At 43.9% G+C, this 230,286-nt stretch carries 223 protein-coding genes, 1 pseudogene and 4 riboswitches; of the genes and pseudogenes, 148 read left to right on the top strand and 76 right to left on the bottom strand.

What is annotated here, in order from left to right:
• Positions 1-162 precede the first annotated feature (162 nt).
• Positions 163-627: a glutathione peroxidase gene (locus JOD21_RS09405; RefSeq protein ID WP_204729359.1), complete on the bottom strand. Its 465-nt coding sequence runs from the start codon at positions 625-627 to the stop codon at positions 163-165.
• A gap of 447 nt (positions 628-1,074) precedes the next feature.
• On the opposite strand from JOD21_RS09405, the gene gltB reads away from it, so the two are divergent.
• From gltB to JOD21_RS09385, 4 genes are all read left to right on the top strand, one after another.
• Complete coding sequence (gltB, locus tag JOD21_RS09400; protein ID WP_204729358.1) at positions 1,075-5,652, top strand: glutamate synthase large subunit; 4,578 nt, start codon at positions 1,075-1,077, stop codon at positions 5,650-5,652.
• An 18-nt stretch (positions 5,653-5,670) separates the two neighbouring features.
• The gene (locus JOD21_RS09395; RefSeq protein ID WP_204729357.1) at positions 5,671-7,158 is read left to right on the top strand and encodes a glutamate synthase subunit beta; all 1,488 of its coding nucleotides are present in this window, start codon (positions 5,671-5,673) and stop codon (positions 7,156-7,158) included.
• A 583-nt stretch (positions 7,159-7,741) separates the two neighbouring features.
• A complete protein-coding gene (locus tag JOD21_RS09390) occupies positions 7,742-9,775 on the top strand; it encodes a catalase (protein ID WP_239581515.1) in 2,034 nt (677 codons plus the stop codon).
• A gap of 105 nt (positions 9,776-9,880) precedes the next feature.
• The gene (locus JOD21_RS09385) at positions 9,881-11,314 is read left to right on the top strand and encodes a DEAD/DEAH box helicase (RefSeq protein WP_204729356.1); all 1,434 of its coding nucleotides are present in this window, start codon (positions 9,881-9,883) and stop codon (positions 11,312-11,314) included.
• A 39-nt stretch (positions 11,315-11,353) separates the two neighbouring features.
• On the opposite strand, the gene JOD21_RS09380 is transcribed toward JOD21_RS09385, so the two are convergent.
• On the bottom strand, positions 11,354-11,962 hold the full coding sequence (locus JOD21_RS09380; RefSeq protein WP_204729355.1) for a YIP1 family protein: 609 nt from the start codon (positions 11,960-11,962) through the stop codon (positions 11,354-11,356).
• Between the two features lie 336 nt (positions 11,963-12,298).
• Between JOD21_RS09380 and JOD21_RS09375 the strand changes: the two genes are divergently transcribed.
• Positions 12,299-13,477: a ParM/StbA family protein gene (locus JOD21_RS09375; RefSeq protein WP_204729354.1), complete on the top strand. Its 1,179-nt coding sequence runs from the start codon at positions 12,299-12,301 to the stop codon at positions 13,475-13,477.
• 10 nt (positions 13,478-13,487) lie between these two features.
• The gene (locus tag JOD21_RS09370) at positions 13,488-14,024 is read left to right on the top strand and encodes a hypothetical protein (RefSeq protein WP_204729353.1); all 537 of its coding nucleotides are present in this window, start codon (positions 13,488-13,490) and stop codon (positions 14,022-14,024) included.
• Positions 14,025-14,244: 220 nt separating this feature from the next.
• Here the strand turns inward: JOD21_RS09370 and JOD21_RS09365 are convergent, their stop codons facing one another.
• The 3 genes from JOD21_RS09365 to JOD21_RS09355 all read right to left on the bottom strand — a co-directional run bounded on the left by JOD21_RS09365 (position 14,245) and on the right by JOD21_RS09355 (position 16,529).
• Positions 14,245-14,445, bottom strand: coding sequence for a hypothetical protein (locus JOD21_RS09365; protein WP_204729352.1), 201 nt, complete (start codon positions 14,443-14,445; stop codon positions 14,245-14,247).
• An 18-nt stretch (positions 14,446-14,463) separates the two neighbouring features.
• The gene (gene pepT, locus JOD21_RS09360) at positions 14,464-15,690 is read right to left on the bottom strand and encodes a peptidase T (RefSeq protein WP_204729351.1); all 1,227 of its coding nucleotides are present in this window, start codon (positions 15,688-15,690) and stop codon (positions 14,464-14,466) included.
• A gap of 257 nt (positions 15,691-15,947) precedes the next feature.
• Positions 15,948-16,529, bottom strand: coding sequence for an ECF transporter S component (locus JOD21_RS09355; RefSeq protein ID WP_204729350.1), 582 nt, complete (start codon positions 16,527-16,529; stop codon positions 15,948-15,950).
• Positions 16,530-16,661: 132 nt separating this feature from the next.
• Positions 16,662-16,796: riboswitch (FMN riboswitch) on the bottom strand.
• 455 nt (positions 16,797-17,251) lie between these two features.
• Here JOD21_RS09355 and JOD21_RS09350 point away from each other — a divergent pair.
• Positions 17,252-19,036 carry a S9 family peptidase gene (locus tag JOD21_RS09350; protein ID WP_204729349.1) on the top strand — a complete coding sequence of 595 codons (1,785 nt, stop codon included), beginning with the start codon at positions 17,252-17,254 and terminating at the stop codon, positions 19,034-19,036.
• A 592-nt stretch (positions 19,037-19,628) separates the two neighbouring features.
• On the opposite strand, the gene JOD21_RS09345 is transcribed toward JOD21_RS09350, so the two are convergent.
• Positions 19,629-20,753, bottom strand: a complete 1,125-nt coding sequence (locus JOD21_RS09345) for a glycosyltransferase family protein (protein ID WP_204729348.1) — start codon at positions 20,751-20,753, stop codon at positions 19,629-19,631.
• Between the two features lie 478 nt (positions 20,754-21,231).
• Between JOD21_RS09345 and JOD21_RS09340 the strand changes: the two genes are divergently transcribed.
• The 32 genes from JOD21_RS09340 (at position 21,232) to JOD21_RS09185 (ending at position 58,495) form a co-directional block, all read left to right on the top strand.
• Positions 21,232-22,362: an SDR family NAD(P)-dependent oxidoreductase gene (locus JOD21_RS09340; protein ID WP_204729347.1), complete on the top strand. Its 1,131-nt coding sequence runs from the start codon at positions 21,232-21,234 to the stop codon at positions 22,360-22,362.
• 29 nt (positions 22,363-22,391) lie between these two features.
• A complete protein-coding gene (locus JOD21_RS09335) occupies positions 22,392-23,396 on the top strand; it encodes a WaaS/CpsH family glycosyltransferase (RefSeq protein ID WP_204729346.1) in 1,005 nt (334 codons plus the stop codon).
• A 15-nt stretch (positions 23,397-23,411) separates the two neighbouring features.
• Positions 23,412-23,978 carry a dTDP-4-dehydrorhamnose 3,5-epimerase gene (rfbC, locus tag JOD21_RS09330; RefSeq protein ID WP_204729345.1) on the top strand — a complete coding sequence of 189 codons (567 nt, stop codon included), beginning with the start codon at positions 23,412-23,414 and terminating at the stop codon, positions 23,976-23,978.
• Positions 23,975-24,997, top strand: a complete 1,023-nt coding sequence (gene rfbB / locus JOD21_RS09325; RefSeq protein ID WP_204729344.1) for a dTDP-glucose 4,6-dehydratase — start codon at positions 23,975-23,977, stop codon at positions 24,995-24,997. Before rfbC ends, rfbB begins: the two co-directional genes overlap by 4 nt.
• Positions 24,985-25,845 (top strand): dTDP-4-dehydrorhamnose reductase, encoded by an 861-nt coding sequence (rfbD, locus tag JOD21_RS09320; protein WP_204729343.1) that lies wholly within the window; start codon positions 24,985-24,987, stop codon positions 25,843-25,845. Before rfbB ends, rfbD begins: the two co-directional genes overlap by 13 nt.
• 145 nt (positions 25,846-25,990) lie before the next feature.
• Positions 25,991-26,581, top strand: coding sequence for a sugar transferase (locus JOD21_RS09315; RefSeq protein WP_239581532.1), 591 nt, complete (start codon positions 25,991-25,993; stop codon positions 26,579-26,581).
• A gap of 1 nt (position 26,582) precedes the next feature.
• Positions 26,583-27,332 carry a Wzz/FepE/Etk N-terminal domain-containing protein gene (locus tag JOD21_RS09310; protein WP_204729342.1) on the top strand — a complete coding sequence of 250 codons (750 nt, stop codon included), beginning with the start codon at positions 26,583-26,585 and terminating at the stop codon, positions 27,330-27,332.
• Complete coding sequence (locus JOD21_RS09305) at positions 27,329-28,009, top strand: CpsD/CapB family tyrosine-protein kinase (RefSeq protein WP_204729341.1); 681 nt, start codon at positions 27,329-27,331, stop codon at positions 28,007-28,009. The genes JOD21_RS09310 and JOD21_RS09305 overlap by 4 nt, the downstream gene beginning before the upstream one ends.
• 44 nt (positions 28,010-28,053) lie before the next feature.
• The gene (locus tag JOD21_RS09300) at positions 28,054-28,833 is read left to right on the top strand and encodes a sugar phosphate nucleotidyltransferase (RefSeq protein WP_204729340.1); all 780 of its coding nucleotides are present in this window, start codon (positions 28,054-28,056) and stop codon (positions 28,831-28,833) included.
• 48 nt (positions 28,834-28,881) lie between these two features.
• Complete coding sequence (locus tag JOD21_RS09295; protein WP_204729339.1) at positions 28,882-29,808, top strand: glycosyltransferase; 927 nt, start codon at positions 28,882-28,884, stop codon at positions 29,806-29,808.
• Between the two features lie 19 nt (positions 29,809-29,827).
• On the top strand, positions 29,828-31,114 hold the full coding sequence (locus JOD21_RS09290) for a hypothetical protein (RefSeq protein ID WP_204729338.1): 1,287 nt from the start codon (positions 29,828-29,830) through the stop codon (positions 31,112-31,114).
• 27 nt (positions 31,115-31,141) lie between these two features.
• Positions 31,142-32,524 (top strand): oligosaccharide flippase family protein, encoded by a 1,383-nt coding sequence (locus JOD21_RS09285; RefSeq protein WP_204729337.1) that lies wholly within the window; start codon positions 31,142-31,144, stop codon positions 32,522-32,524.
• 37 nt (positions 32,525-32,561) lie between these two features.
• The gene (locus JOD21_RS09280) at positions 32,562-33,731 is read left to right on the top strand and encodes an NAD(P)-dependent oxidoreductase (RefSeq protein WP_204729336.1); all 1,170 of its coding nucleotides are present in this window, start codon (positions 32,562-32,564) and stop codon (positions 33,729-33,731) included.
• Positions 33,728-35,032, top strand: coding sequence for a glycosyl hydrolase family 28-related protein (locus JOD21_RS09275; protein ID WP_204729335.1), 1,305 nt, complete (start codon positions 33,728-33,730; stop codon positions 35,030-35,032). The genes JOD21_RS09280 and JOD21_RS09275 overlap by 4 nt, the downstream gene beginning before the upstream one ends.
• 17 nt (positions 35,033-35,049) lie before the next feature.
• Positions 35,050-35,946, top strand: a complete 897-nt coding sequence (gene galU, locus JOD21_RS09270) for a UTP--glucose-1-phosphate uridylyltransferase GalU (protein WP_204729334.1) — start codon at positions 35,050-35,052, stop codon at positions 35,944-35,946.
• Positions 35,947-35,993: 47 nt separating this feature from the next.
• On the top strand, positions 35,994-36,356 hold the full coding sequence (locus tag JOD21_RS09265; protein WP_204729333.1) for a helix-turn-helix domain-containing protein: 363 nt from the start codon (positions 35,994-35,996) through the stop codon (positions 36,354-36,356).
• 390 nt (positions 36,357-36,746) lie between these two features.
• A complete protein-coding gene (locus JOD21_RS09260; RefSeq protein WP_204729332.1) occupies positions 36,747-38,909 on the top strand; it encodes an NAD-dependent epimerase/dehydratase family protein in 2,163 nt (720 codons plus the stop codon).
• Positions 38,902-39,765 (top strand): hypothetical protein, encoded by an 864-nt coding sequence (locus tag JOD21_RS09255; RefSeq protein WP_204729331.1) that lies wholly within the window; start codon positions 38,902-38,904, stop codon positions 39,763-39,765. Before JOD21_RS09260 ends, JOD21_RS09255 begins: the two co-directional genes overlap by 8 nt.
• A gap of 14 nt (positions 39,766-39,779) precedes the next feature.
• Positions 39,780-41,615, top strand: coding sequence for a DUF2194 domain-containing protein (locus JOD21_RS09250; RefSeq protein ID WP_204729330.1), 1,836 nt, complete (start codon positions 39,780-39,782; stop codon positions 41,613-41,615).
• Positions 41,612-43,039, top strand: coding sequence for a GT4 family glycosyltransferase PelF (pelF, locus tag JOD21_RS09245; RefSeq protein ID WP_204729329.1), 1,428 nt, complete (start codon positions 41,612-41,614; stop codon positions 43,037-43,039). Before JOD21_RS09250 ends, pelF begins: the two co-directional genes overlap by 4 nt.
• Positions 43,027-44,481, top strand: coding sequence for an exopolysaccharide Pel transporter PelG (gene pelG / locus JOD21_RS09240; RefSeq protein ID WP_204729328.1), 1,455 nt, complete (start codon positions 43,027-43,029; stop codon positions 44,479-44,481). The genes pelF and pelG overlap by 13 nt, the downstream gene beginning before the upstream one ends.
• On the top strand, positions 44,465-46,195 hold the full coding sequence (locus tag JOD21_RS09235; protein WP_204729327.1) for a CotH kinase family protein: 1,731 nt from the start codon (positions 44,465-44,467) through the stop codon (positions 46,193-46,195). Before pelG ends, JOD21_RS09235 begins: the two co-directional genes overlap by 17 nt.
• A 12-nt stretch (positions 46,196-46,207) precedes the next feature.
• On the top strand, positions 46,208-47,755 hold the full coding sequence (locus JOD21_RS09230) for a CotH kinase family protein (protein WP_204729326.1): 1,548 nt from the start codon (positions 46,208-46,210) through the stop codon (positions 47,753-47,755).
• The gene (locus tag JOD21_RS09225) at positions 47,756-48,466 is read left to right on the top strand and encodes a polyphosphate polymerase domain-containing protein (protein WP_204729325.1); all 711 of its coding nucleotides are present in this window, start codon (positions 47,756-47,758) and stop codon (positions 48,464-48,466) included.
• Between the two features lie 27 nt (positions 48,467-48,493).
• Positions 48,494-49,174, top strand: coding sequence for a DUF4956 domain-containing protein (locus tag JOD21_RS09220; protein ID WP_041123724.1), 681 nt, complete (start codon positions 48,494-48,496; stop codon positions 49,172-49,174).
• 9 nt (positions 49,175-49,183) lie between these two features.
• Positions 49,184-50,572, top strand: coding sequence for a DUF4832 domain-containing protein (locus JOD21_RS09215; RefSeq protein WP_204729324.1), 1,389 nt, complete (start codon positions 49,184-49,186; stop codon positions 50,570-50,572).
• Between the two features lie 99 nt (positions 50,573-50,671).
• Entirely contained in the window at positions 50,672-51,001 is a 330-nt protein-coding gene (locus JOD21_RS09210) for a helix-turn-helix domain-containing protein (RefSeq protein WP_204729323.1), read from the top strand.
• 112 nt (positions 51,002-51,113) lie between these two features.
• Positions 51,114-53,276: a malate synthase G gene (locus JOD21_RS09205; RefSeq protein ID WP_204729322.1), complete on the top strand. Its 2,163-nt coding sequence runs from the start codon at positions 51,114-51,116 to the stop codon at positions 53,274-53,276.
• A 227-nt stretch (positions 53,277-53,503) separates the two neighbouring features.
• The gene (locus tag JOD21_RS09200; RefSeq protein WP_204729321.1) at positions 53,504-53,803 is read left to right on the top strand and encodes a hypothetical protein; all 300 of its coding nucleotides are present in this window, start codon (positions 53,504-53,506) and stop codon (positions 53,801-53,803) included.
• A gap of 74 nt (positions 53,804-53,877) precedes the next feature.
• Entirely contained in the window at positions 53,878-55,161 is a 1,284-nt protein-coding gene (gene aceA, locus JOD21_RS09195; RefSeq protein ID WP_204729320.1) for an isocitrate lyase, read from the top strand.
• A gap of 399 nt (positions 55,162-55,560) precedes the next feature.
• On the top strand, positions 55,561-57,198 hold the full coding sequence (locus JOD21_RS09190) for a sensor domain-containing protein (protein WP_204729319.1): 1,638 nt from the start codon (positions 55,561-55,563) through the stop codon (positions 57,196-57,198).
• An 85-nt stretch (positions 57,199-57,283) separates the two neighbouring features.
• Positions 57,284-58,495, top strand: a complete 1,212-nt coding sequence (locus tag JOD21_RS09185) for an NAD(P)/FAD-dependent oxidoreductase (RefSeq protein WP_204729318.1) — start codon at positions 57,284-57,286, stop codon at positions 58,493-58,495.
• 68 nt (positions 58,496-58,563) lie between these two features.
• Here the strand turns inward: JOD21_RS09185 and JOD21_RS09180 are convergent, their stop codons facing one another.
• Entirely contained in the window at positions 58,564-59,862 is a 1,299-nt protein-coding gene (locus JOD21_RS09180; RefSeq protein WP_204729317.1) for an MFS transporter, read from the bottom strand.
• Positions 59,863-59,981: 119 nt separating this feature from the next.
• Here JOD21_RS09180 and JOD21_RS09175 point away from each other — a divergent pair, with 119 nt between their 5' ends.
• The 3 genes from JOD21_RS09175 (at position 59,982) to JOD21_RS09165 (ending at position 63,092) form a co-directional block, all read left to right on the top strand.
• A complete protein-coding gene (locus tag JOD21_RS09175; protein WP_204729316.1) occupies positions 59,982-61,247 on the top strand; it encodes a helix-turn-helix domain-containing protein in 1,266 nt (421 codons plus the stop codon).
• Positions 61,248-61,647: 400 nt separating this feature from the next.
• Complete coding sequence (locus JOD21_RS09170; protein ID WP_204729315.1) at positions 61,648-61,878, top strand: excisionase family DNA-binding protein; 231 nt, start codon at positions 61,648-61,650, stop codon at positions 61,876-61,878.
• 20 nt (positions 61,879-61,898) lie between these two features.
• The gene (locus JOD21_RS09165) at positions 61,899-63,092 is read left to right on the top strand and encodes a hypothetical protein (RefSeq protein ID WP_204729314.1); all 1,194 of its coding nucleotides are present in this window, start codon (positions 61,899-61,901) and stop codon (positions 63,090-63,092) included.
• A gap of 37 nt (positions 63,093-63,129) precedes the next feature.
• On the opposite strand, the gene JOD21_RS09160 is transcribed toward JOD21_RS09165, so the two are convergent.
• Positions 63,130-63,921: an NAD-dependent epimerase/dehydratase family protein gene (locus JOD21_RS09160; RefSeq protein WP_204729313.1), complete on the bottom strand. Its 792-nt coding sequence runs from the start codon at positions 63,919-63,921 to the stop codon at positions 63,130-63,132.
• 467 nt (positions 63,922-64,388) lie between these two features.
• Here JOD21_RS09160 and JOD21_RS09155 point away from each other — a divergent pair, with 467 nt between their 5' ends.
• The gene (locus JOD21_RS09155; protein WP_204729312.1) at positions 64,389-65,759 is read left to right on the top strand and encodes an aspartate kinase; all 1,371 of its coding nucleotides are present in this window, start codon (positions 64,389-64,391) and stop codon (positions 65,757-65,759) included.
• A gap of 193 nt (positions 65,760-65,952) precedes the next feature.
• Here JOD21_RS09155 and JOD21_RS09150 read toward each other — a convergent pair whose 3' ends face one another.
• Positions 65,953-67,410, bottom strand: coding sequence for an alpha-amylase (locus tag JOD21_RS09150; protein WP_204729311.1), 1,458 nt, complete (start codon positions 67,408-67,410; stop codon positions 65,953-65,955).
• 337 nt (positions 67,411-67,747) lie between these two features.
• Between JOD21_RS09150 and JOD21_RS09145 the strand changes: the two genes are divergently transcribed.
• Positions 67,748-69,466, top strand: a complete 1,719-nt coding sequence (locus tag JOD21_RS09145; protein ID WP_204729310.1) for an ABC transporter ATP-binding protein — start codon at positions 67,748-67,750, stop codon at positions 69,464-69,466.
• Between the two features lie 261 nt (positions 69,467-69,727).
• Here JOD21_RS09145 and JOD21_RS09140 read toward each other — a convergent pair whose 3' ends face one another.
• Positions 69,728-70,669, bottom strand: coding sequence for an L-lactate dehydrogenase (locus tag JOD21_RS09140; RefSeq protein ID WP_204729309.1), 942 nt, complete (start codon positions 70,667-70,669; stop codon positions 69,728-69,730).
• A gap of 142 nt (positions 70,670-70,811) precedes the next feature.
• Complete coding sequence (pulA, locus tag JOD21_RS09135) at positions 70,812-73,688, bottom strand: type I pullulanase (RefSeq protein WP_204729370.1); 2,877 nt, start codon at positions 73,686-73,688, stop codon at positions 70,812-70,814.
• Positions 73,689-73,889: 201 nt separating this feature from the next.
• Between pulA and JOD21_RS09130 the strand changes: the two genes are divergently transcribed.
• Positions 73,890-74,093 carry a hypothetical protein gene (locus JOD21_RS09130; protein ID WP_204729308.1) on the top strand — a complete coding sequence of 68 codons (204 nt, stop codon included), beginning with the start codon at positions 73,890-73,892 and terminating at the stop codon, positions 74,091-74,093.
• Between the two features lie 274 nt (positions 74,094-74,367).
• On the opposite strand, the gene JOD21_RS09125 is transcribed toward JOD21_RS09130, so the two are convergent.
• Complete coding sequence (locus tag JOD21_RS09125) at positions 74,368-75,252, bottom strand: LysR family transcriptional regulator (RefSeq protein ID WP_204729307.1); 885 nt, start codon at positions 75,250-75,252, stop codon at positions 74,368-74,370.
• A 169-nt stretch (positions 75,253-75,421) separates the two neighbouring features.
• Between JOD21_RS09125 and JOD21_RS09120 the strand changes: the two genes are divergently transcribed.
• The 4 genes from JOD21_RS09120 to JOD21_RS09105 are packed head-to-tail and all read left to right on the top strand — an operon-like array spanning position 75,422 to position 78,929.
• Complete coding sequence (locus tag JOD21_RS09120; protein WP_204729369.1) at positions 75,422-76,108, top strand: CoA transferase subunit A; 687 nt, start codon at positions 75,422-75,424, stop codon at positions 76,106-76,108.
• Between the two features lie 12 nt (positions 76,109-76,120).
• Positions 76,121-76,795: a 3-oxoacid CoA-transferase subunit B gene (locus JOD21_RS09115; protein ID WP_204729306.1), complete on the top strand. Its 675-nt coding sequence runs from the start codon at positions 76,121-76,123 to the stop codon at positions 76,793-76,795.
• A gap of 19 nt (positions 76,796-76,814) precedes the next feature.
• Positions 76,815-78,134, top strand: a complete 1,320-nt coding sequence (locus tag JOD21_RS09110) for a GntP family permease (RefSeq protein ID WP_204729305.1) — start codon at positions 76,815-76,817, stop codon at positions 78,132-78,134.
• Between the two features lie 18 nt (positions 78,135-78,152).
• On the top strand, positions 78,153-78,929 hold the full coding sequence (locus JOD21_RS09105; RefSeq protein WP_204729304.1) for a 3-hydroxybutyrate dehydrogenase: 777 nt from the start codon (positions 78,153-78,155) through the stop codon (positions 78,927-78,929).
• 70 nt (positions 78,930-78,999) lie between these two features.
• On the opposite strand, the gene JOD21_RS09100 is transcribed toward JOD21_RS09105, so the two are convergent.
• Positions 79,000-79,191, bottom strand: coding sequence for a hypothetical protein (locus JOD21_RS09100; protein WP_204729303.1), 192 nt, complete (start codon positions 79,189-79,191; stop codon positions 79,000-79,002).
• A 142-nt stretch (positions 79,192-79,333) separates the two neighbouring features.
• Between JOD21_RS09100 and JOD21_RS09095 the strand changes: the two genes are divergently transcribed.
• The 5 genes from JOD21_RS09095 (at position 79,334) to JOD21_RS09075 (ending at position 83,955) form a co-directional block, all read left to right on the top strand.
• Positions 79,334-79,879, top strand: a complete 546-nt coding sequence (locus tag JOD21_RS09095; protein ID WP_204729302.1) for a VanZ family protein — start codon at positions 79,334-79,336, stop codon at positions 79,877-79,879.
• A gap of 357 nt (positions 79,880-80,236) precedes the next feature.
• A complete protein-coding gene (gene pxpB, locus JOD21_RS09090) occupies positions 80,237-80,929 on the top strand; it encodes a 5-oxoprolinase subunit PxpB (protein WP_204729301.1) in 693 nt (230 codons plus the stop codon).
• The gene (locus JOD21_RS09085) at positions 80,926-81,918 is read left to right on the top strand and encodes a 5-oxoprolinase subunit C family protein (protein ID WP_204729300.1); all 993 of its coding nucleotides are present in this window, start codon (positions 80,926-80,928) and stop codon (positions 81,916-81,918) included. The genes pxpB and JOD21_RS09085 overlap by 4 nt, the downstream gene beginning before the upstream one ends.
• On the top strand, positions 81,911-82,669 hold the full coding sequence (locus JOD21_RS09080) for a LamB/YcsF family protein (protein WP_204729299.1): 759 nt from the start codon (positions 81,911-81,913) through the stop codon (positions 82,667-82,669). Before JOD21_RS09085 ends, JOD21_RS09080 begins: the two co-directional genes overlap by 8 nt.
• Before the next feature lie 92 nt (positions 82,670-82,761).
• The gene (locus JOD21_RS09075; protein WP_204729298.1) at positions 82,762-83,955 is read left to right on the top strand and encodes an NRAMP family divalent metal transporter; all 1,194 of its coding nucleotides are present in this window, start codon (positions 82,762-82,764) and stop codon (positions 83,953-83,955) included.
• A gap of 39 nt (positions 83,956-83,994) precedes the next feature.
• On the opposite strand, the gene JOD21_RS09070 is transcribed toward JOD21_RS09075, so the two are convergent.
• The 4 genes from JOD21_RS09070 to JOD21_RS09055 all read right to left on the bottom strand — a co-directional run bounded on the left by JOD21_RS09070 (position 83,995) and on the right by JOD21_RS09055 (position 88,127).
• The gene (locus tag JOD21_RS09070; RefSeq protein WP_204729297.1) at positions 83,995-84,927 is read right to left on the bottom strand and encodes an ArsA family ATPase; all 933 of its coding nucleotides are present in this window, start codon (positions 84,925-84,927) and stop codon (positions 83,995-83,997) included.
• Between the two features lie 15 nt (positions 84,928-84,942).
• Complete coding sequence (locus tag JOD21_RS09065) at positions 84,943-85,200, bottom strand: cory-CC-star protein (RefSeq protein WP_204729296.1); 258 nt, start codon at positions 85,198-85,200, stop codon at positions 84,943-84,945.
• 126 nt (positions 85,201-85,326) lie between these two features.
• Entirely contained in the window at positions 85,327-87,066 is a 1,740-nt protein-coding gene (locus tag JOD21_RS09060; protein WP_204729295.1) for a carbon starvation CstA family protein, read from the bottom strand.
• A 290-nt stretch (positions 87,067-87,356) separates the two neighbouring features.
• Positions 87,357-88,127 (bottom strand): SDR family oxidoreductase, encoded by a 771-nt coding sequence (locus tag JOD21_RS09055; protein ID WP_204729294.1) that lies wholly within the window; start codon positions 88,125-88,127, stop codon positions 87,357-87,359.
• Between the two features lie 117 nt (positions 88,128-88,244).
• On the opposite strand from JOD21_RS09055, the gene JOD21_RS09050 reads away from it, so the two are divergent.
• The 6 genes from JOD21_RS09050 (at position 88,245) to JOD21_RS09025 (ending at position 92,578) form a co-directional block, all read left to right on the top strand.
• Entirely contained in the window at positions 88,245-88,748 is a 504-nt protein-coding gene (locus JOD21_RS09050) for a GNAT family N-acetyltransferase (RefSeq protein WP_239581514.1), read from the top strand.
• Positions 88,749-88,802: 54 nt separating this feature from the next.
• The gene (locus tag JOD21_RS09045) at positions 88,803-89,072 is read left to right on the top strand and encodes a hypothetical protein (RefSeq protein ID WP_204729292.1); all 270 of its coding nucleotides are present in this window, start codon (positions 88,803-88,805) and stop codon (positions 89,070-89,072) included.
• Positions 89,069-89,620, top strand: a complete 552-nt coding sequence (locus tag JOD21_RS09040; RefSeq protein WP_204729291.1) for a GNAT family N-acetyltransferase — start codon at positions 89,069-89,071, stop codon at positions 89,618-89,620. The genes JOD21_RS09045 and JOD21_RS09040 overlap by 4 nt, the downstream gene beginning before the upstream one ends.
• A gap of 127 nt (positions 89,621-89,747) precedes the next feature.
• Complete coding sequence (locus JOD21_RS09035) at positions 89,748-90,998, top strand: NAD-dependent epimerase/dehydratase family protein (protein ID WP_338032891.1); 1,251 nt, start codon at positions 89,748-89,750, stop codon at positions 90,996-90,998.
• Between the two features lie 15 nt (positions 90,999-91,013).
• The gene (locus JOD21_RS09030; RefSeq protein WP_204729290.1) at positions 91,014-92,141 is read left to right on the top strand and encodes a glycosyltransferase family 4 protein; all 1,128 of its coding nucleotides are present in this window, start codon (positions 91,014-91,016) and stop codon (positions 92,139-92,141) included.
• A gap of 20 nt (positions 92,142-92,161) precedes the next feature.
• Positions 92,162-92,578, top strand: coding sequence for a GtrA family protein (locus JOD21_RS09025; protein WP_204729289.1), 417 nt, complete (start codon positions 92,162-92,164; stop codon positions 92,576-92,578).
• A gap of 285 nt (positions 92,579-92,863) precedes the next feature.
• Here the strand turns inward: JOD21_RS09025 and JOD21_RS09020 are convergent, their stop codons facing one another.
• The 5 genes from JOD21_RS09020 to JOD21_RS09000 form a co-directional block, all read right to left on the bottom strand.
• Positions 92,864-94,006, bottom strand: a complete 1,143-nt coding sequence (locus tag JOD21_RS09020; RefSeq protein WP_204729288.1) for a CAP domain-containing protein — start codon at positions 94,004-94,006, stop codon at positions 92,864-92,866.
• A 339-nt stretch (positions 94,007-94,345) separates the two neighbouring features.
• On the bottom strand, positions 94,346-94,888 hold the full coding sequence (locus JOD21_RS09015; protein ID WP_204729287.1) for a 1,2-dihydroxy-3-keto-5-methylthiopentene dioxygenase: 543 nt from the start codon (positions 94,886-94,888) through the stop codon (positions 94,346-94,348).
• A gap of 2 nt (positions 94,889-94,890) precedes the next feature.
• On the bottom strand, positions 94,891-95,520 hold the full coding sequence (locus tag JOD21_RS09010; protein ID WP_204729286.1) for a methylthioribulose 1-phosphate dehydratase: 630 nt from the start codon (positions 95,518-95,520) through the stop codon (positions 94,891-94,893).
• Positions 95,517-96,182 (bottom strand): 2-hydroxy-3-keto-5-methylthiopentenyl-1-phosphate phosphatase, encoded by a 666-nt coding sequence (locus tag JOD21_RS09005; protein WP_204729285.1) that lies wholly within the window; start codon positions 96,180-96,182, stop codon positions 95,517-95,519. Before JOD21_RS09005 ends, JOD21_RS09010 begins: the two co-directional genes overlap by 4 nt.
• Before the next feature lie 5 nt (positions 96,183-96,187).
• Positions 96,188-97,405, bottom strand: coding sequence for a 2,3-diketo-5-methylthiopentyl-1-phosphate enolase (locus JOD21_RS09000; RefSeq protein WP_204729284.1), 1,218 nt, complete (start codon positions 97,403-97,405; stop codon positions 96,188-96,190).
• A 77-nt stretch (positions 97,406-97,482) separates the two neighbouring features.
• Positions 97,483-97,595, bottom strand: a riboswitch (SAM riboswitch).
• A gap of 471 nt (positions 97,596-98,066) precedes the next feature.
• A riboswitch (SAM riboswitch) is annotated at positions 98,067-98,187 on the top strand.
• A gap of 77 nt (positions 98,188-98,264) precedes the next feature.
• Between JOD21_RS09000 and JOD21_RS08995 the strand changes: the two genes are divergently transcribed.
• The 6 genes from JOD21_RS08995 to JOD21_RS08970 all read left to right on the top strand — a co-directional run bounded on the left by JOD21_RS08995 (position 98,265) and on the right by JOD21_RS08970 (position 105,026).
• On the top strand, positions 98,265-98,927 hold the full coding sequence (locus tag JOD21_RS08995; protein WP_204729283.1) for a sulfite oxidase-like oxidoreductase: 663 nt from the start codon (positions 98,265-98,267) through the stop codon (positions 98,925-98,927).
• A 15-nt stretch (positions 98,928-98,942) separates the two neighbouring features.
• Positions 98,943-100,157 carry an S-methyl-5-thioribose kinase gene (gene mtnK, locus JOD21_RS08990; protein ID WP_204729282.1) on the top strand — a complete coding sequence of 405 codons (1,215 nt, stop codon included), beginning with the start codon at positions 98,943-98,945 and terminating at the stop codon, positions 100,155-100,157.
• The gene (gene mtnA / locus JOD21_RS08985; RefSeq protein ID WP_204729281.1) at positions 100,154-101,206 is read left to right on the top strand and encodes an S-methyl-5-thioribose-1-phosphate isomerase; all 1,053 of its coding nucleotides are present in this window, start codon (positions 100,154-100,156) and stop codon (positions 101,204-101,206) included. The genes mtnK and mtnA overlap by 4 nt, the downstream gene beginning before the upstream one ends.
• Before the next feature lie 151 nt (positions 101,207-101,357).
• Positions 101,358-102,515: a sugar ABC transporter substrate-binding protein gene (locus JOD21_RS08980; protein WP_204729280.1), complete on the top strand. Its 1,158-nt coding sequence runs from the start codon at positions 101,358-101,360 to the stop codon at positions 102,513-102,515.
• Positions 102,512-104,050: a sugar ABC transporter ATP-binding protein gene (locus JOD21_RS08975; protein ID WP_204729279.1), complete on the top strand. Its 1,539-nt coding sequence runs from the start codon at positions 102,512-102,514 to the stop codon at positions 104,048-104,050. Before JOD21_RS08980 ends, JOD21_RS08975 begins: the two co-directional genes overlap by 4 nt.
• Positions 104,051-104,072: 22 nt before the next feature.
• A complete protein-coding gene (locus JOD21_RS08970; protein ID WP_239581525.1) occupies positions 104,073-105,026 on the top strand; it encodes an ABC transporter permease in 954 nt (317 codons plus the stop codon).
• A gap of 140 nt (positions 105,027-105,166) precedes the next feature.
• Here the strand turns inward: JOD21_RS08970 and JOD21_RS08965 are convergent, their stop codons facing one another.
• The 4 genes from JOD21_RS08965 to JOD21_RS08950 all read right to left on the bottom strand — a co-directional run bounded on the left by JOD21_RS08965 (position 105,167) and on the right by JOD21_RS08950 (position 111,107).
• A complete protein-coding gene (locus JOD21_RS08965; RefSeq protein ID WP_204729277.1) occupies positions 105,167-106,981 on the bottom strand; it encodes a mechanosensitive ion channel in 1,815 nt (604 codons plus the stop codon).
• Between the two features lie 112 nt (positions 106,982-107,093).
• The gene (locus JOD21_RS08960; RefSeq protein WP_239581513.1) at positions 107,094-107,759 is read right to left on the bottom strand and encodes a pseudouridine synthase; all 666 of its coding nucleotides are present in this window, start codon (positions 107,757-107,759) and stop codon (positions 107,094-107,096) included.
• A gap of 21 nt (positions 107,760-107,780) precedes the next feature.
• The gene (locus JOD21_RS08955; RefSeq protein ID WP_204729276.1) at positions 107,781-108,584 is read right to left on the bottom strand and encodes a Cof-type HAD-IIB family hydrolase; all 804 of its coding nucleotides are present in this window, start codon (positions 108,582-108,584) and stop codon (positions 107,781-107,783) included.
• Between the two features lie 411 nt (positions 108,585-108,995).
• Entirely contained in the window at positions 108,996-111,107 is a 2,112-nt protein-coding gene (locus tag JOD21_RS08950) for a beta-propeller domain-containing protein (protein ID WP_204729275.1), read from the bottom strand.
• Between the two features lie 235 nt (positions 111,108-111,342).
• Here JOD21_RS08950 and JOD21_RS08945 point away from each other — a divergent pair, with 235 nt between their 5' ends.
• The 7 genes from JOD21_RS08945 (at position 111,343) to JOD21_RS08915 (ending at position 117,929) form a co-directional block, all read left to right on the top strand.
• Entirely contained in the window at positions 111,343-112,092 is a 750-nt protein-coding gene (locus tag JOD21_RS08945) for a sugar phosphate isomerase/epimerase family protein (RefSeq protein ID WP_204729274.1), read from the top strand.
• Between the two features lie 314 nt (positions 112,093-112,406).
• Complete coding sequence (locus JOD21_RS08940; RefSeq protein ID WP_204729273.1) at positions 112,407-113,330, top strand: S66 peptidase family protein; 924 nt, start codon at positions 112,407-112,409, stop codon at positions 113,328-113,330.
• Positions 113,327-114,427 (top strand): dipeptide epimerase, encoded by a 1,101-nt coding sequence (locus JOD21_RS08935; RefSeq protein WP_204729272.1) that lies wholly within the window; start codon positions 113,327-113,329, stop codon positions 114,425-114,427. The genes JOD21_RS08940 and JOD21_RS08935 overlap by 4 nt, the downstream gene beginning before the upstream one ends.
• Positions 114,424-115,332, top strand: a complete 909-nt coding sequence (locus JOD21_RS19575; RefSeq protein WP_204729271.1) for an NlpC/P60 family protein — start codon at positions 114,424-114,426, stop codon at positions 115,330-115,332. The genes JOD21_RS08935 and JOD21_RS19575 overlap by 4 nt, the downstream gene beginning before the upstream one ends.
• Positions 115,333-115,977: 645 nt before the next feature.
• Positions 115,978-116,178 carry a cold-shock protein gene (locus JOD21_RS08925; RefSeq protein ID WP_041123677.1) on the top strand — a complete coding sequence of 67 codons (201 nt, stop codon included), beginning with the start codon at positions 115,978-115,980 and terminating at the stop codon, positions 116,176-116,178.
• Positions 116,179-116,319: 141 nt separating this feature from the next.
• A complete protein-coding gene (locus tag JOD21_RS08920; RefSeq protein WP_204729270.1) occupies positions 116,320-116,910 on the top strand; it encodes a DNA-3-methyladenine glycosylase in 591 nt (196 codons plus the stop codon).
• A gap of 20 nt (positions 116,911-116,930) precedes the next feature.
• Positions 116,931-117,929 (top strand): acrylyl-CoA reductase family protein, encoded by a 999-nt coding sequence (locus JOD21_RS08915; RefSeq protein WP_204729269.1) that lies wholly within the window; start codon positions 116,931-116,933, stop codon positions 117,927-117,929.
• Between the two features lie 60 nt (positions 117,930-117,989).
• On the opposite strand, the gene JOD21_RS08910 is transcribed toward JOD21_RS08915, so the two are convergent.
• Positions 117,990-119,156 carry a PstS family phosphate ABC transporter substrate-binding protein gene (locus tag JOD21_RS08910; RefSeq protein ID WP_239581512.1) on the bottom strand — a complete coding sequence of 389 codons (1,167 nt, stop codon included), beginning with the start codon at positions 119,154-119,156 and terminating at the stop codon, positions 117,990-117,992.
• Positions 119,134-119,601: a helix-turn-helix transcriptional regulator gene (locus tag JOD21_RS08905; protein ID WP_239581511.1), complete on the bottom strand. Its 468-nt coding sequence runs from the start codon at positions 119,599-119,601 to the stop codon at positions 119,134-119,136. Before JOD21_RS08905 ends, JOD21_RS08910 begins: the two co-directional genes overlap by 23 nt.
• Before the next feature lie 384 nt (positions 119,602-119,985).
• On the opposite strand from JOD21_RS08905, the gene JOD21_RS08900 reads away from it, so the two are divergent.
• The gene (locus JOD21_RS08900; RefSeq protein ID WP_204729364.1) at positions 119,986-120,747 is read left to right on the top strand and encodes a threonine/serine exporter family protein; all 762 of its coding nucleotides are present in this window, start codon (positions 119,986-119,988) and stop codon (positions 120,745-120,747) included.
• A gap of 15 nt (positions 120,748-120,762) precedes the next feature.
• Positions 120,763-121,206: a threonine/serine exporter family protein gene (locus tag JOD21_RS08895; protein ID WP_204729268.1), complete on the top strand. Its 444-nt coding sequence runs from the start codon at positions 120,763-120,765 to the stop codon at positions 121,204-121,206.
• A 41-nt stretch (positions 121,207-121,247) separates the two neighbouring features.
• On the opposite strand, the gene hepT is transcribed toward JOD21_RS08895, so the two are convergent.
• Entirely contained in the window at positions 121,248-121,655 is a 408-nt protein-coding gene (hepT, locus tag JOD21_RS08890) for a type VII toxin-antitoxin system HepT family RNase toxin (RefSeq protein WP_204729267.1), read from the bottom strand.
• Positions 121,645-122,043 carry a type VII toxin-antitoxin system MntA family adenylyltransferase antitoxin gene (gene mntA, locus JOD21_RS08885; RefSeq protein WP_204729266.1) on the bottom strand — a complete coding sequence of 133 codons (399 nt, stop codon included), beginning with the start codon at positions 122,041-122,043 and terminating at the stop codon, positions 121,645-121,647. The genes hepT and mntA overlap by 11 nt, the downstream gene beginning before the upstream one ends.
• 165 nt (positions 122,044-122,208) lie before the next feature.
• Between mntA and JOD21_RS08880 the strand changes: the two genes are divergently transcribed.
• A complete protein-coding gene (locus tag JOD21_RS08880; RefSeq protein ID WP_204729265.1) occupies positions 122,209-122,574 on the top strand; it encodes a DUF2512 family protein in 366 nt (121 codons plus the stop codon).
• Between the two features lie 62 nt (positions 122,575-122,636).
• Here JOD21_RS08880 and JOD21_RS08875 read toward each other — a convergent pair whose 3' ends face one another.
• From JOD21_RS08875 to nagA, 3 genes are all read right to left on the bottom strand, one after another.
• The gene (locus tag JOD21_RS08875; protein ID WP_204729264.1) at positions 122,637-123,791 is read right to left on the bottom strand and encodes a GGDEF domain-containing protein; all 1,155 of its coding nucleotides are present in this window, start codon (positions 123,789-123,791) and stop codon (positions 122,637-122,639) included.
• 103 nt (positions 123,792-123,894) lie between these two features.
• Positions 123,895-124,617 carry a glucosamine-6-phosphate deaminase gene (gene nagB, locus JOD21_RS08870; protein ID WP_204729263.1) on the bottom strand — a complete coding sequence of 241 codons (723 nt, stop codon included), beginning with the start codon at positions 124,615-124,617 and terminating at the stop codon, positions 123,895-123,897.
• Positions 124,605-125,762 carry an N-acetylglucosamine-6-phosphate deacetylase gene (gene nagA / locus JOD21_RS08865; protein ID WP_204729262.1) on the bottom strand — a complete coding sequence of 386 codons (1,158 nt, stop codon included), beginning with the start codon at positions 125,760-125,762 and terminating at the stop codon, positions 124,605-124,607. Before nagA ends, nagB begins: the two co-directional genes overlap by 13 nt.
• Before the next feature lie 150 nt (positions 125,763-125,912).
• Here nagA and JOD21_RS08860 point away from each other — a divergent pair, with 150 nt between their 5' ends.
• From JOD21_RS08860 to murQ, 10 genes are all read left to right on the top strand, one after another.
• Positions 125,913-126,773 carry a MurR/RpiR family transcriptional regulator gene (locus tag JOD21_RS08860; protein ID WP_204729261.1) on the top strand — a complete coding sequence of 287 codons (861 nt, stop codon included), beginning with the start codon at positions 125,913-125,915 and terminating at the stop codon, positions 126,771-126,773.
• A 31-nt stretch (positions 126,774-126,804) separates the two neighbouring features.
• A complete protein-coding gene (locus JOD21_RS08855) occupies positions 126,805-128,211 on the top strand; it encodes an FAD-binding oxidoreductase (RefSeq protein WP_204729260.1) in 1,407 nt (468 codons plus the stop codon).
• Entirely contained in the window at positions 128,208-129,497 is a 1,290-nt protein-coding gene (locus tag JOD21_RS08850; protein WP_204729259.1) for a (Fe-S)-binding protein, read from the top strand. Before JOD21_RS08855 ends, JOD21_RS08850 begins: the two co-directional genes overlap by 4 nt.
• Before the next feature lie 126 nt (positions 129,498-129,623).
• Entirely contained in the window at positions 129,624-130,469 is an 846-nt protein-coding gene (locus tag JOD21_RS08845) for a MurR/RpiR family transcriptional regulator (RefSeq protein ID WP_204729258.1), read from the top strand.
• A 157-nt stretch (positions 130,470-130,626) separates the two neighbouring features.
• On the top strand, positions 130,627-131,976 hold the full coding sequence (locus tag JOD21_RS08840; RefSeq protein ID WP_041123663.1) for an extracellular solute-binding protein: 1,350 nt from the start codon (positions 130,627-130,629) through the stop codon (positions 131,974-131,976).
• A 109-nt stretch (positions 131,977-132,085) separates the two neighbouring features.
• Positions 132,086-132,979 carry a carbohydrate ABC transporter permease gene (locus tag JOD21_RS08835; protein WP_041123662.1) on the top strand — a complete coding sequence of 298 codons (894 nt, stop codon included), beginning with the start codon at positions 132,086-132,088 and terminating at the stop codon, positions 132,977-132,979.
• An 18-nt stretch (positions 132,980-132,997) separates the two neighbouring features.
• On the top strand, positions 132,998-133,828 hold the full coding sequence (locus JOD21_RS08830) for a carbohydrate ABC transporter permease (RefSeq protein ID WP_041123661.1): 831 nt from the start codon (positions 132,998-133,000) through the stop codon (positions 133,826-133,828).
• Positions 133,829-133,844: 16 nt separating this feature from the next.
• The gene (locus JOD21_RS08825) at positions 133,845-134,918 is read left to right on the top strand and encodes a serine hydrolase domain-containing protein (RefSeq protein ID WP_204729257.1); all 1,074 of its coding nucleotides are present in this window, start codon (positions 133,845-133,847) and stop codon (positions 134,916-134,918) included.
• 12 nt (positions 134,919-134,930) lie between these two features.
• Complete coding sequence (locus tag JOD21_RS08820; RefSeq protein WP_204729256.1) at positions 134,931-135,935, top strand: BadF/BadG/BcrA/BcrD ATPase family protein; 1,005 nt, start codon at positions 134,931-134,933, stop codon at positions 135,933-135,935.
• A gap of 47 nt (positions 135,936-135,982) precedes the next feature.
• Positions 135,983-136,882 (top strand): N-acetylmuramic acid 6-phosphate etherase, encoded by a 900-nt coding sequence (murQ, locus tag JOD21_RS08815; RefSeq protein ID WP_204729255.1) that lies wholly within the window; start codon positions 135,983-135,985, stop codon positions 136,880-136,882.
• 104 nt (positions 136,883-136,986) lie between these two features.
• Here murQ and JOD21_RS08810 read toward each other — a convergent pair whose 3' ends face one another.
• A complete protein-coding gene (locus JOD21_RS08810) occupies positions 136,987-137,457 on the bottom strand; it encodes a hypothetical protein (protein ID WP_204729254.1) in 471 nt (156 codons plus the stop codon).
• 119 nt (positions 137,458-137,576) lie between these two features.
• Between JOD21_RS08810 and JOD21_RS08805 the strand changes: the two genes are divergently transcribed.
• The 5 genes from JOD21_RS08805 to JOD21_RS08785 all read left to right on the top strand — a co-directional run bounded on the left by JOD21_RS08805 (position 137,577) and on the right by JOD21_RS08785 (position 141,430).
• A complete protein-coding gene (locus JOD21_RS08805; RefSeq protein WP_204729253.1) occupies positions 137,577-137,900 on the top strand; it encodes a nucleoside triphosphate pyrophosphohydrolase in 324 nt (107 codons plus the stop codon).
• 20 nt (positions 137,901-137,920) lie between these two features.
• Positions 137,921-138,910, top strand: coding sequence for an HNH endonuclease domain-containing protein (locus JOD21_RS19570; RefSeq protein ID WP_204729252.1), 990 nt, complete (start codon positions 137,921-137,923; stop codon positions 138,908-138,910).
• A gap of 52 nt (positions 138,911-138,962) precedes the next feature.
• A complete protein-coding gene (locus JOD21_RS08795; RefSeq protein WP_204729251.1) occupies positions 138,963-139,475 on the top strand; it encodes a GNAT family N-acetyltransferase in 513 nt (170 codons plus the stop codon).
• A 143-nt stretch (positions 139,476-139,618) separates the two neighbouring features.
• A complete protein-coding gene (locus tag JOD21_RS08790; protein ID WP_204729250.1) occupies positions 139,619-140,512 on the top strand; it encodes a hypothetical protein in 894 nt (297 codons plus the stop codon).
• Positions 140,513-140,530: 18 nt separating this feature from the next.
• On the top strand, positions 140,531-141,430 hold the full coding sequence (locus JOD21_RS08785) for a hypothetical protein (protein WP_204729249.1): 900 nt from the start codon (positions 140,531-140,533) through the stop codon (positions 141,428-141,430).
• Positions 141,431-141,476: 46 nt separating this feature from the next.
• Here the strand turns inward: JOD21_RS08785 and JOD21_RS08780 are convergent, their stop codons facing one another.
• Positions 141,477-142,022 carry a hypothetical protein gene (locus JOD21_RS08780; protein WP_204729248.1) on the bottom strand — a complete coding sequence of 182 codons (546 nt, stop codon included), beginning with the start codon at positions 142,020-142,022 and terminating at the stop codon, positions 141,477-141,479.
• 1 nt (position 142,023) lies between these two features.
• Positions 142,024-142,314, bottom strand: a complete 291-nt coding sequence (locus tag JOD21_RS08775) for a hypothetical protein (RefSeq protein ID WP_204729247.1) — start codon at positions 142,312-142,314, stop codon at positions 142,024-142,026.
• Between the two features lie 111 nt (positions 142,315-142,425).
• Between JOD21_RS08775 and JOD21_RS19450 the strand changes: the two genes are divergently transcribed.
• Positions 142,426-142,554 carry a hypothetical protein gene (locus JOD21_RS19450; protein ID WP_275579581.1) on the top strand — a complete coding sequence of 43 codons (129 nt, stop codon included), beginning with the start codon at positions 142,426-142,428 and terminating at the stop codon, positions 142,552-142,554.
• Positions 142,555-142,785: 231 nt separating this feature from the next.
• Here JOD21_RS19450 and JOD21_RS08770 read toward each other — a convergent pair.
• Together JOD21_RS08770 and JOD21_RS08765 are read right to left on the bottom strand one after the other, a co-directional pair.
• Positions 142,786-144,110: pseudogene (locus tag JOD21_RS08770) on the bottom strand (TrkH family potassium uptake protein).
• 24 nt (positions 144,111-144,134) lie between these two features.
• Positions 144,135-144,794, bottom strand: a complete 660-nt coding sequence (locus JOD21_RS08765) for a potassium channel family protein (RefSeq protein WP_204729246.1) — start codon at positions 144,792-144,794, stop codon at positions 144,135-144,137.
• Positions 144,795-144,853: 59 nt separating this feature from the next.
• Positions 144,854-144,998: riboswitch (cyclic di-AMP (ydaO/yuaA leader) on the bottom strand.
• A 177-nt stretch (positions 144,999-145,175) separates the two neighbouring features.
• Here JOD21_RS08765 and JOD21_RS08760 point away from each other — a divergent pair.
• The 5 genes from JOD21_RS08760 to JOD21_RS08740 all read left to right on the top strand — a co-directional run bounded on the left by JOD21_RS08760 (position 145,176) and on the right by JOD21_RS08740 (position 151,515).
• Positions 145,176-146,681 (top strand): spore germination protein, encoded by a 1,506-nt coding sequence (locus JOD21_RS08760; RefSeq protein WP_204729245.1) that lies wholly within the window; start codon positions 145,176-145,178, stop codon positions 146,679-146,681.
• On the top strand, positions 146,665-147,750 hold the full coding sequence (locus JOD21_RS08755; RefSeq protein ID WP_204729244.1) for a GerAB/ArcD/ProY family transporter: 1,086 nt from the start codon (positions 146,665-146,667) through the stop codon (positions 147,748-147,750). Before JOD21_RS08760 ends, JOD21_RS08755 begins: the two co-directional genes overlap by 17 nt.
• Complete coding sequence (locus JOD21_RS08750) at positions 147,747-148,841, top strand: Ger(x)C family spore germination protein (RefSeq protein WP_204729243.1); 1,095 nt, start codon at positions 147,747-147,749, stop codon at positions 148,839-148,841. The genes JOD21_RS08755 and JOD21_RS08750 overlap by 4 nt, the downstream gene beginning before the upstream one ends.
• A 147-nt stretch (positions 148,842-148,988) precedes the next feature.
• Positions 148,989-151,313, top strand: coding sequence for a bifunctional diguanylate cyclase/phosphodiesterase (locus tag JOD21_RS08745; RefSeq protein WP_204729242.1), 2,325 nt, complete (start codon positions 148,989-148,991; stop codon positions 151,311-151,313).
• Positions 151,314-151,332: 19 nt separating this feature from the next.
• Positions 151,333-151,515 carry a CsbD family protein gene (locus tag JOD21_RS08740; protein WP_041123648.1) on the top strand — a complete coding sequence of 61 codons (183 nt, stop codon included), beginning with the start codon at positions 151,333-151,335 and terminating at the stop codon, positions 151,513-151,515.
• A 320-nt stretch (positions 151,516-151,835) separates the two neighbouring features.
• Here JOD21_RS08740 and JOD21_RS08735 read toward each other — a convergent pair whose 3' ends face one another.
• From JOD21_RS08735 to JOD21_RS08715, 5 genes are all read right to left on the bottom strand, one after another.
• A complete protein-coding gene (locus JOD21_RS08735) occupies positions 151,836-151,997 on the bottom strand; it encodes a hypothetical protein (RefSeq protein ID WP_204729241.1) in 162 nt (53 codons plus the stop codon).
• Positions 151,984-152,730 (bottom strand): metallophosphoesterase, encoded by a 747-nt coding sequence (locus JOD21_RS08730; protein ID WP_204729240.1) that lies wholly within the window; start codon positions 152,728-152,730, stop codon positions 151,984-151,986. Before JOD21_RS08730 ends, JOD21_RS08735 begins: the two co-directional genes overlap by 14 nt.
• A 229-nt stretch (positions 152,731-152,959) precedes the next feature.
• Positions 152,960-153,961, bottom strand: a complete 1,002-nt coding sequence (locus tag JOD21_RS08725) for a sodium:calcium antiporter (protein WP_204729239.1) — start codon at positions 153,959-153,961, stop codon at positions 152,960-152,962.
• A gap of 167 nt (positions 153,962-154,128) precedes the next feature.
• Positions 154,129-155,439, bottom strand: coding sequence for a hemolysin family protein (locus JOD21_RS08720; protein WP_204729238.1), 1,311 nt, complete (start codon positions 155,437-155,439; stop codon positions 154,129-154,131).
• 38 nt (positions 155,440-155,477) lie between these two features.
• Positions 155,478-156,041 (bottom strand): MerR family transcriptional regulator, encoded by a 564-nt coding sequence (locus JOD21_RS08715; RefSeq protein ID WP_204729237.1) that lies wholly within the window; start codon positions 156,039-156,041, stop codon positions 155,478-155,480.
• Positions 156,042-156,146: 105 nt separating this feature from the next.
• Between JOD21_RS08715 and JOD21_RS08710 the strand changes: the two genes are divergently transcribed.
• Both JOD21_RS08710 and JOD21_RS19345 read left to right on the top strand, forming a co-directional pair.
• Complete coding sequence (locus JOD21_RS08710) at positions 156,147-156,314, top strand: hypothetical protein (RefSeq protein WP_204729236.1); 168 nt, start codon at positions 156,147-156,149, stop codon at positions 156,312-156,314.
• Positions 156,311-156,604 (top strand): SEC-C metal-binding domain-containing protein, encoded by a 294-nt coding sequence (locus JOD21_RS19345; RefSeq protein ID WP_239581509.1) that lies wholly within the window; start codon positions 156,311-156,313, stop codon positions 156,602-156,604. Before JOD21_RS08710 ends, JOD21_RS19345 begins: the two co-directional genes overlap by 4 nt.
• A gap of 82 nt (positions 156,605-156,686) precedes the next feature.
• Here the strand turns inward: JOD21_RS19345 and JOD21_RS08700 are convergent, their stop codons facing one another.
• On the bottom strand, positions 156,687-157,472 hold the full coding sequence (locus JOD21_RS08700; RefSeq protein ID WP_204729235.1) for an MBL fold metallo-hydrolase: 786 nt from the start codon (positions 157,470-157,472) through the stop codon (positions 156,687-156,689).
• A gap of 292 nt (positions 157,473-157,764) precedes the next feature.
• On the opposite strand from JOD21_RS08700, the gene JOD21_RS08695 reads away from it, so the two are divergent.
• Positions 157,765-158,637, top strand: coding sequence for a hypothetical protein (locus JOD21_RS08695; RefSeq protein WP_204729234.1), 873 nt, complete (start codon positions 157,765-157,767; stop codon positions 158,635-158,637).
• On the opposite strand, the gene JOD21_RS08690 is transcribed toward JOD21_RS08695, so the two are convergent.
• Positions 158,626-158,883 carry a hypothetical protein gene (locus JOD21_RS08690; RefSeq protein ID WP_204729233.1) on the bottom strand — a complete coding sequence of 86 codons (258 nt, stop codon included), beginning with the start codon at positions 158,881-158,883 and terminating at the stop codon, positions 158,626-158,628. The two genes, JOD21_RS08695 and JOD21_RS08690, sit on opposite strands and share 12 nt — an antisense overlap.
• A 129-nt stretch (positions 158,884-159,012) precedes the next feature.
• On the opposite strand from JOD21_RS08690, the gene JOD21_RS08685 reads away from it, so the two are divergent.
• The 6 genes from JOD21_RS08685 to JOD21_RS08670 all read left to right on the top strand — a co-directional run bounded on the left by JOD21_RS08685 (position 159,013) and on the right by JOD21_RS08670 (position 163,699).
• Positions 159,013-159,837, top strand: coding sequence for an SDR family oxidoreductase (locus tag JOD21_RS08685; RefSeq protein WP_204729232.1), 825 nt, complete (start codon positions 159,013-159,015; stop codon positions 159,835-159,837).
• Between the two features lie 128 nt (positions 159,838-159,965).
• A complete protein-coding gene (locus tag JOD21_RS19340; protein WP_239581508.1) occupies positions 159,966-160,631 on the top strand; it encodes a cryptochrome/photolyase family protein in 666 nt (221 codons plus the stop codon).
• 42 nt (positions 160,632-160,673) lie between these two features.
• Entirely contained in the window at positions 160,674-161,216 is a 543-nt protein-coding gene (locus tag JOD21_RS19335; protein WP_239581507.1) for a cryptochrome/photolyase family protein, read from the top strand.
• Positions 161,188-161,475: a hypothetical protein gene (locus tag JOD21_RS19330; RefSeq protein ID WP_239581506.1), complete on the top strand. Its 288-nt coding sequence runs from the start codon at positions 161,188-161,190 to the stop codon at positions 161,473-161,475. Before JOD21_RS19335 ends, JOD21_RS19330 begins: the two co-directional genes overlap by 29 nt.
• Before the next feature lie 112 nt (positions 161,476-161,587).
• Positions 161,588-163,123 carry a methyl-accepting chemotaxis protein gene (locus JOD21_RS08675; protein WP_204729231.1) on the top strand — a complete coding sequence of 512 codons (1,536 nt, stop codon included), beginning with the start codon at positions 161,588-161,590 and terminating at the stop codon, positions 163,121-163,123.
• Positions 163,124-163,216: 93 nt separating this feature from the next.
• Positions 163,217-163,699: an STAS domain-containing protein gene (locus tag JOD21_RS08670; RefSeq protein ID WP_204729230.1), complete on the top strand. Its 483-nt coding sequence runs from the start codon at positions 163,217-163,219 to the stop codon at positions 163,697-163,699.
• Between the two features lie 37 nt (positions 163,700-163,736).
• On the opposite strand, the gene zupT is transcribed toward JOD21_RS08670, so the two are convergent.
• Positions 163,737-164,591: a zinc transporter ZupT gene (gene zupT, locus JOD21_RS08665; protein WP_204729229.1), complete on the bottom strand. Its 855-nt coding sequence runs from the start codon at positions 164,589-164,591 to the stop codon at positions 163,737-163,739.
• Positions 164,592-164,816: 225 nt separating this feature from the next.
• Positions 164,817-165,956 (bottom strand): zinc-dependent alcohol dehydrogenase, encoded by a 1,140-nt coding sequence (locus tag JOD21_RS08660; RefSeq protein ID WP_041123637.1) that lies wholly within the window; start codon positions 165,954-165,956, stop codon positions 164,817-164,819.
• Between the two features lie 158 nt (positions 165,957-166,114).
• Between JOD21_RS08660 and JOD21_RS08655 the strand changes: the two genes are divergently transcribed.
• From JOD21_RS08655 to JOD21_RS08645, 3 genes are all read left to right on the top strand, one after another.
• A complete protein-coding gene (locus tag JOD21_RS08655) occupies positions 166,115-166,468 on the top strand; it encodes a hypothetical protein (protein WP_204729228.1) in 354 nt (117 codons plus the stop codon).
• A gap of 57 nt (positions 166,469-166,525) precedes the next feature.
• Positions 166,526-167,086 carry an NADPH-dependent FMN reductase gene (locus tag JOD21_RS08650; RefSeq protein ID WP_204729227.1) on the top strand — a complete coding sequence of 187 codons (561 nt, stop codon included), beginning with the start codon at positions 166,526-166,528 and terminating at the stop codon, positions 167,084-167,086.
• A 256-nt stretch (positions 167,087-167,342) separates the two neighbouring features.
• The gene (locus JOD21_RS08645) at positions 167,343-168,665 is read left to right on the top strand and encodes a TrkH family potassium uptake protein (RefSeq protein WP_204729226.1); all 1,323 of its coding nucleotides are present in this window, start codon (positions 167,343-167,345) and stop codon (positions 168,663-168,665) included.
• A 17-nt stretch (positions 168,666-168,682) separates the two neighbouring features.
• Here the strand turns inward: JOD21_RS08645 and JOD21_RS08640 are convergent, their stop codons facing one another.
• Complete coding sequence (locus tag JOD21_RS08640; protein WP_204729225.1) at positions 168,683-170,449, bottom strand: sensor histidine kinase; 1,767 nt, start codon at positions 170,447-170,449, stop codon at positions 168,683-168,685.
• Between the two features lie 424 nt (positions 170,450-170,873).
• Positions 170,874-170,999 (bottom strand): 3-methyladenine DNA glycosylase, encoded by a 126-nt coding sequence (locus JOD21_RS08635; RefSeq protein WP_204729224.1) that lies wholly within the window; start codon positions 170,997-170,999, stop codon positions 170,874-170,876.
• Positions 171,000-171,127: 128 nt separating this feature from the next.
• On the opposite strand from JOD21_RS08635, the gene JOD21_RS08630 reads away from it, so the two are divergent.
• Positions 171,128-171,307: a hypothetical protein gene (locus tag JOD21_RS08630; protein WP_204729223.1), complete on the top strand. Its 180-nt coding sequence runs from the start codon at positions 171,128-171,130 to the stop codon at positions 171,305-171,307.
• A 26-nt stretch (positions 171,308-171,333) separates the two neighbouring features.
• Here JOD21_RS08630 and JOD21_RS08625 read toward each other — a convergent pair whose 3' ends face one another.
• Positions 171,334-172,158, bottom strand: coding sequence for an alpha/beta hydrolase (locus JOD21_RS08625; RefSeq protein ID WP_204729222.1), 825 nt, complete (start codon positions 172,156-172,158; stop codon positions 171,334-171,336).
• 136 nt (positions 172,159-172,294) lie between these two features.
• On the opposite strand from JOD21_RS08625, the gene JOD21_RS08620 reads away from it, so the two are divergent.
• From JOD21_RS08620 to JOD21_RS08610, 3 genes are all read left to right on the top strand, one after another.
• Positions 172,295-172,555 (top strand): DUF4190 domain-containing protein, encoded by a 261-nt coding sequence (locus tag JOD21_RS08620; RefSeq protein ID WP_204729221.1) that lies wholly within the window; start codon positions 172,295-172,297, stop codon positions 172,553-172,555.
• Between the two features lie 331 nt (positions 172,556-172,886).
• Positions 172,887-173,411, top strand: a complete 525-nt coding sequence (locus JOD21_RS08615) for a sigma-70 family RNA polymerase sigma factor (RefSeq protein WP_204729220.1) — start codon at positions 172,887-172,889, stop codon at positions 173,409-173,411.
• Positions 173,398-174,717 carry an LCP family glycopolymer transferase gene (locus JOD21_RS08610; RefSeq protein ID WP_204729219.1) on the top strand — a complete coding sequence of 440 codons (1,320 nt, stop codon included), beginning with the start codon at positions 173,398-173,400 and terminating at the stop codon, positions 174,715-174,717. Before JOD21_RS08615 ends, JOD21_RS08610 begins: the two co-directional genes overlap by 14 nt.
• Here JOD21_RS08610 and JOD21_RS08605 read toward each other — a convergent pair.
• A complete protein-coding gene (locus tag JOD21_RS08605) occupies positions 174,710-174,880 on the bottom strand; it encodes a hypothetical protein (protein WP_204729218.1) in 171 nt (56 codons plus the stop codon). The two genes, JOD21_RS08610 and JOD21_RS08605, sit on opposite strands and share 8 nt — an antisense overlap.
• An 85-nt stretch (positions 174,881-174,965) precedes the next feature.
• Here JOD21_RS08605 and JOD21_RS08600 point away from each other — a divergent pair, with 85 nt between their 5' ends.
• Together JOD21_RS08600 and JOD21_RS08595 are read left to right on the top strand one after the other, a co-directional pair.
• Positions 174,966-175,688 (top strand): CBS domain-containing protein, encoded by a 723-nt coding sequence (locus tag JOD21_RS08600; protein ID WP_204729217.1) that lies wholly within the window; start codon positions 174,966-174,968, stop codon positions 175,686-175,688.
• Positions 175,685-176,851, top strand: coding sequence for an alanyl-tRNA editing protein (locus JOD21_RS08595; RefSeq protein ID WP_204729216.1), 1,167 nt, complete (start codon positions 175,685-175,687; stop codon positions 176,849-176,851). Before JOD21_RS08600 ends, JOD21_RS08595 begins: the two co-directional genes overlap by 4 nt.
• A gap of 36 nt (positions 176,852-176,887) precedes the next feature.
• On the opposite strand, the gene JOD21_RS08590 is transcribed toward JOD21_RS08595, so the two are convergent.
• Complete coding sequence (locus tag JOD21_RS08590; RefSeq protein WP_204729215.1) at positions 176,888-177,121, bottom strand: hypothetical protein; 234 nt, start codon at positions 177,119-177,121, stop codon at positions 176,888-176,890.
• Positions 177,106-177,768 (bottom strand): GNAT family N-acetyltransferase, encoded by a 663-nt coding sequence (locus JOD21_RS08585; protein ID WP_204729214.1) that lies wholly within the window; start codon positions 177,766-177,768, stop codon positions 177,106-177,108. Before JOD21_RS08585 ends, JOD21_RS08590 begins: the two co-directional genes overlap by 16 nt.
• A gap of 247 nt (positions 177,769-178,015) precedes the next feature.
• Between JOD21_RS08585 and gvpJ the strand changes: the two genes are divergently transcribed.
• Genes gvpJ through gvpU form a run of 13 tightly spaced genes read left to right on the top strand, consistent with a single transcriptional unit; the run spans position 178,016 to position 184,228 of the window.
• On the top strand, positions 178,016-178,270 hold the full coding sequence (gene gvpJ / locus JOD21_RS08580) for a gas vesicle protein GvpJ (RefSeq protein WP_204729213.1): 255 nt from the start codon (positions 178,016-178,018) through the stop codon (positions 178,268-178,270).
• Positions 178,271-178,294: 24 nt separating this feature from the next.
• Positions 178,295-178,762 carry a gas vesicle protein GvpP gene (locus JOD21_RS08575; RefSeq protein WP_204729212.1) on the top strand — a complete coding sequence of 156 codons (468 nt, stop codon included), beginning with the start codon at positions 178,295-178,297 and terminating at the stop codon, positions 178,760-178,762.
• Between the two features lie 33 nt (positions 178,763-178,795).
• Entirely contained in the window at positions 178,796-179,191 is a 396-nt protein-coding gene (gene gvpQ, locus JOD21_RS08570) for a gas vesicle protein GvpQ (RefSeq protein WP_204729211.1), read from the top strand.
• Positions 179,192-179,206: 15 nt separating this feature from the next.
• Complete coding sequence (gvpA, locus tag JOD21_RS08565) at positions 179,207-179,473, top strand: gas vesicle structural protein GvpA (RefSeq protein WP_204729210.1); 267 nt, start codon at positions 179,207-179,209, stop codon at positions 179,471-179,473.
• 26 nt (positions 179,474-179,499) lie between these two features.
• The gene (gvpO, locus tag JOD21_RS08560) at positions 179,500-179,766 is read left to right on the top strand and encodes a gas vesicle protein GvpO (RefSeq protein WP_204729209.1); all 267 of its coding nucleotides are present in this window, start codon (positions 179,500-179,502) and stop codon (positions 179,764-179,766) included.
• A gap of 22 nt (positions 179,767-179,788) precedes the next feature.
• Positions 179,789-180,547, top strand: coding sequence for a GvpL/GvpF family gas vesicle protein (locus JOD21_RS08555; RefSeq protein WP_204729208.1), 759 nt, complete (start codon positions 179,789-179,791; stop codon positions 180,545-180,547).
• A gap of 5 nt (positions 180,548-180,552) precedes the next feature.
• On the top strand, positions 180,553-180,813 hold the full coding sequence (locus JOD21_RS08550; protein ID WP_039811970.1) for a gas vesicle protein GvpG: 261 nt from the start codon (positions 180,553-180,555) through the stop codon (positions 180,811-180,813).
• Positions 180,814-180,815: 2 nt separating this feature from the next.
• Positions 180,816-181,619 carry a GvpL/GvpF family gas vesicle protein gene (locus JOD21_RS08545; protein WP_204729207.1) on the top strand — a complete coding sequence of 268 codons (804 nt, stop codon included), beginning with the start codon at positions 180,816-180,818 and terminating at the stop codon, positions 181,617-181,619.
• 12 nt (positions 181,620-181,631) lie between these two features.
• Entirely contained in the window at positions 181,632-181,904 is a 273-nt protein-coding gene (locus tag JOD21_RS08540; protein WP_039811966.1) for a gas vesicle protein, read from the top strand.
• Positions 181,870-182,154 carry a gas vesicle protein K gene (locus JOD21_RS08535; protein WP_039811964.1) on the top strand — a complete coding sequence of 95 codons (285 nt, stop codon included), beginning with the start codon at positions 181,870-181,872 and terminating at the stop codon, positions 182,152-182,154. The genes JOD21_RS08540 and JOD21_RS08535 overlap by 35 nt, the downstream gene beginning before the upstream one ends.
• A gap of 15 nt (positions 182,155-182,169) precedes the next feature.
• Positions 182,170-182,475 (top strand): gas vesicle protein, encoded by a 306-nt coding sequence (locus tag JOD21_RS08530; protein WP_039811961.1) that lies wholly within the window; start codon positions 182,170-182,172, stop codon positions 182,473-182,475.
• Positions 182,476-182,502: 27 nt separating this feature from the next.
• A complete protein-coding gene (gene gvpT / locus JOD21_RS08525) occupies positions 182,503-183,831 on the top strand; it encodes a YtxH domain-containing protein (protein ID WP_204729206.1) in 1,329 nt (442 codons plus the stop codon).
• Between the two features lie 19 nt (positions 183,832-183,850).
• The gene (gene gvpU, locus JOD21_RS08520; RefSeq protein WP_204729205.1) at positions 183,851-184,228 is read left to right on the top strand and encodes a gas vesicle accessory protein GvpU; all 378 of its coding nucleotides are present in this window, start codon (positions 183,851-183,853) and stop codon (positions 184,226-184,228) included.
• A 35-nt stretch (positions 184,229-184,263) separates the two neighbouring features.
• On the opposite strand, the gene JOD21_RS19565 is transcribed toward gvpU, so the two are convergent.
• The 10 genes from JOD21_RS19565 to JOD21_RS08470 all read right to left on the bottom strand — a co-directional run bounded on the left by JOD21_RS19565 (position 184,264) and on the right by JOD21_RS08470 (position 196,203).
• Positions 184,264-185,094: an STAS domain-containing protein gene (locus JOD21_RS19565; protein WP_204729204.1), complete on the bottom strand. Its 831-nt coding sequence runs from the start codon at positions 185,092-185,094 to the stop codon at positions 184,264-184,266.
• 240 nt (positions 185,095-185,334) lie between these two features.
• Entirely contained in the window at positions 185,335-187,023 is a 1,689-nt protein-coding gene (locus tag JOD21_RS08510; RefSeq protein WP_204729203.1) for a methyl-accepting chemotaxis protein, read from the bottom strand.
• 401 nt (positions 187,024-187,424) lie between these two features.
• Positions 187,425-188,393 carry a sugar phosphate isomerase/epimerase family protein gene (locus JOD21_RS08505; RefSeq protein ID WP_041123625.1) on the bottom strand — a complete coding sequence of 323 codons (969 nt, stop codon included), beginning with the start codon at positions 188,391-188,393 and terminating at the stop codon, positions 187,425-187,427.
• Between the two features lie 209 nt (positions 188,394-188,602).
• The gene (locus JOD21_RS08500; protein ID WP_204729202.1) at positions 188,603-189,640 is read right to left on the bottom strand and encodes a Gfo/Idh/MocA family protein; all 1,038 of its coding nucleotides are present in this window, start codon (positions 189,638-189,640) and stop codon (positions 188,603-188,605) included.
• Positions 189,641-189,649: 9 nt separating this feature from the next.
• A complete protein-coding gene (locus JOD21_RS08495; protein WP_204729201.1) occupies positions 189,650-190,672 on the bottom strand; it encodes a Gfo/Idh/MocA family protein in 1,023 nt (340 codons plus the stop codon).
• Between the two features lie 3 nt (positions 190,673-190,675).
• Positions 190,676-191,404, bottom strand: a complete 729-nt coding sequence (locus JOD21_RS08490; protein ID WP_204729200.1) for a ThuA domain-containing protein — start codon at positions 191,402-191,404, stop codon at positions 190,676-190,678.
• 180 nt (positions 191,405-191,584) lie between these two features.
• Positions 191,585-192,406: a carbohydrate ABC transporter permease gene (locus tag JOD21_RS08485; RefSeq protein ID WP_204729199.1), complete on the bottom strand. Its 822-nt coding sequence runs from the start codon at positions 192,404-192,406 to the stop codon at positions 191,585-191,587.
• 15 nt (positions 192,407-192,421) lie between these two features.
• Complete coding sequence (locus tag JOD21_RS08480) at positions 192,422-193,699, bottom strand: carbohydrate ABC transporter permease (protein ID WP_204729362.1); 1,278 nt, start codon at positions 193,697-193,699, stop codon at positions 192,422-192,424.
• A 167-nt stretch (positions 193,700-193,866) separates the two neighbouring features.
• A complete protein-coding gene (locus JOD21_RS08475) occupies positions 193,867-195,195 on the bottom strand; it encodes an ABC transporter substrate-binding protein (protein ID WP_204729198.1) in 1,329 nt (442 codons plus the stop codon).
• A gap of 21 nt (positions 195,196-195,216) precedes the next feature.
• The gene (locus JOD21_RS08470) at positions 195,217-196,203 is read right to left on the bottom strand and encodes a substrate-binding domain-containing protein (RefSeq protein ID WP_204729197.1); all 987 of its coding nucleotides are present in this window, start codon (positions 196,201-196,203) and stop codon (positions 195,217-195,219) included.
• A gap of 420 nt (positions 196,204-196,623) precedes the next feature.
• On the opposite strand from JOD21_RS08470, the gene JOD21_RS08465 reads away from it, so the two are divergent.
• The 3 genes from JOD21_RS08465 (at position 196,624) to JOD21_RS08455 (ending at position 199,871) form a co-directional block, all read left to right on the top strand.
• A complete protein-coding gene (locus JOD21_RS08465) occupies positions 196,624-197,367 on the top strand; it encodes a Cof-type HAD-IIB family hydrolase (RefSeq protein ID WP_204729196.1) in 744 nt (247 codons plus the stop codon).
• A gap of 102 nt (positions 197,368-197,469) precedes the next feature.
• Complete coding sequence (locus JOD21_RS08460) at positions 197,470-198,297, top strand: aldo/keto reductase (RefSeq protein ID WP_204729195.1); 828 nt, start codon at positions 197,470-197,472, stop codon at positions 198,295-198,297.
• 368 nt (positions 198,298-198,665) lie between these two features.
• Complete coding sequence (locus JOD21_RS08455; protein WP_204729194.1) at positions 198,666-199,871, top strand: YflT domain-containing protein; 1,206 nt, start codon at positions 198,666-198,668, stop codon at positions 199,869-199,871.
• A gap of 253 nt (positions 199,872-200,124) precedes the next feature.
• Here JOD21_RS08455 and JOD21_RS08450 read toward each other — a convergent pair whose 3' ends face one another.
• The 8 genes from JOD21_RS08450 to argC form a co-directional block, all read right to left on the bottom strand.
• Positions 200,125-200,595 carry a hypothetical protein gene (locus JOD21_RS08450; protein ID WP_204729193.1) on the bottom strand — a complete coding sequence of 157 codons (471 nt, stop codon included), beginning with the start codon at positions 200,593-200,595 and terminating at the stop codon, positions 200,125-200,127.
• Positions 200,596-200,722: 127 nt separating this feature from the next.
• On the bottom strand, positions 200,723-201,664 hold the full coding sequence (gene argF / locus JOD21_RS08445) for an ornithine carbamoyltransferase (RefSeq protein ID WP_204729192.1): 942 nt from the start codon (positions 201,662-201,664) through the stop codon (positions 200,723-200,725).
• Entirely contained in the window at positions 201,661-204,729 is a 3,069-nt protein-coding gene (locus JOD21_RS08440; RefSeq protein ID WP_204729191.1) for a carbamoyl phosphate synthase large subunit, read from the bottom strand. Before JOD21_RS08440 ends, argF begins: the two co-directional genes overlap by 4 nt.
• Positions 204,722-205,783: a carbamoyl phosphate synthase small subunit gene (locus JOD21_RS08435; RefSeq protein WP_204729190.1), complete on the bottom strand. Its 1,062-nt coding sequence runs from the start codon at positions 205,781-205,783 to the stop codon at positions 204,722-204,724. The genes JOD21_RS08440 and JOD21_RS08435 overlap by 8 nt, the downstream gene beginning before the upstream one ends.
• Before the next feature lie 440 nt (positions 205,784-206,223).
• Entirely contained in the window at positions 206,224-207,378 is a 1,155-nt protein-coding gene (locus JOD21_RS08430; RefSeq protein ID WP_204729189.1) for an acetylornithine transaminase, read from the bottom strand.
• The gene (argB, locus tag JOD21_RS08425; protein WP_204729188.1) at positions 207,375-208,148 is read right to left on the bottom strand and encodes an acetylglutamate kinase; all 774 of its coding nucleotides are present in this window, start codon (positions 208,146-208,148) and stop codon (positions 207,375-207,377) included. The genes JOD21_RS08430 and argB overlap by 4 nt, the downstream gene beginning before the upstream one ends.
• Complete coding sequence (gene argJ / locus JOD21_RS08420) at positions 208,111-209,337, bottom strand: bifunctional ornithine acetyltransferase/N-acetylglutamate synthase (RefSeq protein WP_204729187.1); 1,227 nt, start codon at positions 209,335-209,337, stop codon at positions 208,111-208,113. The genes argB and argJ overlap by 38 nt, the downstream gene beginning before the upstream one ends.
• A gap of 323 nt (positions 209,338-209,660) precedes the next feature.
• Entirely contained in the window at positions 209,661-210,692 is a 1,032-nt protein-coding gene (argC, locus tag JOD21_RS08415; RefSeq protein WP_204729186.1) for an N-acetyl-gamma-glutamyl-phosphate reductase, read from the bottom strand.
• A 265-nt stretch (positions 210,693-210,957) separates the two neighbouring features.
• Here argC and JOD21_RS08410 point away from each other — a divergent pair, with 265 nt between their 5' ends.
• From JOD21_RS08410 to JOD21_RS08385, 6 genes are all read left to right on the top strand, one after another.
• A complete protein-coding gene (locus JOD21_RS08410; protein ID WP_204729185.1) occupies positions 210,958-211,221 on the top strand; it encodes a hypothetical protein in 264 nt (87 codons plus the stop codon).
• Positions 211,218-211,589, top strand: coding sequence for a VOC family protein (locus tag JOD21_RS08405; RefSeq protein WP_204729184.1), 372 nt, complete (start codon positions 211,218-211,220; stop codon positions 211,587-211,589). Before JOD21_RS08410 ends, JOD21_RS08405 begins: the two co-directional genes overlap by 4 nt.
• 198 nt (positions 211,590-211,787) lie before the next feature.
• Positions 211,788-212,156 carry a response regulator gene (locus tag JOD21_RS19445; RefSeq protein ID WP_204729183.1) on the top strand — a complete coding sequence of 123 codons (369 nt, stop codon included), beginning with the start codon at positions 211,788-211,790 and terminating at the stop codon, positions 212,154-212,156.
• A 161-nt stretch (positions 212,157-212,317) separates the two neighbouring features.
• Positions 212,318-213,103, top strand: a complete 786-nt coding sequence (locus JOD21_RS08395) for a hypothetical protein (protein WP_204729182.1) — start codon at positions 212,318-212,320, stop codon at positions 213,101-213,103.
• Positions 213,104-213,117: 14 nt separating this feature from the next.
• Positions 213,118-214,071: a peptide-methionine (R)-S-oxide reductase MsrB gene (gene msrB, locus JOD21_RS08390; RefSeq protein ID WP_204729181.1), complete on the top strand. Its 954-nt coding sequence runs from the start codon at positions 213,118-213,120 to the stop codon at positions 214,069-214,071.
• 14 nt (positions 214,072-214,085) lie between these two features.
• On the top strand, positions 214,086-214,394 hold the full coding sequence (locus JOD21_RS08385; protein WP_204729180.1) for a hypothetical protein: 309 nt from the start codon (positions 214,086-214,088) through the stop codon (positions 214,392-214,394).
• Between the two features lie 142 nt (positions 214,395-214,536).
• Here the strand turns inward: JOD21_RS08385 and JOD21_RS08380 are convergent, their stop codons facing one another.
• Positions 214,537-215,346: an SGNH/GDSL hydrolase family protein gene (locus tag JOD21_RS08380; protein ID WP_204729179.1), complete on the bottom strand. Its 810-nt coding sequence runs from the start codon at positions 215,344-215,346 to the stop codon at positions 214,537-214,539.
• 157 nt (positions 215,347-215,503) lie between these two features.
• Here JOD21_RS08380 and JOD21_RS08375 point away from each other — a divergent pair, with 157 nt between their 5' ends.
• From JOD21_RS08375 to JOD21_RS08365, 3 genes are read left to right on the top strand one after another with little or no spacing between them, the layout of a single operon-like run.
• Positions 215,504-215,974, top strand: a complete 471-nt coding sequence (locus JOD21_RS08375) for an SRPBCC family protein (protein WP_204729178.1) — start codon at positions 215,504-215,506, stop codon at positions 215,972-215,974.
• Positions 215,955-217,136, top strand: coding sequence for a class I SAM-dependent rRNA methyltransferase (locus tag JOD21_RS08370; RefSeq protein WP_204729177.1), 1,182 nt, complete (start codon positions 215,955-215,957; stop codon positions 217,134-217,136). Before JOD21_RS08375 ends, JOD21_RS08370 begins: the two co-directional genes overlap by 20 nt.
• Positions 217,137-217,164: 28 nt before the next feature.
• Positions 217,165-219,411: a helicase C-terminal domain-containing protein gene (locus JOD21_RS08365; RefSeq protein ID WP_239581503.1), complete on the top strand. Its 2,247-nt coding sequence runs from the start codon at positions 217,165-217,167 to the stop codon at positions 219,409-219,411.
• A gap of 252 nt (positions 219,412-219,663) precedes the next feature.
• Here the strand turns inward: JOD21_RS08365 and JOD21_RS08360 are convergent, their stop codons facing one another.
• The 3 genes from JOD21_RS08360 to JOD21_RS08350 all read right to left on the bottom strand — a co-directional run bounded on the left by JOD21_RS08360 (position 219,664) and on the right by JOD21_RS08350 (position 221,144).
• A complete protein-coding gene (locus tag JOD21_RS08360; protein WP_134382349.1) occupies positions 219,664-219,855 on the bottom strand; it encodes a YwbE family protein in 192 nt (63 codons plus the stop codon).
• A 117-nt stretch (positions 219,856-219,972) separates the two neighbouring features.
• On the bottom strand, positions 219,973-220,866 hold the full coding sequence (locus tag JOD21_RS08355) for a manganese catalase family protein (protein ID WP_204729176.1): 894 nt from the start codon (positions 220,864-220,866) through the stop codon (positions 219,973-219,975).
• 62 nt (positions 220,867-220,928) lie between these two features.
• A complete protein-coding gene (locus JOD21_RS08350) occupies positions 220,929-221,144 on the bottom strand; it encodes a YuzF family protein (RefSeq protein ID WP_204729175.1) in 216 nt (71 codons plus the stop codon).
• A 203-nt stretch (positions 221,145-221,347) separates the two neighbouring features.
• Between JOD21_RS08350 and JOD21_RS08345 the strand changes: the two genes are divergently transcribed.
• The 7 genes from JOD21_RS08345 to JOD21_RS08315 all read left to right on the top strand — a co-directional run bounded on the left by JOD21_RS08345 (position 221,348) and on the right by JOD21_RS08315 (position 226,728).
• Positions 221,348-221,596: a hypothetical protein gene (locus JOD21_RS08345; protein ID WP_204729174.1), complete on the top strand. Its 249-nt coding sequence runs from the start codon at positions 221,348-221,350 to the stop codon at positions 221,594-221,596.
• Between the two features lie 32 nt (positions 221,597-221,628).
• Entirely contained in the window at positions 221,629-221,931 is a 303-nt protein-coding gene (locus tag JOD21_RS08340) for a DUF4212 domain-containing protein (protein ID WP_204729173.1), read from the top strand.
• A gap of 58 nt (positions 221,932-221,989) precedes the next feature.
• Positions 221,990-223,666 (top strand): sodium:solute symporter family protein, encoded by a 1,677-nt coding sequence (locus JOD21_RS08335; RefSeq protein ID WP_204729172.1) that lies wholly within the window; start codon positions 221,990-221,992, stop codon positions 223,664-223,666.
• Complete coding sequence (locus tag JOD21_RS08330; protein ID WP_204729360.1) at positions 223,635-225,509, top strand: DUF294 nucleotidyltransferase-like domain-containing protein; 1,875 nt, start codon at positions 223,635-223,637, stop codon at positions 225,507-225,509. Before JOD21_RS08335 ends, JOD21_RS08330 begins: the two co-directional genes overlap by 32 nt.
• 13 nt (positions 225,510-225,522) lie before the next feature.
• The gene (locus JOD21_RS08325) at positions 225,523-226,173 is read left to right on the top strand and encodes a 3'-5' exonuclease (protein WP_204729171.1); all 651 of its coding nucleotides are present in this window, start codon (positions 225,523-225,525) and stop codon (positions 226,171-226,173) included.
• A 98-nt stretch (positions 226,174-226,271) separates the two neighbouring features.
• On the top strand, positions 226,272-226,484 hold the full coding sequence (locus tag JOD21_RS08320) for a hypothetical protein (protein ID WP_204729170.1): 213 nt from the start codon (positions 226,272-226,274) through the stop codon (positions 226,482-226,484).
• 46 nt (positions 226,485-226,530) lie between these two features.
• Complete coding sequence (locus JOD21_RS08315) at positions 226,531-226,728, top strand: hypothetical protein (RefSeq protein WP_204729169.1); 198 nt, start codon at positions 226,531-226,533, stop codon at positions 226,726-226,728.
• A 37-nt stretch (positions 226,729-226,765) separates the two neighbouring features.
• Here the strand turns inward: JOD21_RS08315 and JOD21_RS08310 are convergent, their stop codons facing one another.
• Positions 226,766-228,139 carry a dipeptidase gene (locus JOD21_RS08310; RefSeq protein ID WP_204729168.1) on the bottom strand — a complete coding sequence of 458 codons (1,374 nt, stop codon included), beginning with the start codon at positions 228,137-228,139 and terminating at the stop codon, positions 226,766-226,768.
• Between the two features lie 627 nt (positions 228,140-228,766).
• On the opposite strand from JOD21_RS08310, the gene JOD21_RS08305 reads away from it, so the two are divergent.
• Positions 228,767-230,032, top strand: coding sequence for a hemolysin family protein (locus JOD21_RS08305; RefSeq protein WP_204729167.1), 1,266 nt, complete (start codon positions 228,767-228,769; stop codon positions 230,030-230,032).
• Positions 230,033-230,286 lie beyond the last annotated feature (254 nt).

Here is a 230,286-nt window from a genome sequence, read left to right as displayed (position 1 = left end):
CTGAAAAAGCTTCGTTTCTTAAGGGCGGACTAAAAAAGATCCAAACCGGGTTGGGAGCAGCACTCTTGACAGTTTTGTTCATATCAGGAGGCTCACCGCACGCCCTGCGGAAAGCGTTCCCCCTGGAGCGGAAATCAACAGCCAAATTTCACAGAGCTAAAATTACAATACTTTCTCAATATCATCCTTCATATCAGCAGGCTCTACAGCAGGTTCATAGCGGCCGGTCACATGACCATTCTTATCAACGAGAAACTTTGTGAAATTCCACTTAATCTCTCCACCTTCTTCATCCTTTAAAAAAGTAAAAAGATTTTCTGCGCCTTCACCGTTTACTTTTACCTTCGCCATCAGCGGGAATGTGACGCCATAATTAACCTGACAGAACTCAGTCGTTTCTTCAATATCTTCAAATTCCTGATTTGCAAACTGATCGCAGGGGAATCCGAGGACAACCAGCCCTTTATCATGGTATGCCTCATGAAGTTCCTGCAGTCCCTTGAACTGAGGTGTATAGCCACACTTACTCGCTGTATTAACAATCAGCAGCGGCTGTCCTTTATAAGCATCAAGTGATATCAGATCTCCATTCGTTTTGCGGACCATATAATCATAAGCCTGATTCATATGTATACCCTCCTACTATTTTTTTCGCTTTCTTTAGCATAGCAAAACTGAAAATAGAACGCACTTTTGATCTTCTGAAAATGTGCAGCCCCATTCCAATGATATCCATAAACCTGACATCATCAGGAAAGTAAACAGGCAATTCTCATGTCACATAATGATTTTTTATAAAAAATCATAATATTTTCGAATTTTTCTTCATATTTAAAAGAAATCCAGTTATAGCAAGGGACGGAACGTAAAAATGTATATGCCAAACCTATCAATGATAGCGTTTTCATTCATTTTTATTCATAAAAATGCAATAAAATTTGTTATCAGAATTTTATGTGAATGCTATTTTCGTGATATACTTGTTCGAAAATGAAAGTACTTTGGGCAAATGCCTCTCTTCACATCGGATGAAGAACGACTTTCACACTTTTAAAAAAGAGAGGGGACGTTTAGATGAAAAAGACTGGTTATCCGGATCCGCAGGGCCTGTACAGCCCGGAACTCGAACATGAAGCTTGCGGTATTGGTATGATTGCCAATATCAATGGGGAAAAAACACATAATATCGTTCAGAATGCGATTAACATTTTATGTAACCTCGAACACCGTGGAGGTCAGTCAGCCGATACAAGTACCGGTGACGGAGCCGGAATCCTGACACAGATCCCACACCGCTTTTTTCAAAAACAATGTGAAAAAGAAAATATATTCCTTCCTGACTCAGGCAGATATGGCGTAGGAATGATCTTTCTTCCTCAGGAACATAACACCCGAATGAAAAGTAAAGAATTGATTGAACAGATTATCGAGGAAGAAGGTCAGGGATTCTTAGGCTGGAGACCTGTACCAATCAATGATTCCTTTGTTGGTAAAGTGGCAACAAAGTCAAAACCGGCGATCCGCCAGGTATTTGTTGAAGCTTCTGACGATCTGAAGGATCAGATGGATTTTGAACGCAAGCTTTTCGTGATCCGCAGAAGAATCGAACGTGAACTGCCGGTTATTGAAGGTTTTGAAGATGTTTATGTGAGCAGTCTTTCAACAAGAACCATCGTGTATAAAGGGATGCTGATCCCTGAACAGCTGGATTCTTTCTACATTGACTTGAATCACCCAGACTTCAAATCCGCGCTTGCGCTAGTCCACTCACGTTTCAGTACGAACACCTTCCCAAGCTGGAAACGTTCTCACCCGAACCGTTACACCATTCATAATGGAGAATTTAATACGCTCAGGGGAAATGTGAACTGGATGCGTGCACGGGAAAAAATGTGCGCTTCAGACTATTTTAAAGAAGATGAACTGCAAAAAATTCTTCCTGTCATTGATGATGACGGCAGTGATTCATCTATGTTTGATAATGCATTCGAATTCCTTCATCTGTCAGGACGCTCCTTAGCGCATACTGCCATGATGATGGTACCTGAACCATGGTCAAATGACAGTACGATCCGCGAAGAAAAACGTGACTTTTATCAGTATCACAGCACACTGATGGAGCCTTGGGACGGCCCGGCGGCACTGGTTACAACAGATGGCAATCAGATCTGTGCATTCCTTGACCGAAATGGCCTGCGTCCTGCGCGTTATTACGTGACAAAAAGCGGCATGATTGTGTTAGGTTCAGAGGTTGGTGCGCTTGATATTTTTGCTGATGATATTGAGTACAAAGAGCGTCTGACACCAGGGAAAATGCTGCTTGTTGACCTTGAAAAAGGCACGATTATTCCAGATGAGGAAGTGAAGCTTCAGATCGCCTCGGAGCAGCCATATAAAGAATGGCTAACGAATATGAAGGATCTAGAAGAGCTTGATGAGCCGGCAGAAGTGGCACCTGAAATTACAGGCGAACCGCTTGCAGAGCAGCAGGTCGCTTTCGGTTATACACGTGAAGAACTGAATAAAATCATTAAGCCGCTTGTTTCAGAAGGAAAAGATCCGGTCGGATCAATGGGCTATGACTCACCAATTGCTGTGCTCTCTAAAAAGCCACAGCTTTTATATAACTATTTCAAGCAGCTGTTTGCACAGGTAACGAATCCAGCGATTGATGCAATCCGTGAAAAGCTGATCACGATGGTTGAGACAACAATCGGACCTGAAGGAAACCTTGTACAGCCGGGACCTGAAAGCTGTAAACATATCCGTCTGAAGACACCGATTCTGAACAACAAACAGCTTGAATCGCTGCGCCAGCAGAATCTGGATGGTTTTGGAGCCGTAACAATCTCAACGCTGTTTGATGCGAAAGAAGGCAGTCTTGAGCCTGCTCTTGATGCGATTTTTGAAAAGGCTGATCAGGCAGTCGCAGATGGAAAAGTATTGCTGATTCTCTCTGACCGTGGTGTGTCTTCAAGTGAAGCTGCGATTCCTGCACTCCTTGCAGTTGCAGGTGTGCATCACCACCTGATCCGTCAGGGTACACGCACAAAAGTCAGTATTCTGATTGAGTCGGGAGAGCCGCGCGAAGTACATCATTTCGCCACACTTCTTGGTTATGGTGCGGAAGGAATCAATCCATACCTTGCGTTTGAGACAGTGCGCGACCTGATTAAAACAGGCGAAATTGAAGGCAAGACATATGATGAAGCAGTAGAAAACTATATCAATGCTGCAACGGATGGTGTTATTAAAGTGCTGTCTAAGATCGGGATCTCTACTATCCAGAGTTACAGAGGCGCTCAAATCTTTGAAGCATTTGGCATTCACCCTGAAGTAGTAGATAAATACTTTACAAGAACACCGTCAAGAATCGGCGGAATTAAGATGAATATGATTGAAAAAGAAGTGCTTATTCGTCATGAGCGCGCATATAAAGACAAGCGTGCAGGTACGCCAAGTCTTGAGTCAGGCGATGAGTATCAATATCGTGCCAACGGTGAGGATCATACGTACAATCCAAGCACGATCCATACACTGCAGCACGCCTGCAGAACAAATGATTATGCGACATTTAAAAAATACTCAAAGCTGCTTTCAGGAGAAGGTGCTAACCTTCAGTCACTGAGAGGGCTGATGAGATTCAAAAAAGGACAGTCAATCCCGCTTGAAGAAGTGGAATCTGTAGAGGCAATCTGCCGCAGATTCAAAACAGGTGCGATGAGTTATGGATCGATTTCCCAGGAAGCACATGAGGCACTTGCGATTGCGATGAACCGTATCGGCGGACGCAGTAACTCGGGTGAAGGCGGGGAATCACCGGAACGCTTTAAGCCGTCACCAAACGGAGATTCACGCAGAAGTGCAATCAAGCAGGTTGCATCGGGACGCTTTGGCGTAACGAGTCACTATCTTGTCAACGCTGATGAAATTCAGATTAAAGTAGCCCAGGGTGCAAAGCCGGGTGAAGGCGGACACCTGCCTGGTAAAAAAGTATATCCATGGATTGCAGAAGTACGTGGTTCCACAACAGGCGTTGAGCTGATTTCACCACCGCCGCATCACGATATTTACTCGATTGAAGACCTGGCTGAACTGATTCATAACCTGAAGAATGCCAATCCAAGTGCACGTATTAGTGTGAAGCTTGTCTCAGCTGTCGGCGTTGGAACAATCGCTGCCGGTGTGGCAAAAGGGCGCGCTGATCTTGTTTTGATCAGCGGATACGACGGCGGTACAGGTGCTGCTCCGAGAACAAGTCTGAAGCATACAGGTCTGCCATGGGAGATCGGTCTTGCCGAAACGCATCAGACCCTGCTGCTTAATGGCCTTCGTGACCGTATCGTGATTGAGACAGACGGGAAGATGATGACCGGCCGTGACGTCGTGATGGCTTCACTGCTTGGTGCAGAAGAATATGGCTTCTCAACAGCACCACTTGTTGTACTTGGCTGTATCATGATGCGTGTCTGCCACCTGGATACATGTCCGGTTGGTGTTGCTACGCAGAACCCTGAGCTCCGTAAAAAGTTCACAGGAGACGCTGAGCACGTAGCGAACTTTATGCGCTTTATCGCAATGGAAACGCGTGAAATCATGGCTGAGCTTGGATTCAGAACAGTGAACGAAATGATCGGTCGCACAGATTTCCTTGAGCGTAACCCTGATATCGAACACTGGAAAGCTGGAGATATTGATTTGTCTCCACTGCTTTACTCACCGGATCTTCCGGCAAAAGTTGGCCGTTATCATATGCAGAATCAGGATCACGGACTTGAGAAAACACTTGATTATCAGGAATTAATTCCTCAGGCAAGAAAAGCGATTGAAGAAGGTGAAAAAGTCTTCTTTACAACAGCAATCCGTAACATTAACCGTGTAACCGGATCAATGCTCGGCAGTGAAATCAGCCGCCGCTACGGAGCAGAGGGGCTTCCTGAAGATACAATTAACTTTACCTTTAAAGGTTCAGCGGGTCAGAGTTTTGGTGCATTTATTCCTAAAGGCATGACACTCCGCCTGGTTGGAGATGCCAATGACTTTGTCGGAAAAGGTTTATCCGGCGGAAAGATTATTGTTCATCCGGATCCTGTTGTCACATTCCCGCCTGAAAAGAACATCATCATCGGAAACGTTGCTTTTTATGGTGCATCTGATGGTGAAGCCTATATTCACGGTGTAGCAGGAGAACGTTTCTGCGTCCGCAACAGTGGAGCTGAAGTTGTCGTTGAAGGTGTGGGAGACCACGCTTGTGAATATATGACAGGTGGACGTGTCGTCGTACTTGGCGAGACCGGCCGAAACTTTGCAGCCGGAATGTCCGGTGGTGTCGCATATATCTTTGATGAAAGCGGCTCATTCAGAGAACGCTGCAATGAAGAGCTTGTTCTGGTTGAGAACCTGACAGACGAGCAGGAAAAGCAAGACGTCTATAACATGATTGAAAAGCATGTTGAATATACAGAAAGCGGCCACGGCAAGCGGATTCTGACATATTGGGAGAAATATTCAGAGCAGTTTATCCGCGTTGTACCGGAAGCTTATCTGAAGATTAATACGCGCATTCATGAATTAATCGAAGGCGGTGCTTCAAAAGATGATGCAGAAATGACTGCATTTGAAGAAAGTAAGCGTGAAGCCGTCACACAATAATCGTTAAGGAGGGATTTGATGGGGAAAGCAACTGGATTCATGGAATATAACCGTCATTCGCAGCGTGAACGCGATCCTAAAGAACGAATTAAGGATTGGAAAGATTACACTGACCGGATGCCTGAAGAAGAAGTGAAACTTGAGGGAGCGCGCTGTATGGATTGCGGCGTGCCTACCTGCCACACAGGAACAGAAATTAACGGGCAGACGACAGGATGTCCTGTTAATCATTTAATCCCTGAGTGGAACGATCTTGTCTATCAGGGCAAGTGGAAAGAAGCGCTTGAGCGTGAACATGAGAAAAATAATTTCCCTGAGTTCACCGGTCTTGCATGTCCGGCACCGTGTGAAGGCGCATGTGTACTGGGGATAAATGAAGACCCTGTAGCAATCCGTACAGTAGAGCGTTCAATTATCGAACGCGGCTTTGATGAAGGCTGGGTGGTACCTGAACCGCCTGAACAACGCACTGGTAAAAAGGTTGCTGTTGTCGGCTCAGGTCCTGCAGGTCTTGCTGCAGCAGCTCAGCTCAATAAAGCAGGTCACTGGGTGACTGTATTTGAAAAGAGTGACCGCGTAGGTGGTCTTCTGACATACGGCATTCCTGAAATGAAGCTGCCGTATTCCGTTGTTGAGCGACGAGTGAATATTTTGAAAGAAGAAGGTATTCAATTCGAAACAAACGCTGAAATCGGTGGAAATGTCCCGGTACAGAAGCTGCGTGACGAATTCGACTCCATTATTCTTTGCGGAGGCGCGCAGGTGCACAGGGATATTCCGGCTGAAGGCCGTGACCTGAAAGGTATTCATTATGCAATGGACTTCCTTCATGCCAATACGAAGAGCCTCCTTGATTCGAACCTTGAAGATGGCAATTATATTTCTGCTAAAGGGAAAGATGTCATTGTAATCGGGGGCGGTGATACAGGAACTGACTGTCTTGCAACTGCAATCCGTCACGAATGTAACAGCCTGACTCAGTTTGATATTTACGATAAAAAAGGGTCAATCCGCGATGCAATGGGTAACCCATGGCCGCAGTACCCGATCGTTCACCGTATTGAGTACGGTCAGAAAGAAGGAGCTGCAAAGTTCGGTTCTGACCCGCGTGCATTTGCGGTACAAACAACTAAGTTTGTTGGCGATGAAAATGGCAACGTTAAGGAAGTACACACGATTAACGTAAAGCTTCGCATTGATGAAAACGGCAACCGTATCCGTGAAACGATTCCAGGTACTGAGAAAGTCTGGAAAGCAGACCTTGTCCTGCTTGCGATCGGATTCAGCGGACCGGAACAGGGCTTGATCAAGCAGCTTGAGCTTGAAACAACAGAGCGTTCTACTGTTAAAGCTGAATACGGAGACTATCGTACCAACGTTGAAGGTGTCTTCTCAGCAGGTGACATGAGACGCGGACAAAGTCTGATTGTCTGGGCAATCAACGAAGGCCGTGAAGCAGCACGCGAATGTGACCGCTACCTGATGGGCGCGACAGTATTACCTTAAAACACTGTAATGTATATCTAAACCGGTTCATTTCCGCTTCAGGCGGGAGGCTTTCCGGACGGAGGTTGCTGAGCCTCCTCACCTTCGGTTGCGGGGTCTCAGCTTCCCTCTAATCGTCCCGGAGTCCCCCACCTTCCGCTACAATGAACCTGGGTATAGCGATCATATTAAGTGATAAAAAGAAGGTGAAGCTCAAGTAAATGAGTTTCACCTTCTTTTCTATTTGAAGCGAATTTATTTACGATTGTTAAAATGGGTATGAACCAAACAATCTCTTTTGTTAAGTTGAACTATATTTTTATTGAAATCTTAGTGCAGCGGAGCGGAAGGCGGCGACTCCAGCAGGATAAGTCGGACTGGTGAGACCCCGCAGGCGAAGCCGAGTAGGCGGGATGGCGCCACATACCGGCGCACCCATGCGGAAAGCGTCCGCCTGAAGCGTAGCGAAACGATTAAGAACCTGAGACATTTGTCCGGGTTCTTTTATTTTCGAAATTTTTCGGAAAAAACTGTTTGTCGAAACAACTAACAGGGAAACAGATAAAGGCAGTTTCATCACATATTTACATAAGGAGGAATAACATTGAGCAACGAAAACCCGAATAAGAAACAACAACAGCTCGAACAGTTTACAACAGACGACTCCGGTAAAAAGATGACAACCAATCAGGGGCTTAAAATATCAGAAGACGAATTTTCACTAAAGGCTGGGGTAAGAGGACCAACCCTTCTTGAAGACTTTCAATTCAGAGAAAAAATGACTCACTTTGACCATGAGCGTATTCCTGAGCGAATTGTGCATGCCAGAGGATCTGGTGCCCACGGTGAGTTTGAATTATATGAATCACTTGAAGATGTAACGAAAGCAGGATTTTTAACAGATACTTCGAGAAAAACACCTGTATTCGTCCGTTTCTCAACCGTTGCAGGATCTAAGGGTTCAGCAGACCTTGCACGTGACGCACGAGGGTTCTCTACGAAGTTTTACACAGAAGAAGGGAACTATGACCTTGTAGGAAATAACATCCCGGTATTCTTTATTCAGGATGCGATTAAATTTCCGGATCTTGTACATGCAGTGAAGCCTGAGCCGCACAATGAAATTCCGCAGGCAGCTTCAGCTCACGATACATTCTGGGATTTCGTAGCAAATAACCAGGAATCTGCCCACATGGTCATGTGGACAATGTCTGACCGTGCGATTCCGCGAAGTCTGCGGATGATGGAAGGCTTCGGTGTTCATACTTTCCGTTTTGTTAACGCAGAAGGAAAAGCACATTTTGTCAAATTCCACTGGAAGCCGGTACTCGGTACGCATTCAGTTGTATGGGATGAGGCACAGAAACTGAATGGTAAAAATCCTGACTTCCATAAAGCGGACCTTTTTGAATCTATTGAAAACGGAGACTATCCTGAATTTGAGCTGGGTGTTCAGCTGGTTTCTGAGGAAGATGAATTCAAGTTTGATTTTGACGTATTAGACCCTACAAAGCTTTGGCCGGAGGAGGATGTGCCGGTACGCATTGTTGGTAAAATGACACTGAACCGTAACCCGGATAACTTCTTTGCTGAGACGGAGCAGGTGGCATTCCATCCTGGTCATCTGGTGCCGGGGATTGATTTCACTAATGATCCACTACTTCAGGGACGTCTGTTCTCGTATACAGATACACAGTTGATCCGTTTGGGTGGACCTAACTTTCATGAAATCCCAATTAACCGCCCTGTATGTCCATTCCATAATAACCAGCGTGATGGCTACGGCAGACAGACGATTAATAAGGGTCAGGTAAGTTATCATAAAAACTCACTTGCAAATAACACGCCAGAACCAGCCACACCTGAAGAAGGCGGATTTGAACACTATCAGGAGAAGATGGAAGGGCGTAAAGTCCGTGCGCGGAGTGACAGCTTTAAGGATCACTTTTCTCAAGCTACACTTTTCTGGAACAGTATGAGTGCACCTGAAAAGGAACATATCAAAAATGCATTCAGTTTTGAGCTTGGGAAGTGTAAGAGCGAGTCAGTGCGCCGGCAGGTAGTGGATATGTTCGCGAATGTAAGCATGGAACTTGCAACTGAAGTGGCGAAAAACATTGGTGTTGAAGCTCCGACAGGCAGTGATACAGGCGTAACAAAATCCTCACCTGCACTAAGTCAGGAGAATACGGTTAAATCTGCAGCAACACGTAAGGTATTGCTGATCGCCGGAGATGGTTTTGAAGGTAATGTACCTTCAATCATTGAAAAGCTTGAAGCAGAAGGTGCTGAAGTAGAAGTGGTCAGTGAATCTATGGGCATGCTGAAGGGGTCAGATGGTTCTGAACTTAAAGTGGATCAGACCTTCCTGACAGCTGACTCTGTACTCTATGATGCACTTTACGCTGTAGGCGGTAAGGATCTGAGCAAAAAGTTTGTACAGACCACTTCTTACTTCCTGAATGAAGCGTTCATGCACTTCAAGCCGATTGGTGCCACCCATGAAGGTACAAAGTGGCTTGAAGCCAATGATATTGCAGACAGCCCGGGTGTTGTTCACGGCAATGATGCAGACAGCTTCACTCATTCATTTATTGAAGCAATCAAAGCACACCGTCACTGGAACAGAGAAGTATAATTTAATTGTTTTAACAAAAACTGCTCAGCGCTATTCCGGCGCCGGGCAGTTTTTTTCTTTTGGGTCCGTGGTATACTAACAGAATCACTTTTAAAGGAGTACCACATGACGAAAAACTGGCAACAATTTAACCTTAGTCCCTCTATTCAGGACTCACTTGAGAAACTTTCATATATATCACCCACAGAGGTGCAGGAGCAGGTAATCCCGGCTCTGACTAAAGGGCATGACCTGATGGCTAAAGCGCAGACAGGGAGCGGAAAGACAGCTGCTTATGCGATACCGCTATGTGATCAGATTGACTGGGAAGAAAATAAACCGCAGGCCCTGATTATTACGCCGACACGTGAACTTGCTGACCAGGTGCGCCTTGATGCACTTGCAATCGGCCGGTTCAAACGTATAAAAGCCACTGCTTTATACGGGAGACAGCCATTTGCTAAGCAGAAGCTTGAACTGAAACAAAAAACGCATATCATTTCCGGTACACCAGGCAGACTGCTCGATCATTTAGAAAAAGGGACATTTGATCCTTCAAAACTTAAATACGTCATCATTGATGAAGCAGATGAGCTGTTTAACAGAGGATTTGTCGAGCAGGTGGAATCGATTATGGCATTTATGCCAAAAGAGAGAGTCACAGCGCTCTTCTCAGCGACTTTTTCTGAAGAAGTAGAGTCATTGGCTGCTAAGTGGCTGAAATCGCCTGAGCGCTTCGAGATCGCTTCTGAGCACAAAGTGGAGGATTTGATTCAGCATCTTTATATGAAAACAGATGAAAAGCAGAAGTTTGAACTTTTAAAACAGGTCACGATGAGTGAAAACCCTGACACGTGTATGATTTTCTGCCGGACGCAGGATCGGACGGATGAGCTGACTGAACGGCTCGACCGCGCAGGCTATTCATGCGATAAAATACATGGGGGAATGGTACAGGAAGAGCGTTTTGATGTGATGAATGAATTCAAAAGAGGAGACTTCCGTTATCTGATTGCAACAGATATTGCTGCAAGGGGAATTGATGTAGCGAATGTCTCGCTGGTTGTAAACTATGATCTGCCATTGGAGCTGCCTGCTTATACACATAGAAGCGGCAGAACAGGCAGGGCAGGGAAGAGCGGAAAAGTTGTATCGTTTGTAGAGGCAGGACGTGAAGAAGAGCGTCTTGCGTCGATTATTGACTATTCCAATGCGAATCTTATTGAAATGGACGCAGTGCCGCCCGCTGATATTGCTGCATTTTGGGCTAAAATGGATGAACAGCTGGAAAGAAAAACTGCAGCGATTGAAAAGGTCAGTGAGGATATCCTGAAGATTTATGTGAACGGCGGTAAAAAGAAAAAGCTGAGAGCAGGCGACTTTGTAGGTACAATTACTGCGATAAGCGGCGTTGAGGCTGAAGATATAGGCATTATTACGATCGAACCGACCTGTTCTTTTATTGAAATTCATAATGGTAAGGGTCATAAAGTGATTGCTGCATTAAAAGAAACTACGATCAAAGGGAAAAAACTGAAAGTGTACCCTGCGAAGAAATAATAACCCGAAAAAATCCGAGACAGTGTTTGTCTCGGATTTTTACATATTCATCAGTACAAAAGCAGTAACAATAGGGATAATAATAGCAGTGATCAATATCCCGCCAATTAATGTTACACCCAGTCCTCTCCAGCTGGAGAATTCATGGATGATGCCTAACGCTTTACTAGTTACGATCAGCTGCCAGATACTGATGAGGAGAGTGAATGCGCCAAGGATTACAGCAGCAGTAGTAGGCAGTGATGATATCTCCTGAAACCCTGGTGTTTCGAAAAACTGTGGTCCATAAACGATTGCAAATACTGCTGTAATAGCCGTTAAATAAAGGTTTGGTATAACAGTGACACCTACAGCCTTTTTCATTCTTTTCGCATTAGCTGTACCTCCAAGCCATCTCCCGACGATTGTATTTAACCCAACATTGATATAAAACGATAGTATACCTGCTATCGGAGCCCCTGCCAGAAATATTAAAACTACATACAAAAATGGAATATCATTCATTGTTCCGCTTTCCTGAAGTGCATTCAGCACAATTCCTATCCCTGATATCGCAAATAAAATTAACGAATAGGTTGATTTATTATGATCGAGCATATACTGCGTAGTTTTCTTCGGTTCCCGCCAAACTGAAATGATCGGATTCATTTACAAGCTCCTTTCTTCTTAATTATTCATACGATTTACACTGGTATTTAGTTTCATGTTTTTCCGGATTTTAGATAACGAATTGTATGTATACAAATTCGTACACATGTAAACAATTTGTATACATTATGTTTACAATAACGTATACATGTACACAATTGTGTATACATGTTGATATATAAGTATGTATACGCTTTTGTAAACATGTATTCGTTTTTGTATACATCAAGTCAGATTTTTCAGTACTTATGTTTGATTGACGTCAAAGCCTCTCTTATATAAAGTAGGTAAGAGCGGGTAAACCCGTAGAAATTTAACGTTAACCAGGAGGATGTTATGAATAACACAAGAATTGCAGCAGTAGATGTTGGTAATGATTCAGTAAAAGCTTTATTTGGAAAATCTGATTATGAACTAAATATCCCTAACGTCATTGCAAGAGACCGTGAAGATCGTCCGGTTATTGGTATTGAGGACCTTCACCAGAAAGATCCGCTTGATGGCTTACATATCCGCGTTCACTCCCCTGCCCTGCAGGACAATAACGCGATTTACCGTGTAGGTAACCTTGCAACTAAGAGTGATAACGCAACTGAGCTGGACCCGGGAAGCAGCAAGTCTGAAGAAGACCAGTCACTTGTTATGCTGTTTGCAAGCATTGCCCTTGATGCAGCACGTGAAGAAAGTGGTTTTGAAGCAAAAAATAACGTAGTGGATGCAACATATACACTGGGTACGGGGCTTCCGTTAAGAGAAGTAAAAGAAGGAAAAGATGTAGGCTTCCGTTCTCAGCTGCTCGGCTCTGTACATCAGGTTGAATTCCTGGTGACACCTAAGTTTCAAGGTAAGAAAGTAAACATCAAGTTTGAAGAAGTAAAAGTATATCCGGAAGGTTTTGCTGCGTTTATTAACCTTGTCATGGATAACGAAGGCAAAATCATTAACCGTGACCTGATTGACAAGCAGATTCTGATCCAGGATATCGGTGGACTTTCCACTGACATTGCTGTAATCAGAAACCGTAACGTAGATGATGATAAGGCTCAGGGCTTCAACCTTGGCGTATCTGAGTCACTCGAAGCAATTCGTGAGGAAATCCGTTCACGTCATGGTGTCGAGCTTGATACGCGCCGTGATGTAGTAGACATCATTACGAAGAAAAATGATCGCAACCACATCATGGTAAAAGGTTCACGCACAAGCGTACACGACATCACAGACCGTATTCTTCTGGACCTTGCAAAGAAAGAATACCGTCACCTGCGCAATGTATGGGCAAAGAACTCACAGACAGAAATCTGCTACTTCGTTGGCGGTGGTTCAATGGTGTTAAAAGACTATCTTAAGACACTTAATAACAACCTGGACGGATACAATATCGACTTCTTTGAGGATGAAAAAGAAAGCATCTGGATGATGGCTAACGCCTACCACAAGCTAATCAGTGATTTTGTGCGCAAAAACAATAAGGAAGCTGCTCAGAAAAAGCCAGAAGCGAAAGCAGCTTCTAAATAAGGTGTATTAAATGAGTGGTTCGATCAAGAAGGGCCAGGCAATTACATTTCGCCTCCCTTCTGATACACCAGATCATTTATTGCGTGAACTGCAAAAGCTGAAAGAAAGCGAAAATCGGAACTTTTCAAGTAAAGTTGCTGAGTTTGCACTTGAAGGACTGGGTAAAAACAGTCAAAAAGAAAGAGAGACAATCACTGTCCCTCTTCCTAAGCAGCTATCTAAAGAACAGCGCTCGTGGCTCAGACATGCGCATTCAGAGGCACTGCTTGGCAATATCGTCTATCAGCTGCTTAACGACCCTGTCAGAGCAACAGCTATACTGGCATCAATGAACAGCACATCGTTATCTGTGGATGAAGCATTGTATCTTCAGGAGGATGAGCCGCCTGTTGAAACAACTCCTGATCCTAAACCTCAGCCGGAACCGGAATACGACGATTTGGACCAGATTGATTCAATACAAATTGAGCGTGAAGAGGTTCAGGAGGATAAAGAAGAAGATTTAGATGATTTATTAGGAAGTTTCTTGGATAAAATGAATAAATAAATGATTAAAAAGGGATCTATTGGAATAGATTCCTTTTTAATTTTAATTAATTTACATATAATTGAATATAATTAAAAAACATATGATGTTAAAGTCTGACGTTCTATTGCAAAGATGGTGATTATAGTGAAAAGCAATAGTACTCTTTACAGAGCGAAAAACAAAACGAGAATGGACATGTAATGTCTCACTCTCGTTTAAAGGTTATTTGAAATTACCGTTACTCTTCCAGACGGCCTTCTTCTTTCATTTTCCTGCGGCGGCTGTTCATAAATAAAATCACAGCTCCAACTGTAGAGAAGAAAAGGACCATATAATCAAATGGCACCGGATCATCATTTGTCGCGATCAGATAAAAAATCCGGATCGAGTTAATAAGTAATACAACGCTTAAAATTAGATCAAGTTTTCTTAAGTCCACAATGGTCTCCTTTCTCTATTACTTATCCACATGTGGAAAACGTTTTGCGATCTCCACGATCACTTGTGAAGCTTTTTCCATGTTATCCACAGAGATATACTCAAATTTCCCGTGGAAGTTTTCACCGCCTGTAAATACATTAGGTGTCGGCAGCCCCATATAAGATAGTTGAGAGCCGTCTGTTCCACCACGGATTGGTTCAATAATCGCTTCAATATTAAGTGATTTCATTGCTTCTTCAGCAATGTCGACAATAAAACTGACGGGCTCAATTTTTTCACGCATGTTATAGTACTGATCTTCTATCGTCAGTTCTACTGTTCCATTTCCATGCTTCGCATTCACTTCATCAGCAACACGCTGCAATGTTGATTTGCGCTTTTCAAACTTGTCACGGTCGTGATCGCGGATAATGTATTGAAGCTCCGTTTTCTCAACGTCTCCGTTCATTTGCATTAAATGAAAGAAGCCTTCATAGCCTGAAGTGAATTCAGGTGCTTCATCAAGAGGAAGCAATTGATTCAACTCCATTGCAATCTTCAGCGAGTTGACCATTTTATTTTTAGCGGTACCCGGGTGAACGTTTGTACCGTGGATTGTCAGCTTAGCGCCTGCAGCGTTAAAGCTTTCATACTGAAGTTCGCCAAGGGGGCCGCCATCAATCGTATAGGCATAGTCAGCACCAAACCTTTCTACATCAAACTTATGCGGTCCGCGTCCGATTTCTTCATCCGGAGTAAATGCAACACGGATTTTCCCATGTTTGATCTCAGGGTTTTGAATCAGATGTTCCATTGCAGTCACGATTTCAGCAATCCCTGCTTTATTATCTGCACCTAAAAGGGTTGTTCCGTCAGTTGTAATCAGGGTATGGCCTTTATATTTGCTCAGCTCAGGAAATTCAGCTGGTGACATGGTGACTTTATCATTTAAAGGAATGCCCCCGCCTTCGTATTGTACGACCTGAGGATTCACGTTTGTTCCGGTGAAGTCAGTCGCTGTATCTACGTGAGCCAGGAAGCCGATTGTCGGAATGTCGCCTTCAGTGTTGGCAGGCAATGTAGCCATCAGGTAGCCATGGTCATCCACTTCGACTTCTTCAAGACCGATTTCTTTTAACTCGGCTTCTAAGTGACGCAGCAGATCCCACTGCTTTTCAGTTGAAGGTGTTGAAGGGGAGTCGGGGTTCGACTGTGTATCTATTTTTGCATATGTAATCAAGCGGTCCATTAATTTCTGTTGCATGAGAATGCCTCCTGGATTTTTAATATGGTTCTGTAAAATTGGCTGCTGATTTTCGCTACAGGGGGATGCTTTCCGCGGGGCCGGCGGTGAGCCTCCTCGTGCTCCGCACTGCGGGGTCTCACCTGTCCGTCTGCTCCCGCTGGAGTCACCCCCTTACGCTCAAATCACAGCTGTATTGAAACATCAACTAACTTTAATATAATTTATATTATACATGAAAAAGCACCGGTCAGCCTAATGGGCTGCCGATGCTTTGATTATGATATTGGTCCGCTCTGCAGTGACTGCTGCCGGATCCATGGTTTTAATTTGACGAATAAAGGAATAAATAGTGCTGCGACACAGGCTGATTTGATCAGGTTAAACGGAATAATTGCGCCGGTTGTCAGACCCAGTTTTACTGCCGGATCAAGCATATAATCCATTCCGAAGAACCAGGCGTATGCAGGCAGGATTAAAAAGTAATTTAATACTGCAAGCAGCAGAACCATTAGAACAGTTCCTGCAATCAGCCCTTTTGCCAGTGCACCTTTTGTTTTGCGTTTATGATAGAAAAACGCGACAGGCAGGATAAATGCACAGCCTGCAATGAAGTTTGAGAGTTCCCCGATCGGGACGCCGCTCCCTTTAAATAGATAGTACAGAATGTTTTTCAGCGCTTCTACAACAACACCAGCCATTGGTGAGAAGAGAATCGCTGCAAGTAAAGCAGGCACGTCACTGAAGTCAATTTTCAAAAATTCCGGTAAAAACGGAAGTGGAAAATTGAGCATCATCAGCAAAAATGCCACAGCGCTAAGCATAGACAGCTTAACTAAAAGTTGTGTGTTTTTTAACATGAGTAGCTCCTGTCCTCGTTCCACACAGAAGTTTCGGCATCGTACACAAATAAACCCTGCAGATTCGGCGCAATCAGCAGGGAGAATTCAGCACGAAATAAAGGGTCGCTTTTACACAGATCCTTTACATGCCTCCATCTTCTCCCATCCAGACTATACTGTCGGCCTCCGGTTTTCACGGAGTCAGCAAATAGCTCCCTATTCGCTCGCGGGCTCATTCTTACATTTACCGCCGGTCGGGAATTTCACCCTGCCCTGAAGATGGAACGATATTTAGTTTAGGATTTTAGTATAGCGTAGAGTGAATAGTTATTCAATTTAAAAGTTTTGGGGTAGCTGCAGGTTGCAGTATTTTGCTCCGCAGCTGCAGTAAGACTGGAATCAGCTGTAGTAGCATCCGCACGGGCTGCACAGACGCACCTTCTTCATGCCTTTAAGAAACTGAAGGGACTTTTTCCGAAGTGCATGTAAAGGGTGTGTCAATTGCCGGAGGTCTTGTGAGTGCTAGCGATGCTCGTATTGCACTTAGCCAGGGTCCGATACACCCGGATTGAGAGTCGTATATACGCTGTTGAAGGTCGTGTATGCACACTCGAAGGTCGTATTCGCCCATTTTGGCGCAGCTACCCGCCAATCACAACTAATTTCCGACAAAAAAAGGACTTTTACACAACTAACTAGAATATTACGGAGGACGAAACAAATAAGGAGGATTTTATCATATGATTCAATTCAGACAGCCGGATGTGGAGAACTTTTTTCAGACATTCGGGATTCAGACATTTACAGTGAACAAAGAAGAGACACAGCTTGTATTCAGTACGAACCTGAATGGGAAATATAATCTTTGGGCGATGGATCTTCCGAATGCCTTTCCTTATCCGCTCAGCTTTCATAACCAGAGCTGTTCGCAGCTTGCTTATGATAAGCAGGGGCGCTATATTCTCGCAATCATGGACAATGACGGTGATGAAAATGGACAGATTTATGCTGTTCCGCCGCAGGGTGGGAGTCTTGAGCCGGTTCGTACGCATGAAGGTGCCCGTCATATGGGCCTTGATCTCAGTAAAGACGGGGAAAGACTGTATTATACGTCAACAAAAGAAGATCAGACGTACTTAAAATCCTATTGTTATGATATGAAGGAAAAAGATGAAAAGGTGATTCATGAAGGCGGGGACGCAGCAACCTATCTTTCTGCAAAAAGTCCTGATGAACAGTCATTCGTCTATGTAAAACATTATGCCAACACCTATGTGCTTGCTTTTGTGAAAAAAGATGGTCAGGAAGTGTATCTGACACCGGATCGTGAAGAACAACATACAGTCTCAGGTGTGGAATTCGTTTCGGACACACTGATCTATTTTACAACGAACTACGGTGAAGATTTCTCTTACCTGGCACGCTTTAACCTTGAAAATGAGTCATTTGAAAAAGTGGCTGCCATTGAGAAAGAGGATTTTGATTCAGTCCATTATGATCAGTCATCAAACAGCTTGTATATCCGCGCTGAAAAAGGTGTGAAAGATAAGCTGTATCAATTCGACCTGAAGGAAGAGTCGCTGAATGAGATCGATATTCCGACAACTGAAATTGCCGGATTGAAAGTGGCTGATTCAGGTAACCTGTATCTAGCTGGCAGAACAGCTGTCAGACCGGCTAACCTTTATATGAGAAAAGACGGTCAGTGGAAGCAGCTGACAAAGTATAATGTGCCGGGTGTGAAGGAGGAAGATATGGCAGAGCCTGAGCTGCATACATACAAGTCATTTGACGGGCTTGACATTGAAGCGCAGTTTTTCAAAGCAAAGCCTGAAAACAGCAATGGTCATGTGATTTTATGGCCGCACGGCGGACCGCAGGCAGCAGAACGTGCGACGTTCCGTTCACTGTTCCAGTTCCTTGTCTACCGGGGCTACAGCATTTTCACGCCTAACTTCAGAGGATCAACCGGATACGGACTGAAATTCTCTAAAATGGTTGAAGGTGACTGGGGTCACGGCCCACGCCTGGATAATATCGAGGGTCTTGAGTACCTGTTCAAAAAAGGACTTGCTGACCGTGATAAAGTATTGCTGATGGGCGGTAGCTATGGCGGATATATGGCACTGCTCCTGCACGGCCGTCATGCGGATTACTTTAAAGCAGTCGTTGATATCTTCGGGCCATGTAACCTGTTCAGCTTTATCGAATCAGTACCGGAGCACTGGAAGCCTGTCATGAAGCAGTGGGTGGGAGATCCGGTTGAGGATAAAGAAAAGCTGACTGAAGACTCACCGATTGAATACCTTGATTCAATGACAAAGCCGATGTTTGTGATCCAGGGCGCAAAAGATCCGCGCGTTGTGAAAGCTGAGTCGGATCAGATTGTTGAAGCGCTGAAAGGAAAGGGAAGAGACGTGAAATACCTCGTACTTGATGATGAAGGGCATGGCTTCTCGAAGAAAGCGAATGAAATGAAAGTATATGAGGAAGTACTGGCGTTTTTTGATCAGTATATAGATTAATATGAAGAGGGCTGAGACAAATATGTCCCGGCCCTTTTGTATGCGTCTAATGTTTGTCGGGCCTGCCCAAGGCGCTTCAGCATTTCGGGTTGTCCAGCTTCAGGCGCTAGCTCTTCGGGTCATAAGCCACAAACCGGTAAACGGGAAAGAGCGCCCGTTTTCCGCTCTGCATCTTATGCCTGTCAGAGCTGACCGAGCGCCCTCCGCATTTCAAGTTGTCCAGCTTCAGGCGCTAGCTCTTCGGGTCATAAGCCACAAACCGGTAAACGGGAAAGAGCGCCCGTTTTCCGCTCTGCGTCTTATGCCTGTCAGAGCTGAACGAGCGCCCTCCGCTTTTCGAGTTGTCCAGCTTCAGCGCCTAGGCCCTCGAGTCATAAGTCACCCTGAGAAAATGGGAAAAGTCGCCCATTTCTCTCAGTGCGTCTTATGCTTGTCGGACCTGCCCAAGGCGCTTCAGCATTTCGAGTTGTCTAGCTTCAGGCGCTAGCTCTTCGGGTCATAAGCCACAAACCGGTAAACGGGAAAGAGCGCCCGTTTTCCGCTCTGCGTCTTATGCCTGTCAGAGCTGAACGAGCGCCCTCCGCTTTTCTATTCACGATGTTGCTTTTGAGGGCTGTACGGATTCGGGTTGAGTATCAAATATATTCCACAACAACTGCTGTCCCTGTGAATACTCAGTCAGAACCTGATCCAGGCAGCTGTCACAGTTCCTGATAAAGTCATTCCAGTTCATCGAAGTGTAATAATGGTACAGCTTGTCAGCAAAATCAGGATCATGGGGGTTATACTCAATTCCAGTTCCGGTTGCTGAACCTTTTCTTCCCATGAAAGAACCTGCTGTGAAGATCTGAGGAATATAATGAATAATTCCATCATAAAACTTGTTTCCCATCGCCTGGGACAACAACTTATCCTCTTTATACACATTATGAAGAATGTCTGTTTCTTCTATAAACTGATAGCGCTCATCAGGCAGATAGGAGCCATGAAAAAATACATTGCTGATTTGTTGCTCTCCGCAAAAATTCTGAAGGTTTTTCCCTGTTTTTTGCATTCTTCCATTGTAATGAAGCTCGAATCTTGGATCATTAGCAAGTTTCTTAATCAGTGCTTTATTCATTTCCTCATCTCTGATCATGCCCCAATAGCGTATTCTGACAGGATGTTGAGTTCTCTGCTGCTGGTTTCTGATCTCCCTTTTAAGCAGTGCTTCAGAAATCAGGTTATGTGAAGTGTGAATGTGCCCGTATGAAGGCAGAAATTTTCTGAAACCGTCCGAGCTGACAAAAGTTATATGAGAATGCTTCGCGATTCTTCCTACCAGCCACTTGTACCAGAATAAGTTCTCGTGAGTAGGGTCTCTGTAGTCATAAATATATTTCTTCCGGTAACTTCTCCATAAGATATCCTGTACGAGAAAACCGGTTGCTGTATTAAGAATAATAATAAAGTCAAACTGCTCTTTTTTGATCAGTTCAAGTGCGCGCCTGCGATATTTAATGAACCCTTTCATCTTTCTGATCTTTGACACTTCATCTTCCTGCACATGAGAGAATTCATGAAGCGTGATATTTTCAGCAATTGCGACATCCTCTTTTTCATCACGGTTCCAATACAATAAGTGAATATCGTGTTGTTCGGTGTCCAGGTTACTCAGGTAAAAGTCGATGTAGGGCATAAATTTGATTTTTTGTACGCCAAGCAGCAGTATTTTCATCAAATCACTCCTTTTGTGTTGTTGTTTTGTTCATTATAAAGAATTTTGATAAAAAAAAGAAGATGTTTACAGAAAATATTCTACATAAAGAACGAATGGTGTAGTAATTTCTTTTCAAATGAATTAAACTAGAATCAAATTACATAGGATTCAATGCTGTCAGGAGGACACAGAATATGAGTGAAAAATCCGGTTTTTCAAAGGGGTGCGTACTTGGCGTGCTTTTTACAGCACCGTTTTGGGTACTGCTGATCGTACTGATAAAGAAAGTTTTATAGATAGAAAGCGACACGATTACGCTTAAGAAGGAAAAAAAAGAAAGATTAAAAAGAAAATTGCATAATCATGTTGCTTTTATAAAAAAATCGGTTTACAATATGAAAAACGTTCTTTTTAAAGAACATAAAATCCGACATAAACGGATTTATTTTTTACCCTTAACGTTCTTTATCGAGAATAAATGAGTGGAGGGACAGACATGCGAATATTAATTACGGGTGGAGCAGGATTCATTGGCAGTTCGTTATCTATGAAATTATTAGAGAAAGGATACAGTGTGAGGGTCATAGATAACTTGTCACCACAAATTCACGGAGACGACCCTCAGAAGTCTGAATTATTCCAGCGGATTAAAAACCGTGTGGAATTCATATTTGGAGATGTAAGGAACAAAGAGGATCTTCAATTGGCAGTAAAGGATGTAGATGCAGTGGTACACCTTGCCGCTGAAACAGGCACGGGACAATCAATGTATGAAGTGGAGAAATATATTGATGTGAATATTAACGGTACAGTGAATCTGTTGAATGTGATTGCTGAAAACCAGCATCAGATCAAGAAAATTGTCGTAGCTTCATCAAGAGCGATTTACGGTGAAGGAAAATATGAATGTGAAGAACACGGAGAAGTGTTCCCTGACAGCCGATCTGATGAAGATCTGTCGAAAGGAGATTTTTCAGCAAAGTGTCCCAAGTGTTCGCGCGATGTAGAAGTTCTTGCTACTTCAGAAGATTCACGGATTAATCCGCTTTCCATTTATGGTTTTACAAAGTTCGGCCAGGAAAACCTGGTCATGCTGACAGGGAAATCACTAAACATTCCGGCTGTTGCACTCAGGTATCAAAATGTATATGGTCCAGGTCAATCACTTAAAAATCCGTATACAGGAATTTTGTCTATCTTCTCAACCAGAATTAAAAATGGCAATGACCTCATGATCTTTGAAGATGGAGAAGAAAGCCGGGACTTTGTCTATATTGATGACGTGACAGATGCTACTGTCCAAGCGATTGAACTTGATGAGGCAAATCATCAGGTATTCAATGTAGGAACCGGGCAAGCCGTCAGTGTAACAGAGGTCGCACGTGCATTGCTTCACCATTACGGGTCAGATCTAACATATCAGGTAAGCGGTCATTACAGACTTGGTGATATCCGTCATAATTTTGCTGACTTAACTAAAGTGACAGGAGCTCTTTCATTCACCCCTTCGTATTCTTTTAATGAAGGAATTAAAAAGTTTACAGAGTGGGTCAACAGTCAGGAAGTTGAAGAGGATCGCTATGAACATGCAATGCTTGAAATGAAAGAAAAGGGATTATACAAATGAATGCGCTCTACAGGGGTAAAAAAATCCTGATGATTTCAGCCAGCTTTTTCGGTTATGAAAAGGAAATCCGCTGGAAACTTGAATCCTTTGGCTCTGAAGTGGATTACTTTGATGAACGTCCTGAAAATGATTTTCTGACAAAGTCATTGATCAGAGTGAACCGTAAGCTGCTCGCACCAAAGAACAATGCATATTACAACAATATAATAGAACAAACGAAACACCGGAATTATGATTTTATCTTTGTCATTAAAGGGGAAGTCATTTCAAACGTTCATATAGAGCGTTTGAGACAGGCACACAAACAGGCAAAATTTATCCTGTATTTATGGGATGCGTTAAGTTACTCACCAAATTCCAAAGTAATCAAAAACAGCTTTGATGCGGTTTATACATTTGATAAAAGTGATGCTGAACACTATACGGATATGCAGTTCCGGCCCTTGTTTTTCATTGATGAATACAGAAAGTCAGCTGAAGCAAAAGTGATCCAGGATATTGATGTTCTCTTTATCGGGACAGTTCATACAGACAGGTTCAGCGTGTTAAAGCGGATTGAACGTCAGCTTAAAGAGAAAAATCTGAATTTTTACTTTTATCATTATTATCCAAGCAAAAAACTGTATTATTTTAAGCGGCTGCGTGACAGGGATATCAGGAAATATGGGAAGGCTGAACTGAAATATGACAAGCTGTCAAAAGAAGAAATTACTCAGCTCTTTAACAGATCCAGAGTCATTGTTGATATTGAAAGGCCAAAACAAAATGGTCTGACCATGAGAACAATTGAAGTGTTCGGAGCGCATAAAAAACTGATCACAACAAATGAATCAATCAAAAACTATGATCTTTATAACCCTGAAAATATTAATATTATAGACCGTTATGCACCTGTCATTGACCCGTCATTTATTTATCAGGAGTACGAGAAACCTCCTGAAGAAGTATACGAAAAGTATTCACTGGACGATTGGCTGCATGAAATCTTTTTTGGCAAAAAACATTCAAACCACAGCATGATGCATGTGAAGTGAGGGGAGAATCATCCAATGAAAGTGATAAAGACAAAGTTTGAAGGTGCACTCCTGATTGAGCCTGATATGTTTCAGGACAGCAGAGGGTATTTCATGGAAAGTTATAAAAAAAAGCTGCTTGAAGAACATGGGGTGGTCATGGATGTTGTACAGGAAAATCACTCACTTTCGAGACATGCCGGAACGCTCCGGGGCATGCACTATCAGCTGAAAACAAAAGCGCAGGCAAAGTTATTAAGGGTCACAAATGGGGCGATCTTTGATGTGATTGTAGATATCAGAAAGAATTCCCCGACATTTGGTGAGTGGGAAGGATATATACTTACTGCGGAAAATAAGAGACAGCTTTTAGTGCCAAAGGGATTTGCACATGGATTTTGTACACTGGTACCTGATACTGAGGTTCAATATAAGGTCGATGAAGTATATTCAGGAGAACACGACAGAGGGTTTGTATGGAATGATCCGTTAATCGGCATCAGCTGGCCTGTATCGAATCCTGTTTTATCAGATAAAGACAGCAATCATCCATTATTCGATCAGGCAGAATACGATTTCACGTGGGAGGGGGTTAAGGCATGAGGTATCTTGTTACTGGCGGAGCAGGTTTTATTGGAAGTAACTTTGTCAAACATCTGCTGACTGAGGGGTCTGATCACTTTGTCGTCAATCTTGATGTCCTTACTTATGCAGGGAACCTCTACAATCTTGAAGAGGTGGAGGGACATGCAAACTATGTATTCATAAAAGGCAGCATCGCAAATAGAGAGCTGGTGGATCTGATCCTTGAGCAGTACAGCATTGATACCATTGTTAACTTTGCGGCTGAGTCTCATGTGGACAGGAGTATCACAGGACCGGATGTATTCGTCAAGACGAATGTCCTTGGTACGCAATGCCTGCTTGACGCAGCTAGGGCATACGGCATAAGCAAATTTGTTCAGGTTTCCACTGATGAGGTATATGGAAGTCTTGGAGAAACGGGGTACTTTACTGAAGACACACCTCTTGCACCAAGCAGTCCTTATTCAGCCAGTAAAACAGCAGCGGACTTACTGGTTAAAGCTTATCACGAAACATACGGCATGAATGTGAATATTACCAGATGTTCAAACAATTACGGACCTAATCATTTTCCTGAAAAACTGATTCCACTGTTAATCACAAATGCGCTGCAGGGGAAGGAACTGCCGATCTACGGTGATGGCAGTAATGTCAGAGACTGGCTCCATGTCAGAGATCACTGCCAGGCAATTGATCTCGTCGTTCATAAAGGCAGACCGGGTGAAGTATACAATATCGGCGGTCATAATGAAAAAACAAATAACGAGATTGTTCAGATGATTACTGATCAGCTGAATGTTTCAAAGGATCTGATCACTTACGTGGCGGATCGTCCAGGTCATGACAAGCGCTATGCAATAGATCCAACAAAGATTACAACGGAACTCGGATGGAAGCCTTCCTACTATTTCGAAGAAGGTCTGAAAGAAACGGTAGAATGGTATCTGGCAAACGAAGGATGGTGGAAAAATATAATGAATGGCTCATACGTAACCTATCATCCAAAGAAATCCGGTGATCAGTTATGCACCCATTAAAAGTAATGGTGACAGGCAGTAAGGGTCAGCTGGGACAGGAATTATGTCACGTGCTGATGAATGAAGGGCACGAAGTAACAGGGTTCAGCCGCCCTGAACTGGATGTCACGAATCCGGTTGAAGTTCGAAATAAAGTGAAGAACTGCAAACCGGATGTAGTGATTCATGCTGCAGCTTACACAGATGTAAACCGTGCTGAACAGGAGCCTGAAAAAGCGTTTCAGGTGAACGCGATTGGCACCAGAAATGTGGCACTTGCAGTGAAAGAAATCGGAGCGAAAATGGTCTATATCAGTACGGATTATGTATTTGATGGAACGTCACAATATCCGATCCGTGAAGAGGAAACCCCTAATCCGCTGAGTGTCTATGGAGAGTCCAAACTCCGGGGGGAAGAATACGTCAGAGACATTCTCAGTGACTACTTTATCGTCCGGACTTCATGGCTTTACGGCAGGTATGGCAATAATTTTGTGAAAAAAATACTTGAAGCAGGTGATCTGACGCAGACAGTCACTGTCGTCAATGATCAGGTCGGTTCCCCGACTTATACAGGTGATCTGGCAGCTGCGATTGCAAAGCTGATTGTCACGGATCAATTTGGCATTTATCATCTTTCAAACTCAGGAAGCTGTTCATGGTATGAGTTTGCCCGGGAGATCTTCTACCTTGCGGGTAAAGACGTCTCTGTTGAACCCTGTAAAACTGAAGACTTTAAAAGCCCGGCAAAACGTCCGGCGTATTCAATACTTGATCACGGCAGATGGAGAGAAAACGGTTTTGCGGAGGTCAGGCACTGGAGCGAAGCGCTGGAAGAGTTTCTGACACATTATTTAATCTCTTCATAAGAAAATATTGTCAGAGAGGGTGAAGATCATGAGAATGGATAGAGAAAGAGAAGTACCTGCACCAATTGCAGTCCCTTATAAAACACCAGTCAGAAAAAACGTTCACGTACTGAATAAGCATAAAACCTACCTGCTGATAAAAAGAATGATTGATGTGATGGGGGCGTTAGCTGGATTGATCATTTTATCTCCCCTGCTGTTATGCATTGCGGTCACTTATCTTTTTGGAGAAGGAAAAGGTCCTGTATTCTTCAAACAGCGCAGACTCGGAAAAAATGGAAAGGAATTTTACATTTATAAGTTCCGGTCAATGGTGATGAATGCGGAAGAATACTTAAAAAATAATGATATTCTTTATAAGAAATATCTTGAAAATAACTTCAAACTCGAACCTGAGGATGATCCGAGAATCACACGCATCGGCAGGTTTCTCAGAAAGACGAGCCTGGACGAGCTGCCTCAGCTGATTAACGTGCTGAAAGGAGAAATGAGTCTGGTTGGGCCTAGACCGGTGGTAGAAGAAGAATTGAAAAAATATGGAGACCGTTCCGGGGAGTTTCTATCGGTAGATCCGGGCGTAACAGGCTACTGGCAGATATGCGGACGGAGTGAAGTAGGATACCCTGAACGGGTGGATATTGAACTCTACTATATTCACCATCAATCCCTGACACTGGATGTGAAAATCCTAGTAAAAAGCATACTATATGTTTTGCAGAGAAAAGGGGCCTACTAAAGTGGAGCAGTCACTTAAAATCCGGGAATTCTGGTCAGTGATCAAAAGCAGAATCATTTTTATCGTGATGGCAGGATTCATCTTCGCTTTGCTGGGCGGAGCCATTTCTGCTTATATGGTAGACCCGTCATACGAAGCGTCGAGAAAAATCGTCGTCAATAATCAGGCAGAGCAGCTTGATTACAATACAGTGATGACGAACTTTCAATACGCCAATACGTATAGTGACTTTATCTACTCTGAAGTAGTGCTTGAAAAAGTGATCAGTGACCTGAGTCTTGATACTTCTGTCAAGGAACTTGAAAAGCAAATTGATGTCACAAGTAAAAATGAATCACAAGTTATTACAATTACGGTAAAGGACACTGATTATGAAAGAGCCGTTCAGATCGTGAATGCAACAGCTACTGTCTTCCAAAACCGTGTAAAAGAAATTATGAGACTTGATAACGTCATGCTCTTCCCGCCGGCTGAAATAAAAGCAAACGCAGAGTCCAGCAGTCCGGGAACGATGCTATTTATTGTAGTAGGAATGGTAGCAGGTGTCGGAATTGGACTTTCAATCGCATTCGTACAAAAACTTTTCAGTACAACAATAGATTCAGAGAAAGATGCGGTGATGCTGCTTGAGAGCCCTGTACTCGGTACAGTCTCTAAAGAACGTCATAAACAGCTGAAAGAGATGACGGCAGCAAAAGACGCTCAGCGCGTTTATTCCACCTATAAAAATCTGGGGAGGGAGGCTGAATGAGCTTACCGGTTAAAAAACACAAAGCTGAAAAAAGATTCATTATTACACAGCAGCAGCCAATGTCACCTTACAGTGAACAATACAGGGTGATCAGAACCAACCTGGAATTTCTTACGCAGCGTACTTCTATGAAGACAATTGCTGTCACTTCAGCTGATAAAGAACAGGGAACAACAACATCACTGGTCAATATTGGTGTCGTCATGGCGCAAAAAGGTAAAAAAGTGCTCCTGATTGATGGGAATATAAGAAACCCGGCACTACATTTGTTTTTCAGAAAAAAAAATCAGTACGGGCTTACAGATATTTTAGCTGATCCGCATATGAGAACGGCTGAATATATACTTCCAACTTCTGTTGAAGGGCTAAGTGTACTGACTTCCGGATCACAAAAAGGAATGGGAATTGACCTCATTTCAGAACAATTTACAGTATTACTTGAAAAGTTTAAGCGGATCTATGATGTTATTTTAATTGATTGTCCACCTGTTGTGGAAAATGCTAATGCACAAATTATCACAAGTTGCTCAGACGGATCTGTCATGGTCATCAGATTTGGTAAGACAAAAAAAGACAAAGCACTGAAAGCAAAAGAAAACCTGGAAAAAGGAAGTTCACATTTTGTCGGAACTGTTGTCCTTGATAAAAGAAAACTCAAGAAGGCACATTTTTTTTAACCAAATCGTTCTTTATTAAGAATTAAAATGGAGGAGTGAGCGGAATGAAAGGAATTATTTTAGCAGGTGGAACAGGTTCAAGGCTGAACCCATTAACAAAGGTGACCAATAAACACTTACTTCCAGTAGGAAAATACCCAATGATTTTTTACTCAATTGCAAAACTGAAGCAGGCTGGTATTACTGACATGATGATCGTCACCGGCAGACATCATGCCGGAGATATTATTAACCTTCTGGGCAGCGGATCTGAGATGGGATTAAAGCTTACTTACAGAGTCCAGGATCAGGCGGGTGGCATCGCTGAAGCACTTGACCTTGCTGAAGAATTTGTCGGCAATGATCTGATGGCTGTGATTCTTGGAGATAACATCTTCACGACTGATATTACATCTTATGTGACAGAATTCATGCAGCAGGGAAGAGGCGCTAAGATCCTGATGAAGGAAGTAAGTGATCCGGAGCGTTTTGGTGTGGCGGAAGTGAAGCAGGATCATATCGTGTCGATTGAAGAAAAACCGAAACATCCAAAATCAAATTATGCGGTAACTGGATTTTATATGTATGACGCAAGAGTATTCAACATCATCAAGACACTCCAGCCGTCAGGACGCGGTGAACTGGAAATTACAGATGTGAACAATGCGTATATTAAAATGAATGAACTGCAGTTTGGCATCGTAGACGGTGACTGGATAGATGCAGGCACACATGAATCACTGGCCCGTGCGAATAAAATCGTTGAAAATATTGTCATTGATCTGAAGGATACAGAACATGAGGTACCTGCTCCAGCAAAACAGCTGAAAATCGCTACGGTCTGATCGTTCTTAATAAAAAACAAATGATATCGAAATGAGGTGAACGATTCCGTGGACGAGAAGTCAGTCGCGATTATCCTGCTGAACTGGAATGCATACAACGATACAGTAGAGTGTCTGCATTCTCTTGAAAAGCTGGTCTATCAGAACTTTCATGTGTTTCTTGTAGATAATGACTCCAAGGATCAGTCTTATGAAAAGCTGAGAGCAGATCAGCTTTCAGGCGAATTCAGTCTTCCGCTTACCATTATTCAGTCTGGCAGCAATATGGGCTGTGCGGGTGGTAATAATGTCGGCATGAAAGCAGCTTATGAGCAGGGATACGAATACTTATGGATGCTCAATAACGATACGGTTGTTGATCAGCATTCGCTCACCAGACTTGTTGAAGAAATGGAAACGCATGATGAAATTGGAATTGTCGGTTCAAAGATTATCAATATGAATAATAATCTCGTATGGTTTGCCGGCGGTTCGATCAATCAATACCTTGGGACAAGCACACCCTACGGCATCGATCAGCAGGAGTCGGAAGAATTCAATACGAGAAAAGAAGTGGGTTTTGTCGTTGGATGCAGCATGCTGTTCCGCAGGGAATTAATTGAATTGATCGGCTGGCTGGATGAAGATTACTTTATCTATTATGAGGATACAGACTGGAATCTGAAAGCAAAAAAAGCGGGTATGAAAATTGTTTACGTGCCCGATTCCCTGATCTATCACAAGGAATCGAGCTCCACTAAGTCTGAGGAATTATCACCACATTACGCTTACTATCTGATGCGTAATGGTTACTTGTTCGTCAAAAGGAACAATCCGAAATACAAAATGATCGCACTTCTTTATATGGCATACAGAATCGTAAAATTCCACCTGCTGTATGTGTTGAATAAAGATAACAAGTTAAAGCGCAGCAGAATGATTTTCAAAGGCGCACTGCATGGCCTTAGAAATCAGATTGGTCAGTTTTCAGATTAGAGGTGAGGAGGGGGAAAGTGTGAATGAAGCGGTGATCTCCAATAAGGAAAAATTTTTTATCTTTTTAATCTTATTCAGTCTGATATTCTTACAGAGATTTGCCATTACAGTAGGTGACATTCAGCTTTCCCCGGTCTTTCTGTTATCACTGCTCTCGATCACAGTGCTATACGTACTGAACACAATTGAAATAGATCAGCGGAGACTGACATTGTTTCTTTTAGCGGTCAGCGGGCTGAGCCTGGTCAGTCTTTACGCACTGATGGAACTCAGATCAGTAGGTGTAGCATCCCTGCTCTCTGTCATTGTTTTTTACTTACCGCTGCTTTTTATTAACCGCAAGAGAGGCAGCCTGGATTATATTCTTTCTACTTACCAGACGATGATGATCATCATCGCCGTCATCGGAATTATGCAATATGCAGCCCAGTTCACAGGGGCAGGCTTTTATGACCCGCTTGAGTCACTTCCTGAACAGTTCATTCTGCAGGATTACAATACGCTCAACCCGATGTCCTGGGATTCACCGATTATTAAGGCAAATGGCATGTTCATGCTTGAACCGTCGTTTTTCTCGAAAATGCTGGCAATCGGACTGGTCATTGAATTTATCACAAGACGGCGTGTCACAGTGATGATGCTGTTCTTTGTCGGAATGCTGCTCGCCTTTTCAGGTACCGGGTTCATTATCCTGGCGATTGTGGCAGTTCCGCTACTGATTAAGATGAAGCCTGTCCAGTTTTTTCTGATTACACTGATCTGCGGCGTGTCAGTCTATATCATGTTCGCCCAGGGGTTTGGTGAAATTTTTGTCGAACGGCTGGAAGAGTTTAATACACCAAGAACTAGCGGACACGTCAGATTCATCGCACCATGGCAGGCATACGGGGAATTCTTTCGTACTGAAGATACCTCAACAGTCGTTTTTGGTTACGGGGCAGGAAGTGTGCAGGAATATTATTCAGCTAATTACACGTTTGATGAGTTGTCTCCTTCGCATATTACAGCTCACCCGATCGCCTATATCAAGCTGCTCGTTGAATACGGAATCATCGGCGGGATTCTTTTCACCATCTTTATTGTCTATACGTTCTTTTCTATTACTCATCACAAGGTACTAACACTTGCGCTATTCATCAATTATTCGTTTCTGACGGCTTCTCTCCTTCAGACAACAACCATTTATGTATGTTTTATACTCGGAACACTTGCGGTGAAGAACAGTCTGGAGAAAAAGGAGCAGTACACCGATCAGACTTATGAGCCCTGGCATCAATTAAAAGTCATTAAAGCAAAAGTTGATTAATGAATTGTAAAAAGGTGGTGAGCGGACGTGGTGGCAGAAACAGACGGCAGGACGATCAGATCAGGCGGTATATGGGCGTTTCTCGGAAAGTTTTCAACTTCAATTATGACACTGGTGATCAATGCAACGCTTGCAAGGATCCTGCTGACAGAAGAGCTTGGTTTATACTTCCTTATATTTAATATCGCGATCTTCGGCGCCTACGTATCGACCGCCGGCTTTGAACAGACAGTGGTAAAGTACGTAGCAGATAATCTTGCTCAGAACAAACCTGAAAATGTAATTTATATGATTAGAACAGCATTTCTCGGCACTCTTGCCGGATCAGCAGCTGTCGGGGTCTTATATTTTTTCAGTTCTGAGGTGATCGCATCAGTTATTTTCAATATTGAAGGATTAACAGCTCTTACACTGGTACTGATTTTCTGGATGATTGCTAATGGTTTTCAGGTACTCATAGGAGAGTCATTCAGAGGATTTCAGAATATTAAGCTCGCTACCATCTTTGGCGGACTTGCATCCACAGTCGTTTTTATTGTACTGCTCACATGTATCAGCCAGTTTGACTGGTACAGCTTATCCATTCACTCTGTCATCGTGCTGTGGGTCACTGCCATCTCCATATCCAATGTGCTTGGTCTGGCTGTTCTGATCAAAAAACTTTCAGTACTTAAAACAGCTCAGCACTTCAGCGGCAAACCGACCTTATCACTGAAAAAGATCATGCCGGTTACATTTCCATTCATGATTACAGCACTCAGCTACTTTTTTATCACCCAGGCTGATATCTGGATGATCAGTATAATCGGCAGCCAGCATGATATCGCGATCTACGGAGCAGCAGCAAAACTGGCGATTCTGATGTCTATGCCTTTTATTATATTGAACTCTGTCACACAGCCGATGATTGCAAGTAAATTTGCAGCCGGCAGAATAAAAGAATTTGAAAAAACGCTCAGGACTGTCACTGCGTTAGCTTTCATTCCGGCATTCCTGCTTTTTATAGTATTTGTACTTTTTGGAGACGTACTGTTAAAACTTATCTTCGGATCTGAAGTATACGGAAGTGGCGCACTGATTCTATTCCTGCTGGCTTTAAAGCATCTGCTGGTGATCTGGAGCGGCACAGCAGCGAATTTGCTGGCGATGACCGGTTATCAGAGAAAACTGATGATGATTACGATCATAACAGGATTCATCTCTATGGCTGCAGCTGGCTGGGCAGGTCAGCATTATGGAGGAGCGGGAGTGGCACTTGGATTTTTAATACCGGGAACGCTGGCGCAAATCTATATGATGATCAGCGTATACCGGGCGCTGAGCATTAAAGGCTATGCGGATTTCACGGGTATATACAGCCTGGTAAGAAAAGAAATTGTCAGAATCAGACCTGCAAGAAAACTGGTGTAGGCCGCGCAGGATCAATAACAATTGAGAGGTGTAGAACATGTACTTACAAACGAGAGTAGGAATTGCAGGAACTGGATTTATCGCTTCAGGATTAATCAGGGCACTTCACCTGCAAAAAGATATAACAGTCACAAGTGTGCTGACGAGAAGAAACCTGAATGACTTTCATTCATTTCCTTACCAGGACAAGCTGACAAACGAAATAGACAGACTAGTAGCCAGTTCAGATCTGATTGTAGAGTGCAGCGGTGATCCGATTTATGCAACAGAAGTTGTATTACGGGCTTTTGCGGCCGGACTTCCTGTGGTTACGATGAACGCTGAGCTCCACGTCACGTCAGGCTCGTACTTATCTGAAAGAGGATTTATAACTGAAGCTGAGGGAGATCAGCCTGGATGTATCGCAGCTCTGCGTGAAGATATAATGCAGATGGGCTTTAAGCCACTTGTATACGGTAATATCAAAGGCTTTATCAATCTGAATCCCGAACGCGAAGACATGATCTATTGGAGTAAACGCAACAATTTGAGCCTTTCGAAAGTGACTTCATTCACTGATGGAACAAAAGTTCAGATTGAACAGGCCTTTATTTCAAATGGGCTTGGTGCAGATATTTATCAGGATGGATTGCTCGGCCCGGCTGCTGAAGATATTAAAACAGGAGGAGAATATCTCGCTGAAAAAGCAAAGCAGCATGGTGCAGCGATCAGTGATTATGTCTTATGTCCCAAAGGTCCTGCCGGCGTATTTATTACAGCTGAGCATGAAGAAGATCAGCAGGGAGCACTTGAATACCTGAAGCTTGGTCCCGGTCCATTTTATACACTCGTCCAGAACTATCACCTGTGTCACCTTGAAATTGTTAAAACAATCAGACGTGTCATGAATGGCGGGGGCGTATTGCTCAATAATTCTTCACTCCCTTCAGTCAGTGTAGGATCAATCGCTAAAAGAGCAATCAGTAAAGGAGAAAAAATCCAATCGGCCAACGGCAGCTTTGATGTCAGAGGAGAAGCGGTAAGAATTAAAGATCATGAGGGGCACTTACCGGTCGGTCTGTTTGAAAATGCGGTCCTTCTCAATAATATAGAAGAAGGTCAGCTGATCACAATGAAAGATGTCGATATCGAAGAAACAACAGCACTTAACGCCTGGCTTGAGACGGAAAAGAAAGTGCTGAATCAATATAAGGCGGCGAGCAAATGAAAAAATTAATGATTACGCTTGTTTTGTTCGGCGGAGTGATTGCGCTGATCTCACTTTGGCCGGAAGATGAAAAAACGCATGGAACAATAGAACCCAGGCCGGAAAGTTCAGATACTGCTTATGTAAATGTGAAGGAATACGGGGCAGTCGGAGACGGTGAGCATGATGATACAGAAGCGATCAGAACAGCGATCGAAGAAAACGATCATATTTATTTTCCAACAGGTACTTACTTAATCACCGGTTCGATCGAAGTGGACTCAAAAAGAGTGGAAGGGTCAGGAATGGATACAGCTGTGATACACAGTACTGCAAATGAGCCGATTTTCAGGATAACAGGTTCAAAAAATGATGTCAGAAATCTTGGACTTAGTTATGAAGGCTGGGATCAACGTGAATATACAAAGCGAAACGCCATTCAGTTTGAAGAACAGGTTGCCAATTCGGTCTTTGAAAGTATTCATATGGTATCAGTCTACAGAGGTTTTTACATTGCACAGGACAAAGAAAATTATGCATTCTCAGTGAACATGAGAAATATTTATGTTTATCAGTACGCTAAAAATGCGATTCATCTGGTGCCGCCACAGGGCGGTAATACAGGGAGTGTAATAGAGAATATCTACACATCCAATGGCCTGAGAGATAACCGTTATGAAGCGGAAGTCGTGCCTTTTGTCTTTGAGCGTGCCAGTGAAATGACGCTGATTCAGCTGAATGCAGAATGGGCAAATATGGACACTGCATTTCAATTCGACTACTGCTTTAACGTTGTCGTCATCAGTCCGCATCTCGAAGGGAATAACCTGCGAAATGAAAACAGTACATTTTTTGATATTAACGACTCGAACATAAAAATTATTGGCGGACGTGCATATGACAACGAAATTGAAACAGATTCATCTATTTTTACGATGAAATGGAACTCAATGGTATCAGCAGATACATTTTATACAGAATCCAATACAGAAACAGGTGGAACACTTTCGCTCCTGCGTACCGAAGACAGTACAGAAGGACGCCTTGAATTAACAGGTTTTAAAACAGATCAAGATGAGTTGCTGCAAAACCAGTTCCTGCTGAATCAGGATGGCACGCCGGTACTGACCAGATTGAATGATCAAAGTTATTTTGACGGAATGGGTGTTTACCCAGCTGGAGCGCTTCCGGAACCATCAGCAGCCTGGAGAGGCAAGATGATCCTGGTTGACCATGGTGAAGGCGATAAAGTCTATATCTGCATTGGAACGCGGGACGGGTATGAATGGCAGGAAGTTTCTAAGAGTGGAGAAGGCACTTAGAAGAGGAGGAAATGAAGATGCAAAAAGTGAAAAAAGCGATTATCCCGGCTGCGGGTCTTGGAACGAGATTTTTACCGGCCACGAAGGCAATGCCAAAAGAAATGCTGCCGATTGTTGATAAGCCGACCATTCAATATATCGTGGAAGAAGCAGTGGCTGCAGGAATTGAGGATATTATTATTGTAACCGGCAAAGGAAAAAGAGCGATTGAAGATCACTTTGATTATGCATCAGAACTGGAGAGGAACCTGATAGAAAAAGAGAAGTTTGATTTACTGGCAAAGGTTAAATTTACATCTAATTTAGCAAATATTCATTACATCCGGCAAAAGGAACCCAAAGGACTTGGACATGCTGTCTGGTGTGCGCGTCAGTTCATCGGTAACGAGCCTTTTGCCGTATTGCTCGGGGATGACATTGTAAAGAGCAGCGTTCCCTGTATTAAGCAGCTGATGAATCAGTATGAACAAACCGGTACATCAATTATCGGCGTTCAGCAGGTAAGAGAAGAAGAAACGCACCGGTATGGCATCATTAATCCGGCAGGCAGAGATGAAAGGCTGATTCATGTTGAAGGATTCGTAGAAAAACCGCTGCCTGGCACTGCACCATCGAATTACGCAATCCTGGGCCGGTATATTCTGACACCGGAAATTTTCAGCCTGCTTGAAAACCAGGAGACCGGGGCCGGCGGAGAAGTCCAGTTAACTGACGCAATCGAAAAGCTCAATCACCTACAGGAAGTATACGCATATGAGTTCGAGGGCATCCGTTATGATGTTGGGGAAACGCTTGGTTTCCTGAAAACAACGATTGAATTTGCATTGAACGATACATCCATTAAACGTGAGTTTGAACAGTACCTGAAAGAAGTGATCCGCACGATTGAAGCGAAAAATACAGTGACGTATTAATCTTGTGTGCATATTAGGCGTCTAAATCAATTAAAGGGGAAGTGAAAATGATTGGGGACAAAATTAAATATTTGAGACTGAAAAAAGGATACTCCGTCTCTCACTTGGCATCAAGATCAAATGTCTCAAAATCCTATCTGTCAAATCTCGAAAACAATAAGAAAAATAACCCGTCATTATTCATCCTTTCAAAGATTGCCCATACACTTGATGTATCAGTAGAATACCTGGTAGATAAAGAAATGGACTTTGAAAAGAGGCATCTTGACCCGGAATGGCTGACACTGATAGAAGAAAGCATAAAAGAAGGCATGTCTAAAGAAGACTTTTCAGCGTTTCATCAGTATTTGAAGTTCAGAAAAAACATGTGTGACGTTCATAGAAAACCGGTTGGTAAATCAGAAATATAATATAAAAAATGAGAGGAAAAAGAAAAATAGCTGCATCATTTTCATTGATACATCATATAAATATAAAGTTGCAAATAACAGAAGAACGCTGACCATTCAGCGTTCTTCTGTTATTGAGCGGGAAAATAAATTTATCTGCCGGATCTGGTATTGGATGTAAGACAACTGTTTGAATGATTGAATAAAAAATTACAAACTCTTAAAGTGTTCTTTACAAAGAACGAATTATTCTTTATAATGTACATATTCTCTGGTTTTTCCTGATTCAAATGACAAAGATGTCCATAAATATGAAGCGGGTTTTTTCACAGTGACCGTCACTATATCGGGGACCAGAGGTAAAAGTCAAATGTATCCTAATCAAAAAGAACAGAACTGAGGGGTGAGAGGATGAGGGTTTTAGTTACTGGCGGTTATGGGTTTATTGGTTCCCACACAGCCGAATTTTTTTACAGAGAAGGTCATGACGTTACAATCATTGACAATCTGAGCACCGGATCTGAAAAGAACATTTCATTCAAACACACGTTTTATGAAATGGATGTGAAAGATCATGCCTGTGATAAAGTATTTGATTCAAAAAAGTTTGATGCAGTCGTTCATTTAGCTGCCCAGGTTGATGTTGGCATCTCTATGAAAGATCCGTATAAGGATTCTGAGTCAAATGTACTCGGGCTGGCAAATATTCTGCAGCTGTCCAAAAAGCATGGTGTTAAAAAAGTATTTTTCGCTTCTTCAGCAGCTGTGTATGGATTAAATGAGCATATTCCCCTGCAGGAGAACGAGGTATGTGACCCCATTTCAACTTATGGGATGAATAAGTTTGTCGGCGAGATGTACTGTGAGAAGTGGGGATCAATCTATAACCTTGATACAATTACCTTCCGCTTTTCAAACGTGTATGGACCGCGTCAGGGAATGAGCGGTGAAGGCGGAGTTGTATCAAAATTCATCACAAGGGCACTCCGGCATGAACCTCTGACTGTCTACGGAGATGGTGAACAAACGAGAGATTTCATCTATGTAGAAGATGTAGCTGAGGCTATTTTAAAAGCGATGGAATCAAATATTACCGGTATGTACAATCTTTCAGCCAATACACAGACCAGTGTAAATGACCTGATAGATGAATTAAACCGGTATGCAGACCTTGAAGATGTCGTGTATACAGATGAAGCACCCGGTGATATTAAGCATTCCAGACTTGATAATACAAGGGTAAAACGTGAGCTTGACTGGGTGCCGCTTCATACTTTCAGTGAAGGTTTTGAAAAAACTTTTGAATGGTTCAAGGAACATAACGAGTTTAAAAGAAAGAAGAAAGACTCAATTCCTTTTGCAGAAAAAATCAGCCGGATAGGGCCTGTGATTCCTTATGCAGAAAACTTTTTTCTGTTCGCTTTAGCGATCGCAGCAAGTGTACTGCTGGAGGATACTTTCTTTATGATAGATTTTATTCTTTTCTATATCGTTATTGCCGCTTCAATTTTTGGCCGGAGCCAATCCCTTCTCTCAATTGGTCTTGGGCTGTCATGGTTTTTATTCGTTAATATTTCAAATGGCCGTGAACCGATCTCCATGCTGGTCGATATGAATGCTTTAATTCTTATGGGGCTGTATGTTTTTGTGGGTCTTACACTTGGTTATGTGATTGACAGAAAAGAAAAAGCAATTGAATATACACAGGATGAATATCAAACATTGAGTGAAAAGTATGATTCGCTGCATGCTGTGTATAATGATACGCTGCACGTGAAAAACGAGCTGCAGGAACAGGTACTCTATACGAACCATAGCCACGGCACGATCTATGAAATTGTAAAAGCGCTCGATAGTCTTCATGAATCTGATCTGCTGTGGGCATCAGTCAGCATGACAGAAAAGCTGCTGAATAATGGTGAAGTTGCATTCTTTAAGGTAAGTACAGATGGGACTTTAGCTGTTGCTGCTAAATCTGATCTGATCCCTGCCATGCAAACGCTTGAATTGCCTGAAACAGTCGCAAGCAGTATTCGTGCGGGAAGAGTGTTCGTTAATAAGAACTTCGATTCCAATCTTCCTTCTATGATGGCCCCTGTAGTCGTAAGTGGACATGAATATGGCGTGCTCGGTGTCTATCATCTGCCATTTGAAAAGTGTTCATTATTTTATCAGAATCTGCTGCTAATTGCTTCAAAAATGACTGCATCTGCTCTTGGTAAAGCCATTCAATATCAGCGTGCTATAGATTCAGACCGTTATATCAAGGGCACTTCAGTATTAAAACCTGCTTACTTTACAGAATTGCTTGAAAACAGAGAATTTGTTGCTAATCCATTCCAGGCCCCTCAGACGTTAATAACAGTTGTGCATGAGCATATCAGCCTTGAAGAATTAGCCGGTGTATTTGAACCTGCTCTTGAAGAGAATGAATTCATGGGACTCGATCAGGACGGACATTTATGCTTTCTGATCTTCAATGATCAGGAAAATAAGGTGGAACAGTTCTTAAAATTGCTTGAGAACTCAGGCTTTGAGCTGAATGTCACGCAAGAGGAGAAGTATTATGGCTGAGCTCTTAGTTTTCTACTATATCGTGTCCTTGCTGGTATTAGCGATTTTGCTGAAGAAGACCAAAGAGAACAGGCTGCTTAAATCAGCGGCAGTCTGTTTTCTGCCTCTTGCGGGGTGGTTTGTTCTATATGCTTTACTGCGTTCAACTGATGAACTAACCGGGGTTAGTACTGAAGAAAGCAATGATTCAACAGAGGATTTGTCAGCAATTTTTATGAAAGTGGATATTGAGGAAGAAACCAATGTCATCCCGATTCAGGATGCATTGATATTGAACCATAATGATATAAAGCGGAAAATGCTGATCCATTCTCTGAAAGAAAATACGATGACAAATATGCATGTCTTACAAAAAGCACTTGAAAATGAAGATTCAGAGACTTCCCACTACGCAGCCTCAGCCATTGTGGAAATGAAAAGAAAAAGATTGAACTATATTAAAAAAGTGGAAGATTCTCTTAGCAAAGAAGAGACTGCAGACTTACTTTCAGCATACGTCCAGGCGATCAAACAATATATGGACAGCGGATTCCTGGATGACATAACGAAGCAGAAATATAGAGAAAAATTATCAACTGCACTGAATCAGTTGCTTGAATCAGGGGAAGCACTTCCCTGGCACTGCAAAATAAAAGTGGAGACTGAACTTGAATTAAAACGGTATCAGGAAGCGGAGGCAGCATCATTTTTTTTCCTGGACCAATACCCTTCTGAAGAACAGGCATATCTCACAGCACTGAAAGTATATTATGCGACAAACAACGAATTAGGTATCAGGCAAATGCTTAAACAGATCAGACGCAACCGTATATTTCTTACGACTGAAGGAGCTGACATTGTACGGTTCTGGAATTGAGGAGGTTACCTGACATGGGGTACAGATTTATTTTAAGTAAAAGTACCATTTTTATTATTCTTTTTCTGCTTGTGGCTGGACCCCTTGTTCAGCTGCCAAGAGCCAGTTATTTTCTTCAGACGCATGAAGATCCTGTGAAGGGGATGGCTGGGAATGTGGAAATGTCTTCAGCGCTCAGTGAAACTGAAGCATCAGCTTTTTCACATGAAAAGCACCTTATTATTTACAGTGATGCAGTCGAGCATTCGGAGTTAATTAAAAACCAGATGATGCAGACGCTCAGTTATATGAAGCGTAACGGTGAGCCGGTTAGTACGGCAGATGTTCCTGAAGATCTAAGTCAGTATAAATCCATTACGCTCGCAACGGAAAAAATAGAATCAATTGAGAACTTTGAAAAGATCATCTCTTATGTTGAAGAGGGTGGAAATCTTTTTTTCGCGATACGTCCTGATATTTCCCCGATTTTTGAAAAAATCTACAGAAAGCTTGGGATTTATGAACTTTCAGGTGAATATAAGCAGGTTGAAAGTATCGTCATGACGTCAGATTTATTAGTAAATGCTAAAGGTTTAAAAGTAGAAGATGAGTTCTTCAGCAACTCTGCACTGCTGCTGCAGATCAATAGTGATACAGAACTGCACGCACGATCAGAAGAAGGGATCCCGTTAATGTGGAGCAATCCGTTAGGAGAAGGCAGGGTCATGTTTTTTAATGGGACGATGCTCATTAGTAAAATGCACAGGGGTATCATAGCCGGTGGACTCAGTCACCTGGCAGGTCCATTCATGTATCCCATCATCAATTCAAAAGTGTTTTATATTGATGACTTTCCGGCTCCTTTTCCGACAGGCAGACATGAAGGAATCTATGCAGAATACAATAGGGATCTCCCGACATTCTTCAGAGACATCTGGTGGCCTGAAATGCAACAGATTGCCAGAGATAACGGGCTGAAATATACAGGTGCATTTATTGAAACCTATAATGACCGGGTGGAAGGGCCGTTTAAAGAAAGAGTCGGAGAAGAAAATCTCAGAATCTATGGCAGGGAACTGATCAACATGGGTGGTGAAATCGGACTTCACGGGTACAACCACCAGTCTCTGACGCCTGATCACGACGTATCAAAACATTATGAGTATAATAACTGGCCTTCAAAGGATGAAATGGTACAAGGGCTCGAAGAAGCTGATGCCTATTTCAAATCAATCTTCCCGAATTATGAGTTGAAAACCTATGTGCCGCCATCGAATGTATTAAGTGAGGAAGGAAAGGAAGCAATGAAACAAGTGATTCCATCAATGAATATTATTGCTTCTCTTTATCATAAAGATTTAAAAGGACTTGAGTATACACAGGAGTTTCAACAAAAAGACTCCTTTATAGAAATGCCGAGAATATCTTCAGGTTTTCATTATTCTGATGAAAACAAATGGATATTGTCTAATATGGCTACGCTTTTAGGTGTATTTTCTCATTTCCTGCATCCGGATGACCTGATTGATTATAAGCGCAGTAATAACGATTCATGGTCAGAGATGCGTAAGCAATTCACAACCATGATGGATGACCACCGTGGAAAATACCCGTGGATGAAAAATGAAACTGCTTCTGAAAGTGCTGGCAGTCTGGTCAACTATGAGAATACTGAAGTGTTTATGAAAACGGAAGATACACAAATAGAAGTGTGGCTCAATCATTTCACAGGCTCATATACTTTCTTGCTGAATTCCGATCAAAAACCTGCTCATATGTCCGGAGCTTATGCTGAAAAAATCAGTGACCGGCATTATCTGGTGACTGCAACGTCCGATACAATCAAAATTGAATTGGAGGAACCAAGATGAAGATCTGCCTGATTGCTGAAGGTTCATACCCATATGTAATGGGCGGTGTATCAAGCTGGATTCAAATGCTGATGAATGCCATGCCGGATCATGAATTTGTCATCTATGCCATTGGAGCAGAGAAGGCGATGAAAGGTCAGTTTAAGTATGACCTTCCGCCTAATCTGCTTGAGATACAGGAAGTGTTTCTCGATACATTTCATGATGAAGTGGCAGGTCTGCAGCGGAATTATAAGCTTTCTGCAAAAGAGAAAGAAGCAGTCAAGTCTTTATTAACCCATCGCGACACCGACTGGGATCAGTTATTTTCGTTATTTACTGATCAGAGAATAGATTCAGTAAGCGGATTTGTATCGAGCAGAGATCTGTTTGATATTGTACGGGAAGTTTGTGAAGAACATTATCAGCAGATTCCGTTTACCGAGTTTTTCTGGTCTGTCAGATCTATGCTGCTGCCTTTACTTGCTCTGTTAAAACATAAGGTTCCCGAGGCAGATCTCTATCATAGTGTAGCAACCGGATATGGGGGAGTCGTTGGTGCATACGGTCAGTATTTATATGAAAAACCTTATATCCTTACTGAACACGGTATTTATACGAGAGAGCGCGAAGAAGAAATTATCAAAGCAGACTGGATCAAAGGAAACTTTAAAGATCTATGGATCGCCTACTTCCACTCTTTATCCATGTGTGCCTATAAAGCTTCCGACCAGGTGATCAGCCTGTTCAACAGAAACCGTCTGATTCAGGAAGAGATCGGATGTGACAGCGGTAAAATTTCGATCATTCCAAACGGCGTTCATCCTGATGAATTCCTTCAGCTGAAAACAAAAGAGAATGATCAGGTCAACCAGCTGCTGGTTGGCGCCATTGTAAGAGTAGTGCCGATTAAAGATATTAAAACAATGATTCAAAGCTTTGACATTGTAAAACGGTATATCCCGCATGCCGTATTCTATATTTTTGGTCCTTATGATGAAGATCCTGAATATTACAGAGAGTGCAGGGACCTTGTCCGTTCCCTGGGAACAGAAGATATTATTTTTACAGGTCAGATTGCAGTGAGAGACTATCTGGGGAAAATGGATTTGCTTGTTTTATCGAGTATCAGTGAAGGTCAGCCTCTTGCAATCCTCGAAGGACTGGCTGCCGGAAAGCCCTTTGTCTCAACTGATGTTGGATCCTGCAGAGAACTGCTGTATGGGTCAGATGATGGAATCGGGCCTGCAGGCAGAGTAGTACCTGTCATGCACTATGGAAAAATGGCAGAAGCGATCATTGAGATCGGTCAGGATGAAAAACTAAGAGTGGCAATGGGTGAGAATGGCAGAAAACGGGTGATGAGACATTATACAAAAGATCAGTTTATCAGCAGCTATAGACAGATCTATGAAAGCAGAGGTGTATTGCAGTGGCAGGCATAGGGTTTGAACTAAAAAAACTGTTTTCTGAAAAGAGTTTATTCTACAGAGGAAGAGCATATGCAGCATCAACGATTGTCATTGCAGGACCACTGCTTTTATGTGTCCTGATTATCACTGCCTCACAGCTGTTCCTGAGGTATATCGAAGCGCCTTTTACAGAGAGAGAGCTGTTTCTTGGTGCCGTTCAATACAGTTTTATTTTCTCACAGCTTGCTGCAGGCGGATTTGTTTTATTACTTGCCAGGTATTTATCTGACCGGATCTACAGCCGTGAGGAGAACAGTATCTTATCATCTTTATACGGTGTAATGATTACTGTGCTAATCGCTGGCGGTACTGTGGCAATGATTTTTTATTCCTTTTCTCCGCTGCCGCTGCTCTTTAAGTTTTTTGCTTATATGCTTTTTATGCAGCTCATGATCATATGGATCCAGACGATTTATATCTCAGCACTGAAAGAGTATAAAAAAATCGTCTACGGATTTTTAACAGGTGTAATCGTTACAATTCTTGCAATCTTTACAGGTTACCAGTTTTTTGACATGACTTCTGCTGCCGGTCTGCTGGTTACGCTGAATGCAGGATTTTTTACTATACTCTTTATGTTCTTTATTGAGATCAAAAAAAGATTTCCTGTTAATAACGAAAAGTATTTTGAATTTCTTTCATACGCTATGCGCTATCCGGTTCTGATTCTGATCGGCTTTCTTTATACGCTTGGATTGTTTGGACACAACTTTATTGTCTGGATGAGCAGTGCGGGCATCACGGTGGCAGGGACTTACCGTATGGCTCCGCTCTATGATGTTCCTGTTTTTTATGCTTATCTGACAATTTTACCAGCGATGATTGTTTTCGTGGTTTCACTTGAAACTGCTTTCTATCCGCACTATCAGCGTTTTTACAAAGTGGTGCTCGGTTCTTCAACCTTGAAGGAGATCAGGCATGCGCAGGATAGAATGTTTGGCATATTGAGCAGGGAAATCACTTTTGTAATGGAATTTCAGCTGTTTTTCACAATCAGTGCACTTGTATTCGGCGGCAAAATATTACCGATAACCAGATCACAGGTTGATATTTTTAACATTGTAACAGTGGGCGGGTACTTTTTTATCACAATGTTTATCCTGATGCTGGTTCTTCTGTACTTTGATGATCGAAAAGGTGCGGCAGCAGCAATGGGAAGTTATACGGCAGGACTTTTGATCGTCACGCCATTTACAGTGGCATTTGATAACTTTGGACTCTCCTGTTTTATAGCAGGCGTCATTGGTCTGGCGGTTGCGCTGCTGAGACTACAGCATATTAGCAAAACATTTGGATACTATACGTTCTGTTCTCAACCGGTCATGATGAAAAAGCATAAAGAAAAGGTGGAAGGTATAGTCAGCAGACTAAATTCTCTAAATGGAGCTGGAAGTGATTATGAGACGAAAAAATAATATTTTTTGGTTGCTATGCCTCATACTGCTCATGCCGGGGTGCTCTTATCTGGCGCAGCCGGCAGCTGAAGACCAGGAATACAAGGAAGCAGTGGCGGGTTCCACTCAGGATATTGTCAACTCAATTCCTTACTCGGACAGACTGGTAGAAGACCGGAAAGTATATGAGCAGGATGATGACAGCAGTGTGGTTCATTTATATTTAACCGTGCTCGAACAGGAAGAAGAACACACATTTTATGATTTGAACCACTTTTACGATATGCAGCAGGATTTGACCCTCAATCCACAGCCGTTAAAGGCAATTATTCAGGAAGGGGACGAAAACGGTCCTTCGCCTGATATGTTTCAGGGGGATCAAGAACTTGCCAATAGTACGGTAGAGCTTCGGGGAAATACGACCCGGCTTGCCAGACAGAAATCATACCAGATCAAGCTTGAAGAACAGGCAGGACTGTGGAAAGGGCAGACGATTTTGAATTTGAATAAACATCCGTATGACTACACAAGGGTCAGAAATAAACTGAGCTTTGATTACTTTGAAGAAATTCCGGACTTCACAAGTATGAGAACACAATTTGTAAAGCTGTATGTAAAAGATTTGTCAGAGGGGAAGGATACCGGTTTTACTGACTACGGATTATACACACATATCGAACAGCCGAATAAGAGGTTTTTGTTCTCTCATGGACTGGACCCGAACGGTAATCTGTATAAAGCTAATTTCTTCGAGTTTTTCAGATATCCCGATCACATTAAGCTCGCCGATGACCCGGAGTATGATAAAGCAAAATTTGAAGAGGTTCTGCAAATCAGAACAGGTGAAGATCATACTAATCTGATTGAAATGCTTGAAGCAGTCAATGATTATTCAAAAAATATTAACGACGTAATCGAAGAGTATTTTGACAGAGATAATTATCTGACCTGGATGGCAGTCAATATCCTGATGGGGAATACAGATACAACGACACAGAACTTTTTTCTCTATAACCCAATCAATGCAAAAAAGTTTTACTTCCTGCCGTGGGACTATGATGATGCATGGAAGCTCGAAGCCAATAATGAAGGAACAGATGCAGGAGATGTTACAAAATGGAACCGTGGAATCAGTAATTACTGGGGCAGTGTGCTTCATCAGCGTTTTCTGAAAAATCCGGATAACCTCGAAGCAATAGAAGAAAAAATCTCAGAATTATTGGAGATTATCACACCTGAAAGAACACAGGAGTTAATCGACAGCTATTATCCAATCGTCAGCAGTGCTGTCAGACAAAATCCTGATTTAGCAGGATTGAGTGTCAGAGTTGAGACATTTGATGGGTTATACCAGGACCTGATCTATGCACCTGAAGAAAAGTCCAGCCTCTTCTATGAAAATATGGATAACCCGATGCCTGTATTCTTAGGTGATCCTGAACAAATGAAAGATCAGATGAAATTCACCTGGGGTACATCCTATGACCTTCAGGGAGACGAGCTGACATATACGCTGGAAATCAGTAAAACAATTGATTTTACAGAAATTTATTATTCAAAGAAGGATATTGAAAAAACTGAGTTTACAATTCCGCTTAAGGGCCTCCGCAAAGGAGAAAATTACTGGCGGATCATCATTACAGATGAAAAAGGAAACACGCAGGAAGCTTTTGACCGGATCTACCGGAATGACATTTTTTATAACGGATTAAAGGAATTCTTCGTGGACGGATAAGGAGGGTTGGCAGTGAAAAGATGGTCGTTTGCACTTTCGATTATTGGCGTCGCCTGTATGATGCTCGGGGCAGCCTGGGTTGCGTCACTATTGAATGGAAAAAGCAGTGGTGAAGTGTTGCAGAACAGTTTGAGCGGGCAAGAAAACACAGGTGAGATCAGCTTTTCACTGCCTTCAGGCCTATATGAAGGCGGCACTGACATCAGTCTGTCAGCGGATGCGGAAGATATCTTTTATACCCTGGATGGCAGTGAGCCGACAGAACAAAGCACCCGTTATACAGCACCGTTACAGATCAGTGATACAACTGTGATCAGAGCTGCAGCGAAGTTGGCGGATGGCACATTGACGCCCCCTTATATGCAGACCTATCTCACCGGGCCGAATGATCTGCCTGTCATCTCTGTCGCAGCTGAGCCGGAAGATCTCTGGTCAGAGGAAAAAGGGATATACGTTGAAGGACCTGGGGCATCAGATGAGTATCCATATGAAGGGGCTAATTACTGGATGGACTGGAAAATCACTGTTCAGATGGAGTATCTGAAGGATCAGGAGTCAGTTTACTCATCACTAGCTGATATGGAGATCTTTGGAGGAGAGACGAGAACGAAGCCTCAGCGGTCTTTCATGATCGATGCAGAAAGTGAATACGGGAACAGCGAGCTGCTTTACCCGTTCTTTGACAGTCTGCCTTACAGCTCATACGAATCCATCATCCTGCGTAACGGGGGACAGGATTTTGAAAAGACTCATATGCTTGATGCGCTTGTATCCACTCTTGCAGCTGAAATCGGACTGGATGCACAAGTCTACCAGCCGGTCGTATTATACCTGAATGGTGCGTACTGGGGCCTGTATGATCTGAGAGAAAGAATTGATCACCATTACTTTTCAAGGCACCATCAGGTAAACCAGGATGACCTTGTTCTCCTTGAAGCTGATGCAGAGGAAAAAGAAGGGTCAGATGAATCCTATATCGGGATGATCGCTTATATTCAATCAAATGAGCCGGCTGAACCGGAAGTCTATAAGGTGATTGAAGAAGAAATGGATATTGAAAACTTTATTGATTATATACTGACAGAATTATATATCGGTAACACAGACTGGCCGAGTCATAATATCAGGTTCTGGAAAAATACGAATCCGGAGACAAAATGGAAATGGATTGTCTACGACAGTGATGTGAGTTTTCAGGATGCAACGGAGAATACCGTTCAGCGGTTTTATGATTACAAAGGTAAAGGTGACGATAAGCTGTACAGCTCCTATCTGTTCCGCGAACTGCTGAAAAATGAGCAATTCAGGGAGCGTTTTAAAGAAAGATCAGAAGAACTATACAGCAGCACGCTTTCTTCGGATCATATCGAAGCTGTCATTGAAAGGCTGGCAGACGACATCAGACCTGAAATGGAGCGCCATCTTGAAAAGTGGGGTGGTAACCCTGAGAAGTGGGAAGCTGAAGTTCAGGCATTGAAAACATTTGCCCGTGAGAGAAATGACTATATGACACGGCATATTGATGAATTGTTGAATCAATATCAGCAGGGGGGATCCTGAATGTACTATCAGAATAAAAAAATGAGGCACGAGCTTAAATATTATATTACCTACTATGAATTTGAACTGCTCAGACAGCGTCTGCGTATGACGGTACAACGTGACAAACACTCCATTAATGACGATGGCTATCATATCAGAAGTCTGTATTTTGATAACGTCACAGATCTTGCGCTTCACGAAAAAAACTGGGGTGTGTTCAGACGGGATAAATACAGAATCCGTATCTATAACGAATGTGACCGCGTCATCAAGCTTGAAAGGAAAAGTAAATATAACGACTTTATCTCTAAGGATTCGGTCACGTTATCCAGGTGTGAATATGAAACGATGATGGACGGTGATTATGATTTTCTTCAGAAAAAAGATTCGCCGGTTGCAAGAGCATTCTACTTGAAAAGCACACTTGGAAAAATGGAGCCTAAGGTCATTGTTGATTATATCAGGGAAGCATATGCCTATCAGTATGGTGATGTCAGAATCACGTTCGATAAAAGATTGAAAGCAGGAGTTAATACATTCGATATCTTTGATCCGAATGTCGTAACCGTCAATGCGATCCGCCAGCCGCAGATGGTACTTGAGATTAAATATAACAGCTACCTTCCGACGCATATCAGAAACATCCTGCAGCTCTCTTCACACAGCAGATCAGCCATCTCAAAATATGTGATCTGCCGTGAAGAAAGCATCAGACATTTTTCATCATAATAACCAACAATTAAAGGAGTGATTCCCATGCTTGGACAAATTAACTTTACCGATATTTTCAGTCCGGATATGCTGAGCTTTAACATGTTTGACAGGATTTCATTTGAAAACATCTTTATCAGCATGTTCGTTGCATTTGTTGTCGGTCTTTTTATCTTTTTTGTCTATAAGAAAACGTTTCGCGGCGTTATTTATAGTCATAATTTCAATGTCACACTGATTTTGATGTGTATGATTACGACATTAATTATCATGACGATCAGTACAAATATTGTCCTTTCTCTCGGCATGGTCGGGGCACTCAGTATTGTCCGTTTCAGAACAGCGATTAAAGATCCGCTTGATGTCATCTTTATGTTCTGGTCAGTTGGAATCGGGATTACGACAGGAGCAGGCATTTATATTCTGTCTATTGTCGGATCCCTGTTCATCGGTCTGGTGATGTACATCATGACAAGAAACAGAAGCCGGGAACAGACTTTTCTTCTCGTTGTTCACTATGATGAAGATGCAACAGATCACGTGAAGGTCCAGCTTTCAAAAATTAAGCACAGCATCAAGTCCAAAATTGTGCGCAGCGATGAAATTGAACTGACAGTAGAACTGAAAATTAAAGGAGACAATACTGCCTTTATGAGACAGATTCAAATGGTAAATGGTGTGAAGGATGTTGCGCTGATCAACTACAACGGCGACTACGCAGCATAAGACGTGCACATGAAAATCAAAAGAAAAACAGTGATTGTGATCGGTCTGATCGTGATACTGACGGGGTCGATTTTGGCCCTGTACACTGAACAGATGGAAATCATCACTGATTACCCGCCTGAAAGTGGTGAAGTCACATTGAACCCATTTACCGGTTTCGCCCCAATGGCAGAAGGGGGGCCATATTCAAAAGATCATTCGCTTGTATACGCAAATATATCCTGGTCGGAACTTGAGAGCAGCAAGGGTGTATACGAGTTTGGCAAAATTGAAACAAAATATAAAATGGACTTCTGGAAAAAGAGAAATGTCAGATTCATTCTAAGAATTATTATGGATAAGCCTGATCTGGAAGCCACAATGGAAATACCAGAATGGCTGTATGAAGAAATTGAACAGGACGGGACCTGGTATGACGCTGATTATGGTAAGGGATTCAGCCCGAATTATAGCAATCGTGTCCTGATTGAACGTCATAAAGAGCTGCTGAAAGCGTTTGGTGAGCGCTATAATGATGACCCTTATATCGCCTTCATTCAGCTTGGCAGCATCGGTCACTGGGGAGAGTGGCATACAATTCAAAACGATGAACTCTATATTCCGTTTCCCGACAGAAGCGTAACAAATCAGTATGTTAATCATTATCTCGATTTCCTAGACCGGAAAATGCTCATGATGAGGAGGCCTCATCAGGTTGCTGCAGAAAATAATATCGGGTTATACAATGACATGTTCGGTGATGAGAAGAGCACAGGTGAGTTTCTTAAATGGGTAAATGAAGGTTATACACTCTGGCTGACGGGAGAAAATAAGCCTGCCATGCAGAATTACTGGAAAACCGCCCCTGCCGGAGGAGAATTTGACCCGACGAAAAGCTGGGAAGACATATTCGGGGAGGAGCAGTTCCAGGATATTATGAAACAGCTTGAACTCTCCCACCTGAGCTGGCTTGGTCCGCATAATCCGTTGTATGAAGATAATAAACAATACGACAGGCAGATCGACAAATTTCTTGGAAAAATGGGCTATCACTTAAAAATAAAGCAGGTTAAATACCGTCCGAATCTGCGCTTTACAAAAAAATTGAAATTAAATGTTGTCTGGCAAAACAGCGGCACTGCTCCATTTTATTTTGATTGGCCGCTTGAGCTTTTAATTATAAATCGTGATGGGCATATTGTTCACCGGGAAAGAGCCGACACAGATATCAGAAAATGGCTGCCGGGTGATACAACTGAAACGTATGTGATTCATCTGCCCGCTCATCTGAACAGAGGAGACTATTCAGTCCTGGTTGCTATTAACGACCCGTTAACCGGAGATCCTGGAGTTGAACTTGAAATGGATACAGATAGAGGAGATAAGCGTTATAAAATAGCAAGTTTCTCTATTAAATAAACAGCCTGCAAGTAAAAAGTATAAATGAGTTGAAGAGGTGAAAAGCATGACATACACTATCCGCTATGCATAAAGCAGGGCGGTAAAGGGGAAATGAGAATGATTGGTCAAAAAATCAAGGTGCTCAGGCAAAAGAAGGGTTACTCCATTTCACAGCTTGCAGCAAAAGCACGGGTATCCAAATCCTATTTATCCAACCTTGAAAATAATAAAAAGAATAACCCCTCAATCATTGTTTTATCAAGAATTGCTGCGACACTGGGCTCCACTGTAGACGAACTGGTTGCGGGAGAGCAGCTTGAAAAAACGATGATCGATGAAGAATGGATGGAACTGCTCGAAAAAGGTGTGAGCAAAGGTATGTCAAAAAAAGAATTTACTGAGTTCCAAATCTATCTGCAATACCGTCGGGACTATTATGATGAATAGAGCAGGCTCCAGTAAAAGCTGGAGTTTTTTTAATTCCTGCTTGAAATAATATTTTCATGTTATATAATAATATTAATTTAAATAAACTGTTATATAACAAAGGAGTGTTGAGATGATTAACAAAGCAGATCTTCAAGTTAACGCCGAGTTGTATTCATTTATTGAAAAGGAAGTGCTGACAGGATCAGGCTATGAAAGTGAAACATTCTGGCAGGGGTTCAGTGACATCATTCATTCATTTATGCCTGAAAATCAAAAACTGTTACATAAAAGGGAAGTCATTCAGCAAAAGATTGATGATTGGCACAAAAAGCATAAGTGGCAGGAAGAACGCAATGATTACGAAGCTTTTTTACGGGAGATCGGTTACCTCGAAGAACAGGTGGAGGATTTTAAGATTACAACGCAGCAGGTTGATCCTGAAATAGCTCGTCAGGCCGGGCCTCAGCTTGTCGTTCCGGTGAATAATGCCCGCTATGCGCTTAATGCTGCTAATGCGAGGTGGGGCAGCTTATATGACGGGCTATACGGAACAGATGTAATCAGCGGGGATAATGGTGCTGAAAAAGGCCCGTCTTATAATCCTGTGCGCGGGGAAAAAGTGATTGCGTATGCAAAGAACTTCCTTGATGAGACTGTACCTCTTGAAGGAGCGTCTCACTCAGACGTTATACGCTACTATATTGAAAATGACACACTGATCGCACAGGTTCCTAATGGAAAAACCAGCCTTCAACAGCAGGATGCCTTCAAAGGTCATCAGGGGTCAGCAGATCGTCCGTCAGCTGTACTACTACAGCATCATGGTCTTCATATTGATATCCGGATTGACGCTTCCCACCCGATTGGCAAAACCGACCGGGCGGGTGTAAAGGATGTGGTTGTGGAAGCTGCATTGACGACCATTATGGATTGCGAGGACTCAGTAACGGCTGTGGATGCTGAAGATAAAGTGCTGGTCTACCGCAACTGGCTCGGTCTGATGAAAGGCAATCTCACCGAAAAATTTGCTAAAGAAGGAGAAACCGTTCACCGCACACTTTGTCATGACCGTTATTACACCGGTAAAAATGGAGATGACCTGAAGCTTAAAGGCCGCTCGCTGATGCTGATCAGAAATGTCGGTCACCTGATGACAAACAGCATGCTGCTTGACCGTGATGGGAATGAAGTCCATGAAGGCATTGCAGACGCTGTTATCACCAGCCTGATTGCTGTGCACGATCTTAACGGAAAACGCTCAAACTCAACTGAAGGCTCTATCTATATTGTAAAGCCCAAAATGCACGGGTCAGAAGAAGTCGCTTTTTCAAACCGTCTGTTCAATGCGGTGGAAGATCTTCTTGGACTTGAGCGTCATACAATCAAAATCGGAGTGATGGATGAAGAGCGCAGAACAACGCTGAATCTGAAAAACTGTATTCATGCAGTGAAAGACAGAATTGTCTTTATCAATACAGGCTTTCTCGACCGGACAGGAGATGAAATCCATACCTCTATGCAGGCAGGTCCGGTGATTCGTAAAGGTGAAATGAAACAGTCTGTCTGGCTGAACGCATATGAAAAATCCAATGTAGATCATGGCCTTTTATGCGGTCTGCCGGGTAAAGCGCAGATCGGAAAAGGAATGTGGGCAATGCCTGACAGAATGAAAGATATGATGGAACAGAAAACAGGTCATCTGAAAGCAGGCGGAAACACAGCCTGGGTACCGTCGCCGACAGCTGCAACTCTTCATGCGCTGCACTATCACGAATACAAAGTGGAAAGCATCCAGACTTCGCTGCGTGAAGAGATCACGAACCGTGAACAGGAACTGTTAACGCTTCCGCTTTCAGACCGTCAGTGGTCGCCTGAAGAAATCGAACAGGAGCTTGAAAATAATGCACAGGGCCTCTTGGGATATGTTGTCCGCTGGGTCGAGCATGGAGTAGGGTGCTCTAAAGTGCCGGATATTCATAACGTTGGACTGATGGAAGACCGTGCTACACTGCGCATTTCCAGCCAGCATATGACAAACTGGCTGCAGCATGGCATCTGCTCTGAAGAACAGATCATGAATGTCCTGAAGAAAATGGCGAAAGTAGTAGATGAACAAAATGCACAGGATCCTGCCTACCAGCCGATGAGCAAAGACTTTGAAAAATCCGTTGCTTTCCAGGCAGCCTGCGAACTCATCTTTCAGGGTGAGAGTCAGCCAGGCGGTTATACAGAGCCGATTCTGCATAAGAGACGCTTAGAGTATAAGGAGAAAATGCTGGCTGTAAAGGAATAAACTGTTGGTGTGACGGGGGCAGTGATATGTCCCTCTATCACACCACAATCGGATAATGGGATACTGCAGCAAGATGCAAGGACACTACAACGCACCCGGCAAAACAGGCGGAAATACCATTTTTTAAAAAATTTAAATTTTATGTTATAAAACAGTTGCAAAATAAAATATACTGTTATATATTAATATCAATCAAAGGAAATCAAATCCATTTGGAGGGATGACAAATGCAAACACAGATGACAGGTACGACCAACCAGGAACTGATTGAAAAGTGGGTAACCCAGCAGCTGATGAATGGCAAAACAAACCGGGAGATGGATAGTACACTCTTCGTTTATGGTAATGAAGCGCACCGCCTTCACCATCATCCGACAGGCGAAATTGAAATTGTACCGGAACAGATCTCAGACGTTGTTGTATTCAGAAAGCCTGAGGAGCCGATTGAATTGAACCATTGCAGAGCATGCGGGATGGAATACGATACTTTCAAGGATGCAATTGAATGCTGTTCAGACGTTGACTAAATTTTTTTGAGAACTGTGTTATATAACAAATATAAAATAAATGAATTGTAATAATACAAAAGGGGATGGATATGATGACAAACGCAAATCAGCAGGTTGAGGAACTTCAGCAAAACTGGCAGGGAGAGCGCTGGGAAGGGGTTCAGCGCCCTTACTCTCCGGAGGATGTAATCAAGTTGAGAGGGTCAGTTGTCATAGAACAGACACTTGCAAGAATGGGTGCTGAAAGACTTTGGAAGCTGATGCATGAAGAGGATTACATTAACGCACTTGGTGCACTGACAGGAAACCAGGCAATGCAGCAGGTGAAAGCCGGACTGAAAGCCATATATCTGAGCGGCTGGCAGGTTGCAGCAGATGCAAACCTTTCAGGACATATGTATCCTGACCAGAGTTTATACCCGGCCAACAGCGTGCCGCAGGTCGTAAAAAGAATTAACCAGACGCTTCAGCGTGCAGATCAGATCCAGCAGGCTGAAGGAAAGGGCGATACATATTGGTTCGCCCCAATCGTAGCAGATATGGAAGCTGGTTTTGGGGGTAACCTGAACGTATTTGAACTGACAAAAGCAATGATTGAAGCTGGTGCAGGCGGAGTCCACTTAGAAGACCAGCTTTCTTCTGAAAAGAAATGCGGTCACCTTGGCGGAAAAGTACTGCTGCCTACGCAGACAGCAGTGAAAAACCTGATTTCTGCAAGGCTTGCAGCTGATGTGATGGGTGTCCCGACTGTGATCATCGCCCGCACAGATGCAAACGCAGCCAATCTGATTACAAGTGATGTTGATCCATATGATCATGCATTTATCACTGGAGAACGCACACCTGAAGGGTTCTTCCGAACAAACGATGGACTTGATCAGGCCATTGCAAGAGGGCTTGCATACGCACCTTACGCAGACCTGATCTGGTGTGAGACGTCTGAACCGAATCTTGATGAAGCACGCCGCTTTGCTGAAGCGATTCATGAGAAGTTCCCGGGCAAACTGCTTGCTTATAACTGCTCACCATCATTTAATTGGAAAAAGAAGCTGGATGATGAAACGATTGAAACGTTCCAGCAGGAGCTTGGCAAGATGGGGTATAAGTTCCAGTTCGTTACACTTGCAGGCTTCCATTCACTGAACTACGGTATGTTTGAACTGGCACGCGGCTATAAAGCACGCGGCATGGGTGCTTACTCCGAACTGCAGCAGGCAGAGTTTGATGCAGAAGAGAACGGCTATACCGCTACACGCCACCAGCGTGAAGTTGGTACAGGATACTTTGATGAGGTGTCTATGGTCATCTCAGGCGGTACTTCTTCTACAACTGCCCTGTCAGGGTCGACAGAGGCTGAGCAATTCCAAAAGGCATAGAGCATGCGAAAGAACTAGTAAAAGGCGCCCTGACTCCGGGGCGTCTTTTTATTGGATTGGCTGTGTTAAAGTTCAATGTTGTTTTAGCACAGCTGTTGATTGTAGCGGAAGGGGACGACTACCAGCAGGAGAAGCGTGACAGGTGAGACCCCGCAGACGCGAAGCGGCGAGGAGGCTTACCGCACGCCCTGCGGAAAGCGGTCCCCTGGAGCGGAAATCAACAGCCAAATTTAACAGAACTATTGGATTAAAAAGCATTGCGTAAGTGTTCATCATTTATAAAAAGTTAAAATACCAACTTTCCCTTTATATATGAGATTTGAGCATATCGGCATGCTTAACTTCCGTGAAAGGGTGGTATGATAAAAGTACTATGTCAGATGAGCGGAGGTTACTGGAATGAAACAAAAATATGAAGACAGCATACACCCCTTTATCACGATGATGGACAGGATATCTGACATTGTATTTATTCTTGAAGTACTGCCGGGACCTGAATTCATTTATGAGTTTATTAATGAACAGGGTAAACAGGTTCTTGGTCTGAATGAAACTATACTTGGTAAGGGCTTTGAAGATATCTATCCCCAGGGCAGGGCTGACTATATAAAAAACCAGTACATTAAAGTACTTACAACTAAAAATCATACTCATTTTGAGCTGACCGGTGAAGATGGCTGGATTGGAGAAACGACATTGAATCCTATTATTAATGCTGATGACGAGGTCACGCATATACTTTCAATTACAAGAGATATCACAGAGCGGAAAGCACTTGAATCGGATCTTGCAAAAACTTCAGCGGAGCTTGGGCTTGTATGGGATCATGCTTCTGATGCCATTTTTTTCATGAATGAAGACGGATCGATTTACCGTGTGAACCGTGCTTTTGAAGACATGCTTGGTTATCGTGAAGAAGAAGTGCAAGGTGTATTGATTCCACCATTTTTCACTGCACATAATCAGGAAAAACATGATGCCTTCTTATCAAAATTATTTGGCGGTTCTTCATTTGAAAATATGGAACGTCAGCGGATGTGTAAGGATAGCCGCATCATCGAAGTGCTGGCTTCATACAGACCTGTTCAGCTGAATGGCAGAGCTTACGCAATTGTCATGTATAAAGAAGTGACTCAGCTGAAAAAAGCTGAAAGACAGGCAAAAGAGCGCGAGGAACGATTTAAGTCTTTGTTTGACGCAAACCCCGATATCATCTGGGCAATTAATTCTCATGGTCAGGTGGAAGACGTGAATGCGGCTGCGTTAGATATACTTGGGTTTACAAGAGAGGAGATCCTGAACATGGAGGATCATCTTCTCTCAAATCATACAGATTCCCAAATAAATTACGAGGACGCTCTAAAAAAAACGCTGGGTGGTGAATCAGTCGAATACACTGCGAGCCTGACCCATAAAACAGGTAAAAAAGTTGAGCTGAAAATAAAAACACTGCCAATCAGCGTAAATGGTGAAACAATCGGCATCTATGAAGTTGGTCAGGATGTGACGCTTCGTAACCGTGCGCAGCGGGCGCTTAAGAAAATGGCGTTTAGCGACAGTTTGACAGGACTGCCAAACCGCCGCTATATTACAGAAAAAATTGATGACACAATTACTGCTGCAAAGAAAAATCAAACAAAGTTTGCTTTACTTTACATTGATATGGATCACTTCAAAGAAATTAACGATACGCTTGGTCATGATGCAGGGGATGACCTGCTGAAGCTTTTTGCAAACCGTATCCGCCATGAACTTTCAGACGAAGAAATGGTTGCGCGTCTAGGCGGGGATGAATTCCTTGTTCTGCTACCGGGTGCGTGTGAAGATGGTGCTGTTCAAAAAGCTGAACAAGTCCTTAATTCACTCAGAAAGCCATACAGGATCAGCGGTCAGGAACTTGATGTGACATCAAGTATCGGGATATCGATTTATCCGCTTCATGGAAAAAATAAACGTGAACTGATCAAGGAAGCTGATGAGGCGTTATACAGTGCCAAGGATAATGGAAAAAATATGTTCAAACTCCCGGGGGAATAAGCACAGTGCTGTGCTTATTTTTTTCATCCGGTTTTGCAGTGTGGAGTAACGGGGAATAAATACAGACAGAGAGGAAGTGCAGGACATGAGTGAATTACATAATGGACAACTATACTGGCCGGAAACTGCAGAAAGAGATGTAGAATTTCCGGAATTAAATAAAGACGTACACTGCGATGTTTTGATTGTAGGCGGAGGAATGGCCGGTGCGCTCTGTGCAGAGGAGTTATCACATACAAGGATGTCTGTGGCAGTCGTAGATAAAAGACGCGTGGGTGAAGGCAGTTCGTCAGCCAATACCGGACTGCTCCAGTATTCCAACGATAAAATGCTGCATGAGTTCATCGAACAGATCGGTGAGGAAAAAGCTGTAACATTTTATAAGCTGTGCCTTGAAGCAGTGGAGGAATTACAGAAAGTAGCAGGCACGCTGCCCGGGAAAGTGGACTTTGTCAGACGCCCGAGCCTTTATTATGCGTCAGATGAATCCGACATTGAGAAGCTGAAGAAAGAATATGAAGCATTGACGGAGCATGGGTTTGAAGTGGAGTATTTTGACGCTGATAAAATTGAAGAGCTGTATGGTTTCAGAAAGCCGGCAGCACTGATGACGCATGGTGATGCGGAAGTAAATCCATTTCGTCTGATCAGATCACTGTTTGAAAGTGCTGAAACGAGAGGGGTACAGATTTACGAAAATACCTCCTTTGATCATCCACAAAGAAATGAGGACGGTAAATTCACCGTTGAAACTGCAAATGGAAAAATAACCGCAGACCATATTATTTACTGCACGGGTTATGAAGCAAAATCTCTGGCAGACCGGTTTGGGGGCGAACTCAACCGCACTTATGCGATCGCAACGAATCAGGTTGAGGATCTGGAATCATGGATTTACCGCGCGTTGATCTGGGAAACGAAGCGTCCTTACTTTTATATGAGAACGACTGAAGAGGGAAGAATTATTGCCGGCGGGCTTGATGAAGATAAGATGGATGCAAATGTTAGCGATGAAAAGCTGCATGACCGCGGTGCCAGACTGGTTGAGCGCATCAAAGAACATTTTCCGGACCTTGATATTCACGCTGAATATACATGGTCTGCTGCTTTTGGTGAATCAGAGGATGGTTTGCCATTCATCGGAAAAGACCCTGAGCAGGAAGGCATCTATTACTGCCTTGGATTCGGCGGTAATGGTACCGTCTACAGCAAGCTTGGTGCCAAAATGCTTTGTGAAATGCTGCACGGTGAACACAACCCTGAAGAAGCGGCAATCGTGGATCCTGGGAGAGATTGATCTTATCTGGAGTGCAGTGAGCTGTTTATAGAAAAAAGGTCCGGACATTGTCCGGGCCTTTTTCATGGTCATTGAGCCTGTGTGGCAACAGCGTTTTCCTCTAATATTTCATCAGCCGCAACCTCATCATCCACTTTCGATGGTCTGAGACCAATCACTGTCACCGCAGCCAGCAATACGGCAGTAATCAAAATAATCAGGGAAGGTGAAGCAACATCGTACAAAAACCCAAACAGTACAAGGCCGATCGGTGAGATACCTGAAGCAACCATTTCAAGCAGGCCAAAAACTCTGCCCCGGTAATGCTCAGGCGTCGTTTTTTGCATCAATACCAAAATCGGTGTATTAATAATCATCATTGTCCCGCCGAACGCAAAGCCGAGTATCATATAAAAGATAATAAACCCGGGAGACCCCATTGGTATGATGAGCGGGAGTGCAAGCATCGCAAATAGTAATCCGATACTCAGCATACCAAATCGCATTGTGCGGATCGGTTTTTTGAAATCTTTCCGGGTGGAAATGTAGATAGAGAGCACCAGTGTACCAACCCCGAACATTGCTTCTATTAATCCGAACTGATCCGATGTGGCACCAAGTACTTCAATCGTAATATATGGTAAGCCAACCACAGAACCCATAAAGAAGAAATTTACCCAAAGTGCGACAAGCATAATTGGCAGCAGAACACGATGTTCTTTTACATAAGAGGCTCCTGCTTTGAGGCTGGCGATCAACGGTTCATCTTTTTGACCAGGATCATCAGTGGATTGCCTTTTATAAAGTGAAAAGTCAATGTTAATTTCGCAGATCAAGGCAGTGGCATAGGCAAGGGCATGAATTAGAAAGAAAGCCTCTATTGACAGAAATCCATACATCAGACCGCCAAGGACAGGACCTAAAATAGCGGCAAGTGAGGTCGAGGATTGCGTCAGTGATATGGCACGCTGAATCCGGGCTTCATCAACAAAGTTTGAAATCGATGCAGTCAGGCCGAGTCCTGCAAACGTGGAGAACGCTGCCAGTAAAGCGGCTGTGATATAAATAACCGGCAGATTGAGCCCAAAGAACATCGTATAGAAGAATACAGACAGCATCATCACAGTCATCAGCGCATGCGATACGATGACAACTTGTTTTCTTGGCAGCCGGTCCAACACGTGCCCGGCGATCGGAGCTAAAATGATTCTTGGCACCATTGAACATAAGATTGTCAAAGCGAAACTTGAAGCTGAACCAGTTAATGTCAAAACGAAAAAGCTGATACCAAATAGATAAATCTGTGCGCCGATGGTACCGATGAATTCGCCTCCGGTAAAGAAAAACATATTACGGGTTGCTTTTTGAAGACGCTGCTGATCAGTCATATAAACCCCTCTTTTCAAAAGTTTAATTTAATTAAACAAATCATAACATGCTTTTTTCTGGTAATCAACAGAAAAGTTTAATATAATTAAACAAAAGAACATGACAGAGGATGAATCATATGAGCAGCCTGGGTGAACGCATACGAAAATTAAGAAAAGAAAAGAAATTGACCCTTGTGGACGTTGCGGGAAATGCAATGTCTAAAGGTATGCTGAGTCTGATTGAAAATGGACGGTCCAATCCGTCGATGGAAAGCCTTCAGCATATTGCACAGCAGCTTGGTGTGAATGTACAGGTGTTGCTGACTGAAGAATCAAGCGAAGAGATGAAGAAGAAGCTTGTAGAAATCGAAGAGGAAATACGCAAGGCTTACAATGCCATTTCGTTAGAGGAATATGAGCATCTATTGAAAGAGATTCAAAAAGAGCTGGAAGACATCGTGAACAAAGAGCTTCCAAAAACTTACGAGACAGCAAGGGTACATGAGCTTGCGGGAAGAATCTATCAAAACAGAAGGCAGATCGAAAAGGGAATGGCATACCTGCAGATTGCCATGAATGATTACCAGGCACTCGGACTTAATCACAGTGTCTATAAAGTGCAGCTCAGAATTGTGATGGAGCATTTCAGAGAACGTAAATATGAATATGCACTTGAGCAGTTGAGAAAATATAAACACGAATATGAAAAAAAGGAACTGCTTGCTGATCCTCTTGTCCAAATTGAGTCAGATCACTTAGAAGCGGCACTTTTGTCTGCAGTCGGGAAATATACAGAAGCAGAAAACCTGCTTGAAGAGATCATTTCTTTTTCAAAAAGGAAGAATATTTATTACCTGATGGATGATATATACCGTCTGGCTGCTTTTCATGCATTACTAAACGGTGATGAAGAAAAAAGACAGTATACGCTTAAGAAATCTAGGCAGTTTGCTGAGTTTACAGAGCACCACGACGGTCTATACAGCAGTATATTTATCGAAATTCATTATAAAAACTTCTATTTAAAACAACATGAAGAAGCTCTGGAAATGACTGAGGAGCTTAGAAGGGCTGAGCAGTTCGGTGCAACAGAAGACGGTGGATATTTTCATTTGGAATGCGGAAGTGCGCTTTATGGACTTGGGAAATACGAAGAAGCGTATGAAGAACTAATACAGTTTAAAGATACAGGATTTGCCTCCCATCCATTCGATTTGTCTATGATGGCGACAGCAGATTCTTATCTGGCGCTCTGTCTGATTGAAAAAGGTGACCCGGAAGCAGCACTTGTATCTGCAGAAAAAGCAATGGCTGCTGTAGCTGATTTGCCGGAGACGCCATACCAGCATTTTATTCAGGAAACATGGGAAAAAACTATTGCATTATTGAGTGGTAAATCATAAGATGGTTATTCTTAAGAATAGCGGGAATACAGGCAGAGGGCGCTGTTTCAACATATACAGTGCATCTCTGCTTTTAAATTTGAAATGTTAAGTTCTGATTTGATTCTGCCGCAGCTGTTAATTGGAGCGCAAGGGGGTGACTCCAGCAGGAGAAGCCGGACAGGTGAGACCCCGCAGTGCGAAGCACGAGGAGGCTTACCGCCGGCCCTGCGGAAAGCATCCCCCTGGAGCGGAAATTAACAGCCAATCTCAACAGAGCCTTAATATTTGGGAAAATAGTGATTTTGTCATGTATTTGTCATACAGTTTCAAAATTTAAAAGATGATATTTTAGAGGATTGAGTGTATAATTACCTATGTAAATGATAGAAATATACGTGACATATGAAGGGTGTAAAATATGTTCCTCACAACAAAAGAATTAGCAGCCTATCTGGATATGTCTGAACAGCTGATTCTTCAGCTGATCTTTGAAAATAAAATCAGAGCTGTCTGGGATGGACAGCAATATATAGTGAATAAAGAGCAGTTTAATCAGCATTTAAAACAGATGGAAAAGGTCAAAGAGCTCATCGAAGAGTGGAAAAATGAACCGATTCCTGAAAGTTACGATGTGAAAGATGAGGACTGACAGAAATGGAGGTGCGCCCAGTGATTCCTTTTACAAGAAAACTGAAAGAAAAACTTGAAACAGCCGATCTGAATCAGTTCTGGCCGGGTTTCAGACTGACCGCATATGCGCTTTATAATCGTGAATCTGTGTATTTATTTAACCATCCTGTCTGCGGTGAAAAGGAAGAACCGTTGATTTTTGCCTGGGATAAGCGGTTTGTAGGAAATACACTGATCTTATTTGAAGATGTACCGACAGCGATTGTATATGTTGAAAACCCGGGCAGATTCGAGGAAACTTATCCTGTATTAGTGCACGAGCTTTTTCACGGCTATCAGACACTGATGGATGAAAAAAGATTTCCGGATGAGTTACTGGGAGTACAATATCCGCTATCAGAAGAAAATATCGGGTTTCGACTTGAGGAACGGTCAGTGCTGAGTGAAGCGCTCGAAGCACAAGGGGAAGAGCGCCGGCAGCATCTCAAGCATTTTGTTTCATTGAGAGAAAAAAGAAGAGAATTGCTTGGCGATACCCTTGAATATGAAAACCTGATTGAAACGATTGAAGGTCCTGCGTGGTACGTAGAAATGAAAGCCTATGCATCTCTTCACGATGATATTAAAAGAGAGAATTGTTACAAACAAAAGCTGCTGAATCATGAAGAAGCCGGTCTTCACTTGAGAAGAAGCTGCTATAGCTCAGGGCTTGCAATGTGCCTGCTGCTGGATGATTTGCTGCCTGACTGGAAACACCGGTATTTCACAGAAGAATGCACGCTATATGAATGTCTGAAAGAAATGTCGGGGCAGGATCAGCCTACACTTTACAATTGTGCCTCGGAAACGCAAAGTGAGGCGGCAAGAATTTACAGGCTGGTACAGGAATCAAGGCTGAAGAAGATTCAGTCATTCTCAGAGTTTGAAGGTTATCAGCTGACAATTGAAGGCTCCATGAGAGCTGTGTTTTTTGATCCGATGAATATGGTAAATGTTGATCATCAGCTGCTGCATCAGTATTTTGTCACGATGCAGATTCAGGAACAGGAATATCTGATCAATCAGCCCGCTCTGACTTATTACGGCCAATCAATCCTGCATGCAGATAAACTGCAGCTGAACCTGAGTGAAAAGCCGATCGTGGGTCAGGGTGCAGTGGATATTCCAGGCATCGGGCACTTTAAAGGAAATTACAGTGAACAGGGAAGGCAGCTGAGACTGCTGCTGTCATAAGAAAAAGCTGTCGGGATGATGTTCCCGACAGCTTTTCTTAATCTTCTGCAGCGTCTTTTTTTACAAACTCGTGACCCCCGACATACTTATAGTCATCAGGATGCCCGAATGAATCCGGCAGATCTTCAAGATATTCATTCGCATCGTCTACAGGCGCATAGCCGAGTGGATTATCAGGATCCACCGTAAAAAAGCTCTGCTTATTATTTGAGATGCCGTAGATCGTTACAACTTCTCTGATATCAGCTGTGATTGATTTGCGCACAAGCTGTGTCAAGTCAGCATAGCTGAGCCAGATCATCAGATGTTCTCTTGAATCCGGTTTTTCCACGCAGCCGCAGATCCGCAGGTTCACTACTTCCATGCCGAACTTATCGTGATAAAGCTTCCCGAGATCTTCATTATAGACTTTGCTCAGTCCATAAAACGTATCAGGTCTGGTTTCAGTCGTTGTATCATACGGCGCTCCATCTGCCGGCAGGAAACCGACGGCATGAATACTGCTTGCATAGACGATCCTCTTCACGCCGTGCTGTCTTGCTGCTTCATAAATATGATAAGTACCGCGGATATTTGCATCAAGAATGTCCTCGAACTCATTCTCCACAGGCAGTCCTCCGAAGTGAAGAACCGTCTCGATGTCGTGTTCTTTAAATATTTGTTCAATCGCTGTGTAATCATTTAAGTCCGCTTTAATAAACGGCAGATCCTCCGGAAGTTCATCTGAAGAAGAACGGTTTGTCAGTACAAGATCAAAATCGTCTTTCAGTGCGTGTGCCAGCACAGTGCCAAGCCCGCCTGAAGCACCTGTTAATAATACTTTACCCATAATGATTTCACTGCCTTCCTGTTATTGTCATGCTTGTACCTTTCCCTTTTTAAAGCATTACAACCCGCATTTTGAAAAAAATTAAATTGTAAGCGTTATCAATTGAAATAATCAGAAAATAAGGGTGACACATCTCAATGAACCTTGTATACTTGTCATTAAAATTCTTTCTGAAAAATACAAGTGTTTTTATAAGAAGAACAGTTGTCTTTTGTGAAGATACTGGTGGGAATGTGTTGCAGATGGGTTGCAGTGATTTGGCCGGCAAATGCAGTGAAAGGGCTGGCAGTTGTAGTGATTTGGACCGCAACTGTAGTGAGAAAGCACGCAGCTGCAGTAAAAGAACCAAGCAGGTGTAGTGAGCCGCGCCGCAGTTGCAGTGAGCACCGCTTCGGCTGCAGCAATCCCCTTCCGCAGAAGCGCACGTATATAATAAGTAGAACCAAAAACAAAGGAGTTTTGCCTTCATGAAAGTCGTAAAATTTGGCGGAAGTTCAGTCGCAAGCGCCACTCAGTATAAAAAAGTTGCATCTATTATTGCTGCTGATCCTGAGCGTAAAGCAGTTATCGTCTCAGCACCGGGTAAGCGTCACGCGGAAGATACGAAGACAACCGATCTATTAATCCGGCTGGCTGACAGTGTGGGCGAGCGGGACTTCAATGAAGAGGCATTTCAGGGAGTACTGGCAAGGTACCGTGACATCGTAGAAGAGCTTGAACTGGATTCATCATTGATGACTGAAGTCGAAGGCCACCTTCATGAAGTCATTTCAATGTACCGGCAATCAAAAGACCGTCTGCTTGATGGCCTGAAAGCGAGCGGGGAGGACCTGAACGCAAAAGTCATGACCGCTTATCTGCAATCACTCGGTAGAAAAGCAACGTATATTTCACCGAAAAAAGCCGGTATGATCGTCACAGATGAACCGGGAAATGCGCAGATTCTGCCGGAAGCTTATCCGGAGATTGCGAAGCTTCGTGATATTGAAGGAATTCTTGTTATACCGGGCTTTTTCGGGTATTCCTATGAAGGTAATATTGTCACATTTCCACGTGGCGGTTCTGATATAACAGGGTCAATTATCGCAGCAGGTCTTGACGCAACAGAATATGAAAACTTTACAGATGTCGATTCAATCTACTGTGTCAGTCCGAAAATGGTAGACAAGCCGCGTGAGTTGAAAGAGCTGACTTACCGGGAAATGCGAGAGCTTGCTTATTCGGGCTTTTCAGTATTTCACGATGAAGCACTCCAGCCGGTTGTTCACAAAAAGATTCCGGTCTGTGTAAAAAATACCAACCGTCCGGAAGCAAGAGGGACAAGAATTGTTGCAAGCCGTGAACTCGACGGCCGCCCTGTAATCGGAATTGCCAGTGATGAAGGCTTCTGCAGTATCAATATGACGAAATATCTGATGAACAGAGAGCTCGGCTTTGGCCGCAAGCTCCTTGCGATCTTAGAGGATGAAGGCGTTTCGTATGAGCATACGCCATCAGGAATTGATAATATGTCTGTCATTGTGAGATCCCATCAGCTTTATAATGGCCAGGAAGCACGCGTGTTGAACCGCATCCGTGAAGAACTGCAGGTCGATGAGCTGTACGTCGAGCGTGACCTTGCGATGATTATGGTCGTAGGGGAAGGCATGAACCAGACAATCGGTATCGCCTCAAAAGCAACACAGGCCCTCGCTCAGGCAGGCGCTAACATCAAAATGATTAACCAGGGATCAAGTGAAGTCAGTATGATGTTCGGGGTTAATGTAGAAGATGTAGAACGTGCAGTACAGAGCCTTTACCATATTTATTTTCCAGCTGAGGTTGGACAGGAAGCTTAATGTGCGCTTCGCGTCTTTTTACGTGTGGTTCGCCGTTTAGCGTGGATGGTTCGCCACTTCCACGTGTGTGTTCGGCGTAAAACCTGTGAACTTCGACGCAAAACAGCCCACCTTCGCTTTATGGCCTGATTCAGTACTAATTTCCAACAAAAAAGCTTCTGCCAGACAATCCCGGCAGAAGCTTTTTACATTTTTACTCAGCTGGCAAAGCCCACACAGACACACTGCCTGCCTGCACAGGGAACGTGCCATACCCTTCATCATCAATCACAACAGGTTCATCAATCGAATTCGTATAGTCTGTCCACTCTTCACCAGCGCGGTGTTCGCCAACGAACATACGCTTTTCACCCTCATCTCCAACCGTCACAACAACTGCGCAGCCGGAACCTTCGATCTCTTCAACACCGCGGCGTACCCAGCCAATCGTTGCCGGATGGTCGAAATAATCATCTTGCTCACCGTATGCACGGTGGAAACGCGCATAAATCAGCGGATCAATCGCTTCACGCTTATCCTCAATCGGATTTTCACCGTCAATACCAAAGTAATCTCCATAAAATACGCATGGATATCCATCTGCACGCAGCAGAACTAATGCATAGGCACTCTGTTTGAACCAATCCTGCACCCAGGATTCAAGAGACTCACCAGGCTGGGAATCATGGTTATCAACGAACGTCACCGCATTCATCGGAAATTCCCCGACAAGTGTACCTTCGAACAGCGTAGAAAGATCAGCGTCACGGCCATCTTCAGAAATGCGGTGCAGCTTATAGTGGAGCTGAACGTCAAACAGGTCGAGCTGAAAATCAGTTGCTTCAAGGAAGCTTCCACACGCTTCGATATCCTCATTCCAGTATTCGCCCACCATATAGAAGTTGCCGTCGCGGTGTTCTTTTACCTGACGAATAAAATCATCAATAAAATCATGGCTGATATGTTTAATCGCATCAAGACGATAGCCGTCAGCGTCAAGCGTATCTGACATCCATTTACCCCAGTTGATCATTTCATCGCGGACTTCCGGATGATTATAATCAAGGTTAGCAAACATCAGATAATCATAGTTTCCGAACTCGTCATCCACCTGATCGTTCCAGCTTTTTCCTTCGCCAACAATTTTGAAAAAGCCTGTACGTTCCTCGCGTGCATCGTAATCAGTCCCATTGAAGTGGTCAAAGTTCCACTGGAAATCAGAGTACTTACCATCACGGCCCGGGAAGGTGAATTTTGTCCATCCTTCAATCTCAAATGGTTCAGAAATCTCTTCAAGACGGTTTTCAGCATCTACTTCAATGACCTGGAATGTTTCTTTTTCATCTGCTCCGGCTTTATGGTTCATCACAACATCAACGTATACCTGAATACCGTTTTCGTGACAGGCCTGAATGGCTTCATGCAGCTCATCTTTTGTACCGTATTTTGTTCTGACATCACCTTTTTGGTCGAATTCGCCAAGGTCATACAGGTCATAGACACCGTAGCCGTTGTCATCAGGTGATTCACCTTTTGTAACCGGAGGAATCCAGACTGCGTCAATTCCGCTTGCTTTTAACTCAGGTGCTGCATCCTTTAGTCTTTTCCAGTGATCGCCGTCTGCAGCAACGTGCCACTCAAAGAATTGAAGCATAGTGTGATTTCTTTCCACGTGAATTCCTCCTCTAAAATTAGTCAGTATGTTAATAACGCGAAACCTTTCCGTACGGGACTGCACTTTCCTGCCCCGGGCGGTGAGCCTCCTCGAGCTTTGCTCTGGGGGTCTCACTTGTCCCTTCCTGGGGCGGGAGTCTCCGTCCCGCACTTCAAGGTTTCGCTGGTTTTGTTCTAATAACTTTAAAGCCACAACTTAATAGAGTGATTATAGAGCAAAATAATGTATCAGACAATTCTGAAGTCAATTTGTTTCGTCAGGCGAAAAAATGTGTGGCGCATTTTGTTGTTTGCTGTAAAATAAAAGTGACATATTTCACAAGGGAGTACTGATCATGCTAAAAAGATTCTTTTCTTATTACAAGCCGCATAAAAAGCTTTTTGCAGCGGATTTCAGCTGTGCAGTGATTGTCGGGATTCTGGAGCTCGGTTTTCCGCTTGCTGTATCATGGTTCATCGATACGCTGCTGCCGGAAGGGAACTGGCAGGCGATTACATGGGTCAGCTTTCTCCTCCTGTTTCTCTATCTCTCAAGTACCTCTCTTCAATACGTTGTAAACTATTGGGGTCACAAACTTGGAATTAATATTGAAACCGACATGCGTCAGGAGCTGTTTGAACATGTGCAGCGTCAGTCGTTTTCTTTCTTCGATAACACGAAGACAGGTCATATCATGAGCCGGATTACAAATGATCTTTTTGATATTGGTGAGATGGCTCACCACGGTCCGGAGGATTTGTTTATTGCGGTTATGACGTTTTTCGGGGCGTTTTGGATTATGCTGACGATCAATGTTGAGCTCGCACTTGTCGCGATTATTGTTGTACCGTTTCTGATCTGGCTCATCACATATGCCAATATTAAGATGAATACTGCCTGGAAAGCGATGTATGGCAATATTGCTGAAGTGAACGCACGGGTTGAGGATAGCGTATCTGGAGCGCGCGTTGTTCAGTCATTTACAAATGAAAAGCACGAGATTAAGCGTTTTACTGCGGACAACCGTCATTACCGTCAGTCAAAAGTTGGCGCCTACAAAGTGATGGCGTTCAGCTTGTCCGGTATGTATATCATGACGCGTCTGATTGTCCTGGTTGTGCTTGTGTTTGGTGCATACCTGAGCCTTAATAATGAATTGTCTTATGGAGAGCTTGTCGCATTTGTTTTATATATTAATGTACTTTTCAAGCCGATTGATAAAATCAGTGCACTGCTTGAAATGTATCCAAAAGGGATGGCCGGTTTCAAACGGTTTACAGATTTGCTCGATCAGGCACCGGTTATTACAAACCGTCCTGATGCAAAAGAGGTTGCTCATTTAGAAGGGGAAATTGAATTTGACAATGTATCCTTCAGCTATGATGAACAAAAGGAAGTATTGAACAACATTTCCCTGAAACTCCGAAAAGGGGAGACAGTGGCCTTTGTCGGGCCGTCCGGAGCGGGTAAAACAACGATCTGTTCGCTGATTCCAAGGTTTTATGATGTCACAGATGGCGCGATTAAAATCGATGGAATGGATATACGGGACATGACAAAAGAGTCTCTGAGAAGTCAGATTGGCATCGTGCAGCAGGACGTGTTCCTCTTTACCGGCACACTGCGTGAAAATATTGCATATGGCAAGCTGGATGCTACAGAAGAGGAAATTCAGGAAGCTGCGCGTAAAGCCAACCTGCAGTCAGTGGTGGATGGATTGCCGCTTGGCTATAACACTCAGATCGGGGAGCGTGGATTAAAGCTCTCAGGCGGTCAGAAGCAACGGATTGCGATTGCGAGAATGTTCCTGAAGGATCCTTCTATTTTAATTCTTGATGAAGCAACATCTGCACTGGATACAGAAACTGAAGCGATGATTCAGGAGGCAATTGAAGAGCTTGCCAAAGGCCGTACGACGCTCGTGATCGCGCACAGGCTGGCGACCATCCGGAAAGCAGACCGCGTTGTGGTTGTCACAGAAGAGGGAATAGCTGAGGATGGTACGCACGCTGAGCTGCTTGCGCATGATGGGATATTCGCGAATTTGCATCGCGTGCAGTATGAGCAAGTTTAGGGGGAATGGGATTTGTCTAAGCTGTGTGCGGTCTCGGGTTCGGCGGGAAATAATGAATGTTAGACGGGAAATGATACGGGTTCGGCGTAAAACAGTAACTGTTCGCCTTTCACCAGGTCATGTTCGACGCAAAACCAGACATGTTCGCCACTTCGTGTAATTAGACCTATGCCCGGAAAGCCGTTTTACCGCCGCCGTCCCAATCCCGCCCCGTCACACACCAAAAAACAGCTGATGCCCTGCACCAGCTGGTTTTTCCATTTAAAAATGAGGCTTCAAAATCTCTCTCAGCACATCTGCACTCCGGGCAAACTGCTCTTTTTCCTTTTCACTTAAATTCAACTCAATGACTTCGCGTACACCGTTACGGTTAATAATAGCAGGGACCCCGATATACACATCGTCCTCACCGTATTCACCTTCCATCAGCGTAGAAACCGTTAAAATACTGTTTTCATTATGCAAAATCGCTTTGGTAATCCGCACAAGACCCATCGCAATACCGTAATAGGTCGCACCTTTACTGTTAATGATCTGGTAAGCGGCATCACGAACATTGACGAAAATGTCATCAAGATCTTCCTGCGTGTATTCAGGATGCTTTTTGATCATATCAAGGACGGCCACACCGCCGACATCTACTGAACTGTAGACAGGCAGCTCACTGTCGCCGTGTTCGCCGATAATATAACCGTGGACGTTCTGTGGCGCAACTTGGAAGTATTCGCCGAGCAGGAAGCGGAAGCGTGCTGTATCTAAAATGGTACCTGAGCCTATCACGCGCTCTTTTGGAAATCCGCTATACTTCCAGACCGCATACGTTAAGACATCTACAGGGTTGGTAGCGACCAGGAATATGCCATCGAATCCACTGTCCACGACCTGTGTGACGATTGAATGGAAGATTTTCAGGTTTTTCTCTACAAGCTGAAGTCTGGTCTCGCCAGGCTTCTGATTAGCGCCCGCACAGATGACAACCAGGTCAACATCTTTGCAATCTTCATATGTGCCAAATGAAATATTGAGTGATTGCTGGGCAAATACTTTACCATGATTCAGATCCAGCACGTCACCTTTAGCTTTCTCTTCATTCAAGTCAATCATAATCAGCTCATCCGCTACACCCTGATTCAATAATCCGAATGCATAACTTGAGCCGACAAAGCCTGTTCCAATCAGTGCTACGCGATTACCTTTTACCATTTTGACAACACACCTTTTCAATTAGAATGATGTTCTGATTTTATTATAGACGATCAAATGGTATTTGTGAATATTTTCACAAAATGAATATAAATTATTAAAAAAACCCCTGATCCGGCAAGTGCGGAGCAGGGGTGAGGCGTTATTTCAGCTTTCCGTCTTTCAGTAGTACCATACTGCTTAATCCATCGACTTTAATTGTTTTCCCTTTTTCGATAGAAAGCACCTCTGTGCCTGCTTTGTCATCATTCACAAGCACTTTCCACGGTCCTTTACCAGGAAGTGCAACAGAGACTGCTTCTTTATTTGCGTTATGCACAACAAAAAGGTGTCGGTTCTTTTTCTCCTGAAGTGTGTAAGCAATTGTGTTGGCAGGAGAAGCAGCAAATGTCAGACGGTTTTTGATTTCTTCTGCATTTGTCAGTCTGAACGCCTCATATTTCTGGCGCAGGTCAATGAGTCCTTCCATATAAGAAACTTCTTCATTAAAGGCAGCACGGCGTTCCCAGTCTAGTTGATTTACACTGTCAGGTGACTGGTAGCTGTTGTGATCGCCGCCCTTTGTGCGCATGAATTCCTGTCCCGCGTGGATAAATGAGATCCCCTGAGAAGTGAGGACAATAGATGAGCCGAGTTTGTGCATAGCCTTCATCTCGTCTTCTGTTGCATCAGGATTAGTCTTCTCAAGCTTATCCCATAGCGTCAGGTTATCGTGCGCCTCAACGTATTGGACAACCTGATCCGGATCACGGTATGTGGCAAAGCTATCGCTGTAGTCAAGGCCGCCGGCTACACTTTGACGCATGATATCTTCCATGCCCTGTTTTCCGTTGATAAAGCCAGGGTCAGTATCTTCCCATACACTCCCTTTAGCTCCATCACGCAAGGTATCGTTAAAATGAGCAACGCGCTCCATATCCTCAGCGTTTTTCTGATTCGCTTTCAGTTCAGGGTCAAGCGGTGTATTCAGGTCCCAGCCTTCTCCAAGAACAATGATAGACGGATCGATTTCGTCAAGTGCTTCACGGACTTCATTCATTGTACCTGTATCATGAATGCCCATCAGGTCAAAACGGAAGCCGTCCATTTCATATTCTTCAGCCCAGTATGAGACAGAATCAACTATAAATTTCTGCATCATTTGACGTTCAGACGCGGTATCATTTCCAACACCTGTTCCGTTAGCAAGCGTCCCGTCTTCGTTGTAACGGAAATAATAGCCCGGCACAAGCTGATTGAAGTTCGATTCATTCACAGCATACATATGGTTATACACAACATCCATAATCACACCCAGATCTTCCTCGTGCAGTGTGTGGATCATTTCCTTCAGTTCTTTGACTCTGACAACCGGATCATACGGGTCAGTTGCGTAAGAGCCTTCAGGTGTATTATAGTTTTTCGGATCATAGCCCCAGTTAAACTGAGGTGTATCCAGATTTGTCTCATCAACTGTACGGTAATCATAAATTGGAAGGAACTGAACGTGCGAAACGCCAAGATTTAAAATATGGTCAAGACCTGTAGCATAACCTTCAGGGCCTGTTGTTCCTTTTTCAGTAACGCCAAGATACTTACCCTTGTTTTCAATTCCGCTTTCAGGCTGGATCGAAAGGTCTCGGACGTGCAGCTCATAGATAATGGCATCTTCAGGATTTTCTCCTTTAGAAAACTCTTCCCAGCCTTCAGGATTCGTGCGGTCAAGGTCAATCACGGCACCTTTATCCCCGTTAACTGAAGTGGAACGGACGTAAGGGTCAACCGCTTCACGCCACTCATCACCGATCTTTACTTTGTACGTATAAAGCTGGTTGTGAAGATCGCCTTCAACTGTTGATGTCCACGTTCCTTTTTCTGAAGCGTCCATCACAATTTCTTCACCCTCAGTTGCATCCCATGTGTCATACAGCACAAGCCGAGCTTCGCTTGCAGTAGGAGCCCAGAGGCGGAAATCAGTTTTTTCTTCAGTATACGTGTTTCCGAGATCATCGCCATCATAAAAATACATGTCATCAAATGACTCAGAACGGATCACTTTTCCGACTTGTACTGTTGCATCACCGAAAAATTCAGTTTCGATCGTATAGGTTTTTGTCAGATCAATGTCTTCAACTGTTTCGATCGTCACTTTGTTGGTGACCGGATCCGTTCCTTCAAACGGGCGGATATCTGCAATTGTCAGCCCATTTAACGTAATGCCAGGGCTTTCAGAAGCAGTATCAATAGGGAGATTCGTTGTTAATGTAATTTCATTGATTTCATCAATCGTTGCACTAACGATACGCGGTGTTGAGTCAATATATTTTGAATCATAATAGACGCCGCTGTCACTCTGAACAATCCAGACTTCGGCTGTGCCGTCTTCATTAATTTTCGTAATGAAACGGTCACCGTTTTCGCGGTCAGCCCACGCATTATCGCCTTCTGTCTTTTTCACAATAAAGCCGACTTTATCAAAAAGTTCATCGCTTGCGACAGTAAAGTTCGCAGTTAAACCAAAATCATTCTGTCCGGTGAACTGAAATTCCTGTCCATCACCATCTCCAAGCCATGCCCACAGGTTCCAGCCTTCATAGTTACCATCAAAACGGTAATAGTGCAGCGTGACATCGACTTCATTAAATTCAGGGAAATCACGGTATTCTCCATCCGGAGGGGAGGTGTAAACTGTGTCATCGCCGGACTTAATCCATACTTCAGCAACGCCTGCTTCAGTCTCTGCCCAGCGGTCACCGCCATCTTTTTCCCATGCATCAGTTCTTACAATAAACCCGATGTTTTCATGGGATCCCTCCAGGTCAACTGAGGCGATCTTTCCAAATTCATCTTCTCCAGTAAATTCATGAACCTGTCCTTCACCGCCTTCAGGCCACACCCACAGGTTCCAATCTTTTTGTATCTCAGGATCTTCCTGATAATGCACAATCAGTGTTGAATATGTATTACTTTCTGCCTGTGCAACGTTTGATGCAATCGGTTGCACGATTGGCAATAAAGAAATAATTAATAGTAATGCCATCCACCCTGCTAAAAACTTTCTGCGATTCACATACATTCCTCCTTATATTTGGTATGGTTAGCATTATAAGGTGAGAATAGTCTGATTGAAAGCGTTTGCACAAAAGTTGCACAAAACGCATCAATCGCACTAGTGAACATTCTGTGACTATATGTTCTGAATGATCTGAAAACAGTAAGATACTCACAGGAGGCGGTAGGCTTGAAAGTAGCAGGATATTTTCTCTCAGGAATAGCGATAGCGACCTTAATCTTTATGATTGCCGGTCCGATCGTCGGTGGAGTTATTGCATTTGCTTTATTATTTACCATTCAAATGAGTAAAGTTGCAGAGGAGCAGGCGCCAAAAGACAGGATGGCCGAAGCGTATCAGAGGTATCTGGATGAAAAAGAAACCGGGTCGTGATCCGGTTTCTAAAGAGGAATGGATGAGGCAGTTGACGGTTGCTAGAGCTCAAGTAGGGGTGATGGAAAAACGGTGCGGGGTGAAGGAATAATTCTCATAGGTGATGGAATTATTTTTCAGATTGATGGAAATACGAGAGCCTGATGGAATCATCTGCAAAATTGATGGAATAAATCCCAACCTGATGGAAATATGACTCACACTGATGGAATAAGCTCCTGTTGTCTGTCGTTTGCCCCGTCTCCGTATCTGTCCACACTCCTCCCATCCGCTCTTACCACCCTTCATGAAGCCCCCGAACCGTCTTAATAAACTCCTTTGTCGCATAAGGCATATACCGGTTTTTAGCTGATATAATGCCGAGCACCCATGGAAAAGGCTTTGATAAATTCACCATTCTGACGTCCGGATCAGCAACGCGGCGGCCGATCTGCTCTGGCATGAGTGTGACCCCGAGGTTCTTCGATACCATTCCCACGATAAAGTCCCACTGAGAACTTTCATACGCGATTTCCGGTGTGAATCCTTCTTCGATACAGACTTCAATGGTCCGGCTGTTCAAAGTGAATTCCTTACTCAGCAGCAGAAACGGATCATGCTTTAATTCAATCAGATCAATCATTTCCCTTTCAGCGAGCGGGTGGGATTTATGCACCAGCAGCTTGATTTCCTGATGCACAAATTCAATTGAATCGAATTTATTCTCATCAACCGGTAACAGCACAAATCCGAGATCCACTTCACCTTCAAGGACCTTCTCTTCTACACGCTGCGCACCGACTTCTGTCAGAGAGATCGTCACGTCGGGAAACTGTGACTGAAATTCAGCGATGATGCGGGGGAAGAACAGGGTGCTGATGACCGGAGGGAGTCCGATTGTAATCCGTCCTTTTTTTACATTCATCGTGTCATATAAAGAGATTGATAGATCTTCAATGCTATTAACAACTTTTTGGGCCTGTTCAAAAACAATGTCTCCGGCGTCAGTCAGGGCAATCCTTTTAGCGGATCGGTCGATTAACGTAACTTCTAATTCATCCTCAAGGTTTTTCACCATTTTACTCAATGTCGGCTGGGTCACATGGAGGACTTGTGCGGCTTTTGTGAAGCTTCTTTGTCGTGCTACTTCGATAAAATATTGCAGCTGTCTGATATCCATCTCGATTCTCCTATAACTTTTATCTATGGTTATTATAATTATTATTCATTTTACCTATCAAAATGATCAAGGTAAACTGAAAAAAGTAAATCAGTCAAAATTTTGCCACAATTCAAGTGGTTTTATTTTTAGGGTAAAAAGTAAGCGTTTACAAGAAGGGGTGGTTATGTTGAAGACGGTTTATCAGAGTTTTGATGAAGCAGTGAAAGAAGTGCAGGATGGCGCTGTGATCATGGTGGGTGGATTTGGATTAGTGGGGATTCCTGAAAATCTGATTCTCGCACTGGAGCAGTCAGGTGTAAAAGATCTGACGGTCATTTCCAATAACTGTGGGATTGATGATTGGGGCCTTGGCAGATTACTGAAAAATAAACAGATCAAAAAGATGATCGGCTCATATGTTGGTGAGAATAAAGAGTTTGAAAGGCAGGTGCTTGCAAAAGAGCTTGAAGTTGAGCTGACACCGCAGGGAACACTTGCTGAAAAAATCCGTGCAGGCGGAGCGGGAATCCCGGCGTTCTTTACTCCGGCCGGGGTTGGTACGCCGGTTGCTGAAGGAAAGGAAGTCCGGTCATTTAACGGAAAGGAATATGTGCTGGAAGAGGCCCTGATAGCTGACTTCAGCTTTATCAGAGCGCTGAAAGGTGACCGCGCAGGTAACCTGATTTATAACAAAACAGCGCGTAATTTTAATCCGATGATTGCAGCAGCAGGCCGGGTCACGGTAGCGGAAGTGGAAGAGCTTGTGGAGATTGGTGATATCAATCCGGATGCTGTTCATACGCCGGGCATTTACGTACAAAGTTTGATTCAGGGAACGCAGGAGAAACGGATTGAGCGTGTCACAACGAGATAAGGAGGGGTCAGCATGGCGGTTGAACTTGATAAGAAAGCAGTGCGTGAAAAAATCGCAAAGCGTGCAGAAAAAGAGATTCAGGATGGGTTTTATGTCAATCTCGGAATCGGGATGCCAACATTGATTGCGAACCACATTTCAGACGATAAGCAGGTGGTTCTGCAGTCTGAAAACGGGCTGCTTGGGATCGGGGCTTACCCGACTGAAGCAGAACTGGATCCGGATCTGATCAATGCCGGAAAAGAAACGGTGACAGCGATTAAAGGGGCATCGTACTTTGACAGTGCAGAATCATTTGCAATGATCCGCGGCGGTCATATAGATATTGCGATCCTTGGTGGAATGGAAGTTGCTGAAAACGGTGACCTGGCCAACTGGATGATTCCGGGCAAGATGATTAAAGGCATGGGCGGCGCAATGGATCTCGTTCATGGTGCTAAAAAGACAGTCGTCATCATGGAGCATGTCAACCGGGCAGGGGAGTCAAAAGTGCTGACGTCATGTACGCTGCCTTTGACAGGAAAAGGGGTTGTCAATCGGCTGATTACAGATCGTGTCGTGATTGATGTAACTGAAAAAGGTCTTGTACTGGTTGAGACAGCAAAAGGATGGAGTGCTGAAGAGGTAAAAGGGTGTACTGAAGCACCGCTTACACTTCACGAATCATTTAAAGAAGAGGCTTACTAGAATCCAGGGGGGATGGAATATGCTTAGTATGATTGGGTTGATCGGCGGGCTAACGCTGCTGATCGTATTTACAATGAGGGGAATGAACCTGCTGGTGGCAGCACCGTTATGCGCGTTGTTTGTCGCGTTAATGAGTGGTTTGCCGCTGTTTCCGCAGATGGTGGAAGCAGGAGAGGTTAACTTTTTAACAAGCTATATGGGCGGCTTTACAAGCTTCATCATGTCATGGTTCCCAATGTTTTTACTTGGAGCGATTTTCGGGAAAGTGATGGAGGACAGCGGAGCAGCTGACAGTGTTTCTAAATGGATCGTAGGTAAACTTGGTCTGAAGTATGCAGTGCTTGCGATTGTGCTGGCCTGCGCAATTCTTACATATGGAGGCGTCAGCCTGTTTGTCGTTGCGTTCTCTGTCTATCCGATGGCACTCAGCCTGTTCAAAGAAGCAGATCTGCCAAGACGTTTTATTCCAGCGGCACTGGCATTTGGGTCAGTAACTTTTACAATGACTTCTGCAGGATCACCTGAGATTCAAAACTGGATTCCAATGGATTACATGGATACTAACCAGTATGCAGGATGGGAAGTCAGCTTGCTTGTAGCAGCCTTTATGGCGATCTTCGGTTACTGGTGGCTGAAGCGTATGATTAATAAAGCAGTTAATAAGGGTGAACACTTTGAGGCACGTGAAAACGATCCGGTCTTAGAAAACCGTGCACTGCCTCATCCGGTGATGGGATTAATTCCACTTTTTGTCGTGTTAGCAATCAGTTTCTTTTTCCATCACGACCTTGGAACATCTGCACTGATCATTGCACTCTTGGGTGGAATTATTACAACATACTTATTAAACAGAAAATATTTTTCAAATGTCAGCAATGCGCTGTCTGAAGGTACAATTGGCGCGCTGATCGCCATTGGTAACACAGCTGCAGTTGTAGGGTTTGGCGGGGTGGCAAAAGCAGTTCCGGCATTTACAACAGCGGTTGATGCGATGGCAAGTATTCCTGGCAGCCCGCTGATTGGTGGGGCAGTCGCAGTCAGTGTGATTGCGGGTATGACAGGTTCAGCTTCAGGAGGACAGACAATTGCACTTCCACTGCTTGCGCCGGGATACATCGATGCAGGTGTGAATCAGGAAGCGCTTCACAGAACGGTTGCCATTTCATCAGGTGCGCTTGATTCACTGCCGCATAATGGATACGTTGTAACGACGATTCGCGGTATCTGCGGTGAAACGCATAAAGATGCGTACGGACCTGTTGCGATTGTCTCAGTCATCGTGCCATTGCTCGGACTGGCAATTGCCATTGCACTGTTTTCAATCGGATTAGGAATCTAACGGCTGGAGGTTAAGGTTATGGTCAAAGATAAAGTAGTCTACATTACCGGCGCAGCGAGTGGTATCGGATATGAAATTGCTACAGCTTTTGCTGAAGCCGGGGCAAAAATTGTACTGACAGATATTAAAGAAGATACTGTGTTACAAGCAGCAAAAGACCTGCAGGAAAAGGGCTATGACAGCCTTGGTCTTGTCTGTGACGTGACAAAAGAAGAGCAGCTGATCAGTACGATTAATCAGACTGTCGAACATTTTGGCAGGCTTGATGTATTGATCAACAATGCAGGCATGCAGCACGTGTCAGCTCTTGAAGATTTTCCGACTGAAAAGTTTGAGCTGCTGACGAAGATTATGCTGACGGCTCCATTTATTGCAACAAAGCATGTATTTCCAATTATGAAAAAGCAGGGTGGAGGCCGCATCATTAATATGTCTTCGATCAACGGCCTCGTAGGATTTGCAGGTAAAGCAGCGTATAACAGCGCAAAGCATGGCGTAATCGGTCTGACAAAGGTAGCTGCACTTGAAGGCGCAGAACACGGGATCACCGTGAACGCGATGTGCCCGGGCTATGTAGATACCCCACTTGTTCGCAACCAGCTTGAAGACCTTGCAAAAAACCGCGGCGTATCACTCGAAAAAGTCATCGAAGAAGTGATCTACCCGCTCGTACCGCAAAAACGTCTGCTTGACGTCCAGGAAATATCAGACTACACCATGTTCCTCGCAAGCGACCATGCAAAAGGCATCACAGGCCAGGCCGTCGCGCTCGATGGAGGATATACGGCTCAATAAACAAAAAACCCCTTGATCTCAGTCACAACCATGTGAAGGACATCAAGGGGTTTTCTTCATCATCAATAACTCACACATACGCATAAAACCTCACCAAATCAGCTATCCCCTGCTCTTCATCTGATACCGGCGATTGAAAAATGCCAATGACCAGGTCCATGAATTCCCCACGGAACAAAAATGCGAAAATCAGCACAGCACATATGAAAATAGCAGTGAAAAACAATATGTAAATCGACCATTTACCAGCAGATTGAACCATCATTCTCCCTCCTGAAATCCATTTATATGTATTAGACGTTAAAAAAAGGAAAAAAGTTTCGTATTTTCTGAAAAAAGTTTTGATTTATTTTTTCTGGTAAATCAAATAGGATAGGATTAGACGATTAAAGTGAGGGAAATCTATGACTTCGTTTGCATTGCCGGCAGCATTGATTGCTGTATTAGCCGGCTTCATCATCATCATAAAAGACGGGCGAAAGAAAAACCGCTCATCTGTCAATCGTACAATGGTGGTTCTGTTCTGGGTTTATGTGACAGCTGTTGTCCATGTCACACTGGGTACGCTTCAATTTCCACCGGATATCGGGTCACCTGTAAGAGTTCAGCTTGAGCCGTTTTATTTTCTCGATGAGTGGGCAACATATCGAAATCTGTACAGCGAATCGTTTTTTCAGAATGCCAGTCTGACATTTTACAATTTTATTATGTTTATGCCATATGGCTTTTTCCTTGCCTATTTTAAAAGAGGATTCTTCACAGCACTGCTTATTCTGTTCTTTTCAAGCCTGCTGATCGAAACAACACAGCTCGTACTATCCTACCTCGGCATCGCATGGATCAGAGGTTTCAACGTCGATGACCTCATCATGAACACAGCCGGGGGCATCATTGTTTATATCATTACCTGGCTCATGTTGAAAATCATTAACATGTTGAAGAGAGACTGAGATAAAGCATCAAAATTTAGTGTGACTACTTAAATATGACTACACCTTAAGGTGAACGAAGCGGAAGGTGGTGACTCCGGGACGATTAGCGGGATAGCTGAGACCCCACAGGCGAAGCCGAGGAGGCTCAGCGACCGCCGTTCGGAAAGCATCCGCCTGGAGCGTAGTGAACCGGTTTAGAGACTAAGACAATATCGTCGCGGTCTCTTTTTTTTTCGAGGCTTAAAACCATGCGCCAAAAGGTATCTAGTATAATAGAAGGTTTGCAGGAAAGCAGTCAGTGCGATAATCTAATGCCTAAGAGCTGAATTTTCACGCAAATCTAATAGATCGTATTTTGTCAAAAGGAGAGATTGGATGAATGTCACATATCATCCGCTTGGCGATCAGGCCGTACTGATCCATTTCAAGCAGGAAGTTAGCCGTGAAGTGCTTGCAGAAGTACAAAATCTGAAGCAGGCCATACAGGAGGACCAGCCTGAATGGCTGTACGAAGCAGTACCAGGGTATGCTTCAATTGCGATTCATTATGACCTGGTGAAACTTATACATGAGCAAGATCCCTATGAAACGGTTACAACTTATTTAAAAGAAAAGGCTGAGACAGTTAAAAGCAGTAAAGACTTTAAACAGCGCACAGTAAAAATTCCTGTCTGCTATGGCGGAAAACTTGGACCTGATCTGGAAGAAGTTGCGGAACACGCAGGTATTTCAGCAGAAGAAGTCATAAAACGTCATCAACATGGAGATTATACAGTCTATATGCTTGGCTTTGCACCGGGATTCCCGTATATCGGGGGGCTGGACCCTTCTATTGCAGCGCCACGTAAAAATAATCCCCGTACAGCGATTCCAGCAGGTTCAGTCGGGATCGCCGGTGAACAGACAGGGGTCTATTCCATCGAAACACCTGGTGGCTGGCAGATTATCGGACGGACACCTGAAAAACTGTTTGATCTGCAGAGAGATGAGTCATTTCTTTTACGCGCAGGTGACAGGATTGAGTTTTATTCGATTACACAAAAAGAATTTGAGGAGTGGCAGCAATGATACATGTAATAGAACCCGGACTGCTATCTTCAATTCAGGATAACGGACGGCGTGGACATCAGGAATCGGGCATGATTATATCAGGTGTCATGGATATCTTCTCCATGCGCATCGCTAATACACTTGTCGGCAACGATGAAAATGAAGCTGTGCTTGAAATTACTTTGACAGGTCCGACAATCGAATTTCAGGAAGATCAGCTGATTGCAATCTGCGGCGCTGATTTTTCAGCACTCATTGATGATCAGCCGGCTCCATTGTGGCGTCCGGTTGCAGTGAAAAAAGGCAGCACCTTACATATGAAATTTTCAAGAGTCGGCTGCAGAGGAGTAATTGCAGTCGGAGGCGGTTTTGATGTTCCTGAAGTACTTGGCAGTAAATCTACTTATCTGAGAGCAGAGATCGGCGGTTTTAAAGGTCGCGGTCTTGAAAAAGAAGACCTGATTTCAGTTGGTAAGCGAAGCAGTGAATCTGAAAGGATATTTCAAAGTGTTTTATCTGAACCTGTTCAGTGGTCTGTATCCCGTGCTTATACAACAGAGGTTTATGACCGTTCAGTGATGCGGGTCATTCCCGGGAAGCAGTATGAAGAATTTACAGAAGAAAGCAGAGCCTGCTTTTTTGATCAGGCATATAAAATCTCAAAGCATTCTGACCGGATGGGGTTCAGGCTTGATGGTGAAAATCTCGAATGCGGCCTGCAGGGCAATATGCTCTCTGAAGGTGTGGCATTCGGAACGGTGCAGGTTCCTGCAGATGGGCAGCCAATTGTCCTGCTTGCGGACAGGCAGACGCTTGGCGGTTACCCGAAGATCGGACAAGTCGCATCTGTTGATCTGCCGGCACTTATTCAGAAGAAACCCGGCGAATCAATCCATTTTGAAGAGATTTCAATACAGCAGGCTCAGGCTCTATTTAAAGAACGTGAGAAAGAATGGCAGGAATTGAAATGGATGATTACAGCGAGACTGGAGGGATTAGATGGTTAAAATCGATCTGAACTGTGATATGGGAGAGAGTTTTGGTGCTTATCAGATGGGAAATGATGCGGAGGTGCTGAAGTATGTTACTTCTGCAAACATTGCCTGCGGATATCATGCAGGAGATCCGTCTGTCATGAGAAAAACCGTGGAACTGGCGCTTGAAAATGGAACTGCCATTGGAGCGCATCCGGGCTTTCCTGACCTTGTCGGGTTTGGCAGACGCAATATGGCTGTTTCAGAGAAAGAGGCTTATGACCTGACGCTTTATCAGATTGGGGCCCTTTATGGATTTGTAAAAGCGCAGGGCGGCAGACTTCAGCATGTAAAACCGCATGGTGCGCTGTACAACGCGGCAGCGAAGGATGCAAAACTTGCAGGCGCGATTGCAAAAGCAGTTTACGACCTGGACACTGAGATGATATTATTTGGTCTGTCCGGCGGAGAACTGATCCGTGCGGGCAAAAATATCGGCATTCAGACAGCTTCTGAGGTGTTTGCTGACAGAACCTATCAGCCTGACGGTTCACTCACACCGCGCACGCAGTCTAACGCTTTGATTGAAGATGATGAAACGGCTGTATCACAGGTTGTCCGTATGGTAAAAGACGGATTAGTGCGTGATGTAAATGGAGAAGATGTCAGTATTGAAGCTGATACAGTCTGCATACACGGTGACGGCGCGCATGCCCTCGCCTTTGCCGAAAAAATTAACAGCAGGCTGAAAGAAGAAAGTATCTTAATCAAAAACTTTAAGTAACATGATAAAAGCCCATGATGCCTTTAGATAGCAGGAGATGCCATCTAAAGGCATCAGGAGCTTTAAGAACATCAGGAAAGGAATAGACAACGATGAAAAAACCGGAATCCAACCGCAGTATACTGCTCGGCGCTGCATTCTTGATGGCAACTTCAGCTGTCGGACCGGGCTTCTTAACACAGACGACCACATTTACCCAGACACTTGCAGCAAGCTTTGGTTTTGTCATTTTAATTTCTATAATTATTGATATTGGCGTGCAGATGAATATCTGGCGGATTATTACCGTATCGGGTAAACGTGCGCAGGAAATCGCGAACGAAGTGCTTCCGGGTCTTGGCATTGTGCTGGCGGGACTTGTTGTCCTTGGCGGTCTCGCATTTAATATTGGTAATATCGGGGGAGCGGGGCTTGGTACGAACGTACTTTTCGGTGTTTCGCCTGAAATGGGTGCCCTGTTCAGTGGACTGATTGCAATTGGGATCTTCCTTGTACGGGAAGCTGCCCGCATCATGGACCGCTTTATCCAGGTGCTCGGTTTTCTCATGATTGCGCTCACTGTATTTGTCATGTTCCAGTCCCAGCCGCCTATTGGAGAAGCGATTACGCGTTCTTTTATTCCTGAAACAGTAGATTTCCTGGCAATCGTCACGCTGGTCGGCGGTACGGTCGGCGGGTATATCACATTTGCAGGGGGACACAGGCTGCTTGATGCAGGACTAAGCGGTACGAAAAATATACCTGAAGTAAATAAAAGTGCAGTGTCTGCGATTGGACTTGCTTCAATCATAAGAATCTTTTTATTCCTCGCGACACTTGGTGTAGTAGCACAGGGTCTTGAAATTAATCCGGAAAATCCGCCGGCGTCCGTATTCCAGCTCGCAGCAGGTAATATCGGTTATAAAATTTTTGGTGTTGTGATGTGGTCTGCCGCGATCAGTTCAGTAATAGGTGCCGCTTATACATCCGTTTCTTTTATCAAAACGTTCAGTCCGGTGTTGGCAAAATACGAAAAGTTTCTGATTGTCGGTTTTATTACGGCATCAACAGCCATCTTTACTTCAATTGGGCAGCCTGTTACATTACTGATCCTTGCAGGGGCGTTAAACGGGCTGATTCTGCCAATTTCACTTGGTGTAATATTGCTTGCAGCACATAATAAGAAAATTGTTGGTGATTACAATCATCCGAAGTGGTTAACAGCCTTTGGAATCATTATTGTTGTCGGGATGGCTTACCTTGGCGGCTACACGATGATTAATCAGCTGCCTGAATTATTTTCATAATAGGACATAAAAAACAGGATGAGTGTTCATCCTGTTTTTTTATGTCTGATCAAGCTGGCCGCTGAACCACTCCAGCAAATCCTTATTTACAATATCCTGTGATGAAAATGGAACATAGAGCAGTTCCTGCTTTTTAAATGTGGCTTTAATTTTTTCTAAATGCGGCTTCTCATGCTTTTTACGTTCCTGCATAAACGTGCCGTCAACATCTTCAGGAAGCACTTTATTCACAATCAGTGTCTTCACATGCAGGTCGTACTGATCAAGGAGCTGCAGCGCTTTCTCTGTTTCAAGAATCGGCAGACGCTCAGGATTTAACACAAAGATAAAGCCTGTTTCCTTAGGGTCAAGCAGGATTTCCCTTGCGCGTGAGAAACGGTCCTGGCGGGTTCTGAGTACATCATAGATCGGATCCTCGACAGGCTCGCCATCATTTAAAAGGGCAGCATAATTCTCATTCGTTTTTCTTCGCTTTTCAAGCAGCCCTTCAATCCAGATCCCCATTAGTTCAGGCAGTGTCAGCAGTCTGATCGTATGACCTGTAGGTGCTGTATCAAAGACGATTTTATCAAATTTCTCACGTTCCTCTAAGACGATTGAAATCAGCTTATCAAACAGCGCAGCTTCATCTGCACCTGGTGAGGATTTGGCTGTATCAAGCTGTCTGTGTACTTCCTCCATCATCCCTGCATGAACGACACCTTTAATATTTGATTTCACACCTTTTATATAATTGGCTGTTTCAATTTCAGGGTCAATCTCCAATGCAAATAAGTTCGGTGCAATCTCAGTGTTCTTTCCACCGATTTTCCGGTTAAAAATGTCTCCGACGTTATGTGCAGGATCGGTTGAAACAAGCAGTGTGCGGTAGCCCTGCGCAGCCGCTTTCCAGGCGATCGCAGCAGCAGACGTGGATTTCCCGACGCCGCCTTTCCCGCCGACAAATAAAATATTATTCTTCAGGATTTTCATCTAAAGACTCCTTTATCAGCAACAGCGGATTCCTGAGAGGGGAGACTTCTCCATTCCCATCCGCAAATGCCAGTCGTGAAATTTTTCAATCATATGAGGATAGAGCTCGAGCGTGTAATAGTATACCGGATTTGGAATACCGATCATTTCTGAATACAGCATGAGTAAAAACAAGTCATCCTCGTTTCTAAGTTCGCGCGCAATTTCCTGACGGTGAGGCATACTGAGTACTTCTTCGTAATAGGCGATGAGCTTTTTGATGTGGTCGAGCATGTATGGCAGCCTCCTTAAGTTTAGTGCATGCGAATGTATGGGTTATAACAGCTTTTACGGGTCATCTTTTACCATAATATTAAAACAAAATACAGGAAAGAGCCAACGCTCTTTCCTGCATCATCATTAATCGTTCGGATCGATCTTCGGCAGATTTTTATTCAATAGTGCAGAAGCTGCAGTGACACAGATCCACAATGCAAAACCAAGGATCAGGGCACCGAATACAAACAGCAGTGTACTCGATTGATCATTCCACCATGCCCATTCAGTGAATACCTGACTGATCATTGCATAAAGCGTCATGAACATCAGGAAGATCATCGGGATCAGGGTGATTAAGTAATTTCTGCCGAGTCTCTTCAGCCAGATCGAGATAAGGAGAAGGTTAATACCGGCAAGAAGCTGGTTGGATGTACCAAACAGCGGCCATAGCAGGTAACCACCTGAGCCAAATCCGTTCGGACCTTCAGGAATCAGTACAAGTGCAGCACTTGATACAACGGCAATGGTTGTTGCAACATGCGTTTTTTCAAGTGCAGGAACCTTATACTCAGTACCAAGTTCAGAGATGATATAACGCATCAGACGGACTGATGTATCAAGCGTTGTAGCAGCAAAGCTGACGACAATGATAGATACAATTGTCGCTGCGACATCTTCCGGAATTCCAAGACCGCTTGCAAGCTGACTCGCACCAAGTACGAAGTTGCCAAGACCGCCACCGCTTGCAGCACCAAAGCTGTTATACGCTTCTTTGAATGCATCAGCAGAAGGGAAGAGTGTAATAACTGCGATAATTGAGATCAGTGCAAGTACACCTTCACCAACAGCACCTGCATATCCTACAAATCGTGCGTCCGTTTCTTTATTCAACTGCTTTGAAGACGTTCCTGATGATACCAGCCCGTGAAATCCGGAGATCGCACCGCAGGCAATCGTGATGAACAGCAGCGGGAACCATGACTGGTCAGTTGCATCAGGATTTGTAATTGGTGCCGTAATTTCAGGGTTCGTGAATAAAAGACCAAGATATAAAATCCCAAGACCAACTACAAGCTGGTGAGAGTTAATAAAGTCACGCGGCTGAAGCAGCTTCCATACAGGAAGTGTTGATGCGATATAGACATAAATCATTAAGATCGCAATCCAGATAAAGAAGGCACTTGAGACTGCGCCAAGTCCGAATATTCCTGCTCCGTCTTCACCGCCCATATAGCGGACAAGGTCAATCTGCAGGAATTGAAAATCTGCTGCAAGCACGGCGAAAATATACATAACCGCAAGCGCAACTAGCGAAGGTACAAGCATCTTTGCATTGCGTTTATACACCGCATGCCCAATCCAGACTGCAAGTGGAATCTGAATAAATACAGGAATAACGCTGGATGGGAATGTAATAAATAAATTAGCGATAACCCATGCAAATACTGCGTTGACCATTAGTACAAGAATTAAAATAATAAATAAGAACAAAATCTTTGCACGCTGGCCGACTAATTTATTTGCAAGTGTTCCCATAGACTGGCCCTTATTTCTGACAGACACAACGAGTGTACCAAAATCGTGTACTCCTGCAGCGAACACAGTTCCAAAAACTACCCACAGAACTGCAGGCAGCCAGCCCCAATACACAGCAATGGCTGGTCCAAGGATCGGTGCAGCACCGGCTACTGAGGTAAAATGGTGTCCCCATAGCACAAACTTGTTCGTCGGTACGAAATCGACGCCGTCTTTATAGCGGTGTGCAGGTGTAACATAATTCGGATCAAGTCTGTAGATCTTCTCAGCAACAAATTTTGAATAAAATCTGTAGCCCAGCACAAAGATAAACAGCCCGATCGCCGCTAAAGCAATTGCATTCATTCAGTTGTCCCCCTTAAATATGTAATTTGACATTTGGTAATAAAGTATATGTAAGCATTTTCAATGTCATGTACCATCATAGGATATAGATTGAATTGTGTAAATATTATAATAATAATTTTTTCGCTAAACTAAAGATTTAGTTTAATAGTCACAGGGGGACCATGAAATCTTCTACTCGAACGCAGTTGGAGAAGGGTATTGTCATATTAGATTGAAGGAAATCACTTTACTCTCTGAGTGAAAAGCATCAATCCGCCCTCCCCTCCACCAGGGTCCATTACCGAACCTTATCTGAAATTAATAAACCCGCCTTCAGAATGAATCGTCTGTCCTGTAATCCACTGCGCCTGTTCACTTGCAAGAAATGACACCAGATTTGCGGCATCAGCAGGCATCCCGAGCCGTCCCTGTGGTGAAAGAGAAAGCAGCTCTTTTTTTACTTCATCATTCATCCATCCGCTATCTGTCGGGCCTGGATTGATCGAGTTGATCGTGATTTTCCGCTCAGCAAGTACAGGTGAAATGGTATAAACGAGCGTATCAATAGCTGACTTGGTCAGTGCGTAGGAAAGCTCATTTGGCATTGGCCCCTGTGCCCATCCGGTTGTCAGGCAGATCACTCTGCCGGTCTCACTGTCAAAGTGCTGGAGAAATTTTTGAGTGAGCAGTGTCACAGCTCTCGTATTAATCGCATAATGCTGGTCGAGCTGATCAGCTGAAATCGTCTCAATAGAATCATTGATTGAAACAGCCGCACTCTGTATCAATGTATCCGGATACCTTCCAAAAGCCGTCTGGCAGAACGAAAACAGTTCATCAATCGAGTGTACTTCAGCCAGATTCAGCTCGATCATTTCCGCCTGGACCCCGTGGGCTCTGCAGGCAGCGAGCACGTCATCGGGATCTTCACTTTCCGTATGTGATGAAACGTCACGATCATAGGCATGCCAGAATGTAAATAAAATATCCATACCATCCGCGGCAAGTTTTTCAGCAATAGAAGCACCAATCCCTGCTTTTCTGCCAACACCGGTTATAATTGCAAGTCTTCTTGTCATGATATTTGTCCTCCACTTTCTTAAAATGTCTTTTCTTCACTTTCATTTAAAGATAACATAGACTCAATGAATGATCGGAAAAATCAGAAAGCTGGTGTTTGCATGACAGGTATTCAATTGGTTAAACCAGAAGCGATCAGTGAAAAATCGTACTGGTCGTATATTAACGACTGGAAAGAGGCGGGGGAGACAATTATTCCGGTGGCTTCTGCTCCCGGGACAGAAAGCTTTGAGGCACAGGTTCATAAGTGGAAAAATGAAGAACGTGGAGTAGATCTTCCGGCAGGTTGGGTGAGCAGTTCCCTCTACTTCTTAATCAATGAAGATCATAAAATACTCGGCGCTGTACATATCCGTCACGAACTAACTGAAGCGCTGATGAAACTCGGCGGTCACATTGGTTATGGCATCAGACCGGATGAAAGAAGAAAAGGCTACGCCACAGCAATTTTGCAGCAGGCACTCACGGAAACGGAGAAGTTCGGTATCAGTGAGGTGCTTGTTACATGCGATGACGATAATCCCGGTTCATTTAAAGCGATTGAATCAAACGGCGGAGTAAGAGACCCGCGCGATGAAGAAGAAAACGGCGTGCTGATCAGACGCTACTGGATCAGGTGAAGGGCTGCGCGATTTGTTATAGTAAAAAGAACAGATTTGAAAGGAACGATTTTAATGAGACATTCAACTGAACCATCACGTATGGACGTATTAAAATCCCGAGAAAAAATTTTCCTCGGACTGCTGATCGGCGGCGCATTGGGGCTGAACTTCCGTCTGATTAATGTGCTCATGATCGATGATATTACGATGGAGACTGTCAGTAATGTAGAACTGGGTATTTACATACTATTTTTCGTTGTTGCTGTATGCGGTATGCTCTGGATCAGAAAGCAAAAGCGCATTGAACTTGAGAAAAATCCTGAAGCTGGACTGAAAAAATGAATCCCTTTGATGAGTTCGAGACAGAAAGGTTAGCATTAGTTGCACTGACAAAAGAGCATACCCAATTTATTTTCGATCACTTTTCAGATCCGGTGGTCTGCAGGTTTTTACTGGATGAAGAAGTGTATACGGAAATGGAGGAAGCTGAAAACTTTATTTTATATAACGCCTATCATCCGAAAAAGAATCATAACCGCTGGGCGATCACGTTAAAGGATAGCGGCGATATGATTGGCACATGCGGCTTTCATCAGTGGGACCGCTACAATAATATTGCAGAGATCGGCTATGACCTTACCCCTGATCAATGGGGAAAAGGTTACGGACGGGAAGCTGTCACAGGTATGATTGAACACGGATTTCAATATATGAAGCTGAACCGGATTGAAGCTTATGCAGCAAAAGGAAACAGCGCTTCGATGAGATTACTTGAAAAGCTTGGTTTTAAGCAGGAAGGTCTTGTCCGCGATAAGCATCTGTTTCAGGGTAAGTATTATGACCATTACAGTTACTCAATTTTAAAAAGAGAATGGGAGAACGGTTCGTGATAAGCGGGCCGTTTTTGATGAACAATTATATTTGGAACAATCCACATAGTGAATGATTAGTTTTTGAAAGCTAAACAGGCTACAATAGATTTTACAAGAGACATAATCATGATGAGGAGTGATGGATGTGACGAATCGGATCAGCCAGATGCATGACGAATCAAAAAAAGTACTTGTACTCGGAGGGGATGGATTTTGTGGCTGGCCTACAAGCCTCCATCTGTCAAAAAAGGGCTATGAGGTCATTATTATTGATAACCTTTCACGAAGGAATATTGATAATGAGCTTGAAGTCGAATCTCTTACACCGATCAGACCAATGGGTGAGAGAATCAAAGCCTGGAAAGAGGTGACTGGAAAGACGATCCGCTACCTCAATATTGATCTGGCAACAGATTATGACAGGCTATATCAGATCATTTGCGAAGAAAAACCTCATGCAATGATACACTTTGCCGAACAGCGCTCAGCACCTTACTCCATGAAATCTCCACGGCATAAACGCTATACAGTAAATAACAACATGAATGCGACCCACAATATCCTGTGTGCAATTGCTGATTCCGGGCTTGATATTCATCTAGTCCACCTTGGCACAATGGGTGTATACGGATATGGCACAGCCGGAGTCAAAATTCCTGAAGGTTACCTCGATGTAGAAGTGAAAACGGAACAGGGCGAAGGAGTGGAACAGAAAATCCTGTATCCTACCAATCCAGGGTCTGTCTATCATATGACGAAATCTCAGGATCAGCTTCTTTTTCAATACTATAATAAAAACGACCAGCTCCGGATTACAGACCTTCATCAGGGAATTGTCTGGGGAACAAATACTGAAGAAACCAGTCTCGATGAACGACTGATCAACCGCTTTGACTATGACGGTGATTACGGCACTGTACTGAACCGTTTCCTGATGCAGGCAGCACTTGATTACCCGATTACCGTTCACGGTACAGGCGGACAGACACGCGCATTTATTCACATTCAGGATACAGTCCGCTGTATTCAGCTTGCAATTGAGAATCCGCCTGCTGAAGGGGATCTTGTCATGATTTTTAATCAGATGACTGAAACGCACCGCGTAGAAGATCTCGCTAAAATGGTGAAAGAACTGACCGGAGGCGAAATTGCTTACGTGCCGAATCCGAGAAAAGAAGCCGCAGAAAACGAGCTTCATGTGAAAAATGATCTTTTCTTATCAAAAGGGCTGAATCCGATTACGCTGAATAAGGGTCTTTTAGAAGAGGTGACAGATGTAGCTAGGCGTTATGCCAACAGGGCTGACCTGTCTAAAATCCCGGCCCGCAGTGTATGGACGAAGGACCAGCAGGCAGGTATACCTGTAAAAAAAGAAGCGGTGACCGATCAAACCTGACAGCAGGAGGAATCTATGAGAATTGCAATGATAACAGAAACGTTTCTGCCTTCAACAGATGGAGTCGTCACCAGACTGTGCGCCTCAATCAGGTGGCTGAGACGTCAGGGACATGAAGTGATGGTCATTGCGCCTGACCATGGCATCAAAGAATTCGAAGGAGCGATTGTAGCCGGCATTCCCGCCTACAATTTCTTTCTATATAAAGAAGACCGTAAATTTTCCTTTTACTCTAAAAAAGTTAAAAAGTATCTTAAAACCTTTAACCCGGATCTTGTGCATGTGGTGAACCCTTCATTTTTGGGTGTAACGGGTATTTATTATACGAAGAGACTGAAGCTGCCGCTGATGGCTTCATATCATACCCATGTGCCGAAATACGCAGATTACTATAATTTTTCCTATATGAAGCCGGCGATGTGGACATACTTCAAAACGCTGCATAACCGGGCGCTCTTAAACCTGTGCACGTCACAGACTGTCCTTGAAGAACTGCAGGAAAAGGGTTTTCATAATGTACACCTCTGGAAAAGGGGAGTAGACACGAAAAGGTTTCACCCTGACTTCTATCACGAAGACATGAGAAAACGTCTGTCGGGCGGGAAAACAGATAAAACGCTTCTGCTGTTTGTAGGCAGACTTGCAGCTGAAAAAGAAATTGAAAGAGTCAAACCGCTGCTTCAGCAGTCAGATAATTTCTGTCTGGCCATTGTCGGTGACGGACCAAATAGAGAGACCCTTGAAAAGGAATTTGCGGGTACCAATACAGTTTTCACCGGATTTTTGCATGGGGATGAGCTTGCTGAGGCATATGCCTCAGCAGATGTCTTTGCGTTTCCATCCACAACTGAAACGCTTGGGCTTGTACTGATGGAGGCAATGGCAGCAGGACTTCCTGTGCTTGCTGCAAAAAGCGGCCCAACAGGAGAACAGATTGAAGCGGGCAGGACCGGTGTACTTTTTGATCCTGCTGACCCGGAAGATCTATTCAGGGCAGCCGGTCAGCTGAAAGAATCAGAGAAGCGGACTAAAATGGGACAACTTGCGCATGAAGACATCCAGTCTGTAGGATGGGATGAATCTGCAGCGCAGCTCATGGATTATTATGAGGAAACGCTAAGGCTTCATAAAGATAGGCCTTAGACAAATGGGCAGGTGGAAAGATGAGCAGACGCGGATCAAAACAATTCGCTTCCTACAGTATAATAGGATTAAGCTGTGCACTGATTGATATCGGGGTGCTGAACGGACTGTTACTTGCTTTCCCGACCAGAGACAATACACTTTTGACAGTGTTCAATACAATCGCTTATACAGCGGCAATCCTGAATAGCTATTACTGGAATTCGAGATATACATTCAACGTGAATAAAACAAAAAAGCAGTTCGCAGGATTTATCACACAGGCAATCGTCAGCCTCTTTATCGCAAACGGAGTATTCATCGGCGGCCTCTGGCTGATCGAACAGGCAGAACTGCTTCCCGGATGGCTTGAAGCCAATACAGCAAAAGGGCTGTCGATGCTATTGTCATCCCTGTCGAGCTTTTTCTTTATGAAGTGGTTTGTGTTCAGAAGGTAAAATCACTTACTGATAACTCCCGCATCTAAAGGAGTAGGCTTTCTCATTCGGACGTTCTGTAATGGAAGAAAGTTTTGAGTCCCTAAACATATAACGTATTAATTGATATCTAAGTGTAGCGAAGCGTAAGGCGGTGACTCCGGGACGATTAGAGGGAAGCTGAGACCCCGCAGCCGAAGGCGAGGAGGCTTAGCAACCTCCGTCCGGAAAGCATCCGCCTGAAGCGCAGCGAAACGAGAAAGAGGATGGAACATGTAAAAAATGTCCCATCCTCTTTCTCGTTGTTTAGTTATTAAAAAACATCTCCGTAAAAAACGGCTGATTTTCTTCGTTAAAATCTACACCAACGCCAAGATATCCATAGTCAGGCTTCAGGATATTTTCCCGGTGACCAAGAGAATTCATCAGACCCTCATGTGCAAAAATCGCGCTGTATTGCCCGTAAGCAAGGTTTTCACCTGCAACACTATAACGGATGCCGTCTGTATCCATTCTGTCAAAAGGAGACTCACCGGCCTGGTTTGTATGTGAGAAGAATTGATTCTCTGCCATATCAACGCTGTGTTTACGAGCTGTTTCACTGACAGCCTCATTCCACTCAAGGGCATTCAAACCGTGCTCTGTACGGGCTGCATTGGTCACATCAAACAGCTGATGTTTGAATCCTTCTTCAAGTTCAGCTGAAGGTGCAGCATACAGTTCATCGCGGCCGTCTTCAAGATCTTCAGACACAATCTGCAGTGCCGTCACTGTATGATTTTCATGAAGATCATAGAAAATAGTAATATATGTGCCGTCGTAAGAAAACATATCGTATTCTCCGTCATCCTGCAGCTCATAGCGGACGAATCCTTTTTGAATATAAGAAAGCGGCTGTCCAAGCTCAGCTCTGACTTCTTCACGTGTACTGCCAATTTTAAGCGGAAGGGAGGAAGTGATCAGATCCTGATTCGTAAAAAGGCCGTTCACTTCATTATTGTTATTATAGGAAACCATAAAGAAATTCTGATATTGCTCATGATACGCATGCCAGTTTACACCGAATTCGTTCATAGAACTGCGGCTGGCCTGTCCGGCAGCAGCTTCCACATCAGCTTTAGCCTGTCCAAGTTCAATATTATGAACAGCAAAAAGCTTTTCAGAAGGAACATCCAGATCAGGGCGGGCGACGGCAGCTGTTTCATTTTCAGTGGAGATCTCCGGAGCGTCCTGAATCACTTCATCCACTTCTATAATGAAATCTGTGACTGAATCGAGAAATGATTCCCAGGTATCCTGCACAGAACCGCCTTCTATAGCAGCACCCGCACGGTCTGACAGTTGATCTATAAAGGATAAATTAACAGACTCAGGAAGGTAGTCCTCCCATAATGGTCTGGAGAAAAAGATGCCAAAGACGATGACAATCAGCAGAAGTAGTTTTCTCAAAGCACAATTCCTCCTATCTGTTATTTATTTTACATGATGGATGGGTTCTGGTGAAAGTGGGAAGGGAAGCAGGTGTGCGAAATGTGGCAGAGCAGTGAGTGATCGCGATTAAGAGTAGTTATCAGTACCCTTTTCGTGAGTGGGACAAACAATAGTGAGGGGGTGTACGGCGCAGTCGATGTTTTGTGGATTCGGCGCAAAACAGGTGGTGTTCGACGTAAAACCCGGGCAGTTCGCCACTTTTCATGCCATGTTCGATGTATAGTGAAATTTGACATATATAGCACGCTGTCCAACATCAAAAAAACCGCACCCTTTCAAAGGATGCGGTCTCACATATTATTTCGCTTCTTCAAACGCCGGATCATTGTACGGATGAGCAACCCAGCCTTCTTTTTCAATGAACAAACGGACGGCTACAACTTCGCGTTCATCTGTCAGCGTAAAGAAGTGTGGCGTGTTAACCGGGACAGAAATCACGTCGCCTGGTGCAAGGTTCACATCAAAGTAACCTTTGTCTTCGCTTTTAATAATAAAAATACCTGAGCCTGCTGTGATTGCACGCACCTCATCTTCAGTGTGCGTATGTACCTGCTCAAATTTTTTCAAAAGGTCTTCAAGGCCAGGTGTCTGTTCATTCAGGGAAATCACATCCCAGTTATGATAGCCGCGGCGCTCAGCCAGTGAACGGATCTCACCGTCAAAAACTGAAAGAACGGTTTCTTTATCTTCATCAGATAGACCTGTTACGCCCTGAAGCGCATCAGGCAGCTTTGCAGGATCCCACTTTTCATATAAAACGCCCTGATCTGAAAGAAATGCCTGAACCTGTTCTTCACCTTTAATTGTTTCCTGAGTGTCTCTGATTGTAATTGTTGCCATGTCTATCGTCCTCCCTGTGTATGAATTCGAAATGCCAAATGACTTTCAAATAGAAATTCAAATGCTTCAAGATGTTTTTTTGCTTCAAATGCATTGCGTCCCCAGACGGTAATGCCATGATTTCTAATCAGCACGCCGAACACATTGTCATCAATTTTTTCAGCTAACAGGTTAGCAAGGTCGGGTATATGTGCCGGATTTTCAATAATCGGTACGCGTAGCACTGCATCTTCTTCCCACAGGTTGAAAGCTTTAATGAGCTCCTGCCCCTGAAAGGTGACCTCACCTTTGTTCGCGTAGAGTTCAGAAATCACATTGTTACTGACTGTATGAACGTGAAGTGAGCAGCCGGCGTCAGTCAGTTCATATACTTTCTGATGCAGAAGTGTTTCCGCAGAAGGCTTCAATTGTGTGTCCTCAACAGGCTTGCTGTGCCGGTTAACAAGAACAAAGTCTTCGTCTGTGCGCTTATATTTATCCTTACCGCTTGCTGTGACCAGAAACTCAAGCGGATCATCGGATACTTTGATCGACAGGTTGCCGCTGGTACCGGGAAACCAGCCGCGGGCGCCGAGTACATCTTTTACATCTGCAAGCTCCTGCCATCGGGCTTTAAGGTCAATGGTTTTCATCTGCTGATGACCTCCTCTGTCTGTTTGAGATAGCTGATCACTTCATCAAAATGGGTAAACCGCTTGTAAGGCAAATTTAGTTCAAGGCATTTTTCTTCAAGATAAACCCCGCACACAAAGACCAGATCGGCCAGTTTTGCTGCTTCGAGGTCAGTCACTGAATCACCGATGACAATTTTTTCAGCATCCTGATCTGCGAGTTTTCTGATCAGGCTGGGTTTACAGCAGCCACAGTCGTTTGAACAGTACTCATCACATGCATGCGGCCAGGTAATACGGATGTACTGGCCCGAAAAATCACTGCCGTTGCAGTAAAGGTGATCTTCAAGGTGGAAAGGTGCCAGCATCGGCTTTACGAAAAAGTCGATGCCGCCGCTGACAATGTTCAGCGGAATGCCAGCTTGTTTTGTGTAATCAACGAATTCCCCGAAGCCTCCGCGGATTTCAGCAGTTTCGACAACATATTCTGTGATGTCTTTTTTCAGCTCGGAAGGCAGTGTTGCAAACATTTTCCCGACACCTTCACGTATCGATATTTCCCGGGAAAGAATCTGATCTTTAATCGGCTCCCAGCCCGGTGGATCAAAGTGTTTCATGATTGAAATAATATTGTCGGATTTTGTGATGGTGCCATCAAAATCACAGAAAATGATTCTCGACATTGGTCTCACCCCCAGAGTGCCAGTGCTTTTTCGAGCTCGGCTGATTTTGCGGCTGCATCTTCAAGCGTACCGCCCGCCTGCACCTCAGCAATCGCGTCACGGAAAGCCTTGGCACCGGCTGCCGCGCCGCCAGGATGGCCGTGAATACCGCCGCCTGCGTTAATAATTGAATCCTTTCCAAAGTCTTCGATCAGCTGAGGTACAAGACCAGGGTGGATGCCAGCTGATGGCACCGGGAACGCACGTCTCAATCTGCTGTCAGAGGTGAGCGCATCTCTGATCGCCAGTGTTTCCTGTTTTTCCATGGCCACACTGCCGTATGGAGAAGGGAATAGCACAAAGTCAGCGCCTGCAAGACGAAGCAGTTTGCCAAGCAGCACCTGGTTGGAAATTCCGTAAAGTGGTGAAGCTGTCAGGGCCCCGGATACTGCAGGGTGCGCCATAATCGGGACATCAATATATGGATCCTCAGCAAGACTTTGCAGTGTGTCCAGCCCGTATGCAAAAACATTAAATAATAGCGCATTCGCTCCAAGCGATACCGCCTTTCGTGCTTTATCCTTCAGGTCAAAGGTTCTTCCTGATAGATTCACTGCGTATAATGTCCGGTGGCCTGAACGTTCATATTCTTCGTTTAACACCTTCACACCGCGGCGGATCCGCTCTTCAAAAGGAGTGAGTGGATTATCAAACAGAATTTCATCATCTTTCACAAGATCAACACCGCCGGCTGCCTGAGCACGCAGCTGTTCTTCAAAAAGGTCTGTGCTCCGGCCAATCATCCCTTTGAATATACTCATGAGGAGCGGGCGGTCATGAACGCCTAGTTTATTTCTGATCGAATCAATACCGAATTGTGGACCGGGAAACTGTGCTTCAAGTGATTCATCGAGTTCAATATCAACCAGTTTTACTTCACCATCAAGTGAAAGCTTTCCGAAAATCGTTGTCAGGATTGCAGGAATATCTGCACTGAAGTTAGCTGATGGATAAGCGATCTTAATCAGACCCGCTTTACGCTCACCCAGATAACCGGCTGCCTGATGCGGGGAGGTTTCCTGAATAGAAACGACTTCACCTTTATGCTTCTTTAACTGCTCCTGATCAACTGCCGGCAGGTCCGTCCATGAACCGACAGTCAGCCCAAGGGCAATCGACTCTGCTTTCTTCTCCAAATTTCCTTTTGCATCATGTACAAGATAAGTCGCTGTAATCTTAGACATTGTCTACATCCTTTCAAAAACCAAAATAAAAAATCCGCTCCCAAAGAGGAAGCGGACATCAAAAATGCATGTTCTTCCTCTTATCCTTCAGCTTTCGCTGTGAGAATTAGCACCTTGAATCAGCTTTTTATTGCTGAAACAGGTTGCCGGGTTTCATCGGGCTCGTCCCTCCACCTGCTCTTTATAAGAGTTTCATACGTATTCGGTTGGATTTAAAATCATGTACCGAATTATGGCAGACATCTTCAAAAACGTCAAGCCGCTTTTTCAGAAAATTATATTTTTGTACTTTTAGTTTATGAGTGAAATTGTCATGTTACTTATAATTTAGCGGGTGTTTTCCGCTTCAGACTGTAACGTAGGTCAACAACGGCTCTAAGTAGCATAGAAAATATATATAGAATTTGTAAATACATTTTAAGCGGATCCTTGGAGTGAAGGACGGAGTCTCCTGCAGAAAACGATCGTGAAAGCCCCCGGAAGGCTGTGGTTTTCTGATTGGCCTGGGCGTTCTTCCGCGGAAAGCGAAGTCTTTCACGGAAAGGATCCGTAGTTATCCAAAAATTTTTTTTGAAAAACGCATTGACAAACAGTCACTCAATTCCGTAAACTTGCAATTATGAAATCGAAATAAACCAGAAACATCCAATCGCATATACCACTCTTATCGAGAGTTGGCTGAGGGAATTGGCCCTATGAAGCCCGGCAACCGGCCCCGCTGTATATATTCAGCAGGGACACGGTGCTACATCCAACAGACGTAATGGTCTGAGAGATAAGAGGTCGAATCAGTCTAATTCTGCCTCTTTCTTTTATAGAAAGGGGCTTTTTATATGTCTAAAAAAGGAGCGTGGAGCAGATGGGAAAAGCAGAACGGCTGAAAAAAGCAAGGCCGCCCGTTCAAAAAGATACATACGGTGGCAGACTCCCGCCAGGTCAGACGCTGACAGAGAAATTTCCGATCCTCCATGAAGGTGAAGTACCGGAATATGACCTTACCACATGGAACTTCAAGCTTTTTGGAGAAGGTGTTCAAAATAGGGAGTTTACATTTGATGAGCTTATGCAGCTTCCACAAACTACAATTGTGAAAGATATCCACTGCGTCACAAGGTGGTCGAAATTTGATAACGCATTTACCGGTGTGACAATCAGAGAGTTGTTAAAAGACTTTGAAATCCCTCAAGGCACAAAATACGTCATGATTTATGGTGATTACGATTACGAGACGAACCTGCCACTTGAGGATCTACTGAAAGAAGATATACTGCTGGCGCATTCCTATGAAGGGAAGCCGCTCACTGCAAAGCACGGCTATCCATTCAGGTTAATCGTGCCGCACCTTTATTTCTGGAAGAGTGTGAAGTGGATCAGAGGCATTGAGTTTCTGAAGGAAGACCGCCCAGGCTTCTGGGAACGCAACGGTTTTCACAATTATGGTGAAGTACACAATGAAGAACGATTCTCAGGAGAAGACCTAGAAATTCCTGAAGATGAATGGCATAAAAAAGAATTTGATTAAAGGGGAGAGACAATCATGACGAATGTACGTGAAAACATATATGAACCTTTCACAGAACAAAGTGTTCTTGTGTATCTGGAGCAAAAAGGACTGATTACAGACCGCCGGGAAGTCACTTGTCAAGAGGTTGGTGACGGTAACTTGAATTATGTCTTTATCGTAAAAGATCTTCAGACAGACAAGTCACTGGTTGTCAAACAGGCGCTCCCTTATGCAAAAGTTGTGGGCGAGAGCTGGCCGCTGTCACTTGACCGTGCGCGTATCGAGCGGCAGGCACTGCAGGAAGCAGCGAAGCGTGTGCCGGAACTTGTGCCGCAGGTATTTGATTACGATGACGACTATGCAGTAACAGTAATGGAGGATCTGTCAGATCATGTGATTCTCCGTAAAGGATTGCTGGATGGGAACATTTATCCGAATATAGCAGCAGACATCGGCACTTACCTGGCTGAAAACCTGTTTCATGCATCAGATGAAGCGCTTGGTCCGGTTGAAAAGAAAAAGTTAGCGAGACAGTTTGTGAACCCGGACTTATGCGATATCACTGAAAAACTGGTATTTACGGATCCTTATTACAATGCTGAATCCAACTCATACCCTGATAACCTTCAGGAGTCAGTGGAATCACTGTGGCATGATGATCGTCTAATCTTTGAAGTCGCAAAATTGAAAAAACAATTCTTGACTGAAGGGGAGACATTGCTTCACGGAGACCTTCATACAGGCAGCGTGTTTGTAACAGAGACCTCAACAAAAGTCATTGACCCGGAGTTTGCTTTTTACGGACCGGCCGGATTTGATATTGGTGCATTCATTGCGAACTTAACGCTTAATTATATTGCCCAGCAGGAAAGAGCGGATGACAGCAGACGTCATGAGATCAGCGCCTACCTGCTTGAGACGATTGAGCAGACGTGGGCAGTATTTGAAGAGCGTTACCGCACACTTCTTTTAGAGAAAGGCTTTGACGATAGGCAGCGCACAGAGCAGTATGCGGATTACGTCATTCATAAAATCTGGCAGGATACACTTGGGTTCGCAGGATGTAAAACGATCCGCCGCATCATAGGGCTTGCGCATGTTGAGGATATTGACGGGATTGAAAATGCAGCAGGCAGACTGCAGGCGCAGCAACGCGCGATTGAAACAGGCAGATCACTCATTTTTAACCGCTCAGTATGGCGCTCACCAAAGAGCTTAACGGCGTATTTGAAGGGGCTGGAGAAATGACAGCAGAATTTATTAAACCGGTGATCTGGGAAGGTGATGCGATCAGACTTTTGAATCAGCAGAAACTTCCCGGTGAAGTGGAATACATCTTTTTAAAAACAATTGAAGACGTCTGGGACAGCATCAGTGAACTGAAGGTGAGAGGCGCGCCTGCAATCGGCATTGCAGCAGCATATGGCTTAGCACTTTGGGCGAAAAAGAACGGATCTGATGACCTTCAGACTTTGAAAACGGATCTGACGGAAAAATCAGCCTACCTGAATTCTTCACGACCAACAGCGGTCAATCTGTCGTGGGCACTTCAAAGATTGCTGAAGGCATCTGGTGAAGAGGCTTCTGCTGAAAAAGTCATCACACGACTTGAAACAGAAGCGATTCTGATTCAGCAGGAGGATGAGGAAACATGCAGACGGATTGGTGAGTACGGCTTTTCACTCCTGCCGGAACAGGCAACGGTTCTCACACACTGTAATACAGGTGCGATTGCCACCTCAAAATACGGTACTGCCCTTGGCGCATTTTACATTGCAAAGGAACAGGGGGCAGATATCAGTGTCTTTGCAACTGAAACCAGACCGGTTCTTCAGGGAGCGAGGCTGACTGCATGGGAGCTTCAGCAGGCAGGGATTGACGTGACGCTTATCACAGACAATATGGCAGCTCACGTACTGAGAACAAAACAGATCGATGCCATTTTAGTCGGTGCCGACCGCATCACAGCCAACGGTGATACAGCGAACAAAATCGGTACATACGGGCTGGCGATTTTAGCGAAAGCACACGGGATCCCGTTCTATATCGCAGCACCGCTATCAACGATTGATTTGCATACAGCAACCGGTGACGATATTGTCATTGAAGAAAGGCACGCCGAAGAAATTACCCATATTGCAGGGAAACGGATTGCCCCTGAAGGAATTAATGTATTCAATCCAGCATTTGATGTCACACCGCACGAACTGATTACAGGTATCATCACAGAAAAAGGTATTGTATCAGGTGATTATGAAAGCGGCCTGGCCGAACTGTTTGAGCCGGCACGTATATAAAAATACTGGTTCACTCCGCTGCTAATTGCCCAATGTATCACATGCACGTATCAGCGCAGTGAACCGTTTATCAGCAACAACCTTTTCCCTACTAAATTGATCAGTATACCCATTGACTTTAATAAATTAACTTTTTAAAGGAGTGCAGAAAATGAAAAAAGGACTTACTTTACTATTACTCGTATTAACATTGATTCTTGCAGCATGCACAGACCAGCAGCCTTCATCACAGGAAGAAAGTGAGCCGGAGGAAGCAGTTGAGGGGACAGCAGAAGAAACAGCTGAAGCTGCAGAGGAAACATCAGCTGAACAGACATCGCAGGGAAGTGATGCAGAGATCCCGGCAGCTGTTGATCAGCCGCTGAAAATTGCTGCCATTATGGAATTTTCAACAGGTACTTTCGCTTCCCAGTACGTAAGCGGTCTTGAAGCACAGGTTGAAAAGTTTGGCGGGGAAGTTCAGATCTACAATGCGAACAACGATTTATCACAAATGGCCAATCACCTTCAGACAGCCATCAACCAGGGTGTAGATGGGATTTTAATTGACCACGGTCGCGCGGAAGCACTGAATCAGGGCGTTGAAGAAGCGCTTGAAAAAGGAATCCCGGTTGTCACATTTGATAATGATATTACAGCTGAAGGCGTGACAGCAATCAGCCAGGATGACTATAGCCTCGCGTGGGGAACATTGAAGCAGCTTGCACAGGATATTGATGGAGAAGGAAATATTGTTTATGTATGGGCCGGCGGATTTACACCGCTTGAGAGACGTAACGTCATTTATGAAGCATTCCTTGAGCACTATCCGAACATTGAAGAGGTGGCGCGCTTTGGAAGTGTGAGTAATAACACGGCACTTGATTCACAAAATCAGATGGAGGCTGTCTTGAAGAAATATCCTGAAGAGGGATCAATTGATGCAGTCTTTGCACCATATGACGAGTTTGCAAAAGGTGTCACGCGTGCGATCCAGCAGGCAGGACGCGATGAAATTAAAGTATACGGCATTGATTTAAGTGATGAGGATCTGCAGATTATGCAGGCAGAAAACAGTCCATGGGTGACAACAGCAGCAACTGATCCTGCTGAAGTGGCAGGTGTTCAGGTAAGATTCCTGTATCAGAAGATCGCAGGCGAAGAAACACCGTCTATTTACGCGCTTGATCCTTCTGTTGTAAATGTGAGTGATCTGCCGGATGAGCCTGTGACAATGGCTGATGTCGGTCAGCATATTGAAGGATGGGGCTCACCAAATGTTGCGCGTTCACCATGGATGGACGCACTGGAGGCGAAAAACGCACAATGAGTTTACTACAGGTTCAACAGCTTACAAAGTCATTTGGCCCGGTCGATGTCCTGAAGCAGGTGGACTTCTCCGTTGAACCTGGCGAAGTTCATGCGCTGTTAGGCGTAAACGGTGCGGGTAAAAGTACACTCGTGAAGATCCTTTCGGGAGATTACGAAAAAGATAGCGGCATCATTCAAATCAACGGGGAAGAAGTCCATTTTACTTCCCCGTCTGAAGCACAGGCAAAAGGAATTGCTATCGTTGTGCAGGAAGTGGATACGGGACTGATTCCGAATCTGCCTGTTGTTGAAAACCTGACTCTTGATTTAACGGTTGGAGGGAAAAACAGCCGTCCGATCAGCTGGAAAAAGCGACGTCGTATTGCAAAGGAGCGGCTTGCAAAAGTAAATACGCATATTCCGCTGAATCAGCTGACTGAAGACTGCACGCTCTCCCAAAAGCAGATGATCCTGCTTGCACGTGCAGTGGCATCTGAGGCGAAAATTATTATTTTTGATGAACCGACTGCTCCTTTAAGCGACCATGAAACCAAGCAATTGTTTCAGGTGATTGAAGAGTTAAAGACACAGGGGATCGGTATGATCTATATCTCACACCGCATGCAGGAGATCAGTCAAATTGCAGAACGGATGACTGTGATGAGAGATGGTAAAGCAGTGGCTGTCTATGAAACGGGGAAAGTTTCATCTGAAGAAGTGATTCAGACCATGCTTGGCAAGCAGCTTCATAAAGCAGATTATCATCACCGTAAAATCAGCGGAGAAACGATTTTTGAAATTGATCATCTGTCAGTACCTGAGACCGGAAAACAAGTCAGCCTGACAGTTGGAGCGGGTGAAATTGTTGGGGTTGCAGGTCTTGTCGGAGCAGGGAAATCTGAAACAGCCAATGCGATCTTTGGTGTAACGAATGCAAAAGGAAAATGGTTTGTAAACGGCCACAGCGTGTCTATTAAAAGTCCCAGTCATGCAGTCAATGCAGGTCTTTCATTTATTCCGGAAGAGCGCCGTAAAAGCGGTGTAATGATCGAATCATCTGTACAGGAAAACCTGTCTCTTCCGGCGTTGAAAAGCTTTTCGCCGGCCGGCTGGATTAATCGTAGAAAAGAACATCAGTCTGCACTTCAGCAGATTGAAGAGCTCGGTATCGTGACATCTTCCCCAAAAGCACTGCTGAAACATCTCAGTGGCGGTAATCAGCAGAAGGTCTCGATCGGTAAGTGGCTGAATCACGACAGTAACGTATTTATTTTTGATGAGCCGACAAAAGGAATTGATATCGGAGCAAAAAATGATGTGTTCCGTCTGATTACACATTTAGCTGACCAGGGCAAAGGTATCCTTTACTTCACAAGTGAGTTTGATGAATTACTTCAGATTGCTGACCGGATTCTGGTGATGGCAGATGGGGAAATAACAGATGAAATGCAGAATCAGGAAGCAACTGAAGCGCGCCTGATGACTGCAGCGACAGGAGGTAATGCAGTTGAAACAGCTGAATATAAGCGACTATCCGCAACAGGCAGACCTTAAGGAGCGGATCGTCAACTTCTTCATGAAATTTGGCACACTCCTGGCACTCGGACTGATTATTGTATTTTTCAGTCTCACAAATGAACAGTTTTTAACGTATGGCAACATTACTGATATTCTCCGCTCAATCTCGATTGTCACGCTTGTCGCGATTGGCGTAACGTTTTCGATGATCGTAGGCGGCTTTGACTTATCTGTAGGCTCAACTGTGAGTCTTGCGACAGTCGCAAGCGGCGCACTGCTTGTGTGGCACAGTCAGGAACTGTTAGTCGTACTGATTGTTCCGCTCGTATTGGGTGCCCTGATTGGTTTGATTAACGCATTTATAGTAGTAAAGATTAGGATTCCAGATCTGATCGGAACCCTTGCAGTCATGTATATCATCAACGGTGTCCATCTGACTTATACAAAAGGATATTCAATTTACGGTAATATGCCGATGCCGGACGGGAGTGGAACGGCGCCAGGTATATTTATTCCGGCATTCCAGTTTATTGGTCAGGGACGTCTCTTTAATATTCCTTTTCCGGTCATTCTGATGGTTGTGATCGTTGCACTTGTTCACTTATTCCTGAATTATACGCGTGCAGGACGCCTGTTCTATATGACTGGCGGGAATAAAGAAGCGGCGCGTCTGTCCGGCGTGCCGGTCAACCGATACCGCACATATGCTTATGTGATCAGTGGGGTCTTTGCAGCACTGGCAGGAATTGTCCTTGCCGCAAGGATTGGTACAGGTCAGGTATCAGCAGGAGATCCGCTGCTGATGGATGGTGTGGCGGCAGCACTTATCGGTTATTCCGTCTTCGGTGCTGGAAAACCGAATGTGATTGGAACGTTTGTCGGGGCGATCATTATCGGGATTCTGTTAAATGGACTGACAATGATGAACGTGCCATACTACGCTCAGGATATTATTAAAGGCGGCATTCTTGTTGGTGCACTTGCACTGACGTACTTCAGGAAAAAAGAGTAGTGATGAAAAAGCGGTTATTTAAAAAAGCTGAAGAAAATGATGTTATCAACCACCAACCGGATATAATCGTATTTCAGTATTTTACGATAACCGCAAAAGAGCTTTCATGCCGCGGCATGAAAGCTCTTTTCAAATCTGTTTTATTCACCGCGGCGATCGTTATCAAAATCATCAGGGGCAAATGGGTTATTCCCGCGCTGATCATTTTCAAAGTCATCTGAATCGTTTACGCTGTCCCATGCTGATGTGTCACGTGACAGATCATCGCTCCAGTCGTGATCGACAGGTCTCTGATCTGCGTCATCACGCACAGCTTCCTGAGGAGGTGTTGATTCAGTATGCTGACTGCCTTCGTTACGGTGTTCTTCTTTCATCTTCTCTTTTTCACGTTTTGCATTTTCTCTGTTGATTTCAGTGTTTTCAGCTTTTCGTTCCATTTTGTCAAGGTAGCGCGAAGCATTGTCGCGACCGCCAAGTCCAAAGGCAAGACCGAATGCCAGTGCAGCTGCACCAAGAATCAGAATGAACGCTGAGTTCACAATTGTATCTGCTACACCCAGCTGGTCAAGTGCCATGAAGAGTGCAAGGGCCATAATCGCATACTTCGCGACTGAGCTGAGCATTGAAAGCTCTGATCCTTCAAGCAGGCTTGCAAGAATGCGCTTGACCACATTTGCCAGGATAATACCAAGTCCAAGAATCACAATCGCAGTAATCACGCTTGGCAGGAATGCCAGGACTGCTGTGCCAAGATCGACAAGGAAGCTGAGTCCAACAATCTGGAAAGCTTCAACAACAAACAGAATCACAACAATAATCTGTACAAGATAACCAACAATATCAGATGGTGTCATACTGCTGCCTGATGCTTTCCATCCGCCAACGCGGAGATGGCTTGTTACGTTATTAAAGCTGAGTCTTGAAAGGAGATCCGCTGTGAAACGGCGTGCCCATTTACCAATGAACAGACCAACAAAGATCAGAAGAATCGCAATGACAATGTTCGGAATCATTGCCATGACGTCATCAAGCATGTTAATCGCAGGGCCTGTAATTCCTTCAATCTGCAGACGTTCAAGCGCTGAGATTGTGACTGGAATCATAATCAGAACGAACACGATTGTTCCAATAATTGATGAAATAGACGTGTCTTTCAGTACTTTATCAAGACCCAGTCTTGTGCCAAGCTTATCTGTTCCGACTGCATGAAGGAAGTTAGAGACAATGTCCCGTACAATCTTTGCAACAATCCAGCCAATCACGAAGATCAGTGCTGCAGCAACAAGTCTTGGGATAAAGCCAAGGAAACTTGCAAGCATGCCGCTGAACGGTTCAGACACTGCGTCAATACCAAGTGCACCGAGAATACCCGGCAGGAACATCAGTAAGACAAGATAGAACACGATTGTTCCGGCGCTGTCTACATAGCTTCCAAGATTAGAAGAATCTTTTACATACTTACTGTCACGTACTTTTCTGTTCTGAACAAGCTTATGTCCAACTTTGACAACGACAGTTTTTAATACGATTGCCAGAATATAAGCCAGCAGTAAAATCAGTGCTGCTGTTAAGACATTCGGGATAAACGCCAGAATCGTACTCATCATATCGACGAGCGGTGAAGCAATAATATTCAGATTAAGAATGTTAAAGAATAAGATAAAGACAAATACCATCAGAATCCAAAAGACAATTGTTCCGGCAATCTTCTCAGGTGTCCACTTCTTAGAAGATGTTTCTTCTCCTTCCGGCGGTACTGAGCGACGCCCTCTTCCGGGTGATCCATACTTGCGGATAACCCCGGTTTTCTTCAGTAATTTTTCGACACCGGCTGACACTGCTTTCGCAATAATGAAGCCGACAAACAGAACGATCAGGGCAAGTACAAGATTCCCGAGAGAATTCAGAAATCCACTCGTATTAAACCCATCGCCTGAAAACCAGGTATTGTTCATATAAACCCTCCTCCGTATTTTTATAGTCAACTATTAGATTCCCCTGTTATGACAAATAAAAACTATTTTTAATATAAATTTTCAGAAAAATAAAAAAGCCAGTGCCTTTGCACTAGCTTTTCAGACGGCTTACTTCATCTTCTGACAGATGCCGCCACTCACCGGGCTGCAGGGAACCGAGATGAATATGTGAAATTCTGATTCTCTTTAAGTCTGTGACATGGTTTCCGTATGCACTCACCATACGCCGGATCTGCCGGTTCAGTCCCTGTTTTAAAATGATCCGGAACGTAAATTCGCCGGTTTTTTCAGCAAATGCAGGCGAAGCTTCTTTTCCTTTTATGAGAAGGCCGCCTTCATGCATCTTCTCAATCATCTGATCTGATACCGGCCGGCTCGTACGAACGAGGTATTCTTTCTCCTTCGCAGCTTCTTCCTTCATTAATGGATTCACAATCGACCCGTCATTTGTTAAAAGCAGCAGTCCAGTTGACGCTTTATCGAGTCTGCCAATGGCAAAAATACGTGATTCCCACTTCAGATATTCAATCAGATTCCCTTCGATGGCAGTCTGCGCTGTACAGGTGATACCTTCAGGTTTATGAAAGGCAAGATATACTGGCTCGGCAGGAGGAGGCAAAGGAAGACCGTCTACTAAAATATGATCTGACTCCTCGACCTCTGACTTAAAAGTACAGACTTTGCCATTCGCAGTTACCCTGCCGGCTTCGATCAGCCTGCCTGTTTCACGTCTGGAATACACACCGCTTTTCGCCATAAAAGTCTGGATGTGTATCATTTATAATAAGAATTTTTTCACAACGTGCGCTACGCCGTGTTCCATATTGGATTTTGTGACAAAGTCAGCAGCTTCCTGTATATCAGCAGGTGCATTCCCCATTGCAACACCAAGTCCTGCATACTGAATCATCTCAAGGTCATTATAGCTGTCACCGACTGCAATGATCTCAGAGCGGTCAATGCCAAGCTTTTTCCCAAGCTGTTCAAGGCTCGTTCCTTTTGTCACGCCATGCTCTGTGAATTCAAGGAAGTAAGGCTTCGAACGGTACACGCTGAGCGTGCCTGCAAGCTCTGCTTTAAGCGTTTTTTCGACCTTTTCAAGTACGCTGCCTTCTTCAAGCATAAGTACTTTAACAACCGGTGAATCAACTGCTTTTTTAAAGTCATCCGTCAGTGCAACCGGCAGACCCGTCAGCGTTGATTCAATCTGTGTGTACTCATTATCCTGGGGCGTCAGGATCGCTTCATTCACATACGTCTGAATACCGACATTTTCCCTTTGGCTCAAGTCATAAAGGTGGTGCACCGTCTCAGGTGAAAGCGTGCTTTCAAACAACAGTTCCTTCGTTTTCGCGTTAAAAATATTCGCTCCATTATATGAAAGGATATAACTTCCGTAATCCGCCAGACGCAGCTCGTTCGCCGTATCCCACATGCCAAACGTCGGGCGTCCGGAAGCAAGCACGACCTTGATGCCTTTTTCCTGCGCCGCTAAAAGTGCTTCAGCCGTCTCTGCAGAAATCGTATGGTCATCCTGCAGCAGTGTGTCATCCATATCTAAAACGATCATTTTGTAAGTCATAATTAGTCTCCTTCTTGTCTATACATATCTCTATTTTACTGGAGAGGAGGGCGGGGTGGCAAGTTGAGTGGGGTATGGGGATGGGGTGGGGGGTTCAGGAGATTACCTGTGTGGTTCAGGAGATTATGACTGGTGTTCATGAGATTACGCGGAACGATCATGACATTACACGTATGGTTCATGAAATCATGCAATTAGACCTATGCGAAGTTGTCAGCACTCGCACACACCAAAAAATGCCCTCAGGAAACTGTGTTGAAAGTTTCCTGAGGACATTAAGAGAGATAGTGCCGAGAATGACGGCGGGGTTCTTGGCAGATGACCGTTGCAGCCGTTGATATGACCATAAACCCGGGTGTATCAGACCATTGCCGGGCAATCATACGACCATTACAACGCGAAGCCAGTTAATCAAGGCAGCGGATAATGCTCAATTCCGTTAAACTTCACCAGGTACAGCGTATCATCCACATAGATCATGCGCTGGACCATACTTTCATATTCCTCGTACAACTGATCCGGATCTTTTTCATCCAGATATTCAGCTGCAAGTTCAATGCCATCTGTGGTAATGGAATACATCAATGCTCCCTGGCCAACGAATTCCAGTCCCATTTCATTTTCACCGTCATAGAGCATAACCGGGAAGCCGTAAAGCCCACGTTCATTATGACGGAAAAGCGCTTTGTGATCATATTGAATCGGAGAATAGGTGCCGCGTCCGCCGATGACTTCCACGTCCTTTTCAACCGGATTGTTAAAATCAGTAATATCAAATAGTGAAATCTTCATGCCTTCCTGTCTGACGATCGGCGCCTCACCAGGCTTTGATTCTTCAAGAGAAGTCTCAGTGCCAAATCCGATCAGGTGATTTTCACCAAGCGGATGGAGGTAGGAGCTGAAGCCCGGGATTTTCAGTTCGCCAAGCACTTCAGGATTTGCCGGATCTGCTGTATCGATGACAAAGAGCGGATCGGTTTCCCTGAACGTCACAATGTACGCCTTATCACCCATAAATCTTGCCGAATAGATACGCTCACCCGGCGCAAGGTCTTCAACTGAACCTGTCAGCGCCATTTGAGAATCGAGAATATACAGGTTATTCGTTGACGGCTGATCCTCTGACCACATTGAGCCATCTGTTGTCGCGACGCGGAAATAACCGTTGTACTCATCCATCGAGAACTGATTAAGCACGCGTCCCGGCACTTTACCCTGAGCTGTAAACTGAACGTCAAGTTCGTCGATCGCAAATTTATAGATCTCTGTTTCATCATTCATCCCGCCAGCCGGCATAATTTCCATCGTTGTGAAGAATGAGTATTGAGCAGCTGCAATATAAAGATTCTCTGCAGACATATATAATTGACCGCTGCTGCCAAGGTAAGAATGAACAGTAGCTTCTGTTTCAGGCTCATTGACAGGGATCGCTGAAATAGTCGCATACTCAGCGCTGTCTGTCTCAGGCAGTTTCTGAATCTGATCAATCGGCTGTTCGAAAAATTCGTCAGATACAGCGCTGTCTTTAATGTAAGGCTGTAACCTGACTTCAGCTTCCGTTTCCTCCTGCATAATCCATACATTCGGATGGTGATTGGTCACCATGTAAAGGATATCTCCAACCATCCTTGAACTGGCAAGGTATCCTTCTGAAGAAAATTCACGTGTCATGGAAGGGGCGGCAGGGTCCGCTACATCATAAATTTTAGCAGTCGTTGTACTGACTTCTTCACCGGGTTCACTATGCCAGTAATCACCCACTACAACGAGTAAGTCTTCATGCAGATAAAGTTCTGTCCCGTAAAAATTCCCTTCAGAAAGCGGGATCGTCTGAAGCAATTCAGCTGAATTGTCTTCAGCAATCTGGTGTATTCTGATTTCCTCATTCCGATATAGTGTGTAAATGAATTCGCCGTCTGTCTGTACAAGATCGGCTTCCTCCACACCTTCTACCTGATTATTCGTAACAGAATGATCTCCTGTTGCGCCACCGCCGTCTGAAGCTGTGTCAGCTGATTCGCTTGCCGACTCCTCCATCGCGCCTTCTCCCTCGACATTTCTTGAACGCTCGTTTTCAGCAATCGCAGCAAAATGGTCTCTCAATTCCTGTTCATTTGCGAACTTGGGCAGATCTTCAACGATTTTAAACTCAATCATCTGACCATCACTCAGCTTCAGGCCGAGAGACGATCTGATCTCCTCTGACAAATGAAGCGTATAGACTGCATCCGCCGCGTAACCGCCTTCAGGAGGTGCAATTGAAAGTGTGCGCCCTTCATGAATCAGTTCAACACTCACTTCAGCTTCCTTGCCATCCTGATCACGCACCGCCACCGTCTCTTCATTAACTGTGTCATCACGCATCTGTTCAGTAAAATGCAGCCTCCACGTATGATCGCTGAACACTGACCGGACTTCAGCACCGCTCGCTGTATTCGTCACTTCAGGCTTTTGCAACAAATAGAACGCCAGGGCACCCCCTGCAACCAGTAAAATTGAAACAGCAATGTACCATTTTTTCATCAATATGAACCTCCCATCAGGAAATATTTCGTTGATTAGTTAGTTATTAGACGTTTATATTTCAATTAAGTTACAAAAATAATCTGAAAATAAAATGCCTTCCACTTGAGATGAAAGTGGTTTCATAATACCCTTATGTAAAGGCTTTGCTGAAGTTGGCTGGTGATTTCCGCTCCAGCTGTACCAGAACGATATTTAACTTTAAATCGGCTAAAATAAAAGAGGAGATGTTTGTATGGTGAAAGTAGCATTACAATTATGGTCAGTGAAAGAAGCGATGGAACAGAACCCTGAAGACACAATTCGTAAGCTGAGTGAAGCCGGATACGACGGTGTACAGCTTGCAGGGGATTACGGCAAGTCAGGAGCGGAATGGAAAAAGCTCCTTTCGGAAAATCACCTCGGTGCAGCCGGCATTCATATACCAGTCACAGCACTTGAAAATAAAGATGAACTGAATCACTGGATCAGCTTCAGTAATGAAATCGGCAATAAAAAACTGATTATTCCATTTGTAGACGAGGAATGGAGGACACTTGAGGGTTATAAAAAGCTCTCCAGACTGTTGAATGAAGCGTACCCGACAGTGAGTCAGGCAGGTCTGCAGCTTGGTTACCACCACCATGATTTTGAATTTGCAACAGTGGAAACGGGTATTACTGGCTGGGATGTGCTTGAAGAAATGACTGAGCCGGATCAGATCTGTTTTGAAGTTGACGTCTACTGGACAGAATATGCAGGCGTTCATACATATAATCTTCTTGACCGTCTGAAAGAGAGAGTATTTTCTATTCACTTAAAAGATATGGTTGAAGAAAACGGCCATAAAAGAACTGCGGCGATCGGTCACGGAACACTTGATTTGAAAAGCTTCGCAGACCGCGTTGATACAGAGTGGCTCGTTGTAGAGCAGGAGCACTTTGACGGAGACCCGCTTGAAGAAGTGAAGCCGAGTGCGAATGTCGTGAAGGGCTGGTACAAATAATAAATAGCTAAAATCCGGGGCTGGTCCCGGATTTTTCGCTTTATGCAGGCGTTGCTATATGTAAGATGAATGGTTCGGCGGGTGTGGGCGTAGGATGATAGGAGATTCCGGCCTTGGATATCAGTCGGTTCGTAGAATAGTATGCGATGTTCGGAGAAAAACCGTTTACGTTCGAAGAAAAATATGTGAGATTCGCAGGAAAATACAATAAGTTCTTAGAAAAACACAGCACGTTCGCAGAAAAGTGTAAATAGACCTACGTCTTGCCGGCACCAAAACCCATTTTCAAAACATCAAAAAGGAGTGCGACAAACATGATCTATCCAAAAAGACTGCAAATCGGAGACACAGTCGGGTTTATTGCCCCTGCAAGTCCGCCGAATATAGAAAGTATGGAAAAATCGATTGAATTCTTCACGTCACTCGGTCTGAAAGTAAAAGAAGCTAAACATGTCCGCAACGTCAACGGCTACCTCGCAGGGAGAGATGAGGAAAGGCTTGAGGATCTGCATGCAATGTTTGCTGCCCCGGAAATAAAAGCAGTGATTTGCGCCGGCGGAGGATACGGCACTGGCAGGATTGCTGACAAAATCGATTATGATCTGATTCGCAACAACCCAAAAATTTTCTGGGGCTACAGTGATATCACTTATTTACATACAGCGATCCGCCAGGCGACAGGGCTTGTGACATTCCATGGTCCAATGCCTGCTTCTGATATCGGGAAAGATGAATTTCATGAGCTTTCAGGGAAAATGTTTGCGCAGCTGTTTGAACCAAGAGAGCTTCATTATACGGAAGCTTTCGGTGAGCTGAATGTGATCGCTTCAGGCGGTGCAACCGGTGAATTCACTGGCGGTAACCTTTCACTCATTGTCAGCACACAGAATACGCCGCATGAAATAGATATGAAGGATAAAATTCTTTTAATAGAAGATATAGACGAAGAGCCTTACAAAATCGACGCGATGCTGAGCCAGCTGAAGTCAGCAGGTAAGCTGCAGGAATTGAACGGAATCGTAGTGGGGGACTTTAAAAATGCTGTGCCGACAAACGGCAAACCTTCACTGTCACTTGAGGAAGTGATGCATCATTATTTAGGAGACCTTGGAATCCCGGTTGTATCAGGATTTAAGATCGGTCACTGTGAACCGCATTTTTCAGTACCGCTTGGCGTCAATGCAAAGCTTTCAGCAGCTGATAAAACGCTCACGCTGCTGCCGGGGATTGAGTCATGAAGATCCGCAGTATTGAAACGTTCCGTGTGAGAGTGCCATTAAAAAAGCCATTTAAGACAGCGCTTAGAACGCTGACGGTCTCTGACTCTGTCATTGTCAAAATCACAGATGAAGAAGGCCGCACAGGGTATGGGGAAGCACCGCCGACGCATGTGATTACAGGAGATTCACTGGCAGGTATTGAAGAAGCGATCAATGGCATCATCGCCCCGCAATGTGTGGGGCAGTCGCTTTTAAATAGAGAGAACCTGCTGCATACGATCAATAAAGCGATGGTCCGTAACACGAGTGCTAAGGCGGCTGTAGACTGTGCGATCTATGATCTGCTCGCACAGCACGCAGACATGCCGTTGTATCAATTCCTGGGCGGATCAACTGACTCATTTGATACGGATTATACAGTCAGTGTGAATGAGCCTGAAGAGATGGCTGAGGATGCTAAGCAATTTAACCAGGACGGTTTTTCAGTGCAGAAAATTAAAGTCGGGACTGGTGCGATTGAAGATGATCTGAAACGTATCAGAGCGATTCGTGAAAAGACAGACTGCACGCTTAGACTCGATGCGAATCAGGGATGGACAGCGAAAGAGGCGGTATATGCGATCAGCCGGATGGAAGATGAGGGTCTGAACATTGAGCTCGTCGAACAGCCGGTAAAAGCGCATGATATACAAGGATTAAAATATGTGACAGACCATACATACACACCAATTATGGCTGATGAAAGTGTGTTCAGCCCACAGGACGCGATCCGCGTACTCGAAATGCGTGCAGCGGATCTGATTAATATTAAGCTGATGAAAGCAGGCGGTATTCATCAGGCGCTGATCATTGCAAAGCTTGCTGAAGCGTATGATATTCCATGTATGACAGGCAGTATGATCGAGACGAAAGTCGGTATCTCAGCAGCCGCACATTTTGCAGCAAGTCAGCGGATCATCACGCGCTATGATTTTGATGCACCGCTTTTACTTGCTGAGGATATTGTGGGTGGCGGCGTTCAGTTCGACCGCGCACGTATGACGTTTAGCGGGACGGCAGGGCTTGGCATTGAGTCAATTAAAGATGATGCAGTAATTGGGAGGGGACAAGCGTGAGAACAGCTCATATCAATGTAACAGCAGCAACACTCTGGACAGAGCCGGCATCACCGCGCGACATTGATGCACTGGCGCTGACATCACCTGTTGAGATTGAAAAATGGCTTGAAGGCATGACTGGTGAAGAGCGCAAAGATCTGTTGGACAGCAATCGCGTACAGTCGCAGGTGCTTTACGGAGACGTTGTGGAGATCGAAGAAGTTCAGGGAGACTGGGCGCATGTGATTGTACTTTCTCAAAGCTCAAAAAAGCACCCGGCAGGCTATCCGGGCTGGATCCCTTCTATCCAGCTGACTGAAATTGACGCAGCTGATATGGAGCCGTCAGAAGAGAAAATGATCGTCACATCAGATTTCGCCCCGCTTTTAGGTGAAAACGGTGAGACGCTGACAACGCTCGCTTTCACTACGATCCTCCCTGTCACCGATGTGCAGGACGGACTTGTTGAAGTCCACAGCCCACATGGTCAGGCTTTTGTGAAAAGGGATGCCGTACAACTTTTCCATGGCGATCTGAAAAAAGGAACGCCGGCTGATATTTTAAAAGACGGGGAAAGGTTTCTGGACCTGCTGTATCTCTGGGGCGGCATGACGCCGCACGGCTATGACTGCTCTGGCTTCAGCTACTCCATGATGCGGGCGAACGGTTATCTGATTCCGCGTGATGCCTCAGACCAGGCGGCGGCAGGTAAAGAAATCGCCAAAGAAGATGTGCAGCCAGGAGATCTGATTTTTTTCGCATACGAAGAAGGAAAAGGAGACCTGCATCACGTAGCCATTTATCACGGAGACGGAAACATGATTCACTCACCGACTCCCGGTAAAAAAATCATGATCCAGGAAATCGCAGGAACATTTTATGAAAAAGAATGGTGCGGGGTCAGGCGCTACTGGGCGGAATAAATAAAAGAGAAGATCATCATACACTTTATGATGTGCCGCGATTCCGTGAAGCAGGTTTGTACCCTCCGCAATGTGGGAATAACATGATTAACTTGAGCAAAAGCGGGAGGGATTCATAATGGGAAGACTCATTAAACGCGCAATCAAATACGGACCGATCGTGTACCCGTTCATCCGTAAGTTTTTAAATAGCCGTAAAACAAAGCGATATTAAATGAATGAAGAGAGGCTGTCCTGAGGGGTAGTCTTTTTTGTTGGGGTGCGATGGGTATAGGGTTAAGGACTTGAGGTCATATCACTGGTTTTACAGATCCTATCTATCGGTAAACCAATCGATCACAAACGATTTTATTCAGATCATATTAATTTTTTCTGCAGCAACAGCAATGCTCGTGTGATCACATTAACAGCGTTTGCACAGCAGCGATGACGAATCATGTCGGAAAGTATTTTGCCAAAAGGTTTGCTATTTCCAAAACCCCATGCTATGATAAGTCTATGCTTAATACGTAACACCATCTAATTCACATGTTATCAGGAACTTTTTACATTTTCCGATCATGTAAAAAGCTTGTGATAGCATGTGAATTCTTTGTTTTTACTCAGCTATTAAGTAAAACTTAGAACACAGTGGAGGAATTACCCATGAACGAAGGTACAGTAAAATGGTTTAATGCAGAAAAAGGATTTGGATTTATCGAAGTAGACGGCGGCGAAGACGTATTCGTACACTTCTCAGCTATCACTGGCGACGGATTCAAAACTCTTGAAGAAGGTCAAAAAGTTAGCTTTGAAATCACTCAAGGCAACCGTGGCGACCAAGCTGCTAACGTTGTAAAATTATAATTTTACACTTCCAAAACACCCGCTTCTCTTTTGAGGAGCGGGTGTTTTTTTGCGTTGTGATATTCATGCTGCTTACATCACCCGTGTTTTAACCACGAACCACATAGGGAAAGACAAAAGTATACCAAAAGAAAGTGTGTGATGATCATGAAACCACTGGCGCAGTCTTTTTATGAGCGATCTGCACTTGAGCTTGCGGAGGCTTTGATTGGGAAGTTGCTTGTGAAGGAGACGTCTGAGGGCAGGGCTTCCGGTATTATTGTAGAGACGGAGGCGTATATGGGTGCTGAAGACCGGGCGGCGCATAGTTATGGCAACCGCCGGACGCGCCGGACTGAGATTATGTTTGGGAAGGCTGGTTCTGTGTATACGTATCAAATGCATACACATACGCTTGTGAATGTTGTGGCATCTGAGGTGGACACTCCGCAGGCTGTGCTGATTCGGGCGGTTGAACCGGTTGAAGGACTTCATTTAATGGAGGCAAGGCGGCCGGGAAGAAAGCAGGTTGAGTGGACGAATGGGCCCGGAAAGCTCACGAAGGCGCTTGGGATTGCGATGAGTGATTATGGATCCCATTACACAGTGCCGCCGCTGCAGATTTTTGAAGGATGGGAAGATCGTGAATTTGAAGTGATGACAGGTCCGCGGATCGGGATTGATAATACAGGAGAAGCGCGTGATTATCCATGGCGCTTTTTTGTAAAAGGCAATCCGTATATTTCAAGGTAAATGAAGAGGAGGAAACGAGTATGACATTTAAAGCGGTAATGGTTGACTTAAAAGATGATCAGGTCGAAGCAAAATTGACGGATGTAAGGGAAGATCAGCTGCCAGAAGGTGAAGTGCTGATTAAAGTGGCGTATTCAAGCGTTAATTTTAAAGATGGACTGGCCGGATTAAAAGATGGCAAAATCGTTCAGTCCTATCCATTTATACCGGGAATTGATCTTTCAGGAACGGTTGAGTCGTCAGAAGACAGCCGTTTTCAAAAAGGGGATCAGGTCATTGCGACGAGCTATGACATCGGTGTGACGCATTTTGGCGGGTACAGTGAATATGCGCGGATCCCGGCAGACTGGGTGGTGCCATTGCCAGAAGGACTTTCATTAAGAGAGGCAATGATCTTCGGGACAGCTGGCTTCACAGCAGCACTGTCTGTACATAGGCTTGAAAAAGAGGATGTCACGCCTGAATCAGGTGAAGTACTCGTTACCGGTGCAACTGGCGGTGTTGGCAGTATGGCTGTCGCGATGCTCGCAGCAAAAGGGTATGAGGTGGCTGGGAGTACTGGTAAATCATCGGAACATGATTATTTAAAATCTCTTGGCGCGAGTAAAGTCATTTCGCGTGATGAGGTGTATGATGGCGGGAAAATCAGACCGCTTAACAAAGGAATCTGGGCTGGAGCTGTAGATCCTGTCGGCGGTGACAGTCTGGCTTCTGTGCTGAGTAAAATGAAGCAAAACGGGGCGGTTGCAGTCAGCGGCCTGACTGGCGGAACTAAAGTACCGGCCACTGTGCATCCATTTATCCTGCGGGGTGTCAGTCTGCTCGGTGTGGATTCCGCCTACTGTGCAATGCCTCTGCGGGAACAGATCTGGAAGCGTCTCGGCTCTGATCTAAAGCCTTCCATGCTTGAAGAACTGGTGGATCGTGAAGTAGCGCTTGAAGACGTTCCGCAGGCGATGACTGATATTATTGAAAGTAAAATCCGCGGCCGCGTGCTGGTGAAGGTTGCCGGGGAATAGATGAAAAAAAGCTGTCCGGAGTTGATCCGGGCAGCTTTTTTGCGTACAGGTTAAAGTGCTTTACTCCACACTCACATACCCTGTCTCCTCCACAATCCATTGGCCTTCCTCAGACAAAATCCAGTCAATCAGCTGCTGCTCTTTTTCAGTACGTCCACCTACAGTGATCGCATAGAACTCAGCAGAAAGGGGATAACTATCGTTGCGAATCGAATCAGCTGAAGGATGAACACCGTCAATGGCCAGCAGCTTGATATCCCTATTCCGAACCATTTCTGTGGAAAAGAATCTGTAAGAAAAGCCAATCGCGTTACCGTGATTACGATAATCAGATGTCTCTTTAATAATGCCTCCCATTCCGGTTACAATTTCTTCGCCGGGCGCTTCCATAATCGGAATGCCATACATTAGTTTCTCAAGTGCAGTCTGGCTGCCGCTGTCATCCGGCCGCTGGAATGCCTGGATTTCTTCATCCTCCCCGCCGACATCTTTCCAGTTTGTGATCTTACCGGAGTATATGTCCTGAATTTCTTCAGTGGTTAAAGAATCCACAGGGTTATTCACATTTACAAAAAACACAAAAGCTTCACGTCCGATTGGTGTCATTTCGAATGTGTGTCCTGCACGTTTTGCGGCAAGCTCCTGCCTTTCAGAGGGGCCTGCAGTGAAAATGATGTCTGTTTCTTCATCGATGAGCCTTTGATAGGCATGATCGGTCTTGGTCGATAGAACCACTGAGTTACCCACATGTGGATAATCATTCTCGGGATAAACTGCCTGAACAAAAGCTGAATACAGTGGATACAGTGCCGTTGCACCATCGAGTTTTGGTAAGTCTTCTTCTAAATGCAATGACGCTTCGCGATCCATTGACACGGCTTTTGTACCGGATTCAAACGGCTCATACTCAGTCAGATCGACCTCTGCAGAATTCGTTATGTTCACAAGGTAAGCGTCATAAGCGGCCATGCTGCCAATTGTTAAAAGGACAGTTGCTATGACTCCAATAAGCGTATAGGTAAGTTTTTTACCCTTAAGCAGCCGGAAAAAGCGGAGAATAAATAATATGTATAAAATTACACTTACGACAATCAGGATGATCATTTCACGCTGTCCGATGATCAGCAACGTGTATAGACTTGCAAAGCTGACAAAAAAGAATCCAACAACACCAACAAAGATGACACCTATTGCTCGTAGCAGATTATTCTTCGGTCGTTCTTCCATGATTCAATTCCTCCAATCTCAGATAGGCTTCTTTTTCATCAAACGTACTGATCCATCTGAAATGCTTCTGATCCAGAATGCGGTAATGCTTGCTGATGACGTTCTGCTGAAGTCGGTATTCACCAGCATTGTGAAGCTCTTTCCACCATACTTTTCCGCCAAGCGTACGACTGACCGGCTCATCTGCATGTTCAAATGTAACCAGTCTGATGACTTCAAGCGGTTCATCTCCAAGTGTATGGTGCAGCACTTCACTCTGATGAAAAAGGGCAGTTATAGCAACCACTGTATTCCATCCTGGGAGAGAACGGTCTTTCTCGATCTGAACAAGTGTTTTTTTAGATATCCCCAGGATGTCAGCCATTTTGTCCTGAGAATAACCATTTTCTACACGAATTAACTTCATCTTTTCCGCAATCATGTGGATAACCTGCTCTTTATTCAAAAAATTCACCCCTGTCAGATTAAAAAGTTCCTTATAGTGTAATATTACACCATTTGAAATATTCGTCAATGAAAACTTTTACACAGTTGTGGGTAAATGGTGTGGATAGTGAAGATAAATATTTGCATCAAGTTGTAGCAATTCCTGCTCAGCTGGTATTCATTCTTGACCCAGGGGTAGTGGTACACACGGTAACTGGCAGCAATTCACGCCGTTCCGGTAGCGATCCTCCGCTCCTGATGTCACATCCTTTTAAACAGCCGTAGTCATCACCTCAAACTGTCCACAATCAACCCGAAATTTCCTCCCCATCCCCAAATAAATCATGCTACACTAATAGCACTGAAATGGTACGGAGGTGGTGACGGGATGGAGATTGAAGATATGGAGCAGTATCTCGAGGAGCAGTATGACATGATGGATGTATGTCTGCTTGCGGGAAAGATTATGCTTGAGAGCGGAGCGGAGACATATCGCGTGGAAGATACGATGATGCGGATCGCAAAGAATTACGGGATTAAAGAATCCCACAGCTATGTCACGCCGACTGGCATCATGTTTTCGATTGAGACAGAAGAGCCGACGAAGACAAAGCTGATCCGGATTTCAGACCGCACCACAGATTTGAAAAAAGTGATGCTTGTGAACAGCACCTCCCGCAGAATTGCAAATGGAGAGCTGGACGTTGCACAGGCTTATCGTATTTTAAAAAGAATTTATAAAGATGATGAAACGTATTCTCATAAAACGCGGGTGGCTGCAGCTGCAGTTTCAAGCGGCTGTTTCCTCATGATGTTTCAGGGGTCATGGGCGGATTTTATTCCTGCAGTGATTATTGGCGGACTTGGCTTTGCAAGTGTTGTATACGTTCATGAGCTTGTCCTGATTAAGTTTTTCTCTGAGTTTATGGCGGCGCTTGTCATTGGACTGCTCGCTGCCGGTGCAGTTGCGGTGGGGTTTGGACAGGAGCTTGATAAGATTATTATTGGTTCAGTCATGCCGCTTGTGCCTGGACTTTTGATTACAAATGCAGTCAGGGACTTGATTGCAGGTCATTTTATATCCGGATTATCCAAAGGAGCCGAAGCTTTCCTGACCGCGTTTGCGATTGGTTCAGGAATTGCAGTTGTTGTCACATTATTATAGAAAGGGGGAGAACCTGTGGATATCTTGATTCAAGTCGTTACAAGCTTCATTGCGGCTGCGGGATTCGGCATTATTTTTAACGCACCGAAAGAAGCACTCTGGAAATGCGGACTTGTCGGGATGCTCGGCTGGATGGCCTTTTTCATCCTGACGCTTCAGGGGATCGGGGAAGTACCTTCAACTGTGGCAGCAGCATTTATGATTGCTGTGATCAGTCAGGTGTTCTCCCGCGTCTATAAAGCGCCTGTTATTATCTATATCGTATCCGGTATTATTCCGCTTGTACCGGGCGGAACTGCATACAATGCAATGCGCTCATTTGTAACGAATGATTATAATATGGCACTTTCCTATGCGGCAAAAGCATTTATGGTATCAGGGTCTATTGCGATGGGTATTGTACTGTCAGAGGTAATCAGCCAGATTATGAAGCAGAGCCGGTTGAAGAGAATCGGTTAATATGAAAAAGCCCGGCGTTGCGCCGGGCTTTTTCATATGGACTATTTCATTTTCAGTATCTGGGCAGTAAAAGTAGTAAAATCGTTCAGGTGTTCTTCAATAATGGACTGTAAAATATCCAATGCCAGTTCCTGATATTCATGGACTGCAATATTTTTGAATCCAACCATCGCTTTTAAGGTAGCGGAAATTTCCGGGCTGAGGTATTCTGCTTTTTCCAAAAAATCGAATGCTTCGCGGCTGGTTTTTGGTATTCCGAGCTTTTTCATCTGGACAACGTGTAATGCTAAATCAATCGATACCTGACAGGCCCGTTGAATATTAAGAACGATACTATCCTGCTTGGTGAAATCTTCAAGGTTTTCCGGGTTTTGATCATACACTTCTCTTACACGACGGATGCAGCGTTCAATTGATGACACCTTATTCACGATCACATCACTCTTCATATACACGCCCCCGCTGTTCGACATCTTTCAATATATTCATTCGCATTTCATTTAACTCTACATACATAGCCAGACTTTTAATTTTTTCTTTATGGTAAAGGTCCTCGTTTTTTGTATATATACATTTCCCGTCATAATACACTTGAGCAGCAAAAACTGTATCAATTTTTCTGAGGTCTACCAGATCTGCTTCTGCACCGAGCAGTTCAGATAATTGGCTTTTTAACATGAGACGATCAAACGGCGCAATTTGCTTTCCCGGATAATAAGCGATATCGTAATCACTTGTTTCACGGGCAGTTGATCTGGCACGGGACCCGAAAAGCAGGATGAATTCCGGATCAAGAGATTCAATTAATTTGTTAATGACAGGTTTCATATGATCCATAGTGACTCCTCCAGACCGGTATTTTCTATAGTGTACCATATTACTTCCCAGCCAATTCACATCATTTCTGCCATGGATTTTCTCCCATTCCTGACAACTCAATATCAGTATGACTCTCAGTCCTGTGGAAAGACTAATCAGGTGACAGGATTGGGGGTGTTGGACATGAACCATGGAAAATCAATGCTGATCAAAGCGCTGTTATTGTTTCCGGTGATCTGGATTGTACTGACAGGCTTCAATGAGGTATCGTTTACAGATTCAACCATTGTTGCTGTTGTGCTTTATGTAGTCGCTTATATCGGGGATATGCTGGTTGTCAGAAATGCGGGGAATACGGTTGGTACGATTGGTGATCTGCTTCTGGGGACACTTGTGATCTGGTTTACACTTGTTCTGCTCGGCTATAACGATATCTTTGGTGAAGCACTCGCAGCTGGTTTGATTTTGACTGCAGGTGAGTATTTTTACCATAAGTGGCTGATTCACAACCTATTTGAGGAAACCGCAGAACCTATAGGAAATATATAAAAAAATTCCCGGAGAAATGTCGAGATGAAAATCTCTATTTCCCGGGAAATTTGTCGATCGATTCATATTTGATAGCCTGCTGTATGAATTTCAGAACGATGTTTTCTAAGAGATTTCTCCTGATACATCTGATGATCAGCTTTCACTAATAATTCATCGAGTGTCCGGCCGTCAGTGGGATAAGCAGCATGGCCAATGGAAATCTTCAGGTTGATCACACCATGTTCAATCAGCTTATCATTTTCAATCGCAACTCTGAGTTCCTGTTTCATACTTGAGATCGATTGCTCGTCCACAGGCTGATGAATAATGACAACAAACTCGTCTCCGCCAAGACGGACAGCCGTGTAACGATGCCATGAGAAATCTCTCAGTGAGTCAGCCATTTTAATCAGCACATCATCACCTGTTTTGTGGCCAAACGTGTCATTGATTTGTTTGAAACCATTTAAATCCAGAGAAAATAAGACAAAGGATTCATTCGATTCCTCTTTAAAAAGCTGTTCTATATAATCGCTTAAGTATTTTCTATTTGGAAGTCCGGTCAGGTAATCATGCGTCGCAAGCTTTACGATACGATTATGGTTTCTATAATGAACGGCAATACTAAGGCCGTAAGTCCATCCGAGTGTCCATATGATGACCACAAAAAATAAATAACTCGTATATGGATGAGCATCAAGATTTGCTTCAAATGAGCCATTCCATGCTAAAACCCATCTTCCTGCAAAAGAGGTTCCAATCAGCACAAATATTGCGGCGGACAGCATATATATTTTTCGTTCCATACCAGTTGATTTCCACAGGAGAAAAAATGCAGAAAAATAGAAGATCAGAATCATCAAAGAATCGAAAAATAAGAAGCGCTCGTTTGGCTCGTCTCTTAGAATGATGATGAACACAGTTGAATAAAGCATCACTAATAAATATATGTAAGAACGTAATCGTTCTCCTCTGTAACCGCGGAATCTAAAAATGCCTTCAAGGATTAATATAGGAGCAAGTATAGTTGCAATGTTATTCAGTACGACAGTATAAGATCCAATGTATGAAGCAAAAGGCAAAGGAAGAAAGCCCAGTCCGCCGATAATGGCAGCCCATGCCCACATGCCAAGTCCTCTTTCCTGGAGGTTCATCTTCCAGGTAACCGTCATGACGACAGCTGAAATGATCGCAAGTAAAAATAAAACTGCCCCAAGCGTTATTGGATCGAACATATGAAAGTCCCACCTCCTGTACCGATCTTCTCCTTTATTATACATGAGGATAGGACTAAATATCTAATTTTGCAGAATATTTATTTTTTTGGAAAACTGAGCATTATTTATTTATCGCGGCGTTATCAACGATCAGTGTAACATCTTTATGATTACATAAGGCTGAAGCAGGAAACGCGGGGTCCGTCTCACCGTCTAAAAGACGCTTTACGGCTTCTGCCTTCTTCTTCCCGGATGCGAGCAGGACAATCTTTTTACTGCGCAAGATAGACTTTACACCCATTGTAATCGCATGCGACGGCACTTCTTCAGCAGAACGGAAGTAGCGTGCGTTCGCCTCGCGCGTGGAATCAGCAAGCCTGATCACATGGGTATTTCCATCGAAGTCACTGCCCGGCTCATTAAAGCCGATATGACCGTTCTCGCCAATACCCAGAATCTGCAGGTCTGGCGGGCCAATTTTCTTAAGAAGCTTCTCATATTGACTGCACTCTTTTTGAAGGTTGGGCGCCATCCCGTTTGGAATAAATGTGTGTTCCCTTGGAATATCCACGTGAGAAAACAAATGCTCATTCATATACCTGTGGTAGCTTTTGGAATGAGTTGGGTCGAGCCCGATATATTCATCAAGGTTAAATGTCTTCACATGTTTAAATGAAATCAGTCCTGCGCGATATTGTCTGACAAGCAGCTGATACATCCCGACCGGTGTGCCTCCTGTTGCGAGCCCAAGCACCGGATCCTCATGACTTCGTATGCATTCACCAACCAATCCGGCAGCGTGCTTACTCATTTCAATGTAGTTCTTCACAATCACAACATCCATGACAATCCCTCCTTCTGATAGACAACTTCACCGCGGCAGATCGTCAGTACCACGTCGAAGGATGCATCAAGTACAACAAAGTCCGCGTCCTTTCCAGGTTCAATACTGCCTTTACGATCCCATACCCCAAGCTGGCGCGCTGCATTCCCTGATGTGATTTTTGCAAGGTCATCAATCGTGATGTCTGTAATAGACATCATATTTTTAACCGCATGCTCCATCGTCAGTACACTGCCGGCAAGCGTTCCGTCAGCCAGCCGTGCTTCAGTTCCTTCCACGGTTACCTGCTGGCCGCCAAGATCATACTTCCCGTCAGACAGACCCTTCGCACGCATCGCATCCGTAATCAGCATCAGACCGTCAGCACCTTTTTCGTTCCAGGCAAGCCTCACCGCCTCAGGGTGACTATGTACAAAATCCGCAATGATTTCAGCCTTTAATCCTCTTTCTGTCAGCGCACCGCCAGCGATACCAGGGTCCCGGTGATGAAACGGACTCATTTGGTTATACAGATGCGTTACCTGAGACGCACCTGCAGCAACCGCCTGCTTCAGCTCTTCATACGAAGCATCTGAATGCCCGACAGAAACCGTCACACCGCTGTCTGACACTCCTTTTGTAAAATGAAAGCCATTCTCCCTTTCAGGTGCAGCGGTCACTACTTTAATTGCACCGCCGCACGCTTCCTGAAAAGCCTGGAATAATTTAGGATCAGGTGCAATCATCAACTCGGGATCCTGAGCCCCGGCTTTTTCGGGTGAGAGAAACGGTCCTTCCAGGTGAACACCAATCACCTCAGCACCTGACGTTTGCTGACCCATAAATTCGGCTGTATTCCGAAGCGCCTTCATCACAGCATCTTCAGTCTGCGTCATCGTTGTAGCCAGAAAAGAAGTCACACCCTCTTTTACCAGCGCATCCGCCATTGTCTGAAGTGCCTCAGGCGTCGCATCCATCACATCAGCCCCGGCCGCCCCGTGGATGTGGGGGTCGATGAATCCGGGGAGGAGATGGTGGGTTGGGGGGATTGAGATGGCGGTTTGCTCTTCAGGGGATTCAGATATAGATATGATTTTGCCAGCAGAAATGAAAATATTCTTTTTGTCATTATTAGTAAAGTACTCAATCACTAGGTGGTTGGTCATAATAGCACTCCCGAGTCATATTTATACACAGTATATAATGATACAAAAAATAATGAAATAATATTTTAAAAATTCAATTGATTTTTAAAATGAATATAGATAAGCTGAGATGAAATAGAAAGATTTATAACATAGAAAGTGAGGACGAGTATGGGAGAAATCAAGGGAGGGATCATTATACTTTCTGAAATGGCAGGTAAATTACCGAAATCGGAAAGTAAAATCGCTCAATATATTCTTTCGCATCCTGAGGAAGCAGTTCAGCTCACTGCTGCAAAGCTCGGTGAAAAAAGTGGAACCAGCAGTGCAGCGGTGATAAGACTGTGTAAATCTGTGGGATTCTCTGGGTTTCAGGAATTGAAAATCCGTGTTGCCGGGGATCTGAAGGAAGATAATAAAGAGTCTTACAGAGATATTAATCCCAAAGAGGAAGTTAAAAACATTGTTAGTAAGGTCACACAAAATACCATACGTATGTTAAGAGAAACAGTAGATATTTTAAGTGTAAAAGAGATTAATCAAGCTGTAGAAGTACTAAGTAAGGCTAAATCTATTATCTTTCTGGGTTTTGGAGGATCATATATTGCGGCAAAGGATGCAGAGCAAAAGTTCATGCGGATAGGTAAAGAAGTACATGCTTTTTCAGATACACATATGGCTGCGACTTTAATTGCAAATAAAGGAGTTAATGATGTGGTAGTTGGAATATCTTTTTCAGGTAATACGCCTGAAGTAGCCCGACTACTGGAGTTGGCACATAGTAAAGGTGTACAAACGATTGGGATCACAAAGTATGGACGGTCTCTTGTAAGTGAACAGGCTGATATTCAACTTTTTATATCACCAACCGGTGAAGCGACACTGCGTAGTGGTGCTACTTCATCCAGAATGGCACAACTTCATGTTATTGATATCTTACTCATGTGCATTGCATCAAGAGAATATGAAAATACAATGAAACAAATTGACGAAACTAGAGACTCTATATCATTTCTTAGGAAGGACAAATAGATTGTAATTTGAAAAAAGAGGTGAGATTAAAATGAATGATCGATTATTAAAGACCTTGAAAGGGATCACAAATGGTCACGCCCGTGCTTCACAAGCCGATCTCCTAGCCTATTCCTATGACGGCACCCCCGGATTTCAGGCCATGCCGGATGCGGTTGTGTCGCCCGGGTCTGCAGAGGAAGTGTCTGAGATTGTGAGATTTTGCAGGTCAGAAGGCATTCCGATTGTGCCGCGCGGGTCCGGAACGAACTTAAGTGCAGGAACGACGCCGACTGCGGGTGGGGTTGTGCTGCTGTTCAACCGGATGAATCAGATTCTTGAAATTGATGAAGAAAATCTGACAGTGACAGTGCAGCCTGGTGTCATCACCAAGGACCTGATTGATGCAGTGGAAATGCGCGGTCTGTTTTATCCGCCTGATCCATCATCTATGAAAATTTCAACAATTGGCGGGAACATCAGTGAGAATTCAGGCGGTTTACGCGGATTAAAGTACGGTGTGACAAAGGACTATGTGCTTGGTCTTGAAGCAGTGATGCCGGATGGTTCTGTCATCAAAACGGGCGGTAAACTGGCGAAAGACGTGGCGGGCTATGATCTGACAAAGCTGCTGACAGGAGCTGAAGGTACGCTTGGTGTCATTACGGAAGCGACACTGAAGCTGATTCCAATGCCGTCATCGAAAAAGACGATGCTTGCGCAGTTTGCAGCGATGGATCAGGCTGCTGAAGCAGTGTCTGCGATTATAGAGAACCGGATCATTCCAGCTACACTTGAATTCATGGACCGTGCGACGATCCGTGCAGTGGAGGACTTTGCAAAAGTCGGACTGCCGCTTGAAGCGGAAGCTATTCTGTTGATCGAGCAGGACGGGGCGGAGGCTGCTGTGAATGATGAGATGAAGCTGATGAAGGAAATCTGTGAGAAGCAGGGGGCTTTTTCAGTTGAGCTTGCGAAAACCGCTGAAGAAGCTAACAATCTGATGACAGCGAGACGTTCAGCGCTCTCTGCTCTTGCAAGACTGAAACCGACTACTATTTTAGAAGATGCAACTGTACCGCGGTCAAAAGTAGCTGAAATGGTGGAGGCAATTACGAAGATTGCCGCAAAGCATCAGGTGACGATCTGTACGTTCGGTCATGCTGGTGATGGGAATCTGCATCCGACGTGTATTACAGATGCGCGTAACACTGAAGAAATGCACCGCGTGGAAGCGGCATTCGAAGAAATTTTCAAAGAGGCAATCCGCCTGGGCGGAACAATCACAGGAGAGCACGGAGTCGGTGAGATGAAGGCTCCGTATCTGGAGTGGAAGCTTGGTGCATCAGGGATCAACGTCATGAAGCTAATCAAGCAGTCACTCGATCCGGATAATATCATGAACCCGAACAAAATATTCGGCAAGTCAGAAAAGAAACGTGTGGTGGTTGGCAGATGACAGTAGAACAGGCTTTTACAGAACGGATGGATGAAGGCGAACTGATGAACTGTATGCGCTGCGGCTTCTGTCTGCCCAGCTGTCCGACTTATATACAGACCGGTGGAGATGAGGTTCACTCCCCGCGCGGACGTATTGCCATGATGAAGGCTGTACACGATGGTCTGACGCCACTGACAGATGAGATGACGAACTCACTTGATGTCTGTCTCGGCTGCCGTGCATGTGAACCGGTCTGTCCTGCAGGCGTCCAGTACGGTCATCTGCTTGAAGAGGCCAGGACGATTATTCAGGACTATAAGAAACCTTCTGTGAAAGAGAAGGTTGTTCGCAGAACGGTATTAAATGAGCTGTTCCCAAAAAACGAACAGATGAATAGAGCAGTTGGTCTGGTCCGCTTCTATCAGACGTCAGGTCTGCAAAAAGGGATACGGAAAATCGGCTTTTTAAAGCTGTTTCCTGAATCGATGCGGGAGATGGAAAAGGTGCTGCCAGCAATTCCGAAAAGAACACGTACTGATAGAAAGCGCCTCCTTGCAACAGGTGAAAAGAAAGCGACAGTCGCATTCTTTCAAGGTTGCCTGATGGACACCATGTTTCAGGAGACAAATCAGAACACGATCAGACTCCTGCGGTCAGCAGGCTGTGACATTGTCATACCTGAAGGCCAGGGCTGCTGTGGTGCATTGCACGGACATGCCGGTGAAAAAGAAAAAGCGATTGAAATGGCAAAGCGGAATATTGAAGCATTTGAAGGAATGGAAGCAGATTATATCGTGTTGAACGCCGGAGGGTGTGGCGCGTATCTTGCGGGTTACGATCACCTCCTGTCTCAGGACATGGAGTGGCGTGAACGTGCTGCCAGATTCAAGGCAAAGATCCGCGACTTCTCAAGCATTCTCATTCAGCATGGCTTTGATGAGCGCATCCGCTTTAAAAAGCGTCAGCATCGCGTTACTTATCAGGATTCATGTCACCTTCGAAACGGAATGGGCGTACACCACGAACCGCGCCAGCTGATCCAGATGGTCGAAGGTGCTGATTATGTGGAGATGAAAAACGCAGACGGCTGCTGCGGCTCAGCGGGTGTCTACAATCTCGTGCAACCTGAAATGAGCATGCAGATCCTCGATGATAAGATGAAAAACGTAAAAGAAGCGGCACCAGGCGTGATTGTCACAGCGAATCCGGGCTGTCTGCTGCAGATGAAGCTTGGGATTGAACGAGCGGGACTGAGTGGTCAGGTGGAGGCTGTGCATTTGGCGGATTATCTAAATAATGATTGAGAGATAAGATTTAGAAAATTAAAAAAATGATTGACATTGCAAATGTGCTTGCATAAAATGTAGTTAAGCTACATATAAAGTAAATAAAATTAGTAGTTAAGCTACATTTTCTGTTTGGGAGGTAACATGGTAAATGGTCTTGAAAGGCTAAAACAAGGTTTGTCTTCACTAAAACCGTCTGAGAAAAAAGTTGCTCAATACATTCTTGATCATCCACAACTTGTATTGGATATGCCAATCGCAATGTTAGCAAAAAATGTTAGTACAAGTGAAGCGACTATCATTAGAATGTGCCGCTCTTTGCATATTAATGGTTTTAAGGAATTAAAACTGAGTATTTCGGCTTCGCTGAGCAGTCACAATGATGCTGAAGAGAGGTACAGAGACATTTCAGCAAACACCAGTTTGACAGATATCATTCAGTCGGTAGCAAATAATAACCTTCATTCAATAAAAAGTACACTGAACTTGATGGATGAAAAAACAATTAAAGCAGCCGTTGATTTAATTGCAGATGCGAGAAAAGTAGTAGTTATTGGTGTAGGGGCATCCGCTATTGTCGCATTGGATTTTGAACAAAAGCTCAGAAGAATCAATAAGTGGTGTGAGGCTCTTACAGATAGTCATTCTCAGCTTACATCAGCTGTTCATCTGGATGAACAAGACGTAGTCATTGCTATATCTTATTCCGGAGAGACAAAAGAGATCGTCAATACATTAAAACTGGCTGAGAAGAATAAAGTAAATATTATTTCATTAACAGCATACGGTACTAACACTGTACAGAAAAGAGCATCTGTTAATTTGTTTGTTTCTCCAATAGAAGCAAGCATTCGAAGCGGAGCAACAGCATCAAGAATTGCCCAATTAAGTGTAATTGATATTCTCTTTATAGGCATTGCGTCCTTAAATTACGAACAGTCTATTAATTATTTGGATAAGACCAGAGAAGCTATAAATAAAAAACATTAATACTGATAAGGCGATACGTTCATCAGAATCACTGTGTTTATTTGGAAACACAATTTTATTTTCGGGGGTGAAGGGAAGACGCTGAACGTAATTGCAAAATACCAATAAAAGAAAGCGCTTACTTTTAAAATATAATAAAAAATAGGGGTGGAAATAAATGAATAACAAAAAGTTGAAAAGAAGTTTGTTATCAGTTTCAGCATTATCACTTATCGCATTAGCAGGATGTTCTTCAGACGACTCATCTTCGGAACAGGCTGATAACAGCAATTCTGAAGGCGGGGTTTCAGGAGAGCTTGAAGTTCAATATTTTGTGGGCGGATACGGTGATGAGTGGTGGAAGAGTACAATTGAAGCATTTAAAGAGGAGTATCCAGATGTTGAAGTAATTGAACATTCCGGACCTAACATTAACGAAGAAATGAAAACACGCTGGATCTCAAATGATCCACCGGATGTTGTCTATATTGATGGTAACGGTGCTAATGAAACACAAATGATTAATGATGGACAGTTAATGGACCTTAGTGACTGGGCAAGTGATCTAACGTTTGAAGGTGATACCCCATTAATGGAAAGCTTTATTTCTCCGGCTCAGGAAGTCGACGGGGCTGTGTATAGCCTTCCGCTAGTCTTTGATACATGGGGTGCTTGGTATGATAGTGCCTGGTTTGAAGCTGAAGGATGGGAAGTCCCGGAAGACTTTGACAGCTGGTTAGCATCAATGAAAACGATCCAAAGCGATGCAGGAATTGAACCATTCATTACAACTGGTCAATATCCACAGTATTTCCAAAGGGGAGTCTTAAACCCTGCATTTGCTGCAGCTGGTGGAGAAGAATTACTTAATAATTTATCAAATGGTGTCGTAGAAGCGTGGGAAAGTGATGAAGCACTGGAAATTATGAAAAAAGTACAGGAAATTGTTGACGCAGGCCTGATTGATGAAGGATTTGCTGCGCGAAGCCATACACAAACACAGATGAATTTCCTTATGCATGAAACAGCTTATATACCAGTAGGCTTCTGGCTTCCAAATGAAATGGCGAATGATACACCGGAAGATTTTAAATACGGTTTTATTCCAACTCCTATGAATGATTCAGGAGATGCAATGGCACTCGTGCCGGATATCAGACCTGTAGCAATTGCAAAAGAGGCTGAGAATCCTGAAGCAGCTAAAGCATTTGTAGAGTTTATGTTCTCTGAAGAACGTGCACAGGCATTTGCAGAATCAACAGGTGCTATCATGAACCTTAAAGGTGTAGATTTGAGTGCAAATGAGAATGTACCTGAGTTTCTTAAAGGAATCAATGATCTAATTAATAATCCGGGAACAATTGAGATTTATAACCGTGCCCAGCCTACTGGGGAAGAGATGGAAATTGCTGTTGAAATTACGAATGAAGTAAAAGCACGCAGTGTTGACATTTTGATGGGTAAAATTACTGCTGAAGAATTCGTAAAAGCGATGGCAGATAAATCAAGAGAATTAAGAGGAGAATAATTGACTTAAAGGAGGAATGCGGAGTCGTATAGACTTTGCATTCCTCTCTCCATCTATAAGGGAAATACCTTCGTATTCTGAATAATACTGAAAAGAAAAGAGTGATGGTGTGGTCCAGTCTAAAAAACAAAAATACTTGTTTTTGACGTTCTGCTTATTACCGACCTTTCTATTGTTTGTTATTTTTACAGTTTATCCAATGGTAAATGGTATTTATTTATCATTATTTGATTGGTCGGGAATGAGTGCAAACAGAGAGTTTGTTGGATTTGAAAATTATGTTCGTATGTTTAACGATGAAATTATTGGTAAGGCAATTTATAATGATTATTTCTTTGTTGTAACCAAGGTAATTGGCATTATGATTCTATCGTTATTTTTTGCTGTAGCCTTGACACAATTGAAAGTAAAAGAAGCACCATTTTACAGAGTAGTGTTTTTCTTTCCAAACATTATGTCAGTAGTAGTAATCGGAATCCTATGGCAATTTATCTACGAGCCTGATATTGGTCTTGTCAATGGACTGTTAACCTCCATTGGGCTTGAGAGTTGGACCAGACCCTGGCTTGGTTCAATGGAATGGGCGTTACCATCTTTAGTAGTACCGGCAATTTGGGCAGGAATTGGATTATTCATGCTATTGCTTATGGGAGGAATTATGAATATCCCAAAAAGCCAATACGAATCAGCTGAAATTGATGGAGCCAGTGAATGGCAGCAGTTTTGGAAAATTACCGTCCCATTAATATGGCCACAAATCAAAACCTCAATGATTTATATTGTGATCACTTCATTAAATGGTTCATTTGTACTTGTACAAATCATGACTAATGGGGGGCCAGGTAACGAAACGGAAGTTATGGGATCATACTTATATCAAAAAGCATTCGAGGATTTCCAATTTGGATACGGTGCAACAATTGGTGTACTCATTCTCATTTTATCTTTAGTGACAGTTTTAATTATGCAATTCGTATTAAAAAGAGAAAAAGTAGAATACTAGGGAGCGGGGAACTTATTTATGACAAAATTTTTAACCGGCGCTGCTGTGCGTATTCCATTAATTATATGGTCGATACTTGTCGTATTCCCATTAATATGGATGTTCATTGGTGCTTTTAAGTCAAATGCCGAAATTTTTTCATCTCCATGGTCCATGCCGGAAACCTATAATTTTGGGAATTTTGTATCTGCATGGGTTGATTTCAGTATAGGTTCATCTTTTCTCAATACGATATTTGTAACTGTATTAGGTACTGTACTTTGTCTGGCATTTTCAATTCCGACAACCTATGCACTTGAAAGGTTGCGTTTTAAAGGCAGTGAAGTATTATTTAATGTTTATCTTGCATCTATGATGATCCCGGCAGTACTTGGTTGGATTCCATTATTCTTTTTATTAATGAATATGAACCTTCTGGATAACCTGTTTGCATTATCAGCAGTTTATGCAATTTCACAGGTGCCATTTACGATATTCATCTTATCGAGCTTTATGGGGAGTGTCCCGAAAGAACTGGAGGAAGCAGCAGCAGTTGATGGCATGAGCCCATATGGTGTGCTGTTTAAAATCGTCACTCCAATGGTGAAAACAGGGATTATTACAGCTTCAATCTTAAATGCTATTACGTTCTGGAATGAATACTTTATGGCACTGATTTTGCTGCAAACTGAAAGCAAAAATACCCTGGGTGTACAAATGGATTTATTAAGTACGAATGCGCAATATGAAAGTGCCTGGGGCGCTTTATTTGCAGGTCTTGTTATTGCAGTAGTGCCTGTTATTATCTTCTATGCAATTTTCCAGCGCCATATCGTTAAAGGCATGACAGAAGGCGCAGTAAAAGGATAATTGGAGGGGAGAAGCCTTGAAGGATACTCAAATGGATTTTTCTAAAATAAAAAACCTGATTGATCAGGAAGTTGAAAACGGGACACTACCTGGTGCTGTGCTGGCTGTCACAACAAATAATAGCGTGCCTTTCATATATTCAGCAGGTTATGCACATAAAGAAATAGAGATTAAAGTGACTGAAGAAACATTATTTGATCTTGCATCGTTAACGAAAGTAACATCAACTTTACCTGCTATCTTACTATTACTTGAAGCAGGAGAAATTGATCTGGATGATCCTGTCTTTCATTACATTCCATCATTCAAGGAAAAAAATGATGACATTACGATTAAACATTTATTAACTCATACCAGTGGATATCAACCTGAGATTAAGTTTTATGAGCGCAATCTGACAGTAGATGAAGCAGTTCTTGAAATCGCAGGGATCACTTCAAAAAAACCTGCAGGCTCTGAGGTTATATACAGTGATTTAAACTATATTACTCTGGGCTATCTGATTGAGCAGGTTAGCGGTATGTCATTAAACGAATTTACAAAAGATAAAATCTATATGCCACTTGGGATGCAGAATACTTTTTTTAATCCTCCGGAACACATGAAAAAACAGACGGCTGCTACAGAGTTTCGAGATGAACTAAATGATTACCAGTGGGGCAGTGTACATGATGAAAATGCAGATCATTTTAATGGTGTAAGCGGTCACGCCGGACTCTTCTCAACTGTTAATGATCTGGCGAAATTCTGCCAGTTATTCCTGAATCGAGGGACTTATCAGGGGAAAAGGTTATGGTCACCGATGACTGTAGATGTGGCAGCTCATTGTTATACTGACGATTTGAACCTTAGTCGCGGACTTGGATGGCAATTGTATTCTACAGGCGTTTTTTCAGGACAGTATCTTCAGAACGGGTATGGTCATACAGGGTTTACAGGAACCTCCATGTGGATTTCACCTGACAAAAATCTGGCGATCGTATTATTAACAAACCGGGTTCATTATGGGAGAGAAACTAATATAAACAGCTTTAGAAGAAAGTTGCATAATCGCATAGCAATCACGATGGAAGAAGCCGGTGTTATTTAGGGGAGTGATCGTGTGAATGAAATAACAGATAGTTCAAAAAGATGGATTGGAATTGATGGAGGCGGAACAAAAACATCCTGTGTCATAGGAGACCGTAATGGACATATCCTGGGTGCGTCATTAACAGCTTCCAGTAACATTCATTCAAATTCACATCATCATGTTAAGGAAAGACTTCTTCATTTAATCATAGACGTCATGCAAAAAACAGACGTTTCTTATGATCAGATTGAAGTGATACAAATGTGTCTATCAGGCTGTGATCGGGAATCTGATAAACATACAGTCAGACAATTTTTTCAGGGAACAGAATTTGAAAAGAAGATCAGCATAGCGAATGATGCAATTGCTGCTTTGTATGCAGGCACAGCAGGAGCGCCAGGAATCGTCTTAATTGCAGGTACTGGGTCTATTGCTTATGGATTATCAAAAGATGAAAATAACCCGGTCAGAGTAGGCGGCTGGGGTTACCTTTTGGGAGATGAAGGCAGTGGTTATCACATTGGGCAAATGGCTTTGAAAAGCGTATTAAAAAGTTTCGATGGCCGGGGTTCTAACACCTTATTAACCACTATGCTTATGGAACACTTTGAAATAGAGAATATTCAGGAGATCATTCCGATTATATATGGAGATCAGTTTACAAGAACACTGATTGGAAGTCTCGCTGAAATTGTAATGAAGGCGGACGAATCAGGAGATACCGTTGCAAAAAATATTCTTAAACAGGCAGTATTAGAAAAATGCCTTATCGTAAAGGCAGCAATCAATCAGATGGATGAAGAAGAAATGTCTATCGTTCTTCATGGCGGGCTTTTTTCAAATGATCGTTATAAGAAAATGTTTTGCATTCAGCTAAATTCAGAAATGAACACTAAATTGAATATTATAAATCCTGATATACCTCCTGTGGCAGGAGCTTATATTCTTGCGCTAAAACAAAGTAATATACCAATAAGTCAAAAAGTGAAAAATCAATTAAGGGAGCACTACCAGCCTGCTGCAGACCGATGTTGATCGTGTGTGATTGATGAAATAAATTCTATAATTAGGATGATGGCCATATGGAAATGATATCGAAACTGACCACCGAAATGAGAAATGAAAAATCTAAAAATCTTGATCAAATGACGATTGATGAAATTCTTGAATTAATGAACGAGGAAGACAAAATGGTCCCTGATGCGGTAAAAGCTGTTCTTCCGGAAATCGGCCAGGCAGTTGCTTATGTAAAAGAAGCTCTTCTAAATGGAGGATCAGTTTTTTACATAGGTGCAGGTACCAGTGGCAGGATCGGCTTGCTCGATGCCGTAGAATGTCCCCCGACCTTCAGCACTTCAGCCGACAAAGTACAGGCTGTTTTGGCAGGAGGAGAGGCATCCCTTTTTAAGGCAATCGAGGGAGCGGAAGATAATCAAAATCAGGGAGTGAAAGATTTAGAAGTCAGGAAAGTCAGCAAAAGAGATGTTGTAATTGGTATCGCAGCAAGCGGAAGAACACCATACGTTAAGGGTGCATTAGAATATGCATCTTTCATTGGTGCGAAGGTAGTCAGTCTGACCAGCAATAAACACTCAGAGATCTCCAAATATGCAGATGTAGCGATAGAAGTTGTTACGGGACCTGAAGTGTTAACTGGCTCTACCAGATTAAAAGCTGCTACAGCTCACAAAATGATATTAAATATGATATCTACAGCCTCTATGATTAAATTCGGAAAGGTTTATCAGAACCTGATGGTAGATGTAAATGCTTCAAACTATAAGTTGAAAGAGCGCGCTAAAATGATTGTTAGTGAAGCAACAGGAGTGCCCTATTCTGAAGCAGAGCATGTTCTTGAAGAGACTAATTATGAAGTGAAACCTGCAATCGTAAAAATATTAACTGGAACAGATCCCGAAACAGCAAAATCAAAGCTGATTCAGGCAAATGGGTTTGTAAGAGAAGCGGTTAATAGTAAATAAGCTGACGAATAGAATGAAAGGCAATTTTAAAAACAGCGGTGGGTGCACACTGCTGTTTTGTTTTGGAATATTAAGTTTAGCAGTGTCAGAGGTATCATACGAAGTTAGCTTTGGGACTGTCTTTTAAAAATGCGGAAATCTTTATCAAGTTCAATATGTTTATGAAGCGGGTAATCGAATTCCTGATCGCGCTTCTCATGTTTTTCAGCCTGAATTTTTAACATAGACAGGATCGCATGCTGATTTTCATTCTCCATGCGGTCAAGCTGTAAATCGATTTTGTCGAATCTGGTATTAGTCTGCTGCTTGAAAGAGGAAAGTTCCTGTTTTTGCTCGTGAAGATCAGACTTGATCGCTTTCAGCTCTACGTTAATTCCACTCATCTCTCCATAGAGCACGTTCGTTTCTCTATGAATTCCGTTTATTTCTTCATGAATCCCTTTTATCTCGTTCTGCATGCCAGTCAGACCATCCTTCAAGCCGGATATATCTTGCTGCATGCCAGCCATACCATCCTTCAAACCAGTTATATCTCTCTGCATGTCTTTCAAAATATTTAACATCTCATTCTCCATTATTTTCACCTCCTTCTTGGTGAATCTATTATAAAACGCTCAGAGGTAAAAATATAGTTATGGATGAAGCTTCCTTTTTAAAGGCGTATAATAGATAGAAACAGAGAGGGAGTGTCATTATGCCAATCTACAACAAACTCGTACGCGACCTCATCCCGGACATCATCGCAGCAAGCGGGAAGTCAATGGAGACGCGGATTCTGAGCAATGAGGAATATGTGATTGAAGTGAAGAAAAAGATGAAAGAAGAGCTGGCTGAATACCACGCCACCCAGGATGACGAAGACGCAATTGAAGAACTCGCAGACCTGCTGGAACTGATCTCAGCGGCGGCTAGAACGCACGGTGTTTCGCTTGAAGAAGTGGAGAGAGTCAGGGAGTTAAAGGCAAGAGATCGTGGTGGGTTTAAGGAGAAGATTTATTTGGTGAGTGTGGAGGATTAAAATATGGCAGGTGAAAGCCAGTGAGTCATAAATTAAAAGTTGCTGAAGCAAGAGCAGAATATATAACTGAGCAGGACGTATGGAGCCATTTTAATTTTATTTTCTCGGAAAAATCCAAGAATTCAGCCTCCTATAAGTATGCGCTAGTAAAGTCTTTACTGGAGAATCTTTATAATGTAAACGAAAGCCTGGAATTAAGTTATTATCAAGTATTTGAAAGCTTTACAGAAATATATTGGAATTTAGTTATTCATCATAATCTTAGCCAATTAAATCTAAAACAAAAATCTGCAAGGATAGAAACAGTATTAAGAGAGTCATTGCAAAAACATAATTTAAACGAGCAAATAATATTCGAAAGAATTCCTGATCAAGTTAAACTCAAAATTGTTGGTAGAGTAATAAGTGAGTGCAAGAATGACGTAATGGGTGCTCTCTATGGGGATACTCAAGGGATGATATATTCTTTTGATAACTATAAACGGCAGTTGAAACTAACTGCTTCTTTTTATAGTTTTATGCAAAAGTATCAAAAAGTCATCATGTACCTCTCGAACTATCATTTAGCTCTTTTTCTTGAAAAGTTCAATTCAGGGTCAAGTACCGATGGATTATTATTAAAAATAGAAAATGTCTCAAAAAGAAAATCTCTCAATAGTTTTTATTTATTGTTAGCTTCTGTTTACCAAAAAGAATGTTTTTACTGCGGTAAAAGGGTGAAATCAAGAAGAGGTAATCATGTAGATCACTTTATTCCATGGAGCTTTATTCAAAATGACCAACTTTGGAATCTGGTGATAGCCTGTTCTAAATGCAATACTTCCAAAAACAACAAGTTAGCAGAAATAGAATACCTTGAAAAGCTTATTCAAAGAAACTGTCACCTGTCTGAGAATGAGAATATTATTGAAAGAATTGATATGCAGTTGTATACCCCAAATAAATTGGAGGATCTATACAAATATTCAAGACAAAATGGTTACACTGATGTATGGATTCCAAATAAATAATTGTGAAATACTGATGTATTGTTAAATTTTAATGATTTTGCGGAGGTGCCCGATGAACATCAGAAAAGCAACACCACAGGATGCAGCAGGTATTGCAAAGGTACAGGTTGATACATGGAGGACGACTTACAGAGGTATGGTGCCAGATGATTATCTTGATCAGATGACTTATTCACGCCGGGAAGAAGTGTGGGGGAAGATTATTGAAGATGGTCAGATAGTGTACGTGGCGGAGGACAATGGTGAAGTGGTAGGGTTTGCCAATGGTGGGGAAGAGAGAAGTAATAAGTACTCCGGCTATGACGGTGAACTGTTCGCCATTTACATTCTGGAGTCTTATCAGCGCCAGGGATTAGGCCGAAAGCTGATTGCGCCACTTGTTGAGGATATGAAGGTGAAAGGACTTACTTCAATGATCGTCTGCGTGCTTGAGAAGAATGACTCGAAGCAATTTTATGAAGTGCTTGGTGCTGAAAAGGTTGATACAGTAAAGATTAACTTTGGAGGCAGAGATCTGAAAGAAGCAGTTTATGGGTGGAAAGATATTGATCAGGTAAAGCTTTAAAAGAGAGACATTTACAAACGATCCTCACATCGTTTGTAAATGTCTTTTTTAGAACCTGCACCGCATATATGGATAAAAATGTTATGATCCTTCTAAGCTGTCAATTTTATAAATAGATGAGTTTAGCAGTAGGGGGTGTGCGCATGAATCAAATAAAAATACATAAGTGGAGCGATTATAAAGTGCCGGAACCGGTTTTACCATTTGTTACAGTCACCCACGAACAGAAGGTTATGTTCATCGAAGAAGATCTGACAAAGCTCATCAACGAAAATCCTTTTACATTCAGAGGGGACTTTACGCTGAAGATTGTTGATAGGGATGATATTTTTTGCGTCAACATTAAGAACCTGCCATACCTTCCGGATCGTATTGATATGTTTTCTGACGGAACTGTCCTGCTGGTGTCAGGCAGGGCATGGAAAACAGAGGACGATGTTCAGCAGAATGCACGCAGATATAACATGGATGGCGAGTGTCTGGATGAGTTTGCGCTGGGAGATGACATTGTCAGGCTTTCCATTGATGATGAAGATACCATCTGGGTGGGATATTCGACTGAAGGCGTGTATGGGGATGTTGGACGGGAAAGAGCGATTGCTGCACCCGGACTGGTTGCTTTTTCTAAGCAAGGTGAAGTGAAGTGGGAAGGCTGGGCATATGATATTCATGCAGTGCTGGCGATGAATGTCTATCATGCCGGGCGCGCCTGCGTTCACTATTCATTAATGTCGTGGTTAGTGCAGCTGGATCATTTTGATGAAGTAATGAAAAGTGAAGTGGAAGAACGGGCGTGGATCAGCCAGTTTATGATGCTCGATGGTGAAACGATGCTGGCATGTGCTCCCCGGACTGAGTTGTATCTACTCAGGTCTGACAGAGGGGTATTGACGAAAAAAGAAGAGTTAACTTTAAAAGCGGACGGCAGTGCTTGTCACGGACAGATTGTGATGCGGGGAAACACTATTTTTGTGTTTAATGAAGATGGTATCTATCAGCGGGAGATCACACTGGAGATTTTGAATGCAGATAATTGAAGAGGAGGCTATACATATATGACAACAATCGTACTGAACAAATGGAGCGATGTAGTTCTGCCGGAGCGGGGAAGATATCAGATGGCGGTAACACGGGACCGGAAGATTGTATTCATTGAAGCTGATATGAACGAGCATATAAACAAAAATCAACGCACGTTCCGGGAGGACTTTACAGTCAATATACTGGATCGTAACGATGTAACTTCTTTTGTCACAAAAGATCTCCCTTTTCCGCCAAGTCATATTGATACTTATACAGATGGCACGTTTTTGCTTGTATCAGGCAGGTGCTGGAGAGGTCATGACTGGGTACAGCATAATGCGAGAAGATGCAGTGCGGATGGTGAGTGTCTGGATGAATTTGTCCTTGGAGACGGAATATCCACGCTGGCAATTGATGATGAGGATAAGATCTGGGCTGGTTATTTTGATGAAGGGGTGTATGGAAATCTTGGGTGGGATGAGCCGATCGGCCGTTCAGGACTGGTCGCTTTTTCAGAGAGCGGAGAGATCTTGTTCCGGCCTAAGCTTCCAATGATCCATGAGTTGCTGTCGTTAAATGTTGATCGTGCCGACAGTGTCTATGCTTACTACACACTATTTTCTTCTATTGTTCATTTTGATCATTTTGAAGAAGTGCAAAACAGCGAGATTCATCAAAGCATTGATATAGGTCCGATCATGTTGCTTGATGATGAATTGTTGCTCACATACGATTATAGGATCAGGGCGCTGTCGCTTTTGAAAAAGCATGAGGGTGTTTTTACGAAAGAGAAGGAATTCAGACTCGAGGATGCTGATGGGAATGATTTGAATAAGGGTAACGCAGTGATCAGGATGCGCGGCAATCACCTGTTTCTTTTAAATGATTCCGGGATTTATCAGGTGGAGGTTACGGCTGAGATGCTGGTGTAGGAAGGATGTAGTGGCACGGTTTGTCCATGCTGTGCCACTACTCTTATTACCACTCATCGATCAACTCGCCGTCCTCATCATAAGCCCTGGCATTCACATCAACTAAGCTGCTGTATCCACCAACCCAGTAGAAGGCGGTTCGTTCTTCGCCTTCTATGATTTTAGCTTCATGGATTTCCTCATCGAATTCAAGCTCGATCCGCTCAACCTGATCAGTGACCTCACCTGCAAGGATGGCAACCGGCTGCCGGTCTGCTTCTGCTGCATCATCCATATTCCAATAAGTCATACCAAAACTGATGATCGGTGATTCTGCGGTGTTTTCAGCTGAGAATTCAGTGGAGCCTGTGTAGTGCCACTGACCGTTTTCAGTTGAAAATTGGGCGTTACCCATTCCGTCTTCAGTGAAATAAATTGCAAAGGCGTATTCGCCGTCGTAAGGTGCGCTAACGAGAATTTCTTCATATTCAATTCCTTCATCCATCATGATCTGTTCCATAGAGATGCTTTCTTGAGGTGTTTTCTCTTTGGTGCATCCACTCAATAAAACGATGGCAACACCAATCATGAATAGACGTATTCCGTTTCTCATTTTACTCTTCCTTCAGCTTCAGCGTATCAATATACTGCTTTGCTTCAAGAAGTGACAGACCTTTCGTTTCACGTACCCTTTTTACCGCTTGAACATCTTTACCTTGATGAATAAGTACTTTCAGCTCCTGATGCAGTTCCTCATAAAGACCTTCTTCCGTTATATCCGTATGTGCAGACAGCTGCTCTACTTTATAGTCCAGCGTCTTAACACGCTGTTCGAGCCTGAAAATTGTAGATAGCAGATAAATGACGGCCACTAGTGTAATGATTTCAATAAAGTTAAATTCCATATCTAAACTCCTGTCTGGTACCGCAATACCATTTTCTACAATATAACATTTCCAATATATGAAATGAACTGTTAATATGACTGATAGATTAAATTTGGAAGGGTGACTAGAATGAGTAAGGAAGACAAGGATATGATTGTAATAGGCAAAAAGAAGTTTGCGATTTTAATTGCGGTAATTGTTGGTGGGACGATTATAGCAAATGGTATAGTCACTCAGGCACTGGAAAGGCTGTTTTAATCAATGAGCAAAGCTGAAAAAGTTCTATCTTCCAAAAAGTTCGCACCTGTTTACTTCATAACAGCTGTCCTATCAGCCATCCTTTTTCTATATCTCGACTTTCCGCTGCCAATTATATTTTTGTTATCGGGCTCATGCCTGATGCAGGGACTCTATTTCCTGAACCGTGAAGCTCTACATCACAAATAGAGAAACCTAAAAACGAAGGAGCGCTTGGCTCCTTCGCAGGCATTATCCTGTATACACATCTTCCTTCGCATATCTCACCTTGTCCGGCTTCGTCGTTGCCAGTGAAAACGCGAGTGTGATTGGTCCGAGTCTGCCGAGGAACATCAGGATCATCACTATGACTTTACCGGGGTCACTTAATTCACCTGTAATACCCATTGATAATCCAACTGTGCCAAAGGCAGAAAACGTTTCGAAAGCAAGCTGTAAAAAGGGAAGTTCTGGTTCTGTCACGGTTAGTAAAAACAGCGTAACAAATACTGTCGCAACCCCGACAAGTGCAATTGCAAATGAACGGAGGACAATGTCTCTTTTGATTGTCCGGTTCATCAGGGTGACTTCGCTTCTCTTCTGCAGGTAGCTGATGACCGCTACAATCATGACAATGGCGGTTGTCAGCTTGATTCCACTCCCTGTTGATCCGCTACCGGCCCCGATAAACATCAGCACCATCATCAATAAAACAGATGATGTTTCCATGTCCCCGATATTTAACGTATTAAATCCGGCAGTTCTGGTTGTGACCGCCTGAAAATAGGACGTCCACATTTTATCTATAAACGAAAGGGAGCCGATGGTATCCGGGTTCCCATATTCAAGAAAGAAAATCATCAAAAAGGCCATCACGTTCACGACCAGTGTTCCAATAATCATGAGCTTCGAATGCAGTGAAAGCTTTTTAAAGATCGGCTGATTTTTCACATCTATCAGTACAGTGAAGCCTAAACCGCCGAGTATAAACATGCCTGTAATGACCAGGTTAACTACCGGGTCACCCGCGTAGCCCATCAGACTGTCAGACCATAATGAAAATCCTGCGTTATTAAATGCTGAGATAGAATGAAACAAGCTGGTATATAAGCCGAACTTCCATCCGTACTCAGGTACCCATACAGTAGCCAGTAAAATCATGCCAAACAACTCAATCATGATTGAAAACACAAACAGTCTGATTGTCAATCGGATGACGCCGCCAACTGCTGTTGGTTCAGGGCTTCCTGTAAAAGCAGCCGTTCCTTCAGCGAAATTCTTTTTCCTAATATCAAAATGGCAAGTACGGCGAATGTCATGAACCCCAGTCCGCCGATCTGAATCAGCATCATAATAACCGTCTCACCAAAGACGGTGAAAACAGTTCCTGTATCAACTGTCACAAGCCCTGTTACAGTAGTGGCTGAAGTTGCCATAAAGAAAGCATCGATCCACGAAATGCCCTCTGCTTCAGTTGCTAAGGGCAGTTTTAAAAGCAGTGTGCCAATTAAAATGGTGATCGCAAATCCCCCCATTAAAAACTGGGGAGGGGTTAATGTGATTTTACGTTTCTTCATGCTCCACACCTCTCAAATACCAGATTAAAAAGCAGTATTTTCAAATCTTTCAAGATCTGACTTATGTCCCATTACAACGAGGATCGTGCCCCGTTGGATGAGGTCATCTGGAGAGGGAGCAATGTTCACATGGTCTTGATCTTTATATGCCAGCACAGTCCCCCCATACTTAGCTCTAATATCCAGTTCAGCTAATGACCGGTTGTTCATTTTAGAAGTCGCCAGCAGTTCGGCAATACTGTATTCCTCAGACAGATCAATAAAATCGATCAGCGTATCTGAAGACAGGTTGTGTGCCACCCGTTTTGCTGTTTCGTACTCAGGATGAACAATGACGTCTGCTCCGATTTTTTCAAGCACCTTATGATGATAATCATTCTGCGCTTTAACAACTACCTTCTTAATCCCTAACTCTTTCAATAAAAGCGTTGTCAGCACGCTTGCCTGAATGTCATCACCAATCGCTACAATCACTTCATCAAAATTTCTGATCCCCACATTAATCAGGGAGCGCTCATCTGTACTGTCGAGCTGAATAGCATGTGTGGAATATTCCACATATTCCTCCACCTTATCTTCTGACAGATCGATCGCCATGACCTCATGTCCGATTGAGTACAACTCCTTGCAGATACTACCGCCAAAACGGCCTAACCCAATGACTGAAAATTGCTTTTTTGCCATTTTTTACACTCCTTTTCAAATAAAAAAAACCACATCACAAAGAAATGGTCAGAGTTAGACCTTTCTCTCCTTAACGCTTACGGGGTTAGCTGTCGGATTAGGGACTGAAGAGTATCCCTTCTTTCAAATGAAAGACTCACCCCAAGACCAGATGGCCAAAAAAATGGGTCCCCCGCACAAAAAATGTTTCAGCGATTTAAAGGCAGTTATGTGATTGATAGATAAAATCTACTCCTGTTATCTCAACTTGTTAATATAGGGTGAAAAAGATTAATTCATCTGAAAATTTAAGAGGTTTTAATTTCTCTTTATAAAAATTTACTAACCTCAGATGTATATTTCTCTCCCATTATGTTCAAGATTTGAACAGGGGGTGATGGTGTGGAAAGTGCTTCATTTTCGAAAAAAGTGTCAGTTCATCAGACTCAAAATATGCAAGAATTGCAGGAGCAGGTTTCTTATTACAGCGGAAATACAAACGATCTGGTCATGCTGCAGATCCATCATGAATCCATAGAACGTACTTCAATCATTGTTTACATTGAGCCTCTTATTGATTCAGTCAAACTTGAAGAACTTCTGGAATGGTCAAAAGAGATGAAGTGGCTGACAAACGAGCGGGTAACAAGCAGTAAGATACAGTCTTATGATGATACATTGAGATTTGAACAACTAGTGAAGCAGTTATTAGAAGGAGAAGCTTTTCTAATCTCTATGGAAGAGAGTAGCTGGGTAATTGAAGGAATTAAGATTCCAAAAAAGTTGTCAAGAGCAATTGAGGAGCCGAAGAGTGAACAGATCGTCAGGGGATCTCACAGTGGTTTTAATGAATCACTGACAAGCAATATTTATCAGATTCGCCAAAGGCTAAAGACATCGCATTTAGTGATTAAATATTTTCAGATTGGAAAAGAATCCAATACGAACAGTGCATTGATCTACGTAGATAATATTGCCAACTTGATGATTGTGGAAGAATTTATCAGAAGGATACAAAGTATAGATGTGGACGTTGCACATAGCGTTGGATTTCTGGAAGAGATGTTAGAGGATAACTGCTTTTCCCCATTTCCACAGTTTCTGGTGACAGAAAGGTCTGACCGGGTGACTGGTAATCTATCTGAGGGACGGATCGCCTTTATGCTCGATGGATCACCGACAGCCATTATCGGGCCTGCAAACTTTTTTGCATTTTATCAGTCCCCGGATGATTATAATGGACGCTTTATCATTGGCACATTCTACAGATTGCTGCGTTTATGCAGTTTTTTAGTGGCGCTGCTTCTGCCCGCTATGTATATTGCGATCATCAGTTTTCACTTCGAGGTTATTCCCGAAGCCCTGACGCTGCCGACGAAAAGGGCAGTAGAAGGAATTCCATATCCTCCTTTATTTGAGGCACTGGTATTGGAAATTACCATTGAATTAATCAGGGAGGCGACAATCAGGCTTCCGTTCCCCGTTGGCCAGACAATCGGCGTAGTTGGAGGCCTCGTGATCGGTGATGCGGTGGTCAATGCCGGTTTCGTTTCTAATGTTATGGTCATCGTTGTTGCCCTGACGGCGATTTCTTCTTTTGTGGTGCCGTCTATTGAGATGAACTCAACTGTCCGCATATTACGATTCCCTTTTATGCTGCTCGCCACATTATTTGGCTTTTATGGTGTGACTGTTGGATTAACGCTTTTATTAATTCATCTGATCCGGCTTGAATCACTAGGTATGCCGTATTTAAGTCCGTTTGCACCTTTTCACAAGTCGGGTATGAGGGACACTATTTTACGGATGCCTTCCTGGTTGCAGAGCACTCGTCCTGCGGAAACGATGACACTGAATAAAATCAGACAGGGATTTTCAAAGCGGTGGCACTATGCAAATAAAAAATGAAGTGACGGGCTGGCAATTATTCTATCTGGTGGTTCAGACGCAGGTTGGTATTGGAGTCCTTTCAATGCAAAAGGACATATCGATCGTTTCAAGACATGATGCCTGGATCTCACTTGCCATTGGCGGGATACTCATTCAGCTTTTACTGATGGTGTTTCTTTGGTTATTACTAAGAGCAGGTGAAGTCGATTATTTCATCTTATTGGAAAAAGCATTTGGACAGATCATTGGTAAACTGTTAGCCGCATGTTATCTGGCATATTTTATATATATTTTACTGGTTTCGAATCTGTCATTCACAAAAGTGATATCTGAATGGATTTATATGGATACGCCAAGATGGATATTGATGCTGCTGTTTCTGATTCCCGCTATGTATTGTGCAAGTGGAAAAGTGGTTCATATTGCAAGGTTTTCAATGCTGGTTTCAATTATCCTGCCTGTATTGGTAATGCTTTTAATTCCTGTATACAGCACGCCTAATTACACGCATTTTTTTCCCATTGGATCAGAAGGTGCAGGACAAATACTTAAAGGCCTGGAAGCTACATTGCTCGCGTATATCGGCTTCGAATCATTTTTATACTTTAGTAAATATGTAAGAAGTAACCGTGAAAAGGAATTGAAAAAAGCAGCATTTTCCACTCTTTTTGTGACAGTGTTCTACCTGTTTTTGCTCATCAGTACTCAGGTGTACTTCCATATCGAAGAGTTGGTCATTGTACCATACGCAGTTCTTTATATATTAAAATCTCTCAGCTTTGTCATTGTGGACCGGATCGACTTAATATTTTTATCACTGTGGATCGTCATTGCGCTTACATCTTTTGTGAATTTTTTGTTTATCGCTTCAAATGAATCAAAGAATTTATTTCACTTAAAGAGTCATAAACGACCGATTATATTTATCGTCTTTGCTGTCTTTGTGACATCTCTTTTTATCAAAGAAAAACAGGATATCATTGGCGTGCAGACTGCGCTTCCTGCTGTGGCTATTATTTTTACTGTCATTCTGCCGCTGGGCACATTATGTTTTTATCTTTTATTCAGAAAGGAAAAGGAAATATGAAAAGAGCTATTTTCCTTTTACATGTTGTGCTGACCTTTTTTCTTGCTGGCTGCTGGGATCAAAACCTGCTGAAGGATACGCAGCTGGTTTATACAGCTGGGTATGATCAGACGGAGGAAGGAGATATTCAAGCTACAACATTAGCACCGCCGGTAGAAGAAGGCGGGGTAGAAAATGAGGTTACAGTAACAGGACGTTCGATGCTTGATACCATGTATGAAATGGATCTTCGTATCGCAGAATACGCTAATTTTTCAAAGCTTCAAACTGTATTGATTGGAGAAAGTTTAGCTGCGGATTCCGTCTATCCATTTTTAGATGAGCTGTACCGGAATCCTGACAGTAACCTGCATGCGCGTCTGGCTCTCGTTGCTCTGCCGGCAGTGGATCTGTTATCAAGTGAAATTGAAACGCAAAAAAATAAGTCAGAGTATTTTAAAGGTATTCTCGAAAGCTCTGAACTGACCAGTGTCATTCCATATATGTCACTTCAGGAAGCCTGTACGATCATATTCAGTCCTGAAAGAGACCTGTATTTGCCTTATCTTACTTATGATGAGAAAACCAAGCGTGCAAAAATAGATGGTCTTGCCCTTTTTCATCAAAAAAAGTTCACTGAAGAATATTTAAATACAGAGGAAAGTGTCATTTTTAATATACTGAATAATGATATTGAAGAGGTGGCCAGAATTACCCGCCGTGTTCATGAAGACAGAAATCCGGAAGTAGAGAACTGGATTACGATCGAGGTAAAGGATGCAAAAAGCAATTTGAAAGTAAATCGACAATTGTCAAAGCTGCGGGCAGAGGTGACTTTAGAGATTGTGGTGCTTGAATACGGACAGAATAAAATTACAAATAAAAAAGAAAAAGAACTGACGAATATATTATCAGATCTACTAGCCGAAGATATTCGTCGTGTACTGAAAAAACTACAGTCATCCAAATCAGACGCACTGGGTCTTGGCAGTCAGGTAGCTTCTTTTAATGCGGAGCGATGGGATGAAGCGACGTGGAGTGAAACCTATCAGCAGCTTGATCAAGAAGTGGATGTGGATATCAAGCTGATTAGTACTGGAATTATAGAGTGATTGAAATGTAGTGAATTGTCCGTCTGGTTTACATGAGCGATGGGAAAAGTTTAAGGAGGAACCATATTCTAAAACCCATAGTCAAATCCTTATTTTAAAACATCTTATTCTCACCCGATATAAAGAATAAAAGAGAGTTGAGCGGTCATGAGAATAAGAACGTTGGCGATAATGATTCTTGGCGGCTTTTTGATTGTAGCAGTTATGTTTATTCAATTTGTCATGACGCCTCTGCAGCTTGAAGAGGCGGATGAGTTTGATAGGCAGGCAGTTGAACGGGATATGGAGCGTGTGAAGAATTATCTTGAGAAAGAGGAAGATGATTTGTCGCATCAGCTGATTGACTGGAGTGCGTGGGATGATACGTATTTTTTTATAAATGACGAGAACCCTGATTACGTTGCCGATAATCTGCAGCCGGATATGATTGCGAATATCCAGGTGCAGACGGTCATCTTACTGGATGAGAATGGTGAATTAGCCTACACGGCAGGTGTGGATCGGGATGATACGCCTTTTCCAATAGATAAGGCGTTTTTATCATCTGTAAAAGAGCAGGGGAATAAAAATCATGTGTTTTATGAGATGCACAATGATGAAATGATGATGGTGGCGTCACATGAGATCACGCGTAACGATTTTTCCGATCCTTCAGGGTTTATGATGATGGGGCGGGTCATTGATGATAGGTACCTGGCTGAATTAAGTGATGCCCTGTCTGTAGATGTGGCTCTGGCATCCGAAGCACGCACAGCTGGCCTGGCTCAGGCAAATAAGGTTGTCAGTGAATATCAACTTGAGAATGTTGGCCGCAGTGATGCAATTACTTTAAGCGTTGGGGCGGACCGTGCTTTTCATGAAGAAAAAGTGACTAACCTGAAAAAGTTCAAAATGATGGCAGCAATTGGCTTCATCTTGATTGCACTCATGATCTATTTTCTGTTCAAGCTGCTGGTGCTCAGCCCGATTGTGAGACTTGCAGCCGCGTTGAGGGCTCACGATCAAACAGTTCCGGTGAAACGAAACAGGTTTTACAGAAATCTCCTTGAAGTAAAACAGCTTGAAAACGAGTTTTTTGGAATGATTCAGGACGTACAGCGTGCAAATGATGATATGACTTTGATGGCTTATCATGACCAGTTAACAGGTCTGAAAAACCGTTTCTATCTCCAAAAGCACTTTGAAGGGTTTGTGACATCTTCAAAAAACAAAAAAGCAGTCATTTTCTTTGATCTAGACGGCTTTAAAAAAGTAAATGATACATGGGGTCATGAAATTGGTGACCTTTTGTTAAAAGAAGTGGCAGTTCGATTAAAGAATTACTTTCCACAGGAACAGGTGCTGATCTCCAGAATTGGCGGAGACGAGTTCATCGCAGTCGTTTCATTTGAGAGAGAAGAAGAACTGTTGGAAGCTGGCAGTGAACTGAAAGAGCTGATCAGCAGAGAATTTATACTGGGATCAGTGAGTGCACACGTCTCAGCAAGTATCGGCATCAGTATCTATCCTGAAGATGGGACAAGGCTGTCAACTTTATTGAAAAAAGCAGACGCTGCGATGTATGAAGCAAAAGCAGGTGGAAAAAACAAAGTGCTGATGTATAAGAAGCTGGTTGAAGCAGGAAAGTATCTGCAGAGTGAACGTCTTAAAGAAGATTCAAAAACAGCCTTAAAAAATAGAGAGCTCTCACTCGTCTTTCAACCGGTTGTGAGCGGGGAGAATGGACATATAATAGGTGCAGAAGCGCTCCTCCGGTGGAAGCATCCGGAAATCGGTCCGATCTCACCTGATCTTTTTATCAGTATGATGGAAGACAATGGCGTGATTCATGAAGTAGGCAAATGGGTGGTGACTGAATCTCTCAAACAATTACATCAGTGGCATAACTTAGGTCACCGTTACCTGAGACTATCAGTGAACTTCTCAAAAAAGCAGCTTCTTCATAAGTACGATTTTCTTGCCCATCTGGATAAACAAATGAAAAAGTACGATATTCCTCCAGCTTCATTTATTCTGGAAATTACTGAAAGTGAAGTATCTTATTATGACAGTGATCTCATGACATTCATACAGGAAGTGCAGCGAAGAGGCATGAAGATCGCGCTTGACGATTTTGGAAAAGGAACAGCTTCACTACACGGTCTGCGCAAATTGCCGGTTGATATTGTTAAAATTGATCGCAGTTTCATGGAAAGTATTCCTCATGAAAAATTCAACACAAGCATGCTGACCGGGATCTATAGCCTGTTAAAACAATTGCAAATTGGAGTTGTAACTGAAGGCGTGGAAAACAAGGAACAATTCTCATTCATTACAGAGCAGAGTAATTCAAACATGCAGGGCTACTACTTTAGTAAGCCTATAAAAGACAGCGAACTTACAGAGATCCTGCTCAACCTCTCTGAAACGGCGGCTGGCAGACTTCCTGAAAATGTTTATCCGTTTCCAAAAAGGGAATCGAACAACTATTAACCTTACAGGAGTGATAAACATGGCTGATAAAGGTATGAGCGACAAAATCAAAGGCGCAGTAAACAAAGTCAAAGGCGAAACAAAAGACCAGGTAGGCAACGCAAAAAACGATCCGAATATGCAGGCAGAAGGTAAAAAAGACAAAACAAAAGGCGATATTCAGGATGGTATTGGCAACTTTAAAAATAACGCGAATAAGTAATGTGTAGGGCTCCTGTGATTGCAGGGGCTTTTGTTATGTGGTGAAAGGAACAGTGCACTTTGGGGACGGAGGTTAGAATGACATGATATGTACACTTGGGGGACACTGTTGAGCCCAACAGGCAGAACGGCTAAACTTTCATCCTGTGTCCCCCAAGTGCACATTTGATGACCACGCAACCTCCGTCCCCAGCATGCACACGCACACAAAAACCCCGGCACATCAGGGACAGAGCCTGCTCTGCCGTTTTATAAAACCTTTCTAAAAGTGGCACACTTAACTCCATCCCTGCTGTGACTCTCATAAAATCTCTATTCCGCCTACTTTAATTCAAAATAAGTTACTTCCGGAGGTGTAGCAAATCTTAGTGGAACATCACTGAATCCAATTCCCGGGTTTACATATAGTCTGTTTCCATTCTGGCCAAAGTCTTTTTCTGTCCAGCCGTCAGCATGTACTTCTTCTCCTTTAAACAAAGTCATGTATGAAAGGGATGCTGATCTGTCCGCCGTGAGTATGGCCGGCTGCTGCAACAGGAGACAGACCGCCCTGAATAGACTGGAAGGCTTCCGGATTATGCATCAGCATAAAGCGTGGGGCATCATCAGGAATTCCTGAAAGTGTTTTTTCAGCGTCTGCTCGACCTGCCCAGGAGGAACCAATTCCGCCTATATAAAGAGACTCTTCATCCGCCTCTCCAACCACTGCTCCGTTGTCAGTCAGATTCAGCACAAGATGTTCATTCTGAAGAACATGGATACCAATTTCCTCAAACCGCTGAGTCATATTTTCAACATAAGCGGTATCCGGCTTATCATCATTTTTCTCCAGAGAGTAATCATGATTACCCATCACAGTCATGACAGGGATATCACTGTCCGCCAGTGGCTGTAACAGCTCAAGCACTTCGTTTAATTCTTTCTCACTGCCTTTTTTAACGTGGTAGACATGATCCCCTGTCAACAGCACAGCAGCAGGATTTCTCTCAATAATCTGATCTACTGCTCTTTCAATGGTCCATGTATTATCCATCCACATACCAACCTGAAAATCCCCGATTACTGCCAGCTCCTGTCCGGCCCAACCCTCAGGAAGACTGGCAATCTCAGCCGGTTCTTCTTCAGTATTAATAAAATATGGCTCAATCAATCCCCATGTAACAACAAAGAGGATGAGAGCCAGTAAGATAATTCCTGTTCTTTTAAGTATTTTCATATGACTGCCCCCTTCTTTTCTGGTTTAGGTGCTTAATACGTATACCCTGTTGCCAGGTGGATATGCATAGCGTGAGAGGAATGAATATTATGCAGTCAGCAGAATGGGGAAAAAGGAGTTAAAATGAGGCATTGCAAATTTTTTCTCTCTGTTGGCACCGTGACCTCTGTTAAAGATATGCATAAGAAAAAAGCTCCTGCTCAAAACAGGAGCTTTTCATATACAATAATCAGCTATTTATAAAAATCAGATATGACGTAACAAAATAAATGACAACCACCAGCAGGGAAGGGAGCATGTACATGAACGCAGAAGATACTCTTTTTCTTAAAACGGCCCAGGTTGCAATTAATGAAAGAATAAAGATCCCGATTGAGGTTGTTAAGTGAGAGGATGAGACGGTTGAGATGATCGCACCATCCCGATAGACCAGATCTGAGCCGGCAATAATAAATAGATTGAAAATGTTACTTCCAAGAATAGAGCCCATCGCCATGTTGATGTTCTTGAGTCGTAATGCAGTAAATACAGCTACTGCTTCAGGAAATGACGTTGCAGCTGCTACAAGAAAGCTTCCGATAAAGCTTGAACCGAGCCCGGTGATCAATGCGATCTGATCACCTGTGATCGACAGCAGTGTACCTGCACCCATGATGACGATCGCTGCAATAGTAAATCTGACTGCAGCTTGTTTAACAGACATCATCATATCTGATGAATCCGGTGTAGTCAGCGGCGGTTTCTCTGGTTGTGTGACAAGCTGATTAGTTTTTGATAATCGACCAAGAATCAGAATTTTCGCAAGGTAGATGACTGCAATGAGCAGTGAATCAATGCCCACCCCGAAAATAGTGTAGTCAATACGGAGCGTTAAGGAAATCATGATGAGAAACGTCAGCAGCAGTCCGATTCCTGCTGTATATAAATGATCATGACTAGCCTGTAAGAAGAGCTGTTTTTTTCTGTAGTAAAGGTCGAAGCAGGAAAGAATAAATACATTAAATAAGTTCGATCCAAGCAGATTTCCGACTGCAATATCATTATTTCCGATCCATACTGCAGAAAAACTCGTTGTTACTTCAGGAAGTGAGGTTGCACCTGCGAGTAAAATCGTACCAACTAATACTCCGCCCATTGATGTTTTCGTGCTGATTACATCTGCATAAGTTGAGAGCTTTAAGGCTGCGTAAACAGTTACAATTGCAGCAAGTGCAAACCAGATAAAGGTCATTTGTTTTTCACCTTTCTGTATAAGATAGCTTTTCACCCGGTGAATTTCACTATTTTCTTTATCCTGCCCAATTTTTCAAAAGATATAGTTGTTAATTTGATGAATGAAAGCTTCTTCACGCATAAAACCCCTGTACGCATTGAGCGTACAGGGGTTCTCATTCAAGGTTATAGATGAGCCTGTTGAACATCCAGACGGACTCTCAAAATCTGATGATTATCCATTTCTTCAACTGTCCATATATGCTTTTCATCACTTGGAATCCGGTCACCTTCTGACACTTCATTCTTCTTATGCAGCACCCAGCCGGCGATCGTATCAACGTCTTCAGCACCTTCAAACTGGGCGCCGAATCTTTCCTCAAGCTCATCAAGCAGGACACGACCGTTTACACAATAGGCCAGGTCACTGATTTCTTCAATGTCATTGCGCTCGTCTTCATCGAATTCGTCCCGGATCTCACCAACGATTTCTTCGAGGATATCCTCAAGTGTCAGCAAGCCGGATGTTCCGCCATGTTCATCGATAATGAGTGCCATATGAACGCGTTCGAGCTGCATTTTCAGCATTGCATCCTGAAGTGGTGTCTGCTCAGGAAGCAGCACGATCTCATGAAGCGTATCTGCAATTTGATGTGAACGCTCACGTACGATATTTGTCAGCATTTCCTTTACATTAATAAAGCCAATGATATGGTCTTTATCATTATCGGTCGTTACAGGAAAACGCGTGTATTCGTGTTCATCAATAATGCTGAGTATTTCATCGGTTGTCATGTTGATATCAAGGGTTTCCATCTGTACACGGGGTACCATGATATCTTTTGCTACACTCTCGTCAAAAGCAAAAATATTTTCCATAAATGAAAGCTCAGTTTCATTGATTTCACCGCTCTTGAAACTTTGTGCCATAATGATTTTCAGCTCTTCTTCTGAGTGTGCCTGCTCGTGTCCCGCCGGCTGCACACCAAATGCGCGCAGTAACAGACGTGCTGAACCATTCAATGTCCAGATCGCAGGGAACATGATTTTACCAAACCAATAGAGCGGACGGGCAAGCAGCAGTGTCATTCTTTCAGCAAATTGAATCGCAAGCGTCTTAGGTGCAAGTTCACCGATTACCACGTGTAAAAACGTCACCAGTGCGAACGCTACAGCGAATGATACAATGGTAGACATCGCAGCAGGTACACCGAAGCTGTCAAACACAGGGTGCAGAATCTTTTCAACAGTCGGCTCACCAAGCCAGCCAAGTCCAAGTGCAGTCACGGTTATACCGAGCTGACACGCTGATAAATAATAATCCAGATCTGTCACCAGTTTTTTCACAATCGGCGCTGTCTTATTTCCTTCAGCAATCAGCTGGTCCACGCGCGACATTCTCACTTTCACTACCGCAAACTCAGACCCTACGAAAAAGGCCGTCAATCCAATCAATACAGCTACAAGAACAAGATTTAAAATCAATATACTGTCCAATAAATTCCCCTGAAAAAGGGGATTCACCTCCGAATTTTTTAACTGAGTAATGTTGTCATCAGCTGAAGCAGCGGGATCATTTTCAACTGAATTTCTTCTTTTATATAATGTTTATCTTCAGGGGTGGCAGTTTCAAATTCCTCTTTGAGCGATAAAATCTTCTGCTCCAGATAAACAATCTCCGCGTTCACTTCTTCGAGTGCCGGGCTTTTAGAAACAGGCTTCACTTCCAAAAATGCCTTAATCTCATCCAAAGTCATCCGTCGATCCTTAAGAAGCTGAATCTCCTTCAGTGTCTCCAGTACAGACTCCGGATATAACCGGTAATTCGAATCCGACCGCTCAAAAGCCAAAAGCCCCATCTGTGTATAATAATCAATCGTCCGGGTTGAAAGCCCACTGCGCTTCGCAACCGTTCCAATCCGTATTAGCGCCTTCCCAAAATACTCATCGTCCTCTCGCAAGTCAAAGTAAGAAAAGTATACAGTGTAACGTGATGGTTTGGCAAGGTTTGTTGGGTGTACACAGTGGGGACGGAGGTTAGAGTAACACGAAATGTACAGGCAGGGGACAGGGTTGAGTACTTTTAGATTTATAGGCATTATTGTGTCCCCGTTGTGTACAGGAGAGGGTAACTTAACCTCCGTCCCCGGTATGTACATACCTAAAAATATAGTCATCAATCAATGGCAAAAAGGAGAGGTAGCATGAATCAGCAGCATAGAAGACAGTTCTTACGAGGGCTGAAAGAGTTTGAGAAGGATATAAAGAGACGGGAGATTGCGGCTGATCCTGATGGTCCTCTTGAGGAATTGATGATGTCATTAACGAAGAGTGAGTTAGATGATGTTCGGCAGACATTAGATATTTTGTGAGAAATGAGATCGAAATAAACGTTATTCTGAACACGCTTTTTGAAGAATTTGAACCTCCGACCAAAAAAGAGGTTGCTGTTGTTGCTGACTTGTTAATTACCTATATGAATCATACAACCCGCTGGACTTTAAAAGGCAAAAAACCTTCAGATCTTTCGGGAACACCACCTGCGCCTTCAAATGTTGTTAACTTTACGAAAAGAAAAGAACAACAGCCTATGAAAGCAGGACGAAACGACCCTTGCGCTTGCGGAAACGGGAAAAAATATAAGAAATGCTGCGGCAAATAAAATATGCAGCACAGCAGGGACAGAGCCTGCTGTGCTATTTTTTTATGAAGAAAAAAACATGCTGCAACACCGTTATACTTCCTTATTCATCTCCCAGCACATCTTCAACCTGGGAACTGAATTCTTCATCTGTCATTGGCATACCGTGACCTGTCAGCAGCAGTTTAGGCTTCAGGTCGCGGATAATCCTGATAGATTGTCCCGCGAGCACCTGGTCTTGAGTAAGGTAATCGGGTGGTCCGTCTAATTCTTTCTTTTGAGTTAATACATTGAATAATGATTCCTGTTTAACTGTAATAAGTGCGTCTCCTGCGATCATGATTTTACTTGAATGATGGTAATAGGAGACGTGTCCTGGTGTATGTCCTGGCGTATGAATCCAGTGCCATCCTGGCAGGTGCTCGAGTTCATGGTCTTCAGGCAAAACATTGATTTGCCCGCTGATATCAATTCCTTCATTCGGAAAGAGGTAAGGAGAGAGTTTTACGACCATTCCTCTGCCTGCGTTAGGATCAGGTTCCGGATAGTTAAGCTGACCAGTGAGATAAGGGAATTCTTCCGTGTGAGCATAGACAGGCACATCCCAAGCTTTGATCAGTGTCTCGAGGCTGCCGATATGGTCGAAGTGTCCGTGTGTCAGGTAAATGGCTTTTGGGCGTGCACCTTTTCCAAAAAGTTTTTCGGCCTGTTCAATAATCTGTTCAGCAGATGAAGGCATGCCCGCATCGATCAGCACCCAGTTTCCCGGATCGGCTTCAGCTTTTACGAAAAATAGATTCACAACCTGATTTGTATATTGATGAATGCCTGGTGCGGCTTCAATCAGCTTGCCGGATTTAACAGACGTAACTGGTATTTTCCTGTCCATTTTGCATTCTCCTTTAATAGAAAGTTTTGGCTTCCATCTATCATTTTCCCGTCTCGCCATGACAAAAACTCAAATTTCAAAAAAAGTAAAATACAGGATAATGTGTCCAAGTTCTACTGCTTCATTTGTTTCACTTCATCTTAAGACGGTATGGGCTGAAGTAAGGTTTGTATAGGGCTGAAGTGGGGAATTTAATGTGCACTGTAGGGACGGAGGTGAAAGTGTCATGAGATGACACTTTCACCTCCGTCCCCAGCATGACCATATAACAGGGAGAAAGAGGAAAATCATCATGAACTCAACCGGATTATCTGAACAAAAGCTTAAAGAAGCAGTCAGCCTCATTCGTAAAGCGGCTGATTTTCAGGAGAGCTTAAAGACCACTGTGTTTGCAGATCATGTAATGGACCGTTCGATTCCGGTTGTATGGTTTGGCCGCCGCAGTCCGGGTTCGCTGGTGACGATTGGTACGAACCCTTCTTCAAAGGAGTTTGTGGCGACTGACGGGAGTCTACTTGCTGATGAGAAGTCACGTTTTTTTGTGAGGGAAGAGGGTGTCAGTCTGTATCAATACCGGAGTAATGAACAGGCGCTCTTTGAGACGATTCAACACTATCAGACTTATTTTGAGCGGGATACGGTTTATAGCGGATGGTTCGGTAAACGCGATGGTGCAAAACTAGAAGGCTTTTTGAATGGACTTGGTTATTCGTTCTATAAGGACGTGGATCTAAGACCTGTTGTACATATAGATTTCTTTCCTATACCAACTTTAAAGCAGATGGGACAGATCAGAGGCAGGGAATCAGTGACGGGTTCACCTGAAGTCAGATCGTTGTTATCTGACACAATTCGATTTTTATCGCCAGGTAAGATTCTGATACTAGGCAAAGAGCACTGCGAACGATTTCAACGGTTTTATCCGGCAAATGAGCTTGGGGTTGTGAATGAAATTGAAGGATATCCGGCTGCTTATTTTCAAACCGGCTATAGTGAGGAGTTTGGCGCTGAAGTGATTGGTCTGCACTTCAAACCATCTGAGCAATTTCTGGCGCTTGGCGGGGGAGCGGACAGCAACGGTCTGAGTCATGGGAGCTATGGAGGCAGAAATGCAATCAGACAGATTGGAGAGGCGGTTAGAAAAAAGATCGAACTACGTAGTTAGATTTTCCGCTGCCATCAATCCAACCGCAAACACGATCAGTCCGCTTAAGACGAAATAAGCGTAAGCCGATTTGTTACCACGTTCCTTATCTGCATATAATTCGACTCCAGTCGTAAGCGACATCAGGGCGATCAAAAGCATGATAAGTGATTCTGGCAATAGCCAGCCTTTCCCGAAAATCAAGAATCCGACATTCACAAGACCAATGGCCGCAGCAATTTTAGCTGCAAGCTGTAAAACCTTCATTTACTATTTATCCTTCCTTTTCATTTTATTCTAGCAATTATATCATAATATGGAAAATTGCACATGCGCATGTTTAGCATGTCACAAACAGGGAACTTCTTGTATATACAAATAACGGGAGGTTTTACAATGAAGAGGTTAGAGAATAAAACAGCCATTATCACAGGAGCCGCTACCGGTATCGGTGAAGCTACCGCTCATGTATTTGCAGAGCAGGGCGCTGTGACAGTGCTTGCTGATGTGAATAAAGACAAGCTTGATCAGGTTGTGAGTGAGATCAAAAATAACGGTGGACAGGCTGTTGCTTATGAAGTGGATGTATCTGATGAAAATAGTGTTCAGGCATTTGCTGATCAGATAAAAGAGCAGTATCAGACTGTGGATGTACTGTTTAATAATGCAGGTGTGGATCAGCAGGGCGGCAAGGTGCATGAGTATCCGATTGAATTATTTGACCGCATTATTGCAGTGGACCTGCGCGGAACATTTCTGATGAGTAAGTTCATGATTCCGCTGATGCTTGATAACGGTGGCTCAATTATTAATAATGGATCGATGTCAGGACATGCGGCAGATCTCGACCGGTCAGGATATAACGCGGCAAAAGGCGGTATTATCAACTTTACAAAAGCAACAGCGATTGATTATGCCCGTAACGGCATACGTGTGAATTCTATCTCGCCTGGAACAATTGAGACACCATTAGTTGATGAATTAGTAGGTTCAAAACAGGAAAAAATGGGTGAAGCCTTCCGTGAAGCCAATAAGTGGATTACCCCGCTTGGCAGACTTGGACATCCGCGCGAGATGGCAACTGTCGCATTGTTCCTTGCTTCAGATGACAGCTCGTATGTTACTGGTGAGGACATTAAAGCAGATGGTGGTATTCTTGCATACACATGGCCGGGTAAAATGCTGATTGAGCAGGATGAGTGGAAAAAAGATACAGAGTAATTGAGTGAGCATCATTCCGGTTATTGGAGTGGTGCTTTTTTATGTGCACTGACGGAACGGAGGTTAAAGTGTCATCCGCGACTCGCTCACCAGCAAAAAAGGGTATACCAATATCAGGAGGTGATCCCATGGCTACACGCTGGATTTTTGGGAATCAATTGTGTCATGAGCTGCCGATTATAAAGGAGGCAGACCAGGAGCAGGATGTGTTTTTGATGATTGAAGCTTATTCGCGTTCGGCCTGGCAGAATTATCATAAGCAAAAGTTAGTACTGGTTTTCTCTGCTATGAGACATTTTGCGGCTGAGCTTAAGGATAAAGGATTTCGTGTGGACTACCGGGAAGCAGATTCTTTTGAGGATGCTTGGAAAGAGCATGTGAAGAATTTTAATCCTGATCAGGTTTACTATACCGTGCATAGTGATTACCGTATGACGCAGGCGATGAAGAAATGGGAGAAGTCGCTGTCCGGCATCGATGTTGAAGTGCTGGATGCCCGGCCGCTTTTTTTACTGTCTGTTGAGGAAATAAAGAGTGAATTAAAGGGCGACGGTCCATGGAAGATGGATCCCTTTTACAGAAGAATGCGTAAGCGTTTTGACATTCTGACAGAAGACGGTGATCCGGTTGGTGGGAAATGGTCATTTGATCAGGAAAATCGCAAATCTGCCAAGGAAAACATCACATTTACAAAAGCACGGTCGTTCAGGCCGGATGATATCACAAAGCAGGTAATGAAAAAGGTGGAAGAACAGTTCGCCGGCAATCCGGGTGAGCTGGAGCCATTCAGATAGCCGGTTACGCGAAAAGAAGCACTGCAGGCACTGAATCAATTTATGAAAGAGAGACTTGAAACCTTTGGAACCTATCAGGATGCCATGCTTGAAGGCAATGACTTCATGTCCCATTCACTGTTGTCATCTTCAATCAATATTGGCTTACTGACACCAATGGAAGTGGTCAGAAAAGCAGAGGAGGCCTATCACAATGGAGAGGTGCCGATTAATTCTGCGGAAGGGTTTATCCGGCAGCTGATTGGCTGGCGTGAGTATATGCGGGGAATTTATCTGAAGAAGATGCCCGACTATCGCGACACCAATACATTTGATCATCAGCGCGACCTGCCCGTATTTTTCTGGGATGCTAAAACATATATGAATTGCATGCATGAGGCGATCAGGCCGGTTGTCGAGCATGGCTATAACCATCATATCCAGCGCCTTATGGTGATTGGGAACTACGCCACTCTATTTGGGCTGTCGCCACAGCAGACCTCAGACTGGTTCAATGAAATGTATATAGATGCCTATGACTGGGTTGTGCTGCCTAACGTTCTGGGGATGGCACTCTATGCAGATGGGGGGTCTGCTATCTACTAAACCATATATTGCTTCCGGCAAGTACATCAATAAGATGAGTAACTACTGCAGTTCATGCAAATACAACGTTAACCATCAGACTGAAGAAGACGCCTGTCCATTTAACTCATTATACTGGCATTTTCTGGACCGCCATGCAGAGCAGCTTGGCAACAATCACCGTTTGGGACTGGTTTATAAACAGTGGCAGAAGCGGGATCCAGGTAAGAAAAGAGCAATTTTAGAGAAGGGGGAGCGGGTGCTGAAGGGGGATGCATAAATGATTCTAGCGTCCCACCAGCTTCTGCAGACCCAAAACACATCCGATGTTTTGTGATTCGAAAGTTGTGGGTAATTACATAAGACTAAAAGCACAATTTTCGGAGGTATACATGAAAAGCTTAAATGGAAACAGGTTGATGCTTATTTTTAACCTGATTACGATTTTAATTGGTGTCATTGTCTGGGGTCTTCACGAGTTTTTTCAACTGAATCAGTCAGCTGCGCAATTGCTCAGGTCCGGTGGAAGAAACACTTCTGATCAACTTGTGTTCTTTGCGATTGGCAGTTTGACGTTGATTACGTATACTGCAGCTGTTGTTCAATATAGGAAAGATGAAAATCATATTCTATTTAAGATATTTGTAACACTGTCTCTCACTTTAGGCTCCATGTTTATTATTGCTGCAGGAGACGGATGGGTTGAGTATCATTTTTCAATTTTCATGGTAATTGCTTTGATTGCCTATTTTACTTCTGTCTCGATGATTATACTCAGTACAGCCATTTTTGCGGCGCACCATCTTGTCGGTTACTTCCTCTATCCAGTTCTGCTGTGCGGAACGACTGATTACGGATTTGCGCTGCTGCTGATTCATGCGGTGTTTCTGATCCTGACTTCAGCTGCGAACATCGCCCTGGTGGTCAGTAAGAATCAGCATGCAAAAATGCATCAGGAAGAGAAGCAGGAGAGTGACCGATACTTTTCACAGATTATCAGTCAGCTGTCAGATAGTGTACAGGCTATGAAGGAGGTCTCATCAGGCGTAGTTGCAGGTTCTGAGCAGTCTCAGAAGGTAAATCATGAAACTGCTTCAGCTCTGCAAAACTGGCAGGAGGACGCAGAGAGTCTGTATCTTCAGAATCAAAAAGGTCTCCAGGAAATCCAGAATCTGAACAAAATCTCAGAAACACTTGAAAAACAGGCATCTGAATGGAAGCAGCAGACATCTATCGCTGCAGAAGAAGTAGAGAATGGACAAACACTGATTGCCAACACATCTGACAAGTTCCGTCATGTCTCAGAACTGTCTGGAAATATGGAAAATGAACTGAATCAGTTCGAATCGGAGTTCAACCGGATCACAAGCTTTACAGGCATGATCAAATCAATTACTGACCAGACTAACCTGCTTGCACTCAATGCTTCGATTGAAGCAGCGAGAGCAGGTGAAAGTGGAAAAGGATTTGCAGTGGTGGCTGCTGAAGTCAGAAAGCTTGCCGGTGATTCTGACCGGACAGCTGATCAAATTGACGAAGCAGTAAAAGAGATCATGAGCAGAATGGCGCACGTTAAAACAGCTGCCGGTGAGGAGAGGGCGCTGATTACTGAAAGTGAAAAGGATATGCTTCAGACAAATGAGGCGTTCACACAGATTCAGCAGACTTCTATGAAGATTCAGCATAGTATTGCAGGTATCATCGCACTATCAGAACAGATTGCCGGCCAGGAATCGATCATACGTTCAACACTGGAGCACTCAATCATTACTGCTGAAAAAGGAAACATGCTTTCTGAAGAACTGGCATCAATGTCAGAAGAACAGCTCGCTTCAGCAACTGATTCCCTCACGCTTGCCAGACAGCTTGAAGAGATGACAGGTGGCCTTGACCAGTTATCAAAAGAAATCAAAGCCTTCACTGCATAATTCATTTTATGAGCTCCCAGGTTACCGTCTGTTGAAACAGGGGTATAATGAATGAAAGAACCATTATGCCTGATTAGAAAAAGGGGAACTCTTATGTCCGAAACAATTGAAAGTTTAAAAGAAGAGATTGTGAAGCTGAATCAAAAAGTTGAGCGATATGAATCATATATAAAGGAATTATCTGCACCAATTATTCCATCTATTGTGCCACATACCATTCTCGTGCCGCTGACTGGCGGTTTAACTGAGGAGCGGTTTGAACATGTGGTTGAAACGATCGTAAGGTTCCTTGAGGACGGAGAAGTAGAAAATGTACTGATTGATTTGACAGGGACGAATATTAACCATGTTGATGTCTCGGATTATCAGCTGATTGCTGCTAAGATGAAGGACCTCGTTGGCGCTGTTAAGCTGATGGGAGCTAAAACGATTTTCGTCGGTTTTTCTCCTCTTTTTGCAAGGGAAATGGTACTTTCAGGTGTACTGAAAGACATCCGGATCCAATCATTTTCAACCTTCAGAAGTGCATTGCAGCATCTCATGAAAACAAATGGCTATGAAATGAAGCCCGTTTAAAAATCCTGCATGCTGTCAATCAGCATGCAGGATTTTTTCACATTAATAATATTAAACTTGATGCCATCACGATCATACCTGCGACCATTCCGTACATCGCATGGTGCGCTTTTCCGTATTCGCGCGCCGCAGGTAAAAGGCCGTCAAGCGAGATGAAAACCATGATGCCTCCAACTGCTGAGAACACGAGTCCGAACATTGTATCCGTAAGAAACGGCATTAGAATCAAAAAGCCGATCAATGCTCCCGCCGGTTCAGCCAGCCCTGATAAAAATGACAGCTTAAAAGCTTTTCTTCGTGAGCCGGTTGCGTAATAAATCGGTACCGATACAGCAATCCCCTCAGGAATATTATGCAGTGCAATGGCAATCGCAATGGCAAGACCAACAGCCGGATCGTCGAGTGCTGAGATAAACGTTGCCAGACCCTCAGGAAAGTTATGAATAGCGATCGCAAGCGCCATGAATACACCCATTTTCCGTAACCGTAAAGCTGCACTCTTACTGAGGGTGGCTTTTTTCGTCGCTTTTGCTGCAACAGTCTCACCGCCTTCAGGATCTTGAGCAGACTCTACAAATTTGGATTCATGCGGGTTTCCGACAGTCGGGATTAATTTATCAATCAAACCGATTAAAAGCATGCCGGAAAAGAATGCAATCACTGTAAATAATGTCCCGGGCTGATCTCCGTGTACCGCAGTTAATTCAGCTAGCGCTTTAGGGAAGATCTCGATGAACGAAACATAAATCATTACACCAGCTGAAAAACCAAGCGCAATCGATAAAAACGCTGTATTCGTCCGCTTCGCAAAAAAAGCAAACATACTGCCCACACCAGTTGCGAGTCCCGCAAACAACGTCAGCAAAAACGCATATAAAACTGCACCATCCATCAAGCATTCTCCTTTAGATTAAAATCATTCTAATGACACTATATGATAAAATTTTGCTTAGTGCAACTTTTTTGTGAGGGATTAATAAACGTTGCTTTGACTAAAAGCGGTATAGCGGGGACGGAGGTTAAAGTGTACTGAGATGATACTTTAACCTCCGTCCCCAATGTGCACATAAATTAAGCCTGCATGCCATCCCGGCACACAGGCTTTCAAAAAGTAATCCTAAGGCTTCAACACAACCTTAATGCATTCATCTTCATGATCATTAAAAATCTGGTAGGCTTCTTCTGCCTGATCCATCTTCATGCGGTGCGTGACGATTTCGGTTGGGTCAAATTCGCCGTTTTGGATCATGTCAAAGAGTCTTGGCATGTAATGTACAACAGGAGCCTGTCCCATTTTGATTTCTATGTTGCGCTCGAACATGTTGCCAAGCGGAAAGCCGTGATACATTGAACCGTAGACGCCAGTCAGCTGCATCGTTCCGAACTTCCGGATGGCTTTCATACCGATTTCAATGGCGCTGATTGTTCCGCCTGTAAGACTGAGCTTCTGACCAATCTCCTCAACTGCTGATTTCTTACCATCCATTCCAACACAGTCAATGACGATGTCGACGCCACCCTGCGTTATTTCTCTGATATGTTCACCTGCATCTTCAAAGTTATCAAAGTTCACGACTTCAACGTTATTCATTTTTTGTGCTTTGAATAATCTGTAAGAAAGGTTATCTACTGCAATGACACGGCTTGCACCTTTCATCCAGGCAAATTTCTGTGCCATCAGGCCGATCGGGCCGCACCCGAGGACTGCCACTGTACTTCCCTTTTTAACACCTGCATTTTCAACGCTCCAAAGCGCTGTTGGCAGGACATCAGACATGAAAAGCAGTGCTTCATCTTCAAGTTCAACTGATTCAGGAATTTTCAGCGGCATAAAATTACCATAAGGAACGCGCAGGTATTCAGCCTGACCGCCCGGATGGTTTCCATAACGCTCTGTAAATCCGAAGTAACCGCCTGTATCAAGTGACGGGTTCGGATTGGAGTTATCACACTGACTTTCATAATCGTTTTTACAGAAGTAGCATTCACCGCATGAAATATTGAACGGAATCACGACGCGGTCCCCTTTTTGTACGCTTGTTACTTCAGGACCGACTTCTTCAACGATTCCCATCGGTTCATGACCGATGACGTAATCCTTATGAGCAGGGAGAGCTCCCTGATAAATGTGCAGATCTGACCCGCATATGGCGGTTGATGTAATCCGGACTAAAATATCATCTCTTTCCTGCAGCTTGGCATCCGGTACTTCTTTTACTTTCATCTTCTTCGTTCCCTGAAACGTGACTGCTTTCATGTTAAAACCTCCAGAATTTGATGAAATGGGCCGTGGCAGAATTAAAAACGAGTCTATTTCCAGATTTACCCGTTCTGCAGAATTGAAAACTGATTATTGAAAAAACCGCTTATAATGGTATGATTTACCTGTATAGATCAGGATAAAAAACGGGGGATTTGAAGAAAAAAATCGGTAGAACGCTGCAAACGATCGGCGGTGTTGTTGCGACTGTGATTGGACCTTTCCTGCAGTTGAATTCGGACTTTACCTTACATAGAGTGTTACAGATTGCGCTGCTGGGCCTGCTGATCACATATGGAGGTTCACTTCTTACGAAAGATGATAAGAATATGGAGCTCCCTGCCATCGTTCTTTTACTATCCGGTTTAGCAGGGTTCGTATACTTTGATGCATTATGGTTTTTGATCGCTATGTTTATCTCAGCAGCCGGAATCAGCGGCATACTATATCTGATGAACAGGGACCAGCAACAGGAGCACACCACTGCTGAACAGCATTCAAACATGTAACCTGCTCTAAAGTCAGTTAAAATAGTAGGTAATACATTGGTTGAAAGGGATGTGCTTATGGAACCAAAGCGAATTGTGGCAATGTGCGGCAGCTTACGCAAAGATTCTCTCAATCGCAAGCTGTTAAATGAAATCATCAAGCAATCAGAAGGAAAGTGGCATGTAAAAGAAGCGGAAATCGGGAAACTTCCATTATTTAATGAAGATATTGAAGCAGCGGGAGACCCGGAGTCAGTGAAATCGTTCCGCAAAAAATTAAAGGAAGCAGACGGTGTGCTCATTGTGACACCTGAGTATAACGCAGGAATGCCTGGTGGTTTGAAAAATGCACTTGACTGGGCTTCGCGTTCACCGGAAGAATTTTCAATTAAGAACCTGCCAGTTGCAATTGCCGGCGCGTCAAACGGCAACGTCGGAACTGCACTCTCACAAATGCAACTGCGTCAGACTCTGACCAACATGAACGCCAACATCATGACTAATCCCAAAATCATCGCCAGCCGCTACCAGACCAAAATAGACCCTGAAACCGGCCGGCTGACAGACGAAAGCACAGCAAAGCAGATTGATAAATTTATTGAGAGTTTTAGCCGGTTTGTGACGGTGTTTGGGGAGTAGGTCATGACACTTCACCTCCGTCCCCAATGTGCTGCCACCTCAACTCACTGTTTCCACCATTAAAAATTCGGGTATAGAAAAAACAGTCAACGGTTTAAGGACCATGACGACATCACCTTTTTGCTAGATTTTGGCCTCCCATCGTCCATTGGGAGGTCTTTTTTATATGATTTCATTCATTTTTGCTCCTATTGACATTGGATGATGTTAGGAGTAATTTTACTTCAAGATGATGGGATGGAATCGAGGGTCAATCATGAAAATGAAAAGGGTGCAGTTATCGCCGCCGCAGTTTTTGATGGCGGGTTTTGGGATAACGATTTTGATTGGAACGCTGCTGTTGATGCTGCCGCTGTCGACAGCTGACGGGATTTCATGGATGGATGCATTTTTTACGGCCACTTCAGCTACAACGGTGACGGGTCTAGTAACAGTGGATACAGGTACAGTGTTTACGCTTTTTGGAGAAGCGGTGATTATGATCTTGATTCAAATCGGCGGACTGGGATTTATGACTTTTGCCGTTCTGGTGATTCTTTTTCTGAGAAAAAAGATAACGCTGAAAGAGAGGCTGCTGATTCAGGAGGCACTGAGTCAGACGTCTATTGGTGGTATTGTACGGCTGGTTTTATCATTATTTATCTTCTCACTGATTATAGAGCTTGCAGGGGTCATTTTGCTTGCCACGGTGTGGGTGCCGGAATATGGATGGGCAGAGGGGCTGCACGTCAGCCTGTTCCACTCAATTTCTGCTTTTAACAACGCGGGTTTCTCGCTGTGGCCGGATAATCTGATGGGCTATGTGGGAGATCCTGTGATCAATCTGGTTATTACAGGGCTATTTATATTAGGTGGACTCGGTTTTACTGTGCTTGTGGATGTGTATCGTAAGCCTCAGTTCAAAAAGCTGACGCTTCATTCAAAGCTGATGATCATCGGAACACTGGTTATCAATGTGATTGCGTTACTGTTTATCTTTTTCTCTGAATATAGTAATACCGCAACGATTGGGAATCTGCCTTTATCAGATAAGCTTTGGGCCTCTTACTTTCAAGGGGTCACAACTAGAACAGCGGGCTTTAATTCTGTCGATATCGGGAGTATGGAAGAGTCGTCAGTATTATTTATGATGGTGCTGATGTTTATCGGTGCCGGCAGTGGTTCAACCGGGAGTGGAATAAAGCTGACGACGGCCATTATTATTATTTTGACGTTTGTGACTTACCTGCAGAATAAAAGCGAGGTCTCAGTGTTTGGACGGACGATTCGGAATAACATTGTCATGCGTGCTTTTGCGATTACATTTGCAGGCTTTATTACGATTTTTATGTGTTTGCTTGGACTGACAATCACGGATCCTGAACTGCTATTTTTAGAAGTAGCATTCGAGGTGTTTTCTGCATTCGGCACTGTCGGACTATCGATGGGGATCACTGCAGATCTGAGTGCACCGGGAAAACTGATCATCATCATCCTAATGTTTCTTGGGAGAGTCGGCCCGATTACACTTGCCTTTTCTTTAGCAGCAATCAAGCCGGATAAGGTGCGTTATGCAAAAGAAGATGTGTATACAGGTTAAAAAAAGAGACAAAACTGTTAAACGGTTTTGTCTCTTCTGAATAATGATTCCGCAGGTTCTTCGATCAGTACAGAAGCTTTTGGAAAGGTGACTGTAATGGTGGTTCCCCAGCCCGTTTTGCTGTTTACCTTAACTTCACCGCTGTTTTCTTTGATAAGTTTGAAGCAGACTGCCATACCGATGCCTGTTCCTTTTTCTTTAGTTGTGTAGTAAGGTTCACCGATTCTTGAAAGTCGTGATTTCATGATGCCCTTGCCGTTATCGATGATTCTGATTCTGATATGTTTACCGTCACTGTCAACTTTCATTTTTATTTTACTTTCGGGTGACGTGGCTTCAAGGCTGTTTTTGATAAAGTTGATCATGATCTGCTTAAAGTGGGATTTCTGAATATCTATCAGGCCATTGTCTGTTAAAAGGTTTTCGATTGATATAAATTTGTTTTCCCTGATCGAAACAGACTGATAGAGAAAGTGAATGTTTTCGAGCTCCTCAATTACATTGATAATTTCACTTTGCCCTTCATGCTCGCTTTTGGCCTCCGGGCGGGCAAGCAAAAGCAGCTCTTTCAGTACTTCTACGATCCGGTCGATTTCATCGAGAATAATATTTTCAAGCTTCGGATCTTCTGATTTTTCTTTCGCAAGCTGGATCAGTCCTCTTACAGTAGTTAGAGGATTGCGGATCTCATGGGCAATACTTGCTGCGAGCTCGCCAACGACCTTGGACTTTTCAGAGTCGAGCAGAAGTTGCTCATTTTGCTTTTGTTCAGTGTAGTCTACTCCAATAAAAAGTGTATAAGATTCCCGGTTATCAAGTTCAAGTGTTTCATAGCCCCATTTAATGTAACGGATCTCACCTGAGCGAGTCAGCATCTTGTCTTCAGCAGTGTTAAGTTCGCGTATAGAAAGAAGTGTCGAAAGGTTCTGCTGTGTCATCTGTTCTTTAGAGATCGACAGCAGCCGGCAGATTGAATCGTTCAGCCTGATAATATGGTTATTTTTATCAATGACTGCCAGATAGTTTGGATTAATATCCATAATTTTTTCAAGGAGTGTGCGCTGCTGTGACAGGTTTGAATTGGCCTTAAGCAGCATGACAGACTGCATGCGCACGTAGCTTAAAAAAAGCAAAATGGCAATAATAATTGAATTAAAGCTTGAAAAATATAGTGGGAGCGGGCTGAAAGCGCTCAGTATACCATTGAAAAAAATAAATACTGCGCCGATACTGATCTGTAAATGAAAAATCCGGACAGAACGGCTTTTAATCCGACTTGCCGCAACTACAAAGAGAATGGTATTCGTGATAACAAGCAGCGTATTGATCGTAAATGTTACATTCAGCGCACCGTAAAGCGGCATCAGGTGTTCTGGAGAATACATACCGTCCTGAACAAATTCATAACCGTTGATTCCGGCGCTTGTAAAATTAATCACATATACCGACAGACTGAATCCGAGCAGCAGGAAAAATCCTCTGAGTTTAAATATCTTCTTATAAGCTGCCAGTTCACTATTTTGTTTTACCATCACAATGCCAAGATAGTACATAATCGGCATAAGAAATACCGGACCGGCTCTGAACAGTCTGAATAACCAGTCAATGACAGTTAAAGAAAAGACGTCCTGACTGTATAAGACTGCAATGCCCATTTGCCAGAAAGAAATTAATAATAGAAAGACAGAAAACGATTTTGTATTTACAGATTTTGAGTAAAATAATAGCGAAATCGCCAGGAATAATGGAATTGTAGCTAGTGCCATCAGTAAAAAGAACGCCATGAAAGGGGTCTTCCTTTCTTCAATTCAATGTGCGGAGAATAAGCCCACAGTACTAATGTCTAATTTTAGCAAATGAATGCCCATTTGCACACCGCGAATGTCCTTGTTTCTAAAAAAGCATGAGGCGGGTTGTAACGATCTTGAGGAGGGCTTCAGCTAAAGTGATTCGACCTCGTGTTGAGGAGGAATCCAGTGCGGCTTCGCGAAGCCCCAGGCCTCAGTTGCAGCGTTTTGGGCAGCAGTCGTCGTATTTTTCTTCTCAGCTGTAAGATACGCCCGGTTTTGTTGCACTAAAATGGCTCGCAGGTGTAGTGAAATCCCGATTGTTTGCATTGACATTCATCATTGTTGCAGGACCACACAGATCACCATCGCAATCCTGCACTTAATCAACAAAAAAAGAGCCTCGAGAGACTCTTTTTCGTTACATATTCTCTTTTGCAGTTTTCGTATGTGCCGGCTTTTCGGGATCGCGCTGCGGTTCAATGTCCTGTCCCTGCTCTTTTTTCATGCGCTGTTCAACGGAATCATTTTTTGTCTCATCATTCATCACAATCACCCTCCTGTAAAAATATCTTTCCCATTTTTTAAAAAAGTATGATTTATGTGTTAAGGTGAGGGCGGTTTGGGGAATAAATAATGATGTGACAAAATTTGCTTGAGTGGCAGGACGAGAGGATGAGCAACATTTCTAAAAGGTTGAAGTGCAGTGGCTGCAATCAACACATGAAGCTCTATGATGAATTCATCATCAAAGCTGAACGTCCGAAGGATAAAAACGGATCTAAAACGCTTTATGAGCCACTTTGCAGAGATTGTATGACTGCCATGAGAGTCGGCAGGTTAAAGAGAAATTGAGAAGCAGGCAGATGCCTGCTTTATTTTTATGGGATGAGCCACTTAAAAGCCTCCGGAAATGTTTCTCTCCATGTACTTTCACGGTGTTTACCGCCTTCGATGACATCAAAACGCAGCCGTTCCTCAGGAAAGCCGTTTGACAGAAGTGCTTCATGAATCTTTTTCACATCATTCACCAGCAGCTCTGCACCACTCGGGCTTTTATCTTCTTTATCGCCAATATTAAGATAAACCTTCGCAAGTGCACTCAGATCAGTTTCCCCGATCAGATCCTTAAGGGTGTTTTCATCCTGCCAGACCATCAGTGAGAAAGCCATGACTTTGCCGAAGACATCCGGATGTGCAACGCCTGCATAGAGTGAAATATACGCGCCAAAAGAACTTCCGCCAATCGCTGTATGTTCAGGCTCAGGACGTGTTTTGAACTCTTTATCAATCCAGGGTTTCAATGTCTCAGTCAGGAAAGCCAGATAGTCTTTCCCTTTGCCGCCAAAGTGATGTTCAAGGTTAATATGTACATTATATTCATTGTTACGTTCTGTCTCGCCGTGGTCAATTGCCACCACAATCGCTTCATATGAGTCACTCTGACTGGCCAGCTTCTCAAGCGATTCATCAACGCCCCATTCTTGACCATTTGAAGTGGCCTCATCAAAAACGTTTTGTCCATCATGCATATATAACACAGGATAACGTTTATCACCTTCTTCATAGCCTGGTGGAAGGTAGATCGATATATTTTTTGTGGTGTTTAATTGCGGGACATCCATGTCTTTTAAGATTCTTACATCACCTGAAATCGTATGCTCCTCAGGCGTATCATATATATTCTGCCATTTGTCTGCTTTCATCCTGCGGCCCCTCTCAATATGCTAATCTGATCGTAACATATATGTCCTTCCCTGCTTGTTTATTTGTAAACAAAAATTGTCGATTATTGAATCTTTTGGTTGTTCCGGCCGTATATAAAAGTAAGGAGCTGATCATATGGAACAGACAAATACTCAATCCATCGTTTCGCTGACCCTTGGTATTCTCTCCATTATGGTACCGGGATTAGGAATTTTACTGGGGATCGGTGGGATTATTACAGCTAACATCTCAATGAAACAGATATCAGTAACTGAAGAAGGCGGTAAAGGCCTGGCGATTTCAGGTATGATCTGCAGTATTGTAGGGATTATTGTTCAGGGATTCTCGATTCTGATTTGGATCTTCTTTTTTGGCCTGGCGTTTTTAGGGGCTTAAAATGGGGGAGCGTTTGAAGAAATCTGGAAACTTTAAAGAACGGGTAGTACGCTGGACTTTGTTTTGTGCAGGAATGTTCATATTTCTGACTTTACTCGATGTGTTCAACGGTCGGAAAGTGTCCTGGGGCGAAAACGTTTATCTCCCGCTTTTCATTATAATAGGCACGTCGTTTTTTAATTGGGCATGGGACAGCAAAACGTATGGAAAAGAAAGTGAATAGCAATGCTAAAAGCCGGAATGTCTATTTCGGCTTTTTTACTTATGTACGAAACCATCAACTGATGTGCGTCGTCGAACTTCTGAAGCCGGCTTGAAACGGAGGGACCCTATGAATCGGGAGGAGAAAGATCAGCTGTTATCTGACTTAATGCAGACCCATGGCGATGAGCTCGTGCGACTTGCTTTTACATATGTGAAAAGTGAAGAAACAGCAAAAGATATGGTGCAGAATACGTTCATTAAATGTTATCAGCACCTCGATTCATTTCGGGGTGAGTCAGCGTACCGTACCTGGTTATTTCGTATTACGATTAACCAGTGCAAGGATTATCTGAAGAGCTGGCACCATAAAAAGATGGTTGCTGCTGAAAAGGTGAAAGAAATAAGCGGGATAGCCTCTGCTGAAAAAACTGCGATCCGCTATGAGCAGCAGCGTGAAGTGAATACAGCATTAATGGCGCTGCCAGCAAGTTACAGGATAGTGCTCGACTTATATTATTATCGTGATTTTAAAGTAGAGGAGATTGCAGAATTGACTGGCGAAAAGCCAAACACCGTTAAAACGAGACTCAGACGCGGCAGGGAAAAGCTTAAAGTCATGCTAGAGGAGGCTGAGCGGATTGAAAGAGCGTAAAGGAATTGGGAAAGATCATCAGCTGGAGTTTACAGAGAAGGATCAGGGTGAGGTGTTTGAGAAACTTCGCAATCATCATACAAAGAGTAAGTACTCTCCGGGAAAAGCACTGCCTCTTATCGCAGCACTTCTATTTGTAATGGTGGGAGCGGTTCTTATTCTGCCGATGCTGCTTGAAGAAAATCCACAAGTGCCATCAGCTGGTAAAGAAGAGAATGAAACGAATGAGGTGTTTATACCTGACTCGGAAAATAACGAGGTATCTGATCTGCCAGATGACCGCACTTTCACATTGCTTTCTTTAGTAAGGAATAGCAGTCAAACTAGCAGAATTGAATATGGAATTGTCATGGTTTTTAATACAGAAACAAAGGTGATGACCTATACTTCAATTCCAAGAGATGCTTATGTTCCGGTCCAACGCAACGATCAGGAAGAGCCTGAAGCTGATAAATTCACTAATGCAGCTCTTTCTTCGGGAATAGATGGAGCGGCTAAAACTGTTGAAAACCTTCTGGGCATAAATATTGATGAAACAGTCTGGGTGGACGAGATACAGCTTCAGGAGAGTTTAAAGTCTTATGTGACTGATTACAGGATTTTACCGATTTATACAGACGACGGGAAACGGGATCCTGAAGAAAGAGAAGAGCTGAGACTTGAAGTCCTGCAACCGCTGATTGAATCGCGTCATTATAAAGATAACCCGCAAACGATTAAACATGATTTGAATGTACCCTTTGATACTGCTGAAATCATTGCCGCTAACCGTTCTGCACAATTTGTAAATGTAATGAAAGGTGCTGTCGCACAGCAAATGGAAGATGGTATGAATTATGAAGTCTTATCAGAAGATCAGCTGAGTCAGCAGAAAGAGAAACTGACCGAACATTTATTTAAGGATGAGGGGATATTTGCATTTGAAGTCATGTATCCAGAACAAAGCTTCTTTGAAAATCAAAAATATTATATGGTGTCCCGGCTTGAATGGACGGGAGCGCAAGTTGTAGAAATCAACAGTGTGGAAATAACAGATGAAACAGGGAACAAATTAGACGATGAAGGACTGGACTGGTCTCTATATGGATTAGATGGGGAAGAAGGGTTCGGATTAATGGAAGATGAACCTGAGGGTATGATTAAAATTGAAGATTTTCCAATTGGAGCAAGAACTAGGGTAGCTTTTGAATTCGAACTTGATGGTGAAACCACTACTGAAGACAGGTGGTTTAAAATCAATTACACTTACAATGGAGAAGAGCAGGAGCAGATTGTTTCCTGGAATTTCCTGAACAGAATCAGATAATTTTTAACGCTGCTTCCTTAGAGGGGGCAGCGGTTTTGTTTTTAGGAGATAGGTCTGTCCTCACAATCTCCTGAACCACCCCGATTATGTTCTGTACACCCGTAGTAATTTCATGAACACACCTCATTATTTCAGGTATAAGGCCAAAAATCTTCTGAACCATCCCCGTAATCTCCTGAACCACTCATCCCAATTAAGTGACCTCCCACCCCAAAACCTGTATCATAAATCTAAAAGGGGACACCATCATGGACTCTGCCAATTCCCGCGCGTTTTTGCGTGATTTTAACGAAATCGAAAGTTATCTTAAAACAAAGCATAATAAAGGCGATTATATGAGCTTTCAGGCACTCCTTGATAAGGCAGCGCAGCGGAATGACCGAATTGTGAAGCGCTATATCAGTGACCTGAAGGAAATTGCTGAGCTTCGTAATGCGATTGTTCATACATATACGAATGAAGTGCTGGCTGAGCCGACACCTTATATCGTGGAGCTGATTGAAGAAATCAGAAGTAAGCTTGTGGTGCCGCCGACTGTAGAGCGTTTTATGAAAGAGGTTGTGACGTTGAATGAACATTCCTCTTTAAAACAGGTATTGCAGAACATGAATGAAAAAGCGTACTCACAATTTCCGCTCGTTGATCAGCATAACCTCGTTACATCCCTTGTTACTGACAGTGGGGTCGCGAACTGGCTGGCAGCGCATCTTGATCAGGAGAGTGTGTCGATTAAAGATGTGCGGGTTAAAGATCTTCAGCCTTTTGATAAAAAGAAAAAGAGCTACCGTTTTATCCGGAAAGAAGCGAGCCTGTATGAAGCGCAGGACCGTTTTGCCCAGGCAGCTGAGCGTGGTGAAAAGCTGGTGGCGCTGATTATCACTGAAAACGGCGCAAGCAATAAACCAATTCTTGGTATCATTACCCCGTGGGATGTCATGGATACCAAAGAGAAAGGAAACAGTACACCATGAAATTATTCTATGAAGATGTTAACCTGCAAACCTTTCAGGCGAAAAAAATCGATGAAGGAACAGATGAACAGGGACGGCGATATGTTGTACTCGATCAGACTGCTTTTTACCCGACCGGCGGAGGGCAGCCTCACGATACAGGGCTTATGAATCAGGCGCCTGTATATGATGTGGAAGAAGTGGACGGGGCAGTCAGACATTATATAGAAGGAACTGATCCATTACTTGAAACCGTCCATGGTGAAGTGAACTGGGACCGGCGATTTGATCACATGCAGCAGCATGCAGGTCAGCATATCCTGTCTGCCGCTTTTGAGAACAACTTTAACCTAAAGACAGTCAGCTTTCATTTAGGAGAAGAAGTCTGCTCAATTGACCTTGAAGCGGAGCAGGTTAGTGATGAAGTGCTCAGAATGGCTGAGAGTCAGGCAAATGAGCTTGTACTTGAAAACCGTCCAATTGAAACGAAATGGGTGAGCCAGGAGGAGTTAAAGCAATATCCTCTCAGAAAAGATGTAGCTGTCGTGGATGATATCAGGCTGGTCATTATCCCGGAAGCTGATTATAACGGCTGCGGTGGCACACATCCAACGTCTACCGGGCAGGTGGGTGCGATCAACATTCTTCACACTGAAAAGCAGCGCGGACAAACGAGGGTTTATTTTGTCTGCGGGAAGAGGGTTACTGAGCAGCTTGGGGAAAAGCATGCAGTGCTTCAGGAACTCACGGCAAAAATGAGTGCCCCTCAGGAGAAATTAGTGGAAGCTGCAGACAGACTGCTTGATCAGAACCGTCAGCTTGAAAAGGAAGTAGAGGAGCTTAAAAGTCAGCTGCTGACATTTGAAGCGAAACAGTATCAGGGAAATCTGGTAAAGGAAGTATTCACAGGCCGGCCGGTTGCTGAACTTCAGAAGCTTGCTAAAATGATTATTGCTGAAACTGATCACAAAACAGTTCTTTTTGTAAATGAAACAGAAGATAAACTCCAACTTATCTGTGGGAGAGGATCAGAAGTGACAACAGATATGAACAAGCTGATCAAATCTGTGCTGCCGATGATTAATGGCCGCGGCGGGGGGAAGCCTGACTTCGCCCAGGGCGGAGGAGAAAAACGTGTGTCAGCCGAGGAGCTGCTTGAGGCGTGTGCAGACTACATGTTGTAGGCATTGGAAAATTAGCCGGGCATCGTTGATAAGCAGTTAATGGTCGCGCTTTTCGTGGTGATGGTCGTATGTTTCGCTGTAGTGGTTGGATACACCCGGTATTGTGGTTGTATCAGCATCAGCAATGGTCGTATGAGCCGCGCTAATGGTCGTGAAAGCAGAATTGATCGCAACAGGGTCAGCTCGGCGAAGCTCATTTGCAAAATAGAATAGAAAAAAGCTGATGGTAGCCCCATCAGCTTTTTCTACTCGCCTCAAAGTCTTTTCCAATAACGATGATGCCCATCATATGTACCTGCCGACTCAAATCCGCGTTCTGAGTAAAAATGACTCAGCTCCTCATTACTTTCCACGCAATCAAGCATCAGCACTTCCCCCTGAAAATTCTCAGAAATCCAATCAAGAGCAGCACTCCCGATTCCTTCCTGACGAAAAACAGGCGTGACGGCAAGCCTGTGAAGATACAAAGCATCTTTCTCCGCTCGGTCCTGCCAGACATGCTCATCCCACGAATTCGGGCCTTTTCTGATTGTAAATGTACCGACCACTTCATCTTTTTCAAATATACCGTATGTATGACCTTTTACAATATCTTTCCTGACTTCAGCGTCTTCACCACCTGATAACAGATAACCCCACTGTTTAATGCCCTTTTCCTTAAGATCTGCCGCGCAGCTTTTAAGCAGTCTGAGAATCTCTTCATACCTGGCTTCTGTTGCTTTCTGATAAGTAACAACTCTGCCGCCTTTCATCATGGAAAAGTTTTGAACGACTTTTTGCGGTTCTTGAGTGGGCTGCTGTGCAAGCCGCTGTCCAATCACTGATCGGTTAATACCTTCTGTTACTGCTGTGCGGATAATGAAATAAGTGATAAGCAGTGAGATGACAGCTCCGATTACTACACTGAAAAATTCCATACGTTTCCTCCGTCATTGAGTATTATTTACAGCCTACCCTAACATACTCTTTCATTCAACAAGTTCCCATATCTCTTGTGACAAAATATTTCTATAACAATACGACTATGTATTATTTTTGAATTTAATTGAAATATTATGTTTTTTAGTTTTAAACATATGGATGTGCTGGGTATAGAACTATTAATATGCATATTTGTTTATATGGAGCCGTAAAGCGCTGAATGACAGTAAAAGGAGGGGTTGGATGGCAATTCAGAAAAGTACGGACAGTTCAAGTCTTGCGGAGGTAATTGACCGGATTCTGGATAAAGGGATCGTGATTGATGCGTTTGTAAGGGTATCACTTGTCGGCATTGAAATCCTTACAGTGGAAGCAAGAATTGTTATTGCAAGTGTTGATACATGGCTGCGTTACGCAGAAGCAGTTGGATTGCTGCGTGATGATGTGCAGGAGGCGGGTCTGACTTCCAGAGATGGACAGACGCAATATAGTTACTAATCAAGGGATAGAAAGGTGAGAGCAATGGCTGAAAAGGATAAAGAAAAAGAAGTTAAGAAAACAGAGGAAGAAAGCAAAGAATCATCGGAGCATTCTTCAGTAAATCTTGCAGTATTAGGCGGGATTGTCGGAGCAGGTATTGGGCTTCTGTCTAATTCTGAAGCAAACAAACGTTTAATGAAACGCCTTGGAGAATCAGAGATGATCAGGCTTGCAGGTGCTGAATTTAAAAAAACAGCAACTGATTTATTAAGAGAACAGGCATTAAGCAGCTTTAAAGATGTAGCAAAAGGTACGTCAGAATCAGTCAGCTCAGCCAAAGAAGAGTCGATTGATGAGATTGAAGAAATTAAAAGTGAAAACAAGCAGTTAAATGACCGGCTTGACCGCATTGAAGAGATGCTTGGTCAATTAGCTGAATCAAAAAGCTCCACTCAGAGAAAAACCACCACACAATCTAAAAGCAGCTCAAGTAATTCGAAAAAGAGCTGATGCGCCTTTTTAACAGGAAAGAAGGTGTAAGGTTTGTCTATTAAAAGCAAGATCGCAGGTAAAGTTGTCGAGAAGGCGAAGGACAACATGGTTGAAAACATGCAGGAAAAAGCAGAGGATGCCTCAGAAGAACTGAGAAATGCGAAAAATGATAATGCTGATAAAGTACACAGCAAAGCAGAATCCGCTAAAGAAAAAGCACAGAATGCGCTCACCTCAGTAAAAGACAAGCTGGGTGACGCCACTGAAAAAGGCGAAGAGCTTCAGGAAAAAGTATCAGGTAAGAAAAAACGTAAAAAAGTCAAAGGCATTAATGATATTAAAGGCATCAGCAACCTGAAAAGCTATCGTGACGTGAAAAGCTCGAACGATATTAAAAGTTCTTATGATATTAAACATTATTCGGATATTGAAGAAGATGAAGATTAGGAAGGGGAAATTAACATGGCCATTCAAAAAAGTACAGACAGCTCAAGTTTAGCAGAGGTAATTGACCGCATTTTAGATAAAGGGATTGTGATTGACGCATTCGTCCGTGTGTCAGTTGTAGGAATTGAAATATTGACAATAGAAGCACGTATCGTGATTGCAAGTGTGGACACTTGGTTAAGATATGCAGAAGCAGTTGGATTACTGCGTGACGATGTGCAGGAGGAAGGCAGATTCCTTTCTGGCAGCAGAGACCGGAGCGAAGCAGGATTCAGTCTATAATTCTTGAACGTTAGGCGGAGATGGTGATGGAAATCAAAAAAATTATGAAGAATACTTCAGACTTTTTCGATGAGCATGTAGCACCTGTTCACAAGATTACAGCAGTTGAACAGACTGAAAATGAAGGCTGGAAGCTTGTTGTTGAAGTGATTGAAGAAAAGGAATATATGAAGCGCTATGCAAAGGATGAGATGGTTGGCGTATACGATGTTTACCTGAATAAGAACGCTGAAATCATTTCATTCGTCAGGCGGGAGATCCGCTACAGAAGCGCAGTGAATATTGAACAGTAATGTGTGAAAAGGAGCCGTTTTCATGAGTGAGACAGGTACTTATATATTTTGCGGGATTCAGACAGACAAGCCGATCGAAGGTCTTTCGGTAGAGCTTGAGGGCGAAAAACGCGAATTATATACAATTCATTATAAAAATGCAGCCATGGTTGCTGCTAAAGCGCCTATGAAGATTTACCATCCGAAAAAAGACAACCTGATGATGCATCAAAAAGTCGTATCACAGGTGATGGAGCAAAATGATACAGTCATTCCGGTCAGCTTTGGAAACGTTTTTAAAACGGATGATGATGTAGCTGTACTGCTTGAGAATCTGTATCCGCAGTTTGAAAAGCTGTTTCCTGAGATCAAAGGGAAAATCGAAGTTGGCTTAAAAGCGATCGGCAAGCAGGATTGGCTTGAGCAGCAGGCAAGGGAAAACCCTGAGATCAGTAAGGCGCAGAAATCAACTGCAGGAAAGTCTGAAGCTGCTGCGTATTATGACCGGATTAAGCTTGGCGGTGCCGCACAGAATCTCTTTAAATCTCTGCAGAAAGAAATGGAAAGAGAGATGTTCGAACCGCTGAATGACATTGCAGTCGCTTCAAAAAAGAATGATCCAATCAGTGAAAAGATGCTGCTAAATGCAGCGTTCTTAATCGATCGTGACAAAGAAGAGGCATTTGATCAAAAGGTGAATGAAATCCATGACAGATGGCAGGACAGAATTGACTTCAGCTACAGTGGACCGTGGGCGGCTTATAACTTCGTGAACATCAAATTAACAGTGGAGGACGGCTGATAACCGTGATTCATAAACTGGTGAGTGCACCGATTAACATGGTCATTAAAATCGGCGAGAAAGTAAAAGAAGAAGCAGATAAGGAACTATATGATTTAAATACGATTCAGCAGAAGCTGATCCAGCTCCAAATGATGTATGAGCTAGAAGAAATTCCTGAAGAAGTCTATCAGGAAAAAGAAGAGGAGCTCCTCATCCGGTACGAAATCGCAAAACAGCGTGAGATCGAACAGTGGGAGCGGATGACTGAAAAGAAAGAAGGGTGATTATGGGGGAATTGCTTTATTTATATGCATGTGTTCCATCTAAAGAAATGACTACACTCCCTGATCTTACAGGGTTTGACGGTGAAGGGAAACTGCACACCATTCAGGCAGGGGCGATCACTGCTGTCATCTGTTCGCTCAATGCAGAAGATTATAACGAGGATGTGCTGAAGGATAAGGTTGAAAACGATATGCAGTGGCTTCAGGAGAAAGCGTTTCACCACCATGAAACGGTGCTTGCTCTTTCAAAGCTGTATACAGTCATTCCGTTAAAATTCAGCACGATCTATAAAAGCGAGGACAGCCTGAAGCAGACGCTGACTGAAAATGGATCCAAGATGAATGATATCTTTGATCTGCTCACAGGCAATGAAGAATGGAATCTTAAAATCTATTGTGATGACCAGATGCTGAAAGAGCAGATCAGTAAAAGTAATCCGGTTATAGAGCAAAAGCGTCAGGAGATCAGCCAGCTGTCTAAAGGCAAGCAGTTTTTCGAACTGAAAAAACTCGACAAGCTGGTGGAAACTGAGCTTGAAGAAGAGAAGAACCGGGTCAGCGAACGTGTGCACGAAGCATTGAAAAAGCTTGTACTAAAAGGAAATGTAAAACGTACATGGAGCAGTGAGGTAACCGGAGCCGATAAAAAAATGACCTGGAACAGCGTGTACTTAATTTCAAAAGAAGATGTGGAAAGGTTTCTTGAAGAAGTGCAGTCATATGATCAGGAAATGAAGGAAACAGGGTGGCAGCTCGAAGCATCCGGTCCATGGCCTGCCTACCATTTTTCAAGTTTCCAAACGTGAGGATGACACACAATGTCACTTAGAGATGATTTAGAAAATAAAGAAATTGCACTGATCGATATCCTTGATGTCATTCTTGACAAGGGAGTAGCAATTAAGGCAGATCTCATTATTTCCATTGCAGGAATTGATCTTGTTTACCTTGATCTGAGACTGCTCGTTGCTTCAGTAGAATCACTCGTTCAAGCTCAGGCTGAAGGTAAAACAGTTACATCAGCGCAATTTGATATGCAAAAGGAGGCGCTCATTGATGCAACAGGTCAATCCGAAAAGCGGAACGATTAACCTCGACCCCGATAAAGCAGAGCATGGACTTGCCCAGCTCGTTCTTACAGTCGTCGAGCTGCTCAGACAAATCGTAGAACGACACGCCATCCGACGTGTAGAAGGCGGTACATTGTCTGATGAGGAAATTGAGAGGCTTGGAGAAGCTCTGATGAACCTTGAAGAAAAAATGGAAGAGCTGAGAGAGGTGTTCGGGTTAGAAGCAGAAGATCTGAATATCGACCTCGGTCCGCTCGGCAGTCTGCTTTAAACAGGAGGGTACCCAATGGCAGTTGAACATAATATGCAATCAAGTACGATTGTGGATGTCCTTGAAAAAGTGCTTGATAAAGGGGTCGTGATCGCAGGAGATATTACAGTCGGTATTGCTGATATTGAACTGATCACCATAAAAATCAGACTCATCGTCGCTTCAGTGGATAAGGCAAAGGAAATTGGTCTCGACTGGTGGGAGTCTGATCCTTACTTAAGCTCAAAAGCAATTGATCATAACACGAAAGCAATTGAACAGGAAAATAAAGAACTCAGAGAACGGTTACAGGCACTCGAAAATAAACTGGAAACAAAATAAATTTTTATTTTACAGGAGGAAGTTAACATGGCGGATGAGACAAAAGTAAACGGTCAGGAAAATAACGGCGAAGAATCATCAGGTAAGAGCAAAAGTACAATTGGACGCTCTATTGCGGGGGGGTTGCTTGGGGCTTCAATCGGTTACCTTGCTACACCACAAAACGGCAAGAGAATCATCAGCGGTCTGGATGCTGACAAACTAAAATCTAAAAGCTCTGATATTACCCAGGCAGCAAAAGAAAAATCTAAAAAAACGACTGATTCAATTAAGCATTCTGCGAAAAGTCTTTTTAGCAGAGATAAAGATGAAGACGATGATTACGAGGAAGATGCAGATGTATCTTCAGAAGTGAACAAGGATGAAGAAGATGGTGAGGAAACATACCTTGATTCTGGTCTGAAAAAAGGCAAGAAAGATAAAAAAGGTAAAGATAGTGAAGATGATGATGACGAAGACGATAATGACAAGCTTGAAAATATGGATGATAAAGAAGTAAAAAGAGAGAAGAAAAAGAGAAAGAGAAAGAAAAAAGGTAAAGATGCAAATGACGATGTCAACAAGAGACTCGATCGACTTGAAAAAATGATCTCTCAAATTGCTGAAGGTGAAGATCCTGACGTTGAAGACGACGAGGACGATGAAGATCAGGATAAAGATAAAGACAAGCTTGAAAATATGGATGACAAAGCAGTAAAGAAAGAGAAGAAAAAGAGAAAGAGAAAGAAAAAAGGTAAAGATGCAAATGATGATGTACACAAGAGACTCGACAGCCTTGAGAAAATGATTGCTCAGCTTGCTGAAAGTCAGAGTGATGACGATGATGAAGACGAGGAAGATGAAGAAGACAGCGGGCTTGAAAATGACAACGATGTGAGCGAAGACGAGAAGGATGAAAAAGAATCTTCAGATGATGGCGAAGATGAAGACGATGAAGATGACGACGACGATGATGCTGAAGATGAAGAAGACGAAGATGAAGAGCAAGATGAAGAAGATAAGGACGACAGCGATGAAGATGATGAAGTAGAAGAGGAAGAAGATACAAAAGCAAAGAATGACGAGAAAGATGATGACGAAGAAGACGAAGATACAGGCGACGATGGCGAAGAAGACGACGATGAAGAAGTAGAAGGCGAAGAAGATACAAAAGCAAAAAAAGATAAAGAAGACGAAGAAGATAAAAAAGAAACTAAAAAGAAAGCACCCGCAAAAAAATCGACAGCGAAGAAAACAACAGCTAAAAGCACTAGCACTAAAAGTAAGCCAAGAAAGAAACGTGCACCCGCAAAGAAGAGTACAACGAAGAAATCAGGCGGTACAACCGTTTCGAGTAACGACGACACGAAATCATAGTCAGGAAGGGGCAGTGAAGATGAAAGATAATGTACTGGAATCGTTTGTACAGGCAGCAAACAAGTATGAATTTACACTGGATATCAGTCTGAATATAAATGGAGCTGTCGTAACAGGGACAATGATTTCTGCCGGAGAATATTTCAAATCGTTAAGTGAAGAATTTGCTGAAGGAAATGAAGTGGCCGAAAAGCTCGCAGAACAACTCTCTGAGACAGGAGAAAATGCTGAATCAAATGCTGGTTCAGAAGCAAATTTTATTCATCTTAAAGATACTAAAATCTATAATGGTGACAGCAAAGCCACGCCATCAAAAGGAAAGATCTTATGGCGGGGAAAACTTGATGAAGTTGATGGATTTTTCCTTGGTAAGATTTCGTCAAGTAATGCCAAATAAAAATCAGAGCGTCCTTAAACGGGCGCTCTGATTATTTAGATATTTATTTTTTCAAGGCTGTCAAGGGCCTGTTTCACTGTCGTAAATGCACGTGTATTCTTAAAATCAACCAGTCCGCTGTCAACAAGGGATTTCACTGTATCAGGGCGGAATCCTGTCGCAAGCACCTGCACACCAAGCAGCTGCAGCATTCCTTTCATCTGATTCAAATATTGCGCTACCTCAATCTCAACAGGCGTGATGCCTGAAAAATCTATAATGGCATAATGAATATCAGAACCTGCAAGTTCAGGCAGTACATTTTCCAATATGTATCTTGCCCGGAAAGCTGTCATCTCACCGATCAGCGGCAGCACAACCACGCCTTCTCTTACAGGAACAATTGGTGCAGACAGTCTGGCGGCCTCTTCCTGATAGCGTTCTTCCATACGCTCCGTCATCGCTTCATAGGCAAAAACAGTCTCATTTAAACTTGTGTCGAGTAAAAGATCAACTTTTTTAATAATCTCTGACTGTTCTTTAATACAGAGCTTCAATTGTTCTCCAATTTCATTTACCACTTCAATAAAGACTTCACGGGTAGGCTGGTACCGGACGATGATTTCTGAAATCTTTCCGCCTGCAGCAACCTGCCTTGCCGCATTTTCCTTACTCCAGCTGATGAGTGCATCAGGGGCAGTCGTACGGTGCTTTTCAGCAATATCACCTAAAAATGTAAGGAAGTCTTTGTACATTTGTATCGCGCCTTTACGCTCTTCAGCTGATATCGTCAGGTTCGCTCTGTTAATAACAGCATCAACAATTTCTTCGGCCATTTCCGCCTTATGACCACTCACGTATTCTGCAAATTTCACAAGATGAGGCACAGCAGTTCACACCTTTTTTGTTTTTATTTTACTTGATGGAAGGGGATATGGCTACATAACGGAGAGTGGTTCGGTGAAAATAGGTCTTGTTCGCTATATGGGTGGGGCGTAGGTGTGAGGTTCGCGTTATAACCTGTCCTGTTCGCCGCATAGTGTCACTTGACCTGTATAATATGCATGAAAAAACCTTCCCGCAGAAGAAGTCTGGGAAGGTTTTGGGTAACTTGCAATTGTACGCCATTACTTAGTTTTAAATCCTGACATCTGCTCCTGCAGGCTGACCGCCATATCAGAAAGCACGGCAGCAGACGAGCTGATTTCTTCCATGGACGCAAGCTGTTCTTCAGCAGATGCAGCAACTGTCTGTGAATGATCAGTATTACGCTGTGATACTGACGTAATATCGCGAATTGAATTTGCGACACCCGTTGCATTTGATGAGATATCTTTAGCAGTATCTGCCATTCTGTAAATGCTGTCTTCTATATCTTCCATAGAAGTAAGTATTTCTGAAAAATTACTTCTGGTATCTTTAATCATGTCAAGTCCTTCGTTGACGTCACCTATCACTTGATCAAAAGCAGTAGTGGAACGAGTCATGTCTGACTGAATATCTGCAATGAGTTCAGAGATCTTGGAAGATGATTGCTGTGATTCCTCAGCCAGTTTTCTGACTTCATCTGCTACAACGGCAAAACCTTTTCCATGCTCCCCAGCTCTTGCGGCTTCAATCGCAGCATTCAGTGCAAGCAGGTTTGTCTGGTCAGCAATACCTGAAATGACACCTGAGATTTCACTGATCTGTCTTGATCTTTCGTCCAGGGAACTCATTACTCTGCTGCTTTCTGACACAGAATGATGTATCGTGTTCATTTGATTTGCTGTACTTTCTACAAGTTGATCGCCAGCGCGTGATTTTTCAGTAGCATGTCTGCTTTTTTCTGAAATCTGTGAAGAAGTATCGGAAATCGACTGCACACCTTTTGAAACCTCATTCATTCTTTGCTCAGCCTGTCTGACATTTTCAGATTGATCTTCAGCGCCTGAAGCAACTTCCTGGATCGTATCTGAGATCACTTCAGTTGCTCTGCTCGTTTCTTCTGAACTTGCTGTAAGCTCTTCAGAAGCGGCAGCCACCTGTTCAGAAACCTGCGATACTTCAGAGACCATTTTTGCCAGGCTGTTCTTCATTTTATTATAACTTTCAGCAAGGTCAGTCAGTTCATCACCGCCACGGTCATGAACTTCTTCTGTGAAGTTTCCTTCTCCGGCAAGCTTTATCGCTCCTGAAACAGCGGCCATACGTTTTTTCAAACGACGGGTGAATAAAAACACGCCAGTAAGCACAAGCAGAAGAATCGCAACCACAATGATGGCAAGCGTGATCAGAAATGACGATATGGTCTCGTCAATCAGTTCCTGTGGGGCGCCAACATAGTAAATACCAATGGTCTCACCTGAAGCATTCAAAATAGGCATATAAGCACTCTGATAAATATTACCGGCTGCGTTAGCCTCACCGTAGTAATTCTCGTTATTTTGAAGCACGGTTTGAGCTACCTGATCTGATACGGTGGTACCAATCGCACGCTCTCCGTTAGTCATGACGTTTGTAGCAACCCGTGTATCCTGTTGGAAGAAAGTAACGGTATCACCTGTATCATTTCCAATCCGGTCTACCAGATCGTCATTCCCATTAATCAGTGTTTCTCCTTTGTACAACTGATCCCCTCTGATTTCCCAATCGCCAGGGTAAGCAGCATCAATGTAGCTGTAACTCATGGTAAGATCACTGGCTGCTTTTTCAACTGCAAATTCTTTTATTCCTTTTGTGATTTGATAAACTGCCAGACTCCCCAGGCTGACAGTAATAAAGAACACAGATGCAACCATCATTAGGTTGATTTTAGTACTTAAGCTAAATTTCATATGTTATCCACCTTTTCAATATGTACTCCATTATATATCGTCAGGCGAAATAATTTATTTACAGTTTTATAGAAAATTGTATTCCTTTTAGAAGAGAAAGATGAATGGATTAACTGACAAAAAAGATAGTGAATGATTTAAAATAAAAAAATCAGCGCACATATGCACGCTGAGTTTTAAAAGTATATTTTAATGGTGGTTTTTAGAGTTTTATGCATTATAGACCAGCTAAACGCTCGTCTCCGCTTTTCAGGTGTCCAGCTTCAGCAGGCAGGGGCTAGTGCGGTTCCCTCAGCTCCTTAAGATAAGTCAACATCAGTTCACTTCGTTCACTGTGTTTCCTTTATCTCAATCCGCTTCAGTCCACCGCATACGCCCCTAAACGCCTGCCTCCGCTTTTCTTATAGCCACCACATATCTGCTGGTTGTTCTTTAATATTCACTGACTTCAGCGTCTGTACTGCGCGCTGGAAGCCTTCTTCGATGCTCATGATTGGATCTTCATGTTCGATGCTGACGACATGATCATAGCCGTAAGTGCGCAGTGCGCTGATGATGCGGCCCCATTCGTCTGCAGGGTGTCCCATTCCAACTGAACGGAAGCTCCATGCACGCGTCTGGATTTTGTCATATGTCTGCATATCAGTCAAACCGTACATGTTTACGTTGTCCTGGTCAATGTACGTGTCTTTTGCGTGGAAGTGGTGAATTGCATTTTCTTTTCCAAGAATTTTGATTGCACCAACAGGATCAATTCCCTGCCACCAGAGGTGACTCGGGTCAAGATTCGCACCGATATACTCATTTGTCGCTTCGCGAAGCTTCAGCATCGTATATGGCGTGTGAACAGAGAATCCGCCATGCAGTTCAAGACCGATTTTTACATCTGCTTCTTTCGCAATTTCAGCGATTTCTTTCCAGTAAGGGATCAATTTTTCTTCCCACTGCCACTTCATAATATCGCCGTATTCATTTGGCCATGGTGAAACCGGCCAGTTGGGATGTTTTGCGTCAGCGTCGGCACCAGGCGTACCTGAGAATGTATTAACAACTGGAACACCGCACAGTTTTGCAAGCTTAATCGTTTTGCGAAGCGCTTCATCACTTTCTTTCGCGAAAGCTGCATCAGGGCTGACAGGGTTACCGTGACAGCTGAATGCACTGATTGTCAGACCGCGTGACGTTACTTTTTCAAGATATTCCTTACGCTTGCCTTCATCTTCAAGAAGCTCATCAATCGGGCAGTGATCATTACCCGGATACCCGCCTGTACCGATCTCAACTGCATCAAGACCTGAATCCTTCACATAATCAAGCATTTCTTCAAATGGTTTCTGTGCAAATAATACTGCAAATACACCTAACTTCATAAGATAGCCTCCTTAATTTTTGGCTCTTTATAAGTTGGCTGTGATTTCAGCTTCAGGGGGACGCTTTCCGCGGACGAACGCTCAAGCCTCCTCGAGCAGAAGGTCACTGCTCTGCGGGGTCTTTCCCGATCGTTTTTCCGCAGGAGTCGCCCCCTTACGCTTCAATCATCAGCTGTGAAAAAACAACAATTGGCTCTTAATAAAGCCGCCTAAAACCTGATCGACTTCCCGGTCTCACTGCTCTCATAAATCGCTTCAATTACTTTTGACACAATCATTGCTTCCTCAGCCTTCACAAGCGGCTGCTGATTACCACGGCAGCTTTCAAGGAAGTTATATGCCTGGGGAAGTCCAGGGTTTTCATCGTCAGAGATCCAGTAAGGCTCCTGATCAAGCAGCATACCGTATTTCGCCTGATATAATTTCAGCGGATATACATCAAGGCCGCCTTTTGTACCTGAAACCGTAACCGTCTCCTGGTCATCTGCAAGGTTTGCAGCCCACGACGTTTCAAATAATAACGTAGCACCATCTTTAAATTTAATATAAGCAGTCGCGTGATCATCAACTTCAAACGTGGTCGGATCAAATTTACCCCACTGGTTGACAACATCGTCCTGACGGCTCAGTTCGTTGTACGTAGCACCTGAGACTTCAGCAATTTCAGGGAAATCCATTAAGTGGAGGGCGAGGTCCAGGAAATGACAGCCAAAGTCAATCAGGCTACCGCCGCCCTGCAGATCTTTATTGGTGAATACGCCCCAGCCCGGCACTTTACGGCGTCTGATCGCCTGTGCGCGTGAGACGAGTGGTCGCCCGATTTCACCGGCATTAATGAAGCGCTTAGCTGCTACTGCTTCTTTTGTATGACGATAGTGATAAGCAATCATCAGGACCTTATCAGCTTTTTCAGATGCTTCAATCATCGCTTTACACTCTGCTGTTGTCATCGCCATCGGCTTTTCACATAACACATGCTTGCCTGCTTCAAGTGCAGCGATGGCAATTTCAGCATGAAATTTATTCGGTGTACAGATCGTAACAGCGTCCACTTTATCAAAAATCTGATGGAAGTCATCTGTATGGTAGGGAACCTGATAGTCTTTAGCGACCGATTTTGCCCGCTCGCCATTCACATCACATACCGCTGTTACATCAACGTCGTTTCCTAACGCAAGAAAGGAGGGGAGGTGCCGCGATACCGCGATGCCTCCGACTCCAATAATACCAACTCTTAATTTATCCATATCGATCACCTATAACTTAACAATCTGTTTGGATTTGTTAGATTCAAGCGCTCCTAAAATGACTTTAAGAGAGCGTTTACCTTCTTCACCGTTAATCAGCGGCTGCTTGCCTGAGAGGATTGAGTCCACGAAATGATCAATGACGCCTGTTGATACCTGACCGCCTTCATCATTTGACTGGATCTTGCCAAGTGAAAGTTCTTCCTTCGTCCCGTCTGCTTTTTGAAGGACAACTGAATATTCAGGATCGTCTTCAAGGCGCAGTACACCTTTTTCAGCGTAAATAACTGTTGCATTATCTTCAGCAACGTAAGACCAGCTTGCTGCAAGTGTTCCGATAATACCGCTTTCTGTTTTCAATACGAGCACGGCATTGTCATCCACATCTGCGTTTTGCTTTGCGCTTGTTTCAACCATTGCCGCTACCTCTGTCATTTCTTCACCTAATATGTAGCGGATCAGATCAGTTTTATGCACGCCCAGGTCACCCATTGCGCCGATAAATGCTTCATCCTTTTTAAAGAACCAGCTGTCTTTTCCGTCAGCACTCCAGCCTTCAGGACCAGGATGCCCAAAAGCAGTGCGGAAGCTGTAAACCTTGCCAAGCTCACCTGAAGCGAGCCATTCTTTTGCCTTCTGATGTGATGCAACGAAGCGCTGATTATGTCCGATCATCAGCAATTTACCTGCTTTTTCAGCAGCTGCGATCATATCGTCTGCTTCCTGTTCGCTTGTTGCCATCGGCTTTTCGCATAATACATGTTTGCCCGCTTCAAGTGCTGCAATCGAGACAGGCGCATGAAGGTAGTTTGGCGTGCAGACGCTGACTGCATCAAGGTCCTGTTTCACAAGATCCTTATAGTCTGTAAACGTTTGCGCAGCACCAAATTTTTTAGCCATTTCTTTTGCACGTTCTTCATTAATATCACAGATTGCTACGATTTCTACATTTTCATTTGATGCATATTCTGCAAGGTGGCGGTGCTTTGCAATACTGCCGGCACCTACAACACCAACTTTTAATTTAGCCATTGATTAGTCCTCCTTGTATCCTTCAAGCTTTTCGATCGGCTTTGCATTTCCGTATACAGGGTAGTCACGCTTTGTTGGTGCTGCCCATTTTACACCGTTAGCAATTACCTTCTGGATCTGTTTGTTATGGTACGTCGGATGCGTCTCATGACCCGGTCGGAAGTAGAAGATCTTTCCGTTGCCGCGCTTGAATGTTGCACCGCTTCTGAATACTTCGCCGCCCTGGAACCAGCTCAGGAAAATCAGCTCGTCCGGTGCAGGAATATCAAAATGCTCACCGTACATTTCTTCTTCATCAAGCTCGATATATTCGCCAATGCCGTCAGCGATCGGGTGACTCGGATCAACTACCCATAGACGCTCACGTTCATTTGCTTCACGCCATTTCAGGTCACATCCTGTACCCATCAGACGCTTAAAGATTTTAGAGAAGTGAGCAGAGTGAAGGACGATCAGGCCCATACCTTCCCATACACGCTTTTGCACTTTCTCAACAATTGCATCATCGACTTCATCATGCGCGAGGTGTCCCCACCACAGCAAAACATCTGTGTTATTCAGCACATCTTCAGTCAGTCCGTGCTCGGGCTCGTCCAATGTAGCCGTTTTCACGTCATATCCGTGCTCAGCAAGTGCATCTGCAATGACGCGATGGATCCCGTCAGGATAAATCTCCTTTACTGCATCATGCTTTTTCTCGTGTCTAAATTCATTCCAAACTGTAACATTCATACCTTGAAACACTCCTTTAATTATCGCTGTAAGCGCTCTTAAAATAGGGAAGGTTGTATATGCAACCGCTTCCTCTACTTTAACAGATTTATCAACTGAGAAGTAAATATTTGCATCCTTTACTTCAACTTGAATGATAAAGAGGGCCGGAGACCTCATATGGACCCGGCACGCTCATTATTATTCTTTCACCGAACCTGAAGTCAGTCCGGCAACAATTCTTCTTTGGAAAATCAGTACCAGTATAACAATAGGAATGGTTACAAGAACAGTCGCAGCTGAGATATCTCCCCAAGGAATCGTGAACTGACTCTGGTAGAACGAGATTCCAACCGGAACTGTACGCCATTCATCAGACGTATTAATCGTTAGTGCAAATAAATACTCATTCCACGCTGCGATGAATACAAGGATCCCTGTTGTGAACACACCAGGTGCTGCAAGCGGGAAAATAATTTTTCTGAATGTCTGGAAAGGAGATGCCCCGTCCAGTTTTGCTGATTCTTCAAGCTCCCACGGAATCTTCTGGAAGAAGGTTGCGAGAATCCAGATTGCAAGAGGGAGGGAGACCGTAATATACGGAATCACAAGACCCATATAGCTGTTACGTAGACCAGCTGCTGTTACAAAGTTATAGATTGGCGAGATAATCGCAATCTGCGGGAACATGGATGCTGCTAAAATGATCCCTAAAATAACTCCTTTAAACCGGATTGGCAGACGTGTCAGTGCGTATGCTGCAATTGACGCAAATCCAATGGCGATTAATGTTGTCAGCGTTGATACAACGAAACTGTTCCACATATATCTGAAGAGTGGACGGTTATTAATCGCATTATCATACGATTCAAGTGATGGACTAGATGTGAACCATCTGAAGTTGTTGAAAATTTCACCCGGCGGTTTGATCGACGTGAGGAAAACCCAGATGAAAGGGAACATCACGAAAAATACAAACACGACGAGAAAAATATAGAAGCCTATTCCTGCACGTTTGTTCATCTTGATTCCTCCTCCTTATCGACCCGTTTTGCCGGCAAACAAATCCGACCCGATGAATTTGATAAACAGTGTTGAGATAATCGCTACTGAGATAAATACGATAACTGATAATACTGAACCCGCTCCAAAGTTAGATTGAGAGAAGAGGGTAATATACGCATAGATTGAAATTGATTCAGTCGCATTCGCCGGTCCGCCGCCTGTAAGTACGAAGATCAGGTCGAATACGCGGAAGGCATCCAGCGTACGGAATAATAAGGCAACAAGTATTGCAGACTTTAATAGAGGAAGTGTAACCTTCCAGAATTGCTGCCACTTTCCTGCGCCATCCACTTCAGCTGCTTCATAAAGCGATCCTGGAATGGTCTGGAGCCCTGCAAGTAACAGAAGTGCCATATACGGTGTTGTTTTCCATACATCTGCAAAGATAACAGAGAACATACCGCCTGCTCCGGTAGATAGAAGAACAGAAGCATCGTCAATTAAACCGAATTGTTCAAAATAATGAGCTACAATCCCCGTCTGTCCATCGTACAGGAAGCCCCACATCATTGCGGCAACTGCTGTCGGGATCGCCCACGGAATCAATACAGAAGCACGAACAATTCCGCGTCCGACAAATGCACGGTTGATCAGAAGTGCGATCATCAGACCGAGTACAAGTTCTGCAAATACTGAAGTAATCGTAAAGAGTAAAGTGTTCCACATGGATTGCCACATACGGCTATCCGTCAGGTAACGTTGATAGTTATCGAATCCAATAAAGTTTGATTCAATAACGGCTGTATTGACTGAATCAAGGGAACCTGCTACGTTCCCGGCAGTTACCGAGAACTCTTCGCTTTCAGTATTCTGTGAGATTGTCGTCAGCTGTTCACTTGCATCGTCCAAAAAGGCTTTAAAACCTTCTGCCCAGTCATTTTCAACTGAAGCGTATTTCAATTCGCGGTCTGCAATCGCAGTAAAAGAAGCAATCATGCCTTCAACTTCTTCATACTGTTCCGCCAGACCATCCATTTCAAGAAGTTCTGCGTGATAAGCTTCAAATTCCTGGCTGATCTCAGCTACAGCTGCAGCATCATCCGGATCAGGAGCCTGGCCTTCTAATGCTTCAAGATCTCTTGAGAGGTAAAAGTAATCATTCGCATAACGCTCAAGGTCCATATTTGAGCTCAGAAAACGCTCTGATCGGGAAGGGTCATTCAGCCGGTAATCAAATAAACTGTTATAAAATGACTGCGCAACCGGCCAAAGTGTAACGAGGATAACGAGAATCAGAGCGGGCGCGACCATTGCATAACCAAGCTGTTTTTCGTTCAATTGAAACTTCAACGGTTTCACCTACTTTTTTCATAGATTGTTTTTAATCAGGAGAAGGGGAGGTGAAAAACACCCCCCCTTCGTCCTGTTGTCATTTAGCGCCTGTTACTTTTTAAGAGCTAAACGGGCGCCTTCCGCTTTTATTCTGCCATTGCTGCTTCCATTTCTTCCTGCATGTTTGCAGCAGCTTCTTCAGCTGTAATTTCTCCAGCTAGTGCTTGTGAAAGCTGAACCTGCATAATGTCAGAAATACGTGGATAGATCGGTGTTACCGGTCTTGGTACAGCGTTTTGAAGTGTTTCAACGAACTGCTCATTAGCAAATAGTGTCGCAGCTTCCTGAACTTCAGGCTCTTCATAAAGTGCTTCAATTGTTGGTGCGCGTCCACCTTCAACTGCACTGATTGTCTGGCCCTCTGGACCAGTCATGAATTTAACGAATTCCCATGCAGCTTCCTGGTTTTCAGAGTAACGGTTGATCATTGTCATCCATCCGCCAAGTGTTGCCGCGCTTCCTGCATCCCCTTCAGGAAGTGTTGCGAATCCTACATTGCCTGCAACTTCAGAAGCTTCTTCGTCAGCTGAAGTTGACTGCATGTAAGGCCAGTTCCGGGCAAATACTGACTGTCCGCCAACCCATGCATTGTTTGTTTCAGTTTCCTGGAAGCTTAAGATATTGCTTGGTACGAAATCAGAGTTAACGATATCGATCATTGTCTGAATCCCTGCAATTGTTTCAGGACTGTTTACAACGACTTCGTTGTTTTCATCAACAACTTGTCCACCGTGTGAAGCGATGAATTCAATCGCGTTTGTAACCATTCCTTCATATTGATTAGCCTGCATCAGGTAGCCAAACTCAGTTCCTGCTTCACCCTGAAGCTCAGCAGCCATCGTCATCAGCTCATCCCAAGTAGTTGGAGGTGTTTCTACGATATCTGTACGATAGTATAGAAGCCCTGCATCGGTGAACTTAGGCATTGCATACTGACGGCCATTAAATTGACCTGAAGCAACTGTACCCGGGAAGTAGTCATCCATATTGATGCCGTCTGCTTCAATGAAGCGGTCAAGTTCAAGTGCGTATTGACCCTGGGCGAATTCAGCCGGCCAGATTACATCTGCGTCGAACACGTCAATAGAAGCATCCTGCGAACTGAACATTGTTACGTACTGGTCATGAGAAGCGCCTGTGTCTGCAGGCATTTCACGATATTCAACATCAATGTTCGGGTTTTGAGCCTCAAACTCTTCGATCAGGACATCAGTTGCGCCAGTTACGTCAACACCGGCAGCGTAAGTGATCGTTACCTGTTCCTGTTCTTCAGTAGCGCCATCATCTCCGCCTGTGTCTGAACCTGCGTCGTTATTTCCAGTGTCTGTTGCTTCATCATCTCCGCTACATGCTGCAAGAAGTAAGCTCATTGTCAGTACAGTAGCGCCGGCAACTTTTTTGTTCCAAAGTTTCATAAAGTAAAGCCCCCTTAGTTTTTAAGTTGATTGTCTTTCAATTAATTTCAAAGGTAGAAGAATATCCTCTGCCTTGTTTTCACGTTTTCCTTCAATGATTTCAAGCATGACTTCCATCGCTTTTTCGCCAATGTCAGAAGTGAACTGATTAATTGTCGTGAATTGCGGATCCATCAACGTAGCAATCGGCTGATCATCAAATCCGACAACCGCAAGATCATCAGGGACGCACCAGCCATTCAGCTGTGCTTCCTTAATCATTCCTGCCGCCACCTCATCACTCCCTGTAAAGAAAGCGGTAGGGCGGTCATCCATTGCGGCAATGCGTCTGAAAATTTCTCTGCCATTATCAATTGTAAAAATGTCCTTAAACATCCACTCAGGGTTTGGTTCGATTCCGGCTTCTGTAACCGCTTTCAAATATCCTCTGCGGCGATTCACAGAAACGCTGCTGTCGTTCCCCTGGCAGTAACCGATTTTTCTGTGTCCCTTGTCGAGTAAGTGCTTCGTGCCAATATATCCGCCTTCAACCTGGTCGAGACGGACTCTCGTGACTGTTGCATCGGGATCGTATTCATTGCAGTAAATGACAGTTCCGTATCTTGTAAATGGGGCAATTGCTTCCCATTTGTTTTCGGCTGCTGCCAGAATAATGCCGTCGACCTGCTTGGACTGAAGCAGCTCAAAATACTCCAATTCTTTTTCAGGATTGATTCTTGTGTTACAAAGAATCAACTGATAGCCATGTTTTGCTGCTTTCTGCTCCATCGCATCGACCAGCTGGCTGAAAAAAGGATTTACGATTCTGGAGATCAAAACGGCAACTTTCTTTGTCTTTATGTTGCGCAGTCTCCGTGCAGAGGAATTTGGCACATAACCAAGTTCTTCCATCGCTCTTTGTACAGCCTGCTTTTTGTCCTCACTGACATACGGATGATTATTAATCACTCTTGATACGGTAGCCTGTGACAACCCAGCTTTTAGCGCCACGTCTTTAATGGTGTACACGCGCTGACCCTCCTATAGGAACACCCCCATTTGTGAATTCATATGAAATCGTTTTCACAACTAAAGCATATAACATTATGAAAACGATTTCAATACTAAATTAAAAAATTCTTAATATTCTTTTTATTCTGATTAATAATGACAATTGAAATGGTTTTCATTGGATAGGGTGGGTGTAAGTGCCTGTGAAAGTGATTTTCATATGTATTCCTTCATAAATAAAAAGGGGGGTGTGTGGGCTAACACTATGAAAACATGAATCCGCCTTCTTGTCTATACATCTTATAAAAATATTATTCATTTAATAGTATTTTGGGGAGCGAAATATATTTCGTAAACCCTTATTCACAAAGGGTCCCGGTCGATTTAATCAAGTAAAACGTCTATACTTGTAAGCAGTAGATCTGGAAGGAGACTCACATGAAAAAAGATATACAGCTTATCGCTTTAGATATGGATGGCACACTTCTCAGAAATGATCACAGCGTGTCTGATAAAAATAGAGAGGCAATTAAAGCGGCACAGGAACAGGGCAAAGCAGTCATGGTCAGTACAGGACGTCCTCTTTTATATGCTGAAAAGATTGTTGACTCTCTGAAGCTCTCCACTTACCTGATTACAGTGAATGGAGGGGAGATCTGGAGTCCGGATCGCGCCCTGATTGAAAGAACAATGATTGATTCATCTCACGTTGAGTTTATGCTGGACATGGCATTAAAACACGACACACATTACTGGTCTTCAACAGTAGAAGGCGTATTTAATAGAAATACAACTTTCCCACAAAATATTCACGATTTTCAGTGGCTGAAATTCGGGTTTGATATAAAAGATGATCATGTCCGGGAACTGATCTGGAAAGAGTTATCAAAGCGTGAAGAGCTTGAAGTGACGAATTCAAGTCTGACAAATATAGAAGTCAATGCAGCTGGCATCAATAAAGCTGCTGCCATTCGCAAAGTCTGTAAAAAATTGAACATCAGTATGGATGAGGTCATGGCAGTGGGAGACAGTCTGAATGATCTGGCGATGATCAAAGAATCAGGCATTGGCATAGCGATGGAGAACGCTCAGCCAAAAGTAAAAGAAGCAGCTGACTGGGTGACTCATTCAAATGAAAATCATGGCGTCGCAGAGGCAATTAGACGCTTTGTGCTCAAATGATGGTTTATTTCTTTCGGAAACGGAAATAACAAAGAATGTGACTTTTAAAATGCGCATGTATATACTTGATTTGAATTTTCACATTCGAAAGGAGTTTTTCACATGGATATCGTTACATTAAACAATGGACTGAAAATGCCGCAGATCGGACTTGGCGTATGGCAGGTTGAAGATCACCAGACAGGCGTTGACTCAGTAAAGAAAGCAATCGAAACAGGTTACCGCTCAATCGACACAGCCATGATCTACAAAAATGAAGAGGCTGTCGGACAGGGTATCCGCGAAGCGGGCGTGCCCCGTGAAGAGCTGTTCATCACAACAAAAGTATGGAACGCAGACCAGGGTTATGACAGCACGCTTGAAGCTTTGGAAACTAGCCTTGAGAAGCTTGGACTCGACTACGTGGATCTGTATCTGATTCACTGGCCGATGCCTGAAAAAGATAAATATGTAGAAACGTATAAAGCGCTTGAAAAGCTGTATGAAGACGGCAAAGTAAAAGCGATCGGCGTATGTAACTTTGAAATTGAGCACCTGCAGCGCCTGATGGATGAGTGCACAGTAAAACCTGTCCTGAACCAGGTAGAGTGCCACCCATACCACGGACAGCATGAGCTGAAGGAATTCTGTGCGAAGCACGACATTTTCCTTGAAGCATGGAGCCCGCTTATGCAGGGTGGAGAAGTACTTGAAGACGATATTATCCGTAATATCGCTGAAAAGTACGGTAAAGAGCCTGCTCAGGTTGTCATCCGCTGGCACCTTCAGTCAGGCAGCATTGTCATTCCGAAGTCAGTAACACCATCACGCATCGAATCAAACTTCGACGTTTTCGACTTTGCTTTGACTGAAGACGAACTGAAAAGTATCAATGCGCTTGACCGCGGCGAACGCAAGGGTCCGCATCCGAATGAAATGAATAAAGAATAAATGATTGATAAACCCGGGAGCTTAAATGCTTCCGGGTTTTTATCTGAACAAAAGCTTTTTTAATAAAGTGATTATACGATAAATGATTATATAAGTTTGATAGCTGACAGCGTCATATTACTAGTAATCCAGGAGAGGTGAGCGGAGCGGAGGACGGCGACTCCAGCAGAAGAAGCAGGGGAGGTCAAATGGGGCCAAAAAATGTTCCGCCGAAGCGAAGTGAAATTTTACATTACATTCATTACAAATAGTAGGTAAATATCATTATTTACCATTACGATGCACTTCAGATTGTTTTAACAATTCAAAGACAGGGTATTTCCAAACTATGTTGAAAAATTCAGAACGACTCTAGAGGAGGAACTACCATGTCAAAAACATTTGTTGAAACATTCCATTCAGAACAGGATGTTCTAAAGAAAATCGAAGACCTTAAACTTCAGGGATACAAAGAAAGCGATATGTACGTTGTCGCACGTGATAAAGATGAATTGTCTCTAGTTAGAGGGCGTACAGACGCAGATATTGAAGCAGTTGAAGGAAACTGGTGGGATAAATTCAAAGCATTTGTTGCAGGAGATTCTTCTGTAAGAGAAGCATTTGACCGTATGGGAATGGAGAAAGAAGATGCAGAACGGTATTATGATGAAGTGCGAAACGGTGCATTTTTATTATATGCCGATAGTGCTTATGCGGATGAAAACGATGATTATGTAAGTCCGGCAGCCGGTGGACTTGACCCGGATTCACGTGCAGATCATCAGGTGAGCGGAACGAATTTTACAGAGGACCAGACCCACAGCCGTACGTCAGCTGCTGAAGGTGCCGGCAGACCGCTAGCTGAACGAACAGATCATAACACTGCAGGCGTAGACCATAACCGCGCGCTGGGTGACCGAGACCGTTATGTTGACCCGAATATTGATAATCCGGAACCGACACAGCCGGTCAATGACAGCAGAGAAGACGTGATCAGAGCTGAAGAACAGCGGACACCTAACCATTCCGGACATAAGGATGCCGCTGCAGCAGATCGTCATGATCAAGATGCTGAAGAATACCGTGCGCCAGATGACCGCGGTAAAATTCTTGAGCCTTCTGAGCATGATAAGCGGCAATATGGCGGTGGTCAGGGAGAAGAAGAGTTTTCACCTGACGCAGTAGATGCGGGCACGCCGCGCGGTCAGGTAAGACCGGATCAGCCGAACTATCAGGGAGATCCGTCTGGTAAGCATCGTCATGAAGAGGTTGAACCACCGGAAGAGCATGGTGGAGCGGATAACAAACGCCGTGTTGTGGACGGACAGGAATCGGTATGGGTAGACAAAAGTCAGTCTAACAGTGACAGACACGTAGAAGCTGAGGCTGACAGTAAGGGCCGTCTGCGTGGCCAGGAAGACATTTCTGAGCAGAACCCGAATGAACATGCCCATCAGGAGCATCCAGGCGAGGAAACAACGCTGCGCGACCGTGATCGTGCAAAGTCTTCTCATGATCCAAAGCTTGATAAAGAAGAACAGGAACGCAGGTTGTTAATGGAAGAGAATCATTTTAGAAATAAAGATCGTATATAATCAGTGGAGAATGAACCCGGAGCGGGCAGAGATGCCTGTGTCCGGGTTTTTTGTTGTTTTAAAATATTGGAGTGGTCGGGCTGGGTCAAATTACACTATTTCGGGGACAGGAGATGAAATCTTCTGAACCATCAGCGACATTTCATGAACATCACGGGTAATCTCCGGAACCACATATGTAATCTCCGGAACATTAAACATAATCTTCGGAACCAGCATCTCCCCAAAAATCCCAAACAAAAAAACGCGCCAATCAGCGCGTTTTTTTCGAGAAACCTTCCTGATCCAGGTAGGATGCAGCTTCATCATATGTGGTGAAAATGCCGTCAAGCATATCATCAGCATAGACGCTCCACGTATCAGCATCTTCACGTGTCAGTATCAGTTCCTGACCGTTTGAATTGACCCATGGTTCGTCTGTGAAAGGTTCAAAGTCAGCGAGTTCTTCAGTCATCAGAGAATCAATTGACGCTGCGATGATGCTGCGCAGATCCTCTTCACTGCAATCACGGATATTTGTCATTCCTTTAGCGTCAGATGGGTAATCATCCAGATGAGCAGTATAGACAAAGCCGTTTCCGTTAGGGTGAAGGTGGTAGACAACCGTTTTCTTTTCACGGATGCTTCCTTCAAAATGAAAATTAACACGTCCAAGCGATACGTTATGCCGCGCTAATTCTTCAAATGATTCAATGATCTCAAGCTTTTCTTCAAAAGTAAGCATGTAGTCTGCCTCCGTTCGTTAATAGATGCCGTTTATTATAGCATATTGTACAGATATCACCATATGAGAGTGATTTTATGAGTGCTCAGGAAAAAGCGGCTGAGATGGATTGTCTCAGCCGCAGCAATTATTTTCCCATCAATGCAACAAGCAAAGCTTTCTGCGCATGCAGTCTGTTTTCTGCTTCCTGAAAGACAACTGAATGCTTACCTTCAAGAATGGCTGTGCTCACTTCTTCCTCGCGGTGGGCAGGGAGACAGTGCATGAAAATATAGTCAGGGTCTGCGTGTGCTGCGAGGGACTCGTTAACCTGAAAGCCTTCAAACGCCTTCAGTCGTGCTTCCTGTTCCGCTTCCTGGCCCATACTTGCCCAGACATCGGTGTAGATGACGTGAGCGCCTGCTGTGGCTGCTGCCGGATCGTGTGTAACGGTGATATCCGCACCGGTTTTCGCGCCTTCAGCCTGTGCATATGCAAGAATCTCCTGATCGGGCTCGTAGCCTGCCGGACAGGCGAGTGTGAAGTGCATACCCATTTTTGCAGCACCGATCATCAGCGAGTGCGCAACGTTATTGCCGTCCCCGATATACGCCATTTTTTTATGCTTAAATGACCCGAATGTCTCATGAATGGTGAGCAGATCCGCAAGCGTCTGACATGGGTGGTAATCATCAGTCAGTCCATTGATTACAGGAATTGAACTATTTTCAGCAAGCTCAGAAACCGTGCTTTGTGCAAATGTACGGATCATAATACCATCAAGATAGCCTGACAGGACGCGCGCTGTATCAGCAATCGTTTCGCCGCGTCCCATCTGGATATCTCTTGTGCTCAGGTACATCGCATGTCCGCCAAGTTGCAGCATGCCAGCTTCGAATGATACGCGTGTACGGGTCGATGACTTCTCAAAGATCATCCCGAGCACTTTCCCCTGTAAAAGAGGGAGGTGCTTATTTTCGGGTTTTTTCAGTTCAGCTGCAAATTCAATTAACTCTAATATTTCGTTGGATGTATAGTCTCTTAACGTCAGCAGATCTTTATGCTGAAGTGTAGGAATGAGCATATTCATACGAAAACTCCTTTTTTGGGAAGTGTGTTGAAAAATGCTTCCGCAGTTTCTTTTCTTGTCCAGACATGCAAGCGGTGGATCGCTGCCGTTCTGATCAGATCAGGATCACCCTCAAGTGAAATCACCGCTTTTTTATCATCGCGGTCCATCCATCTAGAGAAATCGGCTGTTTCAGGTGTGTAGACTAAAAAGCCTTTTTCCTGCCAGGACTTAATTAGTCCGGTTTCCTGCTGATCTGTAATATAGATGCTGCCGCCGCTCCATAAGTCAGCGAGCTGCTGGCTTGAACCGGATAATGCCTTTTTCATTGCGATTTCAGGGTCTCTGTCAGAAGCCATGACTTCACCCGTGGATGTCATCATAGGTGTCAGCTCAGGAGACAGCCCTGGCAGCTTAATATGTGAGAAGACAGGCGCTTTGACTGTAAAGCCGCGCTGTCCGTTAAAAATTTGTGAGATGCCGAGTTCATTCAGCTTTTTGCCAAGCATGATAGATGTTGCATGCTGAACGAGTGGAACATTCGTTGATTTACTGCTGATCGGCACCGTTCTTGAAGCACGCGGGTTAATTTCTATGACATATAGTCCGCTGTCCTGGCATACGAACTGAATATTGAAAAGTCCCTTGAAATCGAGCTTCTTCGCAATATGAACCGCTGTATCACATACCTGATCAAGCATCGAAGCTGAGAGTGACAGAGGCGGAGTGATTGCAATACTATCGCCTGAATGGACGCCGGTTCCTTCAATATGCTCATAGACAGCTGCGACCCAGGCAGTTTTTCCATCAGACAGGACATCAACTTCAGTTTCTTTCCCCTGAATAAATTTATCAACAAGGACCGGGTATTCAATCTGCGCTGAAGCTAAATAGGCTTCGAGTTCTTCATCGCTGTTCAGCTTGATCATTCCGCTGCCACCAATCACATAAGAAGGACGTAACAGAATCGGATAATTCAGGTCATCTGCAGCCTGCCAGACTTCTGCCGGCTGGTTCGCAGTAAATCCCGGAATCACCGGCAGTCCTGCGTTTTTTAAAAATGTGTAGAAGCGGTCGCGGTCTTCCATCTCATCCAGAATGTCAGAAGTGGAACCGAGCAGGTTATACCCTGCATCTTCAAGCTCTTTTGCTACATTAATAGACGTCTGCCCGCCAAACTGCACGATGACTGCAGTGATACCTTCAAATTCAAGCACGTTCATAATATCTTCAGCACATAGCGGTTCGAAATAGAGCGCATCTGCGACTTCATAATCCGTGCTGACCGTTTCAGGGTTGTTATTGATCAGGACTGCTTCATAACCCATTTTCTGCAGTGCAAGCACGCTGTGAACGCAGCAGTAGTCGAACTCAATTCCCTGCCCGATACGGATCGGACCTGAACCAATGACAGCAACTTTCGGTTTGTTGCTGCTACGCGTATCAGAAGAGCCGCTCCACGTTGAGTAAAAGTAATTCGTCTTCGCTTCAAACTCAGCTGCACACGTATCAACCATTCTGTATGAAGGCGTAATCTGCCACTTTTCACGCTGCTTTTTGATCAGGGAAACGGGCACATTCCAGCAGCCTGCAAGCTGCTTGTCGGTGAAACCAAGTTTTTTCGCTGCGAACAATTTCTCCTTTGTCACTTCAGGCCAGGCAAGCTCTTCATAAGAGCATTGCGCCTGAACAAGTCTTGATAACACGGATAGATAATAAAGTGAAATTTTTGTCCACTCATGCAGTGTAGAGGTTGAAATGCCTCTTTTTAAAAGCTCAAATATTGCAAACAGTCTGCGGTCATCCGGCTCTTTCACAAGTGTTTCAAGCTCCTTTGTCTCGAACTGTGACAAAGCAGGGAGGAAGAGGCCGTCAATTTTCTGATCAAGTGAACGGATCGCTTTTTGAAAAGCCGCTTCGATTGAACGTTCAATCGCCATCACTTCACCCGTTGCTTTCATCTGCGTACCAAGCTTACGGTTCGCACCGGTAAACTGGTCAAACGGCCAGCGCGGAATTTTAACAGTAACGTAATCCAGTGCAGGCTCAAAGCTCGCAAATGTCGTTCCAGTCACCGGGTTTTTCAATTCGTGCAGGTAATAACCGACTGCAAGTTTTGCAGCAAGGCGTGCAATCGGATAGCCGGTCGCTTTTGATGCAAGGGCAGATGAGCGGCTCACACGCGGATTCACTTCAATCAGGAAATAATCACCGCTTGATGGGTGCAGCGCGAACTGGATATTGCATCCGCCGACAATGCCGAGCGCTTCAATAATCTTAATTGAAGACGTTCTGAGCATATGATATTCCTTATCGTGCAGCGTCTGACTCGGCGCTGTCACAATCGAATCCCCTGTATGCACACCCACCGGATCAAGGTTTTCCATATTACAAATCGTGATGCACGTACCTGCTGCATCACGCATCACTTCATATTCAATTTCCTTGTAGCCTGCAATGCTCCTTTCAACAAGACACTGATGGATCGGACTTGCTGAAAGTCCCTGCTTGACGAGGGTCAGGTAAGTTTTCTGATCAGAAGCAATCCCTCCGCCAAAGCCGCCAAGTGTGTAAGCCGGGCGCACGATAATCGGGTAGCCGCACGTATCAGCGAATGCCAGTGCTTCTTTTTCGTTATAAATGATCTCACTGTCCGGAACGGGTTCATTCAGTTCTTTCATCAGTGAGCGGAAAGCATCGCGGTCTTCAGCTTTTTTAATAGAGTGAATATCCGTGCCGAGAAGCTTGACGCCATACTCATCTAAAACGCCCTGATCAGTCAGTGCCATTGCAAGGTTCAGCCCGGTCTGACCGCCAACTGTAGCAAGCAGTCCGTCCGGTTTTTCCTTTTCAAGAATTTCTTTCACGCTTTCAACTGTCAGCGGCTCAAAATACACGCGGTCTGCAGTCGTTTCATCTGTCATAATCGTTGCCGGATTATTATTGATCAGAATAACTTCGATCCCTTCTTCGCGAAGAGCGGTGCAGGCTTGAGTGCCTGAATAGTCAAACTCAGCGGCCTGACCGATTACAATCGCACCGGATCCGATTACAAGTACTTTTTTAATTTCCTGCTGTTTAGGCATGTTGTGACACCTTCTTTTCCTGTTGAATCAGATTAAAAAATGAATCAAATACTTCATGATGCTCAGCCGGACCCGGTGAAGCCTCCGGGTGGAACTGAACAGTCAATAGCGGGAGATTCTTATGCTGCAGACCTTCCACGCTGCTGTCATTTACATTTGTATATAAAATGTCTACGTTTGCCGGGATAGAACCTTCCTTTACAACGTAGCTGTGATTTTGCGAACTCATGCTGACGCGCTTCGTTTTAACATTCATAACAGGGTGATTTGCGCCGCGGTGACCAAACGCCAGCTTTTCAGTTGAAGCACCAAAAGCAATCGCGAGCAATTGATGACCAAGACAGATCCCGAGTGTCGGATAAGCATTAGCCCATGCGCGATAATCATCAATTTTATGCATAAGAGATGCAGGGTCACCAGGTCCATTAGAAAACAGCAATCCATCCAATGAGGTACTCATCAATTCACTTGTGGATACCGTATACGGAAATACAGTCACCTTGCAGCCACGGTCTAACAGCGCCTGTAAAATGGACTTTTTATAACCGAAATCAATCAGTCCGATATGAGGAGAACCTTGCCCGTAAGTAACGGCCTCTTTCGCTGTCACATGCGGCACAACAAATGTGCGGATTGGCTCCCAGGCAGGAAGCGGCTTCCCTTCAAGCTGCATCACCGCCTGCATCGTACCGTCTTCGCGGATTGTCTGAATGACAGAGCGTGTATCCACGCCCGTCATAATGGGGACGTTATGCATCACAGCAAATTCTAAAAGTGAAATCCCGCGTTCAAGCGTACCTTCATACAATTCAGTCACAACTATGCCCGCGGGTTGGATATCAGCTGATTCAAGATGCAGATTCTGAATCCCGTATTGGCCCATCAGCGGGTAGGAAAATACAATGATCTGTCCGTAATAGGATGGATCTGTGAGCACTTCCTCGTAGCCTGTCATCCCTGTGAAGAAGACGATTTCTCCCTGTACGTCTTTAACCGCGCCTTTCCATGATCCTTCGAATGACTGTCCGTTCGACAGTGACAGCGTTCCTTTCATGAGAACCGCCTCCTTAGTGTTGAATATAGTAATCGCTTATGATTTCCGTTGCAGGCGGATGCTTTCCGGGGGAACGGCGGTGAGCCTCCTCACGCTGCGCGCTGCGGGGTCTCACCTGTCCGTTTTATCCCCCTGGAGTCACCGCCTTCCACTTCAATCAACGCTTTTGGATAAATATAAAATCAATTGTATTATTATTCATAAGGGTTAATAAGAATACTGTCCGGGAAGGTGGCTTCCGGGACAGTTTGTATTTAACTTTGGTTGGGTGGATCGCGATCAATTGGTCAGATGATCTGGGTCAAATGACATGATTTTCTGAACCGGTGATGAAATTTCATGAACCTGGCATGTAATCTCATGAACACCATCCGAAATTTCCTGAACACCATGCATAATTTCCTGAACATACGAACAAATCTCATGAACAACAAAAACCCTCAACTAACCGTATACTCAACCTGCATCATCGTCTTCTCCAACAAAGAAGCTGCCTGTTTACACTCTTCATAACTGACAGTCAGCGGCGGAAGGAGTCTGATCACATTTGGTCCGGCCGGTACAAGCAACAACCCATTTTCTTCTGCTTTTTTCACAATCGACGCAGCGTCTGTGCTGAGGACGATGCCGAGCATCAGACCCTGACCGCGGACACATGTGACGTTAGATAGTCCGAATAGTGAAGCGAGCTGTTCACGCAGGTACGCTCCCTTTTGCCGGACTTCCTCAAGAAATGCTTCCTGAAACACATGGTCAACGACAGTCTGTGCCGCTGTAACGGCAAGCGGGTTGCCGCCATAAGTGGAACCGTGCGTTCCCGGTCCGAAATGGTCAGCTAATGCTTCAGAGCCGAGAATCGCGCCGATAGGGAAACCGCCGCCAAGCCCTTTTGCGAGTGTCACAATATCAGGCTTGAGTGGTGTCTGTTCAAAAGCGTAACGGCTGCCAGTGCGGCCGATGCCGGTCTGGACTTCATCAATAATAATTAAAACCCCGTTTGACTCACACAGCTGCTGAAGCGCTTCAGCGAAGTCAGGGTCAATCGGATTGACGCCGCCTTCACCCTGAATCATTTCGAGCATGACAGCTGCTGTGTCTTCATCAATGGCTTCTTTTAGAGCTTCCTGATCATTAAAAGGAATCGTTCTGAACTCAGGCATGAGCGGTCCAAAACCTTCTTTGACTTTATCCTGGCCGGTTGCAGCCATCGCACCGGTCGTTCTGCCGTGGAACGACTGTTCAAATGTGATGATCACATGCTTTCCTGTTGCTTTTCTGGCAAGTTTAATCGCTGCTTCATTCGCTTCCGCACCGCTGTTACAAAAAAGCGCGCGTGAAAGGGCAGTATCTTTTACAAGGTCAGCTGCCAGTTTTTCCTGAGCAGGGCTTTCAAACAGGTTTGAGATATGCCAGAGATTTTCAGCCTGTGCCTGGATCGCACTCACCATTTTCGGGTGGCAGTGGCCGAGACTGACCACTGCGATGCCACTGGTGAAATCAAGGTAGCTTTTACCCTGATCATCCCATACGATAGTGCCTTCGCCTTTGACAATATGAAGGGAACGCCTTGCATAATTTTGAAACAGTGCACTCATCTGACTGCCACCTCCTTTAAAATGGTTGTACCTTCAAGCATTTCATTGACAATCCGGACAGCAGGAATACCGCTTTGAAGGCATCCGGCCGCTGCCTGAACTTTTGGGATCATGCCGCCGTAGATCGTACCGTCTTCAATCCAGCCGCTGATCTCGTCAGGACTGGTTGTAGAAACGGATGTACCGTTTACTTTTATGCCTGGTGTATCAGTCACAAATAACAGCTCATCTGCGCCGACAGCAGCCGCTACTTTTTCAGCGGCTGTGTCAGCGTTAATATTGAGCGCCTGCCCCTCAGCAGTACTGCCAATACATGAAATAACCGGCAAAGCACCACTTAGCATATTGAGTATGGAAGGATCTACTTTCTCAATTTTTCCGACAAAACCATATACACTTTTATCTAAAAAGGATGCTTCAATCAGACTGCCATCAAAGCCGTTCAAGCCGACTGCTCTGATATCAGCCTGCCCGAGCTGATGGACGATCCATGGATTGACTGAGCCGATCAGCGTTGTCTGAACAAGTGTAATGGCTTCTTCGGGTGTAACACGCAAGCCGTTAATGACTGGTGTTTGTATGCCAGCTTCCTCAAGCGTGCGATTAATGGCGGGTCCGCCACCATGCACGATGATCACACGCTTTCCGTTTTGAATCATTTGATGAATGCCTTTGAAAAAGTCAGCGGTCAGCCGTTCGAGTAAACTGCCGCCGAGCTTGATCACGACTGTCTCAGGTTCTGTAGCTTGCGTTGATCTGTACGTAGTCATAAGTCAGATCACACCCCCATGCCAGTCCTTTTCCATCACCCTGATTTACATTTACTTTGAGTTTGATTTCCGGCTGCTTTAAATACTCAGTCAGTTCATCTTCTGAGAATGCGAGCGGCTCACCTTCACGGACAACAGGCGTGGAGCCGATTAAGATCTCCACTTCCTCAGGATCAATCGTCATACCGCTGTATCCGACGGCTGCTAAAATACGTCCCCAGTTGGCGTCACAACCGAATGCCGCTGTTTTCACAAGCGGTGATCCAACAACGGTTTTAGCGATTTTACGGGCTTCCTCATCGTTCTTAGCGCCGTTTACTTCAACTTCAATCAGCTTCGTCGCACCCTCGCCGTCTTTCGCGATCATCTTTCCAAGGTCTTCACAGACGTGGAGCAATGTCTGAACAAATACTTTCCAGTCAGGGTGTGATGGCGTGAGCGTCTTGTTTTCTGCAAGACCATTCGCCATGACAAGTACCATATCATTCGTTGAGGTATCCCCATCGACTGTAATTGAGTTGAACGAGCGGTCTACTACTGACTTTAAAGCACCATGCAGGTGATCTGATTCAATCGCTGCATCAGTTGAAATAAAACCAAGCATTGTAGCCATGTTCGGGTGAATCATCCCGGATCCTTTTGCAGTGCCTGCAACAGTCACTGTTTTACCATCAATATCCACTTTATATGCTGTATTTTTCGAAACAGTATCAGTCGTTAAGATCGACTGTGAAAAATCGATTGAGCCCTTTAATCCGGCTGTCGGCTCTAATTTTGGGATGCCATATTTTAAGCGGTCCATCGGCAGCTTCTCACCGATCACACCTGTCGAAGCGACGCCTACAAGGTGTGATTCGATATTTAAAAGATTCGCTGTTAAATGCTGCATTGTCTGTGCATCCACATAACCCTGCTTCCCGGTACAGGCATTGGCATTACCTGAATTCACGATGATTGCCTGCATTTTCTTTTCAACAGCCAGCGCTTCTTTTGTGACTTTTAGAGGGGCGGCCTGAACCGCGTTTGTCGTATACACACCCGCAGCATTTGCAGGCACCTCGCTGACGAGCAGCGCAAGATCGTTCTTTTTATGTTTAATACCGCAGTGAAGACCTGCAGCTTTAAATCCGATTGGCGAAGCAATATTATTCCCTGAAATCTTCTTAATCGATGGATAGACAGTTGTCATACTATAAGATTCCTCCTTCAGATAAAAGCGGAAGGCGCTTGGCCAGCTGCGACAAGCATAAGGCGCGGAACGAAAAAGGGCGATCTTTCCCTTTATCGTTCAGTGACTTATGACTCGAGCAGCTAGCGCCTGGAGCTGGATAAATTTTGTTATTCACAACTTAAGCTGAACCTTGGAGTGAAGGACGGCGACTCCTGCGGAAAAACGATCGTGAAAGGCCCCGCAGGGCAGTGGTTTTCTGCCCGGCCTGAGCGTTCGTCCGCGGAAAGCGTAGTTCTTCACGAAAAGGTGAAGCGATTCTTGAATCAAATCCTAATAGTTAACTAAATATACGAAGGGACTAAATCAAGTCCTTCTGATTCTTTAAATCCAAATTGAACGTTCATATTCTGGATCGCCTGCCCGGCTGCACCTTTTACGAGGTTATCAATGACTGAGACGATCGTGGCGCGGTTAGTCCGTGGGTCCACGTGAATTTGAAGGTCGCAGTAATTTGATCCATATACCTGGTTCGTGCTGAATTTCGGTCCGGGTGGCATCACTCTGACAAATGTTTCGTTCCGGTAACTGTCCTCATAACATTCCTGCAGCTGCTTTTTTGTTACACCGTCAGCAAGCGGTGCATAAGCGGCTGCCAAGATTCCCCGCGTCATTGGCACGAGGTGCGTGCTGAAGGTGATGGGTCGTGTCTTCTCCGCGAACCGGGCAAGGCCGGTTTCGATTTCAGGGATATGCTGATGCTTATTCACTTTATATATTGATAGACTCTCATTTGTTTCGCTGAAATGAGTCATCTGATTCGGCTTGTTTCCAGCGCCTGATACACCACTTTTAGCATCTATGATCAGGCTGTCTGTATCGATCAGTCCGTTTTTCACTGCCGGTAGCAGGCTGAGCAGCACGGCAGTCGGATAACAGCCCGGGTTTGCCACCATGAAAGCATCTTTTACTGCATCACGGTTCCATTCCGTCAGTCCATACACTGCTTTTTGAAGAGACGTTTCCGGTGCGGCATCTTTGCCGTACCACTCAGTGTAATCCTTCGCTGATAGCCGGTAATCGCCCGAGAGATCAATGATTCGTGGTCCTTTACCGATCAGAGGAGGCAGCAGCTTGCTCGTAACGCCGCTTGGTGTGCTTGTGAAAATTACATCCATTTTAGCTAAATGCTCAATTCTGATTTTATGAAGAGGGGTGTCATAAATATTCATTAGATATGAATATTTATGAGAAAATAACTCTCCTTCTTCAGAAGAAGTAAACAGGTCAATTGAAGAAATTCCGCTGTGACGATGTAAAAGTCTGATTAACTCAAGACCGCCATAGCCGGTTGCACCTATAATTCCAACTTTCACATCCATCACTCCAAAAAAATATGTTAGGCATATTATAGGTATGTATAAAAATAAAATCAACCGTATTTTTATAAAATGTTGTGCAATTCAGTTAATGGTAACGCTTACAACATAGATAGCAGTAGGAAGAAAGTTTTTTATGTTCTTTATTAATCTGTTAAGCCCTGCGGATATCTTTCCAGGGTTCAATTCGTTAAAATAATAGGAAGTAAACAAGTCAGAGGAGGGGTTTCCTATCAGCCGTATTGCATCGCAGCCGTATATTATGATCACGCGCAAAATTGAATGGGAAGAACAGCATATTATCGAACACGAAAGTTTTCTTCATCTGTATCCTCAAAAATTGACTGATGACTCCAACGAATTTTATTTCCACGAGATTCTGGATCTTTCCTATAAAGAAAGCATGAGAAGTTTCGGACTGCTCTATGTTCATACGACAAAAGGGCTTTTTCCTTATAAAGTGAGAGAGAATCCAATTTCATTTATCAGAATTGTTGAAGAAAAGATAAAGGAGATGAAGGGATGAGTTTTCAGTTTGAAGGCATTGATCACGTGCAGTTAACAGCTCCTGCAGGAAGTGAAGATGAGGCTCGCCGTTTTTATACTGATCTGCTGGGGTTGAAAGAAACACCTAAGCCTGTTAACCTTCGTGGGAATGGCGGGTGCTGGTTTTTGTGTGGACATCAGGAAATTCACATCGGCCGTGAAGAGCCGTATACGCCTCCGAGAAAGGCGCATCCGGCGTTTGTTGTGAAAAACCTTGAGCAGCTCCGCATCCGATTGACTGAGGAGAACATATCCATTCAGGAAGAACAGCCAATTGAAGGAAGGACCCGGTTTTTTGTGAGGGATCCTTTTGGCAATAAATTAGAATTTCTTGAATATCACGTTTAAGTTGATAGAAACAGAGGTAAACAGGCTTTTTGCTGCCAGCCTTTGACAAAAGTGCTCAAGTGTGAAAAGATGAGAACAACAGATCGCAATCTGTTGAACGAAAGTGTTTTTTGTAAGGAGCGTATTTAGTTCAAAGTTTAATAGAGAGTACAAGTGACCGTTCTGTTTATGGAATGAAAATGTAAGGAGGTCATCAGCATGCAGCGCATCATGATTATTGAAGATAACGCTGACCTTCGCCTGGATCTCACAGAACAGGTTTCAGACCTGGGGTATCAATCCATACCGGTCACAGATTTTGAACGGATTATAGAGCATTTCATCGAAGAAAAACCAGACTTGGTGCTCTTGGATGTGAAACTGCCTTTTTTCGACGGATTTTACTGGTACCGTCAAATCAGAGAGTATTCCAAATGTCCGATTGTCTATCTGTGGCATCATGAAGATGCAACAAGAGGGTTACAACTGGCAAGAGAAGGACGAAAGACTACTGGAGACATATTGCCGCTGACGTCGGAAATGTTAAGAAATACATTGACCCAGCATTTAAAAAATAGATTAAGATAAATGATGAACTCCCGCGCAGAAGCCTGGGGGTTTTTCTTTTGTGAACGAGGAGGCTGAGTGATTATTGCCCCAAATCCTTTACAGCTTCAAGTTCCATCAATTGTGAAACAAATCTCTACTTTCATACGTATCTAAGCTATAGAAGAAACGGGGTGTCTGGAATGAAAAAAGAACATATTGCGCTGATTGCAGGGATTGTTTTTGTAGTCGGGACTGGCGCAGCGATGATCTATCTGGAAAGCCAGTGGTTGAATGTGATGGTGTATCCGATAATGGCAATTGGAATGGGGCCGTATTTTTACATAAGATCTAAAGAAAAAGAAGCGAGGTGGCTATCAGAGGCTGCTGAGCTTGAAGGGCGCTCGCTGCTCGATGAGAAGGAATGGATCTTTGAGTTTACTGGCAGTTCTTATGCGGCGCTGACGATTGTGAATAAGGATGGGGAATATACCGGTAATTATAAAATTGTAAATTTGCCGCTTTGGAAAAGAGCAATTTCTATCTTTTTCCCGGGGATGGATGCATATTACGCTTTTACAGGAGGCATCTTTACCTCTCATAATGAACCTGCTGTGGCTTTTCAAAAGAGAAAAGAAGATGGCCGGAATGTCCTGGAGATAAGGAATCACAAAGGTGAAACAGCGGGCTTTTATAAAGAAGAGAAAAAACTGACGAGAACGAACGGTTCGATCTATACAGCTGATGGAGAACTGTTGTGTGATGTGAAGTCGAAGTCGAAAATGGGAGATTTTAATTTAAGGACTGTAGATGACCGCTTTTTTGCTTCTTATATGCATGGATATTTCGATTACGCAATGAAGCCGCAGTTTCAGAAATCCAGCGGACAGGATCTGGTAAAAGTAGGTGAAGAGCTTTCGGATAATGAAAAAACACTTGCCGCGGCAGTTGTCTGCTACTGGATGAGTTATCTGCAGCGCGGAAACTGATAGAGGTGAGCTGAATGGAAAAAGCAATGTTTGCAGGCGGATGTTTCTGGTGTCTGGTCAGGCCGATTCAGGAACGGGAAGGTGTCTTAAAAGTAATATCAGGCTATACAGGCGGGTCAGCAGAGGATGCTGTCTATTCGAAGGTGAAGAATGGCGGTACAGGCCATGTGGAGGCTGTTTATATTGAATATGACCCGGAGCGGATTTCTTATCGTGAGCTGCTTAATATTTATTGGCCGTTGACAGATCCAACTGACGCAGAAGGACAGTTTTCTGATCGTGGTGATGCGTACCGGTCGATTATTTTTACTTATACAGATGATCAGAAGCAGGAGGCGCTTCAGTCGAGAAGTGACCTTGCTGAAAGCAGCCGCTTTGAGCAGCCGATTGTAACTGAAATCAGGGAAGCGGGCACCTTTTATCCGGCAGAAGACTTTCACCAGGACTTTGATCTGAAAAACAGTTTCCGTTACGCCCTTTACGTTCAGGGGTCAGGACGTGAAAAGTTTCAGCGTAAGTACTGGCCGAAAGACAGAACGCATTTGAAAGAAAGGCTGACAGAGATGCAGTATGTTGTCACCCAGGAGAATGGGACGGAGCCTCCTTATGAAAATGAGTACTGGGATAACGTACGTGAAGGAATTTATGTGGATATTGTATCGGGGGAACCGCTCTTTTCATCCCGTGATCAGTATGATGCAGGGTGTGGATGGCCTTCCTTTACAAAGCCGATTACTGATTCGATGGTAGAAGAAAAGTGGGATGTGTCTACAAAGAACACTCGCCGGGAGATCAGGAGCCGCCATGCTGATTCGCACCTCGGGCATGTATTCGAAGACGGCCCTGCTGATAAAGGCGGCATGAGATACTGCATTAATTCTGCAGCGCTCCGGTTTATCCCGAAAGAGCGGCTTGAAGAAGAAGGTTACGGCGATTTTATGATACTATTTGCATTAAAGAAAGATTAGAGGAGGACCTTCTGTTGAAAAACGCCAAGGTGGCTTTGCTGTTATTCGGAAGCCAGTTTTTTTATTTATTATTTCTGCCGGTCTGGTTTACGTTTTATGGCGTATCGCTGATGAATATTGAACAGGATGGTTCATTTGCAGGGCGGATGGTGCTATATGCGGTCGGGTCTTACCCGGTTGTGCTGATGGTGGCGATTGTGATCTCGTGGATGGCCTATCACCGCTACAACTGGAAGAGGATGCTGCTTGTGAACAGCCTCCCGATCGTATGGATTGCGCCGATTTTGTTTACGTTTATTTTTGCGACGATATTTAATGGGTAGTTGAGATGGGATCTGTTGATACAGCTCGAAAAATTTAAAGCTTCACTTTCCGGAAGGCTCAGCGACCGCCGTCCGGAAAGCATCCGCCAAAAGCGTAGTGAAACGATGAAAGAGCCTGAGACAATTCTCAGGCTCTTTCCATTTACTCGCCAAAATTCGGCAATGTTAATTTGTTATTGTACAGCTGGTTAAACCACATTTCATAGCCAAGGGCATTTGGATGGATGGTATCATCGAGCATATCTTCAAGTGCAATGTTACGCTCAGTCATTTCATTTAAAATCGCATCATGTGTATCGAAGTAGTGCCAGCCATTTTCAGCGGCAACTGCTTTTGTCAGGTTATTATAGTCGGCAAATGTCAGTCCGAGTTCATTCAGACCTGATTCTGTCAGGTTTGTTTTTAAAATCGGATTTGGAGAGATAAACAGAATTTCAACGCCCGGGATCCGTTGTGTGAATGTGCGGTAAAGTTCTTCAAGAGATGCTTTTGTTACATCAAGCGGCACGCTCTGACGGTAATTATTAATCACTGATGTTTCAAGAATCAGTAAATCCGGTCTGCTCTTCAGTACGCCTTCGATGACTTCCGGACGAAGGAGCATCTCTGATGTATAGCCTGAATGTCCATGATTAGCAATTGTCACATGCTTCAGAGGTCTTGATGTGCTGCGGATTTCATTCTGCAGCAGGGCACGCCATGTTTGTGACGGTGTGCCGGCTCCGACGCCTTTTGTCACGCTGCTTCCAAGTGTGGCCACGCGGGCTGAGCCGTTTTTTAAGACGCGGTAGGTTAAGAAATCTATATAAGAAAGCTCATCATTATATGCAGGGTTAAGCTTTTGCAGCTCTTCAGCTACGGCACTTTGTTTCGAACGGTATTCACCGCGTACCATTCCCATGAGTACGAGGAACACACAGCTGATTAGCAGCAACTTAGATAAATGTTTCATCAGTCAGGTACATCCTTTCGTTTTCAGTAACACGTTATAAATGTAATTGTAACATAAATGTAATAATCGCTCAATAGGACGTCTGTCGTCTTCTCAGCATAAGACCCGTGAACACGTTATAATGGAGAAAAGTAAAAGTGTACAGGAGGGTCAAGTGATGGGTGCATTAAATCAGACAATGGTGATTGAACGGCCCCTTGAAACGGTATTTCAGGAAACCATTCAAATGGAGAAATCTCCTGAAATCATGGATCAGGTGGTCAGCATAAAGAAACTGACGGATGGGCCGCCGGCAAAGGGAACGAGGTATGAAGAAGTGAGAGACCTTGGTGGACGGAAAGTTCAGTCAGAGCTCGTTGTAACGGAGTTCGTTGAAAATAAATCCTATGCAGTAACCAGTGAGCAAAATGGTGTGAAGATCAACTTCCGGTATACATTCAGTGCTGAAGGTGAAAACAGTACATTTGTTACATTTGACGGGAAGATTACAACACAGGGGTTTGCCCGTTCGTTATTTAGAGGTATGATCGTGCGCATGATTTCGAAAGAGGAATTATTCCATTTACAAAAATTGAAAAACTATATTGAAAGCCGTACGGAGGGTCAGGATGACGAAAATAACAATTAAAAAAGGGTTCTCGGAAAAGATTCGTGAAGGGTGGCCGCTGCTGACAAAAGAAATGGTCCAGCAAGGTGACTACGATCAGGAAGGCCGTATATTTACAGCAATCGATCCGCGTGGCCATTTTCTCGCAAAAGGCTATCTCGGCAGGCAGAATAAAGGCTCCGGCTGGTTGCTGACATGGGATCAGCATGAGGAGATTGACGAAGCATTTTTTAAAAAGAAGATTGAAAGTGCAGCTTCGCACAGGGAAGCCTTTTTTGAGGATAACCAGACAGATGCGTTCCGTCTGTTTAACGGGGAAGGTGACGGAATCGGCGGGCTGACGATCGATCACTATGCAGGCCATTATCTGTTTACCTGGTACAGTAAAGGAATTTATGACTTCAGAGATGAGATCCTGCATGCGTTTGAACAGGTTCTTCCCTTTAAAAGTATTTACGAGAAGAAGCGGTTTGATTCCAAGGGACAGTATGTGGAAGATGATGATTTTGTAAAAGGGGAGCGTCCTGATTTTCCTCTGGTTGTAAAAGAAAACGGTGCTCACTTTGCGGTTTATCTCAATGATGGAGCGATGACTGGTGTATTCCTTGATCAGCGCAACGTCCGTAAAGCAATCCGTGACAAATATGCTGAAGGTAAAAACATGCTGAATACATTCTCTTATACAGGGGCATTTTCAGTCTTTGCAGCACTTGGCGGCGCAGTCAAAACTACAAGTGTTGACCTTGCGAACCGAAGCGTGCCGAAAACGATTGAACAGTTCAGTATGAATGGCATTGACTATGAAGCGCAGGATATTCTGGTACGCGATGTTTTCCGCTACTTCAATTACTGTGTAAAAAATGACGTGAAGTTTGACCTGGTTGTCATGGATCCGCCGAGCTTTGCCCGTTCAAAAAAACATACATTTTCCGCGTCAAAAGATTATAAAAACCTTGTGAAACAGGCAATCGACATCACTGAGAAAAAAGGTGTCATTGTGGCTTCAACCAACGCCGCTTCATTTGATATGAAAAAATTCAAGTCGTTTATTGATCAGGCATTTAAAGAAAAAGGCATGCGCTATAAAATCATTGAAACCTTCTCGCTGCCGGATGACTTCCGGACGGCTGAAGGCTATCCGCCCGGTGATTATTTGAAGGTGTGTGTGATTCAAACGCTCTGATCAAAACCGCCAAAAGGAGGAACATCTGATGGATCCGGTCACCTTATCTGCCAGAAGACTTGCCGAATACGTTCACCGCAGCGGCAGTATTGATGCTGCTATTGGCAGTGCGAACGCCATGATGGAAGGGACCAGAATCCATCAGGCGATCCAGAAAACGTACGGCGATGAAGATGAAAAAGAGAAGTTTCTGTCACGAAGGCTCGAATTTGATGGTAAAACGTTTATTTTAGAAGGCCGCTGTGACGGCCTTTTAAAGCATGAGAGTGGATATATCGTAGATGAGATTAAATCCACCTCAAGGCAGCTTGAAGACATAGAATCGCCTGCAGAGGTCCACAAAGCGCAGGCGTTTGTTTATGCGTGGATTTTAACGGAAGAGATGGCGCTTGAGGACATTCAGGTGCAAGTGACCTATGTGCAGTCATCCACGCGCGAAGAGAAGCGTTTTATCGATACATATGAAGCAGCATTTTTACGGGATAAAGTGATTGAGATGGTACGTGTCTATGAACCGTTTGCGACACTGATGCAGCGTCTGAAGTCAGAAAGGCAGTCATCGATTGAGTCACTCAGCTTTCCATTTCCAGCATTCAGGCCCGGACAGCGGCAGCTTGCGGGCTCAGTCTATAAGACGATTGATGAAAAAGCAAAGCTGTTTGCCCAGGCGCCGACAGGGATCGGTAAAACGATCTCAACACTGTTCCCTGCAATCAAAGCGGCTGGGGAAGAGAAAGTGAATCAGATCGTCTATACGACAGCTAAAACAACGACGCGTATTGCTGCTGAAGAAGCATTTCAGCTGATGCAAAAAGGTGGTCTCAGGATGTCTGCTGTCTCTATGACAGCCAAGGATAAAATCTGTTTTAAGGAAAAAACAATCTGCCAGAAGGAATACTGTGAATTTGCTGATGGTCATTTTGACAGAATCAACGGGGCAATGATGGATATTCTTGAGCATGAGACACTGATGACGCGCAGTGTAATTGAGTCCTATGCGATGAAGCACCGCGTGTGTCCTTTTGAATTTTCGATGGATCTGTCTTATGTAACAGACGCGATGATTGGAGATTATAACTATATTTTTGATCCGCGCGTGTCAAGAAAACGGATGGCCGGGGAACAGAAAAGCCGTGCCGTGCTGCTTGTCGATGAGGCGCACAACCTGCCGGACCGGGCAAGCAGTATGTATTCAGCTGCGCTGACGAAGCAGACGTTTTTGCAGATCAGCAGAAATGATCAGCACCCGGCTCTGAGTAAAGCGGCGAAGCGTGTGAATAAGGCGTTTCTGGAAGTGAAAAAAGAGCTTGAGGAATCATTTGAGATTGTTCATGAGCTGCCGGAGCAGTGGCTTGAAGCCGTTCAGGAATTTTACACAGAAGCGGAGCGGCTCGTGCAGTCAGGTGTGCGTGATGAACAGGTAATTGATCAATATTTTGCTGTGCGCCAGCTGATTGCAGCTGCTGAACAGGTGGATGAGCGATTTTATATCTATATTCAAAAAATGCGCAATGACGTATTGGTTAAGATCGTCTGTATGGATCCATCGGCATTTATACAGGGATCTGCAAAAGGGTACAGGGCTTCAGTGTTCTTCAGTGCAACGATGCAGCCTGTATCCTATATCAGAACGATGCTTGGCGGTGAACAGGAAGATTTCCAGCTCGACCTACCTTCTCCTTTCAGTAAGGAACAGATTGAGGTCAGGACAGTCCCGGTATCAACAAAATATAAAGACCGTGAAGCAACCATTAAGAGAATTACAGATGAATTGAGGGAAGCGATTTTGCGTCATACAGGCAACTTCCTGATCTTTTTCCCTTCCTATGCTTATATGAAGATGGCGTATGAGTATTTTGAGGAAGAAGGAATAGAAGGGACGGATCTGATGATGCAGTCTGCAGGAATGGGGGAGGCTGAGCGTGATGAGTTCCTGGCTGCTTTTAAAAGCGGAAACCGGATCGCAGCATTTGCGGTGCTTGGTGGCGTCTTCTCTGAAGGCGTCGATCTGCCGGGTGAACAGCTGACAGGTGTTGCGATCGTCGGCGTCGGTCTGCCTCAGATCAACCCTGAACGTGATCAGCTGAAAAAATATTTTCAGGAAAAAGGCCTGAACGGCTATCAGTATGCTTACGTGTTTCCCGGTATGAATAAAGTACTTCAGGCTGGCGGCCGGCTGATCCGGACCGAAAAGGACAGCGGGATTCTGCTGCTGATTGATGACCGTTATCTGACGGGTCAGTATCAGCAGCTGCTGCCGGAGGAGTGGCGGTGACGGGGGGAAGAAGTCCGGTTCGGCGTTTATGATGGGGTGTTCAGTGAGATGCGCTGGGCGTTCGACGTTCAACTGGGTGTGTTCGACGTAAAACGCTGATCGTTCGACGATCAACCAGTCATGTTCGACGTAAAACACGTGCGGTTCGCCACTAACAGAGCAAACTTCGACGTATAGTGTAATTAGACCTACCCCGCTCCCGTACGAAAAAACGATCCGGAGACTAACTCCCGGACCGCACCGTCATCAAAATCAGTAAACCTTCTTCACGCGCCCGACCTGTCCGTCCTCAAGACGTACTTTAATGCCGTGCGGGTGAGAGGGTGAATTCGTTAAAATATCTTTTACTGTACCAGTGGTCAGGTTACCTGATCGCTGGTCTTTTTTTAACACAATGTCAACCTGTTTACCGGCAGCAATATCACTGCGCTTTTGTCCATTCATAATGAAATACCCCGTTTCGCTTTTCTATTATTATAACAAAGAAAAGCAAAAGCACCTCAGCTTCTGCAGGATTGACTGATGATCATCTGTGTCGTGGTCCTGTACAGGGGATAGAACTCACATATTCGCTTTAAGCCTTTTAGCAATCTGTTCATATAAATCCCGGTCGATCCCTGGTGCAAACTCTTCCGGAAGGTCATTCAGGTCAGGAATCTCCCCGCCGTCTTCAGGAATCCCTTCCTTCACAATCAGCGGCTGACCATTAGCTGGATTTGTTCCTTTCCAAATCTGCTTAATATCTTTATAGTCATTGTCACTCCAGGTGAATAGAACGTTGCCGACACCCTGGTCTTCATACTTTCTGGCATGATCGAATACACGGTTATCAAGGTTTGGAATTGGCAGCATTTTTGTCAGATCAGTGCCCGTAGCAATTTCAATGGCTTTTGCATAAGCAAGAATATGCACTCCTCCACGTACGAGAAGATAGCCGATCATTTCACGTGCAGTCGGATGATCGGTCATTTCATAGACCCTCATCTTATGGGTTCTGGCCCCTATTTCCAAAAAGAAATTATGAAGCAGGTCCAGAATCAGATTGCCGCTTGAGAAGACATAGTCACCGCGCCACGAATTCCCCATTGAGTCACCTGCAAGTGAAGTTTGAGCGGTGGCAATGAATGAATAAGTGTTGCGTTTATCGGTGGCGTTACTAAGCGGAGTTAGATCGGGCGGTGCTGTAAAGGTTGTTCCTTTAGAAACGAGATTGATCGTATTACTGACCAGCTCAACATGTCCGAATTCTTCTGCTGTAATACTCGCAACAAGATCATAAAAAGGCTTAAGCTTGTGCTTTTGCCGGAAGTTAAATGACTGATACATATAATTATTTAATGTAGACATTTCACCGAATTTACCGCCAAGCAGCTCCTGAACCGCGGCTGCAGCATTTGCATCGCCGTACTCAGGAGCTGGCAGATCAATCAGTAATTTATTCACACGCTTAAACATACAGTCCCTCCTCTAAATGGTAGCTCTGCTAACTGTATGAAGCGTGAATAGTCATTATGCTTCTATGATGGGGATATCCATACTATTTGCTGAGTTCGAATGAAGAAAGGAACTTTGTTGATCTCTATCACAATGTGATCCGGTGCCGCGCTTGTCAGCATTCCCTGAACAGGATTCTTAGTAGTCTGCACTGTAATCATGCTTCCTATCAGTGAATTTACCGCCTGATAGACAAACGGATCGTAATTACTTACAAATGTAGTTTCCTGACTATTCATAATCATCATCTCCTCTTTCGGAATGATGTAGTATATGCAAAAAAAATAAATTTGTTTTTTGTAATAGTACAGGTGAGGTAAATGAACGTCAGGGTTGTTCTGATACGTTTTTATATAAGGGACAGATTTTCAATGAAAATATGAAACAGGACTTTGGACCTTTTTTACATTGTGAACAAATCTTGACATCAGGTGCTAATTAAATGAATAATGTAAAAAGGTTGAATATTCGTACTTTTTTACAACAAAATGATAACGCTTACAAAAAGGGGGGATTATATGTTTTCAGTTTGGTTTATTGGAATACTCACTGTGTTGTCAGTCTTCTTTGCATTGAAGCTGAAGAAGAAAAAGCTGTTGTTTACACCTCTAATAGCTGTGGCGGCGCTGCTTGTGGTGGAAATTGCGAAGGTGCCGATGCCATTTTGGGACACTGTGACATTTATTTTTGATTTAAGGGGCTAATTGGAAAAGGGGGAGAAATATGAAGAAGATTGACAAGAAAGTGGCTGACTCTTATTTCAAGACACGTACAACGCTCATTATGATTTATCTGGCAATCGGAGCGATTGTTTCATACGGTGTTGTCCTGTTTGCAGAGCCGCTGTCAGAGATTACGTTCAACGGCATTCCGCTCCACTATTATATGGGTGCTCAGGGTGCTGTATTGACGTTTATTATTTTGCTGTTTGTCAATGCGATTGTCAGTGACAAAGTCGATAAAAAGTATGGAATCGATGAAGCGCGGAACGAGTCAATCGGGTCTGGTAAAACAGTTGATCATTAAAGGGGAAAGTCGACTGGACAATTAAAATGGACAGTAAGTCATTCAAAGGGGGAACAGAATGGATACTCAGTTTTTAGTATCACTGGCATTTATACTTGTTACATTTGGACTTTACATAGGCATTGCCGTTTATAATCAGGCAAAAGCAACTTCAGACTTTTATGTAGCCGGGCGTGGTGTACCGCCAATCTATAACGGGATGGCGATCGGTGCTGACTGGATGAGTGCAGCTTCATTCATCGGGATGGCCGGAACTGTCATGGTCATGGGATATGACGGGCTCGGGTATATCATGGGTTGGACCGGGGGTTATTTACTACTAACCTTCCTGATGGCACCTCAGCTTCGTAAATACGGACGTTATACAGTGCCTGAATTCATCGGGGACCGCTATGGCAGTAATCTTGCACGTCTCATTGCAGCTGTTGCGACCATTATTATCAGTTTTACGTATTCAATCGGTCAGATGTCAGGGTCAGGCGTTGTTATCGGCCGTCTGCTTGAAGTGGATTACCGGATCGGGACGATCATCGGTGCATGTCTGATCGCCTTTTACTCAGCGCTTGGGGGGATGAAAGGAATCACCTGGACGCAGGTAGCACAGTATTGTGTGTTAATTACTGCCTATCTTGTCCCTGTTATTTTCATGGCATTGCAGCTGACAAATAATCCGCTGCCATGGATTTCTTACGGATCAATTATTGAAGAGATGAGAGTACTTGACAGGGAGCTTGGTATTTCTGAATACGTCGTACCGTTTACAGAAGGAACCAAATGGCAGTTCCTGGCCTTGATGTTTACACTGATGGCCGGTACTGCAGGGCTTCCACACGTAATTGTACGATTCTATACAGTCTCAACCATGAAAGCTGCCCGCTGGAGTGGTGCGTGGGCACTGTTATTCATTGGACTTCTTTACCTTTCTGCACCTGCTTATGCAGCGTTCTCGCGTTTTATCTTAATGACGCAGGTAGCAGGTTCTCCGATTAATCAGCTTCCTGCCTGGACTGCATCCTGGGTTGATACGGGCATGCTCCAGGTCGCTGATACAAGCGGGGACGGGATCCTGCAATGGCAGGAACTTCAAATTGCCAATGATATTGTCGTAATGGCAACACCTGAGATCGCAAATCTCGGCGTGTTTGTGATCGGTCTGATGGCAGCTGGCGCGATGGCTGCCGCATTATCAACAGCCGGTGGTCTGATGATCGCCATTTCTGCATCACTGTCACATGATATTTATTTCCGATCAATCAATCCGAATGCTTCAGATAAAAAACGTCTGGCTGTCGGCCGCTGGTCAATCGTCCTTGCTTCACTTGCTGCAGGTGTGATTGCACTTAATCCGCCGGGAGCGATTACGCAGATTGTGGCCTGGGCATTCGCACTCGCATCCGGGTCATTCTTCCCTGCGCTGCTGCTTGGTGTGTGGTGGAAGCGTTCGAATGCTAAAGGGGTTATTGCCGGCATGCTTGTCGGGCTGTCTGTTACACTTGGCTACATTTTCGCTGCTAAATACGGCGGCTTCACGATCCTGGGTATTATCGATACAGGTGCCGGCGTATTCGGGGCATCAGCAGCCATCATTGCAAACGTAGCTGTATCACTGGCAACAAAACCGCCTTCACAGAAGATTCAGGAGGAGGTTATCGACCTTCGTTACCCTGAGCAGATGACCTACCGCGATGGAGAGGTGTGGCTTGATGACGGAAACGACGTACCGCCGTCCAAGTGATGGTGAATCGATCAAAGCATTTATTAAAGAGACACCGCTTTTTAAAAACAGATCTGATGAATCGTTCAGCAGGATCTATCAGGCATGCCAGGAGCGGCAGTACGATAAAGGTGTTTTAATAGCGGATGCGCGTAAAAAAAGGGAAGGAATCCTGCTGATCACATCCGGTCTTGCGGAAGTATATGCAACAGGGTTCCAGAATGAAAGAGAAGTGCTTGAGCTTGCAGGTCCTGGCGAAATTGTCGGACTTGCCAGTATCAGTACGATGTTAAAACCATCGGATGAACCGGTCAACACTGTAGAAATTGTTGCGTTTGAAACAACGCAGGGTCTGTTCATTCCTTACAGTGTACTGAAAGAGCTCTGGGGGGAGCCCTCTGTACAGCAGTACTTTCTTGAAAAAGCGATCTTCCGCCTGCAGGATGTATATCAGTCTCTGACTGAACAGATGCAGCAGGCTGGTTGGGCCGAACAGCAAAAGCAGGTATTTCAGCGGGTGCAGGACATGATGTCCTCCCCGCTGCTTACCGTTTCAGCTGATAGCACCATCGAAGAAGCAATTGTCTTTATGACCCGTCATGCACTGAGTGCAGCTGTGTATGTGAAAAAAGACACGCCGTATATCGTGTCAATGAGGGAAGTCATGAAGGCGATCGCTGACAAGAAACCACTGCAGGACAACCTGTCTGATATCGGGAGAACATGTGCAGTGATCAAACGAAGTGCCTACTATTATGATGCACTTTCAGTTTTTCAGCTTGAAGGAGACCTGCGGCATATTGTGGTACTTGATGACAGAGAGCGTCCTGTGGGCATGCTGACGCTTTCTGATGTACTGAAGCAGCGTCACCGTTCTATTCAGCATTTAATGAAAGAGATTTACGCACTTCAGCCGGAAACGCTCGGAAAACTGTCAGCTGAGCTGAAAAAAATGGCTTCCCGTTTAATTGAAGAACGTGCAAGTATCCGGATGCTGTCTTCAGCTATGACACCGTTATTTGACCAGCTCACTGTACAGATTCTGAATGTAGCGGTCAGCCAAATCGGGCAGCCGCCATGCACTTTCACCTTCTACCAGATGGGCAGTGCAGGGCGGGGTGAACAATTTCAGATGACAGATCAGGACCACTTCCTTGTTTTTGAAAAGAATGGTGAGGCAGAAGAAGCATATTTTGAAAAGCTGGGAGCTGTAGTTACTTCCCTGATGGAAATGGCCGGGTTTGCATTATGTGACGGAGATATGATGGTCAGTAATCCAATGTGGAGAGGAACGGTATCTGATTGGCAGCAGCGGATCAGAAGATGGGCGCTGCGCTCAACTCCGCAAAATATCTTATACGCCTATAACTTTTTTGCGATGAGGCACCTGTATGGCAGTGCTGAAGTCCATCATTCGTTTATGAGCGGCATTGAAAGAGAACTGAAGCATTCAGGGGTGCTGCTCAGGCAGATGGCAGAAGAAATCAGATCCACACCAATCCCGTCAATTGACCACCGGATCAGGAGCCTGCTGCTGCGTGAAGGAAAAGTGATTGATCTGAAAAAGCAGGTGCTCTTCCCTTTCCATCATGCACTGCAGATCAGCTCGATCCTTGCAGGAGTGATAGAAGGGTCAACTGCTGAAAGAATAGCCAGGCTGACGGAAAAAGGAAGAATAGAAGATGAGACAGAGCTGAAGGAAAGCGTTGATTTTATACTCTCACTTAACCTTCAGCGCAAACAGGAAGGCACTTCTGAAGTCAGACCCGATCAACTGACTTCCCGTGAAAAAGCAATACTGTCCAGATCTCTCGAAACGCTGCGGAACTTTCAACAGTCAGCAGTAAGAGAACTGGGCGTGTGAAGGAGGAAGCGTCATGCCGATATGGTCAAAGAAATTTGATGATCAGATCATCACAGATATTCCGCTTTCCACTCCGCTGAATGAACTGAATCTGCTCGTTGTGGACACTGAGACCACCGGCTTTGCTGTGGGTAAAGATGACCGTTTGATTGAAGTAGGGGCAGTACCGGTGTCCAATTTAAAGGTGCTTGAAAAAGAAGCGTTTCAATCATACGTGAATCCGAAAAGGGATATTCCACCTGTCATTACAGACCTGACATCGATTACTGCAGCCGATGTGGAGAGTGCCCCTGATTCAATGGAAGTCATTGAATTATTATTTAAAAAAGGCAGGAAGTTTCAGACACACGCTCTTGCCGGTCACTATCTTTCTTTTGATCTCCTTGTCTTAAAACATGAGCTCAGGCGGAATTCTCTCCGCTATCAGGAGCCGCCGGCAATCGATACACTTGATCTTCTGGCTTATCTCGTGCCGACCTGGGAGATGAAGGATCTTGCTTATTATGCGTCAGTTTTTGAAACAAGAATGTATGACCGTCACACAGCACTCGGGGATGCGATGACCGCTGCTTACTTGTTTTGTGAGCTCTGTGAACGCGTAAAGGACAGGGGAATCACTACGTGGGGAGAACTGCTCGCTCTCAAATCATCAAGAACGATATGACTTTTGGCTGAAATGTGCTGGAAATGGTTTGACAATCTTTGTTATGTGGGAATAGTAAGGTGCACGAAGTAAATTGAGAGAAGAGAGGATTGTCAGAGATGACACTTCAAAGCATTTTACAGGAATTCCATACATTAAAAGCAGAAATCATCCCAGTAGATTTACTAGATGAAAGATATGCAGATTTAATGATCCGGATGGAGCAGTCATACAAGATTCCTGATGTAATTACAGAAGAATGGGAACAAAAAAATCGGTCGGTCAGTACAGTGTACAGGTTGATTGCAAGCAACCGGCTGATGGATACTTAATCATTGTGTTAAAACCGTTTGGTGATGGTGCCGGGCGGTTTTTTGTTTGGGGTTATGGCGGCGGAGGGGGCTGGTTCAGGAGATTACCGGGGGTGTTCAGGAAATTACATGTGTGGTTCAGGAGATTACCACGGGTGTTCAGGAAATTACTCAGATGGTTCAGGAAATTTTCACTGACTTTCCTGAAATCGTATCAAAAGAACTACTTATCCTTACGCCAGATTCCCGTCCCAAATCCATTTAAAAACCGCCGCCCCAAAAGGAGCAGCGGCAAATATCATTTATTTCTTCAACACTTCAGGAAGCGTGCTGTAGTAATCTGCAATCACGCGCAGCCCCTGATCAAAGTTTTCAAGATGAAAATGCTCATTTGGTGCATGGAAGTTCTCGCCCGGCAGTCCAAAGCCCATCAGCACGATCGGCTTTTGCAGAATCTGATCAAAAGTTGCGACGATCGGGATAGAACCGCCGCCGCGGATAAACTGTGTCGGGACACCGTAGACTCTTTCATATGACGCACCTGCAGCCTGGATCGCAGGGTGATCATAAGGCGTTACATATGGCGCTCCTTTATCGAATGGCGTGACTTCAACTGTGACACCTGGAGGCGTATGTGCGTTGACATGCTTTGTCAGCAGCTCAACGATTTCATCAGGATCCTGATGAGGGACTAAGCGGCATGTAATTTTTGCATGCGCTTCATTTGGCAGAACTGTTTTAATCCCTTCACCTTCGAACCCGCCCCACATGCCATTGATCTCAAGCGTAGGACGTGTCCACATGCGTTCAAGTGAGGTATAGCCTTTTTCACCAAATAGCGCATCGACTTCCAGCTCTTTTTTCAATGTCTCGTCAGAAAAGTTCAATGCTTCATAAGCTGCTTTTTCTTCATCAGTAAGTGGTTCGACTTTATCATAGAAGCGGTCAACTTGAATGATGCCATCCTCGTTACGGAATGAGTCCAGCAGTCTGACAAGCGCATGCAGTGCATTTTGCACAGCGCCTCCATAAAGGCCTGAGTGAAGGTCACCTTTAGCACCTTTTACATCGATCTGGATGCCGGCAAGGCCGCGCAGTCCGTAGCAGATCGCCGGCTGTCCTTTTTCCTGCATACCTGTATCTGAAATGACGATCACATCTGATGAAAGCAGGTCCTGGTTTTCCTCAACAAACTTCGGAAGGTTTACGCTGCCAATTTCTTCTTCACCCTCGATTAGAAACTTCAGATTAACTGGCAGGCTGCCGTTTTCCTTTAATAAAGCTTCAACTGCTTTTACATGCATGAATGATTGGCCTTTATCATCGGTTGCGCCGCGCGCGAATATTTTGTTATCGCGGATCGCCGGCTTAAATGGCTCAGTTTCCCACAGATGAAGGGGATCAACGGGCTGCACGTCATAATGCCCGTATACTAAAACAGTAGGCGCGCCTTCTGCATGAAGCCAGTCACCGTAGACGACCGGGTGTCCTGCTGTAGGGATCATCTGTACATTTTCCATACCGATCTTCCGCAGGTTTTCCGCAATCCATTCGCCGCCTTTCAGCGTGTCCTGCTTATGTTCTGAAAGAGAGCTGACGCTTGGGATCGAGAGCCATTCTGTCAGTTCTGCCAGATGACGGTCTCGATTGTTCTGAAAGTATTGATCTAATGTCATGATAAAACACTCCTTAATTAAGTTTGACAATATGCTGGTGCTTTGTTATGCTAGTGGTTGATCGTTTTACGGGAGCGGTTGTTCGGCGGATATCGCCAGCCGCCATAATTAAATAACAAGGTCTGGAAATCCAAGGCCTGAATTCAGCGACTCACCTTCTGAGTTTGCTAAGCAGTTAAGCTATTTCACCGATTGAAGCAAAAACCCTCTAAAAATGCCGGGGTCGTTGCCCGGAGACAGTACTTCAAACTACTACGCAGTAACTGTGCACTTCTAAAGGTTCTATCTCACCGAACCGATTCAGACCAAAAATTCCAGATTACTTTAAGAACGAATTGAACGTTTTAAAGTAGTATCTGATTCACACTGGCGCAGCTTCGGAGCTGCAAGGACGAAAGAGAGGTTAGGGCTTTCGTTGTTTTAGGTATTATGTAATGCCGCTCCCGTAAGGCAGATCACCAATCCTCTTTAACATTACTCCACATTTTAATTCTTTTCAATTCACTTTCCCTTATCGACAAAAAGATTGATTTTTCAGTATATGACAGTGGAATTTTCAGAACGGATAGTATACGCTAGTTCTATCTATATTTTTTACATACTGCTAATTTACCAGGAGGAATATCGTTGGAATTTATAGCCATAGCTGCTTTGCTTTTTGCCTCATTCTTTTTATCGGGGAGTGAGACAGCGCTTACTGCTGTTAACAAAATGAAGGTTAAGACCCGTGCTGAACAGGGTGATCGTGCGGCTGAGAAACTGTTGAAACAGGTGTCAAAGCCTGATCAGATGATCACGACAATCCTGATTGGGAATAATATTTCCAATATCCTGTTACCTGTACTCGTAACTGTTATTGCAATTGAGTACAACATCGAGGTAGCGCTGGCAACAGGGATCTTAACTGTAACGTTAATTATATTTTCGGAAGTGCTGCCAAAAACCATTGCAGCTACGTTTGCAGACCGCATTGCTTATATTGTGGCACCGGTGATCCGGATTCTGATGACCATTTTTAAGCCAATTACATGGTTTTTATCCAAGTTTACAAATATCGTTATCCGTATTTTATCAAAAGGTGATATTAAGGAAGCGACGATTACCAAAGAAGAGCTTCGTACAATGGTTGATATCGCATCAACTGAAGGAACATTTTTAGGTGATGAGTCACTTCGTATTAAAGGTGTGCTTGATTTTCAGAAAAAGGACGTAGGCGATGCAATGAAAACGCCGCGTGTTGATATTATCGGGATCCCGATTGAAACGACTTACGAGGAAGTGCGTGATTATGTCATTGATAATCCGTATACGCGCTATCCTGTATATAAAGAAAATATGGATAACATTGTCGGTGTGTTTCATTCCAAGCAGGTGATTGAATGGTCACTGACGCCTGAGAAGCCGTTGACTGAATTTATGGATAACGATCCATTATTCACAGTTGAGACAACATCAATCGAACGCATTTTCAAACGCATGCTTCAGGCAAAAAAGCATTTTGCGATTGTACTTGATGAGTACGGCGGAACGCTAGGCATCATCACGCATGAAGATATTATTGAAGCGATGATCGGCCAGGAAATTGCTGATGAAAATGATGATGAAGAAGAGTCGTGGATTGATGAACTGACAGAACGGACAATTGTCTGCCACGGTAAGCTGAATATTCACAGACTGAATGAAGTATTCTCAACTAAAATTCCTGAAGAACAGGATGTACTTGCCGGATTCGTGCTAAAAGAAATCGGTCATTTACCTGAAGAAGGCGATGAATTTGATTACCAGCACCTGCGTGTTACTGTTCTTGAAATGGAAAAGAACAAAATTACGAAGGTCCGTATTGAAAAACGCATGATCGATGGAATTGAAGATGATAAAGATATCGAAAGCTGATGGCTGATGGCAGATGCCATCAGTTTTTTTTATATATTTATATTAATTATAGAAGTCATATATAAAATTTGAATCGTAACACTTCAGTTTATTGAAATCTAAGTGCAGCGGAGCGTAGGGCGGTGACTCCGGGACGATTAGAGGGAAGCTGAGACCCCGCAGCCGAAGGCGAGTTATCATGAACAAAACTAGCTCCTTATTCGTACATTCGTAGGTTAACTGGGTATAAGAAAGTAAGAAACCATCAAACCCAA

This window comes from Jeotgalibacillus terrae (assembly GCF_016908195.1).
Lineage (GTDB): Bacteria > Bacillota > Bacilli > Bacillales > Jeotgalibacillaceae > Jeotgalibacillus > Jeotgalibacillus terrae.
This window is presented reverse-complemented; position numbering and strand designations above follow the sequence as displayed.

Coding starts and splice junctions, on each gene's coding strand:
- aceA (WP_204729320.1), top strand. CDS start 53,878: ATGACAAACGCAAATCAGCAGGTTGAGGAACTTCAGCAAAACTGGCAG.
- JOD21_RS08605 (WP_204729218.1), bottom strand. CDS start 174,880: ATGGTTCAGAAGATTTTTGGCCTTATACCTGAAATAATGAGGTGTGTT.
- gvpO (WP_204729209.1), top strand. CDS start 179,500: ATGGAAATCAAAAAAATTATGAAGAATACTTCAGACTTTTTCGATGAG.
- JOD21_RS08810 (WP_204729254.1), bottom strand. CDS start 137,457: ATGGAGAATGAGATGTTAAATATTTTGAAAGACATGCAGAGAGATATA.
- JOD21_RS08490 (WP_204729200.1), bottom strand. CDS start 191,404: ATGAATGTTACAGTTTGGAATGAATTTAGACACGAGAAAAAGCATGAT.
- JOD21_RS08535 (WP_039811964.1), top strand. CDS start 181,870: ATGCAACAGGTCAATCCGAAAAGCGGAACGATTAACCTCGACCCCGAT.
- JOD21_RS08595 (WP_204729216.1), top strand. CDS start 175,685: ATGAAATTATTCTATGAAGATGTTAACCTGCAAACCTTTCAGGCGAAA.
- JOD21_RS08775 (WP_204729247.1), bottom strand. CDS start 142,314: ATGGAATTTAACTTTATTGAAATCATTACACTAGTGGCCGTCATTTAT.
- JOD21_RS09260 (WP_204729332.1), top strand. CDS start 36,747: ATGAGGGTTTTAGTTACTGGCGGTTATGGGTTTATTGGTTCCCACACA.
- JOD21_RS08970 (WP_239581525.1), top strand. CDS start 104,073: ATGAAATTTGGCACACTCCTGGCACTCGGACTGATTATTGTATTTTTC.
- JOD21_RS08555 (WP_204729208.1), top strand. CDS start 179,789: ATGAGTGAGACAGGTACTTATATATTTTGCGGGATTCAGACAGACAAG.
- JOD21_RS09255 (WP_204729331.1), top strand. CDS start 38,902: ATGGCTGAGCTCTTAGTTTTCTACTATATCGTGTCCTTGCTGGTATTA.
- JOD21_RS08465 (WP_204729196.1), top strand. CDS start 196,624: ATGAAAAAAGATATACAGCTTATCGCTTTAGATATGGATGGCACACTT.
- JOD21_RS08375 (WP_204729178.1), top strand. CDS start 215,504: ATGGGTGCATTAAATCAGACAATGGTGATTGAACGGCCCCTTGAAACG.
- JOD21_RS09340 (WP_204729347.1), top strand. CDS start 21,232: ATGCGAATATTAATTACGGGTGGAGCAGGATTCATTGGCAGTTCGTTA.
- JOD21_RS08780 (WP_204729248.1), bottom strand. CDS start 142,022: ATGAGAAACGGAATACGTCTATTCATGATTGGTGTTGCCATCGTTTTA.
- JOD21_RS08950 (WP_204729275.1), bottom strand. CDS start 111,107: ATGAAAAAATGGTACATTGCTGTTTCAATTTTACTGGTTGCAGGGGGT.
- JOD21_RS19335 (WP_239581507.1), top strand. CDS start 160,674: ATGAAAGAGAGACTTGAAACCTTTGGAACCTATCAGGATGCCATGCTT.
- JOD21_RS08900 (WP_204729364.1), top strand. CDS start 119,986: ATGGAGCAGTATCTCGAGGAGCAGTATGACATGATGGATGTATGTCTG.
- JOD21_RS09060 (WP_204729295.1), bottom strand. CDS start 87,066: ATGAATGCAATTGCTTTAGCGGCGATCGGGCTGTTTATCTTTGTGCTG.
- JOD21_RS09180 (WP_204729317.1), bottom strand. CDS start 59,862: ATGACTGATCAGCAGCGTCTTCAAAAAGCAACCCGTAATATGTTTTTC.
- pepT (WP_204729351.1), bottom strand. CDS start 15,690: ATGCAACAGAAATTAATGGACCGCTTGATTACATATGCAAAAATAGAT.
- JOD21_RS08475 (WP_204729198.1), bottom strand. CDS start 195,195: ATGAAACTTTGGAACAAAAAAGTTGCCGGCGCTACTGTACTGACAATG.
- gvpT (WP_204729206.1), top strand. CDS start 182,503: ATGGCGGATGAGACAAAAGTAAACGGTCAGGAAAATAACGGCGAAGAA.
- JOD21_RS08505 (WP_041123625.1), bottom strand. CDS start 188,393: ATGAAGTTAGGTGTATTTGCAGTATTATTTGCACAGAAACCATTTGAA.
- JOD21_RS09375 (WP_204729354.1), top strand. CDS start 12,299: ATGAATAACACAAGAATTGCAGCAGTAGATGTTGGTAATGATTCAGTA.
- nagA (WP_204729262.1), bottom strand. CDS start 125,762: ATGACCAACCACCTAGTGATTGAGTACTTTACTAATAATGACAAAAAG.
- galU (WP_204729334.1), top strand. CDS start 35,050: ATGCAAAAAGTGAAAAAAGCGATTATCCCGGCTGCGGGTCTTGGAACG.
- JOD21_RS08495 (WP_204729201.1), bottom strand. CDS start 190,672: ATGGCTAAATTAAAAGTTGGTGTTGTAGGTGCCGGCAGTATTGCAAAG.
- JOD21_RS08325 (WP_204729171.1), top strand. CDS start 225,523: ATGCCGATATGGTCAAAGAAATTTGATGATCAGATCATCACAGATATT.
- JOD21_RS08980 (WP_204729280.1), top strand. CDS start 101,358: ATGAAAAAAGGACTTACTTTACTATTACTCGTATTAACATTGATTCTT.
- JOD21_RS09280 (WP_204729336.1), top strand. CDS start 32,562: ATGTACTTACAAACGAGAGTAGGAATTGCAGGAACTGGATTTATCGCT.
- JOD21_RS08920 (WP_204729270.1), top strand. CDS start 116,320: ATGATCATGAAACCACTGGCGCAGTCTTTTTATGAGCGATCTGCACTT.
- JOD21_RS08845 (WP_204729258.1), top strand. CDS start 129,624: ATGGTAAATGGTCTTGAAAGGCTAAAACAAGGTTTGTCTTCACTAAAA.
- JOD21_RS19450 (WP_275579581.1), top strand. CDS start 142,426: ATGAGTAAGGAAGACAAGGATATGATTGTAATAGGCAAAAAGAAGTTT.
- JOD21_RS09100 (WP_204729303.1), bottom strand. CDS start 79,191: ATGGTTCAATCTGCTGGTAAATGGTCGATTTACATATTGTTTTTCACT.
- JOD21_RS19445 (WP_204729183.1), top strand. CDS start 211,788: ATGCAGCGCATCATGATTATTGAAGATAACGCTGACCTTCGCCTGGAT.
- JOD21_RS08350 (WP_204729175.1), bottom strand. CDS start 221,144: ATGAATAGTCAGGAAACTACATTTGTAAGTAATTACGATCCGTTTGTC.
- JOD21_RS08540 (WP_039811966.1), top strand. CDS start 181,632: ATGTCACTTAGAGATGATTTAGAAAATAAAGAAATTGCACTGATCGAT.
- JOD21_RS08645 (WP_204729226.1), top strand. CDS start 167,343: ATGAAAATGAAAAGGGTGCAGTTATCGCCGCCGCAGTTTTTGATGGCG.
- JOD21_RS08335 (WP_204729172.1), top strand. CDS start 221,990: ATGGATACTCAGTTTTTAGTATCACTGGCATTTATACTTGTTACATTT.
- JOD21_RS08685 (WP_204729232.1), top strand. CDS start 159,013: ATGAAGAGGTTAGAGAATAAAACAGCCATTATCACAGGAGCCGCTACC.
- JOD21_RS08955 (WP_204729276.1), bottom strand. CDS start 108,584: ATGACTTACAAAATGATCGTTTTAGATATGGATGACACACTGCTGCAG.
- zupT (WP_204729229.1), bottom strand. CDS start 164,591: ATGGATGGTGCAGTTTTATATGCGTTTTTGCTGACGTTGTTTGCGGGA.
- JOD21_RS08460 (WP_204729195.1), top strand. CDS start 197,470: ATGGATATCGTTACATTAAACAATGGACTGAAAATGCCGCAGATCGGA.
- JOD21_RS08795 (WP_204729251.1), top strand. CDS start 138,963: ATGAACATCAGAAAAGCAACACCACAGGATGCAGCAGGTATTGCAAAG.
- JOD21_RS08880 (WP_204729265.1), top strand. CDS start 122,209: ATGAACCATGGAAAATCAATGCTGATCAAAGCGCTGTTATTGTTTCCG.
- JOD21_RS08615 (WP_204729220.1), top strand. CDS start 172,887: ATGAATCGGGAGGAGAAAGATCAGCTGTTATCTGACTTAATGCAGACC.
- JOD21_RS09105 (WP_204729304.1), top strand. CDS start 78,153: ATGGTCAAAGATAAAGTAGTCTACATTACCGGCGCAGCGAGTGGTATC.
- JOD21_RS08380 (WP_204729179.1), bottom strand. CDS start 215,346: ATGAAACATTTATCTAAGTTGCTGCTAATCAGCTGTGTGTTCCTCGTA.
- JOD21_RS09355 (WP_204729350.1), bottom strand. CDS start 16,529: ATGTTAAAAAACACACAACTTTTAGTTAAGCTGTCTATGCTTAGCGCT.
- JOD21_RS08625 (WP_204729222.1), bottom strand. CDS start 172,158: ATGAAAGCAGACAAATGGCAGAATATATATGATACGCCTGAGGAGCAT.
- JOD21_RS08925 (WP_041123677.1), top strand. CDS start 115,978: ATGAACGAAGGTACAGTAAAATGGTTTAATGCAGAAAAAGGATTTGGA.
- JOD21_RS09005 (WP_204729285.1), bottom strand. CDS start 96,182: ATGTCGAGAATCATTTTCTGTGATTTTGATGGCACCATCACAAAATCC.
- JOD21_RS08600 (WP_204729217.1), top strand. CDS start 174,966: ATGGACTCTGCCAATTCCCGCGCGTTTTTGCGTGATTTTAACGAAATC.
- JOD21_RS08360 (WP_134382349.1), bottom strand. CDS start 219,855: ATGAATGGACAAAAGCGCAGTGATATTGCTGCCGGTAAACAGGTTGAC.
- JOD21_RS09015 (WP_204729287.1), bottom strand. CDS start 94,888: ATGGCAACAATTACAATCAGAGACACTCAGGAAACAATTAAAGGTGAA.
- JOD21_RS09185 (WP_204729318.1), top strand. CDS start 57,284: ATGAGTGAATTACATAATGGACAACTATACTGGCCGGAAACTGCAGAA.
- JOD21_RS08945 (WP_204729274.1), top strand. CDS start 111,343: ATGGTGAAAGTAGCATTACAATTATGGTCAGTGAAAGAAGCGATGGAA.
- JOD21_RS08530 (WP_039811961.1), top strand. CDS start 182,170: ATGGCAGTTGAACATAATATGCAATCAAGTACGATTGTGGATGTCCTT.
- JOD21_RS08650 (WP_204729227.1), top strand. CDS start 166,526: ATGGAACCAAAGCGAATTGTGGCAATGTGCGGCAGCTTACGCAAAGAT.
- JOD21_RS08830 (WP_041123661.1), top strand. CDS start 132,998: ATGACAAAATTTTTAACCGGCGCTGCTGTGCGTATTCCATTAATTATA.
- JOD21_RS09175 (WP_204729316.1), top strand. CDS start 59,982: ATGAGCAGCCTGGGTGAACGCATACGAAAATTAAGAAAAGAAAAGAAA.
- JOD21_RS08940 (WP_204729273.1), top strand. CDS start 112,407: ATGATCTATCCAAAAAGACTGCAAATCGGAGACACAGTCGGGTTTATT.
- mtnA (WP_204729281.1), top strand. CDS start 100,154: ATGACAGCAGAATTTATTAAACCGGTGATCTGGGAAGGTGATGCGATC.
- JOD21_RS09170 (WP_204729315.1), top strand. CDS start 61,648: ATGTTCCTCACAACAAAAGAATTAGCAGCCTATCTGGATATGTCTGAA.
- JOD21_RS09235 (WP_204729327.1), top strand. CDS start 44,465: ATGAGACGAAAAAATAATATTTTTTGGTTGCTATGCCTCATACTGCTC.
- JOD21_RS09275 (WP_204729335.1), top strand. CDS start 33,728: ATGAAAAAATTAATGATTACGCTTGTTTTGTTCGGCGGAGTGATTGCG.
- JOD21_RS08715 (WP_204729237.1), bottom strand. CDS start 156,041: ATGCCTATAAATCTAAAAGTACTCAACCCTGTCCCCTGCCTGTACATT.
- JOD21_RS08740 (WP_041123648.1), top strand. CDS start 151,333: ATGGCTGATAAAGGTATGAGCGACAAAATCAAAGGCGCAGTAAACAAA.
- pulA (WP_204729370.1), bottom strand. CDS start 73,688: ATGGCATTACTATTAATTATTTCTTTATTGCCAATCGTGCAACCGATT.
- JOD21_RS09395 (WP_204729357.1), top strand. CDS start 5,671: ATGGGGAAAGCAACTGGATTCATGGAATATAACCGTCATTCGCAGCGT.
- JOD21_RS09000 (WP_204729284.1), bottom strand. CDS start 97,405: ATGTCTAAGATTACAGCGACTTATCTTGTACATGATGCAAAAGGAAAT.
- JOD21_RS09345 (WP_204729348.1), bottom strand. CDS start 20,753: ATGAAAATACTGCTGCTTGGCGTACAAAAAATCAAATTTATGCCCTAC.
- JOD21_RS08700 (WP_204729235.1), bottom strand. CDS start 157,472: ATGGACAGGAAAATACCAGTTACGTCTGTTAAATCCGGCAAGCTGATT.
- JOD21_RS09250 (WP_204729330.1), top strand. CDS start 39,780: ATGGGGTACAGATTTATTTTAAGTAAAAGTACCATTTTTATTATTCTT.
- murQ (WP_204729255.1), top strand. CDS start 135,983: ATGGAAATGATATCGAAACTGACCACCGAAATGAGAAATGAAAAATCT.
- JOD21_RS09160 (WP_204729313.1), bottom strand. CDS start 63,921: ATGGGTAAAGTATTATTAACAGGTGCTTCAGGCGGGCTTGGCACTGTG.
- JOD21_RS09155 (WP_204729312.1), top strand. CDS start 64,389: ATGAAAGTCGTAAAATTTGGCGGAAGTTCAGTCGCAAGCGCCACTCAG.
- JOD21_RS08345 (WP_204729174.1), top strand. CDS start 221,348: ATGAATAATGTAAAAAGGTTGAATATTCGTACTTTTTTACAACAAAAT.
- JOD21_RS09335 (WP_204729346.1), top strand. CDS start 22,392: ATGATTTCAGCCAGCTTTTTCGGTTATGAAAAGGAAATCCGCTGGAAA.
- JOD21_RS09140 (WP_204729309.1), bottom strand. CDS start 70,669: ATGGTAAAAGGTAATCGCGTAGCACTGATTGGAACAGGCTTTGTCGGC.
- rfbD (WP_204729343.1), top strand. CDS start 24,985: ATGCACCCATTAAAAGTAATGGTGACAGGCAGTAAGGGTCAGCTGGGA.
- JOD21_RS09300 (WP_204729340.1), top strand. CDS start 28,054: ATGAAAGGAATTATTTTAGCAGGTGGAACAGGTTCAAGGCTGAACCCA.
- JOD21_RS09025 (WP_204729289.1), top strand. CDS start 92,162: ATGAGCAGACGCGGATCAAAACAATTCGCTTCCTACAGTATAATAGGA.
- rfbB (WP_204729344.1), top strand. CDS start 23,975: ATGAGGTATCTTGTTACTGGCGGAGCAGGTTTTATTGGAAGTAACTTT.
- JOD21_RS08765 (WP_204729246.1), bottom strand. CDS start 144,794: ATGGCAAAAAAGCAATTTTCAGTCATTGGGTTAGGCCGTTTTGGCGGT.
- argJ (WP_204729187.1), bottom strand. CDS start 209,337: ATGACAACTGTCTATCCATCGATTAAGAAGATTTCAGGGAATAATATT.
- JOD21_RS08960 (WP_239581513.1), bottom strand. CDS start 107,759: ATGGCGAAAAGCGGTGTGTATTCCAGACGTGAAACAGGCAGGCTGATC.
- JOD21_RS08435 (WP_204729190.1), bottom strand. CDS start 205,783: ATGAAAGGAACGCTGTCACTGTCGAACGGACAGTCATTCGAAGGATCA.
- JOD21_RS08455 (WP_204729194.1), top strand. CDS start 198,666: ATGTCAAAAACATTTGTTGAAACATTCCATTCAGAACAGGATGTTCTA.
- JOD21_RS08575 (WP_204729212.1), top strand. CDS start 178,295: ATGGCTGAAAAGGATAAAGAAAAAGAAGTTAAGAAAACAGAGGAAGAA.
- JOD21_RS08620 (WP_204729221.1), top strand. CDS start 172,295: ATGGAACAGACAAATACTCAATCCATCGTTTCGCTGACCCTTGGTATT.
- JOD21_RS08710 (WP_204729236.1), top strand. CDS start 156,147: ATGAATCAGCAGCATAGAAGACAGTTCTTACGAGGGCTGAAAGAGTTT.
- JOD21_RS09110 (WP_204729305.1), top strand. CDS start 76,815: ATGCTTAGTATGATTGGGTTGATCGGCGGGCTAACGCTGCTGATCGTA.
- JOD21_RS08785 (WP_204729249.1), top strand. CDS start 140,531: ATGACAACAATCGTACTGAACAAATGGAGCGATGTAGTTCTGCCGGAG.
- JOD21_RS09370 (WP_204729353.1), top strand. CDS start 13,488: ATGAGTGGTTCGATCAAGAAGGGCCAGGCAATTACATTTCGCCTCCCT.
- JOD21_RS09210 (WP_204729323.1), top strand. CDS start 50,672: ATGATTGGTCAAAAAATCAAGGTGCTCAGGCAAAAGAAGGGTTACTCC.
- JOD21_RS09080 (WP_204729299.1), top strand. CDS start 81,911: ATGGTTAAAATCGATCTGAACTGTGATATGGGAGAGAGTTTTGGTGCT.
- gvpU (WP_204729205.1), top strand. CDS start 183,851: ATGAAAGATAATGTACTGGAATCGTTTGTACAGGCAGCAAACAAGTAT.
- JOD21_RS08630 (WP_204729223.1), top strand. CDS start 171,128: ATGAGCAACATTTCTAAAAGGTTGAAGTGCAGTGGCTGCAATCAACAC.
- JOD21_RS08545 (WP_204729207.1), top strand. CDS start 180,816: ATGGGGGAATTGCTTTATTTATATGCATGTGTTCCATCTAAAGAAATG.
- JOD21_RS08370 (WP_204729177.1), top strand. CDS start 215,955: ATGACGAAAATAACAATTAAAAAAGGGTTCTCGGAAAAGATTCGTGAA.
- JOD21_RS08310 (WP_204729168.1), bottom strand. CDS start 228,139: ATGACATTAGATCAATACTTTCAGAACAATCGAGACCGTCATCTGGCA.
- JOD21_RS08935 (WP_204729272.1), top strand. CDS start 113,327: ATGAAGATCCGCAGTATTGAAACGTTCCGTGTGAGAGTGCCATTAAAA.
- JOD21_RS08355 (WP_204729176.1), bottom strand. CDS start 220,866: ATGTTTAAGCGTGTGAATAAATTACTGATTGATCTGCCAGCTCCTGAG.
- JOD21_RS09215 (WP_204729324.1), top strand. CDS start 49,184: ATGAAAATCAAAAGAAAAACAGTGATTGTGATCGGTCTGATCGTGATA.
- JOD21_RS09265 (WP_204729333.1), top strand. CDS start 35,994: ATGATTGGGGACAAAATTAAATATTTGAGACTGAAAAAAGGATACTCC.
- JOD21_RS08640 (WP_204729225.1), bottom strand. CDS start 170,449: ATGGCGTTCTTTTTACTGATGGCACTAGCTACAATTCCATTATTCCTG.
- JOD21_RS08440 (WP_204729191.1), bottom strand. CDS start 204,729: ATGCCTAAACAGCAGGAAATTAAAAAAGTACTTGTAATCGGATCCGGT.
- JOD21_RS09125 (WP_204729307.1), bottom strand. CDS start 75,252: ATGGATATCAGACAGCTGCAATATTTTATCGAAGTAGCACGACAAAGA.
- JOD21_RS09315 (WP_239581532.1), top strand. CDS start 25,991: ATGATTGATGTGATGGGGGCGTTAGCTGGATTGATCATTTTATCTCCC.
- nagB (WP_204729263.1), bottom strand. CDS start 124,617: ATGGATGTTGTGATTGTGAAGAACTACATTGAAATGAGTAAGCACGCT.
- JOD21_RS08365 (WP_239581503.1), top strand. CDS start 217,165: ATGGATCCGGTCACCTTATCTGCCAGAAGACTTGCCGAATACGTTCAC.
- JOD21_RS19330 (WP_239581506.1), top strand. CDS start 161,188: ATGCAGATGGGGGGTCTGCTATCTACTAAACCATATATTGCTTCCGGC.
- JOD21_RS08725 (WP_204729239.1), bottom strand. CDS start 153,961: ATGACCTTTATCTGGTTTGCACTTGCTGCAATTGTAACTGTTTACGCA.
- JOD21_RS09070 (WP_204729297.1), bottom strand. CDS start 84,927: ATGAAAATCCTGAAGAATAATATTTTATTTGTCGGCGGGAAAGGCGGC.
- JOD21_RS19340 (WP_239581508.1), top strand. CDS start 159,966: ATGGCTACACGCTGGATTTTTGGGAATCAATTGTGTCATGAGCTGCCG.
- JOD21_RS08755 (WP_204729244.1), top strand. CDS start 146,665: ATGCAAATAAAAAATGAAGTGACGGGCTGGCAATTATTCTATCTGGTG.
- JOD21_RS08340 (WP_204729173.1), top strand. CDS start 221,629: ATGAAGAAGATTGACAAGAAAGTGGCTGACTCTTATTTCAAGACACGT.
- JOD21_RS08320 (WP_204729170.1), top strand. CDS start 226,272: ATGACACTTCAAAGCATTTTACAGGAATTCCATACATTAAAAGCAGAA.
- gltB (WP_204729358.1), top strand. CDS start 1,075: ATGAAAAAGACTGGTTATCCGGATCCGCAGGGCCTGTACAGCCCGGAA.
- JOD21_RS08480 (WP_204729362.1), bottom strand. CDS start 193,699: ATGGTCGCGCCCGCTCTGATTCTCGTTATCCTCGTTACACTTTGGCCG.
- JOD21_RS08485 (WP_204729199.1), bottom strand. CDS start 192,406: ATGAACAAACGTGCAGGAATAGGCTTCTATATTTTTCTCGTCGTGTTT.
- JOD21_RS08670 (WP_204729230.1), top strand. CDS start 163,217: ATGTCCGAAACAATTGAAAGTTTAAAAGAAGAGATTGTGAAGCTGAAT.
- JOD21_RS09040 (WP_204729291.1), top strand. CDS start 89,069: ATGAATCCCTTTGATGAGTTCGAGACAGAAAGGTTAGCATTAGTTGCA.
- JOD21_RS08915 (WP_204729269.1), top strand. CDS start 116,931: ATGACATTTAAAGCGGTAATGGTTGACTTAAAAGATGATCAGGTCGAA.
- argF (WP_204729192.1), bottom strand. CDS start 201,664: ATGAATATGCTCATTCCTACACTTCAGCATAAAGATCTGCTGACGTTA.
- JOD21_RS09115 (WP_204729306.1), top strand. CDS start 76,121: ATGGCGGTTGAACTTGATAAGAAAGCAGTGCGTGAAAAAATCGCAAAG.
- JOD21_RS09065 (WP_204729296.1), bottom strand. CDS start 85,200: ATGCTCGACCACATCAAAAAGCTCATCGCCTATTACGAAGAAGTACTC.
- JOD21_RS09350 (WP_204729349.1), top strand. CDS start 17,252: ATGATTCAATTCAGACAGCCGGATGTGGAGAACTTTTTTCAGACATTC.
- JOD21_RS09095 (WP_204729302.1), top strand. CDS start 79,334: ATGACTTCGTTTGCATTGCCGGCAGCATTGATTGCTGTATTAGCCGGC.
- JOD21_RS08735 (WP_204729241.1), bottom strand. CDS start 151,997: ATGACTTTGTTTAAAGGAGAAGAAGTACATGCTGACGGCTGGACAGAA.
- JOD21_RS08975 (WP_204729279.1), top strand. CDS start 102,512: ATGAGTTTACTACAGGTTCAACAGCTTACAAAGTCATTTGGCCCGGTC.
- JOD21_RS09305 (WP_204729341.1), top strand. CDS start 27,329: ATGAGCTTACCGGTTAAAAAACACAAAGCTGAAAAAAGATTCATTATT.
- msrB (WP_204729181.1), top strand. CDS start 213,118: ATGGAAAAAGCAATGTTTGCAGGCGGATGTTTCTGGTGTCTGGTCAGG.
- JOD21_RS09045 (WP_204729292.1), top strand. CDS start 88,803: ATGAGACATTCAACTGAACCATCACGTATGGACGTATTAAAATCCCGA.
- JOD21_RS08840 (WP_041123663.1), top strand. CDS start 130,627: ATGAATAACAAAAAGTTGAAAAGAAGTTTGTTATCAGTTTCAGCATTA.
- mtnK (WP_204729282.1), top strand. CDS start 98,943: ATGACGAATGTACGTGAAAACATATATGAACCTTTCACAGAACAAAGT.
- JOD21_RS08585 (WP_204729214.1), bottom strand. CDS start 177,768: ATGGAATTTTTCAGTGTAGTAATCGGAGCTGTCATCTCACTGCTTATC.
- JOD21_RS09190 (WP_204729319.1), top strand. CDS start 55,561: ATGAAACAAAAATATGAAGACAGCATACACCCCTTTATCACGATGATG.
- JOD21_RS09030 (WP_204729290.1), top strand. CDS start 91,014: ATGAGAATTGCAATGATAACAGAAACGTTTCTGCCTTCAACAGATGGA.
- gvpJ (WP_204729213.1), top strand. CDS start 178,016: ATGGCAATTCAGAAAAGTACGGACAGTTCAAGTCTTGCGGAGGTAATT.
- pxpB (WP_204729301.1), top strand. CDS start 80,237: ATGAATGTCACATATCATCCGCTTGGCGATCAGGCCGTACTGATCCAT.
- JOD21_RS09380 (WP_204729355.1), bottom strand. CDS start 11,962: ATGAATCCGATCATTTCAGTTTGGCGGGAACCGAAGAAAACTACGCAG.
- mntA (WP_204729266.1), bottom strand. CDS start 122,043: ATGGATCATATGAAACCTGTCATTAACAAATTAATTGAATCTCTTGAT.
- JOD21_RS08695 (WP_204729234.1), top strand. CDS start 157,765: ATGAACTCAACCGGATTATCTGAACAAAAGCTTAAAGAAGCAGTCAGC.
- JOD21_RS09075 (WP_204729298.1), top strand. CDS start 82,762: ATGAAAAAACCGGAATCCAACCGCAGTATACTGCTCGGCGCTGCATTC.
- JOD21_RS08660 (WP_041123637.1), bottom strand. CDS start 165,956: ATGAAAGCAGTCACGTTTCAGGGAACGAAGAAGATGAAAGTAAAAGAA.
- JOD21_RS08995 (WP_204729283.1), top strand. CDS start 98,265: ATGGGAAAAGCAGAACGGCTGAAAAAAGCAAGGCCGCCCGTTCAAAAA.
- JOD21_RS08850 (WP_204729259.1), top strand. CDS start 128,208: ATGACAGTAGAACAGGCTTTTACAGAACGGATGGATGAAGGCGAACTG.
- JOD21_RS08330 (WP_204729360.1), top strand. CDS start 223,635: ATGACGGAAACGACGTACCGCCGTCCAAGTGATGGTGAATCGATCAAA.
- JOD21_RS09220 (WP_041123724.1), top strand. CDS start 48,494: ATGCTTGGACAAATTAACTTTACCGATATTTTCAGTCCGGATATGCTG.
- JOD21_RS08750 (WP_204729243.1), top strand. CDS start 147,747: ATGAAAAGAGCTATTTTCCTTTTACATGTTGTGCTGACCTTTTTTCTT.
- hepT (WP_204729267.1), bottom strand. CDS start 121,655: ATGAAGAGTGATGTGATCGTGAATAAGGTGTCATCAATTGAACGCTGC.
- pelF (WP_204729329.1), top strand. CDS start 41,612: ATGAAGATCTGCCTGATTGCTGAAGGTTCATACCCATATGTAATGGGC.
- JOD21_RS09385 (WP_204729356.1), top strand. CDS start 9,881: ATGACGAAAAACTGGCAACAATTTAACCTTAGTCCCTCTATTCAGGAC.
- JOD21_RS08410 (WP_204729185.1), top strand. CDS start 210,958: ATGATCACGCGCAAAATTGAATGGGAAGAACAGCATATTATCGAACAC.
- gvpA (WP_204729210.1), top strand. CDS start 179,207: ATGGCCATTCAAAAAAGTACAGACAGCTCAAGTTTAGCAGAGGTAATT.
- JOD21_RS09205 (WP_204729322.1), top strand. CDS start 51,114: ATGATTAACAAAGCAGATCTTCAAGTTAACGCCGAGTTGTATTCATTT.
- JOD21_RS08635 (WP_204729224.1), bottom strand. CDS start 170,999: ATGAATGATGAGACAAAAAATGATTCCGTTGAACAGCGCATGAAAAAA.
- JOD21_RS08690 (WP_204729233.1), bottom strand. CDS start 158,883: ATGAAGGTTTTACAGCTTGCAGCTAAAATTGCTGCGGCCATTGGTCTT.
- JOD21_RS08430 (WP_204729189.1), bottom strand. CDS start 207,378: ATGAGTGCACTGTTTCAAAATTATGCAAGGCGTTCCCTTCATATTGTC.
- JOD21_RS09200 (WP_204729321.1), top strand. CDS start 53,504: ATGCAAACACAGATGACAGGTACGACCAACCAGGAACTGATTGAAAAG.
- argB (WP_204729188.1), bottom strand. CDS start 208,148: ATGACTACGTACAGATCAACGCAAGCTACAGAACCTGAGACAGTCGTG.
- JOD21_RS08790 (WP_204729250.1), top strand. CDS start 139,619: ATGAATCAAATAAAAATACATAAGTGGAGCGATTATAAAGTGCCGGAA.
- JOD21_RS08675 (WP_204729231.1), top strand. CDS start 161,588: ATGAAAAGCTTAAATGGAAACAGGTTGATGCTTATTTTTAACCTGATT.
- JOD21_RS09225 (WP_204729325.1), top strand. CDS start 47,756: ATGTACTATCAGAATAAAAAAATGAGGCACGAGCTTAAATATTATATT.
- JOD21_RS08910 (WP_239581512.1), bottom strand. CDS start 119,156: ATGGAAGAACGACCGAAGAATAATCTGCTACGAGCAATAGGTGTCATC.
- JOD21_RS09055 (WP_204729294.1), bottom strand. CDS start 88,127: ATGACAAGAAGACTTGCAATTATAACCGGTGTTGGCAGAAAAGCAGGG.
- JOD21_RS08450 (WP_204729193.1), bottom strand. CDS start 200,595: ATGCTTACTTTTGAAGAAAAGCTTGAGATCATTGAATCATTTGAAGAA.
- JOD21_RS09145 (WP_204729310.1), top strand. CDS start 67,748: ATGCTAAAAAGATTCTTTTCTTATTACAAGCCGCATAAAAAGCTTTTT.
- JOD21_RS09405 (WP_204729359.1), bottom strand. CDS start 627: ATGAATCAGGCTTATGATTATATGGTCCGCAAAACGAATGGAGATCTG.
- JOD21_RS08500 (WP_204729202.1), bottom strand. CDS start 189,640: ATGGATAAATTAAGAGTTGGTATTATTGGAGTCGGAGGCATCGCGGTA.
- JOD21_RS08965 (WP_204729277.1), bottom strand. CDS start 106,981: ATGAACAATACCTGGTTTTCAGGCGATGGGTTTAATACGAGTGGATTT.
- JOD21_RS09085 (WP_204729300.1), top strand. CDS start 80,926: ATGATACATGTAATAGAACCCGGACTGCTATCTTCAATTCAGGATAAC.
- JOD21_RS08730 (WP_204729240.1), bottom strand. CDS start 152,730: ATGAAAATACTTAAAAGAACAGGAATTATCTTACTGGCTCTCATCCTC.
- JOD21_RS08745 (WP_204729242.1), top strand. CDS start 148,989: ATGAGAATAAGAACGTTGGCGATAATGATTCTTGGCGGCTTTTTGATT.
- JOD21_RS08805 (WP_204729253.1), top strand. CDS start 137,577: ATGCCAATCTACAACAAACTCGTACGCGACCTCATCCCGGACATCATC.
- JOD21_RS09010 (WP_204729286.1), bottom strand. CDS start 95,520: ATGAAAACCATTGACCTTAAAGCCCGATGGCAGGAGCTTGCAGATGTA.
- JOD21_RS08875 (WP_204729264.1), bottom strand. CDS start 123,791: ATGTTCGATCCAATAACGCTTGGGGCAGTTTTATTTTTACTTGCGATC.
- JOD21_RS08860 (WP_204729261.1), top strand. CDS start 125,913: ATGGGAGAAATCAAGGGAGGGATCATTATACTTTCTGAAATGGCAGGT.
- JOD21_RS08510 (WP_204729203.1), bottom strand. CDS start 187,023: ATGAAATTTAGCTTAAGTACTAAAATCAACCTAATGATGGTTGCATCT.
- rfbC (WP_204729345.1), top strand. CDS start 23,412: ATGAAAGTGATAAAGACAAAGTTTGAAGGTGCACTCCTGATTGAGCCT.
- JOD21_RS08855 (WP_204729260.1), top strand. CDS start 126,805: ATGAATGATCGATTATTAAAGACCTTGAAAGGGATCACAAATGGTCAC.
- JOD21_RS08395 (WP_204729182.1), top strand. CDS start 212,318: ATGAAAAAAGAACATATTGCGCTGATTGCAGGGATTGTTTTTGTAGTC.
- JOD21_RS08405 (WP_204729184.1), top strand. CDS start 211,218: ATGAGTTTTCAGTTTGAAGGCATTGATCACGTGCAGTTAACAGCTCCT.